The following is a 207,892-nucleotide window of genomic DNA, read 5'->3' as shown; positions in this document are numbered from 1 at the left end:
TATTAACTCCATTCCCACCATCTTGTTTAGCAGAATAAAATAAAAGCTGTTGCGGGAGAAGCTGATTTTCCCATTCTTTCACAGCTTTTTCTCCAGATTTAATTGCTTTTTCTATATCTGTTTTATTGAGGGATTGAGCGAAGCTTTTACCTCCTTTTTCCCAAGCAGTATCCCACAATGAATCTGCTATTTTTGATAATCCCCAACCTGCTAAACCTACTAAACCTGCTTCCATAATTTTATATTTAGTGCCGCTATGCGGAAGTTAAAAGTTAAATTTATATTTATTCAGTGGCGAAATTTTGTTTTTTAGTTGAATAAAAAGTCATGCGTAGGGGCGAGTTACACCCAATTCTTCAATCATATCACAATTTTTTTGGCGATGCAAGAGGAAAATCTTTGCCGTTTTTTTGGAGCTTCACAAGATGATATTTTTGGGTTTGTGCATATAGCGATCGCAGAGCAAGTGCGGTAGCTACATTACTTCTACATGAGTAAATATATGGATGTGTTGATGGGGCGGGCAAATTTGGTGTATGCCACTTCTTTCCGGAATGCTTCACAGGATGATAATTTTCTGGATTTGTGAATATAGCCTTGGCGTAGCAAGTGCGGTAGCTACATTACTTCTACATGAGTAAATATATGGATGTGTTGATGGGGCGGGCAAATTTGGTGTATGCCACTTCTTTATCTGAGTGCTTCACGGGATGATGATTTTCTGGTGCTTTGGTGTCTGAGTATCTCTTCTACATATTCAGTGACTAAATCCTGTTTTTGGGTTGAATCAAAAGTCATGCGTAGGGGCAAGTTACACCGAATGGTTAAATCGTATCACAATTTTTTTGAGGATGCAAGAGGAAAATCCTTGCCGTTTTTTTTTGGAGCTTCACAGGATGATGATATTCTTTGGTTTGTGAATATAGCGATCGCAGAACAAGTGCGGTAGCTACATCTCTTCTACATGAGTAAATATATGGATGTGTTGATAGGGTGAAAATTTTTCCTGTCGCTATTTCTTTATCTGAGTGCTTCGCAGGATGATAATTTTCTCTGCTTTGATGGTGTAAGTTTCCCTTCCATAAGTATTCAGTGGCGAAATGGTATTTTTTAGTTGAATAAAAAGTCATGATTAGGGAAAAATTGCACCCAATGATTACATACTATCACGATTTTTTTGAGGATGCAAGAGGAAAATCCTTGCCGTTTTTTTAGAGCTTCACAGAATGCAGATTAATCATCCATGTATCTGTGGCCAAGTCCTTGTCTAGCAGTTGCTCAAATGTAATAGTAAGTAGTTGAAGGTAATTTCAGTTATCAGTTAGTCTCTTCTGGAGGAGCTAGGCTAACAGTACCTCTGCAATCAGGAGGCTTTAAATCTGGAATATTATCTTTTCTCTTGGTCGATGGTCGGTCAGGGAGGAGACCCGTTCTTGCAGACCCGCTCCGCTGTTAGCGTTTGCGGTAGCATTCCGGAACGGAAAGCTTTGCGGTAGCAAACGCCATTCCATCCTACGGGAAGCTCCGAAGATCGACCGCTTTTTATCCCCTTAAAAGGGGAGGCTTCAGACCACAATTTTTCGGTAAAATTGAACAACTTATGTTTTACCCTGATACTTAATCTAAAAATCATTACCACTAAGCAACGCCAGAATTGAACTTCTGACTTCTGACTTCTGACTTCTGACTTCAGTAAAGTGCTAGACATCAAAACTACAGGATTAATTTGCAACTTTGCATAAATCAAGCAATACTGTTAGCCCAATTTTTAGCCCATTCCAAAGTCTGCTTAACCTGCTGCATATCCGCAGCTTCACAATAAAGTCGCAAAACAGGTTCAGTACCACTAAACCGAATCAATAACCAACGACCATCAGCTAACCGCAACTTATACCCATCTATAGTCAAACAATCAACCACTTTTTGTCCGGCAACCTCTGTCAAAGGATAACTTTGTAACTGCTCCAACAAACGCGATCGCACCTCCATATTAGGCAAAGGTAAATCTATCCTGTCATAAACAGAACTAAAACCTGTTTTTTCTTGAAGTTTGCCGTAAATTGCACTTAAATCTTCACCAGACATTACCACTGCTTCTAACAAATAGAGTGCTGATAATAAAGCATCCCTTTCCGGAATATGAGTACCATAACCAATACCCCCAGACTCTTCTCCACCCACAAGCACCTGAGTTGACAACATCCGGTCGGCAATATATTTATAACCAATGGGAGTTTCAAAAATTGGCATATTATATAATTGTGCCACCTTGGGAAATAGATCCGAACCACTAATAGTCTTTACAACTTCCCCACTAAACCCATGCCTAGTTGTCAGATGTTCTATCAGAATAGGAATTAAAATTTGGGAGCTGAGAAAATTACCCTCACCATCCATAGCAGCAATGCGATCGCTATCTCCATCAAACACTAATCCAATAGATAAACTTCCCTGATTTGCTGCTCGATAACTTTTCATTTCTTTAAAAAGTTTACTCAAATAGCGAGGCAAAGGTTCAGGAGCACCACCATCAAATAAAGGATCGCGATTACCATTAACTTCTTGAATTTCTACTCCCAATATCTTTTGCAACCCTCCAGCAGCAGCACCGTGCATTACATCTGCAAAAACTTTTAATTTCCCCTCATTAATCGCAGACTTAATGTTGTTAATATCTACCATTTTTTGTAGAGTTTCACAATAACTCGGCCAAGGATTAAAACTTTCTATTTTGCTCCCCTGAACCGGATTTTTTTCTACTTCAACTGTTAATAATTCTTCTATTTGTTGTGTAATTTCTGGAGGAACTGATCCACCAAAAGCACCCTTGACTTTTAACCCTAAATATTTTCCTGGATTATGACTAGCAGTCATGACGATTGCCCCAAGAGCTTGTTTTTCAAATGCTGCCCAACTAAAAGCAGGAGTAGGAGCATAAGTTTCTGTTAACAGCACATCAAAACCTGCATTTTTAATAGCTTCAGCAGCAACTTGGGCAAATTCTTCAGCCATAAATCTACGGTCGTAGCCAACAATTAATGTTTTACTATTATTCGTAGAATCAGCATAATTTTTCTCTAAAATTCGCGCTGCGATTGGTGCTACTAAAGAAACCCGTTCAAAAGTAAAATCATCAGCTATAACACCGCGCCAGCCATCTGTTCCAAATTTTATTGGTTTAGCCATACCATAAATCTCTTTAATATATAGATTTGTTTGTTTAATTATCGCAATTAGGAATCAGATGTGAGAATTGAGGTATTCCTTTAAAGCATAGAATATAGTAGTTATCTTATTCTTATGTATTCGTTTCTTCCCTCCATACCTATTTCCTATTCTCTCCATACCTAAAACAAAAATCTCCAATATCTCACAACTAAAATCATATTGCTATATTTGCTTTAACTCTCAGCTTTTTCCCCTTTTTTTCTATACATAATTATTGTCGAAAAGAAGAGGGAAATAAGAAAAGTTGCTTCCTTATTCCCAGGGTATTCAGTTACCAATGGATAATGGATAATTGATAATTAATCCCCAAAGGTTTAAAGTCTCTCATAAGCAAGGAGAAAGAAGAAATAATATTTCCTTATATTCAATTCCGTAACGGTTTTAACCAGAGGTAATTATCCATTATTCATTATCCATTATCAATTAATGAATAGCCATTAAAAGAATGCAGGTTGATGGCGAATTAAGCTCAGGTATTCCTCTCTAACTTTCTGATCTTCCTCAAATAAACCAAGCATAGCGCTGGTAACAGTCCAAGACCCAGGTTTTTGTACTCCTCGCATTACCATAGACGTATGAGTAGCTTCTATGACAACTGCAACGCCTTTTGGTTCTAAAACTTGTTGAATTGCCTCAGCAATTTGACGGTTGAGTCGCTCCTGAACTTGCAATCTACGGGAATACATTTCCACAATCCGAGCTAGCTTACTAAGACCTACTACTTTTTGATTGGGAATATAAGCTACATGAGCTTTTCCCATAAATGGTAACATATGATGTTCACAAAGACTAAAAAGATTGATATCTCTAACTAGAACCATTTCGTTATGACCTTCGTCAAAAATGGCATTGTTGACAATTTCTTCAAGGGATTGATTATATCCTTGAGTAAGGAATCGCATTGCTTCTGCAACCCGCTTAGGTGTCTTGAGTAATCCTTCTCGTTTAGGATCTTCTCCTACTGATAGTAACATTGTCCGTACTGCCTCCATCATTGCTCCATTGGTCTCTTCAGCAGGAGGTTGTTGCCTTATTGGTTGACCATTAGATGAGGAACTGCGGTCAGGTCGGTGAGAAATACCATTTGTAGCTGCATCTGAAGTTTTAGCACCATTGGTACTGATTGTGTCATTGGAAGCGTTGGAAAAAGTTTGAGTCATAATAGATCCGGATCAGATTTAAAAAAAAGCAAGTTGTATCTTGACCTAACTTTTGCTAGGCAATTTAGCTTAGAGCACAGCTCTCTGTTCATTGGCGGTAATCAGTTTTAGTTATTAATTAGCAATGAACTATGAGAATGGGAATTTTTCAATTTCTCTGCTGTAAGTGTGACACCGAGCAAGAATCTATTTTCACAAGTTATTACTTATCATAGAAGTAAGTAAATTACAGTCTAAGTTGGTATCAGGAAAGTATTAAGAATTCTCCGCAACTATTTCTATTTTAGGATGTTATCATGGTGAAATAGTTAAGTTCAATTCCAATAAGTTTCTTGACCCTAGAGAGGGGTATCGATCAACCCAGGGAGAATTGGCTGTAATACTAACTAAGTAGTTATTTCTTTTCTTGTTATTATTTCATAAGGAGCTATGAAGCAAAATTGACTGGACACAGTATATCCCCTTTTTGTGAAAATACTTGGTCATTAACGAAACCATACTCACTACTTTAATAATTATGCCAGAAAGTCAGTCGTGCATGGTTAATTAAGATTGCTTGAATAAATTTAAAAACAATGAAAGAAAAAAAAATTATCTAGATTCTATTGAATTTTATTAATTTTGCCAGATAAAATGTTTGAGAGTTATGAGAGCAATATTTCCCTAGCTAGAGTATAGATTAAAAACTACTGAGGTTATTTTAATAACCGTTTACTTGATCTTAATTAGGGTTGACACTATAACTTAATTTCTAGTATAACCTAAAATCAATTTATTAAAAGCATACTAAATTCTCATCACTTCATTAAATTACATTTTATTGTTGTGTAGATCATCTGTTGAATATTCCCAGAGTAGAAATAATAAGCCACTAATAAATCGTCTTTCTTATCCATCTTTTGGATTTAATCAAAAAAATTAACTGGATATAGATACAGAAGATTCATCCATCGAAAAATAAAGATTTTATTCATGCCAATTGATTTGATTAATGGGATAATAATTTGTGACTTTTGACTTCCACGAAGCGGTTGACCAGAAGACAAAATCAATTTCAGTTTTTAAGTTTCCAAAAATACTCCTATGGAACGGAACTTTTGATAACGTTGTTTTCGGCGTTCCTGACTGCTGATCTTAGTTAATTCTTCTATATTGCTAACTATGGCCTTTTTGAGGTTTTCTGCTGCCTGTAATGGGTTAGCATGAGCCCCACCATTTGGTTCTGGAATGACATGATCGATAATCCCTATATTTTTTAAATCCCAAGAGGTTATTTTTAAAGCATCTGCTGCTTGAGAAGCTTTACCGGCATCTTTCCAGAGAATTGCTGCACAAGCTTCAGGACTAGCAACTGTATATACAGAATGTTCTAACATTAGTAGGCGATCCCCCACTCCAATCCCTAACGCTCCACCTGAACCACCTTCTCCAATCACCGTACAAATTATTGGTACATCCAGATGAAACATTGCTCGTAAATTGTATGCTATCGCTTCTCCTTGTCCCAATTTTTCGGCTTCTATACCTGGCCATGCACCAGGAGTATCAATAAAGGTCAAGATTGGCATTCCAAAGCTATTGCCATGTTCCATTAGCCTCATTGCTTTGCGATATCCTCCTGCTGAGGCCATACCGAAATTACGGGCTACATTATCTTTCGTATCTCGTCCTTTTTGATGACCAATAATTATCATTGGCTTTCCATCTATTCTGGCCAAGCCACCTACTATTGCTGGGTCGTCACTACCACCGCGATCGCCATGTAATTCGATCCACTCATCACAAATAGCTTGGATATAATCCAGAGTGCTTGGTCGCCTTGGGTGGCGAGCTAACTGTAGTCTTTGTACGGGGGAAAGACCATTAAAAATTTCTTGACGTAGTTGAGTTGCTTTAGCTTCTAGTTGGCTAATTTGCTCAGAGACATCTACACTACTACAGTCTTTAGCTAGTTCACGAATCTGATTTATGCGGTTTTCTAATTCTGCTAGAGGTTTTTCAAAATCTAGGAGAATTTTACGTTCTGATTTGGGCACACCTAGTTTTTATTTTTAAGTTTCACTTTAACATTGTTAAGTTTACCACAGTTCATCAGTTTTTTGATTAACGTAGTAAGGCTATCCATAGAGAAGCATCTACAATTCCATCTTGCTGTTGTCGATATTTCCTTTGAGCCATCTTAACAGCAGTTTGAGTTTGAAGGCCAAATATCCCATCTATTTTTCCCTTTAAAAATCCTTTGGCCTTAAGACGTGGTTGTAACCCTCTGACTGCATTACCTCTCATGCCAATTTTGAGAGTTGGTAAATCTATACGATTAGAGGTTTCTATCTGTGAATTAATTGTGGTTAGGGACTGATTAGTTGTAGTAGTCGCAGAAGTTTGATTTTTGGCACAGTCACAACTTGAATCTGTATTGTTTGTTGTAGTTTCAGTGACATCTAAGGATGTTGGGGTAGCTGGTAATAAACGATTCCAAGTATTTTGGTCAACAATTCCATTTGGGATTAACCCTACATCTTCTTGAAATTTAACAACTGCTGCAGCGGTGCTGTCTGAATATATTCCATTGACTTGGCCAAGATAATATCCCATTAATTTCAAAACTCCTTGTAGTTGGGATACTTCTTCTCCCTGACTACCTGTTTTGAGTATTGGTCGATTAATAGAGATGGGTTCAGAATTAATTTCTAAAGGTATTTGTGCCCATGTAGTAGTTAGGCTACTTAAATTTATTATTAATAGGCTGAAAAAACTTAAGCAAAATACCCAAGTTGAATTTTTTCCAATTTTGACTGCTATGTTTATTAAGTCTCTTAATTTTAACATTACACTGACCGAATCATTAACGCTTAAAGTCTTTCTTAGTCTGTGCCAGTATATAAGGATCAAAAATCAAAAATCCTTCTATACCAAATTCATTTGTAAGCTGCATAGAATAATATCTCGATCGGGGTCTATTTCAAATCCAGTACCATGGGTTTCATTAATTGATAATTGATAATTACCTCGGGTTTTAGCCTTTACGGAATTGAAGATCAGGAAATATTATTTCTTTTTTACCCTTAAAAGGGGAGGCTTTAAACCATAATTATTTAATTATTAATTATTAAATAATTAGATGGGGAGGTCGATAAATATTTGGTAATGGTTGAAGATGGAACATTTTTTTATACCGAATTAAACGGATTTGATATAACTCTAGATCGAGATAGACAAGTTAATAAATTTCATAATTCTCTGTCACTTCACATAAAATTTGTATGACATCCAATACCTAAGATATAACAAGAGATATAACAAGTAATTTTGTGCAGTTTCAGTTCAAATTGGTATTAGTCAATCCTCTTAGTTTTCAGTATATGTAATTGTTAATTATTAATGATTAATTATTGATTTTTTAGCAGCATTTCGTAAGTCTATTGCTATTATTTTTCCTCTAAAAGTATGGCTGATAATTGTTTTTAAATTTCATCTATCATCAAGATTTTGATAGAGGCAAATATTATTTCAAAATCAATAAATATATTTTTTTCAATAAAATTAAAGCTCCAAAATTACATAAGAATTCAAGGCTTAATTTTAAAATTAAATAATACCAATTTCTCCAAACAATTCTCTACTTATTGAATACTTCAGTTATTAAGTAATAAATTATTCTCAGTAATTTTTTTAGCAATTCTATCATGTCCAGATCATTAGCGATCGAAAAACTTTCTCCTTTTTCTCCTCTTTATTCTTTCTTCCTTCCTGAGGACTGAGGACTCCGTTATTTATTTAGGGTTTGCTGAATAAATCTAAAAGTCTTTACAGATAAAAGTTTTAGCCTTTTTAACTATCAAAAAGTACGAGGTTTTAGGTGGTAATTGTTCAAAAATTTAGGATTTTGGGCAAAAGTTGGGCAGAAAAATCACTCTTACAAAACTTAGCTCCTACCTCCTCTATAATTCCCCTAACTCCTGAGGACTGAGGACTGAGGACTGACTCCTACCCCTACTAAAAGACTAGTGAAGCGCAAACCCTATTTATAAGTATTCAACCGGATATGATATTACAGCATATTCCATGTGAATTTAGCACAGTAGTTCAGAGTCTAAATAATGAAAGCTTATTTAACAAAATACTCAGGATTGGAAAAACTATAGTACTTTCAAATAAGAATGAAACACTTTTTCGGTTGAAAGTATTTCAAGACAAGAAACCCTTTTTTTCAATCTAAACTAAAATGACTATATATTCTTTCTTTTCTACTGCCTACTGCCTGCTATACTTCATAAACCTGGAATACGCTGTATTTGTTTAAGTAAACATATCTTATTCGTTATTTACCTATTCCCTGCTTTCAAGAATATTTAGCAAAAATGTGTAAAATTTGGTATTACAGATTTTTTTTGACTACTATTAGACATCTCCATAAAAGAGGGAATAGGTGGAAATAACTGATAATTTATGTACGATAATTGATTTTATTTTTTATTTTTGAATATATCTATTATACCAATTTAATAAATATTTGTTACAAATCGTAGAAGAAAGAAAAAAGGAAAAGGAAAGAAGGAAGAAGGGGTATATTTTTAAAAAAATGGAAAAACGATATAAATAACTATCTAAAATGAACTGGACTAGCTATTTTTAAGCATATCCGATCGACCTCTACTTTTTTGTAGCATTCTTTTTTCAAATTGGTATTAGACATCTCCAGAAAATAAACTTACCCTTTATTTACTAAAAACTAGGGTTGTAAAAGTTACTCACAAAATCATTTTCCGTGTTTTTTTCCTAAAAAAATTTTCCCAGCTCCGGTACTCTCTATTCTCTGTTCCTTACTGTTACAAAAAGTCTATATATTTTTCACGGCTATGTCTATTATATAAATTTTTAATCTCAATCTTATTCTGGTCCAACAATTGAAATATAGGGTTCAATGAAATACTTACTAGCAACTTCTTGTGTCTCAGCAGTAGTTACCATTGTCAGATTTTCTTGAAATTTGGCGTCAAATTCCATTCCCAAACCTAATATTTCATACCATCCTAAAATTTGAGCAATTTGTGAGTTTGTTTGTTTACCTAAAGCATATTGACCTAATAATTTGTTTTTGGAGACTTGTAACTCTTCTGAGGTAAGTTGGTTATTCACTAAGCGCTCCACTTCTTCTCTTAATCCTGCTTTAGCGATCGCTGTATTTTCTGCAGCGGTTCCTATGTAGACTGTAAAGTTGGAGGTATCTATACGGGTAGGATAAAAGGCAGATACATCATAAGCTAAACCTCGTTTTTCTCTCAGTTCAACAAATAAGCGACTTGATAAACCATTGCCCAAATAAGTATTAATTAATTTGAGAGGAGCATAGTCAGAACTATTAACATTTGCTGCTAAATAGCCAAGCATAATAATTGATTGTTGAGTTTCTTGGTATGTTGTTGCTTTTGATGGTTGGGGAGTTATAGTTGGTAAGTTTAAAGTTATCGGGGGTGTTTCTGGTTGTTGCCAATCTCCTAATGTTTGTTCAACTAAATTAATTGCTTTGGCGTTCGTAATATTGCCTACTATAGATATGATTATATTATCTGGACGGAAGTGAGTTTGATGAAATTCTTGAAGATCGGCGCGGGTAATTTGAGAAACTGTTTTTTCTGTACCTAAAGTTGATAAAGCATAAGGATGATTTTGATACATCATTTCTCGTAATTGAGAGAATGCTACGGTAAAAGGTTGTTCTAGTTGAGAGCGAATACTTTGAATAGTAATTCGTTTTTCTAGTTCAATTTCTGTTTCTGGAAATGATGGATATCTGATTATTTCTCCTGACAGTTGAAATATATCTGGAAAATCGGTAGATATGGTTTTTATGCTCAGTAAGAAATAATCTGGAGTTGTATCTGTGCCTAATCTCGCTCCTACTGATTCAACTTTATGGGCGATATCTAGAGAGGATAATTTTTCTGTCCCTTTGGTTAATACTGCTGCTAATAAGTGAGAGATTCCTGCCTGTTCTCTGGGTTCATAGCGACTACCTATTCGTAAGAATATTTTGGCTGAGACAATATCTGCTGTCTGATTTTCTGATGTGATGACGACTATGCCATTATTCAGGACTTTTCGTTCTATATTTTTTTCAATCATTAATTTTTTAATTTTCAATATTTAGCAATCTTATTTGAGTTGTGAGATATTGTAGATTTTTAGGGAACAGGGAACAGGGAATAGGGAACAAGGAACGGCAACATAGAAGTAATAAAATCCTCACATTTGATTCCTGATTACTATTAGTTAGTAGTCAAGAGTTAGGTAAGATATAAAAACCCCATTCACTTTTTTTGTGTTTTTACTATTAGACATCTCTAATAATAGAAAATAAGATTAATTATCGCACATAAATGATCGATTCTTTCCTCCTACTTCCTACTTAATCTTTTCTGGAGATGTTTATTGAGTTACACTTTGATTTGTCTGTAGCTTTGTGAAGTTCTCTCCCGTTAAATCGAAGATTATAATGGGAGCTTCTCAAACAAAGAAGTTTCTTGTTTTGCTGACGCAACGCTGGGCGAACACAGGCTGATTAATCTCATAGCCTCCACAAGCATACAAGATGATACCCACCTCGTTTAATGCTTTATTTAATATGTTAATTGCAGCATTCTCATCTCTATCTAAAACTATTTTACACTTAGGACAACAGTGAGTTCTAACTGATAAAGTTTTAGGTACTTTTTGACCGCAATTACTACAATTTTGTGAGGTATTGTGAGGATTAACTTTGATTACATGAACACCGCATTTTACTGCTACTGAATTCAATTTTTCAATATAGGACATGAAATTAATGAACAACGATCAACTTGACATTTAGTTCTATTTAACCAATCTAATCTTTGGCTATCACGCATAATTGTAATGCTTTCTTAACAGTTCTAGCCAATAATCAATTTTGACTGACTGTTCACGAGAGGGCTGAATTTTGTAGCAATGAGTAATTATCATAATTTTTATACTACTCTTTAGTGCTACAAATGATTATTCAACATATCTTGACTGAGGATATTTTTCTGAATATTTTTAATGAGTCTCAGTTTCACCGGGAGAATAATATTGCGAGGGAGTTGGAGGAAGTTTTAAAGACTTTTTTTGTTGGCAGTATTCGACGTAATACTTTGAGTTCTATTAAACGTTATTACGGAGTAATTAAAAGAAAGGCTGCAAGTATTTATAATCACCATGAAAAACAGAAATTTTTGAAGGTGGTTTATGAAAATTTTTATAAGTCTTATAATCCTCAGACTTTAAAAGATGAAAGTTATTCAGGGAGGATGTCTATTAAGTGGGACAGGGAATTAACAAAATATCTCCGTCAAAAAATCTCTAAAAAGTTTGATAGTGAGAAAATATTCAGAAGTCTATATCGACCTTATGTGAAACAATTTTTCTATGTTTTTCTCGACATTTGCTTTTGTAAGTAAAAATTTTTATTGCGTATATCGCAACAGAAGTAAATCAGAAATGAAAATCTGATTCAATTAAAACTCTATCAGGGTTTTCTAAGTAAAAATTTTTATTGCGTATATCGCAACAGAAGTAAATCAGAAATGAAAATCTGATTCAATTAAAACTCTATCAAGGTTTTCTAAGTAAAATTTTTATTGCGTATATCGCAACAGAAGTAAATCAGAAATAAAAATTTGTTTTTCTAAGCAAAAATTCTTATTGCGTATAGCGCAACAGAAAAAATCAGAAATAAAAATTTGATTCAATTTATTCAACCAAATTTCCCTGCTAAAAGGCGATCGCTCATCTTTAGGAATTTTCCTAGAAGCAGTGCCAGAAATATTGTCATCTTGTGAAGCTTTCAGCAAATACCTGTTTTTCCCTCCATCACTCCTCAGTGCGCCAACGTTTTCATTGTGTGAAGCTCCTGAAAACGCGTCTCAAAGTATTTTCAGTTGCATCCCCACAATTTTTGTGATATTATAATAACTATAATGGGTTGTTTGCCCATACACATGACTTTTTCTTCAACGCAATTTTCCTGCTAAAAAGCGATCGCTCATCTTTAAGAATTTTCCTAGAAGCAGTGCCAGAAATATTGTCATCTTGTGGAGCTTTCAGCAAATACTTATTTTTCCCTCCATCACCCCTCAGTGCGCCAACATTTTCATTGTGTGAAGCTCCTGAAAACGCGCCTCAAAGTATTTTCAGTTGCATCCCCACAATTTTTGTGATATCATAATAACTATAAGGGGTTGTTTGCCCATACACATGACTTTTTCTTCAACGCAATTTTCCTGCCAAAAAGCGATCGCTCATCTTCAGGAATTTTCCTAGAAGGAGTACCAGTTACTGTCTCAATTTTTAACCTTTAACCTTTAACTTTTAATTTCCCTTCCCCATCAATTTCTAAGATTGTCTTCGGAAAATCTTTTTTTGTAAGCTGCTTAATTAACTTAATACTACGACCATATTTATCAGGATAAGGAATGCCTTTACTATTCAAATGAACAGGCAAAATTTTACCCGAAACGAAATCTCCTCTAGGATTAATATCTACTTCTAATACTAAAGAGTATCCTAACTGAGCCTTACTAGACAAAGTGCGATATCCCATAAAATTACCAAGAGAATAAGCAATTAACTTCCCTTGATAAACCTCCATTGCTCTAGGTACATGAGGACCATGAGCCAAAATTAAATCTGCACCTTCATCTATTAACGTATGAGAAAATAAAATTTTATTACCTCGATTTTCACCAAAAAAATATTCAGTCTTATTCTTAATTCTTAATGCCCTAGTTCCCTCTGCACCTGCATGAACAGAAATAACAATAATATCTGCATTTTCATCTGCTTCTCGAACAAGTTTTTTTGCAGATTCTAAATCAAGCATAGAATTATGATAACTATAATTACTAAAAGCAATAAACGCTATATTAATCCCTTTAACTTCACGATAAACAATTTCCCCCTTTTTCCCAACAGCTTGCATACCAGCATTTTGAATATTAGTAATTGTATCTTCAAACCCTTGCTTTAAAAAATCGAAAGAATGATTATTCGCCACACTCAAAACATCAAAACCAGCATCTTTCAACAAATATCTATAATTCGGTGGTGTTCTAAAAGCAAATACCCTACCACTACCCATTTTTTTGCCACTTCTTGGATAACTCGTTAAGGTACTTTCAAAATTTCCAAAAACAATATCTGCATCCTGTAACAAAGGTTTTACTGATGCAAATAACTTTTGTTTTTTAGGGTGTAGTTTATTTTTAGGATAATTAGTACCGGGGATAATATCCCCCACTGCTTTAATAGTAATTCTAGTATCAGGATTGATTGGAGATTTAATAGATGATAAAACAAACTCATAAACCTCTGATAAATTAAGTTGATTTTGAGTTTGTACAATTTGAGGAGTAGCTACTGTTGGTACTGCCGACTGACTAACTTCTACTGTTGAAGAGTTTTTTTGAGGTCTTCGTTGCGGTCGAGAAATATTTGAAATAATTTCAGGTAGCTTGTAATTATTAGAATTGAAAACTAAATTTGATACAGGAATTAATGCTATGCCAATAGTGCTTACTAATAGCCAAAGAGCTTGATTTTTTTGAGGTAAAAATTGCCAAGAAGTATCATAGGAAGAAAAGATTTTTTTTGCCCTAGAGCGATTATTTCTTTTTCTCACAGATACCTTGAGATTAACTGGAGAAAAATCTACATTTTTATCTTTACTTTTACTTATCTCTGGATTAGTCTTAACTATTTCTGGAGTATTTAATTCCACCTGTTGAAATAGGGAAGGTAGAATAGGTTCAAGAGATTCTTGGGAAGAATTTGTATTTTCTGACTGCCACCAAATTGTCCCTACTCCGGCTGGATGGTATATACTAGGTCTGTGTAATTCGATAACTTCTGTCCACTCAGGGATAGTGTTACCTAATCTTCGCCCATAAATATTGACAAAATCAATTGATGATGCGTTGAGGCGCTGCATTCCTTGATGAATTACTCTAATACAAGCTTGGCGATCTGGAAGTTGAGAGCTTTCCAGTAGAAGATGTAGATTATTTTTCTGAATACTAACCCTAGCTTTAACTCCAATAGTTGTTAATGCTTGATTGATGAGAAAAGCGATCGCTTTAGGGTCTCCTTGTTTTGCTCGTGTTAAAATTTCTTGTTGACTCACAATTATTTTCCTTACACCAAAAAATATAAGCTAAACTCAATCATATTACTACTTATCAGAATAAATTTTTACTGATAATCCCTTATAGTTAAGTTGTTTTGCATTTAAACCATATATCCGATTTTTATCAAAGGGAACACTGGATCGGGGAATATAGAATCTAAATGATTCTTAGCTTACTAAAATTTATGGCGTTGCACAGCGACGAATGATTTGAGATTTTTGATTGAATTGGATTGTGGATTAATCAATTGCCAGAATGATTAATTAATGGTTATTTTTAGTCAAAGTCTAAACTAATTTTTGGCAATATCATTCCATAATGTGCAACCCCAAATTTATCGTCGATAGAGATTAGCCAAATGATTATTTCTGAGAATGATAAATTTATCTTTATTCATATTCCCAAAAATGGAGGAACTAGCGTAGCACTACCTCTAGAAGAACATCTGAAGTATAACGACATTGTTATAGGTGGAACTAAATATGGTGAGAAATTACTACAGATTTATCAAAAAAAATTTGGCGTAAGTAAACATTCCTTAGGGATAGAAATCCAAGATTTAGTCGGAAAGGAAAAGTGGGAGCAATTTTTCACATTTGGTGTTGTCAGAAATCCCTATCGCAGAATTGTTTCTATCTATACCTATAGCGAAAAAAAATTATCTAGTTTTTTTGGCACAGGAATTTTGCACCATTCAAACAAAGAAACATTAGCTTATATTCCCCAGCGCATTAAATCTCAAATTAAATATTTGGGTGCTAAAGTTAATAGTCAATACTTTAAAAATACTCTCTGGCTACTGAAATGGCCTGATATCAAAGCTTATTTAGATACTGCCAACTTTTCTGAGTTTATTCGTCATCCTTTTCTTATGAAAGATAATTCCTTTCGCACTCAATGGACATGGCTATCAGACCGCGATCACCAGAACCTTATAGTCGATCGGGTCATTAAGTTAGAAGAAATTGAGTCTGAATGGCCGAAATTATGCCAAGATTTAGGAATAAGTTGTAAACTAAAATTTGAAAATAAATCGGCTTCTAGAAGTGTTGAGTTGACCCCTGAAGACCGTAGCTATATATATTCGCAATTTAAAATAGACTTCGACAAGTTTGGATACCTGCCTTAGGTCACTACATTCGAGTTCTTCTTCCATACATAGCTCGACAAAATGTTAAATTAATCTAGCATAGATACTTAATTGGAATTAGAAGCTCTCAGGAGATGATAATTATGGAAAGTAGATTATTGGTGACCGGGGGTGCTGGATTTATAGGTTCTAATTTTGTCCATTATTGGTGTGAAACCTATCCTAATCATCGAGTAGTTGTATTGGATGCTCTGACTTACGCTGGTAATAAGGAGACTTTAGCTGATTTACTAGAGTTGCCAAATTTCCGTTTTGTCCAGGGAGATATTTGCGATCGCTCATTAGTAGATAGGTTACTCCAGGAAGAGGATATAGATACAGTAGCCCACTTTGCAGCAGAATCTCATGTGGATCGCTCTATTCTTGGCCCTGCAGCTTTTGTTCAAACTAATGTTGTGGGTACTTTTACTTTGTTAGAAGCATTCAGAAGTCATTATCCTACTGTTGCCCAACATCCAGACCGGAGGTGTATATTTCTCCATGTTTCGACTGATGAAGTCTACGGTAGTTTAAGCTCAGAAGATTCTGCTTTTACAGAAACCACGCCTTATGCGCCAAATAGTCCCTATTCTGCATCGAAAGCAGGAAGTGACCATCTGGCTAGAGCTTATTATCATACTTATGGTATCCCGACAGTTATTACTAATTGTTCTAATAACTATGGACCCTATCATTTTCCAGAGAAGTTAATTCCTCTGATGTGCATCAATATGTTATTAGGAAAACAATTGCCAGTTTATGGTGATGGGCAAAATATTAGAGATTGGTTGTATGTGATAGATCATTGTCGGGCATTAGATACGGTAATTCACAAAGGTAAACCTGGAGAAACTTATAATATTGGTGGAAATAATGAGGTGAAAAATCTTGATTTGGTGCGAATGTTGTGTCAAATTATGGATGAATTAGCAACTGATTTACCAGTGCAACCTTGTGAAAAGTTAATTACTTTTGTTAAGGATAGACCAGGACATGACCGACGTTATGCTATTGATGCGACAAAGATTAAAGCTGAGTTAGGTTGGCAACCTTCAGTAACTGTTGAAGAGGGGTTGCGTCAGACAGTAGAATGGTTTTTGAATAACCGAAATTGGTGGGAGCCATTATTATCTGAAGAATATCAAGCTTATTATCAGAAAGTTTATGCAAGCTCTTAAATTGGTTATTGGTAATTAGTAATATTTTTTGATTATTAGCTACTAGCTCTTCTATTTTCTGCAAGTAGTCTTTTCTAGCCACTATCCTAATTCTCAATTAGTTAGTCTAGTCGTAGAGTTTTCAAGGTTACTACTTTCATAGCAGAAGGTAGAAGGAAAAATCTGGCGTTGTCTGAATTTTCAGCTTTTGATATATCCTCATCTTTACTTCGACTGCTATATAGAAATTTTATTTGAGTTGTAGGTAAAATTTCTGAGAATTAGGGACTAGAAAAGCAGCAACAGAAATAAGACTTTCAAAGTCTCTACTGATGCAGCTGATTGTAATTACAATTATCAAGCAAAAAACTTAACAATAGCGTGGGAAAACTAATCCCAGATTAAAATCAGTTAATGCTCAAGTCTTACCACAAATTTTAAATAGGGTTTGCGTATGGAAAGTCTTTTTGCTCTTTGTAGGAGACAGGAGACAGGAGAAATAGGAATGAGCGAAGAGGTAGGAGCTAAGTTTTGTAAGAGTGATTTTTCTGCCCAACTATGAGCCTAAAATACGCTCCTAGCATGAGCATCAATAGCTAAAAACCAGGTACTGCAATTCGATCCCTAAAAGGCACTTGTCTTTATATGTCAATCATTTGAGAATTAATCAGCAAGCCCTAAATACTTTAGATAGAGCTTTTTCTGAGATTAAATCTCTTGGTAAAGTTTTTCCTCGCTGCAATAAAAAGTTGAGAAGCTTTGTCTTTCTAGCAATGCTGAAAAATTGTCTAGGTAGATGTTTGATAAAGCATTTAAGATTGCCAAGTACTGAGACAAAATTAATTACATATTCTGCCGTCCCCCTTTTGCTAATTTCAACAATAAAATTTATTTTGCACAACTATTATTTATTATATCCATTAGTTTTAGAGTATTGGAGGTACAAAGTTTTCAGAATTTAGGGAATACTTGCTCTGGTAACAGAGAGATTTTAAACAGTGCCTTAGTATCTCAAAAATTGCTATTAAAGTTATCTCATAAATAGCAGTTTTCGAGTCTTGGAAGTACAAAATTTAAAGAATTTAGGGAATACTCGCTCTGGTAACAGAAATATTATTTAAGCAGTACCTTCGCATCTCAAAAATTGTTGTTAAGATTAGCTCAGAAATAACCGAAGCAAACATTTTGGAGTATTAAGTATTAGATTTTTTGTAAATTACAACAAGAGGAAAAATGAAAAAATTTGCTCTAATCACAACATTATTAATAACTTCAAGCTTCATAATTTATCCCAAAGAAGTTTTATCTCAAAATGCTCCTACTTATGTACCTGGATATTGGCAACCAGAAGCTCAAGCAGCAGATTCAAAACAACCAATTATACTAAAGATTTTAAATCAGACTGGAAAAGCTCTCAACTATAACTTAATTCCAGAAGTAGAAAGAATTTTGCCCGCAGGAAGAAGTAAAAATATCAGAGTTGACTTGCAAAGTATACCTGACGGTTATGGCACAGTAAATATATATAATGACAGTTTACTTACTTATGAATATAGTGCAGAGGGTAATACAGTTACGGTGAGAGTTAAACCAGGTTCAGAAGCAACTGACCATAAATCAGTTTATATTTCTCCCACTGGCAGAGTTTATTCTTTTTAACCACTAACTGTTAACGGTCGGCCAAGTTGAAACAAGAAAAACTATCACAGTGGCGATCGCTAAAATTCCTTGAATTATATTTCCCACAACTGTGCCGACCACTATACCTATTCCAACTTTTGACGCCCACCCTGTTGAGTAGAGCACGGGACTTATAGCTCCCCGAATACCTAATCTGTTAAAAACTAACTGTTAATGGTCGGCCAAGTTGAAACAAGAAAAACTATCACAGTGGCGATCGCTAAAATTCCTTGAATTATATTTCCCACAACTGTGCCGACCACTATACCTATTCCAGCTTTTACAGATAATTTAGCCCTCTGAATAAACTCTAAATCTTGACGATATAAAAATTCTCCAACAACTGCTCCGAAAAAAGGTCCAATCAACATCCCTAATAAAGGTCCGCCAAATGGTAAAGCTGGTAATAGACCAAAAAAACCTAGTGCCAGACCAACGAAACAACCTATTTGTCCCCATTTGCTAGCACCTGACTGTTTTGCTCCCCAATAAGTAGCTAGAAAATCTATCAAAGTACTCAAAACCAGAACGGCGATCGCCATTCCTAATGCCCAACCCACCCCAGTAAAATTTTGAATCAAGCTCCAAACTAAAATCGCTGCTAAAATCAAACTAGAACCGGGCAAACCTGGAATTACAGCACCAGCAACACCGACCAACATAACTATTATAAGAAGCCAATAAATAATTACCATTAACATATTAATTAAAATCAAAAAAATTAACCTGTATTATTGATTCTAGTTAATTTCTCTCAATAAAGTATCTGTCAATTTATCTGCTATTCCTGAAATCCAATTTTCATCTTGTTTCGTATAACTGCGAGGGGAATTTGCACCTAAGATAATTACACCATTCTTACCAATAGGTTGACAAATGACACCTTGAGTATTTTCTGGTAAATAATTAAATTCAATACGACCCGGATAAACTTTTAAATCTACTAAATAAATAGGTTTTTGTTTATTCAAAACTTGCTTGAAAATAGCTCCCGGTTCTACTTGTGAATGAGATGGTAAAATTCCTCTTTTTAATAAGACCTTATTTTGATACCAAATAATAATAGTTTTAGTAATTGTATTAGTTAATAATAAACTAGAAGCCCAGGCAAGTTCATTTTTTGCTATGTCAGATAATTCTGGCAATAGTTCAAATCCTGATTCACCAATTAATTGAACAGTATCAGGAGAACGTGGTTGTATCTGTTGCCAAAGTAAACCAGTTAAAATCAAAAAAGCACTTAAAATTACTCCTACTACATCAGAACGAGCTTGAGAAGCTAAAATAGTAGGGGTAAAAAATCGATTAACCATGAGTAAAGTGCCACCTAATCCTCCTACTATTATAGGTAGCATTCGTAAGACTTGATTTTGGTCTGATTGAGTCATATTTTAAAGAATAAATTACCAAAGAAAGAGGGTTGAAATATAGTGTTTATATTTGAGAAATATGAATATATAGCAATATGATTTAAATTGTGAGATCTTGGCAACTTTTAGGGAACAGGGAACAGATAAGAAGAAAAAAATCTATCATCTGAATATGATAACTGCTATATTCTATACTTTTAAGGAACACCTCAACTCTCACAACTTATTCCTGATTGCTATATAGTCCCTACATAAATTTTGAAAGCTATGATTTAACTCATTAAATTTATTGAAGAAGGAAAAAGTTGATTGAGATAGTCTTTGACAAGCCACTTCGTATCTGATAACTCCAAGCAATTTTAGACACAGCAGTTGAAGTGTGGAATCTTATACCCAAATATCACGCATTTTTGCTACATCTTCTTGAAAGCAGAGAGTAGAAAGTAGTTCAACAATTAATAATTAATTATTAATTATTAATTATTAATTATTATCTATCTCTCCTTGAAAAGAAGAGGATTGATATCAAATCCGCCTAATTGCACATATATCCAATAACCTTATAATCAGGATTTAAGCTATTGATTGTGAGGTTATTTAACCGGATTTTATCTGACACGGAGCATAAATTTTTTTTCTTTTTTCTCCTTTAAAGGAGAGGCTTTTAACCTTAATTATTCGGTAAATTACGAATAAGATATCTTGACTTTATACAAATAATTGCTAAAAAAATTAATGAACAATTATCATTACTTAATAACTGAAGTATTCAATAAAAATAGCATTATTTTTAGGAATTGGTATTAAACCAGTAAAGAAAAATATAAATTTAGATACCGATAAGGTAATTTTTAAAATTACTGAATAACTAGCATTTTTTAGTAGTACTAAACAAGTAATGATTTTTATAGTCTACCTTCTTATAATTAAAGGAATGTAGCAACTAATATCCTGAAATCTTTAGGACTACCCATTTTTTAGGCTTTGATTTGACTGTAACTATATTTCAACCAACTTCACCAGGCTCAATAATACGTTGAAATAAATAACCAGTACCCCGCGCAGTTAAAATCAATTCTGGGTTACTTGGATCTTCCTCTAACTTAGCCCTCAGCCGAGAAATATGAACATCCACTACCCGCGTATCTACATGGCGCTCTGGAGTATAACCCCAAACTTCCTGCAAAATCTCAGACCGAGAAAAAGGTTCTCCAGAACGACTTACCAACAACTCCAACAAACTAAACTCCATACCAGTAAGTCTAATTCGTTCATCTCCTTTGTAAACTTGACGCTTATTCGTATCAATTCTAATACTGCTGACCTGAATAACACCAGAACTAGGAATGCCAGAAGCACCATTTTTATCAACTCGACGTAATACAGAACGAATTCTTGCTTCTAATTCTTTTGGAGAAAAAGGCTTAACAACATAGTCATCAGCACCTAACTCTAAACCTGTAATTCGATCTGCAACATCTCCCAAAGCAGTTAGCATAATTATGGGAATATCAGATTCTTTTCGCAACTCCTGACATACACCATAACCATCTAATTTTGGCATCATCACATCTAATACTACCAGATCGGGTTCAGCATTGTGAAAAGTTACTAAAGCTTCCTCTCCATCAGCAGCAGTGACAACATCATAACCAATCATCGACAGCCGAGTTTCTAAAATACGACGGATACTTGCCTCATCATCAACAACCAATATTTTTTCTTTATGATTTTCCACTTTTCCTAACACTCCTTCATTTAGATTTATAATTATATTAATTTTCTTAACTCTATCATCAAAATAACAACAGAAATTACTATTATCTATTACTTATTAGCTTAGGATGATTGACACTTTAGGCTTTTTTATATTTACGAGTGAATATTAAATTATTTTAAGAAATGCCAAAACAGAAAATAAAGTATGTTTGTGGAGAATGTGGATATGAGTCTACCCAATTTTTGGGCAAATGTCCTAGCTGTAATACTTGGAATTCTTTTATAGAAGAGATAGAAAAATCAACTACTGCTGCTCTACAAAGATTGGGACTGACTGATATTGGCGGCAGTCAAGCATCTGAATCAGATAAGTCTTCCGGTCAACCAAGGGCATCTTTTCTATTATCCCAGATTTCTGACCAAAGTTTGTCCAGAATGCCTTCTGGGTTTGAAGAGTTAGACAGAGTGCTTGGTGGTGGAATTGTTCCTGGTTCCTTGGTTTTGATTGGTGGAGAACCTGGTATTGGTAAATCTACCCTTTTGTTACAGGTGGCGAATCAGTTGTCTAGTAGATGTAGGGTTTTGTATGTATCAGCGGAAGAGTCTGGACAACAGGTTAAATTACGTTCGCAACGTTTAATTGTTAATCTCAATGAAGTAGAAGCAGAGGAAGAGGATAAGGATAATGTTTCAAATGTTGAGATGGATGAAAATTTATCCTCAAATGAAAATAAAGAAAGTAATAGCAATTCTGAAACTATAAAAGATTCCACTACAGATTCTCACGAAAATTTATTTTTATTGCCAGAAACAGATTTAGAAGTAATTTTGAGAGAGTTGGAATCTCTCAAACCATATCTTGCTGTGATTGACAGTATTCAAACAATTTATTTTGCTTCGCTGACTTCCGCTCCTGGTTCAGTTGCTCAGGTGAGGGAATGTACTTCCGCATTAATGCAAGTAGCAAAGCGGGAAAATATTACTTTATTAATAGTCGGTCATGTTACTAAAGATGGTGCTTTAGCAGGTCCCCGTGTTTTAGAACATTTGGTAGATACGGTTTTGTATTTTGAGGGCGATCGCTTTGCCTCCCACCGTCTATTGCGCTCTATGAAAAATCGTTTCGGCGCTACTCACGAAATTGGAGTGTTTGAAATGGTGGCAAATGGTTTAAAAGAGATATTGAATCCCTCAGAGTTATTTTTAGGAAGTAGGGATGAGTATTCTTCTGGAACTTCTACAGTTGTATCGATGGAAGGTACTCGCCCAATAGTTGTAGAGATTCAAGCTTTAGTAAGTCCGGCGAGTCATGGTGCGCCTCGACGTTCTACTACTGGAATTGATAGTGGTAGGTTGCAACAGATTTTGGCAGTGTTGGAAAAACGGGTGGGCATTCCTTTATCTAAGTTGGATACTTATGTGGCGACTGTGGGGGGTTTGAGTGTAGAAGAACCTGCTGCAGACTTGGGAGTTGCTATTGCAGTAGTGGCTAGTTTTCGCGACCGGGTAGTTGACCCCAGGATTATTTTGCTGGGAGAGGTTGGTTTAGGTGGCCAGGTGCGACCTGTATCTCAGTTGGAATTAAGGTTGAGAGAGGCTGCGAAGTTAGGTTTTAAGAGGGCCATTATTCCGAAAGGTCAACAAACGCCAGATTTAGGAATGCAAATATTGCCTATTGCTAAGGTGATTGATGCGATTATTGCTGCTATTCCAGCGCAACCTCCGACCATGGAGAATTGAGGATTTTTTTTGTTAAACCTTTGTTCAATCAATAGACTTGTCGCTTTATAACTTAAAAAAATCCCAAAAACCTTGTTCTGTAAAGATTGTAGCTATTGGATGGCAAAAATGCTTGGAATTATTGCTCTGTCTAGCTTAGAGTGATTTTTTCCCTTTATTTAGCGATAACTCTAATCAAGAAAGCCTGTACATTATTATTCTGACATACGCAATAGTTAAAAATTATGTTTGTTGGCACTACTGAAGCTGCTTCTATATTAATTAAGTATTTCTGCTCAACGAGTCCGAGTTTTACTCAAGGAAGGTCGGATTCAAGGCGCTCGGAAAATTAATGGTCGGACTTGGGGAATTCCTCTGTACAAAGGAAAACCAAGAGTCTCTGGGAGAAAACGTGGCCCTAAACCCAATTGGTATCCTCGTCGCCACTGCGGCAAAAATACAATTCATTTCAATCGACCTAATATAGAGAAAAATCGAAAACTCAAAAAGGTCGATCCTCAAGCCAAATGTGAATATGTACTTTCTGCTCAACGTGGCTCTGAGATTTTAAGTAAGGGTCACGAAGTGGAGATTAATGGTCCTTGTCGGATTGTTTATCGACCGGATAAGCCTCATAGTTGTGGAGCCACTGTGTGGATTGAGACTTTAGCAACAGTAACTGTATTTAATTTTGACGGTACAGTGGAGCGGGTTGACAGTAGATGGATTTGGGAAGAAGAGGAGATGTGGAAAATCAATAAGAAAAATATTGAGGAATTGATATAGCCATCCATTTGGCATACTCCCGAATTTGTCAAGCTAATTGACATTAGTACAAATTATGATATAGTACCTTGACATTTTAGAATATATTGCAAATAAATTTTAATTATGAAGATTCTTAGTAGAAAATTTATTCTAACTACTTTGTCAGTGTTCCTACTGGCTAGTCTCCTGAGTTTTCCTAGACTAGATGATCTGAGTCTAGCCCAGACACCCCCTTCCTATAATCAAGAAGTTGAAGAAGGTTTGCAATACTTTCGCAAATTAGCCAATGAGCAACTCTCCTTAGCTGAAACTTTAGTCGCAGCTATCAAGAGTGGAGACCTTGAGAAAGCTAAAGCTACTTATGTTGAAGCACGTCCTCCTTACGAACAAATAGAAGTATTTGCAGGTAGTTTTGAACAAGAAGATTCTGATATAGATGCTCGTCCTTATGCTTTTGATGATGGAGAAGAATCTCCGGACTTCAAAGGTTTTCATCGTATAGAAGGATTTTTGTACCGAGATGGGAATTTAAAAGCAGCAATTCCCTACAGTGAAGAATTAGTTGCAAGTATTCGTTCACTAATCAACAAACTCAACGATCCGAGTAACTTCAGTGCAGCTTCTAATTTTGAAGGTATGATTGCTGTCGCTACAGAAGTTCCGGCCAAGAAAATTTCCAGCGAAGAAGAAACTTGGTCTGACCAAAGCCTGCTGATTTTCAAGAATAATTGGGAAGGAATTTACAGCCAATATAAACCTTTCGCAAGTTTATTGAATCAAAATATTGCTACTCGTGTTGATGCAGGGTATCAAGCTTGCATGAATGCGATCGCGCCTTTCTTCAAATCTAACCAGGTAGCAGCTACTCCTTACAGCTCTTTAACCAATCAGGATCGAAGAAAAATCGTTGAAGCTAGCTATCAATTCAGAGATGCACTACTTGAGGCTCGTGCTGCTCTTAACCTTTCTTAAATGTATGGTTGTAGGGAGGATTTAAATGAAAAAATGGGTTTAAAACCTCCCCCTATAAGGAGAACTATATCTACAATCTTTTTTTGAGATAATTATTTTATTAGACATTTCCAGAAAATAAACTTACCCTTTATTTACTATAAACTAGGGTTGTAAAAGTTACTCACAAAATAATTTTCCGTGTTTTTTTCCTCAAAAAATCTTCCCTGTTCCCTACTTTTACAAACGCATGATTTTTTATTCAACGTAAAAAATACGCGGAAGATAGGGTACGCCACGCACACCCTACTTAACAAATCCACCAACTAACTAAACAGCCTTACCAGAACTAATTTCTTGTTCTAAATTAAACAAAAGTTGTAAAGTCTGCATCGCATGACGCCTCGCCTCAATATCCTGTTGTGCCCGTAACTGCACCATAGGGTCATGTAAAATTTTATTCACAATACCCCTAGTCAAAGCCTCAATTACCTCTTGATGTTTTTCCGCAAATTCTGACCCCAACCGAGATAAAGCTTTTTCCAATTCCTGTTCCCTAATAGTCTCTATTTTTTGTCGTAAAGAATTAATAGTCGGAACCGTTTCTAAACTTTTCCACCACACATCAAAAGCTTCTACTTCTTCCTCTAATAAAACCTCAGCTTCCATAGCCATTTGCCGACGACTTTCTTGATTTTGAGCCACAACTGCCTTTAAATCATCTACATTAAAACAACGAACATTTGGCAATTCACTCACATCAGTAGCAATATTACGAGGTACAGAAATATCCACTAACATTACAGGTTTTAAAGGGTCTAAAATTACTTCCAATTTAGCCTTATCTAAAATCGGTTCAGTTGCACCAGTGCTAGTAAAAACTAAATCAGAATCAGCAATAACCTGACCCATTTCTGACATAGAATAAACATTTATATCTGCATCTTTAAAACTTTTTGCTAAATCCTGAGCGCGTCCGATAGAACGATTAATAATTGATATATTAGTTGCACCTTTTGCTAATAAATGTTGCACCAATAACTTTGACATTTTACCAGCACCAACAATAGCCACTCGGTAATTAGATAAATCCTCTAATTTCATCTGAGCTAACTCTACTGCTGCAGAACTAATAGAAACAGCACCAGTACCAATACTTGTTTCTGTCCGAACCCTTTTTCCAGCAGTTACAGCTTGCTTAAATAAACGATTAAGAATACGCCCAATACCTTTATATTGTTGTCCGAGTTTATGAGTTTGTTTCACCTGAGCTAAAATTTGTCCTTCACCTAATACCAGACTATCTAATCCAGCAGCAACTCGCATTAAGTGCATAATAGAATCTTCATGGAGCAACATAAATAGGTGTGGACGAAGTAAATTTAAAGGTATTTTACTAGAGTCAGAAAGAAACTGAGTTACTTCTCGAATACCAGGCTGCATTTCATTAGTAACTACATAAATTTCTAAACGATTACAGGTACTAAGAATGCCAACTTCTTGAGTATAAGTTCCACCACATAATTGAGTAATGGCATTTTCTATTTGTGTTTCTGGAATACTTAATTTTTCTCGAACTTCAACCGGTGCTGTTTTGTGGCTAAGTCCTACAACTGCGATATTCATGTAATTTTTCTTTTGTTAATTTGTTGTGATTTTTAATTAAATTAAAAAATGAGGTCTAATACCATTTATTCATAAAGTTGCACTTAATATTCAGTGTAATAAGGTCTGAAAAACAATTATTAAGCGCATTTTTACAGATAAATGGCCTAAAAAATTTATATTGTTTCAGAAGATCATTAGAATTGTGAAAAAACTGAGGGAGGTTTAATATATGGTTAGTTCTTTTCCGCCTAAATATTTAATTTAAAACCTACCCCCAAAACTTTAATAATTCCCTGGTTATCCTGATTGATATGAGCCATGAATTTTGACTGTTTAGCAGTAATTTTTCAAAGGTCATTTTTCAACAGAGATATTTTGTAATGCCCCATTTACCTAATACTATTTATCTAAGCATTCAGCCATCAGACATTAGCCATAAACTGTACGATAAAATACATCAACTAGCTTGATTAATTAAAAAGCTGAATGTTAACTACTAATAGCTGAATGCTTATCAATTTCTATCTCAGTTCCAGTGTTTTTGATTCTCCAAACATATGCACAGTATCTACGAACCGAGCAGTTTTTGACTGAGAAGAAATAACTAAACTTTGGGTACGAGCACCATTATGGAAGAAACGTACTCCTTCCATCAGAGTGCCAGGAGTAATACCACAAGCTGCAAATAACACTGTTTCTCCAGAAGCTAACTCTTCAGCGTTGTAAACTTTGTCTGGATCTTCAACACCCATATCCTTGAGTCGCTTCATGTTATCTTCTTTGCTTTCTCCAATCAAACCAGTTTTGACAATAGCTGGGTCATAAATCAGTTGTCCTTGGAAATGGCCTCCTAAAGCACGCATAGCTGCTGCAGAAATTACTCCCTCTGGCGCTGCACCAATACCCATTAAAGCATGGATATTTGTTCCAGAAAATGCACAGGAAATTGCTGCAGAAACGTCACCATCACTAATTAGACGAACTCTGGCACCTGCTTGACGAATTTCATTAATTAGGTCTTTATGACGGGGGCGATCCATGACTACAACGACCAATTCGTCAACAGCACGTTCCATGCAGTCTGAAATAATCTTGAGGTTTTCAGTAGCAGATTTGTTTATATCTACATGATTTTTAGCTACTGCTGGTGCTGCTAATTTTTTCATATAAACATCTGGTGCTGCTAATAGACCACCTTTTTCAGAAATAGCTAATACTGCCATAGAACCATTTTGACCATAGGCAACTAGGTTTGTTCCTTCGCAAGGGTCAACTGCTATGTCAATCTCGACTAGCTGTTCTATGTCACAGACCTCACTGGCATTAGGTTGAGTACAAATTCCTACTTGTTCCCCAATGTAGAGCATGGGCGCTTCATCTCGCTCCCCTTCTCCAATCACGATGCGGCCCCGCATATGAATTTGGTTCATGCGTTTCCGCATAGCTTCTACAGCTACTTGGTCTGCAGTATTTTTCTCACCTTTTCCCATCCAACGAGCAGAGGCGATCGCTGCTTGCTCTACTACTTCGATAATTTCTAAACCAATTACGTTATCCACGAATTTTTATCCTCCCAACTGCTGAGGAAAACTTTTTTATTTAGCTCTCCCAGTGTTAAAGTCTATCAGAGCCAGGGTTCAGGTTAGGACTTTGTGCGGAATCTAGGATGTAAAGTTTTATTGCAGATAGTAAACAGTCATTAGTCAAAGAAACAAAGACATAAGTTAAAAATAAGGATTGATATAGGGAAAGCGATGGTTTGGGAAATTTACTAGCTTCAGTTATCTTAAATATTTAGTTTGACCTACTCAAATTCTGATAAAATAAATAGCCACAACATTTGTGAAAAAATGTCAGCAAATTATGGAACGGAAAAAACGTGAGTAGTAACGTTATTGTAATTAATGATTCTCAGTTTGAAACTGAAATCCTCAAGTCAGAAAAGCTTGTATTAGCTTATTTTTGGGCTACTTGGTGTGGCCCATGTAGGTTAATGTCCCCTTTAATAGAAAAAGTGGCCACTGAATATAGCGATCGCCTCAAAGTAGTGAAAATGGAGGTCGATCCTAAGTCTAAAATTGTGAAGCAATATCAGGTGGAAGGAGTCCCAGCCTTTAGACTATTTCAGAATCAAGAATTATTACTGTCCGATGAAGGAGCTATGACAAAACAACAGTTAATCGATAAGTTAGAACCTTATTTAAATTGAATTAGGTCTTTGTTATCTTTAGGAGTTCACAGATTAAACAATTATTTGAAGGAGTGTTTTATGAAAATCAAAACCTTGGTCAGTTCAATTATTAGTATTATATGTGTCCTTGGTTTTGCTATGCCTAATGCTTCAGATGCTGATTCTCGGCAAATCGAAGTCTCCTTTGAAAACATCCCTCCCAATGGAGAAATTGCCTGAAGTTATATCTGGCAAGCTTTCCATTATGGTACTTATGATACCGATGATTTGGGAAATACTACTTCTGCTTTAATTTAGCAAATTACTGAAGATGAGATTGTTGTACCAGGAAGCTATCAGTGTAAGAAGCTATCAGTGTAAATAGTATAGCAGTCAATTAGTCATAGCAGATAGATTTTATCCTAGTTCTAAATTATATTCATAATGTGGGCATCAACAGAAAATGCCATTGCACCTGAGAACTTAATAAATTTTAAATATTATAAGCTCACGGGGTGACAAGCACTTCAAAAACATTTTTAGATAGGGGTTTAAAGGCTATAGGTGAGTGTTAAAATTTGAGAGAATTTGTGAAGATAATCATCATTATTGGTGAGGGTGATGGGTTCGCGATCGCGAACCCACACCATCACAGTAAGTTGATTGATTTTTCAATTAAATTGTGCTCAGAACATTTATGTAAGCCAATTAAAATTTTTTTTTTAATAATCAGATGAATGGGATGAATGGTAAGAGGTTTCGGGTAAATAATTAAATATTATTTAACATTGACAGATTTGAAGAGTTAAAAAAAACTAGAGAAAGAAAATCTTAAAAAAAATAACAATTAAGGAAAAACAAAATTTAAGAGCTGAGAAAATTAGATATTGGTGTGAAGACGTTTGCGTAGCATTCCGTAGGAAAACAAGAATTGGCCTGAAAACTATCACTGGTAAATTATGAACAGGAATGGGTATTAAACCCATAGGGAAATACCAATGGCTGTTTAAGTATTTGTGGCTTTATGGTTTGATAGAACCTAAAACAGGAGAGAGTTTTTTCTATGAATTTAGCCCTAAACGACACAGTGTGTATGGAAAAATATTTGGAGTTGTTTGCCGAAAAATATCCTGATGATTTACATATTATTCAATTAGACAATAGGCCTCTACATCAAAGTTTAAATATGTCAATTCCTGAGAACATAATTTTTTTATTTCAACCTCCTTACTCTCCAGAATTAAACCCTATCGAAAGATTATGGTTAGAAATAAAAAGAAAATTAAAATGGGAAATATTTGAGAATTTAGAGCAGCTCAGGAAAAGGTAGACATCTATAATTACAGGATTAACTTCACAAACAATAGAATCTCTAGGGGGATGGGATGTCATTTTAAAGGCTTTATTAAAGGCTGGAATTTCATCCCTAATTTACTCCTAGGTTTGACATCTTAGTGCATAGTTTATGTCTACAGTCACCTAGTTGATATCTGGCATATATTCTTAAGTTTCAGCCTTTTTTTTCGATTTTCGTAATCTACTTCCCTATTCCTTATTTTGTGACTGTAGTAATGTTCAATTGCATTTATCTGACTATTTTCTAGCCATTAAAGTTCTGCAAGTTTTCCATCGCAATTCATAAATTTTTTCCTGAACAACCTGATTAATCAGCAATTGAAACCTCTCCTGACTCTATAGCAAGGATGGGTAGTTTTTGTATGGTTATTTTGGTTTTTGGTAGTTAAGCGATCGCCACAGAGTATTTGCGATCGCTTAATAATTTTATACCTATTCTATTGTAACAATATTTTTTGAAATTGGTATTAAAAATCTTTGTATATGTTTTCGACGACTTTCATATGTGATCGCTAAAGGAAAACAACCAGAAATGCCTTTCTATTTTGACAGTTTTCTGTACCGTTAATCACCAAACTAAAATTTTTAAAGCTTGGACTTGAGTATCACTCCAGGATTGTTTAAAATATGACTCATACAATGATAAAAATTGCATTTGGTTGGTCTATTTATGTAAGTGGATCGACTTTTTCTAACATAAAATGTGAGTGATGGCTACCATCAACAATTGAGATAAAAATCAACTTGAATTGGGGGAGAAGGGATTGGTAGGCTCCACGTGCCAACCCCTTCTCTAAAAATGATGATCATTATTATTGAGGAAAAATCCAGATTTTATACAGAGGTATAATCATTGAAACTATTGCCCCACAATAGTTTTGAGGTGCTTGTCACCCCCTGAGATAAAAAGGTGAGTTACTGGTGTGGGTACGGGGCGTATAAACTGCGCGGGAGACCCACGCAGACAGACCCTCATGAGTCGAGATTAGGCTTAATCACATTATGGGCAAGAAAACTGACATCTAGAGGAGTCCAACCTGTAGCAATAGAGCAATGGTGCTTCGATTATCTCTGGTTATATGGCTTCGTCGAGCCTGAAACTGGAGAAAGCTTTTTTGCAGAATTTTCTCATGTAGATGGGGTTTGCTTTCAGCAGTACCTGAAGTGGTTTGCTCAAAACTATCCAGCCGAACTACATATAATTCAACTAGATAATGGACGGTTACATACTTGGTCAAAATTAGAAATTCCTGAGAATGTTATCCTTTTATTTCAACCTCCCTACAGTCCACAAGTTAATCCGATTGAAAAATTATGCAAAGAAATTAAAAAGCAATTGAAGTGGGAACTGTTTGAGAACCTCGACAGTTTAAGGAATCTACTATCTCAAGTCTTACAGTAGTTAACTCCACAAACCATTAAATCCGTGACGGGATGGGACTTTATTTTAGAAGCTTTATCTGTAGCATAATTTTTCGTATTTCATATTACAATCAATTAAGGTATACTTATAATTTGTCAAACTACTCATAAAGTGATGAAGTGATGACACAATCCTCTTTATTTGAGAAACTAAAACACCCTAACCCTCACTTGCGTGATCGAGCAATGTGGGAAATAGTCGAAACTTGTGATGAAACTACCATTCCTAACTTGATGGAAGTTTTGGCAGAAGAAGATACCGTCTATCGACGGGCAGCAGTTAAGGCACTCGGAGCGATCGGGACAGATACTGTGCCATTTTTAGTCGATTCGTTGCTCAACAGTGATAATTCAACAATTAGGAGCAGTTGTGCTAAAGCTCTAGCTCAGGTAGCTATTAACTATAAGAATGTTCCTTTCCCATCTGAAGGAATTGAAGGCCTAAAAAAAGGACTCAGCGATACCAATCCCGTTGTTCATATTGCCTCAGCAATGGCTTTAGGAGTCATTGGTGTGCCTGCTTTAGATAGCTTGTTGGAAGTCCTAGATGGAACTGATAACTTGGGCTTGGCAGTGGCAATTCTCAATGCTGTTAGCTCTATTAATGACGAACGCTCTAAAGCAGTCTTAACCAAATTAGCCAATGATACCTCTGCTGACACCTATGTACGGGAGACAGCCATCAGTGCTTTATCCCGCTTGGATATGTTGAATTTCAAACCTAACCGAAGTTAAAAAGGCTAAAGCTACTGTGCTTCAGCCAATTTAAGCTTACTTAATATTTAGCTATTCCCAATCAATAGTTTTCTGATGATTGTCTGCTTCATAAAAATGATACAAAACGTCATAAACAGTGACGAATTGATGTTTACTTCCTGCTTCTTACGGAACTGTCGGCAGCACTCCGTCCACAGGCATTAACGGTCAAGCCGACCGCACCTCTTGAGTGCGTCTTAATATATCGTTATTCTTTGATTAAGTCAATGCTCTCTAGTTGAGTAATTGCCAATTTAATAATCTGCTTGATATTTGCTTTTGATTCCTGTTCCCATGCTGTTTGTAACGGAACTAAAGCACTATGGGAACGAATTTTCATCAAAGATAGAGCTGCTGCCTTACGAGTTTCACCGCTAGTAGGATGATTCAGTAACTCTATCAAATAGGGAACTGCTGGTTTGTGAGCTAAATTTCCCAGGACAGCTGCTGCTTCAGTGCGTACTATTTCAGATGAATCTCTTAGGGCAGTCAGTAAAATATTCAGAGCCTCTTGTTCCCCTGAATCTTGGGCAATTTTGGCGATCGCCCCTACTACAGCAGACCTAATTGCCACCTTTTCAGAATTAATTTCCCGATACAAATGCTCTTTTGCTTCAGGTCCAATAAATGCCAAAGCCCAAGCTGCATGACCTTTAGTGCTTTCTGGATATTCTGTAGACCCTAAAATTTCTAACAAAACAGGGGCAGCAGATTCCCCTATCCGAGCGAGAGCGCCAACTGACGATCCTTTAACCACTGTATCTTCATCATTAAGTAGGGCATGGACTAGGGGAGAAACTGTATCTGGATCGGCAATTAAAGTCAAAGTTTTGGCACTAGCTCGTCGCACAACAGGATTAGAGTGATTCAGGAGAGCTTCAGTTAAGAAAGGAGTAGCTGGTTTGCCAATTTGTCCAAGAGTCTCAGCAAAGCCCAAGCGGACCATTCCCCGCGAATCGCCCAAGCATTCTACCATAAGTTTTAACCTTTGGCGATCATTTGTGTCAAAAGTTTTTTGGATTGCTTCTTGCCTAGTTTCTGCTAGAAAAGTATCTATTTCTTCTGGAGACAAAGTATTTTGGACTGCTTCTTGTCTAGGTTCTGCTAAAAAAGTATCTGTTTGTTCTGGAGACATGGAAAAACTATAATAATTATTACAACTCAATAATTAAAATATACTAAAAAACCCCCATAGCAATATCAGGAAGTTCATCAGAAAAATCTTGGAGCTTATCAAATTTTAACAGACCGCTAGTTGACCCCCAGGCTTTTTCGTGAGTATTTACATCATACCCTGTATCTCTGCTAATCCATGTGTTTTGAGTAACTTCCACTTCGCTCACTTAAGTCATTGAACCATCCGACGAGGAATTAAACACTTATTAGCTGGTTCAACTTCCCCTACAAATTTATCTCCTTAACGTTTGAAAATAATCGTACACCCTTCATGCAGTTCAATACAATCAGAAGTAACAGTTGCCAGAATTTCTAAATCTTGTCCTGCCCCTGTATGCAAATCTGGGTCTTTTAGGGCATAATTTTCAACCCTAACATTATCTCCTTGAGGTATAATTCTTTGTACATTTTGATGATGAGGATGCCAAGGATTATGATCGTATATTTGCTCACAGTAAAAACCTATCCCGCCAAAAAAAATCGTAAGGTAGGGGACGGAAAAAGATGCGAATTGGTTCTTCGACAATTTTGCTCATCGCTCTTTATCGTAAAACAGGATTTTTATTTTTTAGTTGTTGATATATATCTGTAGTTACCATAAATAATTGATGAATTAACTCAGTTGAGATAAAATTTCTCGCTTGGAGCTTTGGGCCTTAGCTTGAATTAGCCAAATGGTGTTTCTAATAGTTCAATCACTTTTTCTTCTGTTAATCCTGGAAATAAGTTAAGAAAGGGACTGTTCATTGTTAAGAATTGAATAATTTTACATTTCTTCCCATAAATAATGCATTTGGCCTGTTCTGTTGATTAATCCTAATCGGTGGCACCAGCATCCCGAAGTATCTGTTCCATTTCTTTTAAATTAAGTTTTTGGGTATATTTTAAAGGAGTATAACCCCAATCATTTACTGCATTGACATCTGCCCCTTTCTTCAACAAGACCTTGACTACTTCTTGGTAGTTGCGTGATACTGCCCTCATTAAACAAGTTGCATTTTCCTTGTCTTTTACATTGACATCAGCACCTTGCTCGATTAAAGATTGGACTAATTCTAAATTACCCTTCTTACTTGCTTCTAAGAGGGATTCATTAACGTCACTCATAAGTTTTCACAATCAAAATCAGTATTTACAATAAAAATGAGCAAGGGATCTATGCCCGTTAGTTAGACTACTTAGTCCAACAATCAGTCATAGAATACCTTACCCGATTAAGATTCGTTATTTTATTGTCATTTGAGACCAACCTATTACTAGGACATAGCATTAATAACGTAATCTAGGTAAGCAGTTAATTCAGTTGCTGCTTGACCAGACATATCACGACCAGGACAAACGCGATCGCGGATTTTAGCTAAACCTGTCACATAAGTATCAGTGCTAATTCCTAATGATTTATAAACTTCACGAGCACCTGCAATACCCCATTCGTCAACTGGACCTGTACCACCAACAACTAAACAATAGTTTATTAGACGTAAGTAGTGAACGATATCACGCTTACACTTAGATTTTTGTACATCTTCACCAATATCTTTACCACTTCCATTGGGGTACTTGGCATAAATTGCGTCAACAGCTTCTTGAGCAACAGCATCATAGTTAGCAGCTAATTTTTCTGCTGCTTCCAAACGAGCTGCTCCACGTTGTAAACTACCTTGAACTGACTCTAAGTCAGAACTACTAGGATAACGACCACCTAAATCAGCAGATGCAATAGCTGTGGTTACAACTGATTTCATTATTGAGATTCTCCTTAAAATTGATAAAGCAAAAAAAAATGGATTAATGTATGAACGGAAAATTATTTGGTTCTAGCTAATAGCTGCAACAACAGCATCAAAGTAACCAGACACTTCAGAAGCTAAAGAAGCACACGCGCCATCTTGTTCAGTTACATTCATTTTGCGTTGAGAAGCTGTATTGCTAACAAAAGCTACTGCTGCTGCTTTCATAATTCCCACTGCACGAGCTGCACTTCCTGCTGGTACACCTAATGCTGCATAAGTTTCTTTCAAGCCATTTAAACAACGGTCATTGAGTACGGAAGCATCACCTGCTAAAAGAGCATAGCAGATATAGCGAAGAATGATATCACCGTCACGCAAGCAAGCTGCCATTTTGCGGGTAGTATAAACACCGCCACCAGGTTCAGTTAAACCAGGACTTTCACAACAGATACCTGAAACAGCATCACTCACGATACAGCTTGAATTACTAGCAATAAAGTTTACTGCATCAAGACGTTTGTTTCCATCTGCGATAAAAGATTTGAGTCCTTCTAGGTCAGCACCACCAATGAAACCATCCTTCTTGCTGTTTGCCTCAACTACAGCTTTGGAAAATGCATCAAGCATCTTTAAATCTCCTGATTTGAATATTTTTTTCTTAGTCCCTTATTTTTGAGGGATTAATTCTAGGTTAGATTAATTTAACCGTTCGGAAACAATAATAAAGGGTAAAGTTCCATTTTGTCTTTGATTATGATCAACTAATTAATGTTTTGTAACAAAATTAACTATTGTGACAATTTGTTTCTCATAAACCATCCATCATAGTATGATGCGTTATAAACTTAAAACTAGCTAGAAAGCGAGAGTTAGCCATGAATTAAAACCAATGGTTGTCAAGCGCGACGGGTTTTAAGCCGTCATTATTCTTAACAATAAGAGTCCAATTTTTATGTTAATCCAAAATTTAAAAAGTGAGGTGGTGCAAATTGTATGGATGTCAGCAACACTTAATTAATCAATCCCCTGACGTGATGGCAGTTCTTGAGTATATCTGTTCAGAAGCCAATAAACTAACAAATTGTGGAATTTACTATTGCCGTCAAATGCTCTTCAAAGCCGGGAAATTTTTAACAAGAGGTGCATTGGACAAGGAATTGAAAAGCAACATTCATTTTCAAGCAATGCGCTCAGCTTGCGCTCAACAGACATTGCATAGTGTAATTGAATCTTTTTATTCCTATGGGAAATTATTGAAGCTATACAGGGAGGAAAAATTACACTTTAGACCAAAGCCACCCAGTTATCGAAAAAAAGGCGGGATGGAAATAGTAACATATCCGGCTCAATGGGTCAAATTGATTGATGGACAATTAAAATTTACCCTCGGAAATCAGGTAAAAGCATGGTTTGGAATTGACCATTTTTTCTTACCCATGCCCTCAAATCTGGAATTTAACTCAATTAAAGAGTATCGAATCCTTCCCAGAAATAGATGTTTTTACATTGAATTTGTTTATAACCAACAAGAAATTAAACCTGTGGAAGACAATGGTAATGTATTAGGGATTGACCCTGGATTAAATAACTGGATAACTGGAGTTTCTAATACAGGAAAATCATTCATTATTGACGGGAAAAAGGTCAAGTCTCAGAACCAGTGGTACAACAAACAAGTTGCCAAACTCAAGATGGGAAAGTCGCAAGGATACTGGGATGATGCACTGGCAGAGATAACAGAAAAGCGCAACCGTCAAATGAGAGACAACATTAATAAGGCTGCAAGATTCATTGTTAATTGGTGTCTTGCTAATAACATTGCAAATATTGTTTTTGGTTGGAATCCATTCAACAAAGATGGTATTAACATTGGCAAAAAGAACAATCAGGAATTTGTCCAAATTCCTACAGCTAAGTTGAAAGATAGAATATTCCAACTCTCTCAACAATATGGGATTAACTTGATCGAGACAGAAGAGAGTTACACTTCTCAAGCTAGTTTTTTAGATAATGATTTTCTACCAAAATATGGTGAAAAACCCAAGAGGTGGAAAGCATCAGGAAAGCGGGTTAAAAGGGGTTTATATCAATCTTCTGATGGTAGTTTAATTAATGCTGATTGTAACGGCGCGTCTAATATTATGAGAAAGGTAAGGACACAGTTAAATTTAGATTTAACCAAGGTCTGTAAGGTAGTTTTGACTCTGCCAAAACGGTATTTTTTGGATTCTCTTTCAAAAAAATATCGTAAGCGTTGTGAGGGCGGTTTCAACCCACTCACAGCATCCGCTTAGAATCCTCGTCTCGTGATTAGCGGGGAGAAGTCAATCTGAATTAGTCATTACACCAATTTCTTTAAATTTTCAAAAAACCATAATTAAGGAGAAAAATATGGGCAATTTAGCCTTATCAGCAACTCTAGGATTAGATGCTTTTGAAGTTGATCCATTAGAGTTGCGTTCTAATTATACAGAAGACGACTTGCAAACTGTGATTCGAGCAGTCTATAAACAGGTGTTAGGGAACGAATATATAATGGAAAGCCAACGTCTCGATAGCCCAGAAGCTCTATTGAGAGATGGATCTATTAATGTACGTGAGTTTGTCAGAATTGTGGCCAAATCACCTTTATACCAGTCTCTATTCTTTCATAGTTCTTCCCAGTATCGGTTTATCGAACTCAACTTTAAACACCTTTTAGGTCGTCCACCTCTAGATCAGTCGGGAATTGATGAACACGTTTTAATATATTCTGAGCAGGGATATGATGCAGATATAGATTCTTACCTTGATAGTAATGAGTATATTGAAAGTTTTGGGGAAGATATTGTTCCTTATCCTCGTAGCATTGCCTCTCAAACCGGAATAAAAACAGAAGGCTTTAATCGGATGTTTTCTTTATTACGAGGACCTGCTACAAGCGATCGCGATAATACTGCTAAGTTAATTTCCTCTTTAGCAGCTAATTTAGCAACTCCAATTAAAGCACCAGCAGTTGGTAACGGAGCAGCTTCTGATAGTACAAGCAAGCGTTATCGGGTTCAATTTTCTACAGCGACAACTAATGCTCTCTTAAATCATTTAAGTAAGCAGGAATGGACTGTTGATTTTAGTCAGTTGTCTCCCACATTTAAACGAATTCATGAACAAGGTGGTAAGATTCTCAGTATCACTGAGTTAGTGTAACGTTTTTTCTTTACTATTCAGGACTTACGCATGAGATGCTAAAAATTAGGATTTGAGATTGCGACCCATAGGGAAGCAATGATGAAAATACGTTTTAATGTGTAAGTCCTACTATTCTTAAACCAATCATATCAGGAGGAATTTATGGGCAATTTAGATATGTCAGCAACTCTAGGATTGGATTACTTTGAAGTTAGTCCCCTAGAATTGCGTCCCAATTATACTGAGGAAGATTTACAAACGGTCATTCGTGCAGTATACAAGCAGGTACTAGGAAACCAATATATAATGGACAGCCAACGTCTTGATAGTGCAGAATCAATTTTAAGAAATGGCTCAATTACTGTTCGTAGCTTTGTCAGGATGGTGGCACAATCTTCTTTATATCAGTCTTTATTCTTTCATAGTTCTTCCCAGTATCGGTTTATCGAACTGAATTTCAAACACTTATTAGGTCGTGCCCCTCAAGATCAATCTGAAATTGATGAGCACGTCAGAATTTATAACGAAGAGGGATACGAAGCAGAGATTGATAGTTACCTTGATAGTAATGAGTATATTGAAAGTTTTGGGGAAAATATGGTTCCTTATCCTCGTAGCATTGCCTCTCAACCCGGAATAAAAATAGAAGGCTTTAATCGGATGTTTTCTTTATTACGAGGCTCTGCTACAAGCGATAGCAGTAATACTGCCAAGTTAATTACTTCTGTCGCTGGGAATTTAGCAACTCCCATTAAACCACCTAGTATGGGTAATGGTGCAGCTTATGATAATACATCTAAATCTTTCCTAATTGAGTTTGACGCCCGTACTGCTGATGCAAGGCTAAATCGTCGTGGGAAAAGACAAACAACTGTTCCCTATTCTCAAATGAACGACACTGTTCGCAATATTCATAAAAGTGGTGGCACAATTACTAAGATCACTGAGGTGGCTTAAAATCAAAGATATAGCAGTTCTTTAACATAAGAAGTATCGTTTTATATCCCCCCCTGCCCCGCTTTGTAAGCTATCCCTTATAAGGAACTCCTGAAAACCTTGTGGGGAGGGTGGGAGGTGTGGGGAGTATGGGAAGTAAGAATCTTGTCTTCATTTCTCAAAAAAATGTATTTTGCAATACACTTTTCTTCCGAAAAAGCCTCTCCCAAACTTATACATAACTTATCTGTTTTGTCAAGTTTTATGTTAAGTCAAAGATGTGGGTAATGGATAGCTTTGTAAGGGGGGAGCCTTCAAAGTCTCCCTTTCTAAGCTATGCTTTATAAGCAAAATTCTTTACAAAAGTGGATAATGGCTATTATCAAAAGCTTACGAGCATTTTGTTTGTTTTACTAATTTGACAAATTGACTAACTTGTGTACTCCTAAAAGTTGTTTTTTGTCATTGCGATCGCAACGACACTAGGAGCTGTCAGAATGTAATACATCAAATGATATTTTTGTCAAGTTTTATGTTAAGAAATATGTTTATAAAGCATAGCTTTCTAAGGGGGATTTAGGGGGATTATAAATGTACTTCATAACTGTGGGAATTCCTGCTATAGTAGTCAGTAACAAGCAAAATAATTGCTGTTCTGGCTATTATAGTTTTTTGATATTTGCCGATCAATTTTTCATTCAACTTAAATTTTTGTGAGAGGTATTTAAAATGACACAAATGACAACTATTGGAACTCCCCAAATTAGTAATTATGATGATCGCATTGTTGAAATTGAGGTGACAGGAGTCTGTCGTCAAGATGTTAAACGGGTGAGTTCTTACAAAAAGAAAGTCGCTCATAGTCGCATGAATGAAGCAATGCGAGAGATTTATTCCCTAGGAGGAAAAATTGTAGGGGTTACAGTGTTAGGCGAATCATAAGCAAATAACCAGCAATAAGTACAAGTGCCAATGGTACGGTTCTGAAGCTATGGGTAGTTGATAGATTTTTTCCATCATCAAAAACTTGCTTTGAGTCTGGTCATGTCCAAGATATGCCGTTAAGCCTGAGAACTTATGATTGCCCTGACTGTGACTTGTCAATAGATCGAGATTTAAACGCAAGTATAAATTTGAGAGAGCGAGTGCGTAATTCTGAGCTTTCCATTTCCTCCCGAAAGGCTTTGCCAACAGAATCCAAGACGCACTCAAGAAATGCGGTCGGCTCGACCGTCAATGCCTGTGGATGAGTAACTGCCGACGGCCGTAGGGACGTTGCATGCAACGTCCGTACAGCAGGAAGTAAACGTCAATTTATCACGTTATGTGACGCTTTGTATCAGTTTTATAGAGCAGGAAAGGTTGTAGGCGTTACAGTGTTAGGCCAATGATCAGCAAATAACCAGCCAGTTGAAACTGACGTCTAAAGTTAAGACGACGGAAGAAAAAAGAGCCTTAAAAATAGGTAAATTGACTTCTGAAAACCTAAGACGCATTTAAAATGCGTCTTAGCTTAATTAACCCCAACTTATGAAGATATATGATCAACAATACTTTATTTCGCCCTTCTGTAATCAGAGCTGCTCGACAAAAATTCAATCCTGAAGGTTTTGATTTAGCAAAAGCTATAAAAAGAAGAAAAATTGCTTTAAATGCTCCTCCGCCTCCTGAAAAGAAAGAACCTGGTGAAAGTCATATCAATGCTTTTTCAGATTATCAACCAATAGAATTAATCGAACCCAGTTCTGAAGCAGAACGAGAGCTTGTCATTGAAGCAACTTATAAACAGGTGTTTGGTAATGCTCATCTGATGGAGAGTGAGAGATTCCCCCAAATTGAATCTCAACTCCGACGTGGTCAAATCACTGTGCTGGAATTTGTACGTCAGTTAGCTAAATCCGATCGATATCGAGTCTTGTTCTTTGAGAGATGCACTAATTTAAGAGCAATTGAATTAAATTTTAAACATTTGCTGGGCCGCGCTCCCGAAAATTACGAGGAAATCTCTCAACATATTAAGATTTTGGCAGAAGGTGGTTTTGCAGCAGAAATTGATTCCTACCTGGATAGTGATGAATATTGTCAAAGTTTTGGGGAAAATATAGTTCCTTACTATAGAGGATATCAAACTCAAACTGGCAAAAATTTAGCTGGATATACTCATTCCTTCCAATTGTTGCGCGGTGCTTCTAGTAGCGATAAATCAATTTTGAGCAACACTTCACCTCAATTACAAGAAGCGCTGATTGGTGATAAACCTACTAAAATTGAACCTCTTTCCAGAGATCTAGCGCCAAAACCAAGAAAATCCCCTGTAAAATCAGTAGAATATAAATTCACAGACCTCGAAATTAGTGGCTATAAGTATAAATCACCAGAGTATTTAGCGACTCCTGTTTCACCCAATACTTGGTTGCAACAGTATAAAGCTAGTGAAGCTGCTGCTACTTTTCCTGCTGCTAGAGAAAGTCAACCAGTTAAATTATTTGATGGTGCTTCTGGCGAAGAACTGGAGATAGTTATCCGAGCAGCTTATAAGCAAGTTTTTGGCAATGTCCATCTGATGGAAAGTCAGAGATTACTCACTGCTGAATCAAAATTAAAAGATGGACAATTCACTGTTAAAGATTTTATTCGGGAGTTGGCACAATCAGATTTATATCGCTCCTTATTTTTTGAGACTTGCGCTAATGTCAGAGCCATAGAATTAAACTTTAAGCATTTGCTTGGTCGGGCTCCAGATAGTTTCCAAGAAGTATCCGAACATATTGCTATCTTAGCTGAAGGGGGCTTGGCTGCAGAAATTGATTCTTATCTTGATAGTCAAGAATACGAGGAGAATTTTGGTAAGGATACTGTTCCTTATTACGTCAGCTACGCGACACAAACTGGCAAAAATGTAGCTGGATATAATCGTATTTTCCAATTAATTAAAGGTCAAAGTAGTAGCGATCGCTCTATTTCATCCTCTATTGAATCTAGTAAGCGTTCTCAACTAGAGCAGTCTTTACTAAAAGATGAAATTAAGAAACCAATAGTTTTCAATCCCGAAGGGTTTAACTTAGCCAAAGAATTAGGTGTTGGTATTTACCAACCGGATTCTCCGACACCTGCAATCAGCGATCCCTATATCAAGGCTTTTGCTGATAGTAAACCGACAGAATTATTTACTGGAGATTCCGTTGGCAACCAACAGCTTGTAATTGAAGCAGCTTATAAGCAAGTTTTTGGTAATGCTCATCTGATGGAGAGCGAGAGATTACCGCAAATTGAATCTCAACTTTCTAGTGGTCAAATCACTGTGAGAGAATTTGTCCGTCAATTAGCTAAATCTGACCGATACCGTGCCTTATTCTTTGAGAAATATTCAAATTTAAGAACAATAGAATTAAACTTCAAACATTTGCTAGGTCGTGCCCCTGCAAATTACGCGGAAATCTCCGAGCATATCAAAATCTTGACAGAAAAAGGTTTTGCTGCAGAAATTGATTCCTATATTAATAGTGATGAATATACTCAAACTTTTGGAGAGAATATAGTTCCTTATTATCGGGGATATGAAACTCAAACTGGTAAAAATCTGACAGGATTTACCCATTCCTTCCAATTGTTGCGTGGCGCTTCTAGTAGCGATAAATCAATTTCCACAAATACTTATGCTAAATTAGACCGAGCAGTACTGAGCGATCGCTCTAATCAAATTACAGACTTTTCTGTAGATGTCAATGCTAACGATCTAATTAGCCAAAGTGTCGAGTCTCAAACAATACCACCTAGTGAGTATCCTGTTTATAGTGGAACATCTGTAAGTCAAAGATCTTTTATCTCCCAAAACGTATATAAAGAAGTAAATGCTGCTCCGATTAAGTTTAAGTTTGTTCCTAAGAGTTCATTTGAAAATGTAGACTTAGCCATTCGAGCTTTGTATAAACAGGTTTTGGGTAACGCTTATGTTATGGAAAGTGAACGATTAACTGTTGCTGAATCTCAATTAAAAAATGGTGATATTACTGTTCGTGGATTTGTACGTTGTTTAGCCAAATCAGAATTGTATAAATCTCGATTTATTGATAATTGTCCCCGTTATCGTTCCCATGAATTAAATTTCAAGCATATTCTTGGCCGCGCTCCCGACAGTTATGAAGAAACTGTCTATCACAGTCATATCCTAGATAATCAAGGTTATGAAGCTGATATTGATTCTTACATTGATAGTAAAGAATATGAAGAAGCTTTTGGGGAACATATAGTCCCTTACTATCGAGGGAATCAAACTCAAACAGGTAAGAGCTTACAGGGATATACCTATATGTTCGAGATGTTTGAGAGTCTCTCTACAAGTGATCAAGCTAGTTTGAGTGGAAATCAATCTAGATTACAAAATCAGCTAATGTCTAACAATCCTAATATTCTTCAATCTGTTAATGATAGTCAACCGATTACTGATACCGTTGAGTTAGTTAGAAAAGTCCTGAATCTTATTTAATTAATAGGTTGAAGAATTAGCATCTGTGATAGAATACAGATTAAACTTAAGTAAAAATAAGGAGATTAATTAAAATGTCTGAATCTGAAGGAGTCTTTTTTGTAAATGCTCTGATTATTACGTTTCTTCTACTCTTAGGAATTTACATGATTAAAACTCCCGAGGAAAGAGCGAAGTAACTCGGTGAAACCCAAAAAAAGAGCCTGTCTAACGATTTTTTTGACTAACCTATTTGGATATAGCCTAGTAGTCGTAGGGAAACTCATCTTGGCCATGAGTCCCTACTGACTTGATTAGACTTAGGAATTAGAGCAAAATAAAACTGGATAAAATTAATTACGCTCCAGGGGTTGGAGTGGCAGAACCCAGAATTTCCCGGTCTTATTTAATTTCCATTCCTTAGCCAGAAACAAAGAAAGCAATTAATTCTGGTCTATTCTAGAATTAAATGTCAGACTGTATTTTGTCACAGAAATTATTGTAAATTGTCTTTTTTATATCTATATTGAATAATGGTTCAAACTTTACCTAACCGAGTGAAAAAATCTAATAATAATCAAGTCAAGGTTTCAGTACAGGATCGAGAAAAAACCTTAACTGAAAAATACCGCGATAGTTTTCCTGACACTCCTCCTGTAACATTTAATAGTGATTCTACTTCCCAAGAAAATGTGGAATTAGTTATTAGAGCTGCTTACAAACAAGTTTTTGGTAATGCTCATCTGATGGAAAGTGAGCGATCGAGAGAAATTGAATCTGAGATGCGCAATGGTCAGATAACAGTCAGCGATTTTATCAGAAAATTAGGAAAATCTGAGCGATATAAAGCATTATTCTGGGAAAAATGCCCTAACGTAACTACTATAGAGTGGAATTTTAAACATTTACTGGGTCGCGCTCCCGAAAGCCAGGATGAAATTGCTCAACATATCAAAATCTTGACAGAAGATGGTTTTGAAGCAGAAATTGATTCTTATATTGATAGCGAGGAATATATCCAAAACTTTGGAGACGATCAAGTACCTTACTTCCGAGGTTACTCCTCCCAAACTGGCAGGAATGTAGTAGTTTTTACTCACTCATTCCCATTATCAGGAGTTGCTTGTAGTAGTGATAAGTCAACTTTGGAATATACTAGCCCCAAATTACAAACTAATCTGATCCAAAATAATCCTAGTAGTATTCCTCCTCTTCGCCCTATTCCTGACTCATATCCCGAATCTCTAGTTTTACCTCCTGAAACAAATATTTCTTCTGAGTTCAGGATGATGGCAAAAGACTTACTTTACAATTTTGCCCTCTCTAACCTTAACGCGCTCAATCCTCCTAGTCTTCAATATTCAGTCATTAGTCCCAAAAAAGTTCCTCAAAGATCGTCTTTTGTTGAGCCGAAGAGTAAGGATAAATCTGTAGATGTAGAAACTTCTACAGAAAATGTATCAGATATCTCTGATAATTCACCTGAAGACACTATAAGGTTGTTAAATCTTAATTTCGAGAGAGGTTTATTGGCCAAAGATTACTCAACTTCTCAAAATTCATCTTCTGCTCCTCGACCCAATCGCCGTCCAGGATCGAACCTGAAGAAATTTATTGAGATGGCTCGTAATATACCCGCTCGTTTTCTAGATAAGTAGGGTTTGCTGAAAAAGTCTTTTTTAAGGAGTAGGGGACCCACCCCTAACCCCTCCGGTGGAGGGGAAAAGGGGAGTAGGGGAGTAGGGGAGAATTTTTTTGCCCAGCTCTCGCCCACAATAAGCTCCTTTTTGAGAATAAAGAGCTGAAAACCAGGTATTTTTTTAAGATCTAAAAACTCTAAAACCTTTACCTGTAAATGCTTTGAGATTTATTCAGCAAGCCCTAAGTAATAGCTGAGGAGTCATTTCAATTATTAGTTATCAGTACCTCTGGCTGTTTGCGCAGCATTCCGTAGGAAACCCAGAGGCTTGAAATACTGAAGTTCATTTTCTCTTGGTCGATTGGATATGGCGAGGAAACCTCGCCATCCCTCGACCGCTTTTTCATCCCCTTAAAAGGGGAGGCTTGAGACCTTATTTTTTGGTCAATGAAATACGGCCTTATTAAAACTAACAGGACTTACGCACTAGGAACAAGTTTTGGGCGTCTGAGATTGCTTCCTTCCACTCCGTTCCAGTGGCAATGACTTGACTTTAGTAATTATCCGGATTCTATATAATGTATAAAAATTAGGAAGAAATTTCCAACCCTGACGTTTCGTTAAAATGCGTAAGTCCTACTCAAAAACATTATTGAATTTGAGAAATAGCAATTTTAGCAACTTGTGAAATTCCAGGTCGATTATCCTCTAATTTAGCTTCTAAATAAGGTAAAGCTTCTTTTTCTCCTAATTTTCCTAATGCTAGAAAGGCTGCTTTTGATAATTCTAAATTAGATTCATCTAACAGAGGAATAAGTTTGGTTAATGCCAACGCTGGTGGTATTCTACTTAAAGCAGCGATCGCTTCCAGACGGACTTCAACATCTCGATCCTCAAGAGCAGAAAAGAGTACTTTCTCTAAATCTTTATCCCATCTACTTTCTGCTATCCTCCCTAAAGCTCCTACTACACAAATCCGAACATCTCTGTTATCTGATTGGTATGCTAACAATAATTCTTCAATCCCTTCTGCTCCAATAAATCCTAATGCCCAACTAGCTTGCCCCTTAGATGTACCAGGATAATCTCCTTCTATGATTTCTAATAAAGGTTTAACGGCCACAGCACCCATTTTTGCTAATGCTCCAGCGGATGAACTTTTGACTACTGTATCCTCATCATTTAATAGTGCATTAATTAAAGTGGGAATAGAATCTGGTTCCTGGATTTTAGCTAATCCTTTTCCTGCCGAGCGCCTCACAACGGGGTTGGGATGGTTAGCTAGTGCTTCTAACAAAAAAGGAGTTATTGGTTTGCCAATTTGACCAAAAGCCTCCACAAAACCTAATCGAATCATACCTCGCTTATCTGCCAATGCTTCTACCATTTTTTGCAATAGTTCAGAGTCTTGTGAGTCAAATGTTTTTTGAGCGAGTTGTTCGTTAATTTGTTCTAATAATTGTTCAATTTCTATAGGGTCTGGTAATTTCTCAGAAATATTGACCATGGAAAATTAATAATAAATAAATCAAGAATCTAATAATTTTACCATATCAGAATAATTGTGTTTTTGAGCCATGATCAATGCCGTCAAACCATTTTTTTCCTGAATATCTTTTCGAGCTTTATTTTCTAGCAACACTTGCACTGTGTCAGAATGATTATGGGCTACAGCCATCATTAAAGCAGTCCATCCTTGACCATCTTGGGCATTAATATTTGCTCCATATTCAAGAATAGTTTTAACTGTTGCAGTATGACCACAAGAGGCAGATGCTTGTAAAGCTGTAACACCATATTTATCGGCAGCATTAATATCTGCTTCTTGCTCAAGCAGAATTTTAACGGTTGCAGTTTCCCCTTGTCGAGCGGCCCACATCAAAGCTGTCCTACCAAAGAGGTTGTCTCTGGTATTGATATCATCAACTTGGACAAGCAAAGTTTGTACTAGATCAACTTGACCATTTTTAGCTGCTTCTATCAATTTATCACCAGAAGTGAGTAGAAAACTTCTGACTTTAGTTGCCGTGAAAAGTATATTGGTATTCATCTTTCCGTGTATAAGCTGTTAGTCTTTGTAACTAATCCTTTGAATTAACTGAGTTTTTGGTTAATATATTAAACAAACTTGATGCTCTAGATTTCATTGATGAGAAACAAATTAATAAAACTTCACTGATTAATACTGAGAACTTAAAAGTTAATTTTTATTACTTTTACGACTTAATTGGTTGACAAACTTACAGAAAATATTAAATTAATAGGCAACTCCTGTTGTTTTGACTAAGGGAGTATCAAATATCTTGATTTTTGACAAAAATACAACATCCTCAAAAAAATAACTTGGAGGGTTTTTATGAAGACACAGCCTGTGAATACGAGCTTGATGGAAATTAATCCAATACAGGATTATTCAGATCGTCCATCTTGTTTAAAAGCAATCTATCGACAACTATTTAAAGAAAACCGTAATTTCGATTTCTTTCACAATTCTACATTAGATTCATTATTTTTAGCAGGTGAATTAACAACCCGCGACATGATTTGTGAGTTGCTTTGTTCAGAAATGTATAGAGACTATATTTTGGGAGTTAACAGTAACTATCATTTTATTAGTCTTTGTTTTGAACGAGTTCTTGGCCGTCCGCCAGAACAGCAAGAAAAATATCAATGGAGTTCTTTTTTGGCAACAGAAGGACTCAGAGCTTTTGCCGAACAGTTGACAGGAAGTGATGAATATATAGCAGCTTTTGGCGACAATATTGTGCCAAGTCGTCGCTCTTTAAAGCTTTTTTCCAGCGATCAAAATCTTCCTGCTTTACCTAAAGAACAAAGTATTCAACGCTATGGCGGAGAGGGGAATATTAATCAGTATAGACCTCATTACTATGGGAGTATTCTCCGTTGGGAAAATGGGCAACCCCCCCGTCTTGTGCGTCAAATCTTTTCTGTTATAGCTGTTGCATTCGCAATTGAAGTTATTAGAATCTTTCTGATAGTTGCTATTGCCGCCTTCAAGACAGGTTCTTTTTAATATACCTGTTCTAAAAATATGTAAAATCTGCATAAGATTTCAGTTTGTCCTAATTTCAATTATTGTTTTAATCCAGAGAGAGAAATAACATGATTCATTTAATGACACTTGCTGCTGCTGTTCCCCATACCCCTGAGTGGAGTCCTATGGTTGGAATAGTAATGATTATTTGCAATATATTAGCGATCGCTATAGGTAAGTTCACTATGGCTACCCCTACTGCTGGGCCAGCATTACCTATGCCACAAATGTTTGGCGGAATGGGATATCCTGCTCTGTTAGCAACTACGAGTTTAGGCCATGTGATCGGATTTGGTGCTATTCTAGGATTGGCAAATATAGGGATTCTCTAATCTAGAGAAACGCGATTATGGTCTTCTACCAAGATTAATAAAAAAATATATTCAGGTGAAAAAGTAATGTAGAGATGTTCCACGGAATGTCTCTACAAAACTTTGGAATCCATCAAATTGTAGTAGTAGACAGATTTTTTCCATTTTCTAAGACTTGCTCTAGTTGTGGTTATGTAAAGGATATACCTTTGAACATCAGAACTTATGAGTGCCCAAAATGTGGTCTATCAATTGACCGAGACTTGAATGCCTCAATTAATTTAAGAAAGTGGGTGCTAATTGGCGAGGTCTCCTCAGAATGTAAGATGCACTCAAGAGATGCGATCAGCTTGACCGTTAATGCCTGTGGATGAGTAACCGCTGACGCCTCACAAGAAGCAGGAAGTAAACACTAAAATGTCACTATATAACGTTTTATAGAACCCCTAAGCGTATCTTCATAAATATCAAGTTTTTTTAGCTAGGAGACAGGAGACAGGAGACAGGAGACAGGAGGGAAGATGTGGGGAGAGATCATACAAAAAATTCAACACTCCTTCATATGATTTTTCCTCAAAATTGATGCGCGAAAAAACTTGACTACCATAATTATATAGATCTCAAATGGGTTCTATATCGTTTTTATGAAGCAGGTACATTCAGGATATGCTCTTATATCATGTCCGGATAAGAGCGTGATGAAAAAACCAAAACTATCACTTGCAGTACAAATCTTTTTATTCTTTCTACTCCCTACTCCCTACTCCCTACTCCCTTATTTATAACTGTTCAACCGGATATGATATTATACAGAATTAGAATTGCTTAGAATGCAATCTATCAATATTTATGAAGCAGTGCCAAAATTACTATTTCTAAAATCAAAATTAATTGCCTGTTGTTTGCTACTCCTACTTTGCAAGATAGCCTCGACTTTGGTAAATGTCCAAGAGTAGTCAATAAAAAACAACAAGAAAAATTATTCATGAAATCATTTATTTCAACTGTGATTAATGCTGCTGACATAGCAGGGCGTTTTCCTAACTACTCCGATCTAGAGTGCATTCGAGGCGGTCTACAACGTACTGATGCTCGTATAGAAGCAGCAGAAAAGCTAGCTACTCGTATTGATGCTGTGACAAAAGAAGCTAGTGAATGGGTATTTAGAAAGTACCCCGATCTTACCAAACCTGGCGGACCTTGTGATTCTCAAGTTAAGATCGAAAAATGTTATCGCGACCTAAGTCATTATCTGAGGCTAATTAACTATTGTCTGGTAGTAGGTAGTACTTCTCCTCTGGATGATTGGGCTATTACTGGCCAGCGCGAAGTTTGCCGCGCCCTCAATTTACCTACTGCGCCTTACGTTAGCGCACTTCAATATACACGCGATCGTGCTTGTTCCCCCAGAGATATGTCTCCCCAAGCTTTAGTAGAATTTTGGGTTTATCTAGATTATTTAATTGATTCCTTCTCGTAACCTACCTATATTCACGGAAGTCAGAAGTCAGAAGTTAGATTTGATAGGCTAAAAGCAATGTTACGAATAGTAAGAGCAATAAAAAGACTTCACAGGAGATGTCCCTTTGAAAAAAAAGATAATTTACGCCATAAAAAATGGTATTAAAGCCATTCCCATACGACTCCTGACTCCTGACTCCTAAGAAATACCCTAGATATTTGTAGCAAACATTTATCAATTTGGTATAATACCATTTCTCAAAAACTTTTCTACATTTTGTTGAGCAGGGGACCAACCCCTAACCCCTCCCAGGAGGGGAAATAGGGGGGTAGGGGAGTGGGGGAAAAGCAAACATAAGAATAATTAACATTAACTTTGCTGAAATTAGCATGCAAAGTGATTTTGCTTGTGCTAATTAGTTGACAACTGAAGTACTGCCCAAGTATAGCAATAATGCATGGGAATTGGTATAACACTGAAAGCTTTCAGTCTATGCTTCTGTCGCAAACTGCTGTACGATCTATTCAATAAACTAATTGTTGATTGTAATTAGCACTAGAGAAAATGGATAAGCGTTTTTTCAATTTATTTCCCGGATTAAGTGAAGAAAAAGCAATTGCTTTATTAGAAACACCACTCGAAGAATTAGAAGATAAGTCCGATCTTTATATTGCAGCAAGTCATTTAGTAAACTTTCCTAGCGAACGTTCAATCAATGTCTTAATCAAAACTCTACAAGATAAAAACCCAGTTCTAGAACATAAAATTGCTAGACGTAAAGCGATTGAAACATTGGGACGTTTAAATGCAACATCAGCACTACCTGCAATTAAAGCTTGCTTAGGTGACGAAGACTGTTACACTGTAGAAAATGCTGTCTGGGCAATTGGCGAAATAGGAACTGAAGATCTAGAAATTCTTGCAGAAATTGCTCAACTGTTGGAAAAACCTGGTCAAAGTTATCGTTTGATTATTCAGGTGTTGGGAAAATTTAACTATAAACCTGCAATAAATAAGATTCAACAATTTACAACATCTGATGACGAACCTATTGCTAGTGCAGCGATCGCTACTGTTTGCCGTTTAACAGGGGATTATTCCCAGATGACAAAAGTGGTGGAATTTTTAGAACACTCAAATGTTAATGCTAGACGGGGTTGTATTCAAGACCTAATCGATACTAAATATTATCCATCTATTCCTAATATTGCTAAATGCCCTGTTTCCATGGTTTTTCGTCTCCGAGGAATTAGACTCCTAGCAGGAACAGGCATTCCCACAGGTGAGATTAACTTTGCTGAAATCGAACCCTATTTAGATTTGGTCGTTCGTGACCATCCCAATGATTTAGAATTAGTCCATGAATATGACCAAACTCCTACTTTAGAGTTTGCGATTCAAGAATTATACAGTACAGATTTTGGTAGGTGTTATTTAGCTGGCAAAACCCTTTTAGAGACTTACCCAGAAGTTGCAGGTGTAGCGTTAATGGCAACTTTTGCAGAAAGTGCTCATAATGATTATGGCGCTCACTATCATGTAGTTAAACTTTTGGGTTGGCTGAAATATATTGATGCTTATGAGCTTTTGGTAGAAGCACTGCACAACACAGCACCTCAGTTTCAAAAATCTCGTGGTGCTGCTGCACTTGCTCTGGCTAATTTAGGAGATAAGAGGGTGATACCTTTACTTAGGGAGACTATTAGTAATACAAGAATTTTTGATTTGAAATATGCTTGTTTACTGGCATTAAAACAGTTAGGCGATCGTCAAGTTGCTAATTTAGTTGTTAATGACTCAGATTTATTGATTCAAGCTAAAGCTAAAAAATTGAGTTGAGAATAAATTTAGTTATTGTTATTGATTTTTGCTCCACCAAGCGTGAAATTCCTGGATTTTGTTATGCCTTGGGTTAATTAGCCATAATAAGTCGTGTTATTGTTAGGCGATCTCCTGAGGGTGTACTATTTGTTCCCTTATGGAATTGAAGTTTTATACGAAATACTAAAATTTTTGCTACAAATAACCACGGCTGTTTCCAGGAGTCAGTTAGGGGAGCCGTCGGATTGGCGACGTACAGTAGGAATAGCCTACATATGATTTATTACAGTAAAACTCTGTTTTTAGTCAAATCGACATTTCTGGGTCAAGTTTTTTAACCAGCTAAATTATTCGTAGCATTCTTTTTTATATTAGAGTTGTCGCTAAATAAGGGAAAAAAATTACTCTAACCTAGACAGAGCAATAATTCCCAGCATTTTTGCCATCCAATAGCTACAATCCTTACAGAACAAGGTTTTTGGGATTTTTTTTAAGTTATAAAGCGACAAATCTATTTCATATGAGAAATTTTTTCTCCCAAGGCCAGCCTTTCTAATATATACTTGTAGGCGCTAATTTGTAAGAAACATTGGTATCCTTTGATACTATGTGAGTTGATCGAGTAGAGAAAAAAATATGCAGATGCGTAAGTCTTTAACTGTTTTTTTTACTACAATAGCCGGACTTGTTCTCAGTGCTCCCAACGCGGATGCAGCAGAACTTTATGTTGGTAGCTTTAATAATGATTCAGTTCTTCGCTTCGATAGTAAAACAGGAGAGTTTATTGATACTTTCATCACTGAGGGTTCAGGAGGTTTAGACGGTCCCGTAGCACTAACTTTTAGCCCCAATGACAATAACCTTTATATAATTAGCTTTTTGAGTCGTAACGTTCTACGCTACGATGGCCAAACAGGAGTATTTCTTGATGAATTCATACCCACCGAAAGTGGAAATTTGTTTTTTCCTCAAGATTTAGTATTCGGCCCAGACACCAACTTATACCTCAGTAATACTGGTGCAGATAGTATTAATCAATATGACGGTGTAACAGGAGAATTCCTGGAAGAATTCATTCCTAATCCCAACGATACTACCCTTGTCAATGCTCCTTTTGGAGTCAGATTTGGGCCGGACGGTAAGTTTTATTTGAGCAGCACTTTCACTAATAGTCTATTGAGTTTTGACCCCACCACATCAACTTTGACAACATTAGCAACTATCGAGGAACCTGGTGCATTTCCTGGAGGAATTACTTTTGGTCCTGATGGTAATCTCTATATTGCTAATACTGGTATTAACTCTATTAGTCGTTATAATTTTGAAACCGAGAAAATTGAGCCTTTTGTCCTCAGTATCGATAGCCCAATTCAGCCCCTGTTTGGTCCTGATGGTAATCTGTATGTCAGCAGTAACTCCACAATAAAGGGGATAACTGTTGCCGGGAGTGTTTTCCGTTTTGATGGCCAAACAGGAGAAATTATTGATGAGTTTATCGCTGCTGGAACTGGGGGACTAGATGGAGCTGGATGGTTAGCTTTCTCAGAAGACAGTGTTTCAACACCAGAACCCTCTCTGAATCTTTTTAGCTCAGGAGTTTTACTTGGGTTGGGTTTGCTTGGACAAAAACTGCGACAAAAAAACGTTCCATGAAACTTCTCTACAAGGCTTTTAAAAAATGAATATTTAATTTCCACCAAATGTCTTTTTCTTCTGAAGTTATTGTTGGGTTGCGGGAGAACCTAACCAAACCTACTGGACTGTTTAATCTAAAATAGTGCGTTAGATGGGGAGATGGGGAGATAGGGAGATCAAGACACCTAGAAACAAAAATCTATTGCACAGTTTTAGGTGTGTCAGTCTACTACAGTAAGATCAAAATTTAATCAAATACGGTATAGTTGAATATAAATATGCTGCACTTAATTCGGAAACTTTTCATAACAATTCTTTTATTATCCCTATTTTGCTTGAGTAACCCATCAAATGTAATAGCTGCCACTCAACCACAGAATATTACTCCTACTCAATTAGAAGAATTAGAAAATCTATTTAATCAAGCCTTAAATTCCAGTAATAACGGTGACTTTGCCAATGCCGAAAAATTATGGACTCAAATCCTAGAACAATATCCCGATAATCCAGCAATCTGGAGCAACAGGGGTAATATCAGACTTAGCCAAAATAAAATAGAAGAGGCAATCTCTGATTATCAAAAAGCAATAGAAATTTTTCCTAATGCTCCCGACCCTTATCTAAATCGTGGTATTGCTTATGAAAGACTCAACAAATGGTCAGAAGCGATCGCTGATTACAATCAAGTCATAGAATTAGACCCCACTGACCCAGTTGCCTACAATAACCGTGGCAATGCAGAAGGAGGATTAGGAGAATGGGAAAAAGCCACCGAAGATTACAAAAAAGCTTCTGAATTAGCTCCTGAATATGCCTTTGCTCGTGCCAATTATTCTCTAGCTCTTTACCAAATTGGACAAACTCAGGAAGCAGTAAAAACTATAAAAAGTCTGGTTCGTAAATATCCTAACTTTGCTGATATGCGGGCAGCATTAACTGCTTGTCTTTGGGAACAAGGCAAAAAAGGAGAAGCAGAAAGTAACTGGGTAGCTGCTGTAGGATTAGATCCCCGTTATCAAGACCTTGATTGGGTAGCTAACGTTCGTCGTTGGCCTCCTACATTAGTTAATAGTTTGGAGAAATTTATCAACATAGAATAATTATAATTAGATATCGTAGTAGGGCTTGAGCAATAAAGATAGATATTTCCTGTGCTAAAGTCCTACTACAAATAAAAACTTTTTTATAACTTAATTATCTGGCAATATTATCTATTGGGACGAGAGCTTGAAAACCACATCGCTTTAGCGCATGTACCTGTAGCTCACGCGCGATTTTAGTCACCTGTAAAAGTATTTAATTTCCTCTTGAGATTTTAAAAGTTAATTATGCTATATATGATAGCATAAATATCAAAAGGTAGGTCGAGCCAAAATGATAATTTACGAGTTCAAAGTCAAAGCTAAACCAGAGCAATATCAAGCAATAGAAGAAGCCATTAAAACATCTCAATTCATCCAAAATAAGTGTTTAAGATATTGGATGGATAACAAAGGTATAAGTAAATATGACTTAAATAAATATTGCAAAGTATTAGCTAAAGAGTTTAAATGTGCCTCGGAACTAAATTCAATGTACGTCGCCAATCCGACGGCTCCCCTACGACAATCGGCTGCGGAAAGAGCTTGGTCTGCAATATCTAGATTTTACGACAACTGCAAGAAAAAAATTAAAGGTAAAAAGGGTTATCCTAAATTTGTGCGATGTAGAAAGTTAAGTTAAATGAGTACAGAGCAGTCTCTGTTAGTGGATTCTGTCCCACTATCCCCACATAAAAGAGTCTATGACTCCGGTCACATTGATAGTAAGTAATGAACTCGTCGGCTCTAAATTCTAACTTACCTGCCTTAAACTCGTCAATAGCTTGTGCCAGATCAAAAGTTACAGTACCGCCTTTAGGAGATGGCATTAAACCTCTCGGTCCTAATAAACGCCCTAGTTTAGCTACTTGAGGCATCACATCAGGTGTAGCGATCAAGGTATCAAAATCCATCATCCCTTTGCTAATTTCTTCAATTAGCTCCTCCGATCCAGCTAAGTCCGCTCCTGCGGCCAGAGCCTCGTTAACTTTTTCACCTTTGGCAATGACTGCAATTCGGACGGTTTGACCAGTTCCTTTGGGTAAGGCCACTGTAGTTCGTAGCTGTTGATCTGTATACTTAGGATCAATCCCTAAGCGAATATGAGCTTCTGCTGCTTCTGAAAATTTTGCTGTAGCTGTTTCTTTTAAAACTTGAAGCGCCTCTTCAGGTTCATAAGGTCGCTCTTCTACTTTTTTTCTCAGTTCTTCTAATCTACGAGAGACTTTTTTTGGCATTTTATTCTCCTGGGGTACTTAACGAAGCTCTGCTTCTCCCCCTAATATCAATTTACTTTTGTTTCTATTTCTACTGTAGAATGCAGATATTTTAGGACTCGATTAATTAATCAAATCAATCCGCAATCGTAATACCCATATTTCTAGCTGTGCCTCCTACAATTTTCATCGCAGCTTCAATGTCATTAGCATTGAGGTCTGGCATTTTTGTTTGGGCTATTTCTTGCAATTGAGCTTTTGTAATTGAGCCTACCTTTGTACGATTTGGTTCACTTGAACCACGTTCTACACCTGCTGCTTTTTTAATTAAGACTGCTGCAGGAGGGGTTTTCAGAACAAAAGTAAAACTACGGTCTTCATAAACCGAGATTTCTACTGGAACTACTGTACCAGCTTGGTCTGCAGTTTTGGCGTTATACTCTTTACAAAACGCCATAATATTCACACCATGCTGACCTAAAGCAGGACCTATAGGCGGAGAAGGGTTAGCCTTTCCCGCCGTAATAGCCAACTTGATCAGCGCCACGACTTTTTTTGCCATTATTTATGCTTTTCTACCTGATTAAATTCTAATTCTACTGGCGTATCTCGTCCAAAAATGGATAATAGCGCTTTCAATTTACCTCTTTCTGGACTTACTTCAATTACATCACCTTCAAACTCTTTGAATGGCCCTGAGAGAACTGTAATATGATCTCCTTCTGCCACTGTCACCTTGAGCATTGGGTCTTGCTCTTGAGCTCGTTTAAAGACTCTTTCTACTTCTGAAGGACTCAGTGGTAACGGCTTAACATGACCACGACCCCTTCCATAGCGACGCTTTTGTTCAGCCCCTACAAAGTTAATCACATGTGGGGTACTTTTGACAACCTGCCATGCTTCGTCATCAATTGTCCATTTTTTTTGTTCCTCTATCCAATTTAGCCTCATTTGTACTAATACATAGCCAGGAAAAACTTTTTCTTCACTATGTTGGCGACTGCCATCTTTACGAAGCCTAACTGCGGGTGTATGAGGTATTTCTATTTTAAATATTTTATCTGCAACATCAAGAGTTTGAATACGCTGGGTTAAATTAGCCTTAACTCGTTTTTCGCAACCAGAGGCAACTTGTACTGCATACCATCGTAATTCTCCTTTGAGAAACTCTCTGGGCTTTTCTTCCCCCTGGTTTGATTGCGTTGTGTCTTGTGTTTCTTCAGGATATAATTTCATCCAAATACCACCCCAGCTGCCCAACTAAAGAACTCATCTACTAGATAAATGATTGTTGCCGAGAGAATAACCATTAACAGTACAGCAACAGACTCACTGATGAGCTGCTCTCTGCTTGGCCATACTACTTTATCTAGTTCTTCTTTTGTTTCTTTGAAAAAAGCTAGAAGCTGGAAACTTTCCTTGTTTTCTTGTACTCTAACTTCCTCTTTTTTGGCCACAATAACTTATCTCCCTAAGTTTTGGATTTTCAATTTATTTACTTATACTTAATTGTTGGGATTTTTTACTGTATTTACTGTATAGTCTTCCCAAATACTATTGCTAATGGTTGTTTTATAGATTCAGATTCTTAGTTCATTGGTACGACTTAGAATCTCAAGGAAGATTCTGATAATATTACATTTATACACTGGAGTCTCAGCAATCTACTTACTATAGCACAAATATTGTCCGCAATGAATAACTGCTTTTGATGTCAGCGACAGCAGTAAAATTCGCATAGAAATCATTAGGAAACCTTTGCCTTAGTAAAAATTCTCTATACAAAAATATTATTGGTTAATTTGGGTAGATATAAAAATATCTACGATGAAAGAATATCTTGATTGACTTTAAGTATTAAGCGCGCCCTGGAGGACTCGAACCCCCGACATCAGGTTTTGGAGACCTGCGTTCTACCAACTGAACTAAGAGCGCATAGTTGAGGCCTTAGATTAAATCTTAATGACCTCTACTTGATCTAGTATAACATAACTTTTCATCAAGTTCCAAATAATTTCTTAAACCATCTTGGAGACTATAAAGGACGATCGAATCTTTGCTTGACACGGGTGGCCTTACCAATACGTTCTCTCAAGTAGTAAAGTTTAGCTCTACGAACCTTACCTCGACGGATTAGTTTTATACTAGCAATTCTAGGAGAATGGAGCAGAAATACCCTTTCTACTCCTACACCCTGGAAAACACGACGAACTGTAATAGTTTCATTGATTCCTCCATTCCGCATGGAGATTACAGTACCTTCGTAGGGCTGGACTCTTTCTTTTCCTCCTTCTATAATTTTGACTCCGACTTTTACAGTGTCACCTACATAAATTTGAGGCAATTTCTTTTTCGAGCCTTGTTTGAGGTTTTCTATTTCCTCGGCTTCAATTGAGCGAATGATTTCTTGGGCTGTCATAATACTCTTTAAAACTCACAATCTATTACTATATATCAATTATTATGAGCAATGCAAGCAGCAACAAAATGATGAAAGACTGCCCATTCCCGATCAAATATTAGTTTTGCTAGTTTGATGATTATACCTTGGACATCTTCGTCAGTATTTGAGTCAAGGAAAAGTATCTCAGTTAAAAAATAAACTTTCCGCATTAAAGCTTAATCATCTTAATGTAATGTGGAGATATCGTGGAGGTAATATGTCCCCAATTTTATAGCTAAATTCAGTTAAAGAATAGTCATATCGATAAAAATGGGACATTATTCATTCAAGTATATATATGAAAGAAACTGTAAAAGTTGACATCCTCTCCGGCCTAAAGGCGCTGATATTCCTACTGAACGATAGATATTCGGTGGGTTGACGTTTTGCTGGGGCAGAACTGCAGCTAACATAGGAAACTAATTTTAAAGATTATAGCATATTTTCTGCTACAGAAATCTTAGGAAAAGTCCTCCTTTGAGGACGAGGCTTCAGACCCAATTTTCCTGTGAAGTACCCAACAGCAAACTTTGTTTATAGTGGGCTTCCTAATTCAACAGCCAATGCCTAAATACAAGGGAAGCAAATACTCATCTTCCACAGGCTAATTGTTGAGATTCACTTAGTTATCGAGATTAATACTGCAGTTCCAGCATTTATTATATTAAAGCACAATCAATTCCCGCGATTTATTAGGGGCTGTGTGGGAATTACTGCCACATATTTATTAGTTCTGCCCCAATCCCAACGTACCTTATGGAGTGGGACTTTTCGCGGTATTAGTTAAAAGACCTATAGGGAAAATGAATACTCAACCCCCAAATCAGGGAGCCGAAACTCCCAAATCACCAGAAGAAGTCCTGAAATTAGTGATTCAAGACTTAGATAGTTTTCGCCAAAATCTGACAAATCAGTTAAGCCAAGATGTATACAGACTGAGAGTCGAGAAAGAACAGCTTAATGAGGATATCAGTAAATTACGAAAGCAATATGAACAGTTGCAATCTAAACAACTCGAATCTTTATCTCAGCGACAAATAGCCCAGCAACAATTATGGCTTAAACAATTAGCCCAGGTTTTGGCTAATAACTTACAAAAACAGTTAGGCCAAAAAATTAGAGATTTAACGGAGAGTGTCGATCCGGGACTACAACAAGCTGGTATTCCAGGGGGAGAGTTACCAATGACTAATCCTTCAAATAACTATTATGGGACTACTAATGAATTTGGAGATTCTTTATCTGGTGTTGTGACTGGAACATTTGAGGCATTAAAACAGGAGTTGGATAGTTACCAAAGTGACCTTTCTGTACAGTTAAATAGTATGCGTAGTATGGAACAGCAGGGTGAGGTCATTCTAGAAGCTTTGGTCAGTCGTCTTCAGGCACAACTGGAAAATAATAATACAGTTTCATCTAGAACTTATGAAGTTTCCCAGTCTGGGTCTAAGAACTCAGCAAATACTACTTCTTCAGGAAAATCAATGTTGACGACATCTCCTGTGGAGTCCTCAGAAGTATCCCCTAAGTCCAAAACTGAGTCTACTGCCAAACCTAAAAAATCTGCTTCTCAAGTTCAGGTAGGTTTGATTTTGGCTTTACTTTCTGCAGCACTGTTATCTTTATTTAATGTTTGTATTAAAGTTATCCTTAATACGCCTCCACAACCTAGTAAAATTTTCGGCTTATTTCCGGTGGAAGGGTTGATAAATCCTAATGTTGGTAATTCTTTGTTAATTTTATTACTACGACTCATTGTAGTAATGTTGTTGATGCCTATCGTCGCAACATTTCTGTATCCTGCGGTTTGGAGCGATATTGAGCGCCTGATCAAATCCAAAGATTTTTCTTTATGGTGGAAAGTTATTGGTAGTGCTTTCTTTTTGTTCTTATCTCAGGTATTGATATATATTTCTATAGGTAATATACCTACTGCTATTGCTATTACAATTTTCTTTATTTATCCAATTATTACTGTTTTAGTATCTTGGGGATTATTTGGCGATCGCCCTTCTATGATCAGAATTTTTGCTATGGTTCTGATTGTTATAGGAGGGTTTTTAGCTCTTCCTAGTGGAGAGGGTGATTATCAACAAGGAATTTTGGCTGCTGTGGGTGCTGGAATTACTTTTTCTGGGTATGTTATTCTCACACAAATGTCAGCAGGAAAACTTCATCCTATTCCTTTTAGTTTAGTGAACTTTGCCGGAATTTTTGTATTTTCTGCTTTAGGTTTGATGATGCCTTTACCGACAGAATGGTCAGTTAATATTAATATAGACCCTAGTGTTAATGTATGGTCTGGTTTAATTGTTAGTGGTATTATTCTGGGAATTTTAACACTTTCTAGCTATGTATTAAATAGTTTTGCTATTAGATTTGCTGGAGCTGCAAGAGCATCTATAATTGGTACTTCTGGTCCGGCATTGACTGCTTTATTTGCTCTTTTTGTTATTGGAGAAGTTTTATTATTCAAACAAATTATGGGAATGTTATTGGTGATTATTGGTGTTGCTGCGATGAGCTTTGAAAGAATGTTTGCAGCAAGGCAAAAAACAAGTTAATTTAAGCATTTCCTGCGGAATGCTGCGCAAACAGCTATTAGCAGTCAGCTCTCAGCAATAATACCCTGCTTTTAAGGACATAGTTTAAATGAATATAGACTTTAACGACTTTTGTAGTAAGATTAATTCTAGCTCAATTAATACAGCTTTAAAGCCACACGAAAAGCAATAGCTGATAGCTGACGGCTGAATGCTTACACATTTTCCACCCATAAGAAGCACAAGAAAGACTTGTTTTGAGTTTTTAACCCATACAATTAAAGCTAATGAAGCTGATAGCTGAAGTTCGCAGTTCCGGCCATAGGAGGCAAGTTTACCAATGGATAATGGATAATGGATAATTGATAATTGATAATTAATCAATTCGGTTTAAAGCTTCTCCTTTTAAGGAGAAAAAAGTGGTCGAGGGATGGATGGGTTTCCGATTAATCCGAGTGCTATAAAATAAGAATCCCAATAATACATTTCTTGAAACATTCCTTGATGGCTAGGAACTAAATATGGATAAGGTAAATCAAGTAAAGTACCACCTTTTTTTTCTTGCTTCTTAGCTTCACGCTGTAAGCTATGCCAATAGTTATTAATATATTCTAGTACTTGCTCAACTTGTTTTTTCTGTAAATTTTTCATAATACTCACTTTGGTTCAACAAAATTTTGCTTACGACTGCCAAGAATGTTGGCTACAAATAGCTAGTGCCGCTGCGCAGAAGTTAAAAGTCAAAAGTTAAAAGTCAAAAGGTAAGCATTCAGCCATCACCTATTGCTTTTAATTTTAGATAAAAGCTTTACTAATTGAGTCAGAATTTATACTTATACCATTTATCGATGAAGTGGCACTTAATATAAAGACGAGAATAGTCAGTTTAATCAGGTCTGAGCAATAATTATTAAGCGCATTGTTACAGAGAAATAGTATTACGAGCCATTTCAGTTATCAGTTTTTTAGTTTTTAGATTGAAAATTATCTTTTTAGTCAAAGGGACATCTTCTGTAATTTCAGTTATCAGTTATCAGTAAAATCTTTTAGTCACTCCAATTATTCATAACATTCTTTTTTCACGCTTGGTATCACATCTTCATTCATGGCCATAATTCTCAAGTTTTCTCAACTTATATCAAATCCGGTTATTATGTATCATGTGTTTCAAATTCCGCTTTAATCCTTCTTCCTTCTTCCTTCTAACTTCTTCCTTACCCTAATGTACGGTTTCCACGAACTAGCACTCTACCTCACCGAGTGCTAAATTTTTATTTGGAAGCAATAGGAGAAAGTATATGGCCAAGATTGTAGAATTTAATGATAAATCCAGACGCGCTCTAGAGCGAGGAATAAATTCCCTAGCTGATGCAGTCCGAATCACTATGGGTCCAAAGGGTAGAAATGTATTATTAGAGAAAAAATTTGGCGCACCACACATAGTGAATGATGGGATTACCGTAGCCAAAGATATCGAACTAGAAGACCCTCTCGAAAATACAGGTGCTAGACTTATTCAGGAAGTGGCATCCAAAACAAAAGATATTGCTGGAGATGGTACAACTACCGCTACAGTTTTAGCTCAATCTATGATTAGAGAAGGTCTCAAAAACATAACTGCTGGTGCAAACCCAGTAGCAGTGCGTAAAGGGATTGAAAAAACTATTAATCAGCTAGTCAAAGAAATAGAAGCAGTTGCTAAACCAGTAGAAGGAGGAGCGATCGCTCAAGTAGCTACGGTTTCTGCTGGTGGCGATGCAGAAGTAGGGCAAATGATTGCTGAGGCAATGGATAAAGTTACTAAAGATGGGGTGATTACTGTTGAAGAATCTAAGTCTCTCTCTACAGATTTAGAAGTTGTTGAAGGGATGCAAATCGACCGTGGTTATCTTTCTCCCTATTTTATTACTGACCAGGAGCGGTTAGTAGTTGAGTTTGAAAATTCTCGCATTCTCATCACTGATAAGAAAATTTCCTCTGTTCAAGATTTAGTACCGGTGCTAGAAAAAGTTGCTCGTGCGGGTCAATCTCTTTTAATTATTGCTGAGGATATTGAAGGGGAAGCTTTAGCTACTTTGGTTGTTAATAAAGCACGGGGTGTATTGAATGTTGCTGCTGTGAAGGCTCCTGGTTTTGGCGATCGCCGTAAAGCTATGCTCCAAGATATTGCTATTCTTACGGGTGGTCAACTTATTTCTGAAGAAATAGGTCTGAATCTGGAGATGGCAGATTTAGAGATGATGGGAGTTGGTCGGAAAATCACTATTAACAAAGACAACACCACTATTGTTGCTGGTGGGGATACAGCAGAGGAAGTGAAAAAGCGCATTGCTCAAATTCGCGGACAGCTTGAAGAGAGTGATTCTGATTATGACAAAGAGAAATTACAGGAGCGCATTGCTAAGTTAGCTGGTGGGGTAGCAGTGATTAAAGTTGGTGCAGCAACAGAAACCGAACTTAAAGACCGCAAGTTAAGAATAGAAGATGCTTTGAATGCTACTAAAGCTGCTGTAGAAGAAGGTATTGTGCCTGGTGGTGGTACTACTTTAATTCATTTGGCGAGTAAGGTTGATGAGTTGAAAGGTAGTTTAAGTGAGGAAGAGCAGATTGGTGCTGATATTGTCAAACGTGCTTTAGAAGGACCTTTACGTCAGATTGCTGATAATTCTGGTGCAGAGGGTTCGGTAGTTGTAGAGAAAGTACGTTCTACTGATTTCAGTGTTGGTTTTAATGCCATAACTGGTGAATATGAAGATATGATTGCTGCTGGTATTCTTGACCCGGCAATGGTAGTACGTTCTGCGTTGCAAAATGCGGGTTCCATTGCTGGTATGGTATTAACTACTGAAGCTGTGGTTGTTGAGAAACCTGAGAAGAAAGCTGCGGTGCCAGATATGGATGGTGGCATGGGCGGCATGGGCGGCATGGGTGGCATGGGCGGCATGGGCGGCATGGGCGGCATGGGCGGCATGGGTATGCCTGGCATGGGTATGATGTAATTTCGCCTGTTTATATTAGCCAAGCTTATATTAGCCAAGGATTGAAATCCTTGGCTGATCGCTTAAGTCATCTAAAAGATGACTAGATTATTTATACCGTCTTTTTGTATTTATGAATACTGAGAAGATGACGAAATTGTGCTTTTTTTCATATATACTCAGACCCTAATTTTCCTACGAACTATAAATCTGACAAGTCAGTAGATTTTTAATAAAATTCCCAGTGCGGGCATCTTATACCCGCTACAGGTGTACTTCACTGATATGACGCCCGCCATATCTATTACTGCAAAATTGCCTGAACTTCCTCAACGCTCAAACCAAGAGTTTCAGAAACTTCCTCCATACTTAAACCTATTGCCAACAACCGAGAAATAGCATTCCTTTGGACAAGCAACGCCTTTTCAAGTTCAGACTCAGCACGTTCAAGTTCAGACTCACTACGTTCAAGTTCAGACTCAGCACGTTCCGCTCTTGCTTTTTCAATTTCCGCACGTTCGTTTCCTATTAACAGCAAATTACCTTCTGCATCCCACCAACGTAACCACAACATAAATTGATTGTCGTAATTACCTTGCCAAAGTCCTAATTCTACTCCCAAACGCTCAATAGGATAGTGACCCCGCTCATTTGGTGACATCTGCTGGTAATACCCATCCACCAAGTGATAAACTTCCAGATGACCGCTTGTAATTTCGTAAATGCCGTAATAAGGAATTCGGATAACCTGTTCGTATACCCAAAACTTTCCAGGTTTAATTTTCTTTCCCTCAGATGTTCGGGATACAGGCGTTCGATCTCGTTCTTCTGCACCATCACCTGATACCAACTCTAAAGCAATAAATGGTGCAATATGTTCTCGCCAGATAACATAAGAGCGACGATATTGACCATCCAGTAAAGGGGGTACATTAGGAACATAAAACCAATCTGGGCAAACTGCACCTTGTTCGGGAGGGTCTGTTTCCCGCCAATAGATGCCACAGTCTTGTCCGATCGCATATTCTCCATCAGGGTGAATACGCTGCAAAACTGGAGTAATGGAATCTGTAAGAATAATGCTTTGGGGATGCTCTTGAAAGTTTTTCACAAATGTACCGTCTGACTCTGGTAGTTGGGTATGGTCTGGAAAAGACGGTGGTAGTTCAGTTTGAATTTTTGTTTCTGTCATCACTAACCCATCCATATTTGATATGTTGTCTGATTTTAACAAAAATCTAGTTGTTTTTTTAGGAATTGCTGGCCAGAAAATGTATAACTGTTACTTTCTTTGTTGGGTTTCATAACTTCAACCCAACCTACAAATACTTCAAACTTCTAACTTTTGACTTCATAAAGCGTATCTCTCTGCCGATCGCTTCTCCCTAAACTCCTAATAGCTTCTTGCAAATTTTCGACTTCCATACAAGTACCTCCAACAGCACCTGCCATTGTTGTAATATGTTCCTCCATTAATGTACCGCCAATATCATTACAACCCCACTTCAAGGCTTCTTTTGCTCCATCCAAACCAATTTTTACCCAACTTGGTTGATGATTAATTATCCAATTTCCTAAAAATATTCTCGACACTGCTGTTAATAACAAAACATTCAACAAAACAGGTTGGTCGCGTCCCACTCTCTGACGCAAAGGTGCAGGTGCTTCTTGCCCGACAAATGGTAATAAAATAAATTCTGTTATTCTCGCCGGATAATTTTTTTCAATGGCAGTTTGTTGGAGAAAGCGCAACCTCTCCAAATGTAAAATCTGTTGTTGAGGGGTTTCAATATGACCGCACAACATTGTACTTGTGGTTGGCATTCCCAAACGATGTGCTGTGCTGACTATTTCCAACCAAGTTGCTGTATCGATTTTTTCCGGGCAAATAACCCTTCTCACTGTATCATCCAAAATTTCCGCAGCAGTACCTGGCATCGACCCCACCCCCTCATCCCGCAAAGCAGCAATTACATATTCATAACTTACGCCATCCTCTCTAGCAATAAACTGTACCTCTTGGGGAGAAAAAGCGTGTAAATGTAATTGAGAAAACTCATCTTTAATACCTTTTACTATTTGCAAATAATAAGGTAAAGATTTACCTGCAATTTTAGCTTGAAGATTTAATCCTCCCTGCATACAAATTTCTGTTGCCCCTCGTTGTACTGCATCATTAGCTTTTTCCAGAATTTGACCAATATCTAACCAAAAAGCACCCGCATCCCCCTCATCTCGGCGAAAAGCACAAAAACTACAATGTTGTTCGCAGATATTGGTGAAATTTATATTCCGGTTGATAACGTAAGTAACAGTATCTCCTACTTGTTGTTGTCGGAGTTTGTCTGCGGTTTTCTGGATAGTTGTTATTTCTGTGGGAAGTTGAGTTAAGGGAAGTTTTCCGAAATTTGCTTGAGAGGTTGGGGATAACAATAATAGTGTCTCTGCTGTAGATAGGTCATAACCTTCTAAGGCGCGATTTAAAATTGTCTCTAGGTTTTGGTTTGTCAAGTTGAAAGCGGTCATATTTATTAGGTTAAAAGTAAGAGTGAGAAAGTTTAATCGAGATATTAATCAGAAAATAGTCAACTTTTGGCGCAGGAGTTTACACAGTCAATGGTTACTTTTGCTGGTTTGGATAGCGATCGCTACTTGTTTACGTCTGACTAATTTAGATGGTAAACCACCTTGGACGGATGAATTTTCTACTTTGGTTTTTAGTTTGGGTAATAGTTTCCAGGATGTACCACTAGATCGAGCGATCGCTCCTGATATTTTACTCCAACCCCTGCAACTTCATCCCAACGCCGAAATTAAGGATGTTGTCGATCACCTATTAACTCATAGTAACCACCCACCTGTCTATTTTATCTTGACTCATTGGTGGATGCAGTTTTTTTCTAAAGAAGGGGAGTTAGTTTCTCTATGGGGTGCGCGGTCTTTGAGTGTTATATTTGGTGTTGCTTCTATTCCTGCTATTTATGGTTTGGCTAAGTTGGCTTTTGATTCTCGGTTAGTGGGACAACTTGCTGCTGCAATAATGGCTGTTTCTCCTTATGGTATTTATCTTGCTCAAGAAGCTCGTCATTATACTTTAGCTATTTTATTTGTTATTGCTTCTTTTAGTTGTTTAATTATTAGTATTCGCCATTTTCAGCAAGGTCAATCTTTGCCAATTTTTACGGCATTTATTTGGGTAGTAGTTAATAGTTTAGGTATTGCCACCCACTATTTTTTTACTTTGACTCTCTGTGCTGAAACAATGGTGTTAATTTCTCTATTTTTTGTTGAAGAAGGAAGAAGGAAGAAGGAAGAGGGAAGAGGGAAGAAGCAAGAAGGAGAAAGGAATAAATTGATGGATACTCAAACTTTTACCAAAGAAGGAACAGGGAATAAGGGAGAAGAAAGAAGGAAAAATTTGATGGATACTCAAACTTTTACTAAAGAAGGAAGAGGGAATAAGCAAGAAGGAAGAAGAAAAAAGTTGATGAAGGCTCAAACTTTTACTAAAGAAGGAAGAGGGAATAGGGAAGAAGGAGGAAGGAAAAAGTTGATGGGGACTCAAACTTCTACCAATTTTCAAAACCCTGTAGATGGCGGGGTATTAAACTCAAAAGAAAAAGTTGAAGAAGGAACAGGAGAAAAGCAAGAAGAAAGAAGAAAAAAGTTGATGGATACTCAAACTTTTACTAAAGAAGGAAGAGGGAATAAGCAAGAAGGAAGAAGAAAAAAATTGATGGAGGCTCAAACTTTTACTAAAGAAGGAAGAGGGAATAAGCAAGAAGGAAGAAGAAAAAAATTGATGGAGGCTCAAACTTCTACCAATTTTCAACACCCTGTAGATGGCGGGGTATTAAACTCAAAAGAAAAAGTTGAAGAAGGAAGAGCAGAAAAGCAAGAAGTAAGAAGGAAAAATTTGATGGATACTCAAACTTTTACTAAAGAAGGAAGAGGGAATAAGCAAGAAGCAAGAGGGAATAAGCAAGAAGCAAGAAGGAAAAAGTTGATATATACTCAAACTTCTACCAAAAAAGGAAGAGGGAATAAGCAAGAAGCAAGAAGGAAAAAGTTGATGGATACTCAAACTTCTACCAAGGAAGGAAGAGGGAATAAGCAAGAAGCAAGAAGGAAAAAGTTGATGGATACTCAAACTTCTACCAATTTTCAACACCCTGTAGACGGCGGGGTATTCAACTCAAAAGAAAAAGATAAATTTTCTAGTTTCAAAGTTAAAAAATCAGGTAAATTTACTCCCCATATTCCGCTAAAATCACTTGCTAGTTTCTACATAGTAATTTTGGGAACTTTAGCTGGTGGTTTAGTTTGGCTACCTTTTTGGAAAAATGGTTATAGCAGTGAACTAACAGAATGGATTTCGATTAGCGATAGTAACTTAAAAAGTTTGCTCAGTCCGATTTTTCAATACCTGGCTACAGGGATTACTATGTTATTTTTATTGCCGATAGAATCTCCGATTTTTCCTATAGCCATTATTTCTGTCGCGGTGATGATTTTATTTTTCATCTGGCTATTTCCTCTATTTATTAGTGGCACTATTAATTGCTTAAAAAATTCTGATATTAGTATTTATTTCATTACTTTTGCCGGAGTCATATTAGCTAGTACATTATTATTTTTTGGTTTTACTTATATTTTTGGTATTGACCTAACTAGAGGTGCCCGTTACAGTTTTGTTTATTTTCCAGCAGTAATTATTTTTGTAGCAGCAATTCTCGCGCAAATTTTTGAACGGCAGTTTGTTAAAAGTAAGTTTTTGAATGTCTTAATTTGCACAACTACTGGCAAAAAAGCGGTAATTTTAATTTGGTTAATGGCTTTATTAAGTGGCTTAACTGTTGTTTCAAATTTAGGCTATCAAAAATATTACCGACCAGATTTATTGGTCTCTCTGATAGAAAAAAAATCTGACAAGCCGATAGTTATTGCTACTATTCATAACACTCATGTTGAAACTGGGGAATTGATGGGAATAGCTTGGAATATGAGAAAAATTTTTCAGCAAAAATGTAGAAAAAAGAGTATTTGTCAAGAAAAATATTTAGAGGGTGTAAAATTTATTTTAGTAGAGCAAAAAACCGATAGAGAAAATACTGTCAATTCACTTCAGGAAATTATCAATAGACTGGAATATCCTTTTGATTTATGGTTAGTAAATTTTGCGAGTGATTTTAATATTGCAGTAGAAAACTGTCAGGTTAATAAAGGTGGATTTCTATTAATAGATGGTTATAAATATCAGCTTTATCATTGCCATTTTTCGGGTTGATAAATATGGATTATTACTCTGCCAATCCACCACTAATTAATAAAGTAGGTGGAGCAAAGTTACGCGCAAATTATTGCCTTATGTTGTTGTTATACCATTTTGAAAAAAGAATGTTACGAATAGTAAGAGGGATAAAAATAATTTTCAGGAGACATCCCTTTGACAAAAAAGATGATTTCCAACCTAAAAAGTGGTATTGAAGCCATTCCCATACAACTCCTGACTCCTGACTTCCCCTCCTGGGAGGGGGAGGGGCGAGGGGTGGGTTGACTCCTAAAAAATTCCCTAGTTATTTGTAGCAAACATTTATCAAAATGGTATTACCCACCAGAGGACAGAGCAGATTAGACAATCAGATGATTAACTTCAGAGCTTCAACAACGGCAAATTGTCACTGAAATTTCCTGCTCAAATGATAATAGATTTTAAACTATACATATATTAAGGAAATAATTATCCAAAAATATCTACTTTCGGATTTCATCATTCCTGACTGTGCAACGCCATCAATTCAATAGCGATCGCTTGTTTCCTGTTACCAATTGACAGCGATCGCCTGTTTGTGATTTTCCATTTTTAGTCAAAGCTGTTATCTTTAAAATAGCAACTTTTTCCTGACTATTCTATTGCACTATTTTAGATGAAACAATCCACTACCAATAGCGTTTATGTGTAAGTCCTAACTATGCATAACTACCTATTCTTTTCTCACTTTTTCTGGAACTGCTACAGGAGATAAACCAGCGATCGCTCTTAAATTTTGACACCTAACTAACTCGGTAAAATTCAGATTATTACGCCCTTCAATTTTGGCTACATTTTCAATTCCTTGTAATAAATAATTTGCTGCTTCAGCTTCTTGATAACCTCGTCTGGTTGCTACTCTAATTGCCATTTCATCTGCTGCTAATTCTGTTTGTGTACTATGATTATTTTGCCAAATTTTGATTAAACCAATTGTACTTAAACCACCTGCAACTAATATTCCAACTACATCTGCTTCGCTTAATTGGGAAATTAGTCCTATTAAACCAACTGCAAAAATACCTTGATTCAGATTAGGCTTAAACCATTGAATTTCACATAACCAACTGACAGTTTGTAACATGATTAAATCCCTTTGTTCTTTGGGTAAAGTCATCCATAAGTCAAAATTTAGATAGATTATCCGGTCATTTTTCCAAGGTAAAGGAAAGGTTGTTTCAATAATTTTAGGTTGTTGATTTTTACCAACTATTTTTGTCATCATTCGCCCAGAAGCAGGCATGATATCTAATAAGCGGGTAGTTTCAGAAAGTTCTGGATTCATATTTTTTAAATTAAGGAAGAGGGAAGAAGGAAGAAGGAAAAATATTACATTGTCTGAGTTTTAAGCTGTTTATCTCTCCTAACCTTTCCTTTGACTGCTATAAGCATTATTTTTTTAAATTGGAATTAAACTGCTTTTAAACTATTGGATAAAATTTGCAAAACTTGGGTGATTTTTTCTGTTTTGGCCTCTGTGGCACTAATTAACAATAAAAATACATTTCTATCAATCTGACGGGCTAAAATTATTCCACTTATCGGTTGTGCATTATTATTCATTGTTACACTACCACTCCAAGGTAAAGTAATTTCTCCTGGTTTAATTATTTGAAATTCTTGTGGTTGAAAACCTTCGCCTCTAGCAAATTCATTTATGGCAATTATCGCTAAAGTTTGATTATCTAATTGTTGTAAATTAACTTGAGGTTTGACTACTACAGTATAAGCTAAATTTCCTTCTGACGATTCAAATACTGGTACGCCAGCAATGATTTTTTGTTGATAACCTTCTATAATTCCAATCTCAAATCTACTATCTTTATATGAGCGAGAACTCAAAGTGATTAATGAATTAGTAATATCTTCAGCTTGGGCAGGTTTAAGTAAGGATATTTGATGCCAATTCCCAACAATATAATTGAAAATAAATAAAGTTAGAGCTGTGAATAATCCTATACTAATTAAGCGCCATTTTTTCATATATATATCAATCCTATTTCAGTTTTGAAAAAAATATCTTTTTTAGGCAACAGGCAACAGGCAACAGGCAACAGGTAAGAAGGTTTGCCGGACTTTTTACTGTTAGTAAATAACTAACTCTTGTTTGACATTTCATTTGAAAACGCTATACCACCTAAAACCTACTACCTACCAGCTACTACCTAAAACCTAAAATAGTAGGGTCGCCAAAATCAAATAATCCGGCGACACAACCTGTCATTAAAGTAGCAAGAGTACCAACCCATAGAGCTTTCCAACCAAGAGCAGAAAGTTCTGATCGCCTCGATGGTATGAGATTTGATATTCCACCGACAAAAATTCCATAGGATGCTACATGGGTAAAACCACAAAGAACATAACTAACTATTAGTAAGCCACGATCGCTAATTTCTCCAGCCGCTTTTAGTTGTGCCAAAGTAAAATAAGGAGGGATACTTGTTTCAAATAATCTACGTCCAATTAATATTGAAACTTGCCAAAGTTCGCTCCATTCTAGAGATACTCCGGTGAGAAAAGTTAGAGGTAAAAATATCGCTCCTAAGATATTTTGTACAGTAATTATTTGAAATATATTTCCTAGGGGACTTGGTAGATTTGCTAAACCATTAAATATGGCATTAACTAATGCAAGTAATCCTAAAATTACAATAATTACTGCCACAATTCCTACTGCCATTTTTACTCCATCTATCCCTCCATTCATTAAACTATCCATTGGGTTTGGTAATTGGTCATTTTCTTTTTTTTTCTCAGATGGAACATGACCTAAAGTTTTCGGTTTCTCGGTTTCTGGTATCAAGAGTTTCGATAGTACAAAACAAGCAGGAATAGTCATTATTGATGCTGAGACTAAATGCCCAGTAATGCCAGGAAATGTTGGTCTGAGAATAACTGCATATATGCCTAATATTGAAGAGGCGATCGAACCGAAACAACAAGATAAAATAGTACAAAGTTCGCTGCGGGTCATATCCTGTAGATATGGTTTGACGGCAATTGCTGATTCTATTCCTACGAAGATATTTGCCGCTCCAGATAAAGATTCTGCTCCACTAATTTTCATTGTTTTTTGGAAAATTTTAGCAAACAATTGAACAATGGGCTGAATAATATTTAGTCGATATAATAGACTAATTAACCCAGAAAAAAAGATGATTTGTGGGAGAGAACGAAAGGCAAAAATAAAGCCCAAATTAAGATTATCCGGAGTGAGGCGATCGCCTGGAATTTCTACATAAGGAGTACCTACGGTTCTAACTATCCATCTAGCTGCGGGGCCTGGTCCAACAATGCGATTAGGGTCTGGGACAATTACTGAATTAGAGCCGCCAAATAAAAATCTGGCCCCTGCTTCTGAAGCATCTAGTAATGTATTTAAAAGATTATTGATTTGTGCAATGAGGTCACGGGTTGGCAATACGAATATTAGCAAACCAATAAATAGTTGTAATCCTATTCCCCAAAATATAACTTTCCAAGGAATGATTAGGCGATTTTCTGAACCTAACCATGCAATAAAGCACAAAATTACAATTCCAATTAAAGATATAAAATTTAATAACAGATTCATTTGATTAGGGTTGAAGAAAGAAAGAAGAAGTAAGAAGGAAGAAGGAAGAGGTAAGAAGGAAGAAGTAAGAAGGAAGTAGATAGGGAATCAAAACCCAACCAATTTTAGAGGATATCTGAAAAGTTTTTTGATACTGAATTTTGCCCCCCTATCCCCCCAACTTTGGGGGGGAAAAAGAGTCAATTTGCTTGCTCTAGTCCCCCAAAATTGGGGGATGCGCGGGGGCTTGGATTTTGACTACAAAAAAATCTCTTAATTACAGAAGATTCTACTTTAGTAAGGTACACCTATGGTGGGCAAGATGCCTGAAATAGAAACATTTAATTGTTAATCTATGTACTTCTTATGGGAGAAATCTACTGTATTTTTCTCTATTCCTTCTAACGCTTAATTTAATTTCAATGCTATATCCTAAATAAGTTGTTCTTTTAAGTTTAACTAACTCTGGGCTAACAGCTTTTAGTTATTAGCTTGGGCTGAAATGCTCGGCTGATACGCCAGATAATTTAAGAGGGGTTAAAATATCCTTAGAAATTGCTTTTCTTTCGGTTTTAGTATAAATCTAAGCAGTAATGCTGAGTACTGAATTGCCGTTTGCGGAGTATTCCGTCAGGAAATGCTTTTTAACTTTCAGCTACAATATTGACATAAGTAAATCTATATGATACTCATTTTAAATAATGGAAGCATTTAGCCCAACTCCTCCTCAATGGACAGAATCCTCAATTCATGTGTTTCAGTTCTGCTGTCCTAAGTGTGGGGCAGGTACAATAGACGCACAGGCAGTTTGGATTAATCGACGTTCCCCTGTCTATGGAGAAAATAGTCGTCGCAAATGGCAAGAATTTTATCATTGTAAGTGTGGTTGTAGTTGGTGGGCCTGGAGTAGCGATCGCCCACCTTCTAAATATGCTCCTAGCGATCAAGATGAAGATGAGTGTAATGATTTAGATCCTTTCAGTTAGAAACTTAGGGTAGTCCTGCTTAACGAAGTCAGAAGTCAGAAGTCAGTAGGAGTGGTTTCCTACGGAATGCTCCGCAAACGCGAACCACCCGTACAGAAGTTATTTTTGTAACGGGGATTTGAGCTTCGCTCCAAAAATATTGCGCTTTACAGCGGTTTTCATTTGGGTAAACCACAGTAGGGACGTTCCATGGAACGTCCTTACAAGATTTTGCTTGTGAAGATGTGGTTCATCAATTTGAAAAGCGCTGTAAAAGGTGGGGTTTTAGACCCATATTATTTTGATAATAATGGTATTCAGCGAAATAGTATATAACAAACAGGAATACCTGGTACGGGAGCAAGATGCTCCCACTTTTCTTGTAATAAACATTGCCGGACAATGCACGACCACCAGAGTCATTTTTCCTTTTTCTTTCCTCCCCTTTTAAGGAGAAAAAGTGGTCGATCTTCGCAGCTTCCCGAAGGGTGGGATGGATGGGTTTCCTAACCATATCCAATCGACTAAGAGAAAAGAAATAATATTTCCTTATATTCAATTCCGTAACGGTTTTAACCAGAGGTAATTATCAATTATCCATGATCAATTATCAATTAATGAACCCTCTTTTCTGGAGATGTTTAATGAATGTCGTCTGGAGGTCATTTCAGTTATCAGTTATCAGTACCTCTAGTTAAAGTCAGAGGCTTGAAATATTGAACTTTATTTTCTCTTGGTTGATTGGATATGGCTTTGAGACCTCGCCATCTCTCGACCGCTTTTTCATCTCCTTGAAAGGGGAGGCTTCAGACCTTATTTTTTGGTGATGAATAAATGTTTTTAAATGAAAGAAATATCTTACTAATATCTCAGCAGAGTTTAATTTTATTCGCCTACTTTTTAATTTTTTCAAAATCTGTAATAGCAGAACCTAGCAAAAACAATGTTCTTCTGATAAATAAACAACAATTTGTTAATCAAGCTGAAAATTTTGCCCAACAAAGAATTATTCCATCTCAGCTAAAAGCTATTAGAAAATGGGAAGAATAATTATTAAAATGGCAAACATTAGGAGATAAATCTCAAGCAGCATTGACCTTAATTAAACTTGGTGAAGTTTACAAAGATATTGGCGCAACAAACCTGGCATTAGAACATTACAATAAAGCATTAAGTTTATATCGATAATTTGATAACCGCCTCCAGGAAGCATTTGTTCTTAGTCAAATTGGTAATATTTATATTATTGAGTTAGAACGACTGGAAAAAGAAAGAAATTTTCAATCATTTCATGGTTTATTTGTCAATTCTGGTCAGTCTCAATTATTGTTAGAAAAAATTCATAGCACTCCGGAAAAAGCTTTAGAACTTTATCAGAAATCTCTGAAAATTTACCAGGAACTTAATAATTTATCTGGAGAAGCTAGTATTCTGAATAAAATGGCTCAGAGCCGATATTTATATGATGGTAATGAAGAAAAACAGAAATTACTGCAAAAATCTTTAGCTATTTATCAAGAAATTGGGGATAAACAAGGAGAAGCTTTTGTTTTGGGTCTTCTTAGTGAATTGAATCTGATTGAGTATAGAAACGATGAAGCAGGATGGGATTTATTTAATCAAGCTATGACAATTTATCGGGAAATTACACCTCAAAATGGCGATGATTTTATGGTAGGTCAAGCCAAAGCAAATCTATTAACAGTTGCTGTGGATTATTGGTGGTCAGATAATCAACAAAAAGCTTTGGAATTATACGAACAGTCATTAAAAATTTATCAAGAAATTGAGGATAAAAAAGGCAAAGCACTGGGGATAAAAAAGATGGGCGATCGCTATGGTTGGTTAGAGGATAAAGGAAAGCAATTAGAGTTTTATAGGGAAGCACTGAGTATTTATCGAGAAATTGGCTATGGTATTGAAGCAGCTAATATTCTGGATAGTTTAGGAAGAGTTTACTCTGATTCAGGAGATTTAGAAAAAGCATTAGAATTCTACAATCAAGAATTAGAAATACTTCAGGAAGCTAGTCAATTTTATAGTCATATCGGAGATTCAAAAACTCCCTTAATTTTTGAATATCGTCAGCCGATTATTTGGTTTGCTATTGGAAATATTTACTCTAAATTACAAAATGGAAAAAAAGAAGTAGAGGCATATAAACAAGCAAGAAAGATTTATCAAAAGTTGCGAGATAATGAAGGAGAAATAGATTTTCTGATTAAAATTGCTGAATACTATGGAAATCAAGAAAATCTGGAAAAAATGGTGGAATTCTTAACGCAGGCTGTGACAGTTTACCAGGAAAAGGGCGATTTTCAAGCTGAAGCTAATCTCTTGCGTGACAAAATTGCCGGGATTTATTTCTATAGATTGAAAGATTCAGAAACAGGATTTGAAGTTCTGAATAAATCTCTGAAAATTTATCGACAAATTGGCGAAACCGAAGAAGTGGCAAAGACTCTCAGTCGGATTGGCTATTTATATCTCTATACTGCTGAAAATGAATTAGAAAATCCATTAGAAAGTAAACGCAAAGCACTAGATTTTTATAATCAAGCTATTTTATTTTATCGAGAAATTAATGATTTTAGTGAAGAAGCATATATCCTCAGAACTATTGGTAAAATATACTATGAATTAGGTAGTAAAAAGAAAGCTTTAGAAGTATTTGAGCAAGCGGGAAAAGTTTTTCTAGAAAATGGTGAAGATAAAAAAGCAGTAAATATTTTCACCAATATTGCTCGAGAAGACTATATTAAATTTGGAGATAAGGAAACTGCTTTACAATTCTATTATCAAGCCATCCCAATTTCTCAAAAATTAGGAGATTACAAAAAGGAAGCATGGATTTGGCGAACTATTGGTCAGCTTTACTATGAATTAGAAAATCCAAACAAAGCATTAGAAACTTTTAATCAAGCACAAAGTATTTATCAAAAAAATAATGACCGTTCAGGAGAAGCTTGGACAATTTATGAAATTGGTAAAAGTTACACTACATTAGGAGATTTCAAAAAAGCTTTAGATTCCTATCAGCAAGCTTTACCTATTTATGAGCAAGAAAATGATGCACCTTTTCGAGAAGAACGAAGCCTTGATATATTTATTAGAATGAGTCGAATCTATGCCTATTTAGGAGATTCATACAAAGCTCTAGAATTCTGCCAAAAATCCTTGAACTATGGTCAAGAAATTCTTCAATCAAAAACAATTTCAAATACAGAAGTATTTAGGGAAATTGGTAAACTGTGCTATCAAATTAACAGTCCTAAAAATGCTTTAAATGCCTTCGATCAATATCGTATAATTTATCAAAAACTTGGAGCAGACCGAGAAGTAACAGGTCTAATGCGAATTGGTAAAGATTATACTGAATTAGGAGACCCAAAGCAGGCATTATACTTTTTCAATCAAGCTAAGAAAGTTTATCAAAATAGTAGTTTTGATGAAGGAGTAATAAATACTTTAATTTGGATTTCTAGAATTTATTTTCAGGCTGGAAATTATCAAAATGCTTTAGATTCTTTAAATCAAGGTTTGAGAATTGCTCAAAAAATTGATAATCCTAACAAAGAAGCTTTAATACTAAGTGAAATTGGTGATACTTATTCCGAATTAGGAGAGAAAGAAAAAACTTTAGAATTCTACAATCGAGCATTGATAATTTACCAAAAACTCGGAAATTATCGCCAACAAACTGATATTTTGAATAAAATTGGTAAACTTTACCAGCAATTCGGAGATTTAGAAAAATCTCTAACATTTTATCAGCAAGCTTGGAAAATTGCCCAAGAAAATAATCCTCTTGATTTAGTCTCTATCTCTATAAATATTGCTACAATCTACTCTGAACTTGGAGAATTAGAAAAAGCCTTAGAATTTTTAAAACAAGCTTTAAATTCTCATGGGCAAAATAATTCTTCTTTGCATACAAAGATAGGTAAAGTTTATTCTAATTTAGGATAACTCGAAACAGCATTGCAGTTCTTTAATAAATCCCTAGAATTACTTGAAAACAACTATCCTGAATCGAGAGCAGAAAACTTGTTTGGTATTGCTAAAGTCGAACAAAAACAAGGTAATCTCCAGACAGCTATAACTCAAATAAAAACAGCAATTTCTTTAATAGAAGAAACACGAATTAGCAAAAAATCTCCCGAAGAACGTCTTACCTTTTTTAGTTCCAAACAAGACTATTATGAATTTTACATCGACTTATTAATGGAACTGCATCAACAAAAACCCTCTCAAGGATATGATGCTCAAGCACTCAATATTAGTGAACATTCTAAAGCAAGAAGTCTCCTTGAACTCCTCACCGAAGCAAACACCGATATCCGCAAAGGTGTTGAACCAGAATTAGTCATTCAAGAACGAAATTTACAACAACAATTAGATACCATTGAGCAACGGAGAGTAGAACTTTACATTAGTGAAAAACAAACCCTAGAACAAAAAACAGCGATCGAACAAGAGCGACAATATCTCCTCCGAAAATATCAAGAAGTCCAGGCAAAAATCCGCGAAAAAAGTCCGAGTTATGCAGCTATCACTCAACCTCAACCCCTCACTTTAAAACAGATTCAAGCACAAATTCTGGATAATGATACACTTCTGTTGCAATATGCTTTAGGTAAGAAACGTAGCTTTCTTTGGGCGGTTACTAAAAATAGTATTACCAGTCATGAACTCCCTCCAAAAGCATTAATTGAAAACATAGTTAAAGAATTTCGTTTTACTATTACTGATAGACGAGTAGATCCATCTTTGTTATTAGAAATCTCTCAATCTCTCTATGAGATAATTTTAGCTCCTGTTGCTCCTCAACTGAAAGATCGACGCTTGGCGATCGTTAGTGATGGGATTTTACATTACATTCCCTTTGCTGCCATTTCCTTACCAACAACTTCATCAGAAGCAAATTATTTACCTTTAATAAGTAAGCACGAAATTGTCAATCTTCCTTCTGCATCAACCTTAAGTATTCTACGTCGAGATGCCCAACAACGAAAAACTGCATCCAAAACCATTGCGATAGTTGCCGATCCAATCTTTAGTGCTGATGATACCCGATTAGAAACTGCCGTATCAACTCAGAATGAAAATAGGGAACAATATAACCTCAATCGTGCCGCTCGACAAATGGATGTAGGAATTTGGCAACGACTCCCAGAAACCCGAACAGAAGCAGAAGCAATTCTCGCCCTTTTGCCAAACTCAGAGACTATCTCCTACTTTGATTTTGTGGCAAATCGTACCCAGGTAATCAATTCTCAACTGAATCAATACAAAATTATCCACTTTGCTACCCACGGACTACTTAATAGCATTAACCCTGAACTTTCTGGAATTGTGTTATCGATGCTAGATCCACAGGGAAACTTGCTGAATGGATTTTTACGTCTCCATGATGTTTTCAACCTGGATTTTTCCGCAGACTTAGTAGTGTTGAGTGCTTGTCAACCTGGATTAGGAAAACAAATACGGGGAGAAGGGTTAGTAGGATTAACCAGGGGATTTATGTATGCAGGTACACCTCGCGTACTTGTCAGTTTGTGGAATATCGACGATGCTGCTACTAGCGAAATAATGAGTAGATTCTATAGGTTGATGTTACAAGACAAATTATCACCAACAGAAGCATTAAGAAAAGCACAGTTGGAGATGGTTTCTGAGACTCGTTGGAAAGAACCTTATTATTGGGCAGCTTTTACTTTGCAGGGAGAGTGGAAAGAAAGTCAAGGGAATAGGGAATAGGGAACAGGGAACAGGGAATAGTTAATATTAACAAATAGTTCAAACAATCCAAAATACAAAATATAAATTATTCCCCCTGTTGCCTGTTACCTGCGCGCAGCACTTGCGGTGAAAATATCAGGAACGGGCAAGATGCCCATTCCACGCTTGTAATACCATTTTCTGTACTTCCATCAAAGGAATATTCTGCTGTCTAGCTAATACGACACAATCTTCATATTCAGGTTGCACATTTACAATTTGATTCCCCATCTTTGCCACTTTTAACCGCACTGCTCCATAGTCTGTCTGCACCTGATTAATTGTGCGCTCCAAAATAGCCCGTTTTTGAGTAGAGCGACGAATACCCAGAGTTGTAGTCTCTCGAAATATTACCTCCTCACAAGCAGATAACTTTTCCGGTAGACAAATAACAGTAAGTAAAACTCCTAACCTAGATTTTTTCATTGTCACAGGTTGGGTAAAAACATCTAATGCACCTACCGCAAACAGAGCATCAAAAGTATAAGCGATCGCTTGAGGAGTACAATCATCTATTTGAGTTTCCAACACCATTACAGTTTCTAGGTGTGGATGTGGGGAACTAGGAGAATGATATTCTGTAAGTTGAGAATGTGGAGTATTAACCTCCCCTGCTCCGATCCACAAACGTAGAATATTAGGAATAGCTAAATCCCGGGAACCCGCACCCAAACCCACACATTCTAGAGACATTGACGGTGGCGAACCAAAACCACTGGCCAGAGTACAAGCGATCGCGCTACCTGTAGGAGTACACAATTCTTTTTCAATGCCACTACTATAAATCGGAACCTGATGCAACTCCCAAAGTTTTAGCACTGCTGGGACAGGTACAGGTAACCGACCATGAGCCGCCCGCACAGTACCCCCACCAGTGGGTAAAGGCGAACAATATAATTGGTCAATATTCAACCAATCTAATCCTAAACAAGTCCCCACAATATCAACAATAGCATCAGTTGCCCCTACTTCGTGAAAATGTACCTTCTCTGGGGCAATACCATGTACAGCACCTTCAGCTTCAGCCAATTTGTGAAATACAGCCAAACTCCAAGCTTCCGCACGTCGGGGCAATCCTGCTTTTTTGATTAATGCTTCAATTTCTGGCAAGTGACGGTTGTGAGAATGATTGTGTTTTTCCGTACTTTGGTCATTTTCTGAATGGTGAGAATGATGGTGGTGGTCAAAAGTTAGAGGTTCTCCATTTTCAGGATTTGCAGAAGTTAGATTGACATGAAATTTCGTAGCTAGTACACCATTGCGATGCACTTTTTCAGTGCTTAACTGATATTCCTGGGAAATGCCGAGAAGATTGAGTTTTTCTATCAGATATTCTAGGGGAACGCCCGCATGGACTAAAGCACCCAAACACATATCGCCCGCAATGCCAGTGGGACATTCAAGGTAAGCTATTTTTTTCATAAATTTTAGGTCTTAGGTGGTAGGTGATTCAATAATTAATAATTAATAATGATTGCTCTGATGATTAAATCTCAAAGTCTTTACAAATAAAGGTTTGAAGATTTTTAGGTATCAAAAAGTGCTAGCTTTTAGGTAGTTCCGGTTCAAAAATGAGCGTATTTTGGGCCATAGTTGGGGAGAAGCCAAATTTGTAGGGCGCATATTTACGGCTAAAATCTAGACTTTGAAAGGCTTTTAACAATCCGTCGCAGGGCATCATTGCATAAGTGTCAGTTTACTACATTTAATACTCCCCATCTCCCCATTACTAAAGATATATAGCAAACTTTTTGAGATTTAGTATTATTTCTTCCTTCCTCTAAAAAGCCTTCCTCCGCTACGCTAAAGGACGGGTCTTTAAACCCCATTTTTTGGTAAATTTTTCCAATCTAAAATCTAACATATGCTTTTTCTATAATCTAAAATAATAATTATGGCAATATTCTATGAACTTCATCCTGATACACCCCAACAAAGACGCGTAGAACAAATTATTAGCGATCTGAAAAATGGGGCAGTGATGCTTTATCCTACGGATACCGTTTACGCAATAGGTTGCGACCTCTATGCTAAATCTGCTGTGGAGCGAGTTAGACAAATTAAACAACTGTCTAATGATAAACCTCTGACATTCCTCTGTTCCTCTCTGTCCAATATCGCCAATTACGCTATTGTGAGTGACTCAGCCTACCGAATCATCAAACGTTTAATTCCTGGCCCTTACACATTTGTGTTGCCTGCCACAAAGTTAGTCCCACGGCTGGTGATGAGTCCTAAGCGAAAAACAACGGGTATTCGGGTTCCAGACAATCAATCTTGTTTGTCTTTGTTGGAGACTTTGGCCAATCCCATCATTTCAACATCAGCTCACATTACCAGTGATGCGGAAGGAATGGCCCCAGTAAATGTAGGAGCAGTTACTGGTAAAGCAGAATTATTTGATTGTCTAGAAAATTTAGTGGACATAATTGTTGATGACGGCTCTGACCCTGGATATCAAGTATCCACTATCCTGGAATTAACTGGCCAAGAGCCAAATCTCATTAGGCAAGGTCTTGGAGTTGAAACTGTAACAGCTCTGATTGGGGTTTGCTGAATAAAGTCTTTTTGCTGGGGTAGGAGACAGGAGACAGGAGACAGGAGACAGGAGAAATGGAGAATTTAGAGGAGGTAGGAGCTAAGTTTTGTCCCTCAGTTTTTCTGTCCTTAGTTTGCCTTTTATGCTAACTTTTTGAGCATGAAGAGCGGAAACAAGGGCACTTTTTGGGACTCTAAAAAGGCTCAAGCCAGTATCAGTCAATGCTTTTAGATTTAATCAGCAAGCCTTAATTGGTTAATATAGCAGAAGGCAGAAGGCAGGAGGCAGAAGGCAGAAGGCAGAAGGCAGGAGGAAAAATCTGGCGTTGTCTGAGTTTTCAGTTTTTGATATGTCCTCACCTTTCCTTCGACTACTATACAACCTAAAACCTAAGACCTAAGACCTACAACCTAAAACCTAAGACCTAAAACCTAAGACCTAAAACCTAAGACCTAAGACCTACAACCTAAGACCTACTACTGTGCCACTTGTGTTTTTGTTACACGGGTGGCACTGCCAATTTGAATATTGTCACAGTTTCTTTGAGTTGGATAATTTTGGAAGTAAAGTTCTGATTTTCAATCTATATCTAGCTTTCGTTGATTTTAGACCGAAATCCGGAAAATATACTTCTGATAGTGAATTAGAGAATTGGTTGTTAACAGAAAAACCACATCATAAAAGTGGAACCCTCCTCTGCAAATAGTTGGGTGAACTTTCCTATAGTCGTAAGTGTAGAGGAAAGAAAGGAATCACACAGATTTCAACCAACACCTAATCACTCTACATGATTACTTCATACACCTACCATGCATTATTCAAAGGTAAAATCAAATGACTGTTAACATTGCCCACACCCCCAACTCCCTGAACACAACCCCTGGTATTGCTCCAGAAGTTAACAACAGCAAAGTTGAAAATCACACTACAGCGAATACTGTACTAGAAATGAATACTGAAACTTTAGCTGCTGTAGTTTTGCAAGAATTGCAAGGTACTTTGAAAAGTAAGCCAGCAAAAGCTGAAACCATAATCACTCGCATCGCCCAAGAAGTAGAGCGGATTTGCCAAAAGAGTAATCGGATTCAAAATTCTGGTGAAGTTCAATCTTGGCAACTTAGTTTGGCTCGTCATCGCTTGCAAAAGTGCGTACAATACTACAAACTTGGTTCTAAGCAAGGTCGGGTAGAATTACACTCTCTACTTGCTTCTATGATTTATCGTCATATTGCTTCTTTTAGAGCGCAGTTAAGTTTCCAAGGTCGCTATAACTTGATTGAGGATTTTCTACAAGGTTTTTATATTGAGTCTCTAAGAGCTTTCCGTAGAGAACACAATCTGGAGCAAGACTATACTCCTAGAGTGAAATTAGAATTAGCAGAATATATGGCATTTACTGAACAGTACGCCAAGCGTCAAATTGGTTTGCCTGGCCGGAATCGTCAAAGATTGATTGTACTCCGCGCTCAAGGTTTTGCTAAGGGTCAACCTCCTGAAACTTCTCTTGATATTGAAATGGCAGTTGAGTCTCCCAAAGGTGAAGATGCAGAAGCTTTTAGTCGGTCTTCTGCTGTGCAACAAGTACGGGAGCAAATGGTTTCTGAAGCTGTTGACCCCGCTGAAGCTGTATTGCGCGATCGCGTGATTTCTGAATTAATCAATTACTTGGAAGTTCAAGGTCAAGACCAATGTATTGATTATCTGCGTCTAAAATTACAAGATTATCAAGCATCTGATATTGATAAGGAGCTAGGTTTAACTTCTCGTCAACGGGATTATTTACAACAACGTTTTAAGTATCATGTTGAAAAATTTGCTTGTTCTAAAAATTGGAAGTTAGTGCATCAATGGTTAGGTGCTGACATTGACCAAAAATTAGGTATGAATTCTAATAAATGGGAAGCTTTCCAGGCAACTCTTTCTCCTGAACAACAGCAAATTTTACAACTCAAGCGCAATGGTGAAGATGAACAAGCGATCGCGAAGACTATTAAATGTACTCCGAAACAGTTACAAAAACGTTGGGCAAAATTGTTGGATATGGCTTGGGTCTTTCGCAATAGCGACCAAAGTTAGTATGGTATTAAAAATGAAACAGATTCTTTTTACTCATCCATCAATTAAAGTTTGCGATATGGGTCATCCTGCTTCTGTCTAGGGTGGGCAATGCCCACCTTATGGAAGTCATACCGTTTCACGGAAGTTATAAGTCGAAAGTCAAAAGTCAAAAGTAAGATTTTATAGATCTACAAAACTTTAATTATACAGTAATTTCAGGAAATTATTTAATATTTAAAGTTTGAAACTATTTGTCACATCTTGAAAGTGAATTTGTATCAGAAGTCAAAAGTCAGAAGGCGCGAAGTGAAAGTTGATAGATTTAAAGTATTGACGCTTACAATAATTTCAGCCTATTACTCCACATCATCAGTTGCTGAGTATTTGTGACATCCTGAGAGTGAATTGGTATTACATTCAGTCTATTCGCGATTTTTATGTTATTTAAAACACAAATTAATTGGGACTAATATTCTGTTCAGATCAGCAATTATTATTATATTTAGTAGCCAATAGCCAGTTAGGGGAGTTGTCCGATTAGCGACGTACATTCGTCATTAACTATTTTGAGTTCAGGATTACCATTCCATCAAACAATGAAGCTATTTAAACTATAACCAACTATCAATTATCAATTATCAATTACCAATTACTTACTTTCACAGATATTATCAGTATTTAACCGAAAATAATTTAATCAGTATAAATACCCTCTTATTTTTTGATAGAAATTTTTCCCATCATTCCCATTAAATCAATACTATTTAATCAATTAAATATTTTTAAATATAAAATTTTAATATATTAGTTAGCTGGAGCTAATTAGCAGTTTTGGATAAAAATTAGATATATTGGATAAAGTAACGATTTATTAAAATATATGTCTATCAATATAGCTTTGGCTCCTGATTTGACTAATCGAGTGGCCAATAACTACTCTCAAATTAAGCAAATCTTTGAAACTATTGATCCTCATAGCTGTCCATACTATTATAACTTTCATCTACATACAATTTACTCGGATGGACAGTTAAAACCTGAGAGTTTGATAGAGCAAGCAATTGCCATCGGCCTTAAAGGTTTGGCCATTACCGATCATCATACTGTTGCTGGTTATCAAGTAGCTAAAAGTTGGTTAGAAAACTGGAAATCTAATGATGGAGACCGCGAGCGGTTAGCACCGACTTTGTGGAGTGGAGTAGAAATTAACGCCAACTTAATTAATATTGAAGTACATATTCTAGGATATGGCTTTAACCCAGAACACTCAAGTCTACAGCCTTATTTGACAGGAAAAGCGACTCAAGGTCAAGAATATCAAGCTACTAATGTCATCACTGCAATTCAACAAGCTGGTGGTTTAGCGGTACTTGCTCATCCCTGTCGTTATAAGCGTTCTGCTACCGATCTAATCAAAGCAGCAGCTAAGTTAGGCATTGATGGCGTAGAAACCTACTACGGTTACACTCATACTAAACCCTGGTATCCTAGCCCAAAACAAACAGAACAAGTGAAAAAACTCAGTGCTACTTATGGTCTACTTAATACCTGCGGTACTGATACTCATGGAAAAAATCTTTTAGTACGTTTATAGGGTGGGAATATCTCTATTCCACCCCTATAATTAAAGCTGTATTGATATACTCCTGATGTTGCGCTTAGGCGACACCGCAGGATTAAACTAGGGTGCGGAGTCGCTGTTTATACACCAGGGTCTTCTACCTGTATTTTTATTAGACTTGTCGCTATTCTATTATGAACTTCCTTTACTAGAGTTCACAGAAATTCTTACTGTTTCTGTTAAATTGAATTGCCAGACCTCTTTATTTTAGTGAAAGGGGTCTGCTGTTTTTTTAGCTTCCATTTGCTATCATTATTGTTGTCACAAGCATTACCCCAAAGCTCATTAGCAACAACACAATTCCTAGAGATATTGACTGGCCAAGATGTAATGATGATTTTGATACTCTCATGATTTTTATCACAGTTTGTTAAATTGATGTATTCAGGATAACAAGTGTTGTAAGAGTTCGAGGCAAATATTAATATTTTGTGATTAAACTTATATTTTCTTGATATTAGACATCTCTAGATAAAGAGGGAGTAGGAAGTAGAATGAGCAAGCTATTTAGCATTATTTATTTTATAGCAGAAGAAGGAAGGAAGAAGCAAGAAGCAAGAAGCAAGAAGGAAAAATCTTGCGTTATCTGAGTTTTAAGCTTTTAATATGTCCTAATCTTTGCTTCGACTGCTATATTTAGGACTTATACCATGTCCGGTTGAATAGTTATAAATAAACGACGGAGGAGTCAGTCCTCAGGAGTTAGAAGTCAGGAGGGAAGAAAGGAGAAGAGAAGGAGAAAGTTTTTTTATCACTAATTATCCGGACATGATATTACACATAAACGCTATTGGTAGTGGATTGTTTAATCTAAAATAGTGCAATAGAATAGTCAGGAAAAAGTTGCTATTTTAAAGATAACAGCTTTGAAGAAAAATGGAAAATCACAAACAGACGATCACTGTCAATTGGTAGCAGGAAACAAGCGATCGCTATTGAATTGATAGTGATAATTATTGAGTCTTAGGCGGTCTCAAAAACCGGATCAAGATGTTTGAGTTCAACCCTGGCATGATCAGTTGAGAATTGCCAGCTCACCTTAGAGGCAGTTTGGTTACGCTCGGTTTGCCATGCAATTAATTCTTTTTCCAATTTTGGCGTTGCACAATCAGGAATAATGAAATCCGAAAGTAGATATTTTTGGATAATTCTTTCCTCAATATATGTATAGTTTAAAATCTATTATCATTCTTTAATGTGCAACCCCCCAATTTTTCTTTGCTACAAATTCTTCGCTCTAAACATTGTTTCGATCAAATACTTAGTTCAGTCTCGGCTACATTTAACCAACTACCATTGCCAGGGGTATGGTAAATTTCCAATCTTCGAGCTAAAGGGTGGGTTTCTGGAGCTGGAAATGCTTCATAAAAAGAAGCGATATTATGGGTATTGAGATGATCACAAACTAACTTGACTTTTTGAGCAAATGGAATTGCCCACATCCAATAATTGCCTCACTTCTTCTGCCCAATCTATTCGAGTCCGACTATCTCGATTACTAAGCAGCCGCCATCCTCTGTTAGGATCAAAAAACATGAACAAAGCTTGTACTCCTTCAGGAGTATAGTGATCATCTTCTTTTTTGTCTTCTCCTGGCTTCATGGGGATGGTTTCGTAGAGATGTCCTTGAAGTTGCACAGAGGCTTCATCCATATTAATTAATGGTTTTTCTTCAGAATGGACACTGCTGTAAAGATCGAGAACAACTTCCATTTAGGAGACAAATCTGGCTAAATCCCTTTCTGGAATACAAAACCTTTGGATTTTCCAATGTCAGTGCCTAAGTCCTGATATTATTATCTTTACTTCTCCCCCACTCCCCCACTCCAATGTGGAGTGGGAGCATCTTGCTCCCTTGCTTGTATCTTGCTCCCATGAAGCGTCGTTGTTCATCCTCATCTACCATTCCGCGAGCAGGACTATCATACTATTTAGTTAACCCATGCTCTAGAGCATAACGAACTAATTCTGTGCGGCTGTTTGTACCAGTTTTCGTAAATAGTCTACTGACATACTTTTCTACATTGCGGACACTGGTGTTTAGGTCTCTAGCTATTTCTTTATTCATTAGCCCTCTGGCTACTAAATCTAATACACTTTGCTCTCTTGGGGTTAAATCTATTTTAATTGGTGATGGGGTTTGAGCGATTGTATTTTTCCCCATTAACATTGCTTTAATTTCGGCAATTTGACTTGCTAAAACAGCAATATCTGAAGTATTTTCCCCTTCATTTGGGCTTTTGGCTACTATTCGACGTTCTAACAAATTTTCGACTATAGCTACTAACTCCTCAGGATCGAAGGGTTTAGAAAGGTAAGCATCACAACCTGCTTGATAACCTTGAATGCGGTCTGTAGTCATTCCTTTGGCTGTCAAGAATACTACTGGTAAAGCTTTAAATCTTGGATCTTCTCGTAATTTTTGTAGAAATTGATAGCCATCTATTTGAGGCATCATAATATCTGTAATTACTAAGTCTGGTAAATATGATTGTAGGATATCCCATCCTTGATTAGCATTACTGGCAACGTTTACATTAAATCCACTATCTTCTAAATAAGCTTGTACGGCTTCCCGTAACCCTGGTTCATCATCTACTAATAATATTTTGCTTGGCATTTTTAATTTTTCCTCTAGCTCATTTTTAGCTTGAATCATTCCAGGCATATAGATTTTTCTAGTTTTACTACTTTCTATAATTTAGCTAATTTTCATTATTAGTGGAGCTAAAATAATGTATGGTTTATAATACTTGACAAAAAGTTGTTAAGTTATTTTTATAAAAATGTAATATGTGGTCAGCAATTTTATGGAGCAGATTTTGCCAGTAACTTCAACCCGTTCCTAATATCATTGAAGAAGGAGACAGGAGACAACCCACCCCCAACCCCTCCCAGGAGGGGAAGACAGGAGACAGGAGGAAAATTACATGGGGATTCGCTCCCCCAAGTAATGCGTGAACACCCCCGTTGACGGTGGGGTATTAAACCCACAAAGAAAATGATAAATTAAGAGTAGTAATAACGACTACTATAGATAATGAAGGTATTAGATAATTAATTAACGGGCTTTGTCCTCAAGGTAGAGGGCAAGAGGCAGACTGTACAAGTATTTCCATTAGACATCTCCTCCAAAAGAGGGAACACCGGATCTGGGAACAGGGAAGAGTAATGGATGATTTCTGGATAAGAATTGATTTTACTTTTTATCCCACATTCCGCAGGTTATAGTAGAAATTTTAAATATTTTTCAAGTAAGGCAGGGTAAGGATTTCAATATTTTGGCCATGAGGGATTTAGGTGAAAAATTTCTCCCTTTGAGCTAATCGCATCCATTCAGTTTCCTAGAGGATGTACTGCGATTGCACTCAAGAGCGCGATATAGCTACCGCTAGGCTCCGCCAACGCATTTAATTGCTTCTCAACCCATCATTATAGCAGTTTTCATTAACATAGAATACAGAGATTTTGGCTTAAAGGCAGAAGGCAGAGGGCAGAAGGCAGAAGCAATGCAAGTCTACCTTTGTGAAAACCGCTATAATATCTCTAGACTATTCAATGACAGAATCAGCAATGTTTTGAGACTAGCGATCGCTATTTGGCCACACAGATGGTATTATATATAATATAGCCGGAAAAAAAATCCCCCAACAGCACCGTTAATCTGCGGAATGTAGGTTTTATTATATTATTGGAGATGTCTATTTAGAATTAGTCAGGCGTTGCAGAATCAGGAATGATGAAATCCGAAAGTAGATATTTTTGGATAATTCTTTCCTCAATATATGTACAGTTTAAAATCTATTATCATTCTTGAATGTGCAACCCCATTCGTCAAGTTGTTTCTATCCAGTAGTTAAATATGGCTGGTTTTCCGCTTACCGAATTTTTACGATGATTTTATTTGAGTTTTAAGTAGAACACTACCAGTAATTGCCAATAGCATTCCCAAAATAGGTGATGGCTCTGGAATATCCTTAGTAGGCTTTTCTACTGGGTCCCAACCAATGACATCAAAGGCTAAAAGATCTAGACGAGTAACTATTCCCAACTCTCCACGAGCAAGTGTTGGGTCTAGAATGCCTAGTCCTAAATTATCTTCCCAGTGACTCGCTTGACGACCATCACCAGAAAACTGACCAGTTGAAAAAGTACCTTCGCTAGTAAAACCACCATCAATTGAGAAATACTTTTCCCTGGTATCTGCTGTCCAATCTAGCGCACCCTGGGCAAAGCTTTCATCCGAATAGCGGTATAAATCTAGAGGGCTGACAAATGTGAAGGCATTTCCAGGAAACAATGTATCTCTAGCAGGCGGACTGTTAATATCCAAGATATCAACACCACTGATAAAACCTAGTGCATGACCTATCTCATGAATAGCAATAGCCTCGAAATCAAATGTCCCTAGAGTAATTCCATCAGTGTTATCAAAGTCGTATTCAAAATTACTGCTGAAAGTAATTTCTGCATCAAAATCACCAAATGTTTCTGGAGGTACAAAGAAACCTAAAGCTTTAGCATTTGCTGTGGTCATCCGAATTATAGAATTGTTCTCACTCCCATCATTATCAAGATAAGGTGTCTCAAAATCAGGAGGAAAATTAGGATTATCAGAAGTCCGATTAATTAATAAGTCAAAGGCTGGAATTGGCGGAAGGTTACTGACAGCTATAGTATCATAAGGTGAGGTAATGTCATTCAAAAGTGTATTCCAAACACTTGTATAATTAGTAAAAGCCATTGTAGAGAGAGCTCCGCCTAAAATATTTTCACCAAGGTCTTCAAAACCTGCATTGATGTTGACAGTGATATCATCTGTAAATTGACTCTCCCAAAAATCAGCAGCTTTCCGAAAACCAATATCTGCTTGCGTATTGTCAGTCGAAGTCAAATTGATAGTTAAAGCTCGTACCTCAGGCACTTTAACATATAGTGATACAACCGAACTTAGAACTGTTAGAGCTAGTAATCTACTATGTTTCATATTTAGAATTTTGGAGTTCTGAAATTATGAGCATCCAGTAAATGTAAATGCACAAATTTAATTTTTTGCAGCATTTCTTTACTTATTGATGGAGAAAATAGCAAACATTTTCCAGTCAGTGCAAGTGTTTTTACAGAGCTTCATCAAAACAACATATTTCTCCCATCCATATATTTGCGGTTAAAAGTCTTACAGAATAAACATTCAAGTATAATTTAACTAAAAAAAATATTTAAAGATTTAATGAAGTTTGACTTAATTGCAGGGTTTAATCTTGACTTCTACTACCCTAAAATGTTACTTATATAAGATTATTTATTGACGTTTGTACCCGATAGCTAATTGCTACATCTCCAGAAATTGTTTGAGTCCCACTCAAATACTTATAGAACCCATTTGAGTTCTCCTTACCTAACATCAGCCTTACATTTTCTTGGTTTAATCATGATTGGCATAAATAGTTCTCACTCAACCACTATCTAGCCAGAAATTGCTCTATAGAAGCCATTTGGTATCTTTGCAAAGTAGCATAGGAGGACCTCCTCAGGAGGACCTCCTCAGGAGATCGAGAATATAGAATAGGGGAAAAAGGTAGAATCTAGGTCCCCAAGCTTCACAATTTCCCCTACTCTTCCCCCTCTTCCCCCTCTTCCCCCTCTTCCCACACTCCCGTTTATAGATCCGTTTAGGGGTTCTATATACTAGCTACTTCAGAAGCTAATTTAGCTTGAATAAAAATGCCAAATAGGTTCTATAAGTTCTAATTATTAAGATAGAAAAAAAACTATCACATCTATCACATGATACCTAACAGCTAACTTGGGAGCGATCTGTTAAAATTTCATAACCAGTATTTGTTACCAATACTGTATGCTCAAACTGAGCTGAAAGAGAATTATCAACAGTAACAGCAGTCCATTTATCGGATAAAATTCGTGTAAATCTAGAACCAGCATTCAGAATTGGTTCAATAGCTAAAGTCATACCTGCTCTTAGTTTCACATTTGGCAAACTTTTAGTTCTAGAGTTAAAAACTGAAGGTTCTTCATGTAAATTTCTTCCCACACCGTGACCTGTAAATTCTTCAACTACACGAAAATCATTTGCTTCTACATAATCTTGAATAGCTCCTGCAAGATCGAGTAGATAAGCACCAGCTTTGACTTGTTCGATACCTTTATACATTGCTTCTTCTGCTACACGAATTAGTTTGGCTGCTTCAGGAGCAACTTCAACTACGCCAATGGTAATACAAGAGTCTCCATGAAATTCTTGATAGTAAGCTCCTGTATCTACTTTTAAAACATCACCAACTCGAATAACTTTTTTCTTATTGGGAATGCCATGGACAACTTCGTTATTTATGCAAGCACAAATAGAGCCAGGAAAACCATGATAACCTTTAAAACTTGGCGTTGCCCCCATTTCTCGAATGCGTTTTTCTGCATATGCATCTAGGTCAGCAGTTGTCATTCCTGGTTTAACAATCAGAGAAATTTCTTTGAGTACTGTTGCGACTATTTTACAGGATTGTCGCATAATTTCTATTTCTCGTTGAGATTTAATTTCTATTCCTCGACGTTGTTTTTTCTTAACAGTAGGACGTGGCTTAGGTTTTGCGGGAGTTGCGAGTATATTACTAAAAATGTTCATGTTTTCTGACAAGTTGTTAACTAGCTATCAGCATTTTCTGTACCGAAACGCTTTTTAAATATTATCTATGACATCTTAAAGTCTAGGTAGAACTAAAGTCAAATGTCAAATTGATGCCTTGACTGAGACAAGATAAATTGAGAATATTTAAACTCTACTTGGAATTGATAGATTGAGACTTTTTTTGACTAAAATATTATGAAATTATTGGTTTACTAGTGCAGGATGGCGGAAATAACTAACCAGTTAAAAAAGGTTCAAAAGCTTGTACAATAACCTTTCTTCCCTTCTGCCTTCTGCTATCCTAGATAACTAAAGCTATCCTAGATAACTAAAGCTATCCTAGATAACTAAAGCTATCCTAGATAACTAAAGCTATCCTAGATAACTAAAGCCTTCTGCCTTTTTGCACTGATGAGATCTACAAGACTTACGCATAACCACCATATATAGTAGGGGCGTTAACGATAGTTATGCGCAAGCTTTCGGCCGTTTGCTTCGCATACTTCGTAACGCCCCTACAGATGGTGTATAATTTCTATTTTGCGTAAGTCCCGATCTACTCAGAATTTTTAATACTGCAAATTTCAGGATCGTGAGGTACAGTTTAAGACTAATCTATAATTTTTATTCATTTGTTTGTTGTTCCCTATTCCCTATTCCCTCACAGGAGTCAGCATTCCCTTATGTCTGACGCCGACGTGGGATCTGACAGCTTGCGTCTGTCGCCGACGCGGGGTTGCACCGCTGTTCCCTAAAAGCATAAAACTTTGTACCTTATCAACTCGAAAACTGGGCGTTGCTGAATGGTAATGATTTTTAGATTAAGTATCAACGCAAAACATAAGTTTTTCAATTTTACCTTCAGCTACTTACCATTACATTTCAGCAACGCCGAAAACTGCTGTAATTCTATGATTCTACTGTAGTTGTATTTGATTCTGTATTTTGCTTGGGTTTCTTTTTATTAAATAAGCCACTCATAATAATACCTGTTACTAACATCCAGATCAATCCGATACCATTTAGGAGTACATAAAAAGGTTTAATGTCTTCTCCAAGATATTCGGCTTCGTGAATTACCATTAAAATATGTGCCTGGTCTCTGGATAAACCAAACCAATTTCTACCAAGTCGGTAAGCTACTCCTGTAATGACAGTGACAAATAATGGTAGAAAAACTATTGGGGCTATTATTCTATGTAATTTACGGAATGTTTGTTTCATAATTTCCTTTAAAGTTTAAAGTTACCAGTAATGAAGTAAAGTGGAATATTTAACGGTTTGCTTGATTGTATTTTTTTCTAGAAGCAAGGCTATCACATACTACAATAATTGAATGCTGCATTTGACAGCACTTTTTAGGGAGCGTGAGGTATAGTTTTAAGATTAATCTTTTTTTCCCTACTCCCTACTCCCTAAAGTCCTAAAATTTTGTACCTCATCAACTCCAAAACTGCTGTAAAATCTTCAAAGCATTGTCCAATTTACTCTAAGGATTTAACTTTCTAATAAATTCTAGAGGTAAACCATCACAGTCAGCAATAAAAGCAACTTCATAAACATTATTTCCAATCATTTGTTGAGTAGGCTCTAAAAGAATTTTCAATGGTTGAAACATTTCTGGTTGTGCTGCTGCTGTAGCATCAAATTGTTGTTTTAAATCATTTAACCAACCAGGTAAATCTGTAGTATTTTGAGTCAAATCAAATGATAAATGATAATATCCAACATAATGCTCATCCCCAAAAGCATCAGGTGCAGGTTTTGGCTGAGGAATTTCAATCAGTTCAATTCTGCCATTTAATCCCTCCATCCAACAAGCTAAAGTATAGCCTGTAGTAAAGCGTTCGCAGACCGTAAAACCTAGTTTTTCATAGAAAGCGATCGCTCGATGAATATTGGCTGTCCGAATCGAGGCATGGTGCATCCTAGTTTAATATTTTTAACCTGATTTTCAGTATTAATTTTACAGTAAATATAACTCAGCTAAGACTAATTTATTTTGGCAATAAATAAGGATAACTTTTCAAGATAAAAGGGAAAGACTTTTCAGCTATCAACCCTATTAAATCAATCAATATTTATAAATCATTTATAAATGCTAGACCTCTTGCAAAAGGTTTTAATTAAATCAATTCAAGATATTACATCAACAATTTCACCTCCCTATTCCCTATTCCCTATTCTCTCTCTTGGTGCGCGTTCCCTCACAGGAGTCAGCATTCCGCAAGCGAGCTGGCGTCGTCGCGGGGTCTGACCGCTTGCGTCTGTCGCCGACGCGGGGTCGCACCGCTATTCCCTATTGCCTGACTTCCGCAAGAAGTCTGCGGAATAGTTTATTCAAACAATCGAAAATAGGGATATCGAATGGGTACTCCTGCTTCTTTGTCCAACTGAAAATTAATTACTTCCCAGCAAGGCTCATCCTTGGGGTCGGGACTAAATTCTACAGGTAAACCATAAAGTTTGGGCTTACAGGAAGAGTCAGAGTTAGAACGCCAAGGGGTACTACGTTCCAAATAGGTACTAACCAACTCCTGATATCTTTGAGCAATAATCACACGAGTGGCTCTATATCCTTCAGTATAAAGTCGATCCAGCGCTTCATGGATTTCAAACCTAATACCATCGGGATGAGTATGTTGCCGATACCACTCATCGTTCCATAGACGCCAGTGACGGCCAGACTGAAGATGACACAACTTACCAGTATTTGGGTCAACCTCAAAAGCTCCGTGACGAGGACATAAATAGGTATCTGTCAAGGTGAGAGCTGGTATGGTCTGGCGACAGTGAGGACACTGAATTTCAGGGCCAAACATTGGGTATTGGAGGGCAGAATTGATAGAGGATTGGGTCATAGTTTCTAGAGAGCTGTGGTGACTTAATTATAGTTAGCTTGGTTAAAGAATCTGAGCCAAATAGCTACAGGATAGTTACTAAAGTACTACATCAAACTCTTAACCTAACATTATGGGGTAGAGAATTTGTGATGTTTCAACCAGGAGTCAGGAGTTAAATATTTTTTAGCCTATGGCAAGGAACGGGTTGATTAGGATATGGACTAATGATGAATCTTAGATTAGGTAATGTTTTTCCCACTGTTTCCTCTTGCCTGTTGCCTGTTGCCTGCTATAAAATTCCGATTAAGCAAACATCACTAATATTAACGAAGATCATGTCAAATCAGCCCTCTTTTTGGCCTCCTCCAGATTTATCCCAAGCTGCTTTTGTGGCAGATAACGCTGTAGTTATGGGTGTTGTGGAAGTAGGGGTGGGAGCTAGTATTTGGTATGGGACTGTTGTCCGAGGGGATGTAGAACGGATCGTGATTGGGAACCATAGTAATGTCCAAGATGGGGCAGTGCTTCATGGAGACCCTGGTTTAGTAACTGTTTTGGAAGATCATGTGACTATTGGACATCGAGCTGTGATTCACTCGGCTCATGTAGAAAGAGGTTGTTTAATTGGTATTGGAGCTGTAATTTTAGATGGCGTACGGGTAGGGGCAGGTAGTATTGTGGGAGCTGGGTCTATTGTTACTAAGGATATACCCCCATTGTCTCTGGTGGTAGGAGTACCGGCGAAAAAAGTTAGGGATATTTCAGAGTCAGAGGCTGCTAATTTAATTGAACACGCTCAACGTTATGAAAAGTTAGCTTTAGTCCACGCTGGCAAGGGAACTGATGTTGGATTTACCAAGTGAAGTCAAAAGTGTATTTGAAGTCAAAAGTCAAAAGTCAAAAGTCAAAAGTCAAAAGTCAAAAGTGAATTGAAGCTGATAAGTAGTCAAGCAAAATTAATTGTATATTTGATGGTCAGGTTAAATAGGTAAGAAAAATTATTTTTAGATCGACTGCTCAAGGACACAAATGTATTTTATCAAAATAATTTGGTCGTGCAACCCTGGCTTTTAAGGGGAAATATTTTTGGAGCTTTGCTAAAATTCCCGTTACAAAAATCACTTTTAACTTCTGACTTCTGACTTTTGACTTCTGACTTCGTTAATCCCTATTCCCTATTCAAATTTTGCTCAAAAAACTTAATTTTAGATTAAGATTATAAGAAATGATAAATCTTTAAAAATCTTTAGGAGGGGAGTAAATGGAATTTGACTTTCGTTTGTTAATTGTTCTATTACCTATAATTGCTGCTGGTGGTTGGGCAGTTTACAATATTGGGGCTGTAGCCATTCAACAAATCCAAAAGTTCTTAAACAAAGAAGCTTAGATTCAACCTCAGCTCTTTGCTAAAAAACCGACTGTTTCTTACACTCAGACAACAGTCGGTATTTTTATTTATTAGACATCTCCTCCAAAAGAGGGAGTAGGGAGTAGGGGGAAAGAATTGAGAATTTATGTGGGGTAATTGATTTTATTTTTTATTATTGGAGATGTCTATTAGACATAGGCGTGAAAAAGATATAGACTTTTTGTAAAAGTATGGAATAGGGAATAGGGAACGCCGGATATGGGAAGATTTTTTTAGGAAAAAAACACGGAAAATGATTTTTTGAGTTGTTAAACTCTAGTTTATAGCAAATAAAGGGCAAGTTTATTTTCTGGAGATATCTATTAATTTGTAAGCATTTCCTCCGGAATGCTGCGCAAACAGCCGTCAGCTATCAGCTATTACTTTTAGTTTACGATCAAAGCTTTATTAATTGTCTTACTACAAAAGTTTGCTTCCTTGCTCTTAAAGTCTATATTAATTTAAACACTGTCCTTAAGGAGAGAGTCTGGTTGCAGATAGCTGACAGCTAATAGCTGTTTCGCAGCATGACCTAGGAAATGCTTACATTAATTTTATGCAAAATTTAGGGGTAATGTATGGCTTTAGAAACTGCCGTAACTGAAACAGCTATTGAGCAAAATATAGAACAGTTTTTATTAGTTCTTTCTGTTTCTCTGAGTGTGGCTACTCTCTCACGAGTTTTTAGTTGGTTCCGTAGAATTCCCTTTACATTATTATTAGTAATTTTCGGATTAGTTCTGGCATTTATTGATGTGAGATTAGTCAGTTTATCTCCTGAATTAATCCTCGAAATTTTCTTGCCTCCTTTATTATTTGAGGCTGCTTGGAATTTGAATTGGCGAGACTTAAAACGAGATTTAGTTCCAGTGGGATTTTTTGCCATTATTGGTGTAATTATTTCTGTAGTTGGTATTGCTTATGGTTTGAATTTTTTCACCGGAATTCCCTTAGCGATCGCCTTTCTGGTCGGAGCTAGTTTATCAGCAACAGACCCTATTTCTGTAGTAGCTTTATTAAAAGAATTAGGAGCAAGTAAACGCCTACGCACCTTAATGGAAGGAGAAAGTTTATTTAATGATGGGGTGGCGGTTGTTGCCTTTACTTTGCTCGTAGGAATTCCATTAGGAACAGTAGATAAATTTTCTATTTCGGACTCTCTATTCACTTTTCTTAGTTTTGTTGGTATAGGTATCGGTGTCGGTTGCTTAGTTGGTTTTGGCATTTCTTACCTCACCCAACGTTTTGATTTACCTTTGGTGGAACAGTCACTAACTTTAGTTTCTGCTTATGGCACTTATATAATAGTAGAAAAATTAGGCGGTTCGGGAGTTATTGGGGTTGTCACCGTTGGTTTGATTTTAGGTAATTTCGGTTCTCGCATTGGGATGAACCCCCGGACTCGGTTAATAGTTAGTGAGTTTTGGGAGTTTGTGGCATTTTTTGTCAATTCTATAGTGTTTCTGTTAATAGGAGATCAAATTCAATATTCGACTCTGGCAGATAATATAGTATTAATAGCAGTTGTTATTGGAGCAGTTCTTGTCACGCGAGCAATTTCGGTTTATAGTTTGAGTGCTTTGAGTAATTTGGTAGTAAAGTCAAATATTGGTTTAAAAGAACAAACGTTACTTTGGTGGGGAGGTTTACGGGGTTCTGTTTCTATTGCTCTAGTGTTGAGTGTACCTGTGGTTTTGCCTGGGCGAGATCAAATTACGGCAGTTGTATTTGGGGTGGTATTGTTTACATTGTTGGTGCAAGGTTTAACAACTCAGTCAATGTTGAAAGTATTGGGTTTAATAGGTGACCAACCGTTGCGTCAGGAATATATGGAAACGACCGCTCGCCGTGTAGCTTTAAAGCGGGTGCTTAATTATGTGTCTGAGTTGGTCAGGTTGCAAGAAATTGATCCAGAATATTATCGCTATCAGGCAGAATTTTTGCAAAAGGAATTGAAGCAGTTGCAGGAGAAAATTGATAAAATGCAAGCAGAACACTCTCAGTTAGTGGCGCTGGATATGAAGTTATTGCGGGAAGAGTTGGTGGATATCGAAGCGGAAACTTATGCTGAGTTTATTCGAGCAGGTAAGTTGAAGAGTAATATTTCTCCTCTTTTGGCAGAAGTATTTGAGGAGAAAGAAGAGCAAGAATCATAAATAGGAATGGAGTAGAAGCAATTCATGTTTGTGCAGCATTCCACAGGAAATTTTCCCTATGGTTTCTTGATTTTTAAATGCTAAAGGTATAAAGAGCGATCGCTCTTGTTGTAATTATAGCACTTCCTGCTGCCCGTGAGGTACATATCGTGAGGTACATATTTTGCAGGTAATATCAAATCCGGTTAAACAGCCATAGAATGGTTAAGTTAGGAGTCCTCAGGAGTCAGGAGTCAGGAGTCAGGAGTCAGGAGGAGAAAGAATTACAAAGATAAACGTAGTGATGGCGATTGAAGATTTTTTTTATGTCCAATTAAACGGATTTGATATAATATCATGTCCGCTTAAATACTTATGCTTTGGTGCAAGGAAGGCAGAGGGCAGCTATGCTGCTATGCTGTTTGCGTAGCATTCCGTAGGAAAGAGTTTCTTTCAATTAGACATCTGGTAAAAATCAAAAATAAAATCAATTCTTATCCATAAATTATCAATTATTTCTCCCTGTTGCCTGTTGCCTCTTTTCTGGAGATGTCTATTGAAACTTAGTTCTATATATGCTCCGATGCTACCGGACATGATATAAGTCCCCACACAGCAAGAGTTTGACTATTCATGCCTTGTACATCATTACTATTTATTCGCATTCTGCTTATTTCTATGACTAGCAATACGAGCTGCTCCACTATCCACAGGACCACCAGCAATAGGAATCACCTGATATTTGCGCTCTTCTTCTAAATTTTTTAGTTTAGTATAATCAACCCAGTGAATACAATTTACAGGACAAGTGTCGATCGCTTCTTGGATTAATTCTTCAGAGTCCCCATCTTGCTGAAAAACCCGCGCTCGCCCATGATCTGGTTCAATATAAAAAGTATTATGGGCAACATGAGCGCAGTGTTTACAACCGATACAGGTAATTTCATCAACGTAAACCCCTTTTTGTCGCAACATTCCACCAAGTTCGGGTTCAAAACCTGAATGTTCGGGAGCATCCCGTAATATTCCACCAAGTTCGGGTTCAAAACCGGAGCGTTCTGTCTCACCTTCTAGGGAGAATGAAGAAAAATCTAACATTTTGTAAAAGTAATAATATTATCTTATGTGTATAAACTTTAGTAAGTTGGCCTTCGTTGATATACCCAAAATACGCTACTAATGTTGTATTAGAGTTATTGGGTTTTGCTAATGCTTTTTCTTACGAAATGCTCCGCTTGCACAGCAAAACCCAACCTAAATTTGAAATCACTTTTCCATAATTTAATTTGGAAAGCCGAGTGCCGATCGCTAATTGCTGACTGCTATTTAAGCACTCCAACGTTGAACAACTAGACGTACAGATCCATCCTGATTTTTTTGCTGTTCAGTAACATGAAATCCTTGTTTAGCAGTTTCATTCACTACAGTATGGAAAGCATAGCGCTGAGTTACCATATTAAGGAACCGGTCTACAGACCATGCTTGTTGCCAAAATTGTAGATCGGCGACCAGCTCATATTCATTTCCATTCCAGGTAAACCCTAAGTCATACCCATTATTCTGTTCTACAACTACTTCAGCAGTGCTAGTTTGTCCACGATAACCACGAACTTCTGTAGGACCAGATTTCCAGTCAATACCTAAATCTGTGAGAGCGGACTGCAAAGAATTCAAGTTACGAATTTGAGTTTTGATTTGACTAAAGTGTGACATAGTAATTCTAAGAGAAATAAACTGAACTCAACAAGAAAAAAAATTTTAGTAACTGCTAAAAGAAGAAACTTGCGCCTTAGCAGTATCAGACTGATGCTGCTGTTGAGCAAAGTATTCAGAAGTTGATTCTTGAGTGAGAATAATTCCTAATTCTTCTTCAATTGCCTTAGTTACTTCTGTACAGGATGTACCGACAATGCCAGTAACTTTTTCCTGTACTCGACCATCTGGATAAATAATGAACTCTAAAGTTTCCATGTTCATAGCTCAATATATGAACAACAGTTGTAGGACTATACGCCGACACCAATTATTTGAAAGTGATGCCTGCTGATGTTGCTTATTTTTGTTATTAAATGACTTTATTTTAATCTAAATCAATTTTTACTAATTGATAGATTACGAGTCATTATTTAACAAAAGTTAATATAATCTGAAGCAATACATCAGTTATTTGTTAAGTTTGACGTATATTTTGGAAACCGTCAAGATAATGGACTCAAGTACGATGAAATATGGGATCAAGAAGATAACCAGGTGAGTAATGTAATAAAACTTCAAGCTAAAAGCGCTTGACAAATATCACTCATACTGTTAAAGAAAATATTTTTCTTTGATATTTCTTGTCCAATAAGTATTTTGGAATTTGTCGGTCAGGTATCTCTTGAAAATACAAATGATTTTCTAGGTTAAGCTGATATATATCAGTTGCTATAACCGTTAGAACCGATCGAATAGCTGTTTGTGTAGTAGGACTTAGGAGAACTAACATAAGATTAGCAATTAATCTTATCTCCTAGATAAATAAAGCCTTCTTTGTTCTTCTCTCTTCCTTAAGAATAAAGGCTCGTTATATTATCTGAAATAATTTTTATGTTTTCTTAGTGAAAATTAGGTTTTGAATTATTTCATTTTCGTTAATTTCTAATAATTGCAAATAGATTTTTTAGACAATTAATTAAGTCGCTAACAAACTAGGAACTTTAGGTTAAATTCCCTCGTCTTTATTGAATTGACCTTTTTAACTTTTGACTTTTAAATTCAGTCAAATGGTATGACTTCCACAGTGATGCCCCATAACGGATAATAAAAGTCTGTCCAATTAAATCAAACGCCATGAATATAGAGCAAACTACAAATTCCAAAAATCAAATTCGTGTAGGTGTTTTAGGTTTCGGTGGCCTGGGTCAAGCTGCAGCTAGGGTACTCGCTCCCAAACAAGAAATGCTCTGGGTTGCTGCTGCTGACCAAAAAGGTTATGCCTACAACACTCAAGGATTAAATCCCGACCAATGTATGACCATGTACAATACTCAGGGGTCTTTAGGCCATTTAGAATCTGGTGGCGTTTTAAGTAGTCACAGTATTGAAGAATTAATCGGAGTTGCTGATACTGTGGATGGTTATTTTCTGGCCTTACCAAACTTGCCTAATACTTTTATGGCAAATGTGGCAAAACAATTTATTGCTGCTGGTTGGCGGGGTGTATTGGTGGATGCCATTAAACGTACCAGTGCTGTAGAGCAATTATTGGCCTTGAAAGATGAGCTACGGGCTGCGGGTATTACTTATATGACTGGTTGTGGGGCAACTCCTGGTTTATTAACTGCAGCAGCGGCCATTGCAGCTCAGAGTTATGCTGAAATTCATAGTGTGAATATTACTTTTGGAGTGGGAATTGCGAATTGGGAAGCTTACCGAGCTACAATTCGTGAGGATATTGGCCATTTACCAGGATATGATGTGGAACGGGCAAAGGCGATGACTGATGCTGAAGTTGAGGCTTTGTTGGAAGAGACCAATGGTCTGTTGAAGTTGGAAAATATGGAACACGCTGACGATATTATGTTGGAGTTGGCGGGAATTTGCGATCGCGACCGGGTGAGTGTGGGAGGTATTGTTGATACTCGCAACCCGAAAAAACCTTTGAGTACTAATGTTCAAGTTACAGGCCGTACTTTTGAGGGCAAAATCTCTACACATACTTTTACATTGGGAGATGAAACGAGTATGGCGGCTAATGTTTGTGGCCCTGCTTTTGGCTATTTGAAAGCAGGAGTAGATTTATATCGAAGAGGTATTTATGGTTTGTTTACTGCTGCGGAAGTTATGCCACAATTTGTGCGGTAGTTTAATATAATTCAAAAATCAAATTATGGGGGGTGAGGAAAAATTCCCCAAAAAAATGTAGGAGCGTTCCATGGAACGTTCCTACAAGTGCTTTCAAAAAGGTGTATTTGAGGCTTAATGAGATGTTTTATTAATTATGGCTCTGACAAAAAGAAGCCTATGGGCAAAGATCAACCTAAACCTAAATCAATTAATAATTTTTCGATCTATTATAAACTTATTCAAAAGACTTCTCAACTACAATTAATACAGATTTCAATTAATTTACCCGATATATTCAGAAGTAGATAGGGTTGATAGAAAAATTCCTGTCCATTTCGGGGTTATTTGATAGATTAGTCTCTAATTAGCCTTTGTTATTTGACTTAATAGGGTAAATACCATTCGTCCCTACAGTTCAAGAAATAATTTCTAATTTTATTGCAATTACTTCTTATTTAGCAAAAAAAAGAGACTAATCTATTAAGAAGAATTTGAAGCAAGAAAGTTCTGCAAATAACTTGTATAAATCACCGAAAACCCTCAAAAATCTGGGTCGAGCTTTGGCAATTGTCTAACTCACCAGATTTAATGAATTTTACCAAAACTGATCGGGAGTGTTGATCATGGCAAAAATTGGCATATTTTATGGTAGCACATCAGGTGTAACTGAAGAAATCGCTGAAGCATTGCGCGAAAAATTCGGCGAAGAAATTTGCGATCTTTATAGTATGGAAGAAGATTTCGACGAATATAGTCAACTTCTTGATTATGATTATTTGTTATTGGGTTGTTCGACCTGGGGTGCTGGGGAAGTACAGAATGACTGGCGCGAACCACTTTTTGATATGGATATTGAAAAACCAGATTTTACAGGAAAAACTATTGCTTTGTTTGGTGCAGCAGATCAAGTCGGTCATGGAAAGCACTTTGCTGGCGCATTGCAACTTATGTGTGACCACTTCGAGAAACTCGGTGCAACTATAGTGGGAGAGTTTCCTCTTGAGGGTTACAGTTTTGAACATTCTTCAGCGGTGCGTAATGGTAAATTCGTGGGTTTGCCTATTGATGAGGTTAACCAAAGTGAGTTAACTGAAGAGAGAATTACACAGTGGGTAGAAGCGTTACGCCCCATTTTTGTAGGCACGGAAAGTGCTGTGTTGATACCTGCTTAAATATTGAAATTTGAAGGTTGATATTAAATCTGGCTAACTATCTACGCTAAAGTTGTTACGAGTTGTTTGAACAAATTTCTAAACTTGAGATATTTTTCGACTTCGGTAATGGCAACTGTATTAGCCGGAAATAGTAATATCTATCGCATCATGTGAAAATTTGTTTTGTTTGCATCTAAGTTCGTCTCCTTTTGGAGTTGGGGAATATTCCTCAACTTTTTTTTTGAATATTCATGTCTGCATCAAAGTGGATAATTTTCTCTTTAAATGATACTCAGGGGAAATTCTGGTTTTTGCGTTGAATAAAAAGTCATGTGTAGGGGCGAACGACTCCCAATATATAAATTATCTCACAACTTTTTGAAAGATGCAAGGCAAAAAAAACTTGCGCAGCCGATCTTGGAGCTAAAAAAAATGATAATTGGGAGGATGAAGTAATAATTTTCTCTGTTTGTGAAGTGAATGTTGTCGGTTTCTACTAAAGCTATTTGGTCTTTTTGTAAAAGTAGATAATTTACAAAAAAAACGTGCAGTTGAAAGCCAAGTGGCTTTAGCCCTTGGATGAAAACAAGTTGTGGGAATAAATTCCCAAGTATGCCAAAATGTGGAATAATACTAATGAATACGAGTAGGAACAAGGTTTGTCCCATAGACTCAATGCTTGTAGGGGTGAAACTCCCGCCAGTAAGAAACTAGTAGCACTGTTCTATCAAGACCCTTGGCACAGGCAAGTAGGCAGCAGAGATCGGGATTTATGGCTCTGACTTGAGTAAAACCACTCTGAAAATCAAACTAAAAAAGTAAAGGCAATGTGTGTGGCATTTTTGTCAGCAGATCTGAGTCTGTAGGTGGTATATGAGCTGCTACCACTGGGAAGATTAAGTCCAGTGACAGCTAGTAGGTGTGACGAATCGTGTTTTTCAACCGATTTGGAACAACTCCTTAGAATCACCCGTACTTCAGTCGGGTGAGAAGTCAATCTTGTTGATAATCAGGGGAAAGTCTGATTTTTTGCGTTGAATAAAAAGTCATGCGTAGGGGCGAAAAACTCCCAATATATAAATTATCTCACAATTTTTTGGGGGATGCAAGGCAAAAAAAACTTGCGCCACCGATTCTGGAGCTTCACAAAATGATGAATGGAGGCTACAGCAATAATTTTCTCTATTTCTGGAGTAAATTTTGTCCGTTTCTATTAAAGCCATTGAGTATTTGTCAAAGTGGATGGTTTTCTTTTAATCATGCTCAGGAGAAAGTCCGATTTTTGCGTTGAATAAAAAGTCATGTGTAGGGGCGAACGACTCCCAATATATAAATTATCTCACAATTTTTTGGAAGATGCAAGGCAAAAAAACTTGCACCGCCGATTCAGAAGCTTCATAAAATGATGGTTTGGAGGCTGAGGCGATTATTTTCTCTATTAGACATCTCCAATAATCAAAAATAAAATCAATTCTTATTCATAAATTATCAATTATTTCTCCCTGTTGCTTTCCGGAGCTGTTGCCTATTGTCTCTTTTCTGGAGATGTCTATTTCTGGGATGAATTTTGTGAGGTTTCTGTAGAGGTTAAATAATCAAGGTGAGACCATGAAAAATTCGGTAGTATATCAAGCAATAGCAGTTTGATGAGATGATAGGAGCCATGTTTGTAGTTGATTAATCAGAGCTTGAGTGTGATGATAAGCTACCATATCTCCCCCATCGCAGAAAAATTTTGCTGCAGCTTGCCAATCTTGAATTGCTGCTTGATAAAGTCCCTGGTGGTGGTGTAATAGTCCTCGGTTTAAATAAGCTTGAGCTTCATGGGGATTAAGTTGTAGAGTTTTGCTAAAATCTTCTATTGCTCCTTCTATATTTCCCATTTTGCTACAGACACAACCTCGGTTTAAATAAGCTCTGGAATTATTAGCATCAATATTAATAGCATAAGTAAAATCTGCCATTGCCTTGTGCATTTTTTTTGACATTAAATATGCTAAACCTCGCTCATTATAGATATCTGCTTGATTAAAATTATTGTCTTGCTTAGTCTTTGCTAAAGCTAGGTTATAGTCAACTACAGCTTTCTGATAATTTTTCAGTTCAAAATTAGCTAAACCTCGATTGTATAAAGCACGAAAATCGTTATGATTTTGATTAAGGACTTTGGTATATTCTGCAATGGCCTGTTGGTAATTACCAATTTTGTAGTAAGCTAAACCTAGATTAAGATTTGCTTCTATATTTTCTGGGTTGAGTTTAATAGCTTGAGTACAGTCAGCGATCGCTTGCTGGTACTTTTCCAACTGAAGATAGATTAAACATCTATTACTATAAGCACTGGCAAAGTTAGGATTAAGTTCTATTGCCTTGGTGAAATTATTAACTGCTTGTTCATAGTTTTTATCTTGAGTATTAGCTATACCTTGGGTGAAAAATTTTTTATATATTCCGCTCTCTGAGCTAGCAGTTGCAGTTTTCATTGGTAGGGAGAATGAAGAAAAGATTACTGCAAAAACTATGCCAATACTTAGTAGAAATCGATAAAAGTTGTTCATAATATCTGTGAAGATTGATAATAGTTATTGGCGATAATCAACAATTGATAATGAACAATGAATAATGGATAATTACCTCTTTAACAATTGATAATGAACAATGGATAATGGATAATGAAAAACATCTCTAATTAGGGTTTGCTGAAAAAGTCTTATGGGTAAGGGTAGGAGACAGGAGACAGGAGAAAACCCACCCCTAACCCCTCCCAACCCACCCCTAACCCCTCCCAACCCACCCCTAACCCCTCCCAGGAGGGGAGGGGAAGACAGGAGGAAGGGGGAATTATAGAGGAGGTAAGAGGAAAAATAATCCCTTGATTATTCTGTACAACTCTTACCTAAAATGCTAATTTTTTGAACCATTACGACCTAAAAGCTTAGACTTTTTTTGAACTAAAAAATGCTAAAACCTTTAGATGTCAATCCTTTTATATTTAATCAGCAAACCCTAATTATCAATTATCAATTATCAATTATTCATTGGTAATGAGAGGTATTAGACCATTTCTCTGTAACAATGCGCTTAATAATTTTTACCAAAACCTGAGTTTTACTAATAGCTGTTATCTTTTATTAAGCGTAACTTGATGGAGAAATGGTATTAGACCAAATTAAGCAATTATCAATTATCAATTATTGATTGATAAGCTATGGGTTTTACATTAAATGCTAATTAGCTTCCAATAGTTTTTATTACAACTGATGATTCGAGTTCTATCTAAATTTATTATATTTATTTCAATATTCATGTAAGCATTCAGCCGTCAGCTATTAATTTTAGGGAAGTTTAATAATTGATAATTGATAATGGATAATTAATAATTACCTCTCCCTAAAACGGATAGGATTGAATAAAAGGAAAAAATTTATTCTCTTGGTCGATTGGATATGGCGAGGAAACCCGTTCTTGCAGACCCGCTCCGCTAACGCCATCCCTCGACCGCTTTTTTCCCCTTGAAAGGGGAGGATTTTTACCTGAATTATTGAATTATTGAATTATTTAATTATTAATTCTTCGGTAACAGCAACCTTTGAAATTGAAAAAGAATAAAAAGTTACTGCCAAAGTCTTAGGACAAAACCTGAGAAGTAATTATTATTACTAATTGCTGTTTGCGTAGCATTCCGTAGGAATAGCTGACTGCTTATAGCTGTTTGCGCAGCATTCCGTAGGAAATACTTACATATTAATATTGGGGTGAACATCTAGAGCAAACTCAACAGTTTCTTTCGCTCTAAATTTTCACCCCAACTAACTATTAAAGAAAAATTTATGAATACGAGAAAATTTTCAATTGTGAAGTAGAAAATAAAATTATTCTCGCTAATATTTTAATGAATTACATACACAGAAAGCGGGTGCGTCTGTGTAGACTTTTGATACTTTTTGAAGATGGTCAGGACTTACGCAGGTATAGGGCGAATACCATTCGCCCCTACAGATGAACAAAAGCAATTTTTGACTAATCAATAACTACTTTGTTTTTACGGCAGTTGATAGTCACCTAACAAGTCCAGTCCGACTTATTTCAAGATGAAGCTAATTTTTTATCTAAATTATTTCCAGCCATTTTCAGCTTGAGCTACAACATAAGCTGCAACATCTTCAATATCGTTAGGTTTTAGGCGACCTAGGAATCTTGGCATAGCACCTTTACCATTTTTGACCTGATAGGCGATCGCTTCTGCACCTTTTGCTTCAAAATCCTTAAGGTATTTTACTAAGGAAGCTTTTTGAAGATTTTTCGCTGGCATGATTGTATTGCGGCCACCCAAATGGCAAGCATTACAATTACCTACGAATATCTGCTTTCCATGGGCTAAGTCTGCAGCTAAAGCAGGGGGTTGTACAGCAACAACAAAAAAAGCTATGGCCAATACCACTATTGATAGTAATTTTTTCAATTTTGTTCTCCTCTCTCAATACAAATACAGAAAATTATTGACATACTCCCGACGTTGCGTTTACGCGACAACGAGGGACTCTTCAGTTAGAGAAAACCTAACCGCAGTTTTGACAGAGGTGATGTCCTCCCCCTGTGTTAAATTTGCGTTTTTTACTATAAAATGCACCTGAATATTAAGTCAAACGACAGCTTGTCAAACATAAAAATAAAATTAATAATTATTAAATAGTTTTTTATACTACATTTTTAATTTGTACTGATATTTTAGAGTGCTTTATATGCTTTATAGTAGAAGGAACTAAGGAAGAATAAAGAAGGAAAGTAAGCTATCAGCCATCAGCTATTGCTTTTAGTTTGATATATAAAGCTTTACCGAATAATTAATAATTAGATAATTAAATAATTCGCGCCTTGAAGCCTCCCCTTTAAAGGGGAAACAAGAAAAAATTTTCCTTTTATTCAATCAATTCCGTTTTAGGGAGAGGTAATTATCAATTATCAATTATCAATTATCCATTATTGAATAATTTATCAGAATTAAGGTATGGAAGTAGGTTGATAGGGAATAGAAAATACCGAAGTTGGCAATAGGGAAAAGTTAATATTAACCAGTAGTTCAAACAATCCAAAATACAAAATTATTAAATCATACCCACCCATCAGCAACGCCCAGAATTTCTACTTACTATAAAAGCTGGCTGAAACAGCCTATTGTTATTAAAAATCAGTCATCAGAGCTGAGAGCTGACAGTGAGCTAGTTGAATGCTTACCAAGGAAAATTCTTACGTTGTCTGAGTTTGAAACTTTTGAACTGTCCTAACCTTTCCTGCCACTGCTTTATTAATAATAAAAATAATTATTCTCCCCCTAAAAGTATCTAAATCACAAGAATTAATTGTGGAAGTTATTAACACTTGTGGTAGATATATTTTTAGAGGGAGAAATATTGAAGAGTTATAACTGATAACTCTAATTTTTGATTAGTATTATGAACTCTAAGTATTTAGTAATTTGCACAAGAACAAGTATTCTTGTCATTACCTTGATAGACTACAAGTAAAGCAAATTAAAAGTAGTTTCTCGCATTTACAGGGAATTCCAGGTATATGGAAGTATAGAGATTAACAATTAAATGAATGCAAGTGCGGGCCCGAAAGCCCGCGACTGGTGTACCTCAATTAAAGTGGAATCTGCTGTAATTTCTGCTACTATTCTACAACCATATGGCCAACCATACCTGCACCACGGTGAGGAACACAGAAGAACTCATAGTCACCAGACTTAGCATCTGCTGGGATATTTACATCAAAGCTCTCTCCAGCTCTAAATGCCATTTGTTTGTGGGAAAGCGATTTGGACAGATTTGGATCGGGTGATTTAGCTGGATTGAACATTACATTATGAGGTGGGAGCATACCATTTTTAAATGTAAGTGTATCACCTGGTTTAACAGCTACTTTCTTAGGACTAAATTGTAGTCCACCAGCACCCATTGTTACTTCATAGTTTGCTGCTGCTGCTGGATTAGAAAATACTAGACTACCTATAACTAACATTGCTACGGAAGCTAATAGTGCTAAAGACTTGGAAAATGAAGAAATAAAACGCATCTTTACTCCTGTTTTTTTAAGATTTTTATGTATTCACAGGTCATTGTACAATAGATATCTCCCAAAAAAATCTGAAACCCTGATTATGTCTGGGTAAAAATCTAATTTATGGAGATTTTTAATTGTAAAACGACAGATTGTCATACTTAAATAATTTACCATAACAAAGGAGAAATTTTAACTACGGTGTTGTCAAAATCTAAGAAATAAAAAATAATGAGTCCTTTACCAGAACACTGTCCACAACAAATGTCTTTAGGCCCCCTAGAAACAGAGATTTTGAATATTGTTTGGAATTTAGGTTGTGCCACAGTCAAACAGGTACATGAATATATTCTGACCGACCCTGACCGAGAACTAGCTTATACTTCAGTCACTACAGTGCTACGTCGCCTGACTCAAAAAGGTTGGTTAATTTGTGATGAAAGTGAGCGTGCTTTTGTGTGGCGACCTTTAATTTCTCGTCGAGAAGCTGAAATGTTGAGAGCGCATCAACAATTAAATAAATTTCTGGAAGTAGGAAACCCAGATTTGGTGGCCTCTTTTGCCGATAGTTTAGATTCTGCTAGTATCGAGCAAATAGAAGCGATCGCCCAAAAGCTAAAAGCTATACGCAAAGTTAGGGAGGACAAAGAATAATGCACCTGATCATCATTTTGGGAGCTGTTGGGTTATCTTATGGCCTCAGAAAAGCTTACTTTTTTACTCCGCGTAATTGGGGCCAACGTTGGGAGCGATCGCTGATGTTATTTATTTCTCCTCCCATCATATTAATTACGACGGCCATTGCAGTTATTTGTATGGGTCATCAAGGAGAAATGCTTGGACTATCTACTGGATGGTTTAGTTATTTATTGGCCTGGAGCTTTTGTGGATGGACAGCTATTTTAGGCTTAATTTTAGGTTATCAAGGTTGGCGGTCTGTACAAAAGGTGAATAATTATCCTCAGATAATGATTAAGGGTAAATCAGTACGTTTACTGGATAATCCTATTTTATTTAGTGCCCAAATAGGCTTTTGGAATTCTCAGTTAGTAGTTAGTAAAGGACTTGTAGAAAGATTAAATTCCGAGCAACTTTATGCGGTTTTAAATCACGAACAAGCACATTATTATTATCGAGATAATTTTTGGTTTTTTTGGTTCGGTTGGTTAGGAAAAATTGCGCCTTTTTTACCAAATACTGAAATGTTGTGGCATGAACTTTTGACTCTTCGAGAAGTGCGTGCCGATCAGTGGGCAAAAAAACAAGTTGATGGATTATTATTGGCGGAGACTTTGTTGTTAATGGTGAGCGATCGTTTAACTCAGCCAGCTAATTTTGCTGCTGCATTTAGTTGTACAACTCCTCCTAACCGTTTGACTGAAAGAATTGATGCGTTGTTAGCAGAACCAGATTTTTCTATACAACAAAATAATTATTGGTTTTGGAGTTGGGTGTTATTAAATTTTTTCCCTTTAATAACTATGTTATTTCATCAGTGAAGGAAAAAGGAAGAAGGAAAAAGGAAGAAGGAAGAGGATAAATTTTTTTATCGCGCTATTCTCAAGACATGATATACATCGTATTTCAGATTAGTGAGGTACACCAGTTGCGGGCAAGATGCCCGCACTACAAATATTTTACTATTTATATTTGTACCTCATCTATCTGCAATCTGCTTTCAACAATTAATAATTAATAATTAATAATTAATAATTACCTCTCTTTGAAAAGAAGAGGATTGACTAAAAGGATAATTTTTTATTTTTTCTCGTTTAAAGGAGAGGCTTTAAAGCTTAATTATTCGGTAAATTTTGATTCGATCATTTTTAGCAAAAAAAAAATGCTTTATACCATTTCGCTGTAACAATGCGCTTAATCATTGTTGCTCAGACCTGATTACGCTGACTATTATCATCTTTATATTAAGTGCAACTTCATAGAGAAATGGTATTAGAGTAACTAAATTAACATCAGAAAAGAAAATAAAGAATCTCAATCTCAATAAAGACATGAAGTGCCAGAATCTAGAGGGTCATTTCAGTTATCAGTTATCAGTACCTCTAGTTAAAGTCAAAGGCTTGAAATATTGAACTTTATTTTTTTTTATCCCCTTGAAAGGGGAGACTTCAGACCTTATTTTTTGCTCATTAAAAACCCCCTAAATTTCTTGATATATTTTCATCTTTTGCCTTTTTTAACCCAGAGATATATAGCACTACACAATTGGGTTAAGACAATACTAAATGCTGAAAGTAAGTCAGAGATTACTTTTGAATTTTGAATTTTGAATTTTGAATTTTGATATCTAAGCTGCTGACAAGAAATATTGTTGTCTTTTCTGATGCTGTAAATGATACATATGTTCAAACAATTTCCAACAATATTCTTCAGAAAGTCCGCAAGTTATAGCTCCTCTAAGTACAACATTAAAATACCAATCATTAGGAGCTAATTCCTGGGGTAATTTATCTATAACAATATAGGTACAAACCCCACTATATAATTTCCCTTGACTATACACCTCAACTATTTCTGGTCGATAACCACCGCAGTGAATTTGTTTAATAAAATCGAATTTTACAGTTTCTCTTTCATCTAGGCGAGGGCGTAACCTCAAAGGTAAATTATAAAGCACTCCTTCTACGTTAGAATTCGGGTCTTTTACTACATCTAACGCTCCACAATTACGCTTTTCTGAATAACGATAAAATCCAATTCTATATCCTTTAAGTTTAGCAGGACCTATAACATAGTGATGAGTATTTTCTCCCAAGGTTCGTTTTAAGTCTACAGGACACATACAAGATCCATAGGCAAAGTAGTAAAACTTTTTCTCTGTAGAAGTCAGCTTGTTCATTTTAGTTATTGATTTGAAACTCTGAGTTAGTATATGTCTGAAAAGACAGATTTGATTGGAGCATATGCATTAAATTGTGCAGAAAGTTTGATACTTTTTTCTGTTAGATTTTGCACAATATAGTAATCAGTAGTCAGTTATAAGCTTTTCACTTTGAAGAAGGAGTCAGTCCTCAGGAGTCAGGAGTCAGGAGTTATACCATGTCCCGTTGAATACTTAGGGTTTGCTGATTAAATATAAAAGCATTGATAGATAAAGGTTTTAGCTGTTTTAGGTTGAAAAAAATTCCTGGTTTTGAGCTCTTCATGCTCAAAAAGTTAGTATTAATGGTAAGAGTTGGGCAGAAAAATCATTCTTACATTGTTACTTCTACCTCCTCTTAATTCCCATTTCTCCTGTCTTCCCCTCCTGGGAGGGGGAGGGGCGAGGGGTGGGTTGTCTCCTGTCTCCTGTCTCCTGCCCCTACTAAAAGATTTTTGAGCGCAAACCCTACTTATAAATAACTTAGCGAGGAGTCAGGAAGCAAGAAGAAGGAAGAGGAGAAGAAAGTTTTTTATCACTAATTAAACGGACATGATATTAGACTACTGAATAATTTGGTATACCTACACAAAATAACCAGTGCATTTTTTACTAAAATAAACTAGCTTAAACTATCTCTAGGTAAAGAAATATAACTCAACAGTAAATATACAAATAATATAATTTTGTTTACTTAGCTTAGGGATTTTTATAGCCGTCGAACCAAAGGGCGCGGACATATCAAAAGCTTATGCTTATAGTGAAAAAATTATAGATATACCTAAAGTTTAATAAGTTACAGAAATAGTTGTATTCTATGAAACATGAAAACCGCTATAAAACTCAGACAAGACAAGATTTTTCCTTCTTCCCCCTTCCTTCTTCCTTCTTCCTTCTTCCTTCTTTCCTTCTTACTTCTGCCATAACTAGATTATTCCCATAACCGACGACCAGAGGAACCCTTAAGTTTTTCATGTGTATCTTTCAACAAAGTCGGTATATCTAAGTTTTCTGGACACCTGGGTAAACACTCACCACATTCAGTACATCGACTTCCTTTGTTACCTGGAAACCAATGACCTGCATTTTCAAACATCCCATATCGATACTTACCGAATTCTGTCATATCATAGGCTACAGTCAAATTTCTTAATCTCAAAACTTCTGGAATATGAATACTTTCTGGACATGGCAAACAACCATAACATTGACTACATTTTTCTGTGCCTAACCTTGTTAAAGCCTGAGTTTCCAAACGCTGAAATATCTCAACTTCTTGAGGAGTTAGGGGTTGCGTGCAACTGCTGATACTCAGAGGCCATTCTAATTCTTGTGGCCTAGAAGCACCCACACTAAGGGTTGTTATTCTCGGGTCACTTAATAAAAATCGATAATTTAATTCCAATGGAGAAAAAGGTTGACACAGTTCCTGAAGAGTAGGAGATGGTGTATATAATTGCCCACCTTTATCTGCGGGAGAAATAATAAAAATGCCCATATCTTTTTGTTTAGCTAACTCTATTGCAGGGGCATTATGTTGGAAAAAGTAGTAATAATGTAAGTTAATAAATTGAAAAAAGTCAGTATTAATAGTCGCTAAAATTACATCTAAAGGGCCATGAGTAGAAAAACCAATGTGTCTAACTCGCCCATCATCGATCATTTTATGTATTGCTTTAATTCCATGATGGGTAATTTCTAAATGTTCCCAAGTATTAATGCCATGAATAGCCAAAAAGTCTAAATAATCTGTATTTAGGTTTTCTAGAGATTCATTTATATATCGCTCTATCAAACTGACATCTCTTGTAGGTGTAATTTTTGTTGTGATATAAAGTTGGGTACGCTGCAGCTCACAGACCAACGCCGCACCCAGATATTTTTCACTTTTACCATAACCTCTAGCTGTTTCTATGTGGTTAATTCCCATATTTACAGCTTGCTTGATTGTTTCTACAGCATTTTCCTGAGATACCAAGTATCGCATAGTTCCCAAAGAAAAAATTGAGAGGTTTAAGTTCGTTTTGCCAAACCTGCGGTAGTGCACCTATATGTTCTAGTTTTTAGTTTTTAGTTTTGCTATTGAGCGATCGCTTCTTTCTACCTATCTTTTTATACTCTCAGGGTTAAATCTCGCGATTATAACAAGAGATTCTTGCCAGTAAATAGATTCTTAACTAGATAACAAATCAAATAAACTGAGTTGCACCCTTGTCAGACCATCCACACAAGTCTTCTTGCTCTGTCTTTAAACTCAGGAAACCTCAGGGCAGGCGGTGCGCTTTTATTTAACCGTGTGCCCCACGGCTATTTAAAAAATTATAACACTAAAAATGCGCGCGTATTGCTCAATTATTTTTCTGCTTGAAATTCATCTCACCGTTAAATAAATGCGATGATAACGGGAGTCCTCTTTCAAAATTTATGATAGAATCTGGCATAGGCAATACCTGAGTCCTAACTACTATTGATCGTTTGGCCAAGGTTCAAATAAACTTGAAAAAGTTTTCAGCTAAATAAATCTTCTTTGACTTTTGCATTTTTAATTCTATTAAAATAGTACTAGGATAATTCACCAGTGCTAGAACCACCACGTTTGATTAAATCTTCAGGGCGAAGTTTTGATATAAAGTCCCTAAAGGCTTGCCTTTCTGCTTCATCTGCATCTTGGTCTACTGGAATAGAGGCATCTGCTACGACTTCTTCCATTACCCAAATGGGACTATTGGTACGTAAGGCAATAGCGATCGCATCACTGGGCCTGGCATCAATTTCTTTTTTAGTTTCTCCTTGCTTAATAATTAGCACTGCATAGAAGGTGTTATCTTGCAATGAATGAATTACCACCTTTTCCAACACCCCACTTAGTGATTCTAAAATACTAACCGTGAGGTCGTGAGTCAATGGACGTGGTGGCTGATGGTTTTCCAGAGCGCTGATAATTGCCTTGGCCTGGTCTTGACCTATATAGATGGGCAAAGCACGTCGCTCGGTACCATCTCTTAACAATACGATTGGATTCCGTGTCGATGCATCCAATGCTATTCCTGCAACTTTCATTTCAATCATTGGCTCGGCCTCATTTTATAATAATTTTTGTCAAGATATATAGAATGTAAGTCAGTATAGATAAGGATCGAGTAATTTTTAGTATGACTTGATATTTACCTATTTACCTATATGAGTCATTTTTACATTTATTTATTATCTTCGATTTTTGAGAGTATGGTGTCTACCTTGACTAATGGCTCACCATGATATAACAACCGTGTAATTTCAAGACTATAGCGCTTCGCCCAGGCAACAGGCAATAGGCAACAGGCAATAGGGGAAATAAAAAGCTGATAATATCAGACTTTTAGCTATTGGGGAGTTCCTGCAATTTGTAAATATACGCCTAGCGCGCTGCTATAGCGTTGCTGTTAACGGAATATTCATAGAGTTTGCGTTCATAAAATTTAACTAATCTTTAATTAATTAATCAGAGGAAAAACAGTGTTTACAGGATTGATTCAAGCTTTAGGAAAAATTAAGCTTTTAGAAGAAAGCCAAATTTTAGTTTCTCTGGGATCATCTAGTGGCAGTAAAATTATTTTGGAAGATTTGGCCATTGGTGATAGTGTAGCTGTAGATGGTGTTTGTCTAACAGTAATAAACATTTTAGCTCAAGGATTTGTGGCGATCGTATCACCTGAGACCTTACAACGTAGTACATTAGGCCAAATATCGGATAGGTATGTGAATCTTGAGACTTCATTGCGAGCAGGTAGTAAGTTAGGAGGCCATTTTGTTACTGGTCATATTGACGGGGTTGGACGTTTGCAAACTTCTGTGGAAACAATTAATGCCTGGGAAATGAGATTTACAGCTTCACAAACAAAGGACGAGAGGTGGCAACGTCAGATAGCTCCCTATATTGTGTCTAAAGGAAGTATTGCAGTTAATGGTATTAGTTTAACTGTGGCTGATTGCGATTTGGATGGTAACTGGTTTGAAGTAGCAGTTATTCCTCACAGTTTTAATGAAACAAACTTGTGTCATTTAAAAGCAAGTAGTTTAGTGAATATTGAGGTAGATATTCTTGGTAAATATGTGGCTAAGTTTCTACGTCATGGTTCTAATAACTATTCAGTTTTGGCAGGAAATTCTCATGTTAATAGTTTCAAAGATATTACACCAGAATTTTTGAGTGAAAACGGTTTTATTTAAAATGAGGGAACATTTTTCCTAGTGGTAAGGTCTAATTCAAGCAAAAAAACTTATTTAACTGAAAAAAAGTATGGCATTTTTTGAAAGTGAATACTTGCTGGAAAACTCTGATGTGGCAGCAGCAGTAAATAGCGGTGTGATGAGTTCTGGTTTTGAACACTATCTCCTGTTTGGGTTGTTTGAACAACGATCTGCTGCTTTTACTGGTACAACTGGCAATGACTTTCTCCCATAATTTTCCGTGGGTGTATCAGGAACAGAAATAGACTTGATCGGAGTACCTGTCGCTTTAAATACTGCAGGCGATCGTATTTATCAAACGGGTGTTGCAGGTGATGGAGGTGGTGGTTTTGATACTTTAGTTGGAGGCAACGCTACTGATATATTTGTCTTAGGTGAGTCTGGTCAAGATTTTTACAATGGTATAGATAGTAATGTTCGGATTAGCAATTTTGACCCCAGTGTTGACATTATCCAGTTGGGCAAAGAAAATAATTCATTTACTAGAAACTACTCCATTGGTTTTGCACCAGGAGAAACTGACGCTACCATTATTGCCCGTAGCACTACAGGAATAGGGTTAGCAGTGGTGGAGAATGTTGTCGATCCTTTTACTGGTGAGTTGCTTTTGGATGACAGTAACTTCCGCTTTGGTTCTCAAAACCCCCCGAATGACGAACCTTTACCTCTAGAAGTATCTTTTGTAGAAGGCGAATATTTAGCAAATAATCCTGGCGTTGCTGAAGCTGTCAATAATGGGTTCATTGGTTCTGGTTTAGAACATTATCTCAACTTTGGTATTAATGAAAATCGAGCTGCTTTTTTTGGTGGTACCAGTGGTAGTGATCTTGTTAGACCTGTGGGAGAAGAAAATAATTTTGTGGAAGTAACTGGAGTTGCAGTAGATTACTTTTTTGAAAGAGATTACCTTAGTGATGGTATTGGTGAGTTCGATCGCCTCATTGGCACTCCTGGAGTAAATGAGTTTATCCTGGGAACTACAACTGTTATTACTCCTGTCATAATACCAGTAGCTGTACCTTTCTACTTAGGTGAAGGTGAGGCAATAATAGTAGATTTTAACCAATTTGAGGGAGATTCTATTGAGCTATTTAAGCAGTCAATAGATAATATTCAGCTTTTTCCAGTTGGTAATGATTTAGTTATTGAGAACCAATCTTTAGAGAATAATGTTATTGAGGTAGATACTGTTGCTGTAATTGAGGGTGGTGCTAACTTAAACCTAACTCAAAATATTGAAACAATTGACGATTTTTTCGGAATTGATAGAGTTATTTTGTTCTAATATTTATGTAGGGTTGATATAGTTATAATAAAATTTGGGGTTGGTGATGCGTGGCTATGATTTTTTTAAATGGCGATCGCCTAAATATTAATTAAAAAGCATTTTATACTTGATAAATTTAGCTTTCATAGCTTGATTCACCAACGGCTAAAATTTTTGTCTGTAGTTGGACTTTAGTCCTTTAAATACTTGTCTTATATCATGTCTCTTTAAATACCCACAAATAACACTGATTAGGGAGCAGGGAGTAGGGGGAAATTTGATAGATTCTCAATTATCTTGGGAATATCATTTTTACCCTTGTCTAATTAATGAGACTTGATATTAGGGGTAAAGCCCAACTACAAGCCAACTACAAGCATAATTATAACTGTTCTACCGAACAGGATATAATTCATAATTTAAGACCTATCAGTAAAAGTTTTAGTTAATATCATGTCCGGTTAAACAGTGATAAATAAATAACTAGGGAGGAGTCAGGAGTCAGTCCTCAGGAGTCAGGAGGAAAGAGGGAAGAAAGAAGAACAACTGGAGTTGAAGGAGAAAGTTTTTTTATAACTAATTATCCGGACATGATATAACATAAAAAATGGGAATTTAAGAGATTTTATTTTTAGAGATAAAAACGTTTTTCTTATAATTAATTAATGAAACTTGATATCAAATAATGAAGATTTTTCTAGAGACAGAAAGATTAGTTTTACGACAGTTTACTGAAGCTGATACAGAATTATTATTTGAGTTGGATAGTGACCCAGAAGTAACTCGATATACAAAATTAGGCGATCGCTCCGGAACACCTACGACTTACGATGAGATTAAAAATGGATTTTTGCCTAAAGTTTTTAGGTATTACCAACAATATCAGAGTTATGGTTTTTGGGCAGCTATTGAAAAGTTAAGTAATAAATTCATTGGTTGGTTTCATTTTCGACCAGGTTTAGATAGTTATATGGGGGCAGCATTGTATCAAGAAAATGATATTGAACTTGGTTATCGGTTACAAAGAAAAGTTTGGGGAAAAGGATATGCAACTGAAGGATCAAAAGCTTTAATTCGCAAAGGTTTTTTAGAGTGGGAAATACAGCAAGTAGCAGCAAGTGCATTGTTAGAAAATAAAGCATCTATTCGAGTCATGGAAAAAGTGGGATTAAAATTTGAGCGAAATTTTGTTTATTCAGAATATCAGCAAAAAGGTATTAAATATAGTTTGAGTCAAGATGATTTTTACTTGCTGGAAAAACCAAGAGTAAAAAAGGAATAAGGTTGATTAATTTTCAGTAGCAGCAAGTGCATTGTTAGAAAATAAAGCATCTATTCAAGTGATGGAGAAAATGGGATTAAAGTTTGAACGAAATTTTGTTTATTCAGAGTCTCAGCAACAAGTTGTTATACCAAGCGTGAAAAAAGAATGTTACGAATAATAAGTGCGATCAAAAGACAAATGCAGGATATGTATTTTGACAAAAAGAATGATTTCCGACCTGAAAAATGGTATTAAAGTTATTCATTCTGACTCCTGACTTCCCCTCCTGGGAGGGGGAGGGGCGAGGGGTGGGTTAACTCCTCAGAAATATCCTAGCTATTTGTAGCAAATATTTATTGATTTGGTATTATACCATCTCCAGATGATTAAGTATCATAAAAATCTTCGACTGAAGCCATCTGGAAGGAATATCCCAAATTTATGCTTCGTTTCCAGTGTTCCCTCTTGAATTTACATCTACATTATCATTAATTAAACGGACATGATATTAAATATAGTTTGAGTCAAGATGATTTTTATTTGTTGAAAAAACGAAGATAAAAAAATGAATAAGGTTGATTAATTTTTTTAATTTCCGTTGACTTATAATCAAAAAATTAAATCATTATGTAATAATCTATGGCAGCAATAAATAATCTAGTAAATTAATGAAAGTGTGAATCCACTCAGATAATTGAGAACAAATATAGTATTTTTAATGCCGATAAAGTAAAATATAATACTTTTTTTATCCTGTTGTATGTTCTCTAAAGTCAAAAAAATTGTACTTCATCCTAGCAATAAAAATTATATGAGTAATACTAATTCTACAAATTTACCCCTATGGGTGCAAGATAGAGAAAAAGTAATTTCTAATGATATAGATGTGGAATGGCGAGGCGGAAAACGACCAGATTATTCTCACAATGATCGAGTTTTTCAACAAGAGAGTAAATATGATCATCCAGAAGGGTCTTTAGAAGCGATCGCTCATAACCTAGTCAGGACTTTTGAGATGGAAGCATCTAATAAAATTAATCCTGAACAGTGGTTATCTGTTGTTGCCGATCAATTTCGCATGAGTAGTAATGGAGGAAAAGAATATACTGCTCAGGAAGCAGGAAAACACGGGACATATAATCTTTTTATTAGTAAAAATAAACATTATGACCCTGACAAAGAAACTTTTGAATCATCCTTTGAAACCTTTAATAAAGCTTTTCCAAAAGGGTTTCTCTGGGAAGTAATAGAAGTACTTTCCGGACCGCCAAATGTTACTTTTAAATGGCGACATTGGGGGACTTTTCAAGGTAATTTTAAAGACTATCAACCTACTGGCGAAACAATCGAAATTATTGGTATGAGTATTGCTAGAGTAACTGAAGATTTAAAAATTTTGTCTGTAGAACATTATTTTGATAATAGTAAATTTATCAAAGATTTAACGGCTGGTGGTTGCCCATTTCATAGTCAAAAATAAGAGAATCATTTTACAATACTTTGGCTATAATTCAATACAGAAAACATAGTAGTGGTCTGCCAAAATTTCATTATTAATAAGTAGTGGGAGCATATTGCTCCCATCTTGATTAAAGATACTTCACGCTTATTTGAACAATTAGGAGAAGATCTGCGCTAGCAAAGATAGTGGGTCAACAATTCCATATAATATAACTAATTAAATCTAATTTGCTACGGAATAATCAGATTTCTTTTCTTATTTTAAAAATAACTTCTATTCTAGTCGCATTAAACAGCATCTCAAATCTATTTCTGAGAAATGCGACATTGAACTCCGAGCAAAAAAGTAGAACTAACAAGCACCTGACTTATTAAATACCACCCAAATTGTTTTCCATATTAACTTGAGATCGTATGCAATAGACCATTTTTGCTGATAGTCAATATCCATGCATACTATTTCTTCAAAGTCTTTCACACTAGAGCGACCATTAACCTGCCATTCTCCAGTCATACCAGGTTTGATATCCAGTCTGTGCCAGTGATGAGCTTCATAATTTTTGACTTCATCAAAAGTAGGAGGGCGAGTTCCCACTAAACTCATATCTCCTTTGAGAACATTCCAGAATTGAGGTAGTTCGTCTAAGCTAGTCCGACGTAGAAAGCGACCTATACGAGTTATTCTAGGGTCTTTCTCATTTTTAAAGATGTTACCTTTTGCTTCGTTTTTGACTAGGTGTTTCAGTTTTTCTGCATCAACAACCATTGAACGAAACTTCCTGATCCAAAAAGTTTTACCCTGATAACCACAGCGAACCTGACTGAAAAATAGCGGGCCGGGACTATCAAATTGCATAGATATAAGTACAGGAATTGCAAATACTCCTGTGATCGCTAATCCGACTAAGGCGCCTAAAATATCAATCAGACGCTTGCTTGGACTATTGACAGACGGATGAGCTACTTGTTTGTATAAGTTAGTTGAGTATTTGTGTTCTAGAACTGCTAGAGAATTCATATTTGAAGAGACTGATAAGTTAGATGTATTCATAAAATTTGCACTGTGACATTATGTTTTATATTTATGGAAAATTTTTATACTTACATCTTAGAAGAGCTAGATTTAAGGTGGTAGGGTAAAATACCTAACTTTACTGAATCTTCACAAATATCAGCCGTTTTTTAAAGTTTATGTGTTATTTTGGTAATCCATCATCAAATCTTCCGGAAAGAGAAAAAATATTATGTATAATTAAAGATTTTGCTTTTTTATGTTTTCTGGTGTTTGTAGATCGAATTAAGTATTATGTAATTAAAATCACAAAAATGGTATATTCTAATACAATTATTTGTAACGAGAAACCCTTAGGTGTTTTTTTTAACAATATGTTAATGGGACTTTAGATAAATATTTGCTGCTCCATATTCCGTTATCTGTCTTATAGAACCCATTTGGTATCTTAGTCCGCGACCCGCGTTTTTTTACAAGAGTCAGGAAGACCGAGTCAGGAGATGAAGGGAAGGCATAAGGGAAGCAGGTTAAAAAATACTCCCCATCTGTTTTTAAATAGATATCAAATAGGTTCTATAAACAAAATATTGTAATATTTTTGTATTAAGCTTATAATGCAAACTATTTTTGACCAGGAAAACTTGTAGAGCAAGCGATCGCTAAATTACATTTTCGGCGTTGCTGAGTGGTAATGATTTTGAGATTAACTTTGGGCGCAAAACATCAGTTTTTCAATTTTACCTTCAGCTAATAGACATCTCCAAGAATCAAAAATCAATATCTATATCCCAAAGAAATTATCAATTCTTTCCCCCTACTGCCTACAGCAAAGCTGCCTACTCCCTATGGGTGGAGTAGATGTCTAATTATTATTACATTTAAGCAACGCCACATTTTCTGCTAACTTTATAGGGGTTCCTCAAATTTTTGCCTAGTATTAGCCACTAGCATATTTAAGTATTCTCTTACATATTCTGCTTGTTCATTACTCAAACGATACCCATTACCATCAGGTTCTTGGCAAAAAAGTGGCTTTGCTCTCAAACTTTGATATTCAGAATTTTGTCGAGAAACTTCACTCAATAGCATGACATCTTCCTCCGAAGGCACTAAACCTGGAGGTAGTTTACTTTCTAAAATAGTCTTAATGTTCTCCTGACAAACACGAGTATTTATTCCTTGCTCCTCTAATAATTGATAAACTTCTTTTAGAGATAAAGGATGATCTGGAAAAACTCGTAGTATTTCCCAAAGTAAAAAATAGTCGTTGTACTGTTGTTGAGGTATATCTATAATTTGTGGATAAAGAGGTAAAATAGCTAAACCATAAGCAACCCTACCTATAGTTAATTTAATATCTTCAATCTCAGATAAACAATTATCCGATCCCTGCAGATTTTCCTGCCCTAACTCTACATTTTCAGAATTAACTTTTGCATCTTGAACAATAATTGCATTAGGCAATTTTTGACGTAACCAACGAGATATCCCACTCCAACTCCCACTACCTCCAGTACATAAAGCGCGGTTAATTCCCACTGGAGATATTCCCACCCTACTCAAAAAATTATTTAACTCCTGATTTAATTGTTGTATAAAAGGCTCTAATACTTTTTTTTCTAAATCTTGTTGTTGTAAACTCCATTGGCGATCGCCTATATTCAAAGTAAATTCTTTCTCAGATGGCACAATGACTTTTAAATTACGAGCTGCTGCTAATAATTCTTGTCTATAGGATGAACTTTGTAACCATTGCTGTAGTTGAGACCTAATTGACAAATCTGGATAGCCTGGCCGTGGCCATAATTGAGTAGATTGTTCTTGATTCTTTTCTTTCTGAGTCTGGGGTGAAATATTTTCGTTTTTTAGTAATAGTTGACAAACAATATCTTGATCTAGGGCCTGACCTCCATAAGCAAAACTATGGCAATGGAAGTGAGAATAAGTTAAATCTTGGCCATCATCAGGAAAATTAACTAAGGCCATTTCTGTTGTAGTTGCTCCCACATTCACAATTAAAATTTTGCCCCTTCTAAATTCTGAGATCGTAGATGTTTTTGAATCTTCTCTTACTGAAGTTAATTCTGATAGGGCAGTAGCGATCGCGTCCTCAATTACAATTACTTGACTAACTTCTTTGACCAGACCTGCTTCTAAAACTGCTTCTCTCAGATTGAAGCGATAGGCTTCTGGCCAATTAGTCGGACTACCAATCAACACACATTTTAATTGTGCCAAAGCTGAAAAAAATGTTTCTTGGTCTAATCCTACTGCGCCACAATTATAATCATTAGGTAAAGTAACTATTGTTTGAGTTTCTCTATCAGTTAAAGAAATAGAGTCTTGGCCAAAAGCTTGGGACTGAAGGGTTGTCAATAAAGTTACTAATCCTTGATTAACTAACTTGAGGGGAATTTGTTCATGTTCAGACAACTGTAAAATTGGTTCATGGGCAGTTGTAGCAATCAAGTTAGAACCTAGAAGAAAAGATTTGTCTGGTTTATCCTGCGATTGTTGTTTTTTAAATTTAATTGAAAGGTAAGGAATAGTAACTTTTAAACCAGGTTTAAAGTTTTGTAGTAATAAGGGTTTTTCTTCTATATTTTTCTCTTGAGATGATTTTTGATGTATGTATAAAGTTGATGGTAGGTGATATATTTTTTTGGTATAATTGAAAGTTTTTTGGCCTATTTTTGTTGAGAGAGTAAATTCTTGATTTGTTTGAGTAATATTTAACTTTTGTTGAGTTGGTAATCTCTCCCAATATATAGGATAAATTTCACTACTGCTACGATTAAATAATGCTGCAGAAATACCTGTAGTACCAAAGTCAATTCCTAAATACCATAGTAAAGATGTTTTATCTGGTGTTATATCTGTCTGTTTTGATAAATTAAAATTTTTTTTTTCTGTCTCTGGAGGGTCTTGAAGTAGAGTTTCTAGCGGTAAAAATTCTCGCTCATCTGTTTCTATTTGTTCTACTTCTATTGAAGATGTTAAGCCATCTAAAATATCTTCTAAAGTTTGTTCATTTTCTGTATTTTCTGCTGAACTTTGAGTATTTTCTTGGTTCGTTAGATTTAATTTTTCTGAAACATCACCAATATCTATAAATAAACCATCTAAGTTAGTAACTTCTAAGTTAGTAACTTTTGCTTCTGAAGTCGAAGTAACAGAATCATTAGTCGATTCAAGATTACTTTCTGCTAAAGATACAGGTGAATATTCTCCTAATTGAAACTCAGTTTGTTGCGAATCATCTGCTAATTCCTCTAAGTCAAATTCTTCTAAATTTTCTAAATCAGAACGCAAATTATTGAGGGTATTAGTATCTAATAATAATTCTATATTTTGATTTTGTTCTTCATCCGATTCTTGTATTGGTAAGAGACTTTCTTTAGGGGATGCCTGAAGATACTCTTCTTCTTCTGATTTATTGCTGTAATTTGTTTTTTCTTGTGTTTTTTCTTGTTCTTGTTTAGATTCCAGAGAAACAATTAATTGGTTAGTTTGTGCTTCATTTATCTCTAGTTCACCGAAAAGATGACTGAGAGATTCGATAATTTGAGTGTTTTCTACATCTTCTGAGTTGTCTAACTTTGACCCTGAATTTAGTGGTGATTCGATCAAATTTGCTATTTCTGCATCTTCTATTTTAGCAGTTGAATTTTGATATTTTTGCCACTGTGTGTAATTCTCTTCAAAACTAGGAGCTTCTAGTTGAGCAAAAGTTTTATTTTCCTGGTTTTGACTTTTAATAACTTCTAAATCTTGCTGTTGATCAAGATTAAGTTGATTGTGAATTGATGATTCTTGAGGGTTTGAATCATCTGTTTCAGTTGTATTTGATTCTGTATTTACTTTTGCAACAAACTCATATCCCGGATAAGGTAATACTGTTGTATCGGCAGGCTCATATAATTCATTTATTTGAGAAGATAGCTTTTTATGTTGAATATTTTGAGGATTAACATTGGATGCTATAAAATTTTCTGACTCTTGCTGTATTTCCTGATGATCTTCTGTATTGAAGTCATCAATAAATGACCGATCAAAGTTAGAATCTTCTCTAAACTTATCCTCTGAACTTGTCACCATCTCAGAAGGTTCAATATTCTTAGAAGTCTGTGGATTGATATTTTGCTTAACAGGTAAAGCACTTTGACTTGGATATGGATGCTGGTTGGTTAAATGAGACAAATGTTCCACCAATGTTTCTTGCACTGGGCCAAGTAAAGCTTGAGAAAACTCAGAGATAATTTGCTCCTGTTTAGCATATTGTTGAGCTAGGGAATAATTATCTTGTCTTTGCTTCTCCAGTTGCCTAATTTCTTGTTGCAAAGCTCGTCGTTGTTCTTTAAGAATTTGAAAATCTTCTTGTAGATAGTGATTAATAGGATTCAAAAACTCTTCTAGCTGTTGTGGATATTGCTTTGTCGTCTGGTCAATAATATTTTCCGAATTTGAAGGTGGGTCAACAGAGAGTAGCTGTAGACTTGAGATTGTATCCACATTCTGACTCAGATAGTTCAGCACCTGCTTTAGTATCTTTTGAGATTTTCTGAGTGTTTTTTCTAGGACTTTAGGAGAATTTTCAGTGCTAGACTGACTTAGCACCTCATCTATTTCACTGATGATTGATTTGATTTGCTTATTCTGGAAATTCAAGAGTTTCACCTCTGTCGCTCACCTTTATTAAGAATTATAAAACTGATGAGAGCATAACTGACTTTAAAATTACTCTTTCATACTGGATATACAAATTGGAGATTAATTCAATTAAAAGTGTTAAGGTTTTTTCAGACTCTTTAGTCTAACGTATAGCTTGATGTGGCAATAGCAGGATATGATTAAATTAATAATTTAAAGACTTTTGCTTTCTATCTTTTACAGGGTATGACGGTTATCAACGCAATGCTGAGTGGAATGCTTCTCAAAATATTAGTCAATGGTTAGGTGTTTTATGTCCTTTGAATCTTGAGAAAGCTGTGTCTGTAATGGGCATGGATGATTTAAAGGTAGGGGTCAATGATAGTCCCTAAACTAATGAAAAGTTTAAACAGGGGATAAATCCAACTGTTTAAACGACCTTTAGAATCGGCACGGATTTATCCCATAGAGTGTCAAATACATAATATTTATTAACTATAATAGTCCTCAAATTTAGCTGTTTAGACAATCTCTTAGGATGAGGAAACAGTATTATGACCCTGTGGATGTTTAATCCGTCAAGGAGCGCTTAACTAGAAGCAGTAGTAAAAGTTTCTGGATTTATTATTTATATTTTGGATTTCTGACAAATCTTGTACGTATATCTATGTACTACCATACTGTAAAAGCCCTTTCATAACTTCCACAAAGTTGTTGACTTTCAGGATATTTAAAATTGGCCAATTGGCTACTAATATAATATGTATTAATTTTAACTATTAATTTATAGTTGCTCTGTGGGCTAAATATACTGCCCTATTAATATTGAAAAAATAACTTTATGGAAGAAAGGTATAATCGCGACCCCCAATTAAATATTAAAGAATTAATGCGATCTACCTCATTTTTTGAGGGTTTACCAGAAGAAGCATTAGAAAAAGCAGTAATTCATGTGGTCAGTCGTCAACATCCACCAAATCAGGTAATCTTGCTGGAGAATGACTGGGGGACATCTGTATACTTTATTCTGGATGGGTGGGTAAAAATTCGCACCTATAATTTGGATGGTAAAGAAGTAACGCTGAATATTTTGGGTAAAGGCGAATTATTTGGAGAAATGGCTGCTTTAGATGAAGTACCTCGCTCTACTGACGTAATTACCTTAGCCCCCACATTAATTGGTAATATGCCAGCTCAGGATTTTGCTCATCTAATTAATACTGAACCCACAGCAGGAATTCGATTAGCTCAATTAATGGCCAGACGTTTACGACAAGTGAATCGACGACTTAGACTACGAGAAGCAGATGCTCAGGCCAGGGTAGCAGATATTTTACTATTTCTAGCAGAGGGACAAGGTATAGATTCTCAACAAGGAAGAGAAATTCCTAATTTGCCTCATAGAGAGCTGAGTAGTTTAAGTGGATTGGCCAGAGAGACAGTGACTAGAGTCTTAAGTAAGTTAGAAAAAAAGTCATTAATCAAGCGCGATCGCGATACTTTATGTATTCCTGATATACATGCATTGGAACGTACACTTGTTTAATCGGGGTTGCTGAATAAATGTATTATTTCACAGGAGTCAGGAGTCAGGAGTCAGGAGTCAGGAGTCAGGAGTCAGGAGTCAGGAGACAGGAGACAGGATACAGGATACAGGAGACAGGAGACAGGAGACAGGAGACAGGAGACAGGATACAGGAGACAGGATACAGGAGACAGGATACAGGAGACAGGAATCAGGAGACAGGAGACAGGAATCAGGAGTCAGGAGTCAGGAGTCAGGAGTCAGGAGTCAGGAGTCAGGAGTCAGGAGTCAGGAGTCAGGAGTCAGGAGTCAGGAGTCAGGAGACAGGATACAGGATACAGGATACAGGAGACAGGAGACAGGATACAGGATACAGGATACAGGATACAGGATACAGGATACAGGATACAGGATACAGGAGACAGGATACAGGATACAGGAGACAGGAATCAGGAGACAGGAGACAGGAGACAGGAGACAGGAGACAGGAGACAGGAGACAGGAGACAGGAATCAGGAGACAGGAGACAGGAGACAGGAGACAGGAATCAGGAGACAGGAGACAGGAGACAGGAGACAGGAGACAGGAAACAGGAGACAGGAGACAGGAGACAGGAGACAGGAATCAGGAGACAGGAGACAGGAGACAGGAGACTTCCCTCATTGGTTTCGTACTCTACCTTCCAATGGTTATCCGAGGGAACAGATAGTTCTACTGACACTCTCCGAACAGAGGAAGCATATTTTAGCAAAAAGTAGGTCAGGTCTACTGAGTGACAAAATTCTTAAGTACTTGATCGCCATTCACGAGACGGTCGAATCTGGAGCATTTTGTCACATGAAACCAATTGTATTTTGAATCAAAAAACTTTTTACTGTCCAGTATATTACAGTTCCATAAAATAAAAATAGGTAAATTATGACTATCAACTCAAAAACATAAAAATATAGTTATACAATATGAACTGAGATGATTGAGACTCCAAACTATTTTCAATATTTAGATAGGGTACTCAAAAAAAAATCCTAAATCACCAACGGGTAAAAACCATAAACAAAATCAGTATTTTAAAATTAATTCTTTGATAAATAGAAATTATGAATAAAGAAAATTCAAATGAAGAAAATCCTTTGATTGAGTCAATCAAAACTATTGGACTTAGTGTGATTTTAGCCATAGGAATTCGTCAATTTGTTGCCGAAGCACGTTATATTCCTTCCGGTTCAATGCTACCAACATTACAAATTAATGACCGTTTGATTATAGATAAATTGGGTTATCAATTTAAATACCCAGAAAGAGGAGATATTGTGGTTTTTAATCCAACAAATGAACTTAAAACTCAGTACAAAGATGCTTTTATTAAACGGATAGTTGGATTACCTGGAGATCGAGTAGAATTGAAGGATGGAAGAGTATATGTAAATAATCAGGTAGTAGAAGAAACTTATGTTGCTTCAGATTTGAATCCAGCGGAACTTGAAGCTAGAAAAGTTAATCACCAACAAACCAGAATAGATGTTTGTCCTCCTGATAAAAGGTTTCTTTCTCAGTCTGTGACAGTGCCTCCAAATTCTTATTTAGTTATGGGGGATAATCGTAATCATAGTTATGATGGGCGGTGTTGGGGTTTTGTACCTTATGAAAATATTATTGGTCGAGCTATATTTCGATTTTGGCCTCTTGATAGTCTTGGTACAATAGATGAATTGCCATTGTACAAATGAAATTTATAGAGGTTAGCACGCCACAAATATAGCAATCCTATTTTATTCGTGGCAAAAATCTTACTGCTTTTTAGGGAACACTTAACTGGGAACAGGGAACAGGTGAGAGTTTCAACTCTTTTATTTACTTTTTAATTACCCGCAACCTATGCGCGGATTGCTATATTTAGAATTATTTGCACAGTAATCTATAAATGGTAGCCTAAAAGTTAAACAAGGTAACACCACTGTTAATTAGTATAGATAAAAAGTAGTTACTAAAAATCAGACTTTGACTTAACTAGAAGCCCTGAAGTTGATTTTCATCTAGTTCCGTATCCCGGAAATATTTACGAATAATTTGAACATCAGGCTCTACCTCAATCCACAGACGGGCTCCCCCTGCTTGACTTCTGTTAGGTTTATGGGGTCGATAGACAATTTTGCAATTTCCCAGAATTTCTACTTCGTGGCAACGGTCATTTCTATCTCCTTGTTTGACAGAAATTGCTGGAAGAGATGTGCCATGGTCTCGGTTATAGTCAATTTCTCTTCGCAGCACATGGATAAAAGTATTGCCTGTACGGAATCCTTGATTCCAAGTTCCTTGAGGACCTCGACGACCTGGAGTAATTTCTGGCATTCCTCTACTATTTAAAGGAATTACCTAGAACCGTTTGACTTTTTTAGCTCCTTTGAGGCGACCTTGCCTCAAAAGTAACCTGAGTCTAGCAGTAGAAATATTTAGAAGAAATGCTGCTTCTGTTGTACCAACTTTGTCTGGTTCAGTAGTTGTATCTGCCATAAACTATTCCGGAACATATTAAGTATAAACTGGATAACCACTTACCATCCATTAAATTACAAAGGATTTAATTTGGCAATATTTTTTTGATTTTCCAGTATTTACTTATAATAGTAATCTTAGTAGGAAATTTTATAATTACCCAAAATATTAACTAAGTTCGGAGAGCTTCTTGACATCCTCCCGACGTTGCTCTAACAGACAACGCGGGATTCCCATCAATTCAAACAACCGAAGTTGCTCAAACTCAAGGCGGGTAGACGACTCATTGAAATCTGCTGGCTTCTTACGACCAGTCTGACATTTTCTCCTCGTCTTGTTTAATGTCTCGGACTGTCCGCCCGCGACTTCACCAAAAAGTGATAATTGTATGGGATTTTCAAGTCCAGTTTCAACAGTTTCAACTTTGGTTATCGGTTGAGTTACTGTTTCAACTTGAGTTATTATTACTGTTGTAGTGGAGTAGAAGCTACATCTTTTAACCAGAGCAACTCCCTCTTAGCTTGAGTTATAAATTGCTTAGTTAAATCAGTATATGAAGGTTTCTTTTCTCCAAAAATATACAACTGATTACAATATGCTAATGATTGATTCCAAACATATCTACAACAACCAAATAGTTGATTCAATTTAGTTATTTGAATAGGATTTGGATAGATGCGATATTTATATCTGGCTTTCAATGTTTTTACCTATTGCTCGCACTAAATTATTATTATAGCATTGGTTGACATTCCCATACGACGCTCCCTTGCAGGAGAGCGCGGGTATAAATGCCAACATTAGATAAAAACCATATTCTTTAAAAGTCAAGCTCCAGGACACGACCTTGAATTTGTTTTCCTAACCAGGGAGCAGGGAACAATTAATAATTAATAATTAATAATTAATAATTAATAATTACCTCTTCTTTTCAATCGGTAAAAGTCGAAGTTAAGACTCGACCAATAATTTGTTTTCTTAACCAAGGAGTATTGGTGGAACGAGATTTTAAGGTTTGTCTATCTACTTGCCAAGTTTTTTGAGGGGCAAATAGGGTAATATCTGCTGCTGATTTGTTAGGAACAATAGCTCCTAAATTTACTCCTAAACATTTTGCCGGATTGGTACTCAAAACTCTCCATAAATCCAAAGCTGATAACTCTTGTGTTTCTACCAGATTTTGCCATAATAAAGGTAATGCTATTTCTAGTCCTATGGCTCCTGTGGGTGCTTCATAAAAAGCAACTGTTTTTTCTTCATAACTGTAGGGAGTATGGTCAATAGCAACAGCATCCAAAATTCCATCCTTAATACCCTCAATCAAAGCCAAGCGATCGCTAATATTTCCCAAAGGAGGGTCTAAACGTAAATTTGGATCGTAGGGAAGGAAGGGAGAATTTAAAGTATACTTCCCGTCAATAGCTTGAGTATCTAATAATAGGTGCATCCAAGTTGTACTAGCAGTAATAGGCAAGCCCCTACTTTTAGCTACTCTAATCAATTCCACACTCCGAGCTGTGGAAACCCGCATAATATGGACAGGAGTACCAATAGCATCTACCAATTCCAACACAGCAGCTAAAGCAGAAGTTTCAGCCATAGTCGGAACTCCAGGCAAACCCAAGCGAATAGAATCATACCCCTCTCGCATTACCCCTTTACCCGCCAACCTAGAATTATTGCAACATAAAGCTAGAGGTTTATTCAGAGGTTTGAGATATTCCAAGACTCGTCGTAACAAACCAAGATTTTGTAGAGACAAACCATCTGCAAACCCCACAACTCCTGTTGCTGCCAACTCTCCCAACTCGGTCATTTGCTCCCCTTGTAAACCTTGGGTAATAGCACCCCAATAATAAATGATGGGAGTAGGGGAATAATTTTTGGCTAAATTTTGCAATCTGGCCAAACCAGCAGGATTATCTACAGGTGGAAAAGTATCGGGCAAAATAGCTAATCTAGTAAAACCCCCTGCTGTAGCAGCTTGAATTAAAGATTCTATAGTTTCTCGTTCCTCAAACCCTGGTTCGCCACTATGAGAATATAAGTCTACTAAACCAAGGCCTAAAATTAGTCCGTGGGAATTTTGAATTTCTGTTTTAGTGGGGAATTCAGAAATTTGTGTCTCAACTGCTGCGATTTTATTATCGATGATTAATACATCAGCAATTCTGTCTGTATTGGAAACTGGGTCTAATATTCGGATTTGTTGAAATAGTTTGCTGTTCATCTGAGGAAGGTTGTCGGTGCTACACCAAGGGTGAAAAAAGAATGTCTTTGAATAATAAGAGTGATTAAAAGAATCTACAAGAGGTGTCTCTTGGACTAAATAGTATAGCGCTATAGTTTTGGCTCTACATCTGAGAAATATAGTCTGAGAAAGTCCGATGAAAAAAGGCGATCGCCTTCCAGTGTCGGGCAAATATTCAATTATTCTCATCCATCCTCTATCAGTGGGGAAATTTACTGAGGATATACAAAGCTTGACTTTGCCTTCTCCAGATAGAGAAAAAAACTATAGCACTATAGTTTTGGCTCCAAATTTCAGAAATATATTCTCAGAAAGTCCGATGAAAAAAGGCGATCGCCTTCCAGTGCCGGACAAATATTAAATTATTTTCATCTATCCTCCATAGCGTGAAAATTTGCCGAGGATAAATAAAGTTTTCTTTTACCTTCTCCAGATAGAGAGAAATAATATGGCGCTATAGTTTTGGTTCAAAATCTGAGAAAGTTTGATAAAAAAAGGCGATCGCCTTCCAGTGCCGGACAAATATTAAATTATTTTCATCTATCCTCCATAGCGTGAAAATTTGCCGAGGATAGACAAAGTTTTCTTTTGCCTTCTCCAGATAGAGAAAAATAATATGGCACTATAGTTTTAGCTCCACATCTAAACTATAGTCCGATGAAAAAAAATTATTACCCTCCAGTGCGGGACAAATATTGAGTTATTTTCATCCATCCTCCATAGCGTGGAAATTTACCTTCCAATGGAGAAAGCTTGCTTTTATCTTCTCCAGATAGAGAAAAATAGTATGGCGCTATAGTTTTTACCCAAAATCTCAAAGATACAGTCTGAGGGTAAGTCCGATGAAAAAATATGATTACTTTCTGCCTTCTGCCTTCTCCTTTTTTACTTTCTCCAGATAGAGAAAAATACTATAGCACTATAGTTTTTGGCGTTGGTGAATTTTCATTGGTCGTGCATTGTCATTATTTTTTACCCCACATTCCGCACGACAAACATACTACAGTACCTTTTTCCACGAAGATGGTGGAACACAGATTCTAATATTAAGAATTATAATCAATAGTTAATGTAGTATGTATTTATACTTAAACCTTGCTCGTAATGCCTATCATGTAAAAATCTGAGCAATAAATACCTGACACTACAAGCTAGACCTGCGGAATGTCGGTTTTACGAGGCACGGCAGTGGGAGTATCTTGCTCCCGTACCAGATATTACTTTTTCCTGTATACCATTACGCGAGCAGGACTACCTAGTTTTGGCTCCACATCTGAGAAATAGAGTTTGAGAAAGTCCAATCAAAAAAGGCGATCGCCCTTCAGTGCCGGACAAATATTGAATTATCCCGATCAATTCTTCATAGTGTGAAAATTTGCCGAGGATGGACAAAGCTTTTTTGTCTTCTTCAGATAGAGAGAAATAATATGGCGCTATAGTATTTACCCCAAATCTCAAAAATACAGTCTGAGGATAAGTCCGATGAAAAAATATGATTACCTTCTGCCTTCTGCCTTCTGCCCTCTGCCTTCTGCCCTCTGCCTTCTGCCTTCTGCCTTCCCTTACAACGCCCCAGCGGCAGTCTTGTCCAAAATACCGCCAGATAAATGAGAAGTAATATTCATCGCCTCCAAGACTGGTCGTCCATCTGGCCCTTGAGGATAATCAATTACGCTAACTGCTCCATTTCCCTGCTTAAAATTCCAGAAATGTTTAGGTTCCAGACCAAATAATTGACAAAGAATTGCCTTATTTATCGCATCATGGGCAACAACAATACCAGTACCAGAAACTGACCGAATAATTTTTTGCCAAGCAATCATTGCTCGTTCCCAAACCTGCTGTAAATTTTCACCTTCTGGCATTTGTACCGTTTCTGGAAATTCTTTCCACTGCTTCAACAGACCAGGAAAACCAGATTCAATTTCCGATTCAAATTTTCCCTCCCAGAGACCGTGACTAATTTCCCATAAACCATCATCTAACTGTAACTCCACATCTGGATGGTGCTGCAAAATAATTTCCGCCGTTTCCTTGGGACGTAACATTGAGCTACTCACAGCAAAATCTAGATGTACATCTTTGAGAAACTCGGCAGCTTGGCCACCTTGAAGGCGACCATTATCATTTAGTGGTACATCAATTTGTCCCTGAAATTTCCCATCTCGGTTCCAGTTTGTCTCACCGTGGCGCACCAATAACAACCGAGGTCCTTGATGTTTTTCTCTAGGTTTAGGGAATTTCTCACCAATATGAGTAGTAAGATTCATAGATTCTAACTGAACAGAACCTCCGGATTTATCTTCCCCAGAAAAAGAGGGATAGGGAGGAGTAAAGTTGAGAATGCTAATACCACAATTAGACTGTTGAATGGATTGATAAAAAGATGGTTGTATTTCTAAAGCTGTAGCGATTAGACAGCGATTAATCCCATTGTGAGCCACAACCAAAATAGTCTTATCGATATTTTGACTCAAAGTTTCTTGCCAAAATTGTTTAGCTTGGTCAAACAAAGATAGTACAGGAAAATGCTTTATTTGCCCCTCTGGTGTTGAGACTTCCATGTAAAATTCATGGGGAAGTTGACTCCAGATACGATAATCTTCTCCAAATTTATCCTTGACTTCTTGGCGCAACATTCCTTCCCATAATGGTAAATCTACTTCCCTTAAGTTTTCTTTGGTTTGTAATGGGGGAGGAGAATTTAAACAGGAATGGATAATTTCTGCTGTTTGTTTGGCCCTTTGGAGAGGACTAGCGTAAATAGCATCAAACTTTAGACCTTTGAGAGCTTCACCTACCTGACGGGCAGTATTTATGCCTATGTCTGTGAGAATTGAGACATCAAGACGGCCTTGAATTCGACGTTCAACATTGTAGGTGCTTTGGCCATGGCGCACAAGGATAACACGGGTACTCATGGATAGTTTAGATTATAGGTTTGCTGGAAACTTTGCAACAGAGTGATTTTATCTTGTTTTTGGTACTTATAGCAGGGAACAGGCAACAGGCAACAGGGAAGAAAATTTCTGAAAAAAGACACAAAATATGATCTATATGTGTAATTTCCACTCCTATGTCTAATGGTCTAGAATTCTATTTCAGTTGCGGGTAAAAATATCTTGGAATTTAGATAACAGCTTGAAAAGGCAACAGTTCATCTGAGGTTAAAATTTCCAACTTTTTATCTATCCATGGATTTTTTACCGAGAAATTCAAGAAGAAATAAATCCAAAAAATCCGGTTCGTTAATTCTATAATTTTAATAATTTTAAGGAGAGGTAATTATTAATTATTAATTGTTGAATACCTAGATAAAAATTCTATATATCATTTAGTACAGCAGAATTAATAAATTAGAAGTTATTTTTCAGAAGTATAGTATTTTTTATGTCTGGTTTAAAGACTTAATTTGTGTATAGCAATAAACAGGTAGGTTAAGTAGACTGATGATGATCCGAATCAGAGGAAATGTTTTTCCCACTGTTCCCTGTTCCCTGCTATACTTCACAAACTTGAAGTCTGCTATATAGCGTTTTCAAATGAGATGTCAAACAAGAGTTGGTTATTTATTAACAGTAAAAAGTCCGGGAAACCTTTTTACCTGTTACCTGTTGCCTGTTGCCAGATGAGCTGTTGCCTAAAAGCGACCAGGTTTTTTACGCAACTCAAATGAAATTACTATATCTAGACTGAAGCAAAAATCTGTAATTTTAGAGAGATATTATTAGGAGATATTAATGACGATTAAAAGATTAATTTTAAGTATTCTGACTATTGTAGCCATTTATTTTATTGGTTTTTCTTTATTTAGTAGTGTAACTCAGCCACAAATTCAAGGTCGTCTGGAGTTATATCAGACTAATTTATTGTTGCACGCTGGGGAATGGCAACCTGAAGATTTGGATAGTAAGAATTTTACTTTAGCTAGTGAAGTTTTGATTGGTAATGATTCTTATCAAGCTGGATTAATACAATACAAAAATGCTCGTCAGTCTGCTCAACAGCAACTGGAAAAACAAACTCTAGAGGTGGAAAATTTAGGAGAAGTAGAACAGTTAGACCGGAATATAAGTCAGTTAAAAAGTCTGATTAATGAGTTTGATATTAATATCGGAATTTTACAGGTACAAAAAAATAAAATAGATGAAGCTAGGGAAAGTTGGGGAAATTTAACTGAGTCAGAAATAGAAAATCTGTCTTTAGGAGAAACGGCAAAAGTTTTAAGTGAAATTTGGAATAATCCAGCGAAAATTTTACCTGATGCAGAAGCTTTAATTCATAAAAATTTAGATGGATGGTTTCGTTATCGTGCTTTAAAACAATTATATAAATTACAGGAAAGACAAGAGGTTTTATCTCAACTAGAAATCCAGGAACAAGAAATAGCTCAACAGGCTGTATTTAAGTTAGCAATTGTTGCTGGTTTGCCGGGAATGGGATTAGTATTCGGAATAGGATTACTCATATTTTTAGGAGTACAATGGTTAATCTCTGGGAAAGAGTCTTTATTATTAAAAAATGCCAATTTACCTTGGGAAGTTACTTGGGATGGTGAAACAATTTTACAAGTATTTGTAGTCGGATTTTTCTTAGTCGGACAAATTATGATTCCTTTAGGATTAGAGATTTTTAAAGGTTTCACAAATTGGCAACCTGCAATGATGGGAGTCCGGGTACAAGCTGGATATATTCTAGGGAGTTATATTCTGTTTTCTCTAGGTGGTTTATTAGTACTTTATTTTTCACTAAAGTCATTTTTTCCACTGCCAGAAGGTTGGTTTAAATTTGATTTACGCGGTGGCTGGTTTTTCTGGGGTTTTGGTGGATATTTTGTCGCTTTGCCAATGGTAATTTTAATATCTTTAATTAATCAACAATTATGGCAAGGTCAAGGTGGAAGTAATCCAATTTTACCTATTGCTTTGAAAGGGCAAGATGGATTAGCTTTAGCTCTGTTTTATATCACAGCTTCTATTGCTGCACCAGTTTTTGAGGAGATTATGTTTCGAGGATTTTTGTTGCCTTCTTTGACAAAATATATGCCAGTTTGGGGAGCTATTGTAGCAAGTGGATTTTTATTCGCCATAGCTCATCTGAATATTTCAGAAGTTTTACCTTTAGCTGTTTTAGGAATAATTTTAGGAGTAGTTTATACTAGGTCTCGTAATCTTTTATCTTCCATGTTGTTACATAGTTTATGGAATGGTGGAACTTTATTAAGTTTGTATATTTTGGGAAGTGGAGCGAGTTAATTTTTAGTGTTATAGCGCTGTGTGCAGGCAATAGGCAATAGGCAACAGCTCCAGAAGGGGGAATAAAAAGATAATATAAGACTTTTAGCTATTGGAAACCTCCTGTAATTTGTAAATATGCCAGCGCACATTGCTATAGTTTCAGAAACAGAAAATATAGAATTTCCTATAGCAATTAGAAATCATTTGTAAAAAATCTAAGGATATATAACATATTCCAAGTATATGAGGTACAAATATTAACGTTATAAAAACTCTGTAGTGCGGGCATCTTGCCCCCTAGTCCTGTACCTGAGTGAGATGAAATTCGCTATATAAAAACTCTGAAAATTTTACTCCTATTCCCTGTTAAGAGTTCCCTTTTCCCTAGATTAAAATATTTTTTTCACAACTGAAATAGGATTGCTATAGTAAGCTTGAAATAAGTACTTATGCAAAATAACTACTACATTTTTAACTGCATATGAACACAGAGTAGAAAGCAAAGAGAAAGGCAGATAAAAGCAATAGTAAATCTACAATTAATTTTGTTTAAGTATTTACAAATAAATTCTCTATTATCTCCAGCTCTCTACTTAACGGGACTTTTTAAAGGGGAAATACAGCATATTCCATTAAGTGTGAGGTACACCCATCGCGGGCAAGATGCCCGCACTTGCATTCATTCAATTGTTAATCTCTGTAGCTAATAACTTCGGAAACTGTTGTAAGATTTAAGACTGTACTTAATATACTTGAAAACTGCTTTGAAGAAGGCATAATGCAGATGGGAAATTAGATTTTATCTAAATAATCGAAGGAGTATGAAATGGTAAATTTAGGTTTAAATTATTCGAGTTTACTTGAGCTATTAGATATCTTACTAGCCTTATTAATTTTGAATGAATCCCGAAAAAAATTATCATCTAAAGAAGCTTTTGATATTATTCAATGGATGTTTGTTCCTATCACAATCCTATTGTGTGGAAGCATTTTGCTGCTTCTGGGGTGGAGACTCGATCCAATATTAGTTTTTGTGATGTTTTTGTTACATACTATATTGGTCTTTTTGTTAATTAAAACTTTCCTATACAATATTGTTTATCATCAAAAAGCTTTTAATATTATTCAATGGATTTTTGTTCAAATTTTTCTTCCGATCGCCATACTATTGTGTGGAGGAATTTTGCTTTATCAGGGCTGGAGACTCGATTCAATATTATCTTTTGCTATATTTTTGTTAATTAGTGTATCTATATTTTTGGGTATTAAAGATATCTTTAAATAAGTTGCTTCCATACACCTTTCACTAATAACTTTAAATAACTATCATACTGGATTTATTAATAAATCTCATAAATACAGTTTTTTCATTACTATTACTACTTGAATAGTTATTATTGGTCATATCATCTCCGTTGGGGGAAGTTTGTGTAAACCCAAGCATAAATATATGTAGGAAATTTAAATTTTTTTCTTGACTCTTAAACCCTTCCTGCCTCTTCCCTCTTCCCTCTTCCTTCTTCCTTAATATATGTAGGAAATTTAAATTTTTTTCTTGACTCTTAAACCCTTCCTGCCTCTTCCCTCTTCCCTCTTCCTTCTTCCTTAATATATGTAGGAAATTTAAATTTTTTTCTTGACTCTTAAACCCTTCCTGCCTCTTCCCTCTTCCTTCTTCTTTAATATATGTAGGAAATTTAAGTTTTTTTTCTTGACTCTTAACCCTTCCTGCCTCTTCCCTCTTCCCTCTTCCCTCTTCCTTAATATATGTAGGAAATTTAAATTTTTTTCTTGACTCTTAAACCTTCTTCCCTCTTTCTTATTTCTTCTTCCTTCTTCCTTCTTCCTTCTAAAAATTATGGAACTGTGGATAACTAATTTTCAAGGCGAACTAGCAGCATTAACCGGTGCATTTTTATGGGCAGCATCCTCCGCTGCTTATAGCTTACTTGGGCAAAAAATATCTCCTCTAAAATTAAATATATTCAAAGGTTTAATAGCGATCGCTCTGATTTTTCTAACTTTAATTATTAGTGACAAACTTCATACAGAAATCAACTCAACTACTATTAATTTATTTCTGATTAGTGGCATTCTTGGTATTGGTTTAGGAGATACTGCCTTTTTTTCTGCCCTCAAAAATATGGGTGCAAGAAGAACTCTTCTCATGGAAACTTTATCTCCTCCCATGACAGCTTTATTAGCTTTAATTTTCTTAGGAGAACAATTAACTTTTGGTGCTTGGTGTGGAATTTTAATTACAGTTGGAGGCGTAGCTTGGGTAATCTCAGAAAGAACTCCCGGTGCAGCAATTAGTAATGTTAATATCAAACAAGGAATACTCTGGGCAATATTAGCAGCAATAGCTAATTCTAGTGGTGCAGTTATCTCCCGTTTTGCTTTGCTTTCCTCAGATATTAATCCTTTATTAAGCACATTATTTCGTTTAATTGGAGGAACAACTATTGTTGTTTTATTGTTATTTTTTCAGAAAATAAAACAGGATAAATTAGAGATATTTAACTGGTCAATTAAACTTGTAGGAGCAATTTTTATTACAGCTTTTAGCAGCACTTATTTAGGTATTTGGCTACAGCAAACTTCCCTCAAATTTTCTCCCGCAGGTATTGCTCAAACCCTCTTAGCTACCAGCCCAATATTTATAATTCCCATTGCTGCTCAAATGGGAGAAAAAATAAGCATTAGGTCAATTTTAGGAGTATTAGTTGCAGTAGTAGGAATTAGTTTACTATTCACTTTTCAGTAATTAGGGTTTGCTGAAAAAGTTTTTTGGAGGGGGGGGGAGGAGTCAGGAGGGAAAAAAGAAGGAATAAGCAAGAAAAAAGAGGACACGGTATAATACCAAATTGATAAATTTTTACTACCAAAATATTTAGATTATATTAAAATAGTAAATAACTGATGGAAAAGTTTGCAGATATTAAAAGCTTACTAAAAGAGTATTATGATTTGGAATTTCCAGTTTCAATCTTTCAATTAGCTGATTTTTTACAAAACTATCCTGAAGAAGGAATGTGGGATTTAAGTACAATTCGTGTACGTCCTTCTGGAATATTGAGCTTGATATTAAACCCAAAATTACTAACTGAAAATTTTAAGAAATTAGCACTTCTTCATTTTCGCTACTATCGAGATTTACCAGAATTTTTTACATATTTACATGGAGATTGTGATGGTTTGCACTGGGGACTTCTACTTGATGACCCTTCTGTTGGTTTTCGAGGTGCTGCGTCATACTATAACAATGATGGTGATGAAATAACGGTCTACAGCAGCATTTTCTCAGCACTTATTGATCGGTGCGAGGAAGAGCTTGAATATTGTGATGAATGTCTTGCAGACTTTCCAGAGGATGAGGATGAAGATTATCTAGAGACTAAAAGTATAATTAATAGATTTTTAGAACGCATTCAAGATTATATAAGTAAGCATTCAATAGAAATTATCGAAAATCGAGTAGAGACCGTTTCATCAGATACTGGTTTGGGACTTTGTGTACCTGAAAAGTTCCGCAGAAATGAATCATCAAAGGTTTATCGTAAACTTAGCAATGAAAGATATAAAGTACTACTTGATGAGTGTACAGATGATAATGTAATACCTGCCTTTAAAGTAGGTCGATCTTTATGGTACTGGGGTGGTGAAGAAGATTCTGAGAAAGCCTACAACTTACTTAAAAAAGCTTACACTGTACTTCAACGTGAAAAATTGTTACACATTCTTGAGATTCACTATAATAACAGGGATATTAGATGGGTTGATATGACTGGCTATCCTAAGTAGGGTTTGCTGATTAAATATCAAAGTCTTGATAGATAAAGGTAGACCTCGATCAGATATTCTTAAAAATAGCTGCTCCAGTTCATTTGAGATAGTTATCTCTATCTTTTTTCCCTTTTTTTCAATATTTACCCCAACTTCGGTCTTCCCTCTTCCTTCTTTCGTACGGACATTGCATGCAACGTTCCTACCATTTGTAACAAACATTTATCACGCTTGGTATTAGATATATTGGGGTCAAAAAAACCACCAAACAAGAGATAAATCTCATTTGGTGGCTGTACAATAAGGAGTAACTATGGAAAGGAAACTTTTAGTTTAATCTCTTAGCATCGATAGTTAGAGGTAGTTTTTCTGGTTGGTCTTTAGGAATAGATAATTCCCAACCATTTGTTAAAGTTAAAACTTTAATATCTCCATCAATTTTTTGTGAAACAACTTCTTCTTCCAAATCTTTTTTAGCAACATAAACTTCTAAATTTCCTGCTGCATTATTTCGTAAGATTACTTTCATTAATTTTCCTCTACAACTTCTATTTCATTTTTACGACAGCCTATAATCATTCCTTTTTTAATGAAATGTACGGAATAAATATAAAATTTTTGTAAGAAGGTGCCTATGCCACAAATATAACCGACCTCTCCCCCTTCCAAAAGAATGTCACCTCGATTTTTTCCAGGGAAAGTACCATCATTACGAATTATTTTGCGAACTCTTACTTTTTGTTCTAATTCAAATACTGGTGGTCCATCTAATTCGATCGCCTCATCTAATTTCATGTAGTTGCCTCCCTAATACTGAGTTAAATATTATTTTGATTTTTGGTGGAATGAATAGTGATAATTTCTTTAGAGATTATGACATATTAATTATTTGAGAAAAAGTAGCTATTGCTTCTTTCTTTAGGATACTAAAAATTACATTCAAGCAAAATCTAAAAGTATTTATCACTATTAAACATGGGTTTGTCAACGAGAAAGCTTTTATTTAGATAAACTTTATAATTCATCTTTTAACTAATTGGTCGATCATAGCAGAAAGTATTGCTATCGTAAGACTCATGCCAATCAAAAATTTGTTGCAGTTGTTGGAGAGAAATCATACCAAACTTCCAGAGAATCATTGGTAGAGGTCCACAAGAAGCTTCACTGTGTTTCCGTGCTACAGAAATAGCTGCGGCAGAAATAGCTAATTCTTCCTGCAAAAAATTAATAAATAGAGTTGTTTTGCGATCGCCTTCCATAGTTATTATCCTTAAAATATTAAACTACAGGTAATAGATAAGGAAGGTAACTCCATATCTATTACCAATGAGAATTGTTCATTAAATCAATGGTTGTATTTAGGAAAAACTTCCATCTGCCAGCATCTTTCTAACCAGTCCACTAACTCTTTGCGAGGGGCAACAAATTGCTTAACAATGCTGTGGACAAGAAGAGCATCAGTGAAATTATTGATTTCGACTAATAACTCACCGCTAGCGGAACACCAGCTATTAATCATTAGTTCTTGTAAGCGCTGATGAATGAACCAACGATCGATTTGAGAAACATTCACAACTGTAATCAAGTCTTGAGGGTTAGGATTATGATTGCTATACATCGTTGTCATTCCTTAGTGTTGCTGATAAAAGTTTGCAATTGTTTGTTCTAGTTGCTCAATTCTGTCAAGTAAAGCGCGAGTTACAGTAGCTTGTGTATCTGGTAACCGTCCATGTTCAAGAGGTCCAACTCGTTCGCCAGATTTAGAAACAATTCGACCAGGTATACCGACAACTGTGCATTCAGAAGGAACATTATTCAATACAATTGAACCAGCACCTATGCGAACATTATCTCCGATATTTATATTACCTAGTACCTTAGCACCAGCACCAACTACAACATTCTTGCCAATAGTGGGATGACGTTTGCCAATTTCTTTTCCTGTACCACCAAGAGTGACACCTTGATAAATTAAAGAATATTCTCCAATGATTGCAGTTTCACCAATCACCACTCCCATGCCATGATCGATAAATACTCCTCGTCCAATTGTTGCTCCAGGGTGAATTTCAATTCCGGTTAAAAACCGCCCAAGATGGGAAATTAAACGTGGAATTAGAGAAATGTTCTGAAGATGTAACCAATGAGCGAGGCGATGTAGTACTAAAGCGTGCAAACCAGGATAGCAACATAAGACTTCAACCCAGTTGCGTGCTGCGGGGTCTCGCTCAAAGATCATTTGAAAATCTGTGAAGATTGTCTCTAACTCTGGAAAGGTAAAATATTTATACCAAAATCTATGACGACGAGAAGAAGAAAGGTCTCTACCTGATTCTGGTTGTCGATTTTGTTGAGCAGTGTCAGTATTAGCTTTGAGTTTGAATTGAGACCTAAAGTTACCTTGACTTTTTTTGGAATTAGAAGTGTTAGTTTTATTAGGTAATGTACAAGTATTGCCAGTTAGTAAGGTGGTCATGGGTTAAATAGGGGGTTCCGTGCTTGACAAGGACGTTTGCTTTTCAATTTTTATATCAAGTGCCTTGTAAACTACTAACCAATATTTAACGGTCAATCTTTATTAGATATATTAAGCTTGTACTCAAAAGACTGAAAATGAATGTAGATAGATGTTTGAAATATATTTTGGGGTATAGGTGCTAGTATTTTTTGTAGCGTGTACGAGTATTTAATGAACAATGTACTAGCATTTTTGTACTCAAGGTTGATGCTTGTGTATAAGCAGGTTTGAAGTTTTTAAGGGGGGTTTGTGCTGAAATTGAAACTTGTACTCAAATTATAGTTTAACTCATAATTATAGGGAAAAGATTAAAAAAAATATTAAAAATTATCTACTTAATTCTGAAAAAACTGCTAAATTTATTACAGAAGCGAAAAAGTTGCATTTTTATTTTTAGCTATAAGAAAATTGAAAATATTTCTCAGAAAGAACTATTGAAAATTACTTACATTAATTCTGAAAAACTGCTAAATTTATTACAGAAGCGAAAAAGTTGCATTTAGTTTTTGGCCGCATAAAATTGTTAAGGAAATTGGTTATATTTCTCAGGATTTTGTTAATGTAGATTACTCTAAAGTGCGACTATATTAAACCTAGATAATTAGTGATGAAAAGCCTTATTATTGATAACTTTGCTCCTTTTATTTCTGCCTTCTCTCTGTGTAGCTGGAAAAATGATTATCAAACTTTAAAGAAAAATTAAGATAAATCTAGCCTACTTGCCAAAAATTGATACATTGTATACAGTAATAAAAGGTTAGGTTGAATAAGGGGTGTATGAGTACAGGAGTATTGAGGCAAAAATTAGGGTTAAAAAAGCAGTTAAATTATTGATATATATAGGTTTGATAACGAGTACATAAAATTCCGTACCATTACCCCATAAATACTTGTACCCCACTTAAAAAATACAAGTACCTATACCCCAATAAAAAAATTAGATACCTCGATTTGATTTGAATTATTAGATGATACAAATCTGAGTACAAAACTAATGATCGTAATCAATACTAATGGGGGTTTTTGAAAGTAACAGTTTAAAGGCCACTGATATAAAAACTATAACGCCGGACACCTATAACCACAGACGGAAAATCACCGTCCCAGGAAACAAAGTGTATCGACGCGAGTAATCCGTCACTCACGGCGACAGCTACCCAACAATAGTGGAAACTTAGATGTTACAGCCAACAGAACTATCTTCCCAACCAACAGTAGACAGCTTCGCAAAAACCACGAAAAGCACGGAAAAGAAATCCGGAGGCTGCGTGTCAAAGGGTTGCGGAACTACTACCGAACAGCAACTTCCCGCCAGTATTCAAGAGCGCGTTGCTAACCATCCTTGCTACAGTCAAGAAGCGCATCACCATTATGCGAGGATGCACGCTCCAGTTGCACCAGCTTGCAATATTCAATGTAATTTCTGTAACCGTAAATACGACTGCGCCAACGAAAGTCGTCCCGGTGTAGTTAGTGAACTGCTAACTCCTGAAGAAGCAGCTCATAAAGCTCTAGTAATCGCAGGTAAAATTCCCCAAATGACTGTTATGGGAATTGCTGGCCCAGGAGATCCATTAGCGAACCCAGAGAAAACATTCCGCACATTTGAGCTTGTAGCTGAGAAAGCACCAGATATCAAGCTTTGCTTGTCAACCAATGGTCTAGCTTTACCCGATTATATAGATCGACTCAAAGCACTCAACATTGACCACGTTACCTTAACGATTAATATGGTTGACCCTGAAATCGGGGTAAAGATTTATCCTTGGGTTCATTATCGACGGAAACGCTATAGAGGAATTGAAGGGGTAAAAATTCTGCATCAAAGGCAAATGGAATCCCTAGACTTACTCAGAGAAGCTGATATTCTCTGCAAAGTTAATTCAGTAATGATTCCTGGCATCAATGATGAACATTTAGAAGAAGTAAATAAAATTGTTCGTTCTAAGGGTGCATTCATTCACAATATTATGCCTCTGATTTCTTCACCAGAACACGGTACTTACTTTGGCTTAAATGGTCAGCGTGGCCCTACCACTGAAGAATTGAAAACATTGCAGGACAAATGTGATGTAGGTGGCATGAAAATGATGCGCCACTGCCGTCAATGTCGTGCAGATGCAGTTGGTCTGTTAGGTGAAGACCGCAGTAAGGAATTCACAAAAGAAGCAATCATGGAGATGACTCCAGAATATGACTTGGAAAAGCGTAAAGAATTCCATGCTGGTATTGAAGGTTTCCGCAATAAATTAGCAACAGCTAAAGCAGAAACTCTGGTAAAAGAAGCAGTTGCTGAAGCTGGTCCTCCTATACTGTTAGCAGTAGCAAGTAAGGGTAACGGATTAGTTAATCAACACTTCGGTCATGCTAAAGAGTTTATGATTTATGAAGTTGATGGTGTGAAAGCTAGATTTATTGCTCACCGCAAAGTTGACCACTATTGCTTAGGTGGTTATGGTGAAGAAGGCAGTTTGGAGAATATTATCAAAGCAATTTCTGATTGTAAAGCTGTGCTGGTTTCTAAAATTGGTGAGAGTCCTAAAGAAAAGGTACTCAATGCAGGAATAGACGTAGTAGAGAGCTACGATGTAATTGAAACAGTTGCTTTAGATTTTTACAAGCAGTTCATCAAACTAATACAACCTGCATAGGTAAACGGAAGTCAGAAGTTAGAAGTTAGAAGTTTCAGGCAATTATTTGATATTAGCTTAAAACTCAAGCAATGGAAGATGTTTCTTTCTTCCTTCTTCTCTTCTACAGACGGGAACAGATCAAAAGCTTAAAACTCAAGCAATGGAAGATGTTTCTTTCTTCCTTCTTCCTTCTTCTCTTCTGCAGACGGGAACAGATCAAAAGCTTAAAACTCAAGCAATGGAAGATGTTTCTTTCTTCCTTCTTCTTCCTTCTTCCTTCTTCCTTAGTCAAAAGTCACAAGCTTTCAAAATCTCTACAACCATCACCTCAAGTATTTAGTCAGCTATGCAACAAACCATTTATCTCGATAATAATGCTACCACCAAGGTAGATGATGCAGTGCTAGCGGAAATGCTGCCTTACCTGAGTCAGTTTTATGGTAACCCCTCTAGTATGCACACTTTTGGCGGACAAGTTGGTAAAGCTGTGAGAAAAGCGCGATCGCAAGTTGCAGCTTTATTAGGTGCCCAGGATACAGAAATTATCTTTACCAGTTGTGGTACTGAGGGTGACAATGCTGCAATTCGAGCTGCTCTCACTGCCCAACCAAATAAACGTCATATTATTACTACTCAGGTAGAACACCCGGCAGTTTTGAATCTGTGCAAGCATTTAGAAAAGCAGGGTTATACCGTTACTTATCTGTCAGTAGATAGCCAAGGAATGATAGATTTACTTGAGCTGGAAGCTGCTATTACAGGTGATACTGCCTTAGTCTCGGTTATGTACGCCAATAATGAAACAGGCGTGATTTTCCCCATAGAGAAAATAGGGCAGATAGCTAAGGAATATGGTGCGCTATTTCATGTTGATGCGGTGCAAGTAGCAGGGAAAATTCCCCTGGATATGAAGAATAGCACTGTAGATATGCTGGCTATCTCTGGTCACAAATTGCACGCACCCAAGGGTATTGCTGCTTTGTATGTACGTCGTGGTACTCGGTTCCGTCCGTTATTAATTGGCGGACATCAGGAACGCGGTCGCCGTGCTGGTACGGAAAATGTGCCTGGTATTATTGCTCTGGGTAAAGCTTGTGAATTGGCACAGGAGCATTTAGCACATATCGACCGGGAACGGGAACTGCGCGATTATTTGGAGAATGGCATTCTTGCTGCTATTTCTGATTGTGCTGTTAATGGTCATCCTACTGAAAGGTTGCCTAATACTACTAATATTGGCTTCAAGTTTATTGAGGGAGAAGCAATATTGCTACATTTGAACCATTATGGTATCTGTGCTTCTTCTGGATCTGCTTGTACTTCTGGGTCTCTGGAACCGTCTCATGTTTTGCGGGCAATGGGTCTGCCGTACACAATTTTGCATGGCTCGATTCGTTTCTCTTTATCACGTTACACAACTCGCCAAGAGGTTGAGGAAGTGTTAGCAGTGTGTCCTACTATTGTGGAGCGTTTACGGGCTTTATCACCCTTTAAGAACGACCAAGCTAATTGGTTGCAAGAACGACAAGAGGCAACTGTACAATCCTAAAATTTACATTTTTTTAAGGATTACTACACTTTTGTTTACGCTACATTTTTGTAGCAAAAATAACAGAAAAACTCAGTTGATTCCGCAACAATAATTGTATAGCTTAAAGAGGGGTATATCTCACGCTAAGAACTCACAAAATTGTAGCAGGATTAACAGAAAAAAGATTCCTTAACCTAGAGTATAAATAATATAACTTCTAGGGGTAATAAGTAACTTTAAACGCTAATTACTTGAAAAAATAAATTTAAGGAAAAAAGGGTTGCTTGAATATAAAAAATGTGAAACACTAATAATATACAAGTTTAACCCACCTCCTAAAATAATAAATTATTACTCTACAAACTGAGTAGTAATATTCAAGAAAAAGCGCAACTTTCATCAGTAAAAATTAGGGTGTTCTAAACAATAAGGGCTATGTGGGAATATACTGACAAAGTAATGGACTTGTTCTATAACCCCCAAAATCAAGGAACCATTACAGACGAGAAAGAAGGGGAAAAGGTTGTTAGCGGTGAGGTAGGAAGTATAGCGTGTGGAGATGCTCTCAGCCTACACCTCAAAGTAAATGAAGCCTCAGGCGAAATCTTAGATGCAAAATTTCAAACCTTTGGCTGTGCTAGTGCGATCGCTTCATCTTCTGCTCTGACAGCAATGCTAAAAGGCAAAACTATAGACGAAGCCATGAAGATTAAAAACCAGGATATCGCGGGATACCTGGGAGGGCTGCCAGAAGAAAAAATGCACTGTTCAGTCATGGGAGAGGAAGCATTAGAAGCAGCAATTTTTAAATATAAAGGTATTGAAGTAGAAGTTCACGAAGAAGACCACGAAGGAGCATTAGTTTGTAGCTGTTTTGCAATTACCGAAAACAAGATTAAGCGAGTAATTCGGGAAAACAAGCTCAAAACAGCGGAAGAAGTAACAAACTATGTGAAGGCAGGTGGTGGTTGTGGTTCTTGTCTTGCAGATATTGACGATCTAATCGCATCGGTTTACGAAACGCCAGAACCTACAGCACAAAATATTCCTACAACTACAAGACCAGCCAGCAAACTAACAAATCTACAAAAAATTACATTAATTCAACAAGTATTAGAACAAGAAGTGAGACCTGTTCTCATGGAAGATGGAGGAGATGTTGAGTTATTCGATATAGATGGTGATCGCGTGCTAGTAACACTAAAAGGTGCCTGTGGTACTTGCAGTAGTGCAATGGCGACACTTAAAGGAGCGATCGAAGCTACATTAAAAGAACGAGTAAGCGAAAGCATTGTAGTAGAAGAAGCGTAAAACAGTTATCAGTTAACAGTTAGTCTCCTCTCGGAGGAACTACGCTAACAGTTATCAAGGTTTCTTCAACCAACTGATAATAAGTAAAACTTGATTAAATTTATGCTGAATAGAGCGACAGAAAACAAATAACAACGGGTGCATTAATGACAAATATATACACGCAGGTCATACCTGCTCAAGCTTTAGGGCGAGCGCCTCCGGGCACTCAATGTTGCTGCTAAATACACACTGTTCTTACACGAACAAAATTAATATATGAATACGATCTGTAAAACCAAAAGCCCTAGAAAATAGCAGCTATATATCAAAAACAAACTCTAAGGAAACTTTTACAGAATAAAAATCGCATTCATCCTATTTCAAGTCAAACACACTAACAAAACGGAGAAAATCTATCATGCGTCAGATTGCATTTTACGGAAAAGGCGGTATCGGTAAGTCCACTACTTCTCAGAACACTCTAGCTGCAATGGCTAACCGTCACGGTCAGAGAATCATGATCGTAGGTTGTGACCCTAAAGCTGATTCTACTCGTTTAATCTTAAACGCTAAAGCTCAAACTACTGTACTTCACGTTGCTGCAGAGCGCGGTGCAGTTGAAGATGTAGAACTAGATGAAGTATTGAAAGATGGTTTCGCTGGAATCCGTTGCGTTGAGTCTGGTGGTCCTGAGCCTGGAGTAGGTTGTGCAGGTCGTGGTATCATCACTGCTATCAACTTCCTAGAAGAAGAAGGTGCTTATACCGATCTAGATTTCGTAAGTTATGACGTACTAGGTGACGTTGTTTGCGGTGGATTTGCAATGCCTATCCGTGAAAACAAAGCTCAAGAAATCTACATCGTATGTTCCGGTGAAATGATGGCGATGTATGCTGCTAACAACATCGCTCGTGGTGTTCTTAAGTATGCTCACGCTGGTGGTGTACGTTTAGGTGGTTTAATCTGCAACAGCCGTAAAGTTGACCGTGAAGTTGAGTTAATCGAGAACTTAGCAGCTCGTTTGAACACTCAAATGATTCACTTTGTACCTCGCGACAACGTTGTACAACGCGCTGAAATCCGTCGTATGACTGTTGAGCAGTATTCTCCAGAGGATAACCAAGCTCAAGAGTACAATACATTAGCTGAGAAGATCATCAACAACGAAAAACTAACTATTCCTACTCCTCTAGAAATGGATGAATTAGAAGAGTTGTTAATTGAGTTCGGTCTATTAGGAGACGAAGACGATCGTCAGAAGCAAATTGCAGCACAAGATGCAGCTTTAGCAGAAAAAGCTAAATAAGCTGAAAATCTTCTAGCACAAAAGTGGGGGTGTGCAGAGCGCACCCCATCCCAATACACAAGTAGTAGTGAGTCTTGTATTAATTAATTAATTTGTATGTAGGGGCAAGTTTTGCAGACATTAGAAAAGCACCTGCCACCGCTAATACAAAACTCAAACACTAAATCAAATATCCGAAAGGAGATATGTAACATGGCATCTGAAAAAGTCGAACAGAACAAACAGTTAATTCAAGAAGTCTTAGAAGCTTATCCTGAGAAAGCTGCTAAAAGACGGAAAAAGCACCTTAATGTTTTAGAAGAAGGATCTGACTGTGGCGTTAAGTCTAACGTAAAATCAGTTCCTGGTGTAATGACAACTCGTGGTTGTGCATTTGCTGGAGCAAAAGGGGTTGTTTGGGGTCCTGTTAAGGACATGGTTCACATCAGTCACGGTCCGGTTGGTTGTGGTTATTATTCCTGGGCAGGTCGTCGTAACTACTACAATGGTGTAACTGGTGTTGATACCTTTGGTACAATGCAATTCACTTCCGATTTCCAAGAAAGAGATATCGTTTTTGGTGGAGACAAGAAACTCGCCAAAATCATGAATGAAATCGAAGACTTATTCCCACTCAATGCTGGTATCACAATTGAATCTGAATGCCCAGTGGGTCTAATTGGTGATGACATCGAAGCAGTAGCTAGAAAAGCTGCTAAAGAAATCAATAAGCCAGTTGTTCCAGTACGTTGCGAAGGCTTCCGTGGTGTTTCTCAGTCATTAGGTCACCATATCGCTAACGACACAGTGCGTGACTGGGTTTACGAACCTTCTGCAAAGATAACTAACGAAGATATCGGTTTTGAAACCACTCCTTATGACGTATCCTTAATCGCTGATTACAACATCGGTGGAGACGGTTGGAGTTCTCGTCTATTATTAGATGAAATCGGCCTAAGAGTAGTTAGCCAAGCAACAGGTGACGGTACTTTTAACGAAGTATTCATGGCTCCTAGAGTGAATCTTAACCTCATTCACTGCTACCGCTCCATGAACTACATCTGCCGTTACATGGAAGAAGAGTATGGTATACCCTGGACTGAGTTCAACTTCTTCGGTCCTACTCAAATTGCTAAGTCTCTACGGAAGATTGCTTCTTATTTCGACGATACAATCAAAGAAAACACAGAAAAAGTAATTGCTCGGTACCAAGAACAAGCTGATGCAGTAATTGCTAAGTATCGTCCTCGTTTAGAAGGCAAGAAAGTAATGATGATGGTTGGTGGTTTACGTCCACGTCACGTTATTCCTGCTTTCGATGATTTAGGAATGGAAGTTATCGGTACTGGTTATGAGTTTGGTCACGGTGATGACTATAAGCGTACTGCTGAGTATGCTCAAGAAGGCACTCTAATCTACGATGACGTTAGTGGATATGAGTTCGAGGAATTCGCTAAGAAATTAAAGCCAGACTTAATTGCTTCTGGTATTAAAGAGAAGTATGTATTCCAGAAGATGGGTATGCCATTCCGTCAAATGCACTCCTGGGATTATTCTGGTCCTTATCACGGTTATGATGGATTCGCTATCTTCGCTCGTGACATGGATCTAGCTCTCAACAGCCCAACTTGGAACCTAATCAAGGCTCCTTGGAAGCAAGCTAGCTAACCGCTACGCGGAAGTCAAAAGTCAAAAGTTAAAAGTTAAAAGTATTAATTTAACCTTTTGGCTTTGAAGATAAATTTAGTTAGGTAATGGGGTGATGCCATCACTACGGCAACCCCAATATACAAACAAAAATTTGACTAGGAATTGGGAGTTAGAAGTTGTGGTTGAGATTCTTCTTCCTTCTTCCCTCTTCCTTCCAACCAAGAATTGTAAATCCCTAATATCCATAGAGGAAAAAACACCATGAGTCAGAATGTAGACAAAATCAAAGACCACTTTCAACTCTTCCAAGAACCAGAATACCAAGAAATGTTCGAGCGGAAGAGAGAGTTTGAAGGTGGTCCTTCCAAGGAAGAAGTAGAAAAAGTTCGTGAGTGGACAAAAACTTGGGAATATCGCGAAAAGAACTTTGCTCGCGAAGCTCTAACTATCAACCCTGCTAAAGCTTGTCAACCTTTAGGTGCTATCTTTGCAGCTGCAGGTTTTGAAGGAACTCTACCTTTTGTACATGGTTCTCAAGGTTGTGTTGCTTACTTCCGTTCTCACTTAACTCGTAACTACAAAGAACCATTCCAAGCTGTTTCCTCTTCTATGACTGAAGATGCTGCGGTATTCGGTGGTCTCAAGAACATGACTGATGGTTTGGCAAACTCTTATGCTTTGTACAAGCCAAAAATGATTGCTCTTTGTACTACTTGCATGGCAGAGGTAATTGGAGATGACTTAGGTTCATTCATCACTACCTCCAAGCAGCAAGGTTCAGTTCCTGAAGATTTCCCAGTTCCTTTTGCTCACACTCCTAGCTTTGTTGGTTCTCACATCACAGGCTATGATAATATGCTCAAGGGTATTTTGGTAGCTCTGACTGAAGGTAAGAAGACAGAAACTGATAATGGTAAAATCAACTTCATCCCTGGTTTCGACCCTTACATTGGCAACATCCGGGATTTGAAGAGCATTCTATCTTTGATGGATGTTCCTAACACCATTTTAGCAGACAACGCTGAGAGTTTTGATTCTCCTAACTTGGGTGAATTCAAGATGTACAATGGTGGTACAACTCTGGAAGAAGGTGCTGACTCCATCAATTCTAAGGCTACTATCTCTTTCCAGAAATATTCCACTCCTAAGACTCTAGAGTACCTAGAAGAAAAAGGCGGTCAAACTACAGCTACCTATCGTCCTATTGGTATCCGTGGTACTGATGAGTTCTTAATGGCGTTGTCTGAATTGACTGGTAAGGCTATTCCTGAAGAGCTAGAAATTGAGCGTGGTCGTGCAGTTGATGCTATCACTGACTCTCAAGCTTGGTTACACGGCAAGCGCATCGCTATCTACGGCGATCCTGACCATGTATTAGGCTTGTTGAACTTCACTCTAGAGTTGGGTATGCAGCCAGTTCACGTTGTTGTTACTAACGGTAACGTTAATGGCTTTGAAGAAGAAGCTAAAGCATTGTTAGCTAAGGATCCTAACGGTCAAGAAGCTACAGTTTGGATCGGTAAGGACTTATGGCACTTACGTTCACTGTTGGATACTGAGCCAGTTGACTTGTTAATTGGTAACTCCTATGGTAAGTTCCTCCAACGTGATACTGGTACTCCATTAGTACGTATCGGCTATCCTATCTTCGATCGCCACCACCAGCACCGTTATTCTATCTTAGGATATAAGGGCGCATTCAATCTACTCAACTGGATCGTTAATACTATTCTGGATGAGTTAGATCGTGGTAGCATGGAATTAGGTGTTAACGATACATCTTTTGACTTGATCCGTTAATTCATATTAACCATATAGTTTTTGTAGGGGCGAATGGCAGTTTGCCCCTACAATTCGTTTGACAGGTTTTCAGGGATAAGTTATGGTGGAACTGCTATCTATTCCCTATTCCTATATGGTTCAAACTTCTCCTATTTCCAAAACTATCTCTACTCTAGGTGACCTTGAGCAAAGGTTTAAGTTATCTCCTACAGATAATGACCTCTTTTTTCAGGAATGGCAACAAGATTTACCTGAACTAACTGCTGAAGAAAAGGGGAAACTAGACCAAATTCAAGGACGATTTTTACGTCATAGAAAACGAAGTCCTCTCACAGAAGGTGTGATTAATCAATTACTAATTGGACCTTTACTTGCTTTGGCAGGTTTATATGATGAACCTTTCTATCTCACCACTGAAGCTAGTGTTGAAGTAGAAGTAGAAGAGAAGGATGAAGTTTTACGGGGTCGAATTGATACTTTAGTTATTGCGCAACAACTTTGGGTTCTCCTGGTTGAATCTAAATCTACTATTAGTTTTTCAGTAGCTTTACCTCAACTAATGACTTATATGATGGCAAATCCCAATCCCGAACGTCCTGTCTATGGTATGATTGGTAGCGGGGATGAGTTTATGTTTGTTAAAATGTTGACGGCAGGTGTTCCACAATATGATTTGTCTAATGTTTTTTACCTGCTACTACCTCGCAGGAATCAGTTATATGATGTTTTAAGTATTCTCAAACAAATTGCCAAAATTATGAGTGCAAATATTGGGCAATGAGTGATGGAAATTTAAGAGCGATCGCCTCTAATTTTTATATAAACAAAATAAAAACAAAAATTTGTCAGTCTAAGATTGGTAGGTTGGGTTAAGCGCTAGCGCAACCCAACAACAAGCTCAACACTTACGAACATTATCTTTATATACTTACTATAAAAAATCATCAATCCCACATTCCGCACCACAAAATGTAGTATCGAATCAGGAGTCAGGAGTCAGGAGACAGGAGACAGAATTTTAGAAGAAAATCATAGCTTTCGCGATCAAGTACACGATCAAGCAAGTATTTATGCGTAAATTTTTTACTCGGAATTTGATCGACGAAAAAAGTAATTGAGATGATTTGCATAGTATAAATACCTACCAAGCTACGGATTTATATACTACTTTAAATGCTACAAATTGACGTGCGGAATGTGGGATCAATAATAAAAATTTGTTATTCTTAGGACTTACGCAGATACGCTATATATAGCGCTCAAAACTATTGTCAAACAGTTACTTCCCTCTATAAATAGTGCCTTTGCGTAAGTCCTGATTCTTAAGCAGCCATCTTGTAGGGTGCGTTAATGAAGTGTAACCCACCGCCATCCCAACAAATATTTCGGTGCGTTACGCTTTTCTGCGGAATGCTACGCAAACGCTAACACACCCTACCGGACTAATAATAAAAATTTGTCATTCTCGCTCTGTTGGGTTGAGGAACGAAACCCAACCTACAAAATGATAACTTCTATACAAAACTAATAATAAAAATTTGTAATCATAATATTAAATACTATATCCCCGCTCCAAAGTAGTACATAAAAATAGAGACTTAATAACATGGCTATGATGACCCCAGGCAAAGTTGCCGAACTGATGAATGAGCCAGGTTGCGAACACAACCACAAACACAAAAATGGAGATAAAAAACAAAAAGGCTGTCAACAACAAGCAACTCCTGGAGCAGCTCAAGGAGGTTGCGCTTTTGACGGAGCAAGTATCGCCCTGGTCCCTATTACAGATGCAGCTCATTTAGTTCATGGGCCTCTTGGTTGTTCTGGTAACTCCTGGGGAACTCGTGGTAGTCTTTCCTCTGAAGCTCATCTCTACAAAATGGGTTTCACCACTGACATGGGTGAAAATGATATTATCATGGGTGGTGAGAAAAAATTACTGAAGGCGATCGCCGAACTCAAAAAACGCTACCAACCTCCGGCGGTATTTGTCTATGCTACCTGCGTTACTTCTTTAATAGGAGATGACCTAGAAACGGTTTGTAAAGTCGCCACCAAAAAATTAGAACTTCCGGTCATTCCTGTGAACTCTCCTGGTTTCATTGGTAGTAAAAATTTAGGTAACCGGGTTAGTGCGGAAGCATTATTAGACCATGTAGTTGGTACTTCCGAACCAGAATTTACCACACCCTACGATATTAACCTCATCGGCGAATATAATATTGCGGGTGAAATGTGGGCAATGTTACCCCTGTTTGAAAAACTTGGCATTCGGGTATTGTCAAAAATCACCGGAGATGCTACCTACAAAGAAATTTGTTATGCCCACCGTGCTAAACTCAACGTGATGATCTGCTCCAAAGCTATGATCAACATGGCACGGAAAATGGAGGAACAATACGGTATTCCTTACATTGAAGAATCATTTTATGGTGTTGCTGATATTAATAACTGTCTCAGAAATATAGCAGCTCAACTTGGCTATGATGACTTGAAAGAGCGGACAGAAAAGCTTATTGCTGAAGAAACAACTATTCTCCAAGAAATATTAGAACCCTATCGCCAACGTCTCAAAGGTAAAAGAGTTGTACTATACACTGGTGGGGTAAAAAGTTGGTCTATTATTTCGGCAGCTAAAGATTTAGGTATGGATGTGGTTGCTACTAGCACCAAGAAAAGTACGGAAGAGGATAAAGCCAAAATCAAAAAGTTGCTTGGTAAAGATGGTATTTTGTTAGAAAAAGGTAATGCTGAAATTCTGCTGAAAGTAATTGCCGACACTAAAGCTGATATGCTCATCGCCGGAGGTCGTAACCAATATACCGCCCTGAAAGCGAGAATACCATTTTTACACATTAACCAAGAACGCCACCATCCCTACGCTGGATATCATGGGATGATTGAAATGGCAAAAGAATTAGATGAAGCCCTCCATAGTCCAGTTTGGGAACAAGTACGACAACCGGCACCTTGGTTAGAGGAATGTCAGTTAGAGGATGTCTCAGCAATTGAAACTTTACCAAGTCTCACTAATATTCCACCTGCAACAGTTAATGTTCATAAAAACCCTTTATCCACAAATCCTCTGAAACTCAGTCAACCCTTGGGTGCAGCTTTAGCATACTTAGGAATTAAGGGGATGATGCCAATGTTCCACGGTACTCAAGGTTGTACTGCTTTTGCTAAGGTATTATTGGTAAATCATTTCCAAGAAGCTATTCCGCTGTCTACTACTGCCATGAGTGAAGTGACAACTATTTTGGGAGGGGAAGATAACGTTGATAAAGCATTGCTGACTCAAGTTGAGAAGTCAAAACCAGAAGTTATTGGTTTGTTGACTACTGGTTTAACTGAAACCAGGGGCGATGATATGGAACGTATTCTCAAGAAATTTAGAGAAGATAATCCGGAGTTAGATGAGTTGCCCATATTAAATGTTTCTACTCCAGATTATAAGGGTTCTGCTCAGGACGGTTTTGCTGCTACAGTAGAACGTATAGTAGCTTATGATTATGGCGAACCTATTCCCAGGGAAACTAAAAAACCTTTCATTACAATTTTAGCAGGTTCTAGTCTTGCTCCTGGAGACGTGCAGGAAGTCAAAGATATTGTGGAAGGTTTTGGCTTAATTCCCATAGTTGTACCAGATATATCTCAGTCTTTGGACGGACATTTAGTTGATGATATTTATAGTGCTACCAGTACTGGCGGTACTACAATAGAGGAGTTGCGTAATTTGAGTCAGTCAGCTTTCACCTTTGTTATTGGGGAAAGTCTACGGAACGCTGCTCAGATACTGCAAGAAAAATTTGGTACTCAATATCAAGTGTTTCCTCGGTTGACAGGTTTAGGTGCTGTAGACAGTTTCATGTTAAAATTGTCTCAGCTAGTTGTGTCTCGTACCGATCCTCATCTTGACAGAGGTTGTGAAGTGCCTCAGAAGTATCAACGCCAACGTCGTCAGTTACAGGATGCGATGTTGGATACCCACTTCTATTTTGGTCATAAGCAAATATCTATTGCTCTGGAGCCAGATTTACTTTGGGCAACAAGTTGGTTTTTGCGAGAAATGGGAGCAGATATTAAAGCTGCCGTAACAACTACGCGATCGCCATTACTCGAAAAATTGCCCACAGAAAATGTGACCGTTGGAGACTTGGGAGACTTGGAAGAAGTAGCAGCAGGTTCAGATTTACTAATTACCAATTCTCATGGTAAGCTAATATCTGAGAAGTTAGGTATTGCTCTATATCGGATGGGAATGCCAATTCACGATCGCCTCGGTAATGGTCAACGTTGTTATGTAGGTTATCGTGGTACAATGAATTTATTATTTGATATTGGTAATATTTTCTTAGAGCAAGAAGAATCGAAAATTCATACCAATGATTATTCATTATTGTCAATAAGTTAAAAACAAGAAACAACAAGAAACCCGGTTTCTGAACTTGATGATTGGCATCACAAACTTTCATCAAAAAACCCGGTTTCTGCCTAAGTCAATTTTTCTGAAACAAGAAACCGAAGAAACCGGGTTTCTGAACCTGATGATTAGGCATTACGAACTTTCATCAAAAAACCCGGTTTCTGCCTAATAAGTCAACCCGGTTTCTTCACCGCTTCAAAACAAGCTTGTTATCAAGAACTAATGGCAGTTTGCTATTAGTTTTTGGTACATACAACAAGGAGGAAAAAAACAATGAAAGTTGCATTTGCAACCACTGATTTAGTTCATATAGATGGTCATTTTGGTTCTTCTAAACAAATGGCTTTATATGAAGTTGATGACAAAGGGTATGAAGCTCTAGAACCCTTGACTTTTGGCGGTAATCTAGAGCAAGATGCCCCCAAACAAGATAAACTAGAAAAACTTCATGCCAAAGTTGAAGCTTTGCTCGACTGCACAATAGTTTATGTACTAGAAATTGGTGGTCCAGCAGCAGGTCGTTTAATCAACAAAAAAGTGACCCCAATGAAATCAAAATCTCCAGAAGACAAAATTACCGATCTTCTGGACAGATTAGTAGAAACATTAAAAGGTAGCCCTCCCCCCTGGCTCAGAAAAGCTTTACAAAAAACTTCCGAATCTGACTTAGAAGCTGTACTTGAAGAGGTGTAAAATTATGACTGTTCAAACAGAAACAACAACAACAACAACCGACATTTATTCCGCTCCTTTTATTAAGGAATTAATTAGAGCAGTTCAAGCTCAAGATTCTTATGGAGTATATAAGTCTTGGTCTCCTGAATTAATTCTCAAGCCTTATATTGTTAGTAAGCAAGAAAAACGCCAGATTTCTACAGAAGAAGAAGTTAATCCGATGACTTTAGCTCGGATTAAATTATTCTACAATGCAATAGCTACTAGCATTGAATTAGAAACCAATCAAATTATGCAAGTAGTTATTAGTATCAACCATGAAGGATTTGGTTGGGCACTTGTATTTTGCGGTCGTCTTTTGGTAGTTTCTAGAACTTTACGGGATGCTCAACGTTTTGGGTTTACTTCTCTAGAAAAATTAGAAGATGAAGGAGAAAAAATGACTCAAGCAGGCATTGAATTGGTGAAAAAATATAAGGAAGTTTGTAAACTTTAAGCAGTAATTTTTTCAGAAAATTCAGAGGGGTTAAGTTAGATATTATAGCTTGTAAATATCTAACAACCTCTCTCCCCAAAACAAGGGTATTTTTTTTGCACAAAATGTTAAAAAAAATTTAAAGTAGACACAAAAAAAAGATTTGTGTCTATAATAAAAAATAGAAATAGCTACTACTCAATTAATTTAGGGTTCATCAAATGAAGACATTAACAGACTTCCAAAAACTCGTAGATGCAGAAGACTTCCTCAGCTTTTTTGACATTCCCTACGACCAAACAGCAGTCAACGTAAATCGCCTCCATATATTAAAAATGTTTTCTGTAGCAATTGCAGAAGTTGACGAAAAAACAGGACTGACAGAAACTGAAAAATTGACAGAATATAAAACAGCATTAGAGTCAGCTTATCAAACTTTCTTAACATCTAGCGCTCAAGAACAAAAAGTATTTCCAGTCTTTCAACAAGAACATAAGGATGTAGTTAAATTAACAGAAATTACTGCTGAGTAAGGAGCAGAATAGTGTTCGACCTCACACCCAAAGAATTAGAACGTTATAGTCGCCAAATGATGCTTCCAGGTTTTGGTGAGGAAGCACAACAACGACTCAAGTCAACTACAGCAGTGGTAAATGGAGTTGGTGGGTTGGGTGGCACAGTAGCACTGTATTTAGCAGTAGCAGGTGTCGGGAAGCTGATTTTAGTTCGAGGTGGAGAACTACGCCTTGATGACATGAATCGTCAAATATTGATGACAGATGATTGGGTGGGTAAGCTGCGAGTAGACAAAGCTAAGGAAACCCTAGCTGCCATTAATCCAGATGTTGAAATCGAAGCTGTACCTGAATATGTCACTGCTGAAAATGCAGACACATTAGTACAGTCAGCAGATATTGCCCTCGACTGTGCCCACAACTTTGACGAACGGAATTTACTTAATGCTGCCTGTGTACGTTGGCGCAAACCAATGGTGGAAGCTGCTATGAATAGCATGGAAGCTTATTTAACTACCATAGTTCCTGGTAAAACTCCTTGTTTGTCTTGTCTATTCCCAGAAAAACCAGAATGGGACCGACGTGGGTTTGGAGTCTTGGGTGTAGTTTCTGGAACACTAGCTTGTCTAGCAGCTTCAGAAGCAATCAAACAGATTACAGGATTTAGTAAACCCCTGTGGTCACAACTGCTGACAATGGATTTGGATGCCATGGAATTCTCTAAACTTCGCCCTTACCATGACCCAGACTGTCCAGTTTGTGGTTCCCTCAGCAAAGAGTTAAAAGCTGACTCACAGGAAGAGGTAAAAGTTTAACCACAGAAGTTATCACTGCGAACAGTTTATAGTTAAATATTTGGTTTAGCCTATAAATAGGAAATTACGAGGAAAGGTGATATTTACCGATATGCTTTCGCGCTGAAACTGAAACTGAAATTTCAAAACTCAGGGTGCAATTTTTCTACTAACTTAGTCTCAGACAGTGATAAAAGGCGCGATCGCCCCGTTCCTATAATTTCCTAAGTGCCAATTGCTTAAACCAGACAACAGGCGGATGTCGTCGCCTATCTGGGTAATTATGTCATCGGTAAGTCTAAATTATTTTTCTTCAAAATTATGACTATAAGTTTAACAGAAAAAGCCGCTTCTCAACTTACCAAATTCCTGAAAGACTCAAATCAAGGCATCCGCATATCTGTTGTGGATGGTGGTTGTAGTGGTTATGAGTATTCCTTAAATATTGCCAATGCTCCCAAAGCAGATGACTTGCTACTACACAAAGATAACTTGCAGATTTTTATTGATCCAAAAAGTGCGCCTTTACTAGAAGGAGTTGTAGTTGACTACATTGAGGGTTTGACTGAAAGCGGTTTAAAGTTTATTAATCCCAACGCCACAGAAACTTGTAGTTGCGGAAAGTCTTTCCAAGCAGGAGGTTGTACCCCAACAGGAGTACCTTGTAGTTAACTAGCTATCAGCTATCAGTTATCACCTATCAGCCTAAAAATTTGTGACAGGACTTACGCACGGACACTAAATCGAGTGAGGCGTTAGCGGAGTTTTGCGGAGCGCAAATACCATTTGCTTCGCATAACTATCGTTAACGCCCCTACATATGACGTTTTCAAGGTGAATTTGCGTAAGTCCTGTGTGAATAGAATTAGGTATCTGTTTGCGCAGCATTCCGCACTGAAAGGCTTGGATTTAAATCCCCGACTTCTAGTGCAGGATGGCGGAAATAACTGGCCCGTTAAAAAATCCTATAAAGCCTTACCAATCAATACTTTTGACTTTTGACTTTTGACTTCCGCGTAGCGGCACTAGCTTTTGTTGAATTTTAGGAGGGGTTGCTCATCCCCTTTTAGTTCCGGAATGCTCCGCAAACGCGCAAAGCTGACCACCGATCGCTGAACTGCTCAACGCTTTTTAACAAAGTCTTTTGAGACGTAAAGAACAACTAAAAAAAGGAGGATCTCAATCAATGGCTACTTATAAAGTACAGCTAATCAAAGGCAAGAAAAAACAACCCCCAGAAATCGATATCACTATCGAAGTTGATGAGGATACATATATCCTTGATGCGGCAGAAGAACTGGAACCTGACATAGAATTTCCTTCTTCTTGTCGCGCCGGGTCTTGCTCTAGTTGTGCTGCCAGAATAGTAGAAGGAGAAGTCGATCAAGAAGATCAAAACTTCTTAGATGACGAGCAGGTAGAAAAAGGTTGGGTATTATTGTGTGTCGCCAAACCTAAGTCTGATTGCGTTATCAAAACTCACCAAGAAGCTTATTTGGTGTAATACCACTGTTCATTAATGGATAATTGATCATGGATAATTGATAATTACCTCTGGTTAAAACCATTACGGAATTGAATATAAGGAAATATTATTTCTTCTCTTGGTCGATTGGATATGGTTAGGAAACCCATCCATCCCACCCTACGGGAAGCTCCGAAGATCGACCGCTTTTTTCCCCTTAAAAGGGGAGGCTTTAAACCAGAATTATTTAATTATTAATTATTAATTATTCGGTAAATTATCTGATATTTTGCCCTCCTGTAGTTTTTATTTAAGATTATAGGAGGGTAATTTATATGGAGTCGGGAGTCGGGAATAAAAATTATTTTTCCTGCCTATAATTTTATTTACAGGACTTATGTAAGCATTCAGCTATTAGCAGTCAGCTCTCAGCAATAAGACTCTGCTTTTAAGGACATAGTTTAAATGAATATAGACTTTAATGACTTTTGTAGTAAGATTAATTCTAGCTCAGTTAATACAGCTTTAAAGCCACATCAAAAGCAATAGCTGTTAACGCAGTTCCTCCGATAGGAGGCTAGCTGATAGCTGACGGCTGAATGCTTACGGACTTACACAAAAGACGAAATTATACACTGTTACAGCGGTGTAGGGGTTAACGGCCGTTAACCCCCTACCATAAGAGCGCTAATTTTTATATCTATATCCAAATTTTAATTTATTTACTCCGACAAAATTAACAAAAACCTCTACAATATTAACAATTTTGATAAAAATTAAAAATTGGAGTAATAGGTATGAAAAAAAATCGAATTCTGGTCTTAATTTGTATGGCTATACTTTCCTGTTTATTAACAATTAGTTGTAGCCAAACTAGGGATAATTCATCTTCTGAGCTTAATGCTTCAACAATAAATTTAACAGTTTCAGCAGCAACTAGCCTCAAAGATGCAATGGAAGAGATAGAGCTTATTTATGAACAAAAAAATACCAATACTTCTTTAACTTTAAACCTATCTTCTTCCGGCTCTCTACGACAACAAATTGAACAAGGAGCACCAGTAGATTTATTTATCTCCGCATCTCCTTCCCATATTAATATTTTGCAAGAAAAAGGTCTAATAATAGATGAAAGTCGTCGCGACCTCCTGAAAAATCAAATAGTGTTAATAGTTCCTACAGAAAATACCGCTGCAGTTAACACATTTCAAGACTTAACAAAAGACACTATTAAAAACATATCCATTGGCGAACCAGAAACCTCTCCCGCAGGAAAATATGCCCAAGAAGTCCTAACTTCTTTGGGTATTTATGAAGCACTTGAAAAGAAAATAGTTTTTGCTAAAAATGTGCGCCAAGTTCTCAATTATGTAGCAACAGGAAATGTTGATGCTGGCATTGTTTATCGTACAGATACTAACGCTTCAGATGCAGTAAAAATTGTTGCTAATGCACCTGATGATTCTCATACACCAGTAGTTTATCCTATTGCAGTAATTAAAGATAGTAAAAATATTGAAGCGGCTAAACAGCTAGAAGAATTTATGTTTACTCCAGAAGCAAAAGCTGTGTTTGAAAAATATGGTTTTATTACACTAGAAAAGAGGGAGTAATATCAAATCCGGTTGAATACTTATCATATATTTGGGGGTGGGGAGTGTGGGAAGTGTGGGGAGAAGGGGAGGTGGAGAGATTGAAGGCGAGAAAGTGTGGATAGAATTATAAACATATACTGTATAACGGGATTCTATATAACGAGTAGGAAACTGGGGAAATAATTGATGATTTCTGTGCGATAATTGATTCTTTCCCCTACTCCCTCTTTTCTGGAGATGTCTATTGATTGTGAGGTTATTTAACCGGATTTGATATAACAATTTATGCGATCACTTCTACTACTTTTCAATATAAGTAACCCTCAACTGTGGTTGCGCTGATGGTTCAGGATTTTCCGAACTAGCAAACCCTTTTACTGTCCTTGAAACAGTTTGATTTCCTAACAGTAACCAACCAAAATTATCATCAGACTGACATCAAGTTTATATAAAATTAGATAGAGGATTTAACTAGGATACTTCAGAGAGAAAATAATCAATATTTAACAATAAGAGTTTGACAATATAGCAGTTCTTTAATCTATCAGGTACAGTTTTATATCCCCTCTGCCCCCTTTTCCAAGGGGGGAGTTTTCCAATTGATTATCAAGCTGAAAGCTACGATTCGCGAGCAGGATTATCCCCAGAAATTTGTGGTGCCATTGCTGAAAAAATACTGGCGATCGCCCAAGTACAACCCAATGATTTAATAGTAGAAATTGGTGTAGGAACAGGTATAATTGGAGAGTGGTTAATTTAGTCATCCTGTCAATATTTGGGGCTTGATATTTCCGAACAAATGCTTGACATATTCCGCCAAAAGTTGGATAATAAACAACAAAATTGGAAGTTAAAACAAGCAGATGCTAATCAGGTTTTACCAGTGCCTGATAGTAGTACGAAAGTTATTTTTAGTTCCCGAACAATTCATTTACTTGAACTAGAACATATTGTCAATGAAAGCTTTCGTATTGCTGACAGACAAGGGGCAGTTTTTCTCATTGGCAGAATTCAAAGACAGCCGGATAGCGCTAGAGAAACAATGCGAAAAAAAATGCGTAATCTTCTCCATGAATATGGGCGATCGCAACGTCAAAAATAACAAAAACATAGCCAACTTAGCGACCTATTTATAGACAGAAATTCAACAAAAATTGATCCTATTAAAGTTAGCAGTTGGCAAGTAAATAATACCCCGAAACAATCTATTGATAGCTGGCAGCAAAAATCAGGATTAGCTGGAATTAATCCGCCAATAGCCGTTAAAGAATCTGTTCTCACAGAATTAGAAATTTGGGCAAAAACCAAATTTAATAGCTTAGAAACCTCTATTGAATCAGAAGAAGCTTACATCCTTGAAGGCTTTTTTATTCCTCCTAAACAATAAATCAAACACTAAAAAATTAAATCTCAATTACCCCTATTTATTCGTAGTGTTCCTGGAGTGATTTTTACCCCGCCGAGGAGCTATGGCTCGGTAGGAATCCCTGTGCCTTTAGGCCGGGGAGGATGTCAAAGGAGTTCCTCCATATTCATTATGGGAACATCCTCCTGCTATTGGACGCATTCCTCCTCATGGTAGCAACTCTGGTGCATTTTTGTTGGCAGAATGCTTTGGGTGTCAAAGTGTAACTTTGGTTAAAGATGTAAATGGACTTTACGATCGAGATCCTAATATCAATAAAGATGCAAACTTTATCTCAGAAATTTCCACAGAGGAAGTGAGAAAAGGTGATTTTGCTAGCTTACCATTTGAACGCATTTTGTTAGATTTACTTGATTATTCCCGACAAATAAGCCAGGTCCAGATTGTTAATGGTCTTGACCCCGATAATATTATTGCGGCAGTAAATGGTGAACAGGTAGGAACTATTGTTCATCGCTAAAAAAAATCAGGACTTACGCACCCAAACAAGAAACCGGGTTTATGAAAATAATATGGGTCGCACAACCCCGCTATCAGTTATCAGTACCTCTAGCTGTTTGCGCAGCATTCCGTAGGAAAGCATTTGGATTGAAATCTGAAATATTCTCTTTTGTTATCCCCTTAAAAGGGGAGGCTTTACAGCGGTTTTCATTTGGGTAGACAACAGTAGGGGCAAATGGCCATTCGCCCTTACAGGGTTTTGGTTGTGGCGATGTGGTTTATCAATCTCAAAAGCGCTGTATACCAATTTCATAAAATGAAGTAATAAGGTTTTTCCTTTAACGAGGTACACAACAATAAGTCGTTTAAATACACAGCTTAACAAATTTCGCTAATTATATCATAATTTTGAGCGTTGGTAATAAATAAATTTTTATCTAGGAACTTTGGCAGGAAAGTTCCTATTTTTTTCCCTAAAGAAATCAAATATTTCTCTATCTTGTAGTCAACAAAACAGTTTATGCCAGGAAAAAAGATAGAAAATATAAAAATATAAAGTAATTATGGATAGCCACTGAGACATCTCTAGAAAAGATTCTGAAACCTGTATATTGCCCTAATAAAATTGGCATTTTTGGAGAGGTCTATTAAAGTTCTGAAACAGAATAACCTCAATTTCAGATTTGCCTACCCTAGTTCCCAACCATTATTTTATTAACCTACCACTAAATAATTAACCTACAACCTTCTTCAACATCAATAATGAACTTAGACCTATCTCCTGCTTGGATTTCCCTAAAAACTGCAGCAGTCACTACAACAATCACCTTTTTTCTCGGCATAGCAGCAGCACGTTGGATGCTCGGATATCGTGGTAAAGGCAAAGGTATAATTGACGCCATCTTCACATCTCCTCTAGTATTGCCCCCAACCGTAACAGGTTTTTTATTACTATTATTATTTGGTAGAAACGGTCCCCTCGGTCAGCTACTCTCATCAATGGGGATAACATTGATTTTCACTTGGTCTGCCACCGTAATTGCAGCTACTGTGGTCTCATTCCCCCTGATGTACAAAACATCAATGGCAGCTTTTACTCAAATTGATACCAGTCTCCTTGCTTGTGCTAGAACTTTAGGTGCTTCTGAATGGACTGTATTTTGGCGAATTTTGTTACCCTTGGCAAAACCAGGAATTATTGCCGGGACATTATTAGCTTTTGCCCGATCGCTTGGTGAGTTTGGCGCTACCTTAATGTTGGCAGGTAGTATTCCTGGGAAAACAGAAACTATTCCGATAGCTATTTTCTTTGCTTCCGAAAGTGGGAATATGAATGAAGCGTTTGCTTGGGTATTAGTAATTTTAGCCATATCTTTAGGAGTAATAACTGGTGTCAACTATTGGTCAGAATCTAAAATCAAAAAACGTAGGGCAAAAAAAACAGAAAAGCAAATTATAGATGTGCGTTCTGTACCTGTAGTCAAAACACAACCTTTGAGACTAAACTCCCACACAAATTCACAAAATCTATTAGTAGATATCCAGAAAAAATTGCCTGGGTTTCTGTTGGATGTTTGTTTCAATGCTAATAACAAACCATTGGGGTTATTAGGAGGGTCTGGTGCTGGTAAAAGCATGATTTTACGTTGCGTTGCTGGTTTGGAAACTCCCACAAGAGGACGAATTGTTTTAAATGGACGAGTATTATTTGATTCGCAACAGAAAATTAATTTGCCTAGTCGCGATCGCCACGTTGGTTATCTATTTCAAAATTATGCTCTCTTCCCCCACATGACTGTCGCACAAAATATTGCTTTTGGTTTGCCCAAAGGTTTATCATCCACAGAAATTAAACAACAAGTGGAAGCTTATCTATTGGCAGTGCAGTTACCAGGATATGGCAAACGATATCCAGATGAACTTTCGGGAGGTCAGCAACAACGGGTAGCTTTAGCACGAGCATTAGCAAGTCAACCCGATGCTTTGTTGTTAGATGAAGCTTTTTCCGCATTAGATACCCACCTGCGCCATCAGATTGAAACATTGGTTATTGCTACCCTAGAAAATTATCAAGGAGTGACTTTATTAGTGACTCACAACCTAGAGGAAGCTTACCGAATTTGCCAAAATTTGTTAGTAGTCGATGATGGAATTACTCTTGCTCACGGTGTCAAACATGACATTTTTGAATATTCTACCAGTGTAAGAGTTGCTCAGTTAACTGGTTGTAAGAACTTTTCTCAAGCAGTAATAATTGACAACCGAAAAATAGAAGCTATTGAGTGGGGATGCAGTCTTGATATAATTGAACCTATTCCAGAATCTTTTTCTCATGTTGGCATTCGCGCTCACCAGATTACTTTTAGTGAGGAGTCAAACAAACCTAATACTTTTCCTTGTTGGTTAGCAGCTATTAGTGAAACTCAACATCGAGTCACTTTGTACTTAAAATTATATCAACCTGCAAAAAATGCCTTTGACTACCATTTACAAGCAGAAGTATTTAAGGAAAAATGGCATCAAATTAAAAATCGTTCTTTTCCTTGGCAGGTTTGTCTTCAACCCTCGCGTTTATTGTTACTAGAAGGAACTTCTATAGCAGAAGGAAGAAGGAAGCAAGAAGAAGGAAGAAGGTGGAAGGAAGAAGGAAGAAGGTGGAAGGTGAATTATTGATATTTTAAGGAAGAAGGAAGAATGAGGAAGGTGAATTATTGATATAATGCTTCCATTTCCCCTACTCCCTCACTCTCCTACTCCCTTTTGCCCTCTGCCTTCTTCAAGATGATGACAACGTTCGAGATAACTACAGACAACCCGATCGCCCTCACCAAATCTCACGCATTCTTGAAATAAATCTGCTGCTTGTGGAAATAACTCTTGATGAAATAACAATACTGCCCTTTCAAATTGCTCTTTCGTAGCAATTTTCATATCCCTTAATTCTGGCGGGTCGGCAGAAAAGACTTCAAATAAACCAACAGCTTTAGCTTTGCCTTTGGCGTTGCACAATAATGATAAAATCCGAAAGTAGATATTTTTGGATAATTCTTTCCTCAATATATGTACAGTTTAAAATCTATTATCATTCTTTAATGTGCAATCCCTTGCCTTTAGCTTTCATATCAAATCCGCTCGGGTTCGGTATAAAAAAAATTTTCATCTTCATCCAAGAGCAAATGTTTCGCGCATTCTCTTCCCTCCTGACTCCTGAGGACTGACTCGGTCCTCCTAGATTAACTATCTAATTACACCGATGCTACCGGATTTGATATCACTTGTTCGATAAATCGCAAGTCGTATTCCAAGGGATTATTCAAAGGTGCCAAAGTTTGATGGGTAATTAAAAAGGAAACTCCATAAGTTTTGGTCAACCCTTCCACTCGGGATGAGAGATTCACTGCATCCCCGATCACAGTTCCGTCCATGCGTCCAAATCCGCCTACAGTTCCTAAAATTAACGTACCCGTATGCAAACCAATACCAATATGAACTGCTTTTAGATTCCTTTGTTGTCGCTCTGAATTGTATGTTTTCAACTGTTCCAGCATAGCAATCGCCCCTTGAACCGCATCGTCGGCAGAATTGGGAAACAGAGCCATAATAGCATCACCAATATATTTATCAATAAATCCGCCATATTTTTGAATTTGGGGTTCCATATAACTAAGATACTGGTTAATAAAAGCGAAGTTTTCCTCTGGAGTCATCTGTTCGGAGATGGTAGTAAAATCGCGAATATCCGAGAATAATATCATGTCCGGATAATTAGTTATCAAAAAAACTTTCTCCTTCAACTCCAGTTCTTCTTTCTTCTTTCTTCTTTCTTCCCTCCTGAGGACTGACTCCTGACTCCTCCGTAGTTATTTATTTATCACTATTCAACCGGACATGATATAAGACCGTTATCTCTCGTTCCAAGCGATCGCCCAATTTCAAATTCACAATGCTCTTTTTCTCTAAAAAGCTGAGAAACTGTTCCGGAATAAAACTCTGACAAGCATCATACAATCTGGCATTTTCCATTTAGAAAATTAGTATTTTTATAGTCTCAAATCAAGAAATATTTTGAGCTTTGCTAAATATTCTTTTGACTACACTCAAAAAGATTATTTTTTTGTAGCTAATTTTACAAAAATTAATAAATAAATCTCTAATAACTAGGGACGCTTTAAAAGATTTTTTGTTCCCAGTAAATCTAACTCAAATAGGGAGGGTATAACAAAAAAAAGCTTTAAATAATCCTCTCCGAGGTTGTAAACAAGCCTTTAAAGAAATTTAAGTATCCAGAATAACTGCATTAAATATTTATACTTATATTAAATGTTTTTAATAATCAGCAATAAATTTTTACCTAAAGATTGAGAAATTAGTAATCAATTTAACTAAACTCTAAGGTAGAAAAATTATATCCTCTTAATATTAATATAAGCATTTCATATGTTTAAGCTGAAAAATTAATTCACCAAAATTAAGTCGCTAGATCGGAACTAGCTTCACATTTACAGGTTGCGAGCCAAAAAAGCTACAAATAATTCTCAACCTGAAAGTGGAGTTAGAAATATTAGCAGTGCATCAAAATCCAACCAGGAGTAACAAAAACCAATGGAAACTAATCAAGTGCTAAATCAATCTGATTATGAAAATTACCAGGTCAATCAGATGGTAGCATCCTTCATTGAAAAAAATCACGATTTACAAAACTTAACTAGCCACAATCAGGAAATAGCAGAACGTCGCTTACTAGAAGCAATACTGCGGAAAACCCTCAAAGAACTATCTGATATTAAATTTGCTATAGATCAAGCAGCGATCGTTGCCATTACAGACCAAAGAGGTATTATTCAATATGTGAATGATAAAGTTTATGAAATATCTCAATATTCTAGAGAAGAATTAATCGGAAAAAGTCATCGTTTGCTTAACTCTAAATATCATCCCCCAAAGTTTTTTAAAGATTTGTGGTCTACTATTAGCTCTGGTCGTGTGTGGAGAGGGGAAATTAAAAATAAGGCTAAAGATGGTAGTTCTTATTGGGTTAATACAACTATCGTTCCTTTTTTAAACGACCTCGGACAACCTTATCAATACTTAGCCATTAGATTTGATATCACCGAACGCAAGAGAGTAGAAGAAGCACTACAAGAAAGTCAAAAATGCAACCATAGTCTTCTCCATGCTATTCCCGACTTAATGTTACGCCTTGACTCAAAAGGAGTTTTTCTCGACTTCTACCCATCAAAAGATGATGAAAATGCCCCCAAAGCATCAGAAGTACTAGGGAAAACTATAGAAGAAATATTTCCCCAAGATTTAGCTATTTGGGCTCGACACTATTTAAAGCTTACTCTCAGCACTGATAAAGTGCAAGCAGCAGAATATTCTACTATTATTAATTATAACCTCTATCATTATGAAGCTCGTTATGTCAAAAGTGGTAAAGATGAAGTCCTAGCAATTATTCGCGACATCACAGAACGAAAACAAGGGGAAATTGCACTACGAGAATCAGAAAAACGCGAACGAGAAAGAGCATTGCAATTAGAAAAAGCTTTAAAAGAATTGCAAAAGACTCAAGCTCAATTAGTACAAGCAGAAAAAATGTCTGGTCTAGGTCAAATGGTTGCTGGTATTGCCCATGAAATTAATAATCCAATTAGCTTTATATACGGCAATATTATTCATACAAATAACTACATTAGAGATCTACTACATTTATTAAATTTGTATCGACAAAACTATCAAGATCCGATTCCAGAAATTCAAGATTTTGCTGAAGAGTGTGAAGCAGATTTCTTGATTGAAGATTTGCCTAAAATGGTCGAATCAATGAATATAGGAGCTAATCGAATTAGAGAGTTAGTTTTATCTTTACGAAATTTCTCTCGCTTAGATGAATCGGAGATGAAAAAAGTAGATATTCACTCTGGTATAGATAGCACTTTATTAATTTTACAACATCGTCTCAAAGCTACAGAAAAAAGACCAGAAATAACATTACTCAAAGACTATGGAAATTTACCCAATATTGAGTGTTATGCTAGTCAGTTGAATCAAGTATTTATGAATATTATTGCTAATGCCATAGATGCTCTTGAAGAACAAAAAGAACCGGGAATTATTACCATAAAAACAGAAATATCTCAAAAGCCAGAAACAGGAGTAAATCAAGATTTTGTGAAAATTTCCCTTTCTGATAATGGGCGTGGTATTAGCGAATCTGTTCAAAATCGCATTTTTGACCCGTTTTTTACAACCAAATCAGTGGGCAAGGGTACAGGTCTAGGACTATCAATTTCTCACCAAATTGTTGTCGAAAAACATCGGGGAAAACTGAGATGTATATCTAATCAAAATGAAGGTACATTATTTGAAATATTAATTCCAGTTAAGGCTGGAAATTGAAGAAGGTAATATGTGGAAAAAGCTGCTCCCAAACCTAATACCAAATCTAAACAATTTAGCTAGGGGTAGAAGTATTGACATACTCTCCGACCTGTTAGCGCAGCTCCTCTGAAAGAGGCAGACACGGAGATTCTCCTGAAACCAGGATTCTTGGTTTACGCTCCGCAAGGCTGCACCAACATTGAGTCCACTTAAACTTAAAACCTTGCAATATTTAATCCACAGATGGTTCTCTCCCCAAGGGTTTACTCTATTGCCTCTTTTCGTTCGGAATGCTCCGCAAACAGATGAGCTTTCCTATGGGAATGCTGCGCAAATGCTATCAAAAGCCTGTTTCCCCATGCCCTACGGTACAGTTGAAAACCGAAAAACTTGAAGGGTAAATATGTTTGTTTGAGAGTCTAATTATCGCAGTCGCCATTACTGTTAGGAAATATAAAAAGCTTAAAACTCAGACAACTTAGAAAAATCTGCTTCCTAACACTCAAAACGTAACGGAAGAGTAGCTACGAACATCAAACTATTTGAAGTTTTAAACAATAGAGTATTCAACTTCAATATCCTACTATTTAGTTTTCATAAAATAATTTATAACTGTGTTAAAGCACACTAATTATATTCATAATTTCTATTACCAGTATCTGACGAAACTTAAGTAATATCAATAGTCCATTTTATTTGCTGGTATTGTCTCAATTCAACCAAAAATATCGTCAAAACTTATATAGAGACCTTGACGGTTTATAGGTATATCTCTCTAGGGATAATTGCAAATATTTTCTAATAAATAAACACACAAAAAAAGTCATAATCAAATATTACAAAAAACCTGAAAAAAGTATAAAAAAATACTTTTTTGCTAGAGGAAATAGCTATTATATAAAAAGATGGAACAAAGCAAACAAAACAAAACATTCAGTCTATTAATTAAGGAGAAGAACCAATGGCAACATTAACAGCTTTAACTAAAGGTGGTACAGCTTGGACTCCTCAGTATGTCGAATCTATTGACATGAATAAATGCCTAGGTTGTGGTCGTTGCTTTAAAGTTTGTCATAGAAATGTTCTAGAACTTAGACCCATCAACGAGCATGGAGAATTTGTGGATGATGATGATGATGATGATGATGAAGTATTACGGAAAGTAATGACTATTACTAATGCAGATGACTGTATCGGATGTGAAGCTTGCGCTAACATTTGTGGTAAGAAATGCTTCACTCATGCTCCTGCAGCTGTATGAGTTCGGAAGAATGTCAACTCAGAAATATTAATATAGAAGTTTGTGGAGTATCAGCTTTAGGTGTATTAGTAAAATTATTCACCTAAAGTCTGAACTCCCTGACTTTTTTTGTGCAACTATGTCATCATGAAAATTTGGTAAGTGCGAAACCACTGCTTGATTGTCAAACAACCGTCTTCGCAACTTCCCCCCAAATAAAGCTTTGAGCCTAAACATACTGGTTTTCCTACGGAATGCTACGCAAACTGATAGAGAGCGTCGATGGTATCCACTTTCATGCTTCCATCTGTTGCGTCCTATTTGGCGAATTCGTCTGAGATTATTATCCCTGGGAAGAGGTTGGGTTTTACAGTTGCCATGCTGTTTAATTATATCATGTCCAGTAGCATCGGTATTGTAAGCGTGAAGGTAAGAAAGAAGGAAGAAGTGAAGAGGGAAGAAGGCTTAAAAGCTTGAAAAAAACGTAAATTCCCTGTAGATATTCACCCTTGGTTTTACACAAACGATACCAGCGGACATGATATTACAGCATTTTTGCGTGGTGGAATAGTCGTTTTTATCTCTCGTTTGTGGGCTGTCTCTAAGCATTTATATTTATCATGGGCCTCAGCCCCATCACTTGAAACTTGCTCTATCTCACCTTCTAGGACTTCTAATAGGTCAGAAAATACTTGGTCGTCACTCACATCATTGGTTGTGACAACGGCTGTGACAATCTTTCCGGTGGCCTCATTGACATCTAGATGAAGCTTACGCCATGTCCGACCTTTACCTACATCATGAACTCTAGTTTTAGGGTTGCACATTATGGAATGATATTACCAAAAATTAGTTTAGACTTTAACTAAAAAAAACCATTAATTAGTCATTCTAGCAATTATCAAATCCAAAATCCTGTTCATCAAAAATATAAAATCATTCGTCACTATGCAATGCCCTAGTTTTCCATTCTCCCTCCCCATATACTTTGACTCCTGTAGAGTCTACTACTAGGTGCATGGCTTTTGTTGCTGGCACTACTGGTATCTCTATGCTCAGTCTCAGAAGGCGACGAGATCAAGTGCTATGATCTGGTACTGGTAAATCCACTGCCATAAGGGCAAATATTGATGCCAAAAATCCTTCAGTTTGCCGTCCCCCTAACCTAAATAAACATTGTAGTGTAGCCATTAACAAGGGTAGCTATATCACTATAGGTACCTGTTTTCTTTGGGTTGAGCCACTGCTCCATCACCTCTGGAGAGAGCCAAAACGTTAAACTTCCTCTCTGTTATCACGGGGTGACAAGCAGCTCAAAACTATTGTTTGATAAAAGTTTTAAGGATTAAATAACTGTCTAAAATATTGATTTTTCCTTTTAAAATAATGATAATTCTTTTTAAAGAAGGGGTAGGTATGCTCCGCATACCTACCCCTTCTCCCTCACAGGGAAAACGCATCTAATTTTTGTAACAAATGACCAAAAAGATAATTTCAGAATAGACTATGTGTTCGAGAGGCAATCACCATCAAAAAATACCAAAACTTTCAACAATCAAAACTCACCAAAAAATTCAATAATTAATACTTAAAAAAAACTAATTAAAATTGAATATTAGATATTTATAAAATATTATTATTCTAGTAAGAATAATAATATTTAACAATGAAACTCCAGCCAAATAAAGAGTATTTATGAGTATTTTAGTGAACTAGAATACCCAAGAGTAGATAGAACCAAACATCATAAATTAATTGATATTATTACAATTACTATTTGTGCTGTAATTTGTGGTGCAGATACGTGGATAGATATAGAATCTTATGGTGAATCTAAATGTAAATGACTAAAAAGTTTTTTAGAACTGCCTAATGGAATTCCATCTCACGATACATTTGCCAGAGTTTTTGCACCTTTAGACCCGTAACAATTACAACAATGTTTTTGATCATGGATTCAGTCAGTAAATCAAATAACTAGAATGTTGCGATATAACTGCCGCACTTGCTCCGCCAACGCGACAATGACCTTAGTTGGAGTTAACTAGATTTCAACTTTGTAGTTTTTGGGCTTACCTGTTTGAATCATACGCTTGGGCATGGCACATTGCACAAATAACTCCACTGCCTGAGCATCAAATTTTCGTCTTTTGGAGTAGGGTAAAACCTAGTTCTAAAACTTGCTCTAGGTGTGGAACTGTTAAAGAATCTCTGTCTTGATCAGAGCGCGTAATCAAATTGCAAACACTACAATTTTAGCTGCGATGAGACTTGTTTGCAGCGTTAAATTTAGCTATGGCGGGCAGTGAGAGCTACGCTCCGCGTTCCGCGTTTCGCGCTAGCGTTGCGCAGCAAACGTCCGTGACAGCCTGTGGACTGGTGAGTGCCGACACTGCCAGAGTGAAGCAGGAACAGAACAGATCAATCATAGATTTCTATAGATTATCCTAGGTTTCTAAGAACGGTTGAGTATCTACACATCTAAAGATGCGAGAGTTATTTAGTAATTCTAATTATCAGAGAATAAACTGTTAATTATTTGACAGGAAAAGATTTTACAAAAAAGTAATATATTTTTATTAGCAGTAACCATATATCTGGTAAGACAAACTTATATTTTTATGTCTAGTTGTGGCCAGATTAACTGTTAAAAATATAGGGTTAAGTTAAATCCGGTTCTTCATGCTTTCTATAGAAGAAGTCATAACCATTCAATTACTAAGCACGAATTTTACTCAATCTTACTTGAATTATAGGGTAGCAGACTACAATAGGCAAACTTTTGTCTGAGTTTGGAGTCGTAGGTCATCTTCTCAATTTAGAGGGTGTCAAAAAGCGAATTATATATATAGTGCAGCTAAGTTGCATTAAGTTGTTAAACTGAGGTAGCTGTTATGCCTGCTAAAGATTTTCTTAGTTCAATGCAAAAGAAAAGATTGCAAAAAGCCTTACAAGAAGGTAATTGCTCTCATTTCCGAGAACGAGTATTGATGTTACTCCTATTAAATGACGGAAAAACTTATTCAGAAATTTCTGCATTTATCGGTTGTTCTTATAGAACAGTTGCTTATTGGTGTGTACATGGAGACCCAGACCAATTAGATAGTTTACGAGATCAACGAGAGCATGGTAACTTTCGTAAAGCTACAGAAGAGTACATTCAGTTATTGGTAGAAGTCAGCAAAAAATCTCCTCATCAGTTCGGTTATGAATGTCAACACTGGAGTGGAGAACGTTTAGCAAATTATCTTGCTGAAAAAACAGGAATCAAAATTAGTGGTACTCAAGTTAGGAGAATTCTTAAACAAAAAAATATTCTCCTTCCCAGAGGTAGATTACAAGTTAGTCATCGAGTAAATACTACAAAAAACAAACTGGAATGTTAGGCATTCATCTCAATTATGAAAATATGAACAGTTAATCTATGGAGTTAAATGCGGATAAATATACCTTAAAAATATTTATTTAGCATTTTTCCTTAATGTTTTTTACTATAAATTAGTAAAAAAATAATAATTATAGTTATTAACTATTGCAAGTTAAATGTATAACTATAAAAATCCTATAATTACTCAATTATAAAAAATAAAAAGAATATTAATTTGCTTATTATGAACATCTAATCTAAAAAAATTATGAAATATTAATTCTTATTATTAAAGCGTCAATTAAGCTTAAGTGAAAATACTTAAATCAACAACAGACAAAAGATTTGAGTTCTTCACTCCATGTATAGTTAGTTATATAGCAATCAGGACATTACTATGATTAATCAGCTAAATCAACTTACAGATGACGAGTAGTATTACTAACACAAACTTCTCAACAGCAATAACAGGGGGGTGTTATGACTCACAAAATGACTGAAAACTGTATCTCATGTGGCACCTGTGTACCCCAAATCCACTGCCCAACAGGTGCAATAACTATAGAAGATGAAAAATACTCCATTAATCCTGAACTATGTAATAGCTGTGAGGGTTATTACGAAGAACCTCAGTGCGTAATTCACTGTTCTATTAGTAGTCCTGTTCCCACCAAAGCTAAAAAAGGTAGATATAAAGCTGAGACAAGAATACCCACAAGCTCTAATTTATTTCCCAATGGCAAGCATAGTCCTTTTGCTTCTTCTATCGCGATCTGGGAAGCTTGCAACATTCTGACGCAGAGAGAATCATTACCTTGGACAGTGAATGCAGAAGGTAAACTGATTTATCAACGTTCTATTAAGCAAGGTCAGGGTTCAATCAGTTTCAGCATCAAAGATGTGGAGTATTCATCTCAAATTATCAATGATGATGTCATCAAAGTCACAGATATGCCAGCAATGGATATCAGAGCAGCTTGTCTGCACCTAATTTATGCTGCCCATGCAGCAGTGATTGACAAACCATGGGAGCAAGAATTTGTGATCGATGACCAACAAATTGAAAGGTACTTAGGGTTAGAAAAACGCAAAGACTTATCGAAAGCAACTAAACTGAGTTTAATTAAAAACCTAGCTCAACAACCTTGTAATATTAGTACTACTATTGATTGGCCTCAGCAGGGCAGAATTAATGCGTTCTCATTACCAGAAGATCAATTATGGCATATCTTAGACATTCAACATCACTTTTCTGAAGATTCTACAGGATCTAAACATCTTGTTGGTCTTACCTTTAGAGTCAAAGCTGGTCTTTGGACTAAGTATTTCCTCAACAGAGAAGGTTGCAAGCAGGGCAAAGCATTTTATCAATACGGTATTTTGCCTCAGTCGATATTAACTACAGTAATGAGTATCTGGCAGCAACATGAAGGTACTGCTCGAATGCTATTATGGTTATTATTTAAAACCAAAATGGGTAGGGAACAACGGTTGACTGTACCTACCCTAATGCGAGTAGCTTATGGCGAACAAAAAGTGATACGAGCATCTTCTTGTCGGGATGATCGAAAACGACTAATTAGAACTTTTGAAAGTGATCTGGAAGTTCTCAATCACTATGGACTTAAACCCGAATTTGACCCTGTAACTTACCCCCAGGAAATTCAGCCAATGTGGGCAAAGTTAGCTGCTCTGCCTGATGATGGTGAAGAAGCTTTAGATTTCTGGATTGATGACGGTAGTAAAAATACAAGACTAACAGATAACGGCCCCAGAGGTAAGTGGAATATGTTATTAAATGCTCGTATCCTCTGGTTTAAATTGCCCGAAGAATGGGATAAACACTTAGCAGATTTTGAAAAACAAAAGCTACGCTATTCTAATAAGCGTAAAAGAACAAAAAAGCTTGCTGCGATCTGTGGGGAACAGATTATGACTGCTAGAAAAAATCAGCAGTTAAGTCAGAGACAATTGGCAACTATGCTTGGAAAAAGTCAAAGTTGGATTAGAGATATTGAGAGTGGACGCTTTCAACTTAAAGGTGAAGACCAAATGCTATTACAGAATGTTTTAGGTTTGGGAGGGTAATGATTAATTTAACGTCATGATTGAATTAAATAAGGGGCAGTCCGCATCATTCAAATCCCAAAGTGCGATTCCCCTATCTTTATAGATATAGCAGAAGGAATAAGGCATTTAGTTATCTAGGTGATTAGTTATCTAGGAGACAAGGAAGAAAGAAAAATCTGGCGTTGTCTGACGTTTTATAGCTTTTGATATGTCAAATACAGTAATAGCGACTGCTACAATTTGAAAAACTTATAGCGGTTTTCAAATAGATAGAAGAGTAAACTGGCCAAAGCATTTTTCGGCAGTCCTGCAACGGTAATGGTATTGATTGAACTTGGGACAAATTACCTAATGATGTCAGCTGTTACTACCTCAGCTCCAATTAAAAGAAAGCGGTCGAGATATGACGAGGAGACCTCGCCATATCCAATTGACCAAGAGAGAGGATGTATTTCGGTTTATTTCCTACCGGTACTTTGGCAAAAAATATGTTAAGAACAGCATCAAACCCTTATATAGTCTAGGTTTGACATTTAACCAACCTTTTTCCTGATGTATCTAGGTTTGAGCCATTTTGAGCCAGAGCAACGTATTTCCCTTGCCCCTACTAGCTTTGAAGGCATTTTCGCTGTAAAAAATATCAAAGTACCACTACTCACAGTTTTTTCCACTCCAGGTCTTCCCATCTACCTATCTCTCCTAAACTTCCTACTGTCGTGCGCAAAAAAAATTTTGTAGTCTACTTAAATGAAAAGTGCTTTAATGGGGTGGGACTTCTCACGTTATCAATTAAATATGCTGAATTAAGCAGACTTGATATAATTTTTCCAACATCAATCACTTAATGCCTTGGCCAAAGCATGAATAAACCATCAATATCAACAGGCTTAATTGCAGGAATAGCAGTTTCTCTATTTTTCAGCATTAGCTTTAGCCTACTAGAATATACAATAAAATTAAGTATTGTATTGGGTGTAATTGCAGGCATTTCTGCTGGTTTATTAGGGTATTGGTCACAAATAGAATCAAGACCAGAAATTCCAGAGAAAACAAATACTGAACCTATAGATTCCCCAAAACCACCAAAACCACCAAAACCACCTAAAACATGGCCTAAAACACCTAGAGAACGTAGCGGTGTTTCTATCTTAAGTTGGCTTTCAAGGTCAAGTCAAGTTTCTTCCAGAAGATATCAAAAATCTCGAAAAAAATACTAATCTTTCACTTCTAATGTTTTTGTTTTTTTCTAAATTACTCCCTTTATTTATCTATCCTTTGGGGTTATCTTGCTTGCTAATGCTGATAGCTTTTATTTTATTGTGGTGGAATCCTAAATGGTCAGCATTAGTAATTTTTCTGGCATTTACAGTAACATTTATGTTTAGTAATTCGTGGATTTCTCAAGGACTTATTAAATCCTTAGAATGGCAAAATTTACCGCCGAAAGAATTACCTTCAGCAGAAGCAATTGTAGTCTTAGGTGGTGGAATTAAACCTGCAAATTCACCCCGACCTTGGGTAGATTTTAGTGAAGCAGGCGATCGAATTTTACATGGAGTAAGATTATATCAGCAGGGTAAAGCACCTTTAATGATATTCAGTGGGGGTAGAGTTGATTGGAAAGATGGAGGGAACCCCGAGTCTGGAGATATGGCAGAAATTGCTGAAATTATGGGAGTACCAAAAAAAGCAATTTTACAAGATACTGATTCTTTAAATACCTATCAAAATGCTGTTAATGTTAAACAAATTTTAGAGAAAAATAGCATTAATGGCACTGTCTTGTTAGTAACTTCAGCACTGCATACTCCACGTTCGATGTCGATCTTCAAAAAACAGCAAATAACAGTAATTCCTGCCCCAACAGATTTTTTAGTTACTGAAAGAGATTTACAAGAAATACAAGATAGTTGGCAAGGTTTTCTGTTAAATATTATTCCTGATGCTGCAAATTTACAAAATTCTACTAAAGCTTTAAAAGAATATATAGGTATAATAGTATATCGTCTGCGAGGGTGGTTATAATATATTTTTTTGTAGTCAGTAGTTAGGATAGAATAAAGGATTTAATATATAGCAATATTATCTGAATTGCAAGATATTGTGGATTTTTAGGGAATAGTCAATTCAGTTATCAGTTATCAGTTAGCCTCTTTACAGAGGAGTTAGTGGGACTTACACAAAATAGAAGTAGAAAATAGGCTCAAATATATATAGGAAAAGGCTTTTACCTCAAAAAAGCAGAAATTCTTAATTACCAAGGGTTCTAGGGATTTTTAGTGCATTGACGCAATTTCCTGATCTAGACTGACACGAGTGCCATTTTTCGACCATAAAATGTTTAATTCCCACTAGGCTATCAGTACCTCCGGCTTAAGCAGGAGGCTTGAAATTCAGAATTTTCTTTCCCTTGGTCGATTGGATATGGCAAGGAAACCCGTTCTTGCAGACCCGCTCCGCTAACGCCATCCCACTCTTCGGGAAGCTCCGCTAACAAGCGCTTTTTATCCCCTTCAAAGGAGAGGCTTGAGACCTTATTTTTTGTCAACAGAGAAAAAATCTTGCTAAGTTATACCAGATGCTTTTAACAATTTTTAGAATAAACAAAAGGTTTAATTTTTATATCAACTTATGTATTTGAATTAAGGGATAAAATATACAATTTACCCCTTCTCTGTTTTTTCTTACTTATCTTTACTATTTAGGAATGAATATCAATGCCTCCAGAATTAAGAAGCATCTTTCCAGAAACAAATTCACCTGCTACAGAAATTTTTCAAATTTCTCAAACTACTCAGGAATTTTATCACGAGGTAAAATATAGAGAAGATTTTCAAAATTATTGTCAGTGGTATTATGAGATAGCTGAACAACACCAAAAAGAACTACAAAAAATGCGGAGTGATATTAATATTTTAGGTTTTTTCTTGCAATTAATTCACCCTAAAGTCAAAAAATAGGAAAATAAATGGGGACAATGCCCCATAAATCCTATTAGTATTAACCTTCAGTTATTCTATAGTAGTCGAAGGAAAGGGCGCGGACATATCAAAAGCTTAAAACTCAGATAACGCCATATTTTTTCTGATTCCTTCTCTCCTAGATAACTAAAGCCTTCGTCCTTCTGCTATATAAGTTCTAATTCCTCTTCCTTCAGATGAACTTTAAATTTTTTTGTAAATTGGACAAGAATGGGTAAATTAGCGCTAACTGGTCTGCCCTTCCATTCATTGACAATACCAATAACTTCTCCCTCCTCATCTTTAAGATCGAATGGTTGTCCTCTATTTTCAGGATGAATATAAACAACAACAGATTTATTAACGCGAACACGATCGCCTACTTTCATATATTAAAACCTTATACTATCATCTCCTAGAAATTTAACTAGCTCTGGGCTAAAAGCTTTCAGCTATCAGCTGGGATTGAAATCCCTTGTAGAAGCCGAATAATTTAAGAGGGGTTTAAATCCCTTTTTAAATTGTATTTCTCTCAGTTTTAGTAAAATCTAAGCTGAATACACCAATTGCTGTTTGCGTTTGCGTAGCATCCCGTAGGGAAGCATTCCGTCAGGAAACGCTTTTTAACTAATGTAACTCCAAGAATAAATTACACTAGCTTTAAGAATCTTCCTATTCTTTCATAAAACCAACCCTAAATCTACATCAATTTCACGTTGAACAATTTTTTAATCAACTATAAACATAATATTAAACTTCAAATTACTATCAATTAATCTATATAGCAGTCCTGTTTGACTTGTGCAGAAAATATTTTGGAGCTAGGGGACAGAGAACATTGAAAAGAGGTAAAAAGAGCGACAAAAATTAGTATCTCAGCTATAAGTCCAAAATTAAACATTAAGAATCAGGAGAAATAGGAGCTTCCGAAGGCTCAGGTATCATTGGACTTTCCGAAGATGCAGGAGCATCATTAGGATTTGAGCGAAAATTTTCCCAATTGCGCCACACCGCTACAAATGCCCCTACAGATAATATCAACAATAAACCAACCATAAACATCCACGGTTTTAACCTTGGAGATTTTGGCATAGCCTCCACCTCAGAATCAGGGCCAGACTTCAGGTCAGCTTCAGGTTTAAGCTCCGAAACTTCATCATCATCACTGTAAAGAAGTGCTTTAGAAGCCTCAGATAATTCTGGCATTACCTCCTTTTCCAGAGGTCTTGCTGTAGGATTATTCAATAAAATCAACTGTTCTGGAGAAATACGATAGTGGGCAAGCACCACCGAAGTATTATCGTGACCATTTTTATCATTCGCCAACTCAATCAAATACTCAACTGCCTGCTTGAGAGAAAATTCACCTCGAAAAATCCCAGGAGTATACTCAGTCCAAGACTTCTCAACCCAATCATTATCACTCAGACCATCCGAGCATAATAACAATAAACCCTCTTCTTCAATCAAAAATCTTTGAATAGTGGGACAAATAAACTCCCCATCCCTCGTACCAAGAGCCTGAGTCAGGGCACCCGCATCACGACGTTGTAATCCCTGCCAATACAGACAATGACCGAGACGCACCTCCCTAGAAGCCACATCATCATCCACAGTCAACAATTGACAAGCATTTTTAGTTAGCCAATAGGCACGACTATCTCCCAAATTAGCTATGTACAATTCATGGGCATTATTCGGATTTGATTCTAGAGAAGGTTTTACTTGTTGGGGCAACTGTAGCGCCATAACTAATGTTGTACCCATACGTTGTCGGGACTCTCTTCCTTGTTCATCATTCTCAGTGGCAATCATGTTATTGACTACCCGAATAATTTCCTCAAGTTGTTTCATTACCAAATCTGGTGATGTTAAATCCTGTTGTTGGGCTACTTCTGTCAATAGATTTTGTACTAATCTTTTAATGGACTGTACTGCTAGTTGACTAGCTACCTCTCCACCATCATGGCCACCTACCCCATCACAAATCATTGCTAAATGGGGCACCAATTGCTTGCTAGCTAAATCTTGTTCCGTTGGATAACAACAATCTTCATTATGGAGACGCACAGGCCCAGTATCCGTAGCTCCTACTATTTCTGCACTTAATGGTAATTTGGCCGCCTGTTCCAATAGGAGTTGGTTCAATTTAGGGGCGATCGCCTCCAGAGATTCCCCAATATCTCCAATCATCTGACAAATCTCTTGTAATGGCTGTTGGATATGAGTATGAGCAGTAGGAATCAAATTAGACCAAAAAATCCTTAAATCTCTATGTTTAGTGTTACGGTTTTGTAAGTCCAACTCTAATAGTCGTAACCGCCAACCTTCGACCCTTAAACTATTTGTCAAAAGACTGAAAGCCATGCGCTCTTTTGATAAAGGTTTCCATAACTGCATTATTTGCCATAACCAGTAAACTTGACGTACAGGAGTTGCTGTAGGCCAAGCCTCTACAAAAGCAGGATACAACTGACCTTGAGAGTCTAGAGGAACATTGTCTAACAACAGAATGTCTCTAGGATAAGCTTCTTCTCCATATTGATAAAAACCATATAACCCTGGTGTATGGAGTTTATAGGGATATAAATGTAAATATGGCGTTATATTATTTGGTAACTCCTCATACATAAAAGGAGGTTGAGCAGGTTTAGTATCCAGCCAAACTTGTGGAGCTACAACATAGTAGCGATCGCCCAGAAACTCCCCAACAGGAATCTCAACTCCGGCATCAACAGCCCATAAATAGCGATAGATTAATTGAGTTTGGCAAGCTTCGCACTCTTGACGACCCCAGGAATTGGCCGGATGAGGACAGTTAATATTTGGGCAATGAATTAGTGGGGTAGAAGACATTTTATTAACTCAATATTTAAAAAATAAAAATTAAAAATTAAAAATTAAACTAGAAATATTAATTTGAGAATTTATATAAGGAATTGTTTTTTTCGGTGTTGATAAATAATTTAGGAGGGTTCCAAACTGAATTTCTTTGTGTCAAGACGCAAAGATATGTTGAGATAGAAGTTATCTTCATAAATTTCAGAATAAAATAAATTATATACTTGACTATTTGTCAAGAAATAATTTTAGCTAGTGATGAAAGCAAACTACAGTAATTTTACTGAAAAATCACTCATAAATTTAACCTCACCACTCCCATTTATCCATGCTATTAAATCCAACGATATTTTGGTTACTGGCTGGGTCAATTCTTTGTTTTTTAGAACTCCTCGTACCCACAGCCTTTGTTGAATTTATGATGGGACTAAGTGCCTTTGTTGTGGCAGGAGTGTCCCTCTTAATTCCTAGTATTAGCGTACAAGTGGCCTTGTGGATGATTTTTTCTGTAGCTTCTATTCTTGCCTTCCGTCGCCTGTTGCCCAATCATACAGTGGCGACTATTGCAGATGCTCAGGAAGCAGAAACTTTAACAGAAATATTACCAGGCCAGCCTGGTCGAGTAATTTATGAAGGTAATTCTTGGCGGGCAAAATGTGACGATGAAAGTAGCACGATCGCTGCTCATGAAAAAGTTATTGTCGTTAGACGTGAAGGTAATACTTTATTTGTACTGCCAGAAAATTTATTAAATTCTTCAGTTTATCTCCCTCACCAAAGTCAATTGAGATAACAACTAATTAGATAATTAGGAGATTAAAAATGGAAAAGTTTTTTTTGTTAGTCTTTTTAGCTTTAGGTGGTTCAAGTCTAGCCGGAAGTGTCAAAGTTATTAATCAAGGAAATGAAGCTTTAGTAGAAACTTTAGGTAAATATAATGGCAGAAAATTAGATGCTGGTTTGAAATTTATTATCCCATTTTTAGATAGAATTTCTTATCAAGAAACAATTCGGGAAAAAGTATTAGATATTCCACCTCAACCATGTATTACTAGAGATAACGTAGCAATTAGTGTAGATGCTGTGGTTTATTGGCGGATTATGGATTTGGAAAAAGCCTACTACAAAGTCGAAGACCTTAAATCTGCAATGGTTAATCTAGTTCTAACTCAAATTCGGGCAGAAATGGGTAAATTAGAATTAGACCAAACCTTTACAGCACGCACAGAAATTAATGAGGTATTACTCAGAGAATTAGACATAGCTACTGACCCTTGGGGAGTAAAAGTAACTAGGGTAGAATTACGAGATATTAGCCCTTCCAAAGCAGTACAAGATTCTATGGAATTACAGATGACTGCGGAGCGACAAAAACGGGCAGCAATTTTAACTTCAGAAGGGGAAAGAGATTCTGCTATTAACTCTGCTAGAGGTAAAGCAGAATCACAAGTTCTTGATGCTGAAGCTCGTCAAAAAGCAACTATTTTAGAAGCAGAAGCACAACAAAAAGCAATTGTACTTAAAGCTCAAGCTGAACGTCAATCTCAAGTATTAAGAGCTTCTGCAACTTCAGAAGCACTAGAAATTATTACTAAAACCCTCCATAAAGACCCCAATGCTAAAGAAGCACTCCAATTTTTATTGGCTCAAAACTATTTGGATATGGGTCAGAAAATTGGTAGTAGTGACAGTAGTAAAGTTATGTTCATGGACCCCCGAAATATTCCAGCAACTTTGGAAGGTATGCGTTCCATTGTGGCAGATGGCAAACATTCAGTTCAAAGTCAGTAGAATTTTTTGGCTTTGCTCATCGGAACTGTCTCCTGGCAGGAAGCTTTATGGGGTATAAATTCCCATCATCACCCCCGGTGTCTACAATTATTTGGGGTTATTAAGACATGAAGTGGCCGGTCGTTGACTATCCCCATGCAATTTATTCTGTCTCCTGTCTTCTGTCTCCTGACTCCTTCTTCAAGTTAAAGTACAACGGTCACAAAGTCCAAAAAACTCTAAAGTGTGATAAAAAATCTTAAATTTGTGGGACTTCTGTAATTTATTTTCTAAATTATGGACAGGACATTCATAAATAGGAATAGAAGTCCCACATTTTACACAGGTCAGATGATGTTGGTCTTGCTGTAAGCAACTATATACAGATTCGCCATTGGCCAAAGTCCGGACAATCACTACCCCTTCTTGTTTGAGGGCATCTAAAGAACGATAGACTGTTGCTAATCCCAGAGGTTGGTCACATCCGCGCAGTGCTGAATAAATATCCTGAGCAGATAGCGATCGCTTCTGGATTTTTAATAGCTTTAAAATACGCTCTTGAGACCGGGTACGATTGGATTTCATGGCCAATGTGGTTAACTATGAATAGAACTTAACTGATAATATCTAACGTGGTCAGTTGAAATCTAATATTTTTTAATCTCGTGACAAAACAATATCAGGCACATATATATGTTACCCTAAGACCATCTGTTTTAGATCCTGCTGGTACTGCAGTTAAATCTGGGTTGGCACAGATGGGATATGACAATGTAGAACAAATTAGAATTGGTAAATATATTGAGTTGATGCTTCAGGCAACCGATGAAGCAACAGCTAAGGAACAACTAGAATTAATCTGCGATCGACTATTAGCTAATCCTGTCATTGAAAATTATCGTTTTGATTTAATAGACATCTCCAGAAAAGAGGCAACAGGCAACAAGCAACAGGCAACAGGCAACATGGAGAAATAATTGATAATTTATGGATCAGAATTGATTTTATTTTTGATTTTTGGAGATGTTTAATGGAAACTGTCAAAGAAGGTGCTAGGTTTTAGGTGGTAGATTTTAGGTGAAACTGTGGACATCAGTTGTGAAAGTGGAGTTTTAGACCTAGTTGCTAGTGCATAGTACTCTTGAAAAATCTGCAATAACACCTGAAGTCTCACACTTTCAGAGTATAGCAACTATCATTGAAATTAATATGAAGTTTGGTATTATTGTGTTTCCCGGTTCCAACTGCGATCGGGATGTAGCTTGGGTAACTCAAAGTTTATTAGGTCAACCAACTCGCATGGTTTGGCATCAAGAAGAAAATATTTCCGGTCTCGATGTAATAGTTATCCCTGGAGGTTTCAGCTATGGCGACTATCTCAGATGCGGAGCGATCGCTCGTTTTTCTCCAGTCATGGCAGCAACTGTTGCTCATGCCCAAAAAGGTAAGTTAGTATTAGGTATCTGTAATGGTTTCCAGATATTGACAGAAATAGGACTGTTGCCAGGAGCATTAGTCAGAAATCAGCAATTAAATTTTATTTGCAATCGAGTTCCGGTCAAAGTAGAAAACTCTGATACTGCTTGGACATCTACTTATACAAAAGGAGAAGTGATTCGTTTACCAATAGCTCATGGTGAAGGTCGTTATTATGCTGATACAGAAACGTTGAAAGAATTAGAGAATAATCGTCAAATTTTATTTCGTTACTGTACGGAAAATGGTGAAATTAGTCAAGTAGCTAATCCCAATGGATCTCTTAATAATATTGCTGGGATCTGCAACCGTCAAGGCAATGTGTTGGGAATGATGCCTCATCCAGAGAGAGCATCAGACCCAATGTTAGGTGATACAGATGGCATCAAATTATTTAAGGGATTATTAATGGCTGTGGTTTGAATTTAGCTACAGTCAAGTATCTCATAGCTTTCCCATAGAATAAAAGTTGATTTCAATTGGTTAATTTTTAACTGGGAAAGCTTTGCCTTTTCGGTTTTCGCCAACATAAAAAGCGGTCATTTCAGTTATCAGTTAGCCTCTTTACAGAGGAGCTACACTATCAGTTATTAGTTAACAGTACCTCCTGCAATAGGGAGGTAAGAAAATCCGAAATTTCCTTTTTTATCCCCTTTCAAGGGGAGGCTTTGGACCTAATTTATTGGTAAAAATGGGTTTGATTATTGCTTCCAAGACTAGCAGTATGAGGTAACATCTTCTCCACAAATATCCGCTAAATAACACAAAGCTCTAAACCTCAAACCAATTAATTCATCATAAAGAGGGTTAAGTTTGCACATGGGAGGAATATGAAACAAGATATGACCAAAAAAAGTGATATCGCGCTCAAAAGGGCACTGACTGGGAATTAACTGGCACAGAAATCTTGCTAATTTGGGATTGTTAATTTCTATATGATCTAGCCATTGTTGCAAGGGTTTTAATGGCTGAAATTTAGGTACTGTAGTATACATACGAGCAGTCATAGTATTTAGAATGTTAATGTTTTGGGGCTTTATCTATACCCCTGTTTTTACTAGATTTTGCATAGCGTCTCAAGACTGCTTTATAAAACTGATACAAAGCGTCACATCGATTGACAGCTATGATGTTTACTTCCTGCTTCTTGCGGAACTGTCGGCAGCACTCCGTCCACAGGCATTCACAGTAAATCCGACCGCATATCTTAAGTGTGTCTTACATTATGAGAAGACCTCAGAATTACACACTCGCTTTCTCAAATTAATACTTGCGTTTAGGTCTCTATAGAACCCCTGAGCGTATTTTTGGACGCAGTATGTGCTTTTGGCTTCCGTCCTCAGCCTGAGGAAGTTGTGGAAATTCAGGAACGAGAATGGGGAAAAAGCGGATGAGACCCCGCGTCGCCCAATAGCAAACTTGGTAGCTTTCCTTGCAGGTAGAAAAATACTCTCATCTCCCCATCTCCCCAAATTCCCCTCCACGGTCGGGGTTAGGGGTTGGTCCCCATCTCCCCATCTCCTTCTCTATTTTTAAATAGATCCGTTTAGGGGTTCTATAAGAGTTCTACAGTGAATTTTTTTACTTTACCGGAAAAGTAATATGTCAATAGTTATGATCGATTAATTTAATTGGCAAAAATCAAAAGTTAATTATCTTTTCCCTTATGGGTTTAAGACTTCACCATCTACACGCTGTAAATGCGCTTGGTAGGGTGAGAATTCCATAGGTCGCATTCTTCTGATGGCTTCTCTACCTGACTCCTGACTACTTCTTCAAGATATTGACTTTTGATTTTCCAGTACAATTTTTCCTCACACACTAATGTGGAGAGGTCTAAGTGACCAGAGGGGTTGATTGCAAATAGTCTGAGGATGCTTTGACATCCTCTCCGGCCTAAAGGCACGGAGATTCCTACTGAGCCTTAGCTCTTCGGTGGGTTGACGCTTCTTAGGCTGCTTGCTGCTACTTTGACAGTAGTCTTATGCTTGCCTCCACGTCCGTTTAGAGTCTCGGAATGCCCTCCCGCGACTTATCAAAAATTCTTGTGGGTTTATTTGTGCCTTCAAGGCGCAAACTGCTCATTGAGCTGAAAGCTTCCCAAGTTCAGCTCTCAACTGAAGGAGTTTCAACCTAATCTTTTTTTCGACAGTATTTATGAGACAAGGCGGGTGTTGAAACCAATCTTATAATAACATGAGAAGTCGCCCGCTTATGGGCGAGGCTTTAAACCCAATTCTCTGGTAAGTAATTTTTACTGTCCTCAACAGCAGAAGTATTCAGACTAAATTATTTTCCATGGCATCAACAAATTTGATATACTCCCGACGTTTTGCTTACGCGACCACGCAAGACTTTTCAGCCCGGGAAACCCTGACCGCAATTTTGACAGAGGTGATGTCCCCCCCCTGTATTAAAATGATCCGCAGTAATATATTTGAGAGACCTACTACTTAAAGTCTCTAGTTCCAATTTTCAGAACAACATAAAGAAACATCTAAGATTGCTCAGGCAAATAAATTTGCCTAAAAATAGGTTAGTTATGCTTTTAAGCTCTTTATTTAAAAGTGGATAATAGCTAACCTGTTTTTGTCACCTATTTGATTGTTACACCAATCGACCTAATTGTCGCGTCTTAATCATTCACAAGTATAAATATTTTATATAAATTTAATTAGTTTTTATTATATCAAAGCTGTTGAAAAAAAATAACATATATGGTAATAAATATAGTTAAAAAAAATTGTAAATGTTGTCCCTTACCCAAGTGTAGAATCGCAGGTAATCTCATCGCCATGTTCTTCTGTGACAATTTGATGGGCAATACTGCTGACGCAACGCTCCGTGTTAATGTAGTTGTGCGCGAGCAAATGCCATACCTAACCTTGTTTTTTTCTTTTGTAGTGAAACTTTGCTCAAATCCTCTTTTGTTTGCAGTCTTGATGTTATATCAAACTCAGTAGAGGATACTAAACCCTTAAATGTTCAGTATTGCTAGAAATTTTACTATTCCATATCGGTGTCACATTGGATCTATAGTAGTCACCATTACTGTATTTGACTATCAAAAGCTTAAAACTCAGACAATACAAGATTTTTCTTTTTTCCTTCTTCCTTCTCCTAATATATGCAATTAAACAGATTTGATATTACTCAAAAATAGTTTGCTTTCAGAATTATACTATGTCTGAATGATTAAGTTAAAAATGTTCTATTGAAGCGATATTAGCGATATTGAAGTAATATCCCAAATTTGTGCTCCGTTTCCAGTGTTTTCACTTGAATTTACACCTAGAAATTACGACCTCAGACCTACGACCTAAGAATTTTATTATAACTAATTAAACGGACATGATATTACTTCACTTCACACAGACTTTTTAATATAGCAGCAAGGGCGAAGCACTTTTGCTGTTGCTATTCTAAACTCCTGACTTATTGACTATCGCTTTTCTAAACCTATAGTTTACATTTTGTTCTGAAGATATATAAATATATAGATTAGTGAAACTTAGACCATCTAGGTAGATTTTAAATAAATGTACAAGATATAATACTATTTTGAGATAGACTCTATCAAGCTTAAGGAAAAAAAATTATGACCAAAACTGATTTTAAATCATCCCAAAAATTGACACTTTTAACAACATTAGACAATACTAATAGCCAAAACATCTCCGGGTCTAACGGAATTTTTAGTATATTTTCTGCATTTCCAGAATATGACCGTGGCAACAGAATGTATAATATGGGCAGATACGAGTCAGCCATATCCTACTACGAAAATGCCGTTAAAATCAAGCCAGACTGGGCTATAGGTTGGTTAAAACTAGGTCATTGTTTCTATAAACTACAAAAATATGAACAAGCAATAGAAGCTTATAAGCGATCGCTATCTATCAAGTCAAATGATGATGAAGCTTGGAATTGTTACGGTGTTGTATTATCTAATTTAAAGCAGTATGAAGAAGCGATCGCTTGCTTTGACAAAGGAATAAAAGTCAACCAAAATAATTATGAACTCTGGTACAATAAAGGTATTATTTTAGCTGATTTTAAACAGTGCCAATCTGCCATCCATTGCTATAAAAAAGCACTGAAAATACAACCGATGATGGGAGAAATTTGGTATGCCCAAGGGCAAGCTTTATTAAGTGTAAAAAAATATGCTGAAGCATTAGCTGCTTATGACTGTGCTGTAAAATTGCAACCTGATAATTATCATATTTGGCTAAATAGAGGGTTAGCTTTAGTTGAAACCTACCGTTATGCTGAAGCAGTAGCTAGTTACGACCATGCAATAGAATTACAACCTGATAATTATTTGGCTTGGTTTAACCGAGGAATTGCTCAAAGTAAACTACACAAATATCACGATTCAGTCTCTTCTTTTAATAAAGTAATTAAATTAAATCCAGATGATTATGAAGCTTGGTTTTATAAAGGATTAGCTTTAAAAAATCATTGGAAAGAAGGAGGAATTGCTTGTTTTGATAAAGCAATTAATATTAATCCTAATTTACCGGAAGCTTGGATTAGTCGTGGTCATACTTTATTAGATTTATTTAAATATGATGAGGCATTAGAATCTTTTAATCAGGCAATTACAATTAATTCTAATTATCCAGAATCTTGGTTAGGTCGAGGCAAAGCATTCATGGCACTTAGTAAGTACAATGAAGCTCTTATTGCCTATGGGAATGCTATTGCTACCCAACCAGATTTTTTAGAAGCTTGGAATTTTCGAGGAGAAGCATTAGAAAAACTCCAGCAGTACGAAGCAGCATTAGCCGCTTATGATAAAGTAATAGAAATGAGTGTAAAACAAGGAGTTTCTGTTGCTAAAGTTGGTTTACAAAGAGGAGCTGCTTTAGAAAAGTTACAAAAATACTCTCAAGCAATAGCAGCTTATGATTTGGTCATAGCTAAACAGTCTGATAATTTTGATGCTTGGTTGCAACGAGGATTATGTTTAGCAAAAATGGGAAATGATCGAGAGGCTGCTATGAGTTATAATCGAGCTATTAAGATTTGGCCTAATAATTATCAAGCTTGGTCAGAACTAGCTACAATTATGGAAAAGTTAGAGCAGTATGAAGAAGCGATCGCTGCCTACGACCAAATAGTTTCTTTAAGACCAGGCAATCATCAAATATGGTTTAAAAGAGGATTAATTTTGGAAAAATTAGGATATATTCAAAAAGCAGTTATTTCTTACAATATAGCTTTGGAAATTAAGCCTAATTACCAAGAAGCACTTAATAGAAAAAATCAGTTAAGAATGCAAGGTTAATTTAAAAAATGTTGAGTATACTACCCACCTAAAAAGAATATTAGGTGGGTTTAGCAAAACTAATTTAATTTGGCTTTTTTTAGTTTATGACATATTGTATTCATATGTCTAAAAATACTTGCACTACAGAATATTTAGTTATGAAGCAGTATTACCAATAGTATTGTTATTTTTAGATTTATTTTCCTGCAATAAATCTGCCCAAGACCAAGCAAAACTGACAATCATAGCTTTAGCTATTGCATTCATCTGTTCTTTGTTATAACTTTTGGGAATTTGTTGTGCTTCTTTAGATGTATTATTATTCATTTTGATTAATCTCATAAAATTACTCATAAAATTAAAATCCATACTTATAGATACAACTTCTATTAACTCTTTTCCGTAAAAATATAACTGTGACAAATAACAAACTGAATAGTGATCTATATCATCAAAAATTTACCGAAATATCAGTTTATAGATAAATTTACTTAGAGAAAAATGTCTTAACTGTACAAAATTATTAAAGTAGGGATTTTGCACAAATGAAGTAGAGAAATTACGAACTTTTGAATACTTGCATTATGCCAATTAAAAATATGGTTAAATACGGTTTCACAATCAACTAAATCCTGTAAAATGGCTTATTTATGAAAAGAGAGAACACTGGATATCAGAAAAATTATCAACCTTTGATCAACTGGAGTTATACTAAATCCGGTTTAGATACTATCTTTAAATTGCAGGGATAATAGCATATCACTGAAGTTTTCAATAAAAATAGCATTATTTTTAGGAATTGGTATAATACCAATTGATCGAGGAATATTATCAAACCAATAGGGAGGTTTTATAGAGCCTCCGTACAAAAGAATTTTATTTGTTTAGATACAAATATAAAAGCCTACATAGTCTCAACTACATATTTATAATTCTCACCTTTTTGTTCTTAATTTCCTTGCCTTAACATTTTTTTTATAGATGCTCTCTAATTCTAAGATATAATTATTAGAATTACGAGTAAAATAACAAATTCATATTCATAGATGCCAGTGTTTACTGTCAATAAGCAAAACTCTCGTCAACCTTATGATGGTTGGTCTTTAGATGACCGTGATCCAGAAGTAATTAAATCTTTGATGCCATTATGGGAATGGTTTTATCGTTATTATTTTCGAGTTCAAACCGATGGGTGGCATCATATTCCTAGAGATGAAAAAATCCTGATAGTTGGCTCTCATAATGGTGGTTTACCCGCTCCAGATATGCATATGTGTATGTATGACTGGTTTAAAAGATTTGGTACAGAGCGTTTGGTTTATGGACTTATGCACCAGAATGCCTGGTCAGTTTTTCCTACTACCCCCTTAGCAGTACAATGTGGAGCAGTTAGAGCACATCCGAAAATGGCGATCGCTGCTTTCCAAAGAAATGCCTCTGTGGCTGTTTATCCTGGTGGTGGCCCAGATGTTTTCCGTCCTCATTCTATGCGAGATAAAATCTATTTTGCTGGACGTAAAGGCTTTATTAAGTTGGCTTTGCGTGAAGAGGTACCGATTGTGCCAATGATTTCTAATGGTGCCCACGATACTTTAATAGTGCTGGCAGATGTTTATGAACAAGTGAAACAGCTCCATGAATGGGGTTTGCCTTGGTTATTTAGTCTCGATCCAGAAGTGTTTCCTATCTATATTGGATTACCCTGGGGATTAGCTATTGGGCCTTTACCTAATTTCCCTTTGCCAGTAAAAATTAATACTCGGGTTTGTCCTCCCATTGTGTTTGAGCGTTATGGACGTGAGGCAGCTAGTGATCGCGATTATGTTGATGCTTGTTATGAGCGAGTTATAACTAGAATGCAACAAGAATTAGACCAATTAGTGTTATCAACTTCATAATTTAGTATTGATTTCATTGCCCAAGAAATTTTAGCCTTCTCTTTCTGAACAAAAGACTCTGGTTTTAACTGGGAAAAGTTAGTGAAGTTCTCTCCCGTTAAATCGGAGATTATAACGGGAGCTTTTAAAACAGAGATAATTGAACTGAAGTGGGCTTGATTTTATAGCAATAAGTAATTATCATATTTTGATTTTACATTTACTGCTATATCATGTCAAGTAACTATAATAAAGGTTTTGGGTCTGTTTACTCTCTTACTGTTCATATTGTATTTGTCACTCTTCTACCGAAAAAAAGTAATTACTTCTGAGATACTACAGCAATTGAACAAAATATTTGATCAAACCTGTCAAAAGTGGGAATGTGAGTTAGTAGAGTTTAATGGTGAAGTTGACCATGTACACTTATTAATCACATTTAACCCAAAAGTTCAATTGAGCAAATTTATAGCAAATCTCAAAACTTTTTCTAGTAGGTTGATCAGGAGGGAATTTTATGATTACCTAGCCAGGTTTTACAAGAAACCTGTACTGTGGACGGGTTCTGATTTTGTTGCTAGCTGCACCAGGTGTAACTATTGAGCAATTAAAGGAATATGTTGAAGATCAATCGACACCTATTTAATTTGCTGTCGGGAATTGCCGAATCTAATTGGATATGGAGTAAAATCCCAATTACAAGTGGAGCAATAATTAACTTTTTCTTCTGTATATTTCGTATGACATATCGGACATTGATTCATATTATTTAATTCTTCTTATGAGTAAATATTGACAATAGTTTATATTATTATACCCAATACTGTCGCCGACAACTTGTAGATAGTCCACGAAATAAACCTATTTAAATATCTTGTGCAAGAGAATTTAGGAACACTCCATGAAATATCCCTACAAGGGTTTCATAAAAGGAGAATAATCTTAAATAATTTCCAACTCTAAATTATGACTTTTAGCAAAGTTATGAGTAAAATGATCTACCTCATTTGTATCACTCAATTCTAAGTTGTAAAAATCTACAAATTCATAATCTGAATATGGTCCCGCGTGCCAGGTTCCCACCTCTAATTTAATAAAACAATTCCCGGGAATTTTAAAAGCAACTACATCTTCTAATTTTGGTGCATTCTCTACACAAGGTGGAGCAACTGCCATTAACCATTCCTTAGCTTCTAGGGAACCCAAACATTGAGTACATTTTATATGACGAGTAATTTTAGTAAATTTTCGGTCTTTTCCAAGTAACCGCATAATATAGAATCGTGGCGTACCATTTTCTAAATTTAATTGAGCATCGTCTTGGTCATATTGTTTATCATCTCCTGTTGCCCAAATTACTTGTCCAAAAGGTCGAAAATTCTCTGGTGTAATTTCTTGGGCAAACAGTTGTTTAACTACTATTGATTTACTCATTTTTGATTTTTATAAAATTTAGCTATACAAGTTTTTTTTTACAGTAGATTTGACCAGGCGTGAGATACACACATAGGGGGCAAGATGCCCACACTGGTAACATTTAATCATTAATATCTGTACTTCTTATACGACCGAATCTACTGTATCTTTTCTGTGGCGGGTTTAATCATGTTCGGATAATTACTTATATCATGTCCGGTTAAACAGTGATAAATAAATAACTACGGAGGAGTCAGGATTCAGGAGTCAGGAGTCAGGAGGAAAGAGGTAATAAAGAAGAACAACTGGAGTTGAAGGAGAAAGTTTTTTTATAACTAATTATCCGGACATGATATTATAATAAATTTTTTGTTTGTAGTTAGGCTTTAGCCCTTACAATACTTAGTATTATTGCTCAAGCAAAACTACAAAGTCCTATTATAACTGTTCTACCGAACATGGTATAATACCTCACCTTACAGGGGGTGCTTCAAATTGTTTGGTCTCAGACCAATTCCCATGCATTAATTCTATACTTAAGTAAGACTTCAGTTATTAAGTAATTAACACAGGCCGAATTTTTTTTTGCTAATTTAAGCCAAGTTAATGTTAATTACTCTTATGTTTACTACTCCCTCACTCCCCTATTTCCCCTCCTGGGAGTGGTTAGGGGTGGGTCCCCTACTCAAGAAAATCTAGAAAAGTTTTTGATAAATGGTATGATAAGACACGCCAATTCATGTCGTTTACTATCCCCATCTACTTCTTCCTTCTTCCTTCTTCAAAGTTACTTAATTAGACTTAAATTCAAAACCATTCGCCTCAGCATAACGGTGTAAAAATCGCATCACTCTCTCAAAATTTTCCTCTGATTCTACTTCAAAAGAACACTCTACTTGAGAAAAATCACTTTCATCAGCAGACAAAAATTTAATCCCACTAGGGGCAACTTCAATATTTCCTTCCTCGTCTTTCAACCATAATTTATTTATTTTATTAGTGAAGGAACGAAAACTTTCCGTAGCTTGAAGACGGTCAAACATTAGTACAACTATTTTTGTGTCAGAGTTACGACGTTTTCTCAGACTAACTTCTGTAATTTTCTCATTCAATCCTTCAATAAATTCCACAGATACTGTCATTTTATTTCTCAAGCTGAATATTAATATTAAACAGTGATTATTTTACCAAAAAAAAAGTAGACAGTGAGGAATATAGCAGTCGAAGGAGAGATTATATTATTTCTATATTTTATTGAGCAGGGGAGTAGGGACGTTGCATGCAACATCCGTACAGAGAAGTAAACATACAGCAGACTCCACTTTGGTGAGGTACACCCATCGCGGGCAAGATGCCCACACTACAATACATTTAACAGGACTTACGCATAATATAAAATCTGGTTGAATACTTATTATATAGTTGGGAGAGATAGGGGGGTGGGGAGATGGGGAGATGGGGAGATGGGGAGATTGAATATTGAAGTAATTATAGAATTATGAACATACACTGTATAACCGAATTCTATATAAGGTACGAAAAATTAGGATTTGAGATTGCTTTCCGTTCCGGACTGCTACGCAAACCCTGTCGGTCGCAATGACAAAAAAAATTAACCTCAGTCCTTCCTTCTTCTTTCTTCCTTCTCTCCTATTCAAAATTATTAATAAATCGCCGAGGAATATCTACCCTACTCCCCCAATGAATATGAAGATAGGAAGCATGAAGTTGATAAAAATTCCAACCTTCAACAGTTGCTTTGCTTCGATTTTTATCCTCATCAATTCGCCACATTTTGTATAGAGGTATTGGGGGTGCTTCAGTTAATTCAGAACGATGAAATTCATGTCCATAAACTTGTGTATTTGCTGCTAATAAAGGAGTATCTATATTAGTAATTGCTTGCCGATATCCTAACTTTAAACTTTTACCCATTACTGCCGTAGTTGGTAAAATTCCTACCATCTCCCAAGACTTACCATTAAAGTCAATAATTGCCTGAGATAAATACATCAACCCACCACATTCAGCATAAGTTGGCATTCCAGAAATAATTGCTTTCTGAACAGCTTTTCTCATTAAAATATTTGCGCTTAACTGTTGGGCAAAAACTTCTGGAAATCCACCACCAAAATATAAACCTTTTACTCCCGCAGGTAAATTTTCATCCTTTAGGGGACTCCAAAATACTATTTTTGCTCCTAATTCTTCCAGAATATCTAGGTTATCTTGGTAATAGAAATTAAATGCGCGATCGCGAGCTACTCCTATCAAAAATTGCGACTTTTTTTTCTCAATATTCTTGACATTTGATAGTGGAAAATGTATTCTGTTATTAGGGGGAACTTGGCTAGATAAAAAGTGCTGAGACCCCTCATTCTGAATTTTTAAAAGTGGTAGTAATTTCTCCCAATCAAAACAAGTTTTTGCCAAATCAGCCAAATCATTAATTAAATTATCTAAATCTGGCATTTCATCGGTAGGAAGTAAACCCAAATGTCGGTCAGGAATAGTAATATTTTGATGTCGTCGCAAAACCCCAAGTATAGGTAAATTTATAAATTTAAGGGAATTTTGAAGTAACTGTAAATGGCGATCGCTTCCGACCCGGTTGAGTATCAAACCAGCAAAATTAATATTAGGGTCAAAAGAAATTAAACCATGAGCGATCGCTGCCACAGAACCTGATAACCGACTACAGTCAAGCACCAATAATACAGGTACATTCAGCAACCGAGAAATATGAGCAGTAGAAGCAAAATCAGGAAAACACCTACCACTTTCATCTTCTACCCCCCTTAAAAAGGGTGGACAGGGGGGAGCAAACCTTTCTAAGGCAGGCCAGGGGGGAGCAAAACTTACCCCATCAAATAAACCCATCACCCCCTCAACCAAAGCAAAATCAACATCTTGAATATTTCGCGCAAAACATTGCTGCACATAAACCTCGGAAGTCAACACCGGGTCTAAATTCCGACAAGACTTACCCGTAACATATTGATGAAACATCGGGTCAATATAATCAGGTCCCACCTTAAATGATTGCACCTGCAAATTTTGCCACTTTAAATAAGACAGTAGCGCCAACGTAATAGTTGTTTTGCCAACCCCACTACGCTCTCCCGCAACTATTAAACTCAATATATCCCCCGTCTTTTTAACTAAAAAAATTGGGCATTGCTGAATTAAGGTATGAAAGTAGGTTTATAGGGAACACTTAACTGGGAACAGGGAAAAGTTAATATTAACAAGTAGTTCAAACCATCCAAAATAAAAAATCCCAAATACAAAATTATCAAATCATACCCACCAGTCAGCAACGCCAAAAATTGAAATCAGGAAACACCTTCCTCTTCATAAATTTCATGCTCTCGTTGAATAAAAACTTCTGCCAACGCCTGATAAGCTTCTGTCCAAGCAGATATAACTTCTGGCGTAGCTGCCTCTCCCAAAACATCCTGCATAGCTTGCAACATACATTATCCCACCACTGGATATTGTTCCGGTAGTACATGAGTTTGCACATGGCGGTGAGCAATTTTTTCAACCATTGATTTTAGACCAGTCAAATTATCAATATGAGCAGCATAACTATAAACTGCAGTAGCTAACTTTGCAGGTTGAGATCCATCAGCTTGAGCAGACATATTAAACTGGGATTTGATTTCAGGATGATTTTCAAACATTATTTCATACATCCGAGTAGTAATTTGTTTTCCCTGTTTTTTCAGCACTGGTGCGGTAGATTTGACAATATTGATTGTTTGTTGACTGACCATATATATTGTTAATAATTTGATACCAAAATAATTTTACCTTTCGATAATTTGTTATGGAATTAAATCAACTTTTTCTTTATACATATAAAGTCAAAAAAAATAAGCAGGTAGGCGCGAATAAACGTCACTATGTAACGAAATGTTTATGCACCTCATATCCTTGAGATTGCTTCCTTCCACTCTGCTCCAATCGCAATGACGTAGTTGTAAATTTTCCCACCTACTTACTTATGGTGTTGCTGATTTGAGGTATGAAATTAAACTTTAGGTAAATTTTAAGCCAAAACAAGGCATTGCTTAGGGGTGGGATGAATATAAGTGGGGTGGGTATCCTGCCTGCCCAAAAATATCAGGAACGGGCAAATATCAGGAACGGGCAAGATGCCAATTCCACTTCCACAGTGCAAATTATATAAGACTTACGCACCTGCAACGTATTTTAGTCATTGCCATCGACAGGGTTTGCGTAGCAGTCCGGAACGGAAAGCAATCTCAAATCCTAGTTTTTCCTATCTCATGGGTAAGTTCTATATTTCTCTCTGTTGCCTGTTGCTTTCCGGAACTGTTGCCTCTTTTCTGGAGATGTCTATCATAACCAAAACTAAATTTCACAGACATATTCGCTCCGTTGCTGAATCAACTTTGCTACTAAACCAGTCCAACCAGTCTGATGACTCGCCCCTAAACCTGCACCATTATCGCCGTGAAAATATTCATAAAACAGAATTAAATCTTGCCAGTGGGGGTCATTTTGAAATATTTCTGTGTCACCATAAACTGGACGTTTTCCATTTTCATCTTTGAGGAAAATTTTAATTAGTCTCGCTTCAATTTCTAATGATACTTCCCATAAATTCATCATCCTACCTGAACCTGTCGGACATTCCACTCGAAAATCTTCACCTAAATAATTATGAAATCTTTGCAGAGATTCTATCATTAAATAATTAATTGGAAACCAGATTGGACCGCGCCAATTAGAATTTCCTCCAAACATTTGACTGGTAGATTCGGCAGGTTCATAATCAACTCTATATTCTTCTCCATTAGCATTAAAAATATAGGGATTTTCAGTATGGAAATGAGATAAAGAACGAATACCATAATCGCTGAAAAATTCATTTTCATCTAACATTTTTTCGAGGATTATTCGCAGACGTTCGGGACTAACAATTGCTAGTAAACGTTCTGAGTCAATACCGCAAGCTTCCATACAAGCAATATTAGCACTAAGGTCTATCCTATTTGCCATAAACCATTTTACCCGTTTCTGGAATTTAGGTAATTGTTGTAAAGTTTCTGAGTCAATAATTGCTACAGCAAATAATGGAATTAATCCAACTATTGAACGGATTTTTATATGTATATCTTCTTTATCTGGTTGGTGGAGAACATCATAATAAAAATTATCAGTTTCATCCCAGAGTTGAGTTCCATCTGAACCTAAATGATTCATAGCATCAACTATGTAGAGAAAATGCTCGAAAAATTTACAAGCAATATCTTCATAAACATCATTTTCTTTAGCAAGTTCTAGAGCAATAGTTAACATATCTAGACAGTACATTGCCATCCAACTTGTACCGTCTGATTGTTCAATATGACCTCCGGTTGGTAGCTCTGCACTACGGTCAAATACTCCAATATTATCTAAACCTAAAAAACCTCCTTCAAACACATTATTTCCCTCAACATCTTTCTGATTTACCCACCAAGTAAAATTGAGTAAAAGTTTTTGAAATACTCTTTCGAGAAACTTGCGATCGCTACGACCATAAAGTTCTTTTTCTATTTGATAAACTCGCCAAGTTGCCCAAGCATGAACGGGAGGATTTACATCACTAAAATTCCATTCATAAGCTGGTAATTGACCGTTGGCGTGCATATACCATTCTCTGGTTATTAGGTCTAATTGATGTTTGGCAAAATTAGGGTCAACTATTGCTAAAGGTATGGCATGAAATGCTAAATCCCAAACAGCATACCAGGGATATTCCCACTTATCAGGCATGGAAATTACATCATCATTAAATAGATGAACCCACCCATAATTTCTGATATTTTTACGGTTTTCTGGTACTGGCGCTTGGGTAGGGTCGCCTTTTAGCCATTCTTCGACAATATAATGATAATATTGTTTAGTCCACAGTAGTCCGGCAAATGCTTGACGCTGAATATTGCGCCATTCATCCTTCATTTTACAAGGGGAAAGACGCTGATAAAATTCATTTGCTTCTTGAATTCTGGTTTGAAAAGTTTCTTCAAATTCTGTCTCTAAAGGCTGTTTAATTTCTGAGGATTTAGCAAGTCTTAATTTAACAATTTTAGTTTCACCTGGTTCTAGTTCTAGACGATAATGTGGAGAAAATTTAGTTCCATACATCTCTGGATTAATTGCATTTTTTTGTCCATTAATTAGATAGTTATTGATGCCGTCTTTGGTATAAGGAGAATCATTTTTTTCTCCAAATAAAGTTTGTTTATTAGTTTCATTTTCTGTGAAAAATAGTTCCATTGTCTGAGGAAAATAAAACCACCTTTTTCCTAAAGTTGGGTGTTCTGTTTCAATCAGACCAGGATTGATTTTTTTGAGGAGAGGTTTTTTTGATTGATTATCCCAAGACCAAGTATTTCTAAACCAGAGAGTGGGTAATAAGTGTAACGTCTTAGTTTCTGAACCTCGATTATTTACTGTAATTTTAATTAAGATATCTTCTGTTGTTGCTTTAGCGTATTCGACCAAAACATCAAAATAACGATTTTCTGCAAATATTCCTGTGTCGAGTAGTTCGTATTCTGAAGATTTGCGGTCGCGCTGTTGATTTTCTGCTACTAAGTCAGCGTAAGGATAAGCACTTTGAGGATATTTATAAAGTGCCTTCATGTAACTATGACTGGGGGTATTATCTAAGTAAAAATAATATTCTTTAACATCTTCCCCATGATTTCCTTGACTTCCCGTTAAACCAAAAAGTCGTTCCTTGATAATAGGGTCTTCGCCATTCCAGAGAGCGATCGCAAAGCACAGTCGTTGATGATTATCTGAAATACCACAAATACCGTCTTCTCCCCATCGATAAGCACGAGAAAGAGATTGTGCGTGGGAAAAGTAATCCCAAGCAGAACCATCTTCACTATAGTCTTCTCGTACTGTTCCCCACTGTCTCTCACTCAAGTATGGCCCCCAACGTCTCCAGTATGCTTCATGGTTGAGGTCTGCTTCTAATCTTTGTTCTTCTTGAGTAAATAGGTTATTGTTTTGAGTATTCATCATCATTAATATTTCGGAACAGTTGAAAATATCAATTTATTATAATTTTCCTCAACTATCTGTAACACAATAACTATTTCTAAATCAGGGAATAGGGAACAGGGAACAGGGAACAGGGAACAGGGAAAGAAAAACATAATAGAAAAGAGGAAAAAAGGTTGAATTTTTAGTAATGTATGTAATCTAGACTTTTTTTATTGTAGGAATAAATCACAAATTAAGATGTAATATCATGTTCGGTTGAATAGTTATGATTAGGATATAGATGGAAGAGATATCTCAAACCCCTGAGATTGCTTCCTTCCACTCCGTTCCAGTCGCAATGACTTTATAGTTAGTGTTTATCTGAACATGATATAACTACCTTTTTTGAATTTGGTATTATAAAACATGAAGTGACTTATCGAGGACTATCCCCATCCATTTTTTACTTCTCTCCTAGATAACTAAACACCTTATTCCTTATTCCTTATTCCTTATTCCTTCTTCCTTATTCCTTATTCCTTATTCCTTATTCCTTATTCCTTCTTACTTCTTAAAATTTTATCTATTGAGATTATTTTTTTCTTCCAGTTCTTTCACTTCTTTTTCTAGGAAAAAGTTGAGAAAAGTCCTAATTCCAGCAACTGCTGCTAACCTTCCAATATCATTCCAACTTGGAGATATGGCAGTTCCTACTATATCAGCAGCTAACAGAAATTCTAAAGCTAGAACTAGGGAGATACCTAATTCAAGTCTGATTGTTCCCTCTTGTGCAAAAAGCCTCTTATTTTTCCGTCTGTGCCACATTTGTGCTAGTGCTTTTAGCACTGCAAAGGCAATAATAAAAACAGCAATTGCCTCAATAAAAATCTTCAGAATAAGGACAAACTCATCTAAAAAATTCTCAGCTAATTCTATTATATTTGTAGCTAGATAAAAATATATCATTGAAAATAGATTGAGTAGATTCATTTTCCAGTATAGCGATCGCGTATTTTTCTAGATAGCAAATTAACAAATTATATCAAATTCGGTTAAACAGTTATAGAATGGTTAAGTCTTTAGGAGTCAGGAGTCAGGATTCAGAAGAATCACAAAGATGAGCGTAGTTATGACGATTGAAGATTTTTTTTATGTCCAATTCCCTCGGATTTGATATTAAAACCCGGTGTTGATGATTTGAGGTATGATATCAAATCCGGTTAAATACCCTCACAATCAATAGACATCTCCAGAAAAGAGGCAACAGCTCATCTGGCAACAGCTCATCTGGCAACCCACCCCTCGCCCCTCCCCCTCCCAGGAGGGGAATAATTGATAATTTATGGATAAGAATTGATTTTATTTTTGATTTTTACCAGATGTCTAATAGCTTAAAACCCTGATTATTACCTTATTGGATCTATATGCAATTAGGCGGATTTAATATGATATCATGTCCGGATAATTACCGATAGAACTCCGTTCCGCACTCCGCGTTAACGTTTGCGGTAGCATTCCGTAAGGAAAGTTGTGCGCCAGCAAACAAAAAACTTTCTCCTTCTACTCCTCTTTCTTTTTCTTTCTTCCCTACTGACTCCTGACTCCTAAGTCATTAAGATTAATATCATACACGCGCTTCAGCAATGCCTAAAACCCAATATCATCCAGAGCAACCTGAGCTGCTTCATATAACTCTTCATCAGACACATATCGCCAGTCTGTATCTCCAATTTCCTGATAAAAAGTCTGGTCATAAGCGCGAGTTTGGATAACCACTGGCATCGGTACCGCATGACCTAATACCAAAGCTTGTTGTTTAGAATCCAACTTTGCCAACACAGACCGTAAACTATGACCGCCAGAAACTCCTGTAAAAATAGAATCTATATCCTTATCATCATTTAACAGAGCTGTAATTCTTGTACCAATTTGAGACATAACTTCCGCATCTATCCCGGAAGGTCGCTGGTCTACTACCAATAAAGTCACAAAATATTTCCGCATTTCTCTAGCTATTGTACCAAAAATAGTTGAACCTACTATCGCAGGGTCGAGAAAACGGTGAGCTTCCTCAATAGTTATAACTAATGGTTGAGGGCGATCGCTCGGATTTTTAGAACTCAAAAATTTATCAGCTTTCCGCACATAACTATTATGAATTCTGCGAGTAATCATATTAGCAGCTAACATATAAGAAAGCATATTTGACTGGGAACCAAATTCAATAATAACGTGTTTACCAGCATCCAAAGATTCTAAAATTTCCTCAATATAATTATTAGTATTTTTTGTCCGCATATATTTCAGATTATCCAGTCGCAATAACTTTCTTTGTAAAGACATAATTGAACCTTTGTGCCCCCTTTTTTCATCACAAAATGTTTGGATATCTTCATTAGTCATTTCCAGTAATTGAGCAATCCAAGATTTACCAAACTCACTTCTGAGAATATTTGCACTATCAATACTTGCCTCAGATAAATTTAATTCCCGTTGCACCAACCCAATATCTTCCACCTCAATTTGGTTATAACTTAAATACAATTCTCGTGCATCTCGCACTCCCCGACGTTTAGTAGCTTCTGGATCGAGAGTCCAAAGTTCGACTCGTTCTGGAAACAATTGTTTTAAACCTTTTACCGTATTAACTTGTTTTCCTTCCGCCATTGCTTCCCAACCATATTCAGAGTGCATATCAAAGATTAAATTTACAGCAGCTCCTTTACGAATAATCCCAGATAAAAGTAAACGAGTCAGAAAAGACTTACCTGTTCCTGACTTCCCAAAAATGCCGTTACTCCGTTCAACAAATCTATCTAAATCCAAACAAACAGGTACATCCATATCAATAGGTTTACCCACAGCAAAATTGCGCCGACTCTGGTCATCTTCTCTACCAAAAACTAGACTAAAATCTCTCTCACTTGCGTCAAATACTTGGGAAAAATGACTCGGAATAGTTTTTACTGGCATTAATTTAATTTCAGCACTGGTTTGAGCTTCAAAAGATGCTAAATTTTCTATGGATTGAGATTTTTTGTTATTGCCATTATCGTTATTAGCATTGAAATATACTGGGGACTTTTCTGAAGAAATAATTAACATCAACATTGGTGCAAGTTCGATAGTACCGTAAGTACTACCTCCAGCTAAAACAGATTGTAAAAAATCATCTGTAGGTAAGGGAGGATTAATCATTATTCGTTCGCTGGATGTTCCTAATAAAACATCAGTTAACATACAAAAAAAGTGGGCGCGTACTCCTTTTACGACCAAAAATTTACCAACCCGCATATCTTCTACTAATATGTCTGGATGTAGTCGTACTTCTAGTCCTTGACTGAGAGAACCTTGAATTACTGAACCTAATGGTTGTTCAAAATCCATATAAATTACTTAATTACTTGAGAATGCTATATCAAGTTATACCATTTTTATTAGCTATTGAGAGGAATTATATCAAGTCTGGTAGCATCGGTATTGTAAGGGTAAGGAAGAAGGAATAAAGAAGAAGGCTTTAGTTATCTAAAACAGAAGACTTAAAAGTTAGAAAAACTTAAATTTCCTGTAGATATTCACGCTAACTTTTACACAAAAGCAATTCTTATCTATCAATTTTCAATTATTTATCCCTGTTCCCTGTTTCCTGTTATTGGGACTTACATAAAATAAAGGCAGAAAATAGGCTCAGATATAGATGGGTAGAGGTT

The 207,892-nt window shown here is 36.5% G+C and carries 177 protein-coding genes, 1 tRNA gene and 5 pseudogenes; 95 read left to right on the top strand and 88 right to left on the bottom strand.

The window, feature by feature from the left end:
- Positions 1-235 (bottom strand): hypothetical protein (locus F6K18_RS07940; RefSeq protein WP_287519937.1); only part of this gene is annotated, 235 nt, incomplete at its 3' end.
- 444 nt (positions 236-679) lie between these two features.
- Here F6K18_RS07940 and F6K18_RS07935 point away from each other — a divergent pair.
- Entirely contained in the window at positions 680-949 is a 270-nt protein-coding gene (locus tag F6K18_RS07935) for a hypothetical protein (protein ID WP_287519936.1), read from the top strand.
- Positions 950-1,743: 794 nt separating this feature from the next.
- Here F6K18_RS07935 and F6K18_RS07930 read toward each other — a convergent pair.
- The 6 genes from F6K18_RS07930 to F6K18_RS07905 form a co-directional block, all read right to left on the bottom strand.
- Positions 1,744-3,186 (bottom strand): phosphoglucomutase/phosphomannomutase family protein, encoded by a 1,443-nt coding sequence (locus tag F6K18_RS07930; protein WP_287519934.1) that lies wholly within the window; start codon positions 3,184-3,186, stop codon positions 1,744-1,746.
- A gap of 479 nt (positions 3,187-3,665) precedes the next feature.
- Positions 3,666-4,388, bottom strand: coding sequence for a GTP cyclohydrolase I FolE (folE, locus tag F6K18_RS07925; RefSeq protein WP_287519933.1), 723 nt, complete (start codon positions 4,386-4,388; stop codon positions 3,666-3,668).
- A gap of 1,061 nt (positions 4,389-5,449) precedes the next feature.
- Positions 5,450-6,424, bottom strand: coding sequence for an acetyl-CoA carboxylase carboxyltransferase subunit alpha (locus tag F6K18_RS07920; RefSeq protein ID WP_287519931.1), 975 nt, complete (start codon positions 6,422-6,424; stop codon positions 5,450-5,452).
- A gap of 67 nt (positions 6,425-6,491) precedes the next feature.
- Entirely contained in the window at positions 6,492-7,217 is a 726-nt protein-coding gene (locus F6K18_RS07915) for a peptidoglycan-binding protein (RefSeq protein WP_287519930.1), read from the bottom strand.
- A gap of 2,061 nt (positions 7,218-9,278) precedes the next feature.
- Entirely contained in the window at positions 9,279-10,514 is a 1,236-nt protein-coding gene (locus F6K18_RS07910) for a pitrilysin family protein (protein ID WP_287519928.1), read from the bottom strand.
- A 381-nt stretch (positions 10,515-10,895) separates the two neighbouring features.
- Positions 10,896-11,207, bottom strand: coding sequence for a transposase (locus tag F6K18_RS07905; protein WP_287519926.1), 312 nt, complete (start codon positions 11,205-11,207; stop codon positions 10,896-10,898).
- A 194-nt stretch (positions 11,208-11,401) separates the two neighbouring features.
- On the opposite strand from F6K18_RS07905, the gene F6K18_RS07900 reads away from it, so the two are divergent.
- On the top strand, positions 11,402-11,848 hold the full coding sequence (locus F6K18_RS07900; RefSeq protein ID WP_287519924.1) for a type ISP restriction/modification enzyme: 447 nt from the start codon (positions 11,402-11,404) through the stop codon (positions 11,846-11,848).
- A 177-nt stretch (positions 11,849-12,025) separates the two neighbouring features.
- On the opposite strand, the gene F6K18_RS07895 is transcribed toward F6K18_RS07900, so the two are convergent.
- The 3 genes from F6K18_RS07895 to F6K18_RS07885 all read right to left on the bottom strand — a co-directional run bounded on the left by F6K18_RS07895 (position 12,026) and on the right by F6K18_RS07885 (position 14,568).
- Positions 12,026-12,241 (bottom strand): hypothetical protein, encoded by a 216-nt coding sequence (locus F6K18_RS07895; protein ID WP_287519923.1) that lies wholly within the window; start codon positions 12,239-12,241, stop codon positions 12,026-12,028.
- Between the two features lie 121 nt (positions 12,242-12,362).
- Positions 12,363-12,497: a hypothetical protein gene (locus F6K18_RS07890; RefSeq protein ID WP_287519922.1), complete on the bottom strand. Its 135-nt coding sequence runs from the start codon at positions 12,495-12,497 to the stop codon at positions 12,363-12,365.
- A 247-nt stretch (positions 12,498-12,744) separates the two neighbouring features.
- Complete coding sequence (locus F6K18_RS07885) at positions 12,745-14,568, bottom strand: CapA family protein (RefSeq protein WP_287519921.1); 1,824 nt, start codon at positions 14,566-14,568, stop codon at positions 12,745-12,747.
- 362 nt (positions 14,569-14,930) lie between these two features.
- Between F6K18_RS07885 and F6K18_RS07880 the strand changes: the two genes are divergently transcribed.
- The 3 genes from F6K18_RS07880 (at position 14,931) to F6K18_RS07870 (ending at position 18,517) form a co-directional block, all read left to right on the top strand.
- The gene (locus tag F6K18_RS07880) at positions 14,931-15,701 is read left to right on the top strand and encodes a sulfotransferase family 2 domain-containing protein (RefSeq protein WP_287519920.1); all 771 of its coding nucleotides are present in this window, start codon (positions 14,931-14,933) and stop codon (positions 15,699-15,701) included.
- A gap of 104 nt (positions 15,702-15,805) precedes the next feature.
- Positions 15,806-16,879 (top strand): dTDP-glucose 4,6-dehydratase, encoded by a 1,074-nt coding sequence (gene rfbB, locus F6K18_RS07875; RefSeq protein ID WP_287519918.1) that lies wholly within the window; start codon positions 15,806-15,808, stop codon positions 16,877-16,879.
- Positions 16,880-18,091: 1,212 nt separating this feature from the next.
- The gene (locus tag F6K18_RS07870; RefSeq protein WP_287519917.1) at positions 18,092-18,517 is read left to right on the top strand and encodes a hypothetical protein; all 426 of its coding nucleotides are present in this window, start codon (positions 18,092-18,094) and stop codon (positions 18,515-18,517) included.
- Positions 18,518-18,520: 3 nt separating this feature from the next.
- Here F6K18_RS07870 and F6K18_RS07865 read toward each other — a convergent pair whose 3' ends face one another.
- From F6K18_RS07865 to rpaB, 4 genes are all read right to left on the bottom strand, one after another.
- Positions 18,521-18,664, bottom strand: a complete 144-nt coding sequence (locus tag F6K18_RS07865; protein ID WP_353735025.1) for a hypothetical protein — start codon at positions 18,662-18,664, stop codon at positions 18,521-18,523.
- Positions 18,665-18,702: 38 nt separating this feature from the next.
- On the bottom strand, positions 18,703-19,233 hold the full coding sequence (locus tag F6K18_RS07860; RefSeq protein ID WP_287519956.1) for a DUF456 domain-containing protein: 531 nt from the start codon (positions 19,231-19,233) through the stop codon (positions 18,703-18,705).
- Between the two features lie 45 nt (positions 19,234-19,278).
- Positions 19,279-19,926, bottom strand: a complete 648-nt coding sequence (locus F6K18_RS07855; RefSeq protein WP_287519916.1) for a cofactor assembly of complex C subunit B — start codon at positions 19,924-19,926, stop codon at positions 19,279-19,281.
- A 988-nt stretch (positions 19,927-20,914) separates the two neighbouring features.
- Complete coding sequence (gene rpaB / locus F6K18_RS07850) at positions 20,915-21,646, bottom strand: response regulator transcription factor RpaB (protein WP_287519915.1); 732 nt, start codon at positions 21,644-21,646, stop codon at positions 20,915-20,917.
- A gap of 164 nt (positions 21,647-21,810) precedes the next feature.
- Here rpaB and radA point away from each other — a divergent pair, with 164 nt between their 5' ends.
- From radA to F6K18_RS07835, 3 genes are all read left to right on the top strand, one after another.
- Complete coding sequence (radA, locus tag F6K18_RS07845; RefSeq protein WP_287519913.1) at positions 21,811-23,367, top strand: DNA repair protein RadA; 1,557 nt, start codon at positions 21,811-21,813, stop codon at positions 23,365-23,367.
- Between the two features lie 564 nt (positions 23,368-23,931).
- Positions 23,932-24,132 carry a hypothetical protein gene (locus tag F6K18_RS07840; protein ID WP_287519911.1) on the top strand — a complete coding sequence of 67 codons (201 nt, stop codon included), beginning with the start codon at positions 23,932-23,934 and terminating at the stop codon, positions 24,130-24,132.
- Positions 24,133-24,237: 105 nt separating this feature from the next.
- Positions 24,238-25,086: an EfeM/EfeO family lipoprotein gene (locus F6K18_RS07835; protein WP_287519909.1), complete on the top strand. Its 849-nt coding sequence runs from the start codon at positions 24,238-24,240 to the stop codon at positions 25,084-25,086.
- A 309-nt stretch (positions 25,087-25,395) separates the two neighbouring features.
- Here F6K18_RS07835 and F6K18_RS07830 read toward each other — a convergent pair whose 3' ends face one another.
- Together F6K18_RS07830 and glpX are read right to left on the bottom strand one after the other, a co-directional pair.
- Positions 25,396-26,691, bottom strand: coding sequence for a glutamyl-tRNA reductase (locus F6K18_RS07830; protein WP_287519908.1), 1,296 nt, complete (start codon positions 26,689-26,691; stop codon positions 25,396-25,398).
- 503 nt (positions 26,692-27,194) lie between these two features.
- A complete protein-coding gene (gene glpX / locus F6K18_RS07825; RefSeq protein ID WP_124146534.1) occupies positions 27,195-28,232 on the bottom strand; it encodes a class II fructose-bisphosphatase in 1,038 nt (345 codons plus the stop codon).
- Between the two features lie 320 nt (positions 28,233-28,552).
- Between glpX and F6K18_RS07820 the strand changes: the two genes are divergently transcribed.
- The 5 genes from F6K18_RS07820 to F6K18_RS07800 all read left to right on the top strand — a co-directional run bounded on the left by F6K18_RS07820 (position 28,553) and on the right by F6K18_RS07800 (position 32,356).
- A complete protein-coding gene (locus F6K18_RS07820) occupies positions 28,553-28,882 on the top strand; it encodes a thioredoxin family protein (RefSeq protein WP_287519906.1) in 330 nt (109 codons plus the stop codon).
- 60 nt (positions 28,883-28,942) lie between these two features.
- Positions 28,943-29,083 carry a hypothetical protein gene (locus tag F6K18_RS07815; protein WP_287519905.1) on the top strand — a complete coding sequence of 47 codons (141 nt, stop codon included), beginning with the start codon at positions 28,943-28,945 and terminating at the stop codon, positions 29,081-29,083.
- An 823-nt stretch (positions 29,084-29,906) separates the two neighbouring features.
- The gene (locus F6K18_RS07810; RefSeq protein ID WP_287519903.1) at positions 29,907-30,173 is read left to right on the top strand and encodes a transposase; all 267 of its coding nucleotides are present in this window, start codon (positions 29,907-29,909) and stop codon (positions 30,171-30,173) included.
- Positions 30,174-31,109: 936 nt separating this feature from the next.
- Positions 31,110-31,601 (top strand): transposase, encoded by a 492-nt coding sequence (locus F6K18_RS07805; protein ID WP_287519901.1) that lies wholly within the window; start codon positions 31,110-31,112, stop codon positions 31,599-31,601.
- A gap of 143 nt (positions 31,602-31,744) precedes the next feature.
- Positions 31,745-32,356 (top strand): HEAT repeat domain-containing protein, encoded by a 612-nt coding sequence (locus tag F6K18_RS07800; RefSeq protein ID WP_287519899.1) that lies wholly within the window; start codon positions 31,745-31,747, stop codon positions 32,354-32,356.
- Between the two features lie 229 nt (positions 32,357-32,585).
- Here F6K18_RS07800 and F6K18_RS07795 read toward each other — a convergent pair whose 3' ends face one another.
- The 6 genes from F6K18_RS07795 to F6K18_RS07770 form a co-directional block, all read right to left on the bottom strand.
- Positions 32,586-33,512, bottom strand: coding sequence for a HEAT repeat domain-containing protein (locus tag F6K18_RS07795; RefSeq protein ID WP_287519897.1), 927 nt, complete (start codon positions 33,510-33,512; stop codon positions 32,586-32,588).
- Positions 33,513-33,555: 43 nt separating this feature from the next.
- The gene (locus F6K18_RS07790; protein WP_287519895.1) at positions 33,556-33,711 is read right to left on the bottom strand and encodes a CpcT/CpeT family chromophore lyase; all 156 of its coding nucleotides are present in this window, start codon (positions 33,709-33,711) and stop codon (positions 33,556-33,558) included.
- Between the two features lie 83 nt (positions 33,712-33,794).
- Positions 33,795-34,079, bottom strand: coding sequence for a CpcT/CpeT family chromophore lyase (locus F6K18_RS07785; protein ID WP_287519893.1), 285 nt, complete (start codon positions 34,077-34,079; stop codon positions 33,795-33,797).
- Between the two features lie 290 nt (positions 34,080-34,369).
- Positions 34,370-34,660: an ankyrin repeat domain-containing protein gene (locus F6K18_RS07780; protein WP_287519891.1), complete on the bottom strand. Its 291-nt coding sequence runs from the start codon at positions 34,658-34,660 to the stop codon at positions 34,370-34,372.
- A 149-nt stretch (positions 34,661-34,809) separates the two neighbouring features.
- A complete protein-coding gene (locus F6K18_RS07775) occupies positions 34,810-35,298 on the bottom strand; it encodes a bleomycin hydrolase (protein WP_287519890.1) in 489 nt (162 codons plus the stop codon).
- A 72-nt stretch (positions 35,299-35,370) separates the two neighbouring features.
- A complete protein-coding gene (locus F6K18_RS07770; protein ID WP_287519888.1) occupies positions 35,371-35,913 on the bottom strand; it encodes a phycocyanin subunit beta in 543 nt (180 codons plus the stop codon).
- A gap of 407 nt (positions 35,914-36,320) precedes the next feature.
- On the opposite strand from F6K18_RS07770, the gene F6K18_RS07765 reads away from it, so the two are divergent.
- From F6K18_RS07765 to F6K18_RS07735, 7 genes are all read left to right on the top strand, one after another.
- Positions 36,321-37,580 carry a transposase gene (locus tag F6K18_RS07765; RefSeq protein ID WP_287519954.1) on the top strand — a complete coding sequence of 420 codons (1,260 nt, stop codon included), beginning with the start codon at positions 36,321-36,323 and terminating at the stop codon, positions 37,578-37,580.
- 97 nt (positions 37,581-37,677) lie between these two features.
- Positions 37,678-38,472 (top strand): phycobilisome rod-core linker polypeptide, encoded by a 795-nt coding sequence (locus F6K18_RS07760; protein ID WP_287519886.1) that lies wholly within the window; start codon positions 37,678-37,680, stop codon positions 38,470-38,472.
- 144 nt (positions 38,473-38,616) lie between these two features.
- Positions 38,617-39,411: a phycobilisome rod-core linker polypeptide gene (locus tag F6K18_RS07755; protein WP_287519884.1), complete on the top strand. Its 795-nt coding sequence runs from the start codon at positions 38,617-38,619 to the stop codon at positions 39,409-39,411.
- Between the two features lie 708 nt (positions 39,412-40,119).
- A complete protein-coding gene (locus tag F6K18_RS07750) occupies positions 40,120-40,332 on the top strand; it encodes a phycobilisome linker polypeptide (protein ID WP_287519882.1) in 213 nt (70 codons plus the stop codon).
- Between the two features lie 14 nt (positions 40,333-40,346).
- Positions 40,347-40,640 carry a zinc ribbon domain-containing protein gene (locus F6K18_RS07745; RefSeq protein ID WP_353735027.1) on the top strand — a complete coding sequence of 98 codons (294 nt, stop codon included), beginning with the start codon at positions 40,347-40,349 and terminating at the stop codon, positions 40,638-40,640.
- Between the two features lie 290 nt (positions 40,641-40,930).
- The gene (locus tag F6K18_RS07740) at positions 40,931-43,876 is read left to right on the top strand and encodes a phycobilisome rod-core linker polypeptide (RefSeq protein WP_287519880.1); all 2,946 of its coding nucleotides are present in this window, start codon (positions 40,931-40,933) and stop codon (positions 43,874-43,876) included.
- 512 nt (positions 43,877-44,388) lie between these two features.
- Complete coding sequence (locus F6K18_RS07735) at positions 44,389-45,513, top strand: phycobilisome rod-core linker polypeptide (RefSeq protein ID WP_287519878.1); 1,125 nt, start codon at positions 44,389-44,391, stop codon at positions 45,511-45,513.
- 630 nt (positions 45,514-46,143) lie between these two features.
- Here the strand turns inward: F6K18_RS07735 and F6K18_RS07730 are convergent.
- Entirely contained in the window at positions 46,144-47,001 is an 858-nt protein-coding gene (locus F6K18_RS07730) for a HEAT repeat domain-containing protein (protein WP_287519876.1), read from the bottom strand.
- 21 nt (positions 47,002-47,022) lie between these two features.
- Positions 47,023-47,544 carry an ankyrin repeat domain-containing protein gene (locus tag F6K18_RS07725; RefSeq protein ID WP_287519874.1) on the bottom strand — a complete coding sequence of 174 codons (522 nt, stop codon included), beginning with the start codon at positions 47,542-47,544 and terminating at the stop codon, positions 47,023-47,025.
- Positions 47,545-47,850: 306 nt separating this feature from the next.
- Between F6K18_RS07725 and F6K18_RS07720 the strand changes: the two genes are divergently transcribed.
- The 8 genes from F6K18_RS07720 to F6K18_RS07685 all read left to right on the top strand — a co-directional run bounded on the left by F6K18_RS07720 (position 47,851) and on the right by F6K18_RS07685 (position 55,500).
- Complete coding sequence (locus tag F6K18_RS07720) at positions 47,851-48,528, top strand: phycobilisome rod-core linker polypeptide (RefSeq protein WP_287519872.1); 678 nt, start codon at positions 47,851-47,853, stop codon at positions 48,526-48,528.
- An 89-nt stretch (positions 48,529-48,617) separates the two neighbouring features.
- The gene (psaK, locus tag F6K18_RS07715) at positions 48,618-48,881 is read left to right on the top strand and encodes a photosystem I reaction center subunit PsaK (RefSeq protein ID WP_287519871.1); all 264 of its coding nucleotides are present in this window, start codon (positions 48,618-48,620) and stop codon (positions 48,879-48,881) included.
- A 74-nt stretch (positions 48,882-48,955) separates the two neighbouring features.
- A complete protein-coding gene (locus F6K18_RS07710; RefSeq protein ID WP_287519870.1) occupies positions 48,956-49,234 on the top strand; it encodes a zinc ribbon domain-containing protein in 279 nt (92 codons plus the stop codon).
- A 611-nt stretch (positions 49,235-49,845) separates the two neighbouring features.
- Positions 49,846-50,340: a bleomycin hydrolase gene (locus F6K18_RS07705; protein WP_287519868.1), complete on the top strand. Its 495-nt coding sequence runs from the start codon at positions 49,846-49,848 to the stop codon at positions 50,338-50,340.
- Positions 50,341-50,886: 546 nt separating this feature from the next.
- The gene (locus tag F6K18_RS07700) at positions 50,887-52,161 is read left to right on the top strand and encodes a HEAT repeat domain-containing protein (protein ID WP_287519866.1); all 1,275 of its coding nucleotides are present in this window, start codon (positions 50,887-50,889) and stop codon (positions 52,159-52,161) included.
- Positions 52,162-52,779: 618 nt separating this feature from the next.
- On the top strand, positions 52,780-53,796 hold the full coding sequence (locus F6K18_RS07695) for a hypothetical protein (RefSeq protein WP_287519865.1): 1,017 nt from the start codon (positions 52,780-52,782) through the stop codon (positions 53,794-53,796).
- 260 nt (positions 53,797-54,056) lie between these two features.
- Complete coding sequence (locus tag F6K18_RS07690; protein WP_287519863.1) at positions 54,057-54,878, top strand: tetratricopeptide repeat protein; 822 nt, start codon at positions 54,057-54,059, stop codon at positions 54,876-54,878.
- Positions 54,879-55,152: 274 nt separating this feature from the next.
- On the top strand, positions 55,153-55,500 hold the full coding sequence (locus F6K18_RS07685) for a hypothetical protein (protein ID WP_287519862.1): 348 nt from the start codon (positions 55,153-55,155) through the stop codon (positions 55,498-55,500).
- On the opposite strand, the gene rplA is transcribed toward F6K18_RS07685, so the two are convergent.
- The 6 genes from rplA to rplS all read right to left on the bottom strand — a co-directional run bounded on the left by rplA (position 55,469) and on the right by rplS (position 58,493).
- Positions 55,469-56,095: a 50S ribosomal protein L1 gene (rplA, locus tag F6K18_RS07680; RefSeq protein ID WP_287519861.1), complete on the bottom strand. Its 627-nt coding sequence runs from the start codon at positions 56,093-56,095 to the stop codon at positions 55,469-55,471. The genes F6K18_RS07685 and rplA overlap by 32 nt on opposite strands.
- Before the next feature lie 115 nt (positions 56,096-56,210).
- Positions 56,211-56,636: a 50S ribosomal protein L11 gene (gene rplK, locus F6K18_RS07675; protein WP_287273850.1), complete on the bottom strand. Its 426-nt coding sequence runs from the start codon at positions 56,634-56,636 to the stop codon at positions 56,211-56,213.
- Positions 56,636-57,310 carry a transcription termination/antitermination protein NusG gene (gene nusG / locus F6K18_RS07670; RefSeq protein ID WP_124146809.1) on the bottom strand — a complete coding sequence of 225 codons (675 nt, stop codon included), beginning with the start codon at positions 57,308-57,310 and terminating at the stop codon, positions 56,636-56,638. The genes rplK and nusG overlap by 1 nt, the downstream gene beginning before the upstream one ends.
- Positions 57,307-57,531, bottom strand: coding sequence for a preprotein translocase subunit SecE (gene secE, locus F6K18_RS07665; protein ID WP_124146810.1), 225 nt, complete (start codon positions 57,529-57,531; stop codon positions 57,307-57,309). The genes nusG and secE overlap by 4 nt, the downstream gene beginning before the upstream one ends.
- A gap of 405 nt (positions 57,532-57,936) precedes the next feature.
- Positions 57,937-58,009: transfer RNA gene (locus F6K18_RS07660), tRNA-Trp, on the bottom strand.
- A gap of 100 nt (positions 58,010-58,109) precedes the next feature.
- Positions 58,110-58,493: a 50S ribosomal protein L19 gene (gene rplS / locus F6K18_RS07655; RefSeq protein ID WP_124146811.1), complete on the bottom strand. Its 384-nt coding sequence runs from the start codon at positions 58,491-58,493 to the stop codon at positions 58,110-58,112.
- Between the two features lie 827 nt (positions 58,494-59,320).
- Between rplS and F6K18_RS07650 the strand changes: the two genes are divergently transcribed.
- Positions 59,321-61,081 (top strand): EamA family transporter, encoded by a 1,761-nt coding sequence (locus F6K18_RS07650; protein WP_287519860.1) that lies wholly within the window; start codon positions 59,321-59,323, stop codon positions 61,079-61,081.
- 384 nt (positions 61,082-61,465) lie between these two features.
- Here F6K18_RS07650 and F6K18_RS07645 read toward each other — a convergent pair whose 3' ends face one another.
- Positions 61,466-61,711 (bottom strand): trehalase family glycosidase, encoded by a 246-nt coding sequence (locus F6K18_RS07645; protein ID WP_287519859.1) that lies wholly within the window; start codon positions 61,709-61,711, stop codon positions 61,466-61,468.
- 647 nt (positions 61,712-62,358) lie between these two features.
- On the opposite strand from F6K18_RS07645, the gene groL reads away from it, so the two are divergent.
- Positions 62,359-64,059, top strand: coding sequence for a chaperonin GroEL (groL, locus tag F6K18_RS07640; protein WP_287519858.1), 1,701 nt, complete (start codon positions 62,359-62,361; stop codon positions 64,057-64,059).
- Positions 64,060-64,342: 283 nt separating this feature from the next.
- Here groL and F6K18_RS07635 read toward each other — a convergent pair whose 3' ends face one another.
- Entirely contained in the window at positions 64,343-65,230 is an 888-nt protein-coding gene (locus tag F6K18_RS07635) for a Uma2 family endonuclease (RefSeq protein ID WP_287519857.1), read from the bottom strand.
- Positions 65,231-65,376: 146 nt separating this feature from the next.
- Positions 65,377-66,564: a 7,8-didemethyl-8-hydroxy-5-deazariboflavin synthase subunit CofH gene (cofH, locus tag F6K18_RS07630; protein ID WP_287519856.1), complete on the bottom strand. Its 1,188-nt coding sequence runs from the start codon at positions 66,562-66,564 to the stop codon at positions 65,377-65,379.
- A gap of 22 nt (positions 66,565-66,586) precedes the next feature.
- Between cofH and F6K18_RS36475 the strand changes: the two genes are divergently transcribed.
- Complete coding sequence (locus tag F6K18_RS36475; protein ID WP_353735024.1) at positions 66,587-69,325, top strand: glycosyltransferase family 39 protein; 2,739 nt, start codon at positions 66,587-66,589, stop codon at positions 69,323-69,325.
- Positions 69,326-69,438: 113 nt separating this feature from the next.
- Here F6K18_RS36475 and F6K18_RS07620 read toward each other — a convergent pair whose 3' ends face one another.
- From F6K18_RS07620 to F6K18_RS07605, 4 genes are all read right to left on the bottom strand, one after another.
- Complete coding sequence (locus F6K18_RS07620; protein WP_287519855.1) at positions 69,439-69,627, bottom strand: hypothetical protein; 189 nt, start codon at positions 69,625-69,627, stop codon at positions 69,439-69,441.
- Between the two features lie 395 nt (positions 69,628-70,022).
- Positions 70,023-70,634 (bottom strand): DUF3318 domain-containing protein, encoded by a 612-nt coding sequence (locus tag F6K18_RS07615; protein WP_287519854.1) that lies wholly within the window; start codon positions 70,632-70,634, stop codon positions 70,023-70,025.
- Positions 70,635-70,759: 125 nt separating this feature from the next.
- Positions 70,760-71,332 carry a hypothetical protein gene (locus F6K18_RS07610; protein WP_287519853.1) on the bottom strand — a complete coding sequence of 191 codons (573 nt, stop codon included), beginning with the start codon at positions 71,330-71,332 and terminating at the stop codon, positions 70,760-70,762.
- A gap of 178 nt (positions 71,333-71,510) precedes the next feature.
- The gene (locus F6K18_RS07605) at positions 71,511-72,923 is read right to left on the bottom strand and encodes a NupC/NupG family nucleoside CNT transporter (protein ID WP_287519852.1); all 1,413 of its coding nucleotides are present in this window, start codon (positions 72,921-72,923) and stop codon (positions 71,511-71,513) included.
- Positions 72,924-73,603: 680 nt separating this feature from the next.
- On the opposite strand from F6K18_RS07605, the gene F6K18_RS07600 reads away from it, so the two are divergent.
- The 4 genes from F6K18_RS07600 (at position 73,604) to F6K18_RS07585 (ending at position 79,627) form a co-directional block, all read left to right on the top strand.
- Positions 73,604-73,888 carry a hypothetical protein gene (locus tag F6K18_RS07600; RefSeq protein ID WP_287519850.1) on the top strand — a complete coding sequence of 95 codons (285 nt, stop codon included), beginning with the start codon at positions 73,604-73,606 and terminating at the stop codon, positions 73,886-73,888.
- A gap of 813 nt (positions 73,889-74,701) precedes the next feature.
- A complete protein-coding gene (locus F6K18_RS07595; protein WP_287519849.1) occupies positions 74,702-74,917 on the top strand; it encodes a hypothetical protein in 216 nt (71 codons plus the stop codon).
- A gap of 276 nt (positions 74,918-75,193) precedes the next feature.
- Positions 75,194-77,836: a lipopolysaccharide assembly protein LapB gene (locus F6K18_RS07590; RefSeq protein WP_287519848.1), complete on the top strand. Its 2,643-nt coding sequence runs from the start codon at positions 75,194-75,196 to the stop codon at positions 77,834-77,836.
- Positions 77,837-77,848: 12 nt separating this feature from the next.
- On the top strand, positions 77,849-79,627 hold the full coding sequence (locus F6K18_RS07585) for a CHAT domain-containing protein (protein WP_287519847.1): 1,779 nt from the start codon (positions 77,849-77,851) through the stop codon (positions 79,625-79,627).
- Between the two features lie 117 nt (positions 79,628-79,744).
- On the opposite strand, the gene larC is transcribed toward F6K18_RS07585, so the two are convergent.
- Together larC and F6K18_RS07575 are read right to left on the bottom strand one after the other, a co-directional pair.
- The gene (gene larC, locus F6K18_RS07580) at positions 79,745-81,070 is read right to left on the bottom strand and encodes a nickel pincer cofactor biosynthesis protein LarC (RefSeq protein ID WP_287519846.1); all 1,326 of its coding nucleotides are present in this window, start codon (positions 81,068-81,070) and stop codon (positions 79,745-79,747) included.
- Between the two features lie 269 nt (positions 81,071-81,339).
- Complete coding sequence (locus F6K18_RS07575) at positions 81,340-81,477, bottom strand: hypothetical protein (RefSeq protein ID WP_287273830.1); 138 nt, start codon at positions 81,475-81,477, stop codon at positions 81,340-81,342.
- A 65-nt stretch (positions 81,478-81,542) separates the two neighbouring features.
- Here F6K18_RS07575 and F6K18_RS07570 point away from each other — a divergent pair, with 65 nt between their 5' ends.
- The 4 genes from F6K18_RS07570 (at position 81,543) to F6K18_RS07555 (ending at position 85,839) form a co-directional block, all read left to right on the top strand.
- Positions 81,543-82,205 carry an L-threonylcarbamoyladenylate synthase gene (locus F6K18_RS07570; RefSeq protein WP_287519845.1) on the top strand — a complete coding sequence of 221 codons (663 nt, stop codon included), beginning with the start codon at positions 81,543-81,545 and terminating at the stop codon, positions 82,203-82,205.
- A 233-nt stretch (positions 82,206-82,438) separates the two neighbouring features.
- On the top strand, positions 82,439-82,573 hold the full coding sequence (locus tag F6K18_RS07565; protein WP_287519844.1) for a hypothetical protein: 135 nt from the start codon (positions 82,439-82,441) through the stop codon (positions 82,571-82,573).
- 562 nt (positions 82,574-83,135) lie between these two features.
- Entirely contained in the window at positions 83,136-84,263 is a 1,128-nt protein-coding gene (locus F6K18_RS07560; protein WP_375341300.1) for a HetZ-related protein, read from the top strand.
- Positions 84,264-85,125: 862 nt separating this feature from the next.
- The gene (locus F6K18_RS07555; RefSeq protein ID WP_287519841.1) at positions 85,126-85,839 is read left to right on the top strand and encodes a PHP domain-containing protein; all 714 of its coding nucleotides are present in this window, start codon (positions 85,126-85,128) and stop codon (positions 85,837-85,839) included.
- A gap of 990 nt (positions 85,840-86,829) precedes the next feature.
- On the opposite strand, the pseudogene F6K18_RS37260 reads toward F6K18_RS07555, so the two are convergent.
- Both F6K18_RS37260 and F6K18_RS07540 read right to left on the bottom strand, forming a co-directional pair.
- A pseudogene (locus F6K18_RS37260) lies at positions 86,830-87,636 on the bottom strand (transposase); the annotation flags it as partial.
- Positions 87,637-87,793: 157 nt separating this feature from the next.
- Positions 87,794-88,486 carry a response regulator transcription factor gene (locus F6K18_RS07540; RefSeq protein ID WP_124147431.1) on the bottom strand — a complete coding sequence of 231 codons (693 nt, stop codon included), beginning with the start codon at positions 88,484-88,486 and terminating at the stop codon, positions 87,794-87,796.
- 144 nt (positions 88,487-88,630) lie between these two features.
- On the opposite strand from F6K18_RS07540, the gene F6K18_RS07535 reads away from it, so the two are divergent.
- Positions 88,631-88,840 carry a hypothetical protein gene (locus tag F6K18_RS07535; RefSeq protein WP_287519839.1) on the top strand — a complete coding sequence of 70 codons (210 nt, stop codon included), beginning with the start codon at positions 88,631-88,633 and terminating at the stop codon, positions 88,838-88,840.
- A 915-nt stretch (positions 88,841-89,755) separates the two neighbouring features.
- Here the strand turns inward: F6K18_RS07535 and F6K18_RS07530 are convergent.
- From F6K18_RS07530 to F6K18_RS07510, 5 genes are all read right to left on the bottom strand, one after another.
- The gene (locus F6K18_RS07530) at positions 89,756-90,853 is read right to left on the bottom strand and encodes an NF038122 family metalloprotease (RefSeq protein ID WP_287519837.1); all 1,098 of its coding nucleotides are present in this window, start codon (positions 90,851-90,853) and stop codon (positions 89,756-89,758) included.
- Positions 90,854-91,660: 807 nt separating this feature from the next.
- Complete coding sequence (gene map, locus F6K18_RS07525; RefSeq protein WP_287519835.1) at positions 91,661-92,506, bottom strand: type I methionyl aminopeptidase; 846 nt, start codon at positions 92,504-92,506, stop codon at positions 91,661-91,663.
- 912 nt (positions 92,507-93,418) lie between these two features.
- Positions 93,419-93,733, bottom strand: a complete 315-nt coding sequence (locus tag F6K18_RS07520; protein ID WP_287519833.1) for a PepSY domain-containing protein — start codon at positions 93,731-93,733, stop codon at positions 93,419-93,421.
- A 265-nt stretch (positions 93,734-93,998) separates the two neighbouring features.
- Positions 93,999-94,436, bottom strand: coding sequence for a VOC family protein (locus F6K18_RS07515; protein WP_287519831.1), 438 nt, complete (start codon positions 94,434-94,436; stop codon positions 93,999-94,001).
- Between the two features lie 409 nt (positions 94,437-94,845).
- On the bottom strand, positions 94,846-95,370 hold the full coding sequence (locus tag F6K18_RS07510; protein WP_287519830.1) for a TIGR02652 family protein: 525 nt from the start codon (positions 95,368-95,370) through the stop codon (positions 94,846-94,848).
- Between the two features lie 317 nt (positions 95,371-95,687).
- On the opposite strand from F6K18_RS07510, the gene F6K18_RS07505 reads away from it, so the two are divergent.
- From F6K18_RS07505 to F6K18_RS07495, 3 genes are all read left to right on the top strand, one after another.
- On the top strand, positions 95,688-96,215 hold the full coding sequence (locus F6K18_RS07505; RefSeq protein ID WP_287519950.1) for a gamma carbonic anhydrase family protein: 528 nt from the start codon (positions 95,688-95,690) through the stop codon (positions 96,213-96,215).
- 398 nt (positions 96,216-96,613) lie between these two features.
- Positions 96,614-96,739 carry a photosystem II protein Y gene (locus F6K18_RS07500; RefSeq protein ID WP_124147437.1) on the top strand — a complete coding sequence of 42 codons (126 nt, stop codon included), beginning with the start codon at positions 96,614-96,616 and terminating at the stop codon, positions 96,737-96,739.
- Positions 96,740-97,338: 599 nt separating this feature from the next.
- Complete coding sequence (locus F6K18_RS07495; protein ID WP_287519825.1) at positions 97,339-98,916, top strand: sodium:proton antiporter; 1,578 nt, start codon at positions 97,339-97,341, stop codon at positions 98,914-98,916.
- Between the two features lie 630 nt (positions 98,917-99,546).
- Here F6K18_RS07495 and F6K18_RS07490 read toward each other — a convergent pair.
- The 3 genes from F6K18_RS07490 to F6K18_RS07480 all read right to left on the bottom strand — a co-directional run bounded on the left by F6K18_RS07490 (position 99,547) and on the right by F6K18_RS07480 (position 100,866).
- The gene (locus tag F6K18_RS07490) at positions 99,547-99,993 is read right to left on the bottom strand and encodes a ferredoxin (protein WP_287519823.1); all 447 of its coding nucleotides are present in this window, start codon (positions 99,991-99,993) and stop codon (positions 99,547-99,549) included.
- Between the two features lie 228 nt (positions 99,994-100,221).
- Entirely contained in the window at positions 100,222-100,608 is a 387-nt protein-coding gene (locus F6K18_RS07485) for a DUF1257 domain-containing protein (protein WP_287519821.1), read from the bottom strand.
- 45 nt (positions 100,609-100,653) lie between these two features.
- Positions 100,654-100,866: a DUF2997 domain-containing protein gene (locus F6K18_RS07480; RefSeq protein WP_287519949.1), complete on the bottom strand. Its 213-nt coding sequence runs from the start codon at positions 100,864-100,866 to the stop codon at positions 100,654-100,656.
- 858 nt (positions 100,867-101,724) lie between these two features.
- On the opposite strand from F6K18_RS07480, the gene F6K18_RS07475 reads away from it, so the two are divergent.
- A complete protein-coding gene (locus tag F6K18_RS07475) occupies positions 101,725-102,738 on the top strand; it encodes a saccharopine dehydrogenase-like oxidoreductase (RefSeq protein ID WP_287519819.1) in 1,014 nt (337 codons plus the stop codon).
- A gap of 605 nt (positions 102,739-103,343) precedes the next feature.
- The gene (locus F6K18_RS07470) at positions 103,344-103,892 is read left to right on the top strand and encodes a flavodoxin (protein WP_287519817.1); all 549 of its coding nucleotides are present in this window, start codon (positions 103,344-103,346) and stop codon (positions 103,890-103,892) included.
- Between the two features lie 1,610 nt (positions 103,893-105,502).
- Here F6K18_RS07470 and F6K18_RS07465 read toward each other — a convergent pair.
- On the bottom strand, positions 105,503-106,432 hold the full coding sequence (locus F6K18_RS07465) for a tetratricopeptide repeat protein (protein ID WP_287519816.1): 930 nt from the start codon (positions 106,430-106,432) through the stop codon (positions 105,503-105,505).
- Between the two features lie 154 nt (positions 106,433-106,586).
- On the opposite strand from F6K18_RS07465, the gene F6K18_RS07460 reads away from it, so the two are divergent.
- Positions 106,587-106,721, top strand: coding sequence for a hypothetical protein (locus F6K18_RS07460; RefSeq protein ID WP_287519815.1), 135 nt, complete (start codon positions 106,587-106,589; stop codon positions 106,719-106,721).
- Positions 106,722-107,988: 1,267 nt separating this feature from the next.
- Here the strand turns inward: F6K18_RS07460 and petJ are convergent.
- Positions 107,989-108,336 (bottom strand): cytochrome c6 PetJ, encoded by a 348-nt coding sequence (gene petJ, locus F6K18_RS07455; protein ID WP_287519814.1) that lies wholly within the window; start codon positions 108,334-108,336, stop codon positions 107,989-107,991.
- A gap of 1,211 nt (positions 108,337-109,547) precedes the next feature.
- Positions 109,548-109,949: a plastocyanin gene (petE, locus tag F6K18_RS07450; protein ID WP_287519813.1), complete on the bottom strand. Its 402-nt coding sequence runs from the start codon at positions 109,947-109,949 to the stop codon at positions 109,548-109,550.
- A 216-nt stretch (positions 109,950-110,165) separates the two neighbouring features.
- On the opposite strand from petE, the gene F6K18_RS07445 reads away from it, so the two are divergent.
- A complete protein-coding gene (locus tag F6K18_RS07445) occupies positions 110,166-110,588 on the top strand; it encodes a BlaI/MecI/CopY family transcriptional regulator (RefSeq protein ID WP_287519811.1) in 423 nt (140 codons plus the stop codon).
- On the top strand, positions 110,588-111,433 hold the full coding sequence (locus tag F6K18_RS07440; RefSeq protein WP_287519810.1) for a M56 family metallopeptidase: 846 nt from the start codon (positions 110,588-110,590) through the stop codon (positions 111,431-111,433). The genes F6K18_RS07445 and F6K18_RS07440 overlap by 1 nt, the downstream gene beginning before the upstream one ends.
- Positions 111,434-112,239: 806 nt before the next feature.
- Here F6K18_RS07440 and F6K18_RS07435 read toward each other — a convergent pair.
- The 4 genes from F6K18_RS07435 to F6K18_RS07420 all read right to left on the bottom strand — a co-directional run bounded on the left by F6K18_RS07435 (position 112,240) and on the right by F6K18_RS07420 (position 115,881).
- A complete protein-coding gene (locus F6K18_RS07435; protein WP_124147453.1) occupies positions 112,240-112,791 on the bottom strand; it encodes a gamma-glutamylcyclotransferase in 552 nt (183 codons plus the stop codon).
- An 864-nt stretch (positions 112,792-113,655) separates the two neighbouring features.
- Positions 113,656-113,787 carry a hypothetical protein gene (locus F6K18_RS07430; protein WP_287519808.1) on the bottom strand — a complete coding sequence of 44 codons (132 nt, stop codon included), beginning with the start codon at positions 113,785-113,787 and terminating at the stop codon, positions 113,656-113,658.
- A complete protein-coding gene (locus F6K18_RS07425; RefSeq protein WP_287519807.1) occupies positions 113,744-114,859 on the bottom strand; it encodes an aldo/keto reductase in 1,116 nt (371 codons plus the stop codon). The genes F6K18_RS07430 and F6K18_RS07425 overlap by 44 nt, the downstream gene beginning before the upstream one ends.
- A 515-nt stretch (positions 114,860-115,374) precedes the next feature.
- Positions 115,375-115,881, bottom strand: a complete 507-nt coding sequence (locus F6K18_RS07420; RefSeq protein WP_124147455.1) for a bifunctional nuclease family protein — start codon at positions 115,879-115,881, stop codon at positions 115,375-115,377.
- Positions 115,882-116,307: 426 nt separating this feature from the next.
- Between F6K18_RS07420 and ribE the strand changes: the two genes are divergently transcribed.
- The 5 genes from ribE to F6K18_RS07395 all read left to right on the top strand — a co-directional run bounded on the left by ribE (position 116,308) and on the right by F6K18_RS07395 (position 121,053).
- Positions 116,308-117,021 (top strand): riboflavin synthase, encoded by a 714-nt coding sequence (ribE, locus tag F6K18_RS07415; RefSeq protein WP_287519806.1) that lies wholly within the window; start codon positions 116,308-116,310, stop codon positions 117,019-117,021.
- Between the two features lie 70 nt (positions 117,022-117,091).
- A complete protein-coding gene (locus F6K18_RS07410) occupies positions 117,092-117,256 on the top strand; it encodes a hypothetical protein (protein ID WP_161564731.1) in 165 nt (54 codons plus the stop codon).
- Between the two features lie 6 nt (positions 117,257-117,262).
- A complete protein-coding gene (locus F6K18_RS07405; protein WP_287519805.1) occupies positions 117,263-118,327 on the top strand; it encodes a hypothetical protein in 1,065 nt (354 codons plus the stop codon).
- A 667-nt stretch (positions 118,328-118,994) separates the two neighbouring features.
- Complete coding sequence (locus F6K18_RS07400; RefSeq protein ID WP_287519804.1) at positions 118,995-119,591, top strand: GNAT family N-acetyltransferase; 597 nt, start codon at positions 118,995-118,997, stop codon at positions 119,589-119,591.
- Positions 119,592-120,384: 793 nt separating this feature from the next.
- Complete coding sequence (locus F6K18_RS07395) at positions 120,385-121,053, top strand: ester cyclase (RefSeq protein ID WP_124147459.1); 669 nt, start codon at positions 120,385-120,387, stop codon at positions 121,051-121,053.
- A gap of 333 nt (positions 121,054-121,386) precedes the next feature.
- Here F6K18_RS07395 and F6K18_RS07390 read toward each other — a convergent pair whose 3' ends face one another.
- Entirely contained in the window at positions 121,387-122,085 is a 699-nt protein-coding gene (locus F6K18_RS07390; protein ID WP_353735023.1) for a sugar transferase, read from the bottom strand.
- 867 nt (positions 122,086-122,952) lie between these two features.
- Positions 122,953-126,714 (bottom strand): hypothetical protein, encoded by a 3,762-nt coding sequence (locus F6K18_RS07385; protein WP_287519803.1) that lies wholly within the window; start codon positions 126,712-126,714, stop codon positions 122,953-122,955.
- An 823-nt stretch (positions 126,715-127,537) separates the two neighbouring features.
- Between F6K18_RS07385 and F6K18_RS07380 the strand changes: the two genes are divergently transcribed.
- From F6K18_RS07380 to lepB, 3 genes are all read left to right on the top strand, one after another.
- Positions 127,538-128,242 (top strand): Crp/Fnr family transcriptional regulator, encoded by a 705-nt coding sequence (locus F6K18_RS07380; protein WP_287519802.1) that lies wholly within the window; start codon positions 127,538-127,540, stop codon positions 128,240-128,242.
- Between the two features lie 6 nt (positions 128,243-128,248).
- Positions 128,249-129,079 carry a hypothetical protein gene (locus F6K18_RS07375; protein WP_287519800.1) on the top strand — a complete coding sequence of 277 codons (831 nt, stop codon included), beginning with the start codon at positions 128,249-128,251 and terminating at the stop codon, positions 129,077-129,079.
- 239 nt (positions 129,080-129,318) lie between these two features.
- Entirely contained in the window at positions 129,319-129,948 is a 630-nt protein-coding gene (lepB, locus tag F6K18_RS07370; RefSeq protein ID WP_287519799.1) for a signal peptidase I, read from the top strand.
- Between the two features lie 280 nt (positions 129,949-130,228).
- Here the strand turns inward: lepB and F6K18_RS07365 are convergent, their stop codons facing one another.
- The 4 genes from F6K18_RS07365 to F6K18_RS07350 form a co-directional block, all read right to left on the bottom strand.
- Entirely contained in the window at positions 130,229-130,570 is a 342-nt protein-coding gene (locus F6K18_RS07365) for a hypothetical protein (RefSeq protein WP_287519798.1), read from the bottom strand.
- 24 nt (positions 130,571-130,594) lie between these two features.
- Positions 130,595-130,732 carry a hypothetical protein gene (locus F6K18_RS07360; protein WP_287519796.1) on the bottom strand — a complete coding sequence of 46 codons (138 nt, stop codon included), beginning with the start codon at positions 130,730-130,732 and terminating at the stop codon, positions 130,595-130,597.
- A 446-nt stretch (positions 130,733-131,178) separates the two neighbouring features.
- Positions 131,179-131,415, bottom strand: a complete 237-nt coding sequence (locus tag F6K18_RS07355; protein WP_287519794.1) for a helix-turn-helix domain-containing protein — start codon at positions 131,413-131,415, stop codon at positions 131,179-131,181.
- 230 nt (positions 131,416-131,645) lie between these two features.
- Entirely contained in the window at positions 131,646-132,944 is a 1,299-nt protein-coding gene (locus F6K18_RS07350; RefSeq protein WP_287519793.1) for a dihydroorotase, read from the bottom strand.
- 157 nt (positions 132,945-133,101) lie between these two features.
- On the opposite strand from F6K18_RS07350, the gene F6K18_RS07345 reads away from it, so the two are divergent.
- Positions 133,102-133,326: a hypothetical protein gene (locus F6K18_RS07345; protein ID WP_287519792.1), complete on the top strand. Its 225-nt coding sequence runs from the start codon at positions 133,102-133,104 to the stop codon at positions 133,324-133,326.
- 1,201 nt (positions 133,327-134,527) lie between these two features.
- Here F6K18_RS07345 and F6K18_RS07340 read toward each other — a convergent pair.
- Positions 134,528-135,886, bottom strand: coding sequence for a histidine phosphatase family protein (locus F6K18_RS07340; RefSeq protein WP_287519791.1), 1,359 nt, complete (start codon positions 135,884-135,886; stop codon positions 134,528-134,530).
- Positions 135,887-136,705: 819 nt separating this feature from the next.
- Between F6K18_RS07340 and F6K18_RS07335 the strand changes: the two genes are divergently transcribed.
- The 4 genes from F6K18_RS07335 (at position 136,706) to F6K18_RS07320 (ending at position 142,006) form a co-directional block, all read left to right on the top strand.
- Positions 136,706-138,220: a CPBP family intramembrane glutamic endopeptidase gene (locus F6K18_RS07335; RefSeq protein WP_287519789.1), complete on the top strand. Its 1,515-nt coding sequence runs from the start codon at positions 136,706-136,708 to the stop codon at positions 138,218-138,220.
- Positions 138,221-139,028: 808 nt separating this feature from the next.
- Positions 139,029-139,487, top strand: coding sequence for a Ycf66 family protein (locus F6K18_RS07330; protein ID WP_287519787.1), 459 nt, complete (start codon positions 139,029-139,031; stop codon positions 139,485-139,487).
- 573 nt (positions 139,488-140,060) lie between these two features.
- Entirely contained in the window at positions 140,061-140,969 is a 909-nt protein-coding gene (locus tag F6K18_RS07325; protein WP_287519786.1) for a DMT family transporter, read from the top strand.
- Between the two features lie 155 nt (positions 140,970-141,124).
- Positions 141,125-142,006: an ADP-ribosylation family protein gene (locus tag F6K18_RS07320; protein WP_287519785.1), complete on the top strand. Its 882-nt coding sequence runs from the start codon at positions 141,125-141,127 to the stop codon at positions 142,004-142,006.
- 310 nt (positions 142,007-142,316) lie between these two features.
- Here F6K18_RS07320 and nifT read toward each other — a convergent pair whose 3' ends face one another.
- The 5 genes from nifT to cysE all read right to left on the bottom strand — a co-directional run bounded on the left by nifT (position 142,317) and on the right by cysE (position 144,227).
- A complete protein-coding gene (gene nifT / locus F6K18_RS07315) occupies positions 142,317-142,517 on the bottom strand; it encodes a putative nitrogen fixation protein NifT (protein ID WP_124143216.1) in 201 nt (66 codons plus the stop codon).
- Entirely contained in the window at positions 142,517-142,783 is a 267-nt protein-coding gene (locus F6K18_RS07310; RefSeq protein WP_124143217.1) for a nitrogen fixation protein NifZ, read from the bottom strand. The genes nifT and F6K18_RS07310 overlap by 1 nt, the downstream gene beginning before the upstream one ends.
- A gap of 233 nt (positions 142,784-143,016) precedes the next feature.
- On the bottom strand, positions 143,017-143,247 hold the full coding sequence (locus tag F6K18_RS07305; protein ID WP_124143218.1) for a DUF2949 domain-containing protein: 231 nt from the start codon (positions 143,245-143,247) through the stop codon (positions 143,017-143,019).
- Between the two features lie 86 nt (positions 143,248-143,333).
- A complete protein-coding gene (locus F6K18_RS07300) occupies positions 143,334-143,606 on the bottom strand; it encodes an Asr1405/Asl0597 family protein (RefSeq protein ID WP_124143219.1) in 273 nt (90 codons plus the stop codon).
- Positions 143,607-143,618: 12 nt separating this feature from the next.
- Positions 143,619-144,227, bottom strand: a complete 609-nt coding sequence (gene cysE / locus F6K18_RS07295; RefSeq protein ID WP_240041537.1) for a serine O-acetyltransferase — start codon at positions 144,225-144,227, stop codon at positions 143,619-143,621.
- A 1,547-nt stretch (positions 144,228-145,774) separates the two neighbouring features.
- On the opposite strand from cysE, the gene nifB reads away from it, so the two are divergent.
- The 19 genes from nifB to modB all read left to right on the top strand — a co-directional run bounded on the left by nifB (position 145,775) and on the right by modB (position 169,165).
- The gene (gene nifB / locus F6K18_RS07290; protein ID WP_353735022.1) at positions 145,775-147,157 is read left to right on the top strand and encodes a nitrogenase cofactor biosynthesis protein NifB; all 1,383 of its coding nucleotides are present in this window, start codon (positions 145,775-145,777) and stop codon (positions 147,155-147,157) included.
- 142 nt (positions 147,158-147,299) lie between these two features.
- Entirely contained in the window at positions 147,300-147,479 is a 180-nt protein-coding gene (locus F6K18_RS07285; protein WP_287519782.1) for a hypothetical protein, read from the top strand.
- 6 nt (positions 147,480-147,485) lie between these two features.
- The gene (gene nifS / locus F6K18_RS07280) at positions 147,486-148,688 is read left to right on the top strand and encodes a cysteine desulfurase NifS (protein ID WP_287519780.1); all 1,203 of its coding nucleotides are present in this window, start codon (positions 147,486-147,488) and stop codon (positions 148,686-148,688) included.
- Positions 148,689-149,105: 417 nt separating this feature from the next.
- A complete protein-coding gene (gene nifU / locus F6K18_RS07275; RefSeq protein ID WP_287519779.1) occupies positions 149,106-149,981 on the top strand; it encodes a Fe-S cluster assembly protein NifU in 876 nt (291 codons plus the stop codon).
- Between the two features lie 400 nt (positions 149,982-150,381).
- Positions 150,382-151,269 (top strand): nitrogenase iron protein, encoded by an 888-nt coding sequence (nifH, locus tag F6K18_RS07270; RefSeq protein WP_124143224.1) that lies wholly within the window; start codon positions 150,382-150,384, stop codon positions 151,267-151,269.
- Positions 151,270-151,461: 192 nt separating this feature from the next.
- On the top strand, positions 151,462-152,916 hold the full coding sequence (nifD, locus tag F6K18_RS07265) for a nitrogenase molybdenum-iron protein alpha chain (protein WP_287519777.1): 1,455 nt from the start codon (positions 151,462-151,464) through the stop codon (positions 152,914-152,916).
- A gap of 243 nt (positions 152,917-153,159) precedes the next feature.
- Positions 153,160-154,698: a nitrogenase molybdenum-iron protein subunit beta gene (gene nifK / locus F6K18_RS07260; protein WP_287519775.1), complete on the top strand. Its 1,539-nt coding sequence runs from the start codon at positions 153,160-153,162 to the stop codon at positions 154,696-154,698.
- An 82-nt stretch (positions 154,699-154,780) separates the two neighbouring features.
- Positions 154,781-155,461, top strand: a complete 681-nt coding sequence (locus F6K18_RS07255) for a type I restriction endonuclease subunit R (RefSeq protein WP_287519774.1) — start codon at positions 154,781-154,783, stop codon at positions 155,459-155,461.
- An 825-nt stretch (positions 155,462-156,286) separates the two neighbouring features.
- Positions 156,287-159,094, top strand: a complete 2,808-nt coding sequence (locus F6K18_RS07250; RefSeq protein ID WP_287519773.1) for a bifunctional nitrogenase iron-molybdenum cofactor biosynthesis protein NifEN — start codon at positions 156,287-156,289, stop codon at positions 159,092-159,094.
- A 285-nt stretch (positions 159,095-159,379) separates the two neighbouring features.
- Positions 159,380-159,799 (top strand): nitrogen fixation protein NifX, encoded by a 420-nt coding sequence (gene nifX / locus F6K18_RS07245; RefSeq protein WP_287519772.1) that lies wholly within the window; start codon positions 159,380-159,382, stop codon positions 159,797-159,799.
- 4 nt (positions 159,800-159,803) lie between these two features.
- Positions 159,804-160,277 carry a NifX-associated nitrogen fixation protein gene (locus tag F6K18_RS07240; RefSeq protein ID WP_287519770.1) on the top strand — a complete coding sequence of 158 codons (474 nt, stop codon included), beginning with the start codon at positions 159,804-159,806 and terminating at the stop codon, positions 160,275-160,277.
- Between the two features lie 200 nt (positions 160,278-160,477).
- Complete coding sequence (gene nifW, locus F6K18_RS07235) at positions 160,478-160,789, top strand: nitrogenase-stabilizing/protective protein NifW (protein WP_124146406.1); 312 nt, start codon at positions 160,478-160,480, stop codon at positions 160,787-160,789.
- Between the two features lie 11 nt (positions 160,790-160,800).
- Entirely contained in the window at positions 160,801-161,586 is a 786-nt protein-coding gene (locus F6K18_RS07230) for a HesA/MoeB/ThiF family protein (RefSeq protein WP_287519769.1), read from the top strand.
- Positions 161,587-161,886: 300 nt separating this feature from the next.
- Positions 161,887-162,237 carry an iron-sulfur cluster assembly accessory protein gene (locus tag F6K18_RS07225; RefSeq protein ID WP_287519768.1) on the top strand — a complete coding sequence of 117 codons (351 nt, stop codon included), beginning with the start codon at positions 161,887-161,889 and terminating at the stop codon, positions 162,235-162,237.
- A gap of 514 nt (positions 162,238-162,751) precedes the next feature.
- Positions 162,752-163,069: a 2Fe-2S iron-sulfur cluster-binding protein gene (locus F6K18_RS07220; RefSeq protein ID WP_124146403.1), complete on the top strand. Its 318-nt coding sequence runs from the start codon at positions 162,752-162,754 to the stop codon at positions 163,067-163,069.
- Between the two features lie 758 nt (positions 163,070-163,827).
- Positions 163,828-164,643 carry a molybdate ABC transporter substrate-binding protein gene (gene modA / locus F6K18_RS07215; protein ID WP_287519766.1) on the top strand — a complete coding sequence of 272 codons (816 nt, stop codon included), beginning with the start codon at positions 163,828-163,830 and terminating at the stop codon, positions 164,641-164,643.
- Between the two features lie 757 nt (positions 164,644-165,400).
- Entirely contained in the window at positions 165,401-165,727 is a 327-nt protein-coding gene (locus F6K18_RS07210; RefSeq protein ID WP_287519765.1) for a class I SAM-dependent methyltransferase, read from the top strand.
- A 454-nt stretch (positions 165,728-166,181) separates the two neighbouring features.
- Complete coding sequence (locus F6K18_RS07205) at positions 166,182-166,511, top strand: hypothetical protein (RefSeq protein WP_353735026.1); 330 nt, start codon at positions 166,182-166,184, stop codon at positions 166,509-166,511.
- Positions 166,512-167,254: 743 nt separating this feature from the next.
- On the top strand, positions 167,255-169,165 hold the full coding sequence (gene modB / locus F6K18_RS07200; protein WP_287519763.1) for a molybdate ABC transporter permease subunit: 1,911 nt from the start codon (positions 167,255-167,257) through the stop codon (positions 169,163-169,165).
- A gap of 69 nt (positions 169,166-169,234) precedes the next feature.
- On the opposite strand, the gene F6K18_RS07195 is transcribed toward modB, so the two are convergent.
- The 3 genes and pseudogenes from F6K18_RS07195 to F6K18_RS07185 all read right to left on the bottom strand — a co-directional run bounded on the left by F6K18_RS07195 (position 169,235) and on the right by F6K18_RS07185 (position 170,515).
- Positions 169,235-169,549 carry a hypothetical protein gene (locus F6K18_RS07195; protein WP_287519762.1) on the bottom strand — a complete coding sequence of 105 codons (315 nt, stop codon included), beginning with the start codon at positions 169,547-169,549 and terminating at the stop codon, positions 169,235-169,237.
- A gap of 215 nt (positions 169,550-169,764) precedes the next feature.
- Positions 169,765-170,244, bottom strand: a pseudogene (locus F6K18_RS07190) (adenylate/guanylate cyclase domain-containing protein); the annotation flags it as partial.
- A 112-nt stretch (positions 170,245-170,356) separates the two neighbouring features.
- On the bottom strand, positions 170,357-170,515 hold the full coding sequence (locus F6K18_RS07185) for a hypothetical protein (RefSeq protein WP_287519761.1): 159 nt from the start codon (positions 170,513-170,515) through the stop codon (positions 170,357-170,359).
- Between the two features lie 579 nt (positions 170,516-171,094).
- On the opposite strand from F6K18_RS07185, the gene F6K18_RS07180 reads away from it, so the two are divergent.
- Together F6K18_RS07180 and fdxB are read left to right on the top strand one after the other, a co-directional pair.
- Positions 171,095-172,894, top strand: coding sequence for a PAS domain S-box protein (locus F6K18_RS07180; RefSeq protein WP_287519759.1), 1,800 nt, complete (start codon positions 171,095-171,097; stop codon positions 172,892-172,894).
- A 943-nt stretch (positions 172,895-173,837) separates the two neighbouring features.
- On the top strand, positions 173,838-174,137 hold the full coding sequence (gene fdxB, locus F6K18_RS07175; RefSeq protein WP_124146397.1) for a ferredoxin III, nif-specific: 300 nt from the start codon (positions 173,838-173,840) through the stop codon (positions 174,135-174,137).
- 494 nt (positions 174,138-174,631) lie between these two features.
- Here fdxB and F6K18_RS07165 read toward each other — a convergent pair whose 3' ends face one another.
- Together F6K18_RS07165 and F6K18_RS07160 are read right to left on the bottom strand one after the other, a co-directional pair.
- Positions 174,632-174,943, bottom strand: coding sequence for a transposase (locus tag F6K18_RS07165; RefSeq protein ID WP_375341297.1), 312 nt, complete (start codon positions 174,941-174,943; stop codon positions 174,632-174,634).
- A gap of 109 nt (positions 174,944-175,052) precedes the next feature.
- A pseudogene (locus F6K18_RS07160) lies at positions 175,053-175,307 on the bottom strand (transposase).
- A 475-nt stretch (positions 175,308-175,782) separates the two neighbouring features.
- Between F6K18_RS07160 and F6K18_RS07155 the strand changes: the two are divergent.
- The 3 genes and pseudogenes from F6K18_RS07155 to F6K18_RS07145 form a co-directional block, all read left to right on the top strand.
- Positions 175,783-176,041, top strand: a pseudogene (locus F6K18_RS07155) (transposase family protein); the annotation flags it as partial.
- Between the two features lie 969 nt (positions 176,042-177,010).
- On the top strand, positions 177,011-177,502 hold the full coding sequence (locus F6K18_RS07150; RefSeq protein WP_124147368.1) for a helix-turn-helix domain-containing protein: 492 nt from the start codon (positions 177,011-177,013) through the stop codon (positions 177,500-177,502).
- A 461-nt stretch (positions 177,503-177,963) separates the two neighbouring features.
- On the top strand, positions 177,964-179,571 hold the full coding sequence (locus tag F6K18_RS07145) for a helix-turn-helix domain-containing protein (protein ID WP_287519757.1): 1,608 nt from the start codon (positions 177,964-177,966) through the stop codon (positions 179,569-179,571).
- A 515-nt stretch (positions 179,572-180,086) separates the two neighbouring features.
- Here F6K18_RS07145 and F6K18_RS07140 read toward each other — a convergent pair.
- A complete protein-coding gene (locus F6K18_RS07140; protein ID WP_287519755.1) occupies positions 180,087-180,239 on the bottom strand; it encodes a hypothetical protein in 153 nt (50 codons plus the stop codon).
- Positions 180,240-180,413: 174 nt separating this feature from the next.
- Between F6K18_RS07140 and F6K18_RS07135 the strand changes: the two genes are divergently transcribed.
- From F6K18_RS07135 to F6K18_RS07125, 3 genes are all read left to right on the top strand, one after another.
- A complete protein-coding gene (locus F6K18_RS07135; protein WP_287519753.1) occupies positions 180,414-180,770 on the top strand; it encodes a hypothetical protein in 357 nt (118 codons plus the stop codon).
- A gap of 13 nt (positions 180,771-180,783) precedes the next feature.
- Positions 180,784-181,578, top strand: a complete 795-nt coding sequence (locus F6K18_RS07130; protein ID WP_287519752.1) for a YdcF family protein — start codon at positions 180,784-180,786, stop codon at positions 181,576-181,578.
- A gap of 692 nt (positions 181,579-182,270) precedes the next feature.
- Positions 182,271-182,513, top strand: coding sequence for a hypothetical protein (locus F6K18_RS07125; protein ID WP_287519751.1), 243 nt, complete (start codon positions 182,271-182,273; stop codon positions 182,511-182,513).
- Positions 182,514-182,680: 167 nt separating this feature from the next.
- Here F6K18_RS07125 and F6K18_RS07120 read toward each other — a convergent pair whose 3' ends face one another.
- Both F6K18_RS07120 and F6K18_RS07115 read right to left on the bottom strand, forming a co-directional pair.
- Positions 182,681-182,902, bottom strand: coding sequence for a ferredoxin-thioredoxin reductase variable chain (locus tag F6K18_RS07120; RefSeq protein ID WP_287519750.1), 222 nt, complete (start codon positions 182,900-182,902; stop codon positions 182,681-182,683).
- A 511-nt stretch (positions 182,903-183,413) separates the two neighbouring features.
- Positions 183,414-185,369 (bottom strand): serine/threonine-protein phosphatase, encoded by a 1,956-nt coding sequence (locus tag F6K18_RS07115; protein ID WP_287519749.1) that lies wholly within the window; start codon positions 185,367-185,369, stop codon positions 183,414-183,416.
- Between the two features lie 313 nt (positions 185,370-185,682).
- Between F6K18_RS07115 and F6K18_RS07110 the strand changes: the two genes are divergently transcribed.
- Both F6K18_RS07110 and F6K18_RS07105 read left to right on the top strand, forming a co-directional pair.
- Positions 185,683-186,147, top strand: a complete 465-nt coding sequence (locus F6K18_RS07110) for an NfeD family protein (protein WP_124147359.1) — start codon at positions 185,683-185,685, stop codon at positions 186,145-186,147.
- Positions 186,148-186,176: 29 nt separating this feature from the next.
- A complete protein-coding gene (locus F6K18_RS07105; RefSeq protein WP_287519748.1) occupies positions 186,177-187,145 on the top strand; it encodes an SPFH domain-containing protein in 969 nt (322 codons plus the stop codon).
- Positions 187,146-187,325: 180 nt separating this feature from the next.
- On the opposite strand, the gene F6K18_RS07100 is transcribed toward F6K18_RS07105, so the two are convergent.
- On the bottom strand, positions 187,326-187,709 hold the full coding sequence (locus F6K18_RS07100) for a Fur family transcriptional regulator (protein WP_287519747.1): 384 nt from the start codon (positions 187,707-187,709) through the stop codon (positions 187,326-187,328).
- A gap of 80 nt (positions 187,710-187,789) precedes the next feature.
- Here F6K18_RS07100 and purS point away from each other — a divergent pair, with 80 nt between their 5' ends.
- Both purS and purQ read left to right on the top strand, forming a co-directional pair.
- Positions 187,790-188,101, top strand: coding sequence for a phosphoribosylformylglycinamidine synthase subunit PurS (gene purS, locus F6K18_RS07095; protein ID WP_287519746.1), 312 nt, complete (start codon positions 187,790-187,792; stop codon positions 188,099-188,101).
- A gap of 232 nt (positions 188,102-188,333) precedes the next feature.
- Complete coding sequence (gene purQ, locus F6K18_RS07090; protein ID WP_287519745.1) at positions 188,334-189,023, top strand: phosphoribosylformylglycinamidine synthase subunit PurQ; 690 nt, start codon at positions 188,334-188,336, stop codon at positions 189,021-189,023.
- 293 nt (positions 189,024-189,316) lie between these two features.
- Here the strand turns inward: purQ and F6K18_RS07085 are convergent, their stop codons facing one another.
- Positions 189,317-189,607: a Mo-dependent nitrogenase C-terminal domain-containing protein gene (locus F6K18_RS07085; RefSeq protein WP_287519744.1), complete on the bottom strand. Its 291-nt coding sequence runs from the start codon at positions 189,605-189,607 to the stop codon at positions 189,317-189,319.
- Between the two features lie 680 nt (positions 189,608-190,287).
- Entirely contained in the window at positions 190,288-190,506 is a 219-nt protein-coding gene (locus F6K18_RS07080; RefSeq protein WP_287519743.1) for a hypothetical protein, read from the bottom strand.
- A 1,692-nt stretch (positions 190,507-192,198) separates the two neighbouring features.
- Here F6K18_RS07080 and F6K18_RS07075 point away from each other — a divergent pair.
- Positions 192,199-193,893, top strand: coding sequence for a tetratricopeptide repeat protein (locus F6K18_RS07075; protein WP_287519742.1), 1,695 nt, complete (start codon positions 192,199-192,201; stop codon positions 193,891-193,893).
- 138 nt (positions 193,894-194,031) lie between these two features.
- Here F6K18_RS07075 and F6K18_RS07070 read toward each other — a convergent pair whose 3' ends face one another.
- Positions 194,032-194,202 carry a hypothetical protein gene (locus F6K18_RS07070; protein ID WP_287519740.1) on the bottom strand — a complete coding sequence of 57 codons (171 nt, stop codon included), beginning with the start codon at positions 194,200-194,202 and terminating at the stop codon, positions 194,032-194,034.
- Between the two features lie 719 nt (positions 194,203-194,921).
- On the opposite strand from F6K18_RS07070, the gene F6K18_RS07065 reads away from it, so the two are divergent.
- Together F6K18_RS07065 and tnpA are read left to right on the top strand one after the other, a co-directional pair.
- Positions 194,922-195,773, top strand: coding sequence for a lysophospholipid acyltransferase family protein (locus tag F6K18_RS07065; RefSeq protein WP_124147351.1), 852 nt, complete (start codon positions 194,922-194,924; stop codon positions 195,771-195,773).
- A 221-nt stretch (positions 195,774-195,994) separates the two neighbouring features.
- Positions 195,995-196,398, top strand: a pseudogene (tnpA, locus tag F6K18_RS07060) (IS200/IS605 family transposase); the annotation flags it as partial.
- A 296-nt stretch (positions 196,399-196,694) separates the two neighbouring features.
- Here tnpA and F6K18_RS07055 read toward each other — a convergent pair.
- The 8 genes from F6K18_RS07055 to F6K18_RS07020 form a co-directional block, all read right to left on the bottom strand.
- Positions 196,695-197,186 (bottom strand): ureidoglycolate lyase, encoded by a 492-nt coding sequence (locus F6K18_RS07055; RefSeq protein ID WP_287519738.1) that lies wholly within the window; start codon positions 197,184-197,186, stop codon positions 196,695-196,697.
- Between the two features lie 773 nt (positions 197,187-197,959).
- Positions 197,960-198,310, bottom strand: a complete 351-nt coding sequence (gene psb28, locus F6K18_RS07050) for a photosystem II reaction center protein Psb28 (RefSeq protein ID WP_124147349.1) — start codon at positions 198,308-198,310, stop codon at positions 197,960-197,962.
- A gap of 508 nt (positions 198,311-198,818) precedes the next feature.
- The gene (locus tag F6K18_RS07045) at positions 198,819-200,309 is read right to left on the bottom strand and encodes a cobyrinate a,c-diamide synthase (protein WP_287519736.1); all 1,491 of its coding nucleotides are present in this window, start codon (positions 200,307-200,309) and stop codon (positions 198,819-198,821) included.
- A gap of 194 nt (positions 200,310-200,503) precedes the next feature.
- Positions 200,504-200,644, bottom strand: coding sequence for a hypothetical protein (locus F6K18_RS07040; RefSeq protein WP_287519735.1), 141 nt, complete (start codon positions 200,642-200,644; stop codon positions 200,504-200,506).
- Between the two features lie 3 nt (positions 200,645-200,647).
- Positions 200,648-200,947 (bottom strand): globin domain-containing protein, encoded by a 300-nt coding sequence (locus F6K18_RS07035; RefSeq protein WP_287519734.1) that lies wholly within the window; start codon positions 200,945-200,947, stop codon positions 200,648-200,650.
- A 601-nt stretch (positions 200,948-201,548) separates the two neighbouring features.
- Entirely contained in the window at positions 201,549-204,224 is a 2,676-nt protein-coding gene (locus F6K18_RS07030) for a glucosidase (protein ID WP_287519732.1), read from the bottom strand.
- 537 nt (positions 204,225-204,761) lie between these two features.
- Positions 204,762-205,148, bottom strand: a complete 387-nt coding sequence (locus F6K18_RS07025) for a DUF1622 domain-containing protein (RefSeq protein ID WP_287519730.1) — start codon at positions 205,146-205,148, stop codon at positions 204,762-204,764.
- A 681-nt stretch (positions 205,149-205,829) separates the two neighbouring features.
- Positions 205,830-207,569 (bottom strand): ATP-binding protein, encoded by a 1,740-nt coding sequence (locus tag F6K18_RS07020; protein ID WP_287519729.1) that lies wholly within the window; start codon positions 207,567-207,569, stop codon positions 205,830-205,832.
- Positions 207,570-207,892 lie beyond the last annotated feature (323 nt).

Origin of the sequence: Okeania sp. SIO2C2, assembly GCF_010692625.1 — a bacterium.
Taxonomy (GTDB): Bacteria; Cyanobacteriota; Cyanobacteriia; order Cyanobacteriales; family Microcoleaceae; genus Okeania; species Okeania hirsuta.
Note: the sequence above shows the minus strand (reverse complement) of the source record. Positions and strands in the feature narration are given on the sequence as shown.

Bases quoted from the DNA above. Each gene is read 5' to 3' on its own strand.
- F6K18_RS07935 (WP_287519936.1), top strand. From the start codon at position 680: ATGCCACTTCTTTATCTGAGTGCTTCACGGGATGATGATTTTCTGGTG.
- F6K18_RS07930 (WP_287519934.1), bottom strand. From the start codon at position 3,186: ATGGCTAAACCAATAAAATTTGGAACAGATGGCTGGCGCGGTGTTATA.
- folE (WP_287519933.1), bottom strand. From the start codon at position 4,388: ATGACTCAAACTTTTTCCAACGCTTCCAATGACACAATCAGTACCAAT.
- F6K18_RS07915 (WP_287519930.1), bottom strand. From the start codon at position 7,217: ATGTTAAAATTAAGAGACTTAATAAACATAGCAGTCAAAATTGGAAAA.
- F6K18_RS07910 (WP_287519928.1), bottom strand. From the start codon at position 10,514: ATGATTGAAAAAAATATAGAACGAAAAGTCCTGAATAATGGCATAGTC.
- F6K18_RS07905 (WP_287519926.1), bottom strand. From the start codon at position 11,207: ATGTCCTATATTGAAAAATTGAATTCAGTAGCAGTAAAATGCGGTGTT.
- F6K18_RS07900 (WP_287519924.1), top strand. From the start codon at position 11,402: ATGATTATTCAACATATCTTGACTGAGGATATTTTTCTGAATATTTTT.
- F6K18_RS07880 (WP_287519920.1), top strand. From the start codon at position 14,931: ATGATTATTTCTGAGAATGATAAATTTATCTTTATTCATATTCCCAAA.
- rfbB (WP_287519918.1), top strand. From the start codon at position 15,806: ATGGAAAGTAGATTATTGGTGACCGGGGGTGCTGGATTTATAGGTTCT.
- F6K18_RS07870 (WP_287519917.1), top strand. From the start codon at position 18,092: ATGAAAAAATTTGCTCTAATCACAACATTATTAATAACTTCAAGCTTC.
- F6K18_RS07860 (WP_287519956.1), bottom strand. From the start codon at position 19,233: ATGGTAATTATTTATTGGCTTCTTATAATAGTTATGTTGGTCGGTGTT.
- F6K18_RS07855 (WP_287519916.1), bottom strand. From the start codon at position 19,926: ATGACTCAATCAGACCAAAATCAAGTCTTACGAATGCTACCTATAATA.
- radA (WP_287519913.1), top strand. From the start codon at position 21,811: ATGCCAAAACAGAAAATAAAGTATGTTTGTGGAGAATGTGGATATGAG.
- F6K18_RS07835 (WP_287519909.1), top strand. From the start codon at position 24,238: ATGAAGATTCTTAGTAGAAAATTTATTCTAACTACTTTGTCAGTGTTC.
- F6K18_RS07830 (WP_287519908.1), bottom strand. From the start codon at position 26,691: ATGAATATCGCAGTTGTAGGACTTAGCCACAAAACAGCACCGGTTGAA.
- F6K18_RS07815 (WP_287519905.1), top strand. From the start codon at position 28,943: ATGAAAATCAAAACCTTGGTCAGTTCAATTATTAGTATTATATGTGTC.
- F6K18_RS07810 (WP_287519903.1), top strand. From the start codon at position 29,907: ATGAATTTAGCCCTAAACGACACAGTGTGTATGGAAAAATATTTGGAG.
- F6K18_RS07800 (WP_287519899.1), top strand. From the start codon at position 31,745: ATGACACAATCCTCTTTATTTGAGAAACTAAAACACCCTAACCCTCAC.
- F6K18_RS07795 (WP_287519897.1), bottom strand. From the start codon at position 33,512: ATGTCTCCAGAACAAACAGATACTTTTTTAGCAGAACCTAGACAAGAA.
- F6K18_RS07780 (WP_287519891.1), bottom strand. From the start codon at position 34,660: ATGAGTGACGTTAATGAATCCCTCTTAGAAGCAAGTAAGAAGGGTAAT.
- F6K18_RS07775 (WP_287519890.1), bottom strand. From the start codon at position 35,298: ATGAAATCAGTTGTAACCACAGCTATTGCATCTGCTGATTTAGGTGGT.
- F6K18_RS07770 (WP_287519888.1), bottom strand. From the start codon at position 35,913: ATGCTTGATGCATTTTCCAAAGCTGTAGTTGAGGCAAACAGCAAGAAG.
- F6K18_RS07765 (WP_287519954.1), top strand. From the start codon at position 36,321: ATGGCAGTTCTTGAGTATATCTGTTCAGAAGCCAATAAACTAACAAAT.
- F6K18_RS07760 (WP_287519886.1), top strand. From the start codon at position 37,678: ATGGGCAATTTAGCCTTATCAGCAACTCTAGGATTAGATGCTTTTGAA.
- F6K18_RS07755 (WP_287519884.1), top strand. From the start codon at position 38,617: ATGGGCAATTTAGATATGTCAGCAACTCTAGGATTGGATTACTTTGAA.
- F6K18_RS07750 (WP_287519882.1), top strand. From the start codon at position 40,120: ATGACACAAATGACAACTATTGGAACTCCCCAAATTAGTAATTATGAT.
- F6K18_RS07740 (WP_287519880.1), top strand. From the start codon at position 40,931: ATGATCAACAATACTTTATTTCGCCCTTCTGTAATCAGAGCTGCTCGA.
- F6K18_RS07735 (WP_287519878.1), top strand. From the start codon at position 44,389: ATGGTTCAAACTTTACCTAACCGAGTGAAAAAATCTAATAATAATCAA.
- F6K18_RS07730 (WP_287519876.1), bottom strand. From the start codon at position 47,001: ATGGTCAATATTTCTGAGAAATTACCAGACCCTATAGAAATTGAACAA.
- F6K18_RS07725 (WP_287519874.1), bottom strand. From the start codon at position 47,544: ATGAATACCAATATACTTTTCACGGCAACTAAAGTCAGAAGTTTTCTA.
- F6K18_RS07720 (WP_287519872.1), top strand. From the start codon at position 47,851: ATGAAGACACAGCCTGTGAATACGAGCTTGATGGAAATTAATCCAATA.
- psaK (WP_287519871.1), top strand. From the start codon at position 48,618: ATGATTCATTTAATGACACTTGCTGCTGCTGTTCCCCATACCCCTGAG.
- F6K18_RS07710 (WP_287519870.1), top strand. From the start codon at position 48,956: ATGTTCCACGGAATGTCTCTACAAAACTTTGGAATCCATCAAATTGTA.
- F6K18_RS07705 (WP_287519868.1), top strand. From the start codon at position 49,846: ATGAAATCATTTATTTCAACTGTGATTAATGCTGCTGACATAGCAGGG.
- F6K18_RS07700 (WP_287519866.1), top strand. From the start codon at position 50,887: ATGGATAAGCGTTTTTTCAATTTATTTCCCGGATTAAGTGAAGAAAAA.
- F6K18_RS07695 (WP_287519865.1), top strand. From the start codon at position 52,780: ATGCAGATGCGTAAGTCTTTAACTGTTTTTTTTACTACAATAGCCGGA.
- F6K18_RS07690 (WP_287519863.1), top strand. From the start codon at position 54,057: ATGCTGCACTTAATTCGGAAACTTTTCATAACAATTCTTTTATTATCC.
- F6K18_RS07685 (WP_287519862.1), top strand. From the start codon at position 55,153: ATGATAATTTACGAGTTCAAAGTCAAAGCTAAACCAGAGCAATATCAA.
- rplA (WP_287519861.1), bottom strand. From the start codon at position 56,095: ATGCCAAAAAAAGTCTCTCGTAGATTAGAAGAACTGAGAAAAAAAGTA.
- rplK (WP_287273850.1), bottom strand. From the start codon at position 56,636: ATGGCAAAAAAAGTCGTGGCGCTGATCAAGTTGGCTATTACGGCGGGA.
- nusG (WP_124146809.1), bottom strand. From the start codon at position 57,310: ATGAAATTATATCCTGAAGAAACACAAGACACAACGCAATCAAACCAG.
- rplS (WP_124146811.1), bottom strand. From the start codon at position 58,493: ATGACAGCCCAAGAAATCATTCGCTCAATTGAAGCCGAGGAAATAGAA.
- F6K18_RS07650 (WP_287519860.1), top strand. From the start codon at position 59,321: ATGAATACTCAACCCCCAAATCAGGGAGCCGAAACTCCCAAATCACCA.
- F6K18_RS07645 (WP_287519859.1), bottom strand. From the start codon at position 61,711: ATGAAAAATTTACAGAAAAAACAAGTTGAGCAAGTACTAGAATATATT.
- groL (WP_287519858.1), top strand. From the start codon at position 62,359: ATGGCCAAGATTGTAGAATTTAATGATAAATCCAGACGCGCTCTAGAG.
- F6K18_RS07635 (WP_287519857.1), bottom strand. From the start codon at position 65,230: ATGACAGAAACAAAAATTCAAACTGAACTACCACCGTCTTTTCCAGAC.
- cofH (WP_287519856.1), bottom strand. From the start codon at position 66,564: ATGACCGCTTTCAACTTGACAAACCAAAACCTAGAGACAATTTTAAAT.
- F6K18_RS07615 (WP_287519854.1), bottom strand. From the start codon at position 70,634: ATGAATCCAGAACTTTCTGAAACTACCCGCTTATTAGATATCATGCCT.
- F6K18_RS07610 (WP_287519853.1), bottom strand. From the start codon at position 71,332: ATGAAAAAATGGCGCTTAATTAGTATAGGATTATTCACAGCTCTAACT.
- F6K18_RS07605 (WP_287519852.1), bottom strand. From the start codon at position 72,923: ATGAATCTGTTATTAAATTTTATATCTTTAATTGGAATTGTAATTTTG.
- F6K18_RS07600 (WP_287519850.1), top strand. From the start codon at position 73,604: ATGGAAGCATTTAGCCCAACTCCTCCTCAATGGACAGAATCCTCAATT.
- F6K18_RS07595 (WP_287519849.1), top strand. From the start codon at position 74,702: ATGTTTTTAAATGAAAGAAATATCTTACTAATATCTCAGCAGAGTTTA.
- larC (WP_287519846.1), bottom strand. From the start codon at position 81,070: ATGAAAAAAATAGCTTACCTTGAATGTCCCACTGGCATTGCGGGCGAT.
- F6K18_RS07575 (WP_287273830.1), bottom strand. From the start codon at position 81,477: ATGGGGTTTAAAGACCCGTCCTTTAGCGTAGCGGAGGAAGGCTTTTTA.
- F6K18_RS07570 (WP_287519845.1), top strand. From the start codon at position 81,543: ATGGCAATATTCTATGAACTTCATCCTGATACACCCCAACAAAGACGC.
- F6K18_RS07560 (WP_375341300.1), top strand. From the start codon at position 83,136: ATGAATACTGAAACTTTAGCTGCTGTAGTTTTGCAAGAATTGCAAGGT.
- F6K18_RS07555 (WP_287519841.1), top strand. From the start codon at position 85,126: ATGTCTATCAATATAGCTTTGGCTCCTGATTTGACTAATCGAGTGGCC.
- F6K18_RS07540 (WP_124147431.1), bottom strand. From the start codon at position 88,486: ATGCCAAGCAAAATATTATTAGTAGATGATGAACCAGGGTTACGGGAA.
- F6K18_RS07530 (WP_287519837.1), bottom strand. From the start codon at position 90,853: ATGAAACATAGTAGATTACTAGCTCTAACAGTTCTAAGTTCGGTTGTA.
- map (WP_287519835.1), bottom strand. From the start codon at position 92,506: ATGAACATTTTTAGTAATATACTCGCAACTCCCGCAAAACCTAAGCCA.
- F6K18_RS07520 (WP_287519833.1), bottom strand. From the start codon at position 93,733: ATGAAACAAACATTCCGTAAATTACATAGAATAATAGCCCCAATAGTT.
- F6K18_RS07515 (WP_287519831.1), bottom strand. From the start codon at position 94,436: ATGCACCATGCCTCGATTCGGACAGCCAATATTCATCGAGCGATCGCT.
- F6K18_RS07510 (WP_287519830.1), bottom strand. From the start codon at position 95,370: ATGACCCAATCCTCTATCAATTCTGCCCTCCAATACCCAATGTTTGGC.
- F6K18_RS07505 (WP_287519950.1), top strand. From the start codon at position 95,688: ATGTCAAATCAGCCCTCTTTTTGGCCTCCTCCAGATTTATCCCAAGCT.
- F6K18_RS07500 (WP_124147437.1), top strand. From the start codon at position 96,614: ATGGAATTTGACTTTCGTTTGTTAATTGTTCTATTACCTATAATTGCT.
- F6K18_RS07495 (WP_287519825.1), top strand. From the start codon at position 97,339: ATGGCTTTAGAAACTGCCGTAACTGAAACAGCTATTGAGCAAAATATA.
- F6K18_RS07490 (WP_287519823.1), bottom strand. From the start codon at position 99,993: ATGTTAGATTTTTCTTCATTCTCCCTAGAAGGTGAGACAGAACGCTCC.
- F6K18_RS07485 (WP_287519821.1), bottom strand. From the start codon at position 100,608: ATGTCACACTTTAGTCAAATCAAAACTCAAATTCGTAACTTGAATTCT.
- F6K18_RS07480 (WP_287519949.1), bottom strand. From the start codon at position 100,866: ATGGAAACTTTAGAGTTCATTATTTATCCAGATGGTCGAGTACAGGAA.
- F6K18_RS07475 (WP_287519819.1), top strand. From the start codon at position 101,725: ATGAATATAGAGCAAACTACAAATTCCAAAAATCAAATTCGTGTAGGT.
- F6K18_RS07470 (WP_287519817.1), top strand. From the start codon at position 103,344: ATGGCAAAAATTGGCATATTTTATGGTAGCACATCAGGTGTAACTGAA.
- F6K18_RS07465 (WP_287519816.1), bottom strand. From the start codon at position 106,432: ATGAACAACTTTTATCGATTTCTACTAAGTATTGGCATAGTTTTTGCA.
- F6K18_RS07460 (WP_287519815.1), top strand. From the start codon at position 106,587: ATGGGTAAGGGTAGGAGACAGGAGACAGGAGAAAACCCACCCCTAACC.
- petE (WP_287519813.1), bottom strand. From the start codon at position 109,949: ATGCGTTTTATTTCTTCATTTTCCAAGTCTTTAGCACTATTAGCTTCC.
- F6K18_RS07445 (WP_287519811.1), top strand. From the start codon at position 110,166: ATGAGTCCTTTACCAGAACACTGTCCACAACAAATGTCTTTAGGCCCC.
- F6K18_RS07440 (WP_287519810.1), top strand. From the start codon at position 110,588: ATGCACCTGATCATCATTTTGGGAGCTGTTGGGTTATCTTATGGCCTC.
- F6K18_RS07435 (WP_124147453.1), bottom strand. From the start codon at position 112,791: ATGAACAAGCTGACTTCTACAGAGAAAAAGTTTTACTACTTTGCCTAT.
- F6K18_RS07430 (WP_287519808.1), bottom strand. From the start codon at position 113,787: ATGAAAAACTTAAGGGTTCCTCTGGTCGTCGGTTATGGGAATAATCTA.
- F6K18_RS07420 (WP_124147455.1), bottom strand. From the start codon at position 115,881: ATGATTGAAATGAAAGTTGCAGGAATAGCATTGGATGCATCGACACGG.
- F6K18_RS07410 (WP_161564731.1), top strand. From the start codon at position 117,092: ATGGCATTTTTTGAAAGTGAATACTTGCTGGAAAACTCTGATGTGGCA.
- F6K18_RS07400 (WP_287519804.1), top strand. From the start codon at position 118,995: ATGAAGATTTTTCTAGAGACAGAAAGATTAGTTTTACGACAGTTTACT.
- F6K18_RS07395 (WP_124147459.1), top strand. From the start codon at position 120,385: ATGAGTAATACTAATTCTACAAATTTACCCCTATGGGTGCAAGATAGA.
- F6K18_RS07390 (WP_353735023.1), bottom strand. From the start codon at position 122,085: ATGAATACATCTAACTTATCAGTCTCTTCAAATATGAATTCTCTAGCA.
- F6K18_RS07380 (WP_287519802.1), top strand. From the start codon at position 127,538: ATGGAAGAAAGGTATAATCGCGACCCCCAATTAAATATTAAAGAATTA.
- lepB (WP_287519799.1), top strand. From the start codon at position 129,319: ATGAATAAAGAAAATTCAAATGAAGAAAATCCTTTGATTGAGTCAATC.
- F6K18_RS07365 (WP_287519798.1), bottom strand. From the start codon at position 130,570: ATGCCAGAAATTACTCCAGGTCGTCGAGGTCCTCAAGGAACTTGGAAT.
- F6K18_RS07360 (WP_287519796.1), bottom strand. From the start codon at position 130,732: ATGGCAGATACAACTACTGAACCAGACAAAGTTGGTACAACAGAAGCA.
- F6K18_RS07350 (WP_287519793.1), bottom strand. From the start codon at position 132,944: ATGAACAGCAAACTATTTCAACAAATCCGAATATTAGACCCAGTTTCC.
- F6K18_RS07345 (WP_287519792.1), top strand. From the start codon at position 133,102: ATGAAAAAAGGCGATCGCCTTCCAGTGTCGGGCAAATATTCAATTATT.
- F6K18_RS07340 (WP_287519791.1), bottom strand. From the start codon at position 135,886: ATGAGTACCCGTGTTATCCTTGTGCGCCATGGCCAAAGCACCTACAAT.
- F6K18_RS07335 (WP_287519789.1), top strand. From the start codon at position 136,706: ATGACGATTAAAAGATTAATTTTAAGTATTCTGACTATTGTAGCCATT.
- F6K18_RS07330 (WP_287519787.1), top strand. From the start codon at position 139,029: ATGGTAAATTTAGGTTTAAATTATTCGAGTTTACTTGAGCTATTAGAT.
- F6K18_RS07325 (WP_287519786.1), top strand. From the start codon at position 140,061: ATGGAACTGTGGATAACTAATTTTCAAGGCGAACTAGCAGCATTAACC.
- F6K18_RS07320 (WP_287519785.1), top strand. From the start codon at position 141,125: ATGGAAAAGTTTGCAGATATTAAAAGCTTACTAAAAGAGTATTATGAT.
- nifT (WP_124143216.1), bottom strand. From the start codon at position 142,517: ATGAAAGTAATCTTACGAAATAATGCAGCAGGAAATTTAGAAGTTTAT.
- F6K18_RS07310 (WP_124143217.1), bottom strand. From the start codon at position 142,783: ATGAAATTAGATGAGGCGATCGAATTAGATGGACCACCAGTATTTGAA.
- F6K18_RS07305 (WP_124143218.1), bottom strand. From the start codon at position 143,247: ATGGAAGGCGATCGCAAAACAACTCTATTTATTAATTTTTTGCAGGAA.
- F6K18_RS07300 (WP_124143219.1), bottom strand. From the start codon at position 143,606: ATGTATAGCAATCATAATCCTAACCCTCAAGACTTGATTACAGTTGTG.
- cysE (WP_240041537.1), bottom strand. From the start codon at position 144,227: ATGATCTTTGAGCGAGACCCCGCAGCACGCAACTGGGTTGAAGTCTTA.
- F6K18_RS07285 (WP_287519782.1), top strand. From the start codon at position 147,300: ATGGAAGATGTTTCTTTCTTCCTTCTTCCTTCTTCTCTTCTGCAGACG.
- nifS (WP_287519780.1), top strand. From the start codon at position 147,486: ATGCAACAAACCATTTATCTCGATAATAATGCTACCACCAAGGTAGAT.
- nifU (WP_287519779.1), top strand. From the start codon at position 149,106: ATGTGGGAATATACTGACAAAGTAATGGACTTGTTCTATAACCCCCAA.
- nifH (WP_124143224.1), top strand. From the start codon at position 150,382: ATGCGTCAGATTGCATTTTACGGAAAAGGCGGTATCGGTAAGTCCACT.
- nifD (WP_287519777.1), top strand. From the start codon at position 151,462: ATGGCATCTGAAAAAGTCGAACAGAACAAACAGTTAATTCAAGAAGTC.
- nifK (WP_287519775.1), top strand. From the start codon at position 153,160: ATGAGTCAGAATGTAGACAAAATCAAAGACCACTTTCAACTCTTCCAA.
- F6K18_RS07255 (WP_287519774.1), top strand. From the start codon at position 154,781: ATGGTGGAACTGCTATCTATTCCCTATTCCTATATGGTTCAAACTTCT.
- F6K18_RS07250 (WP_287519773.1), top strand. From the start codon at position 156,287: ATGGCTATGATGACCCCAGGCAAAGTTGCCGAACTGATGAATGAGCCA.
- nifX (WP_287519772.1), top strand. From the start codon at position 159,380: ATGAAAGTTGCATTTGCAACCACTGATTTAGTTCATATAGATGGTCAT.
- F6K18_RS07240 (WP_287519770.1), top strand. From the start codon at position 159,804: ATGACTGTTCAAACAGAAACAACAACAACAACAACCGACATTTATTCC.
- nifW (WP_124146406.1), top strand. From the start codon at position 160,478: ATGAAGACATTAACAGACTTCCAAAAACTCGTAGATGCAGAAGACTTC.
- F6K18_RS07225 (WP_287519768.1), top strand. From the start codon at position 161,887: ATGACTATAAGTTTAACAGAAAAAGCCGCTTCTCAACTTACCAAATTC.
- F6K18_RS07220 (WP_124146403.1), top strand. From the start codon at position 162,752: ATGGCTACTTATAAAGTACAGCTAATCAAAGGCAAGAAAAAACAACCC.
- modA (WP_287519766.1), top strand. From the start codon at position 163,828: ATGAAAAAAAATCGAATTCTGGTCTTAATTTGTATGGCTATACTTTCC.
- modB (WP_287519763.1), top strand. From the start codon at position 167,255: ATGAACTTAGACCTATCTCCTGCTTGGATTTCCCTAAAAACTGCAGCA.
- F6K18_RS07185 (WP_287519761.1), bottom strand. From the start codon at position 170,515: ATGGAAAATGCCAGATTGTATGATGCTTGTCAGAGTTTTATTCCGGAA.
- F6K18_RS07180 (WP_287519759.1), top strand. From the start codon at position 171,095: ATGGAAACTAATCAAGTGCTAAATCAATCTGATTATGAAAATTACCAG.
- fdxB (WP_124146397.1), top strand. From the start codon at position 173,838: ATGGCAACATTAACAGCTTTAACTAAAGGTGGTACAGCTTGGACTCCT.
- F6K18_RS07165 (WP_375341297.1), bottom strand. From the start codon at position 174,943: ATGTGCAACCCTAAAACTAGAGTTCATGATGTAGGTAAAGGTCGGACA.
- F6K18_RS07150 (WP_124147368.1), top strand. From the start codon at position 177,011: ATGCCTGCTAAAGATTTTCTTAGTTCAATGCAAAAGAAAAGATTGCAA.
- F6K18_RS07145 (WP_287519757.1), top strand. From the start codon at position 177,964: ATGACTCACAAAATGACTGAAAACTGTATCTCATGTGGCACCTGTGTA.
- F6K18_RS07140 (WP_287519755.1), bottom strand. From the start codon at position 180,239: ATGGGAAGACCTGGAGTGGAAAAAACTGTGAGTAGTGGTACTTTGATA.
- F6K18_RS07135 (WP_287519753.1), top strand. From the start codon at position 180,414: ATGAATAAACCATCAATATCAACAGGCTTAATTGCAGGAATAGCAGTT.
- F6K18_RS07130 (WP_287519752.1), top strand. From the start codon at position 180,784: ATGTTTTTGTTTTTTTCTAAATTACTCCCTTTATTTATCTATCCTTTG.
- F6K18_RS07125 (WP_287519751.1), top strand. From the start codon at position 182,271: ATGCCTCCAGAATTAAGAAGCATCTTTCCAGAAACAAATTCACCTGCT.
- F6K18_RS07120 (WP_287519750.1), bottom strand. From the start codon at position 182,902: ATGAAAGTAGGCGATCGTGTTCGCGTTAATAAATCTGTTGTTGTTTAT.
- F6K18_RS07115 (WP_287519749.1), bottom strand. From the start codon at position 185,369: ATGTCTTCTACCCCACTAATTCATTGCCCAAATATTAACTGTCCTCAT.
- F6K18_RS07110 (WP_124147359.1), top strand. From the start codon at position 185,683: ATGCTATTAAATCCAACGATATTTTGGTTACTGGCTGGGTCAATTCTT.
- F6K18_RS07105 (WP_287519748.1), top strand. From the start codon at position 186,177: ATGGAAAAGTTTTTTTTGTTAGTCTTTTTAGCTTTAGGTGGTTCAAGT.
- F6K18_RS07100 (WP_287519747.1), bottom strand. From the start codon at position 187,709: ATGAAATCCAATCGTACCCGGTCTCAAGAGCGTATTTTAAAGCTATTA.
- purQ (WP_287519745.1), top strand. From the start codon at position 188,334: ATGAAGTTTGGTATTATTGTGTTTCCCGGTTCCAACTGCGATCGGGAT.
- F6K18_RS07085 (WP_287519744.1), bottom strand. From the start codon at position 189,607: ATGACTGCTCGTATGTATACTACAGTACCTAAATTTCAGCCATTAAAA.
- F6K18_RS07075 (WP_287519742.1), top strand. From the start codon at position 192,199: ATGACCAAAACTGATTTTAAATCATCCCAAAAATTGACACTTTTAACA.
- F6K18_RS07070 (WP_287519740.1), bottom strand. From the start codon at position 194,202: ATGAATAATAATACATCTAAAGAAGCACAACAAATTCCCAAAAGTTAT.
- F6K18_RS07065 (WP_124147351.1), top strand. From the start codon at position 194,922: ATGCCAGTGTTTACTGTCAATAAGCAAAACTCTCGTCAACCTTATGAT.
- F6K18_RS07055 (WP_287519738.1), bottom strand. From the start codon at position 197,186: ATGAGTAAATCAATAGTAGTTAAACAACTGTTTGCCCAAGAAATTACA.
- psb28 (WP_124147349.1), bottom strand. From the start codon at position 198,310: ATGACAGTATCTGTGGAATTTATTGAAGGATTGAATGAGAAAATTACA.
- F6K18_RS07040 (WP_287519735.1), bottom strand. From the start codon at position 200,644: ATGTTGCAAGCTATGCAGGATGTTTTGGGAGAGGCAGCTACGCCAGAA.
- F6K18_RS07035 (WP_287519734.1), bottom strand. From the start codon at position 200,947: ATGGTCAGTCAACAAACAATCAATATTGTCAAATCTACCGCACCAGTG.
- F6K18_RS07030 (WP_287519732.1), bottom strand. From the start codon at position 204,224: ATGATGATGAATACTCAAAACAATAACCTATTTACTCAAGAAGAACAA.
- F6K18_RS07025 (WP_287519730.1), bottom strand. From the start codon at position 205,148: ATGATATATTTTTATCTAGCTACAAATATAATAGAATTAGCTGAGAAT.
- F6K18_RS07020 (WP_287519729.1), bottom strand. From the start codon at position 207,569: ATGGATTTTGAACAACCATTAGGTTCAGTAATTCAAGGTTCTCTCAGT.